The sequence below is a fragment of the Pedobacter frigiditerrae genome, from assembly GCF_032678705.1.
Lineage (GTDB): Bacteria > Bacteroidota > Bacteroidia > Sphingobacteriales > Sphingobacteriaceae > Pedobacter > Pedobacter frigiditerrae_A.
This window is the reverse complement of record NZ_JAVTSS010000002.1, coordinates 1,957,268-2,187,953: the sequence shown is the minus strand read 5'-3', so window position 1 is coordinate 2,187,953 and position 230,686 is coordinate 1,957,268. Positions and strand designations below refer to the sequence as shown.

General features: G+C 34.6%; 209 protein-coding genes and 6 tRNA genes (2 of these 215 cut by a window edge). 88 read left to right on the top strand and 127 right to left on the bottom strand.

What is annotated here, in order from left to right; all coding sequences use genetic code 11:
* Positions 1 to 185: the beginning of a DEAD/DEAH box helicase gene (locus R2Q59_RS20400; RefSeq protein WP_316787267.1), read on the bottom strand. The gene continues 1,123 nt to the left of window position 1, outside the view; 185 of the gene's 1,308 nt are visible here — the first part of the coding sequence; the start codon lies at positions 183 to 185; its stop codon lies off the left edge, out of view.
* A 268-nt stretch (positions 186 to 453) separates the two neighbouring features.
* On the opposite strand from R2Q59_RS20400, the gene R2Q59_RS20395 reads away from it, so the two are divergent.
* The gene (locus tag R2Q59_RS20395; protein WP_316772454.1) at positions 454 to 927 is read left to right on the top strand and encodes a ribonuclease H-like YkuK family protein; all 474 of its coding nucleotides are present in this window, start codon (positions 454 to 456) and stop codon (positions 925 to 927) included.
* 85 nt (positions 928 to 1,012) lie between these two features.
* Here the strand turns inward: R2Q59_RS20395 and R2Q59_RS20390 are convergent, their stop codons facing one another.
* The 3 genes from R2Q59_RS20390 to R2Q59_RS20380 all read right to left on the bottom strand — a co-directional run bounded on the left by R2Q59_RS20390 (position 1,013) and on the right by R2Q59_RS20380 (position 4,158).
* Positions 1,013 to 1,600 carry a DUF4468 domain-containing protein gene (locus tag R2Q59_RS20390; protein WP_316787265.1) on the bottom strand — a complete coding sequence of 196 codons (588 nt, stop codon included), beginning with the start codon at positions 1,598 to 1,600 and terminating at the stop codon, positions 1,013 to 1,015.
* Positions 1,601 to 1,664: 64 nt separating this feature from the next.
* Positions 1,665 to 2,699 carry a porin gene (locus tag R2Q59_RS20385; protein WP_316772451.1) on the bottom strand — a complete coding sequence of 345 codons (1,035 nt, stop codon included), beginning with the start codon at positions 2,697 to 2,699 and terminating at the stop codon, positions 1,665 to 1,667.
* 91 nt (positions 2,700 to 2,790) lie between these two features.
* Positions 2,791 to 4,158 carry an ammonium transporter gene (locus R2Q59_RS20380; RefSeq protein WP_316772448.1) on the bottom strand — a complete coding sequence of 456 codons (1,368 nt, stop codon included), beginning with the start codon at positions 4,156 to 4,158 and terminating at the stop codon, positions 2,791 to 2,793.
* A 313-nt stretch (positions 4,159 to 4,471) separates the two neighbouring features.
* On the opposite strand from R2Q59_RS20380, the gene R2Q59_RS20375 reads away from it, so the two are divergent.
* The gene (locus R2Q59_RS20375) at positions 4,472 to 4,942 is read left to right on the top strand and encodes an SRPBCC family protein (protein WP_316772446.1); all 471 of its coding nucleotides are present in this window, start codon (positions 4,472 to 4,474) and stop codon (positions 4,940 to 4,942) included.
* A 17-nt stretch (positions 4,943 to 4,959) separates the two neighbouring features.
* Here R2Q59_RS20375 and R2Q59_RS20370 read toward each other — a convergent pair whose 3' ends face one another.
* Positions 4,960 to 5,928, bottom strand: coding sequence for a TIGR01212 family radical SAM protein (locus R2Q59_RS20370; RefSeq protein WP_316787263.1), 969 nt, complete (start codon positions 5,926 to 5,928; stop codon positions 4,960 to 4,962).
* Positions 5,929 to 6,458: 530 nt separating this feature from the next.
* On the bottom strand, positions 6,459 to 7,880 hold the full coding sequence (locus R2Q59_RS20365; RefSeq protein WP_316772441.1) for an APC family permease: 1,422 nt from the start codon (positions 7,878 to 7,880) through the stop codon (positions 6,459 to 6,461).
* Between the two features lie 230 nt (positions 7,881 to 8,110).
* Here R2Q59_RS20365 and R2Q59_RS20360 point away from each other — a divergent pair, with 230 nt between their 5' ends.
* The 4 genes from R2Q59_RS20360 to R2Q59_RS20345 all read left to right on the top strand — a co-directional run bounded on the left by R2Q59_RS20360 (position 8,111) and on the right by R2Q59_RS20345 (position 14,073).
* The gene (locus tag R2Q59_RS20360) at positions 8,111 to 10,378 is read left to right on the top strand and encodes a sodium-translocating pyrophosphatase (protein ID WP_316787261.1); all 2,268 of its coding nucleotides are present in this window, start codon (positions 8,111 to 8,113) and stop codon (positions 10,376 to 10,378) included.
* 111 nt (positions 10,379 to 10,489) lie between these two features.
* Entirely contained in the window at positions 10,490 to 11,980 is a 1,491-nt protein-coding gene (locus tag R2Q59_RS20355) for an amino acid permease (RefSeq protein ID WP_316772433.1), read from the top strand.
* A gap of 121 nt (positions 11,981 to 12,101) precedes the next feature.
* Complete coding sequence (locus tag R2Q59_RS20350) at positions 12,102 to 13,421, top strand: porin (protein WP_316787259.1); 1,320 nt, start codon at positions 12,102 to 12,104, stop codon at positions 13,419 to 13,421.
* Positions 13,422 to 13,491: 70 nt separating this feature from the next.
* Positions 13,492 to 14,073 (top strand): MarC family protein, encoded by a 582-nt coding sequence (locus tag R2Q59_RS20345; protein ID WP_410478928.1) that lies wholly within the window; start codon positions 13,492 to 13,494, stop codon positions 14,071 to 14,073.
* Positions 14,074 to 14,197: 124 nt separating this feature from the next.
* Here the strand turns inward: R2Q59_RS20345 and R2Q59_RS20340 are convergent, their stop codons facing one another.
* The 3 genes from R2Q59_RS20340 to guaA are packed head-to-tail and all read right to left on the bottom strand — an operon-like array spanning position 14,198 to position 18,212.
* Complete coding sequence (locus R2Q59_RS20340; RefSeq protein WP_316787257.1) at positions 14,198 to 15,388, bottom strand: RsmB/NOP family class I SAM-dependent RNA methyltransferase; 1,191 nt, start codon at positions 15,386 to 15,388, stop codon at positions 14,198 to 14,200.
* Positions 15,389 to 15,417: 29 nt separating this feature from the next.
* Positions 15,418 to 16,635, bottom strand: a complete 1,218-nt coding sequence (locus R2Q59_RS20335; RefSeq protein WP_316772422.1) for an ABC transporter substrate-binding protein — start codon at positions 16,633 to 16,635, stop codon at positions 15,418 to 15,420.
* A 50-nt stretch (positions 16,636 to 16,685) separates the two neighbouring features.
* Positions 16,686 to 18,212, bottom strand: coding sequence for a glutamine-hydrolyzing GMP synthase (gene guaA / locus R2Q59_RS20330; protein WP_316787255.1), 1,527 nt, complete (start codon positions 18,210 to 18,212; stop codon positions 16,686 to 16,688).
* A gap of 232 nt (positions 18,213 to 18,444) precedes the next feature.
* On the opposite strand from guaA, the gene R2Q59_RS20325 reads away from it, so the two are divergent.
* A complete protein-coding gene (locus tag R2Q59_RS20325; RefSeq protein WP_316787253.1) occupies positions 18,445 to 19,050 on the top strand; it encodes a DUF4468 domain-containing protein in 606 nt (201 codons plus the stop codon).
* 49 nt (positions 19,051 to 19,099) lie between these two features.
* On the opposite strand, the gene R2Q59_RS20320 is transcribed toward R2Q59_RS20325, so the two are convergent.
* The 4 genes from R2Q59_RS20320 to R2Q59_RS20305 form a co-directional block, all read right to left on the bottom strand.
* Positions 19,100 to 19,267 carry a hypothetical protein gene (locus R2Q59_RS20320; RefSeq protein WP_316787251.1) on the bottom strand — a complete coding sequence of 56 codons (168 nt, stop codon included), beginning with the start codon at positions 19,265 to 19,267 and terminating at the stop codon, positions 19,100 to 19,102.
* Between the two features lie 39 nt (positions 19,268 to 19,306).
* Entirely contained in the window at positions 19,307 to 19,768 is a 462-nt protein-coding gene (locus tag R2Q59_RS20315) for a dCMP deaminase family protein (protein ID WP_316787249.1), read from the bottom strand.
* 82 nt (positions 19,769 to 19,850) lie between these two features.
* A complete protein-coding gene (locus R2Q59_RS20310; protein ID WP_316787247.1) occupies positions 19,851 to 21,134 on the bottom strand; it encodes a sugar MFS transporter in 1,284 nt (427 codons plus the stop codon).
* Between the two features lie 141 nt (positions 21,135 to 21,275).
* Entirely contained in the window at positions 21,276 to 22,709 is a 1,434-nt protein-coding gene (locus R2Q59_RS20305) for an MFS transporter (RefSeq protein WP_316787246.1), read from the bottom strand.
* Between the two features lie 208 nt (positions 22,710 to 22,917).
* Between R2Q59_RS20305 and R2Q59_RS20300 the strand changes: the two genes are divergently transcribed.
* The gene (locus tag R2Q59_RS20300) at positions 22,918 to 23,538 is read left to right on the top strand and encodes a LysE family translocator (protein ID WP_316772398.1); all 621 of its coding nucleotides are present in this window, start codon (positions 22,918 to 22,920) and stop codon (positions 23,536 to 23,538) included.
* A 6-nt stretch (positions 23,539 to 23,544) separates the two neighbouring features.
* Here R2Q59_RS20300 and R2Q59_RS20295 read toward each other — a convergent pair whose 3' ends face one another.
* The 15 genes from R2Q59_RS20295 to ubiE form a co-directional block, all read right to left on the bottom strand.
* A complete protein-coding gene (locus R2Q59_RS20295; protein ID WP_316787244.1) occupies positions 23,545 to 24,096 on the bottom strand; it encodes a hypothetical protein in 552 nt (183 codons plus the stop codon).
* Between the two features lie 234 nt (positions 24,097 to 24,330).
* Positions 24,331 to 26,232 carry a class II glutamine amidotransferase gene (locus R2Q59_RS20290; protein WP_316772393.1) on the bottom strand — a complete coding sequence of 634 codons (1,902 nt, stop codon included), beginning with the start codon at positions 26,230 to 26,232 and terminating at the stop codon, positions 24,331 to 24,333.
* Positions 26,233 to 26,345: 113 nt separating this feature from the next.
* Complete coding sequence (murI, locus tag R2Q59_RS20285) at positions 26,346 to 27,170, bottom strand: glutamate racemase (RefSeq protein WP_316787242.1); 825 nt, start codon at positions 27,168 to 27,170, stop codon at positions 26,346 to 26,348.
* Positions 27,171 to 27,232: 62 nt separating this feature from the next.
* Complete coding sequence (locus R2Q59_RS20280; protein ID WP_316772388.1) at positions 27,233 to 27,874, bottom strand: OmpH family outer membrane protein; 642 nt, start codon at positions 27,872 to 27,874, stop codon at positions 27,233 to 27,235.
* 51 nt (positions 27,875 to 27,925) lie between these two features.
* A complete protein-coding gene (locus R2Q59_RS20275) occupies positions 27,926 to 28,456 on the bottom strand; it encodes an OmpH family outer membrane protein (RefSeq protein ID WP_316772386.1) in 531 nt (176 codons plus the stop codon).
* A gap of 38 nt (positions 28,457 to 28,494) precedes the next feature.
* Positions 28,495 to 31,038 (bottom strand): outer membrane protein assembly factor, encoded by a 2,544-nt coding sequence (locus tag R2Q59_RS20270; protein WP_316772383.1) that lies wholly within the window; start codon positions 31,036 to 31,038, stop codon positions 28,495 to 28,497.
* A 63-nt stretch (positions 31,039 to 31,101) separates the two neighbouring features.
* Complete coding sequence (locus tag R2Q59_RS20265; protein WP_316787240.1) at positions 31,102 to 31,842, bottom strand: isoprenyl transferase; 741 nt, start codon at positions 31,840 to 31,842, stop codon at positions 31,102 to 31,104.
* Positions 31,843 to 31,859: 17 nt separating this feature from the next.
* Positions 31,860 to 32,675, bottom strand: a complete 816-nt coding sequence (locus R2Q59_RS20260; protein ID WP_316787238.1) for a DUF6089 family protein — start codon at positions 32,673 to 32,675, stop codon at positions 31,860 to 31,862.
* 1 nt (position 32,676) lies between these two features.
* Positions 32,677 to 33,558, bottom strand: a complete 882-nt coding sequence (locus tag R2Q59_RS20255; protein WP_316772373.1) for an NAD kinase — start codon at positions 33,556 to 33,558, stop codon at positions 32,677 to 32,679.
* Positions 33,559 to 33,565: 7 nt separating this feature from the next.
* Positions 33,566 to 34,228, bottom strand: coding sequence for a CBS domain-containing protein (locus R2Q59_RS20250; protein WP_316787236.1), 663 nt, complete (start codon positions 34,226 to 34,228; stop codon positions 33,566 to 33,568).
* Positions 34,228 to 34,992, bottom strand: coding sequence for an alpha/beta hydrolase (locus R2Q59_RS20245; protein ID WP_316787235.1), 765 nt, complete (start codon positions 34,990 to 34,992; stop codon positions 34,228 to 34,230). Before R2Q59_RS20245 ends, R2Q59_RS20250 begins: the two co-directional genes overlap by 1 nt.
* A gap of 112 nt (positions 34,993 to 35,104) precedes the next feature.
* Positions 35,105 to 35,551 carry a GatB/YqeY domain-containing protein gene (locus R2Q59_RS20240; protein WP_316787234.1) on the bottom strand — a complete coding sequence of 149 codons (447 nt, stop codon included), beginning with the start codon at positions 35,549 to 35,551 and terminating at the stop codon, positions 35,105 to 35,107.
* An 83-nt stretch (positions 35,552 to 35,634) separates the two neighbouring features.
* Positions 35,635 to 36,393 (bottom strand): SDR family NAD(P)-dependent oxidoreductase, encoded by a 759-nt coding sequence (locus R2Q59_RS20235; RefSeq protein ID WP_316787233.1) that lies wholly within the window; start codon positions 36,391 to 36,393, stop codon positions 35,635 to 35,637.
* A gap of 51 nt (positions 36,394 to 36,444) precedes the next feature.
* Complete coding sequence (locus R2Q59_RS20230; protein WP_316772356.1) at positions 36,445 to 37,194, bottom strand: outer membrane beta-barrel protein; 750 nt, start codon at positions 37,192 to 37,194, stop codon at positions 36,445 to 36,447.
* A complete protein-coding gene (gene ubiE, locus R2Q59_RS20225; protein ID WP_316772353.1) occupies positions 37,191 to 37,919 on the bottom strand; it encodes a bifunctional demethylmenaquinone methyltransferase/2-methoxy-6-polyprenyl-1,4-benzoquinol methylase UbiE in 729 nt (242 codons plus the stop codon). Before ubiE ends, R2Q59_RS20230 begins: the two co-directional genes overlap by 4 nt.
* A 115-nt stretch (positions 37,920 to 38,034) precedes the next feature.
* Here ubiE and yihA point away from each other — a divergent pair, with 115 nt between their 5' ends.
* From yihA to R2Q59_RS20175, 10 genes are all read left to right on the top strand, one after another.
* Positions 38,035 to 38,679, top strand: a complete 645-nt coding sequence (gene yihA, locus R2Q59_RS20220; RefSeq protein WP_316772351.1) for a ribosome biogenesis GTP-binding protein YihA/YsxC — start codon at positions 38,035 to 38,037, stop codon at positions 38,677 to 38,679.
* Between the two features lie 111 nt (positions 38,680 to 38,790).
* The gene (locus R2Q59_RS20215; RefSeq protein WP_316787232.1) at positions 38,791 to 39,645 is read left to right on the top strand and encodes a UbiA-like polyprenyltransferase; all 855 of its coding nucleotides are present in this window, start codon (positions 38,791 to 38,793) and stop codon (positions 39,643 to 39,645) included.
* 70 nt (positions 39,646 to 39,715) lie between these two features.
* Positions 39,716 to 41,422 (top strand): M3 family oligoendopeptidase, encoded by a 1,707-nt coding sequence (locus R2Q59_RS20210; protein WP_316787231.1) that lies wholly within the window; start codon positions 39,716 to 39,718, stop codon positions 41,420 to 41,422.
* 640 nt (positions 41,423 to 42,062) lie between these two features.
* Positions 42,063 to 44,012, top strand: a complete 1,950-nt coding sequence (locus R2Q59_RS20205; RefSeq protein ID WP_316787229.1) for an amino acid permease — start codon at positions 42,063 to 42,065, stop codon at positions 44,010 to 44,012.
* Positions 44,013 to 44,080: 68 nt separating this feature from the next.
* Complete coding sequence (locus tag R2Q59_RS20200) at positions 44,081 to 45,055, top strand: hypothetical protein (RefSeq protein ID WP_316787227.1); 975 nt, start codon at positions 44,081 to 44,083, stop codon at positions 45,053 to 45,055.
* Between the two features lie 99 nt (positions 45,056 to 45,154).
* A complete protein-coding gene (locus tag R2Q59_RS20195) occupies positions 45,155 to 46,012 on the top strand; it encodes an alpha/beta hydrolase (protein ID WP_316787225.1) in 858 nt (285 codons plus the stop codon).
* A gap of 160 nt (positions 46,013 to 46,172) precedes the next feature.
* Entirely contained in the window at positions 46,173 to 46,688 is a 516-nt protein-coding gene (locus tag R2Q59_RS20190; RefSeq protein WP_316772329.1) for a transposase, read from the top strand.
* 117 nt (positions 46,689 to 46,805) lie between these two features.
* Entirely contained in the window at positions 46,806 to 47,015 is a 210-nt protein-coding gene (locus R2Q59_RS20185) for a hypothetical protein (RefSeq protein WP_316772326.1), read from the top strand.
* A 379-nt stretch (positions 47,016 to 47,394) separates the two neighbouring features.
* Complete coding sequence (gene arr / locus R2Q59_RS20610; RefSeq protein WP_410478288.1) at positions 47,395 to 47,799, top strand: NAD(+)--rifampin ADP-ribosyltransferase; 405 nt, start codon at positions 47,395 to 47,397, stop codon at positions 47,797 to 47,799.
* A gap of 92 nt (positions 47,800 to 47,891) precedes the next feature.
* Positions 47,892 to 48,938 (top strand): acyltransferase, encoded by a 1,047-nt coding sequence (locus R2Q59_RS20175; protein WP_316787222.1) that lies wholly within the window; start codon positions 47,892 to 47,894, stop codon positions 48,936 to 48,938.
* Positions 48,939 to 49,160: 222 nt separating this feature from the next.
* Here R2Q59_RS20175 and R2Q59_RS20170 read toward each other — a convergent pair whose 3' ends face one another.
* Complete coding sequence (locus R2Q59_RS20170; protein WP_316787220.1) at positions 49,161 to 51,122, bottom strand: KUP/HAK/KT family potassium transporter; 1,962 nt, start codon at positions 51,120 to 51,122, stop codon at positions 49,161 to 49,163.
* Positions 51,123 to 51,312: 190 nt separating this feature from the next.
* On the opposite strand from R2Q59_RS20170, the gene R2Q59_RS20165 reads away from it, so the two are divergent.
* From R2Q59_RS20165 to R2Q59_RS20110, 12 genes are all read left to right on the top strand, one after another.
* Complete coding sequence (locus R2Q59_RS20165; protein WP_316787218.1) at positions 51,313 to 51,831, top strand: T9SS type A sorting domain-containing protein; 519 nt, start codon at positions 51,313 to 51,315, stop codon at positions 51,829 to 51,831.
* A gap of 27 nt (positions 51,832 to 51,858) precedes the next feature.
* Positions 51,859 to 52,470 (top strand): fumarylacetoacetate hydrolase family protein, encoded by a 612-nt coding sequence (locus tag R2Q59_RS20160; protein ID WP_316787216.1) that lies wholly within the window; start codon positions 51,859 to 51,861, stop codon positions 52,468 to 52,470.
* A gap of 5 nt (positions 52,471 to 52,475) precedes the next feature.
* On the top strand, positions 52,476 to 54,218 hold the full coding sequence (locus R2Q59_RS20155; RefSeq protein WP_316787215.1) for a M23 family metallopeptidase: 1,743 nt from the start codon (positions 52,476 to 52,478) through the stop codon (positions 54,216 to 54,218).
* Positions 54,219 to 54,304: 86 nt separating this feature from the next.
* A complete protein-coding gene (gene bcp, locus R2Q59_RS20150; RefSeq protein WP_316772304.1) occupies positions 54,305 to 54,766 on the top strand; it encodes a thioredoxin-dependent thiol peroxidase in 462 nt (153 codons plus the stop codon).
* Between the two features lie 225 nt (positions 54,767 to 54,991).
* Positions 54,992 to 55,837, top strand: coding sequence for a transketolase (locus R2Q59_RS20145; RefSeq protein ID WP_316787213.1), 846 nt, complete (start codon positions 54,992 to 54,994; stop codon positions 55,835 to 55,837).
* Between the two features lie 78 nt (positions 55,838 to 55,915).
* Positions 55,916 to 56,872, top strand: coding sequence for a transketolase family protein (locus tag R2Q59_RS20140; protein WP_316772298.1), 957 nt, complete (start codon positions 55,916 to 55,918; stop codon positions 56,870 to 56,872).
* A 71-nt stretch (positions 56,873 to 56,943) separates the two neighbouring features.
* Positions 56,944 to 57,495 carry an RNA polymerase sigma factor gene (locus R2Q59_RS20135; protein ID WP_316772295.1) on the top strand — a complete coding sequence of 184 codons (552 nt, stop codon included), beginning with the start codon at positions 56,944 to 56,946 and terminating at the stop codon, positions 57,493 to 57,495.
* Between the two features lie 40 nt (positions 57,496 to 57,535).
* The gene (locus R2Q59_RS20130; RefSeq protein ID WP_316787211.1) at positions 57,536 to 58,162 is read left to right on the top strand and encodes a hypothetical protein; all 627 of its coding nucleotides are present in this window, start codon (positions 57,536 to 57,538) and stop codon (positions 58,160 to 58,162) included.
* 114 nt (positions 58,163 to 58,276) lie between these two features.
* Positions 58,277 to 58,735 carry a hypothetical protein gene (locus tag R2Q59_RS20125; RefSeq protein ID WP_316772289.1) on the top strand — a complete coding sequence of 153 codons (459 nt, stop codon included), beginning with the start codon at positions 58,277 to 58,279 and terminating at the stop codon, positions 58,733 to 58,735.
* 113 nt (positions 58,736 to 58,848) lie between these two features.
* A complete protein-coding gene (locus R2Q59_RS20120) occupies positions 58,849 to 60,039 on the top strand; it encodes an aspartate aminotransferase family protein (RefSeq protein ID WP_316787209.1) in 1,191 nt (396 codons plus the stop codon).
* A 59-nt stretch (positions 60,040 to 60,098) separates the two neighbouring features.
* Positions 60,099 to 60,776, top strand: coding sequence for a response regulator transcription factor (locus tag R2Q59_RS20115; protein WP_316772284.1), 678 nt, complete (start codon positions 60,099 to 60,101; stop codon positions 60,774 to 60,776).
* Between the two features lie 76 nt (positions 60,777 to 60,852).
* On the top strand, positions 60,853 to 62,172 hold the full coding sequence (locus R2Q59_RS20110; protein ID WP_316787207.1) for a HAMP domain-containing sensor histidine kinase: 1,320 nt from the start codon (positions 60,853 to 60,855) through the stop codon (positions 62,170 to 62,172).
* Between the two features lie 483 nt (positions 62,173 to 62,655).
* Here R2Q59_RS20110 and R2Q59_RS20105 read toward each other — a convergent pair whose 3' ends face one another.
* Positions 62,656 to 63,576 (bottom strand): DUF58 domain-containing protein, encoded by a 921-nt coding sequence (locus R2Q59_RS20105; RefSeq protein ID WP_316772279.1) that lies wholly within the window; start codon positions 63,574 to 63,576, stop codon positions 62,656 to 62,658.
* Positions 63,577 to 64,015: 439 nt separating this feature from the next.
* Between R2Q59_RS20105 and R2Q59_RS20100 the strand changes: the two genes are divergently transcribed.
* Positions 64,016 to 64,810, top strand: a complete 795-nt coding sequence (locus R2Q59_RS20100; RefSeq protein WP_316787205.1) for a DUF3667 domain-containing protein — start codon at positions 64,016 to 64,018, stop codon at positions 64,808 to 64,810.
* 379 nt (positions 64,811 to 65,189) lie between these two features.
* Here the strand turns inward: R2Q59_RS20100 and R2Q59_RS20095 are convergent, their stop codons facing one another.
* The 3 genes from R2Q59_RS20095 to dnaE form a co-directional block, all read right to left on the bottom strand.
* Positions 65,190 to 66,398, bottom strand: coding sequence for a PQQ-dependent sugar dehydrogenase (locus R2Q59_RS20095; RefSeq protein ID WP_316787203.1), 1,209 nt, complete (start codon positions 66,396 to 66,398; stop codon positions 65,190 to 65,192).
* A 422-nt stretch (positions 66,399 to 66,820) separates the two neighbouring features.
* The gene (gene trxA / locus R2Q59_RS20090) at positions 66,821 to 67,138 is read right to left on the bottom strand and encodes a thioredoxin (protein ID WP_131555611.1); all 318 of its coding nucleotides are present in this window, start codon (positions 67,136 to 67,138) and stop codon (positions 66,821 to 66,823) included.
* A 211-nt stretch (positions 67,139 to 67,349) separates the two neighbouring features.
* On the bottom strand, positions 67,350 to 71,783 hold the full coding sequence (gene dnaE / locus R2Q59_RS20085; protein WP_316787330.1) for a DNA polymerase III subunit alpha: 4,434 nt from the start codon (positions 71,781 to 71,783) through the stop codon (positions 67,350 to 67,352).
* A gap of 342 nt (positions 71,784 to 72,125) precedes the next feature.
* On the opposite strand from dnaE, the gene R2Q59_RS20080 reads away from it, so the two are divergent.
* On the top strand, positions 72,126 to 72,833 hold the full coding sequence (locus R2Q59_RS20080; RefSeq protein WP_316787202.1) for a DUF2071 domain-containing protein: 708 nt from the start codon (positions 72,126 to 72,128) through the stop codon (positions 72,831 to 72,833).
* A 40-nt stretch (positions 72,834 to 72,873) separates the two neighbouring features.
* On the opposite strand, the gene R2Q59_RS20075 is transcribed toward R2Q59_RS20080, so the two are convergent.
* The gene (locus R2Q59_RS20075; protein WP_316772263.1) at positions 72,874 to 73,323 is read right to left on the bottom strand and encodes a lipocalin family protein; all 450 of its coding nucleotides are present in this window, start codon (positions 73,321 to 73,323) and stop codon (positions 72,874 to 72,876) included.
* Between the two features lie 353 nt (positions 73,324 to 73,676).
* Between R2Q59_RS20075 and mdh the strand changes: the two genes are divergently transcribed.
* The 8 genes from mdh to R2Q59_RS20035 all read left to right on the top strand — a co-directional run bounded on the left by mdh (position 73,677) and on the right by R2Q59_RS20035 (position 80,223).
* Complete coding sequence (mdh, locus tag R2Q59_RS20070; protein ID WP_316772261.1) at positions 73,677 to 74,615, top strand: malate dehydrogenase; 939 nt, start codon at positions 73,677 to 73,679, stop codon at positions 74,613 to 74,615.
* Positions 74,616 to 74,709: 94 nt separating this feature from the next.
* Positions 74,710 to 75,132, top strand: coding sequence for an aspartyl protease family protein (locus tag R2Q59_RS20065; protein ID WP_316787201.1), 423 nt, complete (start codon positions 74,710 to 74,712; stop codon positions 75,130 to 75,132).
* A gap of 59 nt (positions 75,133 to 75,191) precedes the next feature.
* Complete coding sequence (locus R2Q59_RS20060) at positions 75,192 to 75,863, top strand: peptidoglycan recognition family protein (protein ID WP_316787199.1); 672 nt, start codon at positions 75,192 to 75,194, stop codon at positions 75,861 to 75,863.
* A 57-nt stretch (positions 75,864 to 75,920) separates the two neighbouring features.
* The gene (locus tag R2Q59_RS20055) at positions 75,921 to 76,457 is read left to right on the top strand and encodes an SRPBCC family protein (protein WP_316787197.1); all 537 of its coding nucleotides are present in this window, start codon (positions 75,921 to 75,923) and stop codon (positions 76,455 to 76,457) included.
* 171 nt (positions 76,458 to 76,628) lie between these two features.
* A complete protein-coding gene (locus R2Q59_RS20050; protein WP_316772250.1) occupies positions 76,629 to 77,306 on the top strand; it encodes a response regulator transcription factor in 678 nt (225 codons plus the stop codon).
* Positions 77,306 to 78,658 (top strand): HAMP domain-containing sensor histidine kinase, encoded by a 1,353-nt coding sequence (locus R2Q59_RS20045; protein WP_316787195.1) that lies wholly within the window; start codon positions 77,306 to 77,308, stop codon positions 78,656 to 78,658. Before R2Q59_RS20050 ends, R2Q59_RS20045 begins: the two co-directional genes overlap by 1 nt.
* A gap of 116 nt (positions 78,659 to 78,774) precedes the next feature.
* Entirely contained in the window at positions 78,775 to 79,272 is a 498-nt protein-coding gene (locus R2Q59_RS20040; protein ID WP_316772244.1) for a hypothetical protein, read from the top strand.
* Between the two features lie 24 nt (positions 79,273 to 79,296).
* Positions 79,297 to 80,223, top strand: coding sequence for a bestrophin family protein (locus R2Q59_RS20035; protein WP_316772241.1), 927 nt, complete (start codon positions 79,297 to 79,299; stop codon positions 80,221 to 80,223).
* A 445-nt stretch (positions 80,224 to 80,668) separates the two neighbouring features.
* On the opposite strand, the gene gyrB is transcribed toward R2Q59_RS20035, so the two are convergent.
* Positions 80,669 to 82,627 (bottom strand): DNA topoisomerase (ATP-hydrolyzing) subunit B, encoded by a 1,959-nt coding sequence (gene gyrB, locus R2Q59_RS20030; protein ID WP_316787193.1) that lies wholly within the window; start codon positions 82,625 to 82,627, stop codon positions 80,669 to 80,671.
* Between the two features lie 167 nt (positions 82,628 to 82,794).
* Here gyrB and R2Q59_RS20025 point away from each other — a divergent pair, with 167 nt between their 5' ends.
* Positions 82,795 to 83,397, top strand: coding sequence for an OmpH family outer membrane protein (locus R2Q59_RS20025; protein ID WP_316772235.1), 603 nt, complete (start codon positions 82,795 to 82,797; stop codon positions 83,395 to 83,397).
* Between the two features lie 175 nt (positions 83,398 to 83,572).
* A complete protein-coding gene (locus R2Q59_RS20020; protein WP_316787192.1) occupies positions 83,573 to 84,298 on the top strand; it encodes an EcsC family protein in 726 nt (241 codons plus the stop codon).
* Positions 84,299 to 84,390: 92 nt separating this feature from the next.
* On the opposite strand, the gene R2Q59_RS20015 is transcribed toward R2Q59_RS20020, so the two are convergent.
* The gene (locus tag R2Q59_RS20015) at positions 84,391 to 84,789 is read right to left on the bottom strand and encodes an RNA-binding S4 domain-containing protein (RefSeq protein WP_316787329.1); all 399 of its coding nucleotides are present in this window, start codon (positions 84,787 to 84,789) and stop codon (positions 84,391 to 84,393) included.
* Between the two features lie 64 nt (positions 84,790 to 84,853).
* On the opposite strand from R2Q59_RS20015, the gene R2Q59_RS20010 reads away from it, so the two are divergent.
* The 7 genes from R2Q59_RS20010 to miaA all read left to right on the top strand — a co-directional run bounded on the left by R2Q59_RS20010 (position 84,854) and on the right by miaA (position 91,418).
* The gene (locus tag R2Q59_RS20010; RefSeq protein ID WP_410478927.1) at positions 84,854 to 85,672 is read left to right on the top strand and encodes a 2,3,4,5-tetrahydropyridine-2,6-dicarboxylate N-succinyltransferase; all 819 of its coding nucleotides are present in this window, start codon (positions 84,854 to 84,856) and stop codon (positions 85,670 to 85,672) included.
* Between the two features lie 87 nt (positions 85,673 to 85,759).
* Entirely contained in the window at positions 85,760 to 86,884 is a 1,125-nt protein-coding gene (locus R2Q59_RS20005; RefSeq protein WP_316787191.1) for a glycosyltransferase family 1 protein, read from the top strand.
* Positions 86,881 to 87,651, top strand: a complete 771-nt coding sequence (locus R2Q59_RS20000) for a DUF5672 family protein (protein ID WP_316787190.1) — start codon at positions 86,881 to 86,883, stop codon at positions 87,649 to 87,651. The genes R2Q59_RS20005 and R2Q59_RS20000 overlap by 4 nt, the downstream gene beginning before the upstream one ends.
* Position 87,652: 1 nt before the next feature.
* Positions 87,653 to 88,216 carry an L-threonylcarbamoyladenylate synthase gene (locus tag R2Q59_RS19995; protein WP_316787188.1) on the top strand — a complete coding sequence of 188 codons (564 nt, stop codon included), beginning with the start codon at positions 87,653 to 87,655 and terminating at the stop codon, positions 88,214 to 88,216.
* Positions 88,217 to 88,306: 90 nt separating this feature from the next.
* The gene (locus tag R2Q59_RS19990) at positions 88,307 to 89,713 is read left to right on the top strand and encodes a CCA tRNA nucleotidyltransferase (protein WP_316787186.1); all 1,407 of its coding nucleotides are present in this window, start codon (positions 88,307 to 88,309) and stop codon (positions 89,711 to 89,713) included.
* 61 nt (positions 89,714 to 89,774) lie between these two features.
* Entirely contained in the window at positions 89,775 to 90,422 is a 648-nt protein-coding gene (locus R2Q59_RS19985) for an IS1096 element passenger TnpR family protein (protein WP_316772214.1), read from the top strand.
* A gap of 24 nt (positions 90,423 to 90,446) precedes the next feature.
* Positions 90,447 to 91,418: a tRNA (adenosine(37)-N6)-dimethylallyltransferase MiaA gene (gene miaA, locus R2Q59_RS19980; RefSeq protein WP_316787326.1), complete on the top strand. Its 972-nt coding sequence runs from the start codon at positions 90,447 to 90,449 to the stop codon at positions 91,416 to 91,418.
* Here miaA and R2Q59_RS19975 read toward each other — a convergent pair.
* The 21 genes from R2Q59_RS19975 to R2Q59_RS19875 all read right to left on the bottom strand — a co-directional run bounded on the left by R2Q59_RS19975 (position 91,415) and on the right by R2Q59_RS19875 (position 112,791).
* Positions 91,415 to 91,729 carry a DUF3467 domain-containing protein gene (locus R2Q59_RS19975; RefSeq protein WP_316772212.1) on the bottom strand — a complete coding sequence of 105 codons (315 nt, stop codon included), beginning with the start codon at positions 91,727 to 91,729 and terminating at the stop codon, positions 91,415 to 91,417. The genes miaA and R2Q59_RS19975 overlap by 4 nt on opposite strands.
* Positions 91,730 to 91,793: 64 nt before the next feature.
* Complete coding sequence (locus R2Q59_RS19970; protein WP_316787185.1) at positions 91,794 to 92,564, bottom strand: hypothetical protein; 771 nt, start codon at positions 92,562 to 92,564, stop codon at positions 91,794 to 91,796.
* 157 nt (positions 92,565 to 92,721) lie between these two features.
* Positions 92,722 to 97,014 carry a DNA-directed RNA polymerase subunit beta' gene (rpoC, locus tag R2Q59_RS19965; protein WP_316772206.1) on the bottom strand — a complete coding sequence of 1,431 codons (4,293 nt, stop codon included), beginning with the start codon at positions 97,012 to 97,014 and terminating at the stop codon, positions 92,722 to 92,724.
* Between the two features lie 86 nt (positions 97,015 to 97,100).
* On the bottom strand, positions 97,101 to 100,907 hold the full coding sequence (rpoB, locus tag R2Q59_RS19960) for a DNA-directed RNA polymerase subunit beta (protein ID WP_131555637.1): 3,807 nt from the start codon (positions 100,905 to 100,907) through the stop codon (positions 97,101 to 97,103).
* 154 nt (positions 100,908 to 101,061) lie between these two features.
* Positions 101,062 to 101,439, bottom strand: a complete 378-nt coding sequence (gene rplL / locus R2Q59_RS19955) for a 50S ribosomal protein L7/L12 (RefSeq protein WP_131555638.1) — start codon at positions 101,437 to 101,439, stop codon at positions 101,062 to 101,064.
* A gap of 64 nt (positions 101,440 to 101,503) precedes the next feature.
* Positions 101,504 to 102,025 carry a 50S ribosomal protein L10 gene (gene rplJ / locus R2Q59_RS19950; protein ID WP_131555639.1) on the bottom strand — a complete coding sequence of 174 codons (522 nt, stop codon included), beginning with the start codon at positions 102,023 to 102,025 and terminating at the stop codon, positions 101,504 to 101,506.
* A gap of 2 nt (positions 102,026 to 102,027) precedes the next feature.
* Entirely contained in the window at positions 102,028 to 102,726 is a 699-nt protein-coding gene (rplA, locus tag R2Q59_RS19945) for a 50S ribosomal protein L1 (RefSeq protein ID WP_055132255.1), read from the bottom strand.
* Between the two features lie 23 nt (positions 102,727 to 102,749).
* Positions 102,750 to 103,193: a 50S ribosomal protein L11 gene (gene rplK, locus R2Q59_RS19940; RefSeq protein WP_090994168.1), complete on the bottom strand. Its 444-nt coding sequence runs from the start codon at positions 103,191 to 103,193 to the stop codon at positions 102,750 to 102,752.
* A gap of 200 nt (positions 103,194 to 103,393) precedes the next feature.
* Positions 103,394 to 103,936 carry a transcription termination/antitermination protein NusG gene (gene nusG, locus R2Q59_RS19935; protein WP_316772193.1) on the bottom strand — a complete coding sequence of 181 codons (543 nt, stop codon included), beginning with the start codon at positions 103,934 to 103,936 and terminating at the stop codon, positions 103,394 to 103,396.
* 9 nt (positions 103,937 to 103,945) lie between these two features.
* On the bottom strand, positions 103,946 to 104,143 hold the full coding sequence (gene secE / locus R2Q59_RS19930) for a preprotein translocase subunit SecE (RefSeq protein WP_131555642.1): 198 nt from the start codon (positions 104,141 to 104,143) through the stop codon (positions 103,946 to 103,948).
* A 99-nt stretch (positions 104,144 to 104,242) separates the two neighbouring features.
* Positions 104,243 to 104,313, bottom strand: a tRNA-Trp gene (locus R2Q59_RS19925).
* Between the two features lie 64 nt (positions 104,314 to 104,377).
* Entirely contained in the window at positions 104,378 to 105,565 is a 1,188-nt protein-coding gene (gene tuf / locus R2Q59_RS19920) for an elongation factor Tu (protein ID WP_316772186.1), read from the bottom strand.
* 128 nt (positions 105,566 to 105,693) lie between these two features.
* A tRNA-Thr gene (locus R2Q59_RS19915) sits at positions 105,694 to 105,765 on the bottom strand.
* An 83-nt stretch (positions 105,766 to 105,848) separates the two neighbouring features.
* Positions 105,849 to 105,921, bottom strand: a tRNA-Gly gene (locus R2Q59_RS19910).
* Positions 105,922 to 106,004: 83 nt separating this feature from the next.
* Positions 106,005 to 106,087 (bottom strand) — tRNA-Tyr (locus tag R2Q59_RS19905).
* Between the two features lie 43 nt (positions 106,088 to 106,130).
* A tRNA-Thr gene (locus R2Q59_RS19900) sits at positions 106,131 to 106,203 on the bottom strand.
* A 239-nt stretch (positions 106,204 to 106,442) separates the two neighbouring features.
* Entirely contained in the window at positions 106,443 to 106,790 is a 348-nt protein-coding gene (hpf, locus tag R2Q59_RS19895) for a ribosome hibernation-promoting factor, HPF/YfiA family (RefSeq protein WP_131555644.1), read from the bottom strand.
* A 13-nt stretch (positions 106,791 to 106,803) separates the two neighbouring features.
* Complete coding sequence (locus tag R2Q59_RS19890; RefSeq protein ID WP_316787184.1) at positions 106,804 to 107,688, bottom strand: tyrosine-type recombinase/integrase; 885 nt, start codon at positions 107,686 to 107,688, stop codon at positions 106,804 to 106,806.
* Between the two features lie 122 nt (positions 107,689 to 107,810).
* On the bottom strand, positions 107,811 to 108,005 hold the full coding sequence (gene rpsU, locus R2Q59_RS19885; protein ID WP_055132547.1) for a 30S ribosomal protein S21: 195 nt from the start codon (positions 108,003 to 108,005) through the stop codon (positions 107,811 to 107,813).
* 195 nt (positions 108,006 to 108,200) lie between these two features.
* Positions 108,201 to 109,652: a RagB/SusD family nutrient uptake outer membrane protein gene (locus tag R2Q59_RS19880; RefSeq protein ID WP_316772176.1), complete on the bottom strand. Its 1,452-nt coding sequence runs from the start codon at positions 109,650 to 109,652 to the stop codon at positions 108,201 to 108,203.
* 10 nt (positions 109,653 to 109,662) lie between these two features.
* The gene (locus tag R2Q59_RS19875; RefSeq protein WP_316772174.1) at positions 109,663 to 112,791 is read right to left on the bottom strand and encodes a TonB-dependent receptor; all 3,129 of its coding nucleotides are present in this window, start codon (positions 112,789 to 112,791) and stop codon (positions 109,663 to 109,665) included.
* Between the two features lie 541 nt (positions 112,792 to 113,332).
* Between R2Q59_RS19875 and R2Q59_RS19870 the strand changes: the two genes are divergently transcribed.
* The 4 genes from R2Q59_RS19870 (at position 113,333) to R2Q59_RS19855 (ending at position 118,629) form a co-directional block, all read left to right on the top strand.
* Positions 113,333 to 114,766, top strand: coding sequence for a C1 family peptidase (locus R2Q59_RS19870; protein WP_316787182.1), 1,434 nt, complete (start codon positions 113,333 to 113,335; stop codon positions 114,764 to 114,766).
* Position 114,767: 1 nt separating this feature from the next.
* Positions 114,768 to 117,041, top strand: coding sequence for a caspase family protein (locus tag R2Q59_RS19865; RefSeq protein WP_316787180.1), 2,274 nt, complete (start codon positions 114,768 to 114,770; stop codon positions 117,039 to 117,041).
* A 78-nt stretch (positions 117,042 to 117,119) separates the two neighbouring features.
* Complete coding sequence (locus R2Q59_RS19860; RefSeq protein WP_316772165.1) at positions 117,120 to 117,827, top strand: lipocalin family protein; 708 nt, start codon at positions 117,120 to 117,122, stop codon at positions 117,825 to 117,827.
* A 34-nt stretch (positions 117,828 to 117,861) separates the two neighbouring features.
* Complete coding sequence (locus R2Q59_RS19855) at positions 117,862 to 118,629, top strand: hypothetical protein (RefSeq protein WP_316787178.1); 768 nt, start codon at positions 117,862 to 117,864, stop codon at positions 118,627 to 118,629.
* 77 nt (positions 118,630 to 118,706) lie between these two features.
* Here R2Q59_RS19855 and R2Q59_RS19850 read toward each other — a convergent pair whose 3' ends face one another.
* Positions 118,707 to 119,615, bottom strand: a complete 909-nt coding sequence (locus R2Q59_RS19850) for a hypothetical protein (RefSeq protein WP_316787176.1) — start codon at positions 119,613 to 119,615, stop codon at positions 118,707 to 118,709.
* 541 nt (positions 119,616 to 120,156) lie between these two features.
* Here R2Q59_RS19850 and R2Q59_RS19845 point away from each other — a divergent pair.
* Positions 120,157 to 120,729, top strand: coding sequence for a dihydrofolate reductase family protein (locus R2Q59_RS19845; RefSeq protein ID WP_316787174.1), 573 nt, complete (start codon positions 120,157 to 120,159; stop codon positions 120,727 to 120,729).
* Between the two features lie 17 nt (positions 120,730 to 120,746).
* Here the strand turns inward: R2Q59_RS19845 and R2Q59_RS19840 are convergent, their stop codons facing one another.
* From R2Q59_RS19840 to R2Q59_RS19830, 3 genes are all read right to left on the bottom strand, one after another.
* Complete coding sequence (locus R2Q59_RS19840) at positions 120,747 to 121,898, bottom strand: acyl-CoA dehydrogenase family protein (protein WP_316787173.1); 1,152 nt, start codon at positions 121,896 to 121,898, stop codon at positions 120,747 to 120,749.
* Between the two features lie 415 nt (positions 121,899 to 122,313).
* Positions 122,314 to 122,841: an adenine phosphoribosyltransferase gene (locus R2Q59_RS19835; protein WP_316787171.1), complete on the bottom strand. Its 528-nt coding sequence runs from the start codon at positions 122,839 to 122,841 to the stop codon at positions 122,314 to 122,316.
* 1 nt (position 122,842) lies between these two features.
* Positions 122,843 to 123,763: a ComEA family DNA-binding protein gene (locus tag R2Q59_RS19830; protein ID WP_316787170.1), complete on the bottom strand. Its 921-nt coding sequence runs from the start codon at positions 123,761 to 123,763 to the stop codon at positions 122,843 to 122,845.
* 61 nt (positions 123,764 to 123,824) lie between these two features.
* On the opposite strand from R2Q59_RS19830, the gene R2Q59_RS19825 reads away from it, so the two are divergent.
* Together R2Q59_RS19825 and R2Q59_RS19820 are read left to right on the top strand one after the other, a co-directional pair.
* Entirely contained in the window at positions 123,825 to 125,576 is a 1,752-nt protein-coding gene (locus R2Q59_RS19825; RefSeq protein ID WP_316787168.1) for a lysophospholipid acyltransferase family protein, read from the top strand.
* A gap of 251 nt (positions 125,577 to 125,827) precedes the next feature.
* Positions 125,828 to 127,036 (top strand): hypothetical protein, encoded by a 1,209-nt coding sequence (locus tag R2Q59_RS19820; RefSeq protein ID WP_316787166.1) that lies wholly within the window; start codon positions 125,828 to 125,830, stop codon positions 127,034 to 127,036.
* Between the two features lie 124 nt (positions 127,037 to 127,160).
* On the opposite strand, the gene R2Q59_RS19815 is transcribed toward R2Q59_RS19820, so the two are convergent.
* From R2Q59_RS19815 to pheT, 8 genes are all read right to left on the bottom strand, one after another.
* Positions 127,161 to 127,493, bottom strand: coding sequence for a hypothetical protein (locus R2Q59_RS19815; RefSeq protein WP_316787164.1), 333 nt, complete (start codon positions 127,491 to 127,493; stop codon positions 127,161 to 127,163).
* Between the two features lie 119 nt (positions 127,494 to 127,612).
* A complete protein-coding gene (locus tag R2Q59_RS19810) occupies positions 127,613 to 129,046 on the bottom strand; it encodes a hypothetical protein (RefSeq protein WP_316787162.1) in 1,434 nt (477 codons plus the stop codon).
* 113 nt (positions 129,047 to 129,159) lie between these two features.
* Positions 129,160 to 131,967 carry a TonB-dependent receptor gene (locus tag R2Q59_RS19805; protein ID WP_316787161.1) on the bottom strand — a complete coding sequence of 936 codons (2,808 nt, stop codon included), beginning with the start codon at positions 131,965 to 131,967 and terminating at the stop codon, positions 129,160 to 129,162.
* A 305-nt stretch (positions 131,968 to 132,272) separates the two neighbouring features.
* Complete coding sequence (locus R2Q59_RS19800; protein ID WP_316787159.1) at positions 132,273 to 132,773, bottom strand: DUF962 domain-containing protein; 501 nt, start codon at positions 132,771 to 132,773, stop codon at positions 132,273 to 132,275.
* Positions 132,774 to 132,975: 202 nt separating this feature from the next.
* Entirely contained in the window at positions 132,976 to 134,547 is a 1,572-nt protein-coding gene (gene rny / locus R2Q59_RS19795; RefSeq protein ID WP_316772127.1) for a ribonuclease Y, read from the bottom strand.
* 192 nt (positions 134,548 to 134,739) lie between these two features.
* Positions 134,740 to 135,030 carry a cell division protein ZapA gene (locus tag R2Q59_RS19790; RefSeq protein ID WP_131555659.1) on the bottom strand — a complete coding sequence of 97 codons (291 nt, stop codon included), beginning with the start codon at positions 135,028 to 135,030 and terminating at the stop codon, positions 134,740 to 134,742.
* Positions 135,031 to 135,061: 31 nt separating this feature from the next.
* The gene (locus R2Q59_RS19785; protein WP_316772120.1) at positions 135,062 to 135,352 is read right to left on the bottom strand and encodes a hypothetical protein; all 291 of its coding nucleotides are present in this window, start codon (positions 135,350 to 135,352) and stop codon (positions 135,062 to 135,064) included.
* Between the two features lie 110 nt (positions 135,353 to 135,462).
* Positions 135,463 to 137,862, bottom strand: a complete 2,400-nt coding sequence (gene pheT / locus R2Q59_RS19780) for a phenylalanine--tRNA ligase subunit beta (protein ID WP_316787157.1) — start codon at positions 137,860 to 137,862, stop codon at positions 135,463 to 135,465.
* 179 nt (positions 137,863 to 138,041) lie between these two features.
* Between pheT and R2Q59_RS19775 the strand changes: the two genes are divergently transcribed.
* On the top strand, positions 138,042 to 138,464 hold the full coding sequence (locus tag R2Q59_RS19775; RefSeq protein WP_316787156.1) for a hypothetical protein: 423 nt from the start codon (positions 138,042 to 138,044) through the stop codon (positions 138,462 to 138,464).
* A 41-nt stretch (positions 138,465 to 138,505) separates the two neighbouring features.
* Here R2Q59_RS19775 and R2Q59_RS19770 read toward each other — a convergent pair whose 3' ends face one another.
* The 4 genes from R2Q59_RS19770 to rpsT form a co-directional block, all read right to left on the bottom strand.
* Entirely contained in the window at positions 138,506 to 138,994 is a 489-nt protein-coding gene (locus R2Q59_RS19770) for a hypothetical protein (RefSeq protein WP_316787155.1), read from the bottom strand.
* Between the two features lie 10 nt (positions 138,995 to 139,004).
* Positions 139,005 to 139,841: an endonuclease/exonuclease/phosphatase family protein gene (locus R2Q59_RS19765; protein ID WP_316787154.1), complete on the bottom strand. Its 837-nt coding sequence runs from the start codon at positions 139,839 to 139,841 to the stop codon at positions 139,005 to 139,007.
* Positions 139,842 to 139,953: 112 nt separating this feature from the next.
* Complete coding sequence (gene radC / locus R2Q59_RS19760) at positions 139,954 to 140,652, bottom strand: RadC family protein (RefSeq protein WP_316787324.1); 699 nt, start codon at positions 140,650 to 140,652, stop codon at positions 139,954 to 139,956.
* 255 nt (positions 140,653 to 140,907) lie between these two features.
* Complete coding sequence (gene rpsT / locus R2Q59_RS19755) at positions 140,908 to 141,162, bottom strand: 30S ribosomal protein S20 (RefSeq protein ID WP_055132277.1); 255 nt, start codon at positions 141,160 to 141,162, stop codon at positions 140,908 to 140,910.
* A 302-nt stretch (positions 141,163 to 141,464) separates the two neighbouring features.
* On the opposite strand from rpsT, the gene purN reads away from it, so the two are divergent.
* The 7 genes from purN to rodA all read left to right on the top strand — a co-directional run bounded on the left by purN (position 141,465) and on the right by rodA (position 149,896).
* A complete protein-coding gene (gene purN / locus R2Q59_RS19750; protein WP_131555668.1) occupies positions 141,465 to 142,043 on the top strand; it encodes a phosphoribosylglycinamide formyltransferase in 579 nt (192 codons plus the stop codon).
* Between the two features lie 154 nt (positions 142,044 to 142,197).
* The gene (gene purH / locus R2Q59_RS19745) at positions 142,198 to 143,724 is read left to right on the top strand and encodes a bifunctional phosphoribosylaminoimidazolecarboxamide formyltransferase/IMP cyclohydrolase (protein WP_316772091.1); all 1,527 of its coding nucleotides are present in this window, start codon (positions 142,198 to 142,200) and stop codon (positions 143,722 to 143,724) included.
* A gap of 499 nt (positions 143,725 to 144,223) precedes the next feature.
* Positions 144,224 to 145,246: a rod shape-determining protein gene (locus tag R2Q59_RS19740; protein ID WP_182923749.1), complete on the top strand. Its 1,023-nt coding sequence runs from the start codon at positions 144,224 to 144,226 to the stop codon at positions 145,244 to 145,246.
* A gap of 80 nt (positions 145,247 to 145,326) precedes the next feature.
* Positions 145,327 to 146,154: a rod shape-determining protein MreC gene (gene mreC, locus R2Q59_RS19735; protein WP_316772087.1), complete on the top strand. Its 828-nt coding sequence runs from the start codon at positions 145,327 to 145,329 to the stop codon at positions 146,152 to 146,154.
* The gene (locus R2Q59_RS19730; RefSeq protein WP_316772084.1) at positions 146,144 to 146,659 is read left to right on the top strand and encodes a rod shape-determining protein MreD; all 516 of its coding nucleotides are present in this window, start codon (positions 146,144 to 146,146) and stop codon (positions 146,657 to 146,659) included. The genes mreC and R2Q59_RS19730 overlap by 11 nt, the downstream gene beginning before the upstream one ends.
* Positions 146,659 to 148,650 (top strand): penicillin-binding protein 2, encoded by a 1,992-nt coding sequence (mrdA, locus tag R2Q59_RS19725; protein ID WP_316787152.1) that lies wholly within the window; start codon positions 146,659 to 146,661, stop codon positions 148,648 to 148,650. Before R2Q59_RS19730 ends, mrdA begins: the two co-directional genes overlap by 1 nt.
* Positions 148,634 to 149,896: a rod shape-determining protein RodA gene (rodA, locus tag R2Q59_RS19720; protein ID WP_316787151.1), complete on the top strand. Its 1,263-nt coding sequence runs from the start codon at positions 148,634 to 148,636 to the stop codon at positions 149,894 to 149,896. Before mrdA ends, rodA begins: the two co-directional genes overlap by 17 nt.
* Before the next feature lie 94 nt (positions 149,897 to 149,990).
* On the opposite strand, the gene R2Q59_RS19715 is transcribed toward rodA, so the two are convergent.
* On the bottom strand, positions 149,991 to 151,025 hold the full coding sequence (locus R2Q59_RS19715) for a hypothetical protein (RefSeq protein ID WP_316787150.1): 1,035 nt from the start codon (positions 151,023 to 151,025) through the stop codon (positions 149,991 to 149,993).
* Between the two features lie 94 nt (positions 151,026 to 151,119).
* On the opposite strand from R2Q59_RS19715, the gene R2Q59_RS19710 reads away from it, so the two are divergent.
* From R2Q59_RS19710 to R2Q59_RS19695, 4 genes are all read left to right on the top strand, one after another.
* Positions 151,120 to 151,695, top strand: a complete 576-nt coding sequence (locus R2Q59_RS19710) for a thymidine kinase (protein WP_316772600.1) — start codon at positions 151,120 to 151,122, stop codon at positions 151,693 to 151,695.
* 50 nt (positions 151,696 to 151,745) lie between these two features.
* Positions 151,746 to 151,943, top strand: a complete 198-nt coding sequence (locus tag R2Q59_RS19705) for a hypothetical protein (protein WP_316787149.1) — start codon at positions 151,746 to 151,748, stop codon at positions 151,941 to 151,943.
* Positions 151,944 to 152,446: 503 nt separating this feature from the next.
* Positions 152,447 to 152,863: a VOC family protein gene (locus tag R2Q59_RS19700; protein WP_316772069.1), complete on the top strand. Its 417-nt coding sequence runs from the start codon at positions 152,447 to 152,449 to the stop codon at positions 152,861 to 152,863.
* A 70-nt stretch (positions 152,864 to 152,933) separates the two neighbouring features.
* A complete protein-coding gene (locus tag R2Q59_RS19695) occupies positions 152,934 to 153,377 on the top strand; it encodes an SRPBCC domain-containing protein (RefSeq protein ID WP_316787147.1) in 444 nt (147 codons plus the stop codon).
* Between the two features lie 105 nt (positions 153,378 to 153,482).
* Here R2Q59_RS19695 and R2Q59_RS19690 read toward each other — a convergent pair whose 3' ends face one another.
* The 8 genes from R2Q59_RS19690 to R2Q59_RS19655 all read right to left on the bottom strand — a co-directional run bounded on the left by R2Q59_RS19690 (position 153,483) and on the right by R2Q59_RS19655 (position 165,484).
* The gene (locus R2Q59_RS19690) at positions 153,483 to 155,123 is read right to left on the bottom strand and encodes a TldD/PmbA family protein (protein ID WP_316787145.1); all 1,641 of its coding nucleotides are present in this window, start codon (positions 155,121 to 155,123) and stop codon (positions 153,483 to 153,485) included.
* Positions 155,124 to 155,236: 113 nt separating this feature from the next.
* A complete protein-coding gene (locus R2Q59_RS19685; protein WP_316787144.1) occupies positions 155,237 to 156,553 on the bottom strand; it encodes a TldD/PmbA family protein in 1,317 nt (438 codons plus the stop codon).
* Positions 156,554 to 156,555: 2 nt separating this feature from the next.
* Entirely contained in the window at positions 156,556 to 158,190 is a 1,635-nt protein-coding gene (locus tag R2Q59_RS19680) for a TldD/PmbA family protein (protein WP_316787142.1), read from the bottom strand.
* Between the two features lie 146 nt (positions 158,191 to 158,336).
* Positions 158,337 to 160,124 (bottom strand): hypothetical protein, encoded by a 1,788-nt coding sequence (locus R2Q59_RS19675; RefSeq protein ID WP_316787140.1) that lies wholly within the window; start codon positions 160,122 to 160,124, stop codon positions 158,337 to 158,339.
* Between the two features lie 2 nt (positions 160,125 to 160,126).
* Positions 160,127 to 162,241, bottom strand: coding sequence for a DUF4175 family protein (locus R2Q59_RS19670; RefSeq protein WP_316787138.1), 2,115 nt, complete (start codon positions 162,239 to 162,241; stop codon positions 160,127 to 160,129).
* Positions 162,228 to 163,598, bottom strand: coding sequence for a BatA domain-containing protein (locus R2Q59_RS19665; RefSeq protein ID WP_316787136.1), 1,371 nt, complete (start codon positions 163,596 to 163,598; stop codon positions 162,228 to 162,230). Before R2Q59_RS19665 ends, R2Q59_RS19670 begins: the two co-directional genes overlap by 14 nt.
* A complete protein-coding gene (locus tag R2Q59_RS19660) occupies positions 163,599 to 164,486 on the bottom strand; it encodes a DUF58 domain-containing protein (RefSeq protein WP_316787134.1) in 888 nt (295 codons plus the stop codon). It lies immediately after the preceding gene.
* On the bottom strand, positions 164,486 to 165,484 hold the full coding sequence (locus tag R2Q59_RS19655) for a MoxR family ATPase (protein ID WP_316787132.1): 999 nt from the start codon (positions 165,482 to 165,484) through the stop codon (positions 164,486 to 164,488). Before R2Q59_RS19655 ends, R2Q59_RS19660 begins: the two co-directional genes overlap by 1 nt.
* 150 nt (positions 165,485 to 165,634) lie before the next feature.
* On the opposite strand from R2Q59_RS19655, the gene R2Q59_RS19650 reads away from it, so the two are divergent.
* The 3 genes from R2Q59_RS19650 to R2Q59_RS19640 all read left to right on the top strand — a co-directional run bounded on the left by R2Q59_RS19650 (position 165,635) and on the right by R2Q59_RS19640 (position 167,590).
* On the top strand, positions 165,635 to 166,267 hold the full coding sequence (locus tag R2Q59_RS19650; protein ID WP_316787130.1) for a DUF4159 domain-containing protein: 633 nt from the start codon (positions 165,635 to 165,637) through the stop codon (positions 166,265 to 166,267).
* A gap of 326 nt (positions 166,268 to 166,593) precedes the next feature.
* A complete protein-coding gene (locus R2Q59_RS19645) occupies positions 166,594 to 166,959 on the top strand; it encodes a hypothetical protein (RefSeq protein WP_316787129.1) in 366 nt (121 codons plus the stop codon).
* Positions 166,960 to 167,059: 100 nt separating this feature from the next.
* Entirely contained in the window at positions 167,060 to 167,590 is a 531-nt protein-coding gene (locus R2Q59_RS19640) for a ferritin (protein ID WP_316787128.1), read from the top strand.
* 417 nt (positions 167,591 to 168,007) lie between these two features.
* On the opposite strand, the gene R2Q59_RS19635 is transcribed toward R2Q59_RS19640, so the two are convergent.
* From R2Q59_RS19635 to R2Q59_RS19625, 3 genes are all read right to left on the bottom strand, one after another.
* Positions 168,008 to 168,385, bottom strand: coding sequence for a hypothetical protein (locus R2Q59_RS19635; RefSeq protein WP_316772029.1), 378 nt, complete (start codon positions 168,383 to 168,385; stop codon positions 168,008 to 168,010).
* Positions 168,386 to 168,659: 274 nt separating this feature from the next.
* Positions 168,660 to 169,280 (bottom strand): hypothetical protein, encoded by a 621-nt coding sequence (locus R2Q59_RS19630; RefSeq protein ID WP_316787127.1) that lies wholly within the window; start codon positions 169,278 to 169,280, stop codon positions 168,660 to 168,662.
* Positions 169,280 to 169,711, bottom strand: coding sequence for a hypothetical protein (locus tag R2Q59_RS19625; protein ID WP_316787125.1), 432 nt, complete (start codon positions 169,709 to 169,711; stop codon positions 169,280 to 169,282). Before R2Q59_RS19625 ends, R2Q59_RS19630 begins: the two co-directional genes overlap by 1 nt.
* 226 nt (positions 169,712 to 169,937) lie before the next feature.
* Between R2Q59_RS19625 and R2Q59_RS19620 the strand changes: the two genes are divergently transcribed.
* From R2Q59_RS19620 to R2Q59_RS19605, 4 genes are all read left to right on the top strand, one after another.
* Positions 169,938 to 173,216, top strand: coding sequence for a caspase family protein (locus R2Q59_RS19620; protein WP_316787123.1), 3,279 nt, complete (start codon positions 169,938 to 169,940; stop codon positions 173,214 to 173,216).
* Positions 173,217 to 173,876: 660 nt separating this feature from the next.
* Positions 173,877 to 175,007, top strand: coding sequence for a site-specific integrase (locus tag R2Q59_RS19615; protein WP_316787121.1), 1,131 nt, complete (start codon positions 173,877 to 173,879; stop codon positions 175,005 to 175,007).
* Positions 175,008 to 175,033: 26 nt separating this feature from the next.
* A complete protein-coding gene (locus tag R2Q59_RS19610) occupies positions 175,034 to 175,195 on the top strand; it encodes a hypothetical protein (protein WP_316787119.1) in 162 nt (53 codons plus the stop codon).
* Positions 175,185 to 175,769, top strand: a complete 585-nt coding sequence (locus tag R2Q59_RS19605; protein ID WP_316787117.1) for a hypothetical protein — start codon at positions 175,185 to 175,187, stop codon at positions 175,767 to 175,769. Before R2Q59_RS19610 ends, R2Q59_RS19605 begins: the two co-directional genes overlap by 11 nt.
* A 203-nt stretch (positions 175,770 to 175,972) precedes the next feature.
* On the opposite strand, the gene R2Q59_RS19600 is transcribed toward R2Q59_RS19605, so the two are convergent.
* The 3 genes from R2Q59_RS19600 to R2Q59_RS19590 all read right to left on the bottom strand — a co-directional run bounded on the left by R2Q59_RS19600 (position 175,973) and on the right by R2Q59_RS19590 (position 177,727).
* Positions 175,973 to 176,626: a hypothetical protein gene (locus tag R2Q59_RS19600; protein ID WP_316787115.1), complete on the bottom strand. Its 654-nt coding sequence runs from the start codon at positions 176,624 to 176,626 to the stop codon at positions 175,973 to 175,975.
* A gap of 61 nt (positions 176,627 to 176,687) precedes the next feature.
* Complete coding sequence (locus R2Q59_RS19595; protein ID WP_316787113.1) at positions 176,688 to 177,092, bottom strand: hypothetical protein; 405 nt, start codon at positions 177,090 to 177,092, stop codon at positions 176,688 to 176,690.
* A gap of 59 nt (positions 177,093 to 177,151) precedes the next feature.
* Positions 177,152 to 177,727, bottom strand: coding sequence for a DUF4760 domain-containing protein (locus tag R2Q59_RS19590; protein ID WP_316787111.1), 576 nt, complete (start codon positions 177,725 to 177,727; stop codon positions 177,152 to 177,154).
* Positions 177,728 to 177,997: 270 nt separating this feature from the next.
* Here R2Q59_RS19590 and R2Q59_RS19585 point away from each other — a divergent pair, with 270 nt between their 5' ends.
* Entirely contained in the window at positions 177,998 to 178,552 is a 555-nt protein-coding gene (locus tag R2Q59_RS19585) for a hypothetical protein (RefSeq protein WP_316787109.1), read from the top strand.
* Between the two features lie 93 nt (positions 178,553 to 178,645).
* Here R2Q59_RS19585 and R2Q59_RS19580 read toward each other — a convergent pair whose 3' ends face one another.
* The 15 genes from R2Q59_RS19580 to R2Q59_RS19510 all read right to left on the bottom strand — a co-directional run bounded on the left by R2Q59_RS19580 (position 178,646) and on the right by R2Q59_RS19510 (position 199,644).
* Positions 178,646 to 179,728 carry a PEGA domain-containing protein gene (locus R2Q59_RS19580; protein WP_316787107.1) on the bottom strand — a complete coding sequence of 361 codons (1,083 nt, stop codon included), beginning with the start codon at positions 179,726 to 179,728 and terminating at the stop codon, positions 178,646 to 178,648.
* Positions 179,729 to 180,143: 415 nt separating this feature from the next.
* Positions 180,144 to 180,599, bottom strand: a complete 456-nt coding sequence (locus tag R2Q59_RS19575; RefSeq protein ID WP_316787105.1) for a JAB domain-containing protein — start codon at positions 180,597 to 180,599, stop codon at positions 180,144 to 180,146.
* Positions 180,600 to 180,797: 198 nt separating this feature from the next.
* Positions 180,798 to 182,297 carry a hypothetical protein gene (locus tag R2Q59_RS19570; RefSeq protein ID WP_316787103.1) on the bottom strand — a complete coding sequence of 500 codons (1,500 nt, stop codon included), beginning with the start codon at positions 182,295 to 182,297 and terminating at the stop codon, positions 180,798 to 180,800.
* A 173-nt stretch (positions 182,298 to 182,470) separates the two neighbouring features.
* Entirely contained in the window at positions 182,471 to 182,830 is a 360-nt protein-coding gene (locus tag R2Q59_RS19565; protein WP_316787101.1) for a hypothetical protein, read from the bottom strand.
* 2 nt (positions 182,831 to 182,832) lie between these two features.
* Positions 182,833 to 183,249 (bottom strand): hypothetical protein, encoded by a 417-nt coding sequence (locus tag R2Q59_RS19560; RefSeq protein WP_316787097.1) that lies wholly within the window; start codon positions 183,247 to 183,249, stop codon positions 182,833 to 182,835.
* Between the two features lie 222 nt (positions 183,250 to 183,471).
* A complete protein-coding gene (locus R2Q59_RS19555) occupies positions 183,472 to 183,705 on the bottom strand; it encodes a hypothetical protein (RefSeq protein ID WP_316787095.1) in 234 nt (77 codons plus the stop codon).
* A 417-nt stretch (positions 183,706 to 184,122) separates the two neighbouring features.
* A complete protein-coding gene (locus R2Q59_RS19550) occupies positions 184,123 to 184,452 on the bottom strand; it encodes a hypothetical protein (RefSeq protein ID WP_316787093.1) in 330 nt (109 codons plus the stop codon).
* A gap of 330 nt (positions 184,453 to 184,782) precedes the next feature.
* The gene (locus R2Q59_RS19545) at positions 184,783 to 185,484 is read right to left on the bottom strand and encodes a hypothetical protein (RefSeq protein ID WP_316787092.1); all 702 of its coding nucleotides are present in this window, start codon (positions 185,482 to 185,484) and stop codon (positions 184,783 to 184,785) included.
* Between the two features lie 210 nt (positions 185,485 to 185,694).
* Complete coding sequence (locus tag R2Q59_RS19540; protein ID WP_316787090.1) at positions 185,695 to 186,618, bottom strand: hypothetical protein; 924 nt, start codon at positions 186,616 to 186,618, stop codon at positions 185,695 to 185,697.
* A 481-nt stretch (positions 186,619 to 187,099) separates the two neighbouring features.
* Positions 187,100 to 191,131: an Eco57I restriction-modification methylase domain-containing protein gene (locus tag R2Q59_RS19535; RefSeq protein ID WP_316787088.1), complete on the bottom strand. Its 4,032-nt coding sequence runs from the start codon at positions 191,129 to 191,131 to the stop codon at positions 187,100 to 187,102.
* Complete coding sequence (locus R2Q59_RS19530; protein WP_316787086.1) at positions 191,128 to 194,523, bottom strand: helicase-related protein; 3,396 nt, start codon at positions 194,521 to 194,523, stop codon at positions 191,128 to 191,130. The genes R2Q59_RS19535 and R2Q59_RS19530 overlap by 4 nt, the downstream gene beginning before the upstream one ends.
* 265 nt (positions 194,524 to 194,788) lie before the next feature.
* The gene (locus R2Q59_RS19525) at positions 194,789 to 195,190 is read right to left on the bottom strand and encodes a hypothetical protein (RefSeq protein ID WP_316787084.1); all 402 of its coding nucleotides are present in this window, start codon (positions 195,188 to 195,190) and stop codon (positions 194,789 to 194,791) included.
* A 525-nt stretch (positions 195,191 to 195,715) separates the two neighbouring features.
* The gene (locus tag R2Q59_RS19520; RefSeq protein ID WP_316787083.1) at positions 195,716 to 196,315 is read right to left on the bottom strand and encodes a hypothetical protein; all 600 of its coding nucleotides are present in this window, start codon (positions 196,313 to 196,315) and stop codon (positions 195,716 to 195,718) included.
* Positions 196,316 to 197,124: 809 nt separating this feature from the next.
* Positions 197,125 to 198,147, bottom strand: a complete 1,023-nt coding sequence (locus R2Q59_RS19515) for an FISUMP domain-containing protein (protein ID WP_316787081.1) — start codon at positions 198,145 to 198,147, stop codon at positions 197,125 to 197,127.
* Between the two features lie 249 nt (positions 198,148 to 198,396).
* The gene (locus tag R2Q59_RS19510) at positions 198,397 to 199,644 is read right to left on the bottom strand and encodes a hypothetical protein (RefSeq protein WP_316787079.1); all 1,248 of its coding nucleotides are present in this window, start codon (positions 199,642 to 199,644) and stop codon (positions 198,397 to 198,399) included.
* Between the two features lie 204 nt (positions 199,645 to 199,848).
* Here R2Q59_RS19510 and R2Q59_RS19505 point away from each other — a divergent pair, with 204 nt between their 5' ends.
* Positions 199,849 to 200,823 carry a hypothetical protein gene (locus R2Q59_RS19505; protein ID WP_316787077.1) on the top strand — a complete coding sequence of 325 codons (975 nt, stop codon included), beginning with the start codon at positions 199,849 to 199,851 and terminating at the stop codon, positions 200,821 to 200,823.
* A gap of 367 nt (positions 200,824 to 201,190) precedes the next feature.
* Here the strand turns inward: R2Q59_RS19505 and R2Q59_RS19500 are convergent, their stop codons facing one another.
* From R2Q59_RS19500 to R2Q59_RS19440, 13 genes are all read right to left on the bottom strand, one after another.
* The gene (locus R2Q59_RS19500) at positions 201,191 to 201,673 is read right to left on the bottom strand and encodes a hypothetical protein (RefSeq protein ID WP_316787075.1); all 483 of its coding nucleotides are present in this window, start codon (positions 201,671 to 201,673) and stop codon (positions 201,191 to 201,193) included.
* A gap of 104 nt (positions 201,674 to 201,777) precedes the next feature.
* Complete coding sequence (locus tag R2Q59_RS19495) at positions 201,778 to 202,440, bottom strand: hypothetical protein (protein WP_316787073.1); 663 nt, start codon at positions 202,438 to 202,440, stop codon at positions 201,778 to 201,780.
* A gap of 113 nt (positions 202,441 to 202,553) precedes the next feature.
* Positions 202,554 to 202,994, bottom strand: a complete 441-nt coding sequence (locus R2Q59_RS19490; RefSeq protein ID WP_316787072.1) for a hypothetical protein — start codon at positions 202,992 to 202,994, stop codon at positions 202,554 to 202,556.
* A 163-nt stretch (positions 202,995 to 203,157) separates the two neighbouring features.
* Positions 203,158 to 203,487, bottom strand: a complete 330-nt coding sequence (locus R2Q59_RS19485; RefSeq protein ID WP_316787070.1) for a hypothetical protein — start codon at positions 203,485 to 203,487, stop codon at positions 203,158 to 203,160.
* Position 203,488: 1 nt separating this feature from the next.
* Positions 203,489 to 203,803: a hypothetical protein gene (locus tag R2Q59_RS19480; RefSeq protein ID WP_316787068.1), complete on the bottom strand. Its 315-nt coding sequence runs from the start codon at positions 203,801 to 203,803 to the stop codon at positions 203,489 to 203,491.
* Between the two features lie 33 nt (positions 203,804 to 203,836).
* Positions 203,837 to 204,214 (bottom strand): hypothetical protein, encoded by a 378-nt coding sequence (locus R2Q59_RS19475; protein ID WP_316787066.1) that lies wholly within the window; start codon positions 204,212 to 204,214, stop codon positions 203,837 to 203,839.
* Between the two features lie 420 nt (positions 204,215 to 204,634).
* The gene (locus R2Q59_RS19470) at positions 204,635 to 204,808 is read right to left on the bottom strand and encodes a hypothetical protein (RefSeq protein WP_316787064.1); all 174 of its coding nucleotides are present in this window, start codon (positions 204,806 to 204,808) and stop codon (positions 204,635 to 204,637) included.
* Between the two features lies 1 nt (position 204,809).
* A complete protein-coding gene (locus tag R2Q59_RS19465) occupies positions 204,810 to 205,310 on the bottom strand; it encodes a hypothetical protein (protein WP_316787062.1) in 501 nt (166 codons plus the stop codon).
* A gap of 486 nt (positions 205,311 to 205,796) precedes the next feature.
* Positions 205,797 to 207,602, bottom strand: coding sequence for a hypothetical protein (locus tag R2Q59_RS19460; RefSeq protein WP_316787060.1), 1,806 nt, complete (start codon positions 207,600 to 207,602; stop codon positions 205,797 to 205,799).
* Positions 207,603 to 207,672: 70 nt separating this feature from the next.
* Positions 207,673 to 208,197: a hypothetical protein gene (locus R2Q59_RS19455; protein WP_316787058.1), complete on the bottom strand. Its 525-nt coding sequence runs from the start codon at positions 208,195 to 208,197 to the stop codon at positions 207,673 to 207,675.
* Position 208,198: 1 nt separating this feature from the next.
* Positions 208,199 to 208,693, bottom strand: a complete 495-nt coding sequence (locus R2Q59_RS19450) for a hypothetical protein (RefSeq protein ID WP_316787056.1) — start codon at positions 208,691 to 208,693, stop codon at positions 208,199 to 208,201.
* A 125-nt stretch (positions 208,694 to 208,818) separates the two neighbouring features.
* On the bottom strand, positions 208,819 to 209,607 hold the full coding sequence (locus tag R2Q59_RS19445) for a hypothetical protein (protein ID WP_316787054.1): 789 nt from the start codon (positions 209,605 to 209,607) through the stop codon (positions 208,819 to 208,821).
* Between the two features lie 396 nt (positions 209,608 to 210,003).
* A tRNA-Phe gene (locus R2Q59_RS19440) sits at positions 210,004 to 210,076 on the bottom strand.
* A 236-nt stretch (positions 210,077 to 210,312) separates the two neighbouring features.
* Between R2Q59_RS19440 and R2Q59_RS19435 the strand changes: the two genes are divergently transcribed.
* Together R2Q59_RS19435 and R2Q59_RS19430 are read left to right on the top strand one after the other, a co-directional pair.
* Complete coding sequence (locus R2Q59_RS19435; protein ID WP_316787052.1) at positions 210,313 to 211,608, top strand: (Fe-S)-binding protein; 1,296 nt, start codon at positions 210,313 to 210,315, stop codon at positions 211,606 to 211,608.
* A gap of 225 nt (positions 211,609 to 211,833) precedes the next feature.
* Positions 211,834 to 212,622 carry a (Fe-S)-binding protein gene (locus tag R2Q59_RS19430; RefSeq protein ID WP_316787050.1) on the top strand — a complete coding sequence of 263 codons (789 nt, stop codon included), beginning with the start codon at positions 211,834 to 211,836 and terminating at the stop codon, positions 212,620 to 212,622.
* A gap of 81 nt (positions 212,623 to 212,703) precedes the next feature.
* Here R2Q59_RS19430 and R2Q59_RS19425 read toward each other — a convergent pair whose 3' ends face one another.
* A complete protein-coding gene (locus R2Q59_RS19425; protein ID WP_316787047.1) occupies positions 212,704 to 213,516 on the bottom strand; it encodes a DUF3050 domain-containing protein in 813 nt (270 codons plus the stop codon).
* Positions 213,517 to 213,868: 352 nt separating this feature from the next.
* Positions 213,869 to 214,351, bottom strand: coding sequence for a hypothetical protein (locus R2Q59_RS19420; RefSeq protein WP_316772009.1), 483 nt, complete (start codon positions 214,349 to 214,351; stop codon positions 213,869 to 213,871).
* A 51-nt stretch (positions 214,352 to 214,402) separates the two neighbouring features.
* Here R2Q59_RS19420 and R2Q59_RS19415 point away from each other — a divergent pair, with 51 nt between their 5' ends.
* Together R2Q59_RS19415 and R2Q59_RS19410 are read left to right on the top strand one after the other, a co-directional pair.
* On the top strand, positions 214,403 to 214,888 hold the full coding sequence (locus R2Q59_RS19415) for an ABC transporter ATPase (protein WP_316787045.1): 486 nt from the start codon (positions 214,403 to 214,405) through the stop codon (positions 214,886 to 214,888).
* A gap of 477 nt (positions 214,889 to 215,365) precedes the next feature.
* A complete protein-coding gene (locus R2Q59_RS19410; RefSeq protein WP_316787043.1) occupies positions 215,366 to 217,795 on the top strand; it encodes an AsmA family protein in 2,430 nt (809 codons plus the stop codon).
* A gap of 134 nt (positions 217,796 to 217,929) precedes the next feature.
* Here the strand turns inward: R2Q59_RS19410 and mtgA are convergent, their stop codons facing one another.
* Positions 217,930 to 218,664 carry a monofunctional biosynthetic peptidoglycan transglycosylase gene (gene mtgA / locus R2Q59_RS19405; RefSeq protein WP_316772000.1) on the bottom strand — a complete coding sequence of 245 codons (735 nt, stop codon included), beginning with the start codon at positions 218,662 to 218,664 and terminating at the stop codon, positions 217,930 to 217,932.
* A gap of 229 nt (positions 218,665 to 218,893) precedes the next feature.
* On the opposite strand from mtgA, the gene R2Q59_RS19400 reads away from it, so the two are divergent.
* The 3 genes from R2Q59_RS19400 (at position 218,894) to R2Q59_RS19390 (ending at position 220,450) form a co-directional block, all read left to right on the top strand.
* Entirely contained in the window at positions 218,894 to 219,172 is a 279-nt protein-coding gene (locus R2Q59_RS19400; protein ID WP_316787041.1) for a hypothetical protein, read from the top strand.
* Positions 219,173 to 219,249: 77 nt separating this feature from the next.
* Positions 219,250 to 220,050, top strand: coding sequence for a DUF1080 domain-containing protein (locus tag R2Q59_RS19395; protein WP_316787040.1), 801 nt, complete (start codon positions 219,250 to 219,252; stop codon positions 220,048 to 220,050).
* Position 220,051: 1 nt separating this feature from the next.
* A complete protein-coding gene (locus R2Q59_RS19390) occupies positions 220,052 to 220,450 on the top strand; it encodes a DUF1801 domain-containing protein (RefSeq protein ID WP_316787037.1) in 399 nt (132 codons plus the stop codon).
* Between the two features lie 171 nt (positions 220,451 to 220,621).
* Here R2Q59_RS19390 and rplI read toward each other — a convergent pair whose 3' ends face one another.
* The 5 genes from rplI to R2Q59_RS19365 form a co-directional block, all read right to left on the bottom strand.
* Entirely contained in the window at positions 220,622 to 221,065 is a 444-nt protein-coding gene (gene rplI, locus R2Q59_RS19385) for a 50S ribosomal protein L9 (protein ID WP_316771990.1), read from the bottom strand.
* A gap of 10 nt (positions 221,066 to 221,075) precedes the next feature.
* On the bottom strand, positions 221,076 to 221,339 hold the full coding sequence (gene rpsR / locus R2Q59_RS19380) for a 30S ribosomal protein S18 (protein ID WP_055132310.1): 264 nt from the start codon (positions 221,337 to 221,339) through the stop codon (positions 221,076 to 221,078).
* Positions 221,339 to 221,701, bottom strand: coding sequence for a 30S ribosomal protein S6 (gene rpsF / locus R2Q59_RS19375; RefSeq protein WP_316787322.1), 363 nt, complete (start codon positions 221,699 to 221,701; stop codon positions 221,339 to 221,341). Before rpsF ends, rpsR begins: the two co-directional genes overlap by 1 nt.
* Positions 221,702 to 221,859: 158 nt before the next feature.
* Entirely contained in the window at positions 221,860 to 222,606 is a 747-nt protein-coding gene (locus R2Q59_RS19370; RefSeq protein ID WP_316787035.1) for a hypothetical protein, read from the bottom strand.
* A 144-nt stretch (positions 222,607 to 222,750) separates the two neighbouring features.
* Positions 222,751 to 223,344: a hypothetical protein gene (locus R2Q59_RS19365; protein ID WP_316771975.1), complete on the bottom strand. Its 594-nt coding sequence runs from the start codon at positions 223,342 to 223,344 to the stop codon at positions 222,751 to 222,753.
* A gap of 172 nt (positions 223,345 to 223,516) precedes the next feature.
* On the opposite strand from R2Q59_RS19365, the gene R2Q59_RS19360 reads away from it, so the two are divergent.
* The 3 genes from R2Q59_RS19360 to R2Q59_RS19350 all read left to right on the top strand — a co-directional run bounded on the left by R2Q59_RS19360 (position 223,517) and on the right by R2Q59_RS19350 (position 227,322).
* Entirely contained in the window at positions 223,517 to 224,389 is an 873-nt protein-coding gene (locus tag R2Q59_RS19360) for an AraC family transcriptional regulator (RefSeq protein WP_316787034.1), read from the top strand.
* Between the two features lie 555 nt (positions 224,390 to 224,944).
* Entirely contained in the window at positions 224,945 to 226,816 is a 1,872-nt protein-coding gene (locus R2Q59_RS19355; RefSeq protein ID WP_316787032.1) for a DNA polymerase III subunit gamma/tau, read from the top strand.
* A 2-nt stretch (positions 226,817 to 226,818) separates the two neighbouring features.
* Positions 226,819 to 227,322, top strand: coding sequence for a hypothetical protein (locus R2Q59_RS19350; RefSeq protein ID WP_316787031.1), 504 nt, complete (start codon positions 226,819 to 226,821; stop codon positions 227,320 to 227,322).
* A 93-nt stretch (positions 227,323 to 227,415) separates the two neighbouring features.
* Here the strand turns inward: R2Q59_RS19350 and R2Q59_RS19345 are convergent, their stop codons facing one another.
* From R2Q59_RS19345 to R2Q59_RS19335, 3 genes are all read right to left on the bottom strand, one after another.
* Complete coding sequence (locus R2Q59_RS19345; RefSeq protein ID WP_316771963.1) at positions 227,416 to 227,931, bottom strand: hypothetical protein; 516 nt, start codon at positions 227,929 to 227,931, stop codon at positions 227,416 to 227,418.
* Positions 227,915 to 228,829, bottom strand: coding sequence for a hypothetical protein (locus R2Q59_RS19340; RefSeq protein WP_316771961.1), 915 nt, complete (start codon positions 228,827 to 228,829; stop codon positions 227,915 to 227,917). The genes R2Q59_RS19345 and R2Q59_RS19340 overlap by 17 nt, the downstream gene beginning before the upstream one ends.
* 81 nt (positions 228,830 to 228,910) lie before the next feature.
* Positions 228,911 to 229,582, bottom strand: a complete 672-nt coding sequence (locus tag R2Q59_RS19335) for a hypothetical protein (RefSeq protein WP_316771958.1) — start codon at positions 229,580 to 229,582, stop codon at positions 228,911 to 228,913.
* Positions 229,583 to 230,371: 789 nt separating this feature from the next.
* On the opposite strand from R2Q59_RS19335, the gene R2Q59_RS19330 reads away from it, so the two are divergent.
* A protein-coding gene (locus tag R2Q59_RS19330) for a hypothetical protein (RefSeq protein ID WP_316771955.1) crosses the window boundary here: on the top strand, positions 230,372 to 230,686 show its start. The gene runs 336 nt beyond the window's last position; 315 of the gene's 651 nt are visible here — the first part of the coding sequence; the start codon lies at positions 230,372 to 230,374; its stop codon lies beyond the right edge, outside the window.

Below are 230,686 nucleotides of genomic sequence, written 5' to 3'. Positions count from 1 at the left end.
TGCACACCCTTACTTTCTTTGTTTAGATTATTTAAAACTGGAAGCAAAAACGCCAATGTTTTACCAGAACCTGTTGGTGCTAAAACCAAAATATCGTTTCCTTTTTTTGTTGCCGAAATCGCTGCCTCTTGCATTTGGTTAAGGGCAGTAATTTTTAGGTTATCGAGTATTGGTTGAAGTATCATTTTGCAAAGGTAATTATATTTTCCAGTTGAGTAAGTTCATTAGCTTCCCGAAGTATCGGGATTTCGTGAGCTCAACATTGGTTCATTTGTAACATAGCCTATTCGCTATTCCATCTTCCGTATTCCATCTTACATCACTTAACCGTATCTTGTTGATAACCAAATAAATGTTGACAAATAAACAATACTAAATTAACCATTATGTAATGCTAACCACTTAATTTTAAGAAACCTGATTACGGGTTGTTAACCTTAACACCAATAACGTATGACCTGGAAGAAATTTAGTGGCGAAGTGATTCACTCGTCAATCTTAGAAGAAGTTGAACAAGCTATTATCCGAGAAACCGAAAATGGTTACAAACTAAAGGTTTGCATTGGCACCGACTCACAAGTTAAGGGAGCCTTAACAGACTTTGCAACTGTAATTGTTTTATTAAGAGAACATCATGGTGGTTTCATGTACATCGCTCAAGACAAAACTGCTCAAAAGATGGGTATTAAAGAGCGGATGTTGGTGGAGGTTCAAAAATCTATCGAAACCGCTTATTCTATTTGCGATTTGTTAGATATTTATGATGTTGATTTAGAAGTTCATGCTGACATCAACACCAATCCGATGTTTAAATCTAACAAAGCGCTAAATGAAGCAATGGGATATATTTTAAGTATGGGTTTTATTTTCAAGGCAAAACCAGAAGCCTTTGCGAGTAGCACTTGTGCGGATAAGATGGTGCATTAACTCCATCTAAATCTTCACCTAAAAGGGAAGACTTTTGTTAGTGGTTCTTGGCTTTGGTCTTTCAGCTTTAGACTCTCGGCTTAAACTACCATTCTTTTTTAACCACAGTTTTTTCTTTGGGAGGAGCAACTATTGGCGCCTTACTAGCCATATATACCTTAAATTTGGCAGCCAATTCTTTTGCGTATTTTGTAGTTTGAACTTGATATTCCTTCCATTGTGTTGCATTTAACTTGCCTGGTTCATTTTCTAACGGAGTACCAACGCTTGTACTAGCCACAAAATTGCCATAACGATCACGCTGATAAGGAATGAAGTTGAAATCTGTTAACCAAAAACGATATTTTCCATCTCTCACTTCGATTTGAAAATCAAATAATACTTCCCCAGAAGGATGAGACATCACCAATAGTGTCTTATTGATTATCATTTTGCCATTAGCAGTAAATGCTGTATCACCTTGTGCAGTTTTATACTTAAGCTCTTTATTTTGCTTTTTCAGGTAATTGATTGCCCTGATTTTAAGAGAGTCTTTTGGAATTTTTGCATCTACTACTTCATAGTAAATAAATTTTCCACGCTCATCAACAGGCAAAACAGGTTCAGCCGGCTTTTGCGCCTTTGCCAAATTGATTAAACTCAATAAAAAGATAAAACTCGATATAAACTTCATAGCATAAATATAAAAAAAACGTCCCGAAAAATTCGGGACGTTTAATAAGATTACGTTGTTATTATTAAAATGCGTAAACCGCAGCCAATGAGAATTGAGTAGCTGATTTTGTAGGCATTAAGTTAGATTTAACAAATCCTTGAGTAAGGTCTTTATCGTTATCAAAACGAACCTCAGGAATGAAGGTTAAACCACCAGCCTTAATATTTCCAGACAAAGTAAATGATGCCACACTTGCATCTGGACCACCAGAAATCCCTTTATAATTGAAATATTCTGCTCTTACGCCTAAAGCAACAGCAGGAGTAAATGCGTATTGAGGATACAAAGCAACACCTGTGTAACCAAATTCATCATCATCAGCACTTAAATCAGCCGCATTTAAGCCTAATTTAAATTTATCAGTAATCTGATAAGAAGTTGTTAAATCAACAATTGTGCTATAGTTTCCGTAAGCATCTAATCCATGTAAACCATTGATATAGGCAGTCCATCCTTTTACTGGAGAAACCATTAATTGACCACCAACGCTAGACACACCACGTGAAGCACTATATTGATTCCACTCATTAAACAAACCAACCATTAAACTTACTTTATCTGAAAAAGCATAAGTTCCTTTAATACCTGCATTTTGGAAAGGACCAGAACCAAATAAGTAAGAAGTAGAATAGTTGAAGTTTCCAACTGGAGAAATTACCTCATATCCAACAAAAGTACCCATGTAACCAGCAGCCATACTGAATTTATCAGAAAAAGCATAGTTAACGTATAAGTTTTGGATATGGAAACTGTTCTCTGTTTCGTCATAAGCTCCAGCAGCATTTGGAATAGATTGAGCCTGACCACGAGGACCAAAAGACAATTCACCTACAAAAGATGCCTTACCAGTAGTTTTCTTAAGGGCTAAATCAATCATACCTAAAGAAACTGAATTTTGCTCGTTAGCGAAATAAGTTTTAATGTTACCTGTTTTACTAAAATCGTATTTATAATAAGTATCTACTGAACCAGAGATTTGTAATGGAGCTGCATCTTGTGCATAAACGGTAGAACCTAGGCCTAAAGCCAACATTGATAGTAGAGATTTTAATTTCATCTTTTTAAAGTTTGAAGCGTTATAAATTAAACTGGTATCTATAAGGGAGTAATTAAAGCTCTAGTCTTAACCGAAAACTAGAGCTTAATTATTATTTATTAGGAACTTCTTGTCCTGCAACAATTAATGTTCCTTGAGAGTATTTTTCGTCATGTTGACTTGCATCTAAACCTTCTTCTTCTTCTTCAGAAGTTACACGAATTGGTTGTACTAGATTAATCAATTTGAAGATGATGAATGATACAACAAAACTGAAGATGATTACAATAACAGCACCTTTTAATTGTGTAAAGAAAAACGTTGGATTGCCATAGAATAAACCGTCAGCACCTGCAGAGTTTACAGTTTTAGTAGCAAACACCCCAGTTAACAACATACCAACTATACCACCCACACCGTGACAAGGGAATACATCTAATGTATCATCTAAACTAGTTTTTTGTTTCCAAGAAACAACAAGGTTAGAGATAACAGCAGCAATTGCACCGATGAATATACTAGAAGGAATACTTACAAAACCTGCACCTGGCGTAATAGCAACTAAACCTACAACCGCACCAATACAAAATCCTAATACAGAAGGTTTTTTTCCTCTAGCCACATCAAAGAACATCCATGATAAACCAGCAGCACCTGCAGCTGTATTTGTAGTAATGAAAGATGAAACGGCTAAACTACCAGCCCCAACTGCAGAACCTGCATTGAAACCGAACCAACCGAACCATAATAAACCTGTACCAATTAATACGTAAGGAATGTTAGCAGGTGGAACTTCTTTATGCTCTAAGTGAGATTTTCTACGTTTTAAAACTAATGCACCAGCTAATGCTGCCATACCAGCAGAAATGTGAACCACTGTACCACCAGCAAAGTCTAAAACACCCATTTTAAACAAGAAACCATCTGGATGCCAAGTCCAGTGTGCCAATGGAGAGTAAACAAGTAATGCGAAAAGAACAATGAATAAAATATATGAAGTAAAGCGAATACGCTCAGCTACCGCACCAACAACCAAACCTGGTGTAATAATGGCAAACATTAATTGGAAAACAGCAAACAATGAAAGCGGAATTGTAGCAGCTAAGCTCCAAGACGGTCCAGAATTTACTCCTTGAAAGAAGAAGAATGTTCTAGGATCACCAATAAAACCACCAATTGAAGTACCAAAAGCAAGGCTGAAACCAACCACAACCCATAGAACTGTAATTACTCCTGCAGCAACCACACTTTTGATCATTGTAGAAAGTACATTTTTACGATGAACCATACCTCCGTAAAAAAATGCTAGCCCTGGAGTCATTAAAAATACAAGAGCTGTAGCTATTAACATGAAAGCAATATCAGCTCCATTGTACTTTCCTTCATCAAAATTTGGAAGTAAAGGAATAAATAATGCGAAGACTGCCACTATCATTAAAATGATAAATGGAGCATACTGTTTAAATAAAATTTTAGCCATAATTTTTAGTGTTTTGCGTTATTATTTTGATTAATTCTCTAAAACTAATAATAAATTTTTAACTATTTACATAAATTGAAGTAAAAAATGCAAAAAACAGTAGAAAAAATAAAAAATAACACCAAATACTTGAAAATTGAATCAAAAATCAATTAAAAACAACAAAACGAAAGCTATTTTTATGAAAAACATTAAATTTTTACAGAAAATTAAAGAAATATTACCAAAATTTACAAAAAATGCAAAAAATCAACTTCATCAACCCTCAAATTACAATTTTCAAAATTTCAGTCCATAAATGTATATTTAGCTAATGAAATCATACCAAATTATATTTAAGCAAAACCTTCCAATTTCACTTTCTGATGCATGGGATTTCTTCTCTTCTCCAGCTAATCTTGCTAAAATCACACCCGATGACATGGAATTTATCGTTACCTCAACAGGTAGCGAAGGCAAAATGTACGCTGGTATGATCATTACCTATAAGGTATCACCCTTATTTGGTGTTAATTTAAACTGGATGACTGAAATAACTCAAGTTCAGCCTGAAGAATACTTTATTGATGAGCAACGCTTCGGACCCTTTAAATTTTGGCATCACCAACATCATTTTAAAACAATTGAAGGCGGTGTAGAAATGACAGATATTTTAACTTATGGATTGCCTTTTGGGTTTTTAGGTGAAATAGCGCACAACGTTATGGTAAAAAATAAAATCAAGGAGATATTTACTTTTAGAGAGAAAAAGGTAAACGAGTTGTTTGGTGTTTATAAGGGATAGTAAAAATTGTTTTATTGCTAGATTGCTGGATTGTTGACCACAGCTTCATACATCGAACCTTGTTGAACGCCTCTTCTCTCTATTTCTTTATCTATATAGGTTTGTATAGCAGATTTGTTCAAACCCCAATTAGGCGCAATTAACAGATCCCAGTCAGAAATACCAAACAAGCGCTGTATCACGATATCTGGTCTCAATAAAGGAATTAATTCACAAAGTAAATCGGTATATTCTTCTAAGGTAAAAAGCTTGAAAGGATTTTTCTTGTATTTAGCTCCCATGATAGAACCTTCCACAATGTGTAAATGATGAAACTTCACGAATTTAATTTGCGGAAAACGATTAATCTCGTGAATATACCCATACATCATTTCTCTAGTTTCCCATGGGAAGCCAAAAATGGTATGCACACATAAGTCTAGTTTAGAGTTTTCTAACAGCTTAACGGCTTCAACAAATTCTCCATGACTACAACCTCTATTAATTTGATTAAGCGTTTCATCATACATAGACTCCATTCCCATCTCTAAATCTACATCAAAACGATCTGTATAGCTTTCTAACAAAGCTACTTTCTCAGCGTCAATGCAATCTGGTCTTGTGCCCACAGAAAAACCAACCACATCTTCAGTATTGATAGATAAGGCTTCATCGTACATCATCTTTAGATAATGTGTTGGCGCATAGGTATTGGTATTTGGCTGAAAATAAACGATGTATTTATCTGCCTTATAAGAAGTTTTGGCTCTTCTCATCCCTTCTTCCAATTGCTCCTTAATGGTTGGCAATTTTCTTGAAGGTTCTGGTGTAAAGGAATCCACATTACAATAGGTACAACCGCCATAGCCTTTGCTACCATCGCGGTTAGGGCAAGTAAAACCTCCATCTACAATTACTTTAAATACACGCTGACCGTTATATTTTTCACGCAAATGAACGCCATAACCCTTATACCCTTTTATACCTAAATCTAATGCAGTTCTCATTGTTTGCAAAGATAAGGATTTTTAGGAGCTTATTTGTCTTGAGTAGGATTTTGAAAATGAGATAATGATTAGTTGTCTTGAATAGGATTTGATGATTGTATGATAAATTCTTGGATTGGAGTTTTAGATAGGTTATTAAAATAATTAGAAAAGCAAATCCACAGCTAATATTAAAGTCAGTCCCGCCATCTGCTCCAATCTTTTTAAACCGAAGAGGGTTTTAAAAAGGATTTTCGCGTCTGTCGGGTTTAGAACACTAACTTTCTTGCACCTATTTGAGTTAGCTAAACCCGAGCGCAGTGAAAATCTTTTTTTGAGCCAAAATAGTCATCCGATGAATATTTGCAATATTAATATATTCATCGGATGACTACCAGTAAATCATAAAAAGATTGTAACGAACCTGCCTGCCGGCAGGCAGGGAGCGGGGCTTTCCAAACCTACAAGCACTGTCATTGCTTTTTTAAAACAAAAAAGGATGACAAGAAACCAATCTTATCATCCTTTATCTTGACAATCCTTAAATCATTCTAATCCTGACCTTCTTTAGGTTTAGTTATATAATATACCGGAATACCAATCAACATGATTAAAACACCCCAACCACAAGTACTGGTTTTAGTAATTAAAAGTCCTATTGAAACCGCAGTTGCTACTATAATATATATAAAAGGTAAAACTGGATAACCAAATGCTTTGTACGGACGTTCGGCATTTGGCATTTTTTTTCTTAAGATAAAGATCCCGTATATAGTTAATATGTAGAATATCAATACAATGATGATTACAAAATCAAGTAGTGCACCGTACTGGCCAGTTAAACATAACAATGAAGCCCAAATACCTTGTGCCCATAATGCCCATTCAGGCACATCGAACTTATTTAAGTTGCTTGCTTTTTTAAAGAATAAACCATCTTTAGACATGGTATAATAAACCCTTGCGCCAGCCATAATTAATCCATTATTACATGCAAAAGTTGATATCATGATCATCACTGCAATGATGATAGTTCCAGTATTACCGAAAATATATTGTGCCGCAGCCACAGCTACCCTATCTGATGGAGCATTTGCAATTTCATTGAGCGGCATAACTGCAACATACATCACGTTAGCTAAAATGTAAATTACACTTACGATTAGTGTACCTAAGAATAAACTTAAACCAACATTACGTTGAGGGTTTTTGATCTCACCTGCTATAAAAGTAACACCGTTCCACGCATCGCTACTAAATAACGAGCCAACCATTGAGGCTACAATACCAGACATTAAAGCCGTACCACCAATAGTTACCCATGAAGAAGTACTTGCATCGAACATTTTAGAATCCCAAGCATTAGTCCAGTTAGCATTCCAAACATCAGCTTTTGCTGCTAACGTTAATCCGAAAATAATTAAGCCGAATAGAGATAGGATTTTAATGATGGTTAAGAATGTTTGGAGCATTTTACTATCCTTAACACCTCTTGTGTTTATATATGTCAATAAAACAATAGTAACAATAGAAACCAACTGCGCTGCATTTAATTGGAAAGAACCCGCCTCATACAAAATGTTTTCATTACTTAATGGCGGATACAAATAGGCAGCAAATTTTGCAAAGGCTACTCCTACTGCAGCAATTGTACCTGTTTGAATTACCGCAAAAAAGCTCCAACCATATAAAAATGCAATTAACTTATTGTAGGCTTCTTTTAAATAAACATACTGGCCACCGGCTTTTGGAAACATGGCACTTAACTCCCCATAACTAACTGCAGCAATCATTGTAATTATAGCTGTAAGCACCCAGATTAGAATTAGCCAACCAGCTGAACCAACTTGCCTGGTTATATCTGCACTTACTATAAATATACCCGACCCTATCATCGAGCCTACAACTAGCATTGTGCCATCAAATAGGCCAAGCTCTCTCTTAAAAGACCCTTCTTCTTTTTGGTTTTCCATGTTTTTAATTTATTTGTTTGGTTTTTTAGCTTTATATTGGACTAAGATATATTAAATTACAGGTAAAAAAAATAGTCGTAAACGTTCTCTTTGCAACATTATTACTTAAAAAGAAAAAATGTTAACAATCAATTTGCTAAAAATTTGGTTATTAGCTAAACACGCTTATTTTTGTTCTCCTTGTATTATTTTCGATTCGCAACTAAACAACCAAAATATAAATTTAAACTATGGATTTTCTACAAAACAATTTAATCTACTCGATTCCTCTACTGGGAATCATCGGCATCCTGGTCATGGCCGTGAAAAGTGCGTGGGTAAACAAACAAGATGCAGGTGATGCAAATATGCAAGAACTTGCTGGCTACATTGCAGATGGTGCAATGGCCTTTTTAAAGGCTGAATGGAAAGTATTGAGCATTTTCGCAGTTTTTACTGCTGCTCTTTTGGCTTACTCAGGTACTGTTACCGAAATTAATGGTGTTCCGATGCATTCAAGCTGGATCATTTCTATCGCTTTTTTAATTGGAGCTTTTTTCTCAGCACTTGCTGGATATATTGGAATGAAAGCAGCAACAAAAGCAAATGTTCGTACAACTCAAGCTGCTAGAACTAGTTTAAAACAAGCGCTTAAAGTAAGTTTTACTGGAGGTACGGTAATGGGCCTAGGCGTTGCAGGTTTAGCTGTTTTAGGATTAGGTGGTTTATTCATCGTTTTTCTTTCTTATTTTGATGTAATTGGTACAGATGGCGTAGTGAGTGTGATAAATATGAAAACTGCAATTGAGGTTCTAACAGGTTTCTCACTTGGAGCAGAATCAATTGCATTATTTGCTCGTGTTGGTGGTGGTATTTACACCAAAGCTGCAGATGTTGGTGCAGATTTAGTAGGTAAGGTTGAAGCAGGGATCCCTGAAGATGATGTGCGCAACCCTGCAACTATTGCGGATAATGTAGGTGATAACGTAGGTGATGTTGCAGGTATGGGCGCCGATTTATTTGGGTCTTATGTAGCAACGATATTAGCTACAATGGTTTTAGGACAAGAAATTACAGTTACTGATAAATTTGGTGGTATGTCCCCTATCCTTTTACCAATGGTAATTTGTGGACTGGGTATTATCTTCTCTATTATTGGAACTTGGTTTGTAACTATTAAAGATGAAAAATCTAATGTTCAAAATGCATTAAATCTAGGTAACTGGTCTTCAATATTAATTACTGCTATTTCTTCATTCTTTATTGTAAAATGGATGCTTCCAGAAACTTTAAACCTTCGTGGTTATGAGTTTTCGAGTATGAATGTATTTTATGCCATAATGGTTGGTTTAGTAGTTGGTACAATCATGAGCATTGTAACTGAGTATTATACCGCTATGGGTAAAGCTCCAGTTAATTCAATTATTCAACAATCTTCTACTGGTCACGCGACTAATATTATTGCAGGTTTATCCGTTGGTATGAAATCTACGGTTATTCCGATTCTAGTTTTAGCTGGCGGAATTATGTCATCTTATTACTTTGCTGGATTATACGGAGTTGCTATCGCTGCAGCTGGAATGATGGCTACTACAGCAATGCAATTGGCAATTGATGCTTTTGGTCCAATTGCAGATAACGCAGGCGGTATTGCAGAGATGAGCCAATTACCTCCTGAAGTTCGTGAACGTACAGATAATTTGGATGCGGTTGGTAATACAACTGCAGCTACAGGAAAAGGATTTGCTATTGCATCTGCAGCATTAACCTCATTGGCATTATTTGCAGCTTTTGTTGGTATTGCAGGTATTTCAGCTATTGACATTTACAAGGCTCCAGTTTTAGCTGGGTTATTTGTTGGCGGGATGATTCCTTTTGTATTTTCTGCACTATGTATTCAAGCGGTAGGTAAAGCAGCAATGGATATGGTACAAGAAGTTCGCCGCCAGTTCCGTGAAATCCCTGGAATCATGGAATATAAAGCAAAACCAGAATACGAAAAATGTGTCGCTATTTCTACAAAAGCTTCTATTCGTGAAATGATGTTACCTGGCGCAATTGCATTGATTACACCAGTTATAGTTGGGTTTGTTTTCGGTCCAGAAGTTTTAGGCGGCTTGTTAGCAGGTGTTACAGTTGCTGGTGTATTGATGGGTATTTTCCAATCAAATGCAGGGGGAGCTTGGGATAATGCTAAAAAGTCATTCGAAAAAGGAGTGGAAATTAATGGCGAAATGTATTATAAAAAATCAGAGCCACACAAAGCTTCTGTAACTGGTGATACTGTTGGTGACCCATTTAAAGATACATCAGGACCTTCAATGAACATATTAATTAAATTAATGTCAATCGTTTCATTGGTTATCGCACCTTATATAGCGATAAGTTCTTCTGAACCTATCCACATCCCTATGTCTCAGGTTGTAAAAGAGGTTAAAATCATAAAAACTGTTGATTCTTTGGGCAATGAAAAGATAGATACGATTAAAAACGATACCGATACAACTATAAATCGTTAGTTAAATCATAAATGTTACTAAATAAGGGGGATTTCGAACAAAAATCCCCTTTATTTTTAAATTAATTTTATTTAGGTTTGGGATTGAATTTAACTAAACAAAAACTAACACATGAGTTTATTTATTAAAAAGCCTATGCACCTGCTACTTGAAGAGGCAGGTGATTCAGGTAAAGGTTTAAAACGGACATTAAGCGCTGGCGCTTTGGTTGCTTTAGGTATTGGAGCTATCATTGGTGCAGGTTTATTTGTACGTACTGCAGCAGCAGCAGCCCAAAATGCTGGTCCATCTGTAACTATTGGTTTTATCATTGCCGCTATCGGTTGTGCTTTAGCTGGTTTATGTTACGCAGAATTATCTTCTTCTATTCCAATTTCTGGCAGTGCATATACTTATACTTATGCTACCATGGGCGAATTGATGGCTTGGGTTATTGGATGGGATTTGGTGTTAGAATATGCTGTAGGTGCAGCAACTGTGGGTATCGCTTGGAGCGAATATTTAAACAAACTCTTAGTCGAAGTATTACATGTATCTCCCATACCTTACGAATGGTGTCACTCGCCTTTCCAAACACATGCAGAAGGTACCGTTAGCGGAATCATAAATCTGCCTGCTTTATTTATCGTTGTGGTATTGAGTTTATTATTAATTAAAGGAACTTCAGAATCTGCATTTGTAAATGGTATCATTGTAATTACTAAAGTTGCAATCGTTGTACTTATCATCATATTAGGATGGGGTTTTATAAATGCACAAAACCACGTTCCATATATTCCTGAACCTACTAAATATATTGACCACGCTGGTGTTAGCCATAGTTATGGGGGTATTATGGGTATTCTCGGGGCCGCCGGAACAGTATTCTTTGCATTTATTGGTTTTGATGCTGTTAGTACGGCTGCTCAAGAAACTAAAAACCCAAAAACCGCTATGCCAATTGGAATTTTAGGTTCACTAGCTGTTTGTACAGTTCTTTATATTTTATTTGCTCACGTTTTAACCGGAATAGCACCAGTAGATTTTTTCAGAGATCCTACTAAAGGTGGAGAAGCTTCTGTAGTTGCAGCGATATTAAATTTTATGCCAGGATATGATTGGTTAGCCAAATTAGTTACCGTAGCCATTTTAGCTGGTTTCTCTTCTGTAATTTTGGTAATGCTTTTAGGTCAAAGTCGGGTGTTTTACTCGATGAGTAAAGATGGTTTATTACCTAAAATGTTCAGCGAATTACACCCTAAATATCAAACACCATACAAAGCGAATTTATTTATCTTAGTTTTAGTTGGTTTATTTGCAGCATTTATACCTGGTGATATTGTTGGCGATATGACTAGTATAGGCACATTATTTGCCTTTATGTTAGTATGTATTGCTGTTATCATTTTAAGAAAAACTGATCCTGATTTACCTCGTCAATTTAAAACGCCTTGGGTGCCAGTTGTACCAATTTTAGGAGTTTTAATATGCGGAGCCATGATATTTGGTTTAGGCTGGACTAACTGGTTAAGGTTATTTGGTTGGTTAGCTTTAGGCTTTATCATTTACTTTGGATACAGCAAAAGAAATTCATACTTAAACAATCCTAATAGACCACGTTAAGATATTTTAAAATTGTAACATAGAAGCCTCTCGAAATTTAATCGAGAGGCTTTTTTGTTTAAAACCCGAACATCCCCACTCTTACTTTACAAATAAAAATTACCTTTGCAAAAAAAACAAAATGAAGATTTTAAAAGGTTATTTACTAATTGCTTCCCTACTTTTAATTAGTAATACTGTAGTTGCACAAAGAAACATTAACGACATACTTGATTCTACAACGGTAAATAACCTTCTAATCATTTCAAAAAAATACGGCTCTGTATCATTTAGTGGATATATGCAACCGCAATTTCAATATGCACAATCTAAAGGAACTGCAGCAGAGTTTCAAGGGGGTAATTTTGGTGATAATGCAGATAATAGGTTCAGGTTAAGACGAGGGAGATTAAGGGCAGATTATAGCTTATTAAATGACGATGGCACACCATCAACCTATTTTGTTTTTCAATTTGACGGAACAGAACAAGGCGTAAATGTGAGGGATTTTTGGGGCAGGTATTATGAACATCATTTCCAATTGTTCTCCTTTACCGCTGGTTTAGCCGGTAGGCCATTTGGCAATGAGCTACAGCTATCATCTTCATCTAGAGAAGCGCCAGAACGTGGCAGAATGTCTCAAACATTGATGAAAACAGAAAGGGATTTAGGTGTCATGATTAGTTTTAATCCTCGTAAAAAAACAGCGAAACTTAAAAATATACAATTTGATTTAGGTATTTATAATGGTCAGGGCTTGTCTGGCCCTCAGGAATTTGATAACAGTAAAGATTTTGTTTTGAGGTTAAGTCATAAAAATTATGCCTTTAAAAAATTGCCTATAAATATATCTGGTGGAGTTAGTGCGCTATTAGGAGGATTAAATCATCAATTACCTGTAAAATACCAAATGCAAAAGCTTAATAATGTTTGGATAATGGCAAAGGACTCATCTGCCACAAACATTAATAAAATTGCTCCTAGAAAATATTATGGAGCAGACATTCAATTTTCAACTAAAAAGAAAAGTTGGAAAACAGAGCTAAGGGCCGAATTCATAAAAGGACTGCAAACAGGAAGCTCTACAAATAGCAGTACACCTACCATTGTTCCAATAGACAAAAACAACATTAAATTACCTTATTATACAAGAAGCTTCAATGGGGCTTATTTAACTTTTGTACAAACTTTAAATAGCACAGATAATCAATTAATACTTAAATATGATTATTATGACCCGAATACAAAAGTGAAAGGAAATGCCATTAACGCTATAAATAAGCTCTCTGCTGCAGATGTTCGTTTTGACACATTTGGCTTTGGACTTCTTCATCATTTTAACCCTCATTTAAAGGCTGTCATTTATTACGACGTCATTAGAAATGAAAAAACTAAGCTGTCAAATTTTGAAAAAGACATAAAAGACAATGTGCTTACTATTAGAACTCAATTCTATTTCTAACGACATATTTAATATTCCCTTAAATTAAGTTCAACTTAATTAATTTAACTTTGTTGCAAATCCTATTACCATGGAACATTTGCAATTTAATTTCAGTGAAATATTATCGACGTCAATGGTTCTTTTTGCCATTATTGATATACTTGGTTCTATTCCCATCATTATTGAACTGAGAAGAAAAGCCGGCCATATACAATCTGAAAAAGCTGCAATTGTAGCAACAGGATTGATGATTATCTTTTTATTTGCAGGAAAAACCTTGCTAAATGTAATAGGAGTTGATGTTTCTTCTTTTGCAATTGCAGGTTCTTTTGTAATTTTTGCCATTGCGATGGAAATGGTTTTAGGCTTAACCATATTTAAACACGATGCAGATAGCTCAGCAGCTACTTCTATTGTTCCATTAGCTTTTCCTTTAATTGCTGGCGCAGGTACAATGACAACATTGCTATCGCTAAAGACAGAATATGCCACCCAAAATATAATTGTGGGCATCATTTTAAATATGCTTTTTGTTTATTTTGTATTAAAGAATACAAATAGGCTGGAGAAATTATTAGGAAAAACAGGCTTAAACATCTTAAGAAAAGCGTTTGGCATCATTCTATTGGCTATTGCAATTAAATTGTTCAGGTCTAATACTGGATTGTAACAAAATTTCGTTAAATTAGTCATATAGACAATTAAACAAGGTATGAACAACTTTGAGCAATTCACGGTTATCATCGGCGCATTAGCCATTCTTTTGGAAGCCATTAGGCATTTGAAAGGAAAAATTAAACATTGGCATCACCACTAGTAGCTTCTTGCTTAATTAACCTGGCTACAAACATACTATCCGCCTTATCATTATATCCCTTTATCAATTCCATCTTATCCAATTTCAAATCGAAATTGTCGGTTAGGTATTTTACAACGTCTTCATTTTCTGCTTTAAAAACAGAACAAGTCATATAAATTAAAGGTTTACCAGTTTTGAGGTATTTAACAACGCTCGCTCCAATTGCCTTTTGAAGCTTTACATAATTCTCAATCTTATATTTTTCGAAGAAATTAAGCATTTCTGGTGTTCTTCCCCAAGTGCCCGCTCCAGAGCAAGGGGCATCTAATAAAACGCCATCAAATTCGTAGTGATGTAATATTTGGTCATTCTTCTGCAGCAGGTCTATCACTTTCAAATGATACTTCTTAATGCCTGCTAACTGAAAACGCTCTTGCAAATTGTTTAAGCTGTTTTCACGCACATCGCTAACCAATAACTCAATATTCGGTTCTAGGCTATGTAATAAGATAGATTTTCCGCCAGATGCGGCACAACAATCCCACCAATAATCATATTTATTTGGTTCGAAGTAAGCACCGGTTTTTTGTGAGGAGAAATCTTGTATTTGATAAAGTCTAGCATCACTAATAACCTGCTCTAATTTTGTGCCATTGGGCAAAGCCAAAGTTGTAGGAGAAACTTCCTTGAACACAATGTTATTAGCTTTTAGCTGATTAATGATAGCCTGAATATGTGTTTCCTTTACACGAATAAATAAATCAGGCTGAATAAAGAATGATTTTAAAAACTCTTCCTTATCTATTCCTGCTGAAAGTTCTGCTTCAAAAGTAAAAACCTCATCTAACTTAAATGATTGATAAACTTTTTTAATTAATTCTATTTTATCATCAAGTGGAAGAGAAATAGATTGCTCTAAATCTGGTAAATAATGAGCAATAACCAAACTTATTGTATCGTGACAAAGAAAATCGGCAACGGCCAATCTTTTTAGTTTATCGATTTTGCTTAATGCTTTTCCTAACCTAAAGTAACTGTAAATGTATCTTGATGCCCATCTCCTATCAGATGAACCCATTTGTTTATTTTGTTTAAAGTAATTAAACAAAAACCGATGAAGCGGTAAAACCCCATCGTAACTATTTAAAACCTGCTCAAAAGCCCTAACCTGATGTTCTACTTTCATATTCCGAATCGCCTAAGCGCTCAACATTATTAGTTAATTACACTTAATGTCAAGTCCTTATACTGCAACAACATTAATTGTTTGTTAAAGTAACCATATTGAGGATTAAAATCAAACTCAAAAGTGTTATGGAGGCCTTTATATTTTTCTTTAGTTAAAAAATCAAGATAGCTTTCGCCATGTTTAGCCAATAATTTTCCAAAATAAAATCCAATATCAAAGCCTTTGAAAGAAAACTCTGAGGGTTCAAAATGATATTTAGCCCTGTATTTTTTAATGAAATTAATAACAGCACTACTTTTATAATCAATTACATAAGACGAACTGATAACAGTTTTTAAATCTTGCAGCTGACCAACTACATAGTTCTGTTTACTCCAGTTCGGGTGTCCAAAAAGATTGATATCATAACCTCCTGTTTTAAGATTTTTAAGCTTGTAAAGTTTATCCATACTTGGTTTTACAAACTCAACATCAGATGAGCAAATAACTATAGCATACTGTTTTCCTTTAATCATTCTGGTTTCGAAGGCATAGGCCGATGTAAATTCCTGAACGGTAAAAGCAGGATGTTTTTGTTTAAAGTAATCTCTTATTGGTGCTGCAAATTGCTCATCTGCAGACTTTTTAGGATTTATCAATACCACAATTGAATTTTCTCTTTTATAATGCCCAGCAATATATTCCGCTATTTTAGCACCATGTAAATTGATATTGTTTACAATTGATATGAGTTTAGGATTATTAAAATCACTAGGTTTGGATGCTGCCAAAGGCGAAACAATAGCCAAATCATTTGCAATAGCATAGCTAGATATGTATTTAACACCTTCAGGAAAAACAGGACCAATAATCAAATTGCTATTTTTTAAAGTCTCTTTCTTAAGCAGGGATGCGATTTGACTATTTTCATCTCTCGAATCAAAAACGTTTAACTTAAAATTCAAACCATTTGCCGCAGCAGAATCTATTCCAAGCATTACACCCTGATAAAAATCTAAGGCCATATCAGATTTTTCTACCTGAGCTTTTGTAGCAGTTTGTAAATTAAGTTCGTTTAATTTAAAAGGAATTATTAAAGAGATATTCGCTTCTGTAAATTTCTTTACAGGTTTATCAACTTTGTTAGCAGGCGGATTAGTAACAACTGGTTTACTTGGCGTAGTTATTACTTTTGGAGAACATCCAAACATAACCAAGCCTAAAAACATTAAAATTCTAAAGCTTGATTTATGTGTGTTACCCATTTGTAAATTTATTATGTACGCCAAACTCTCAACTCCAAACTAAAAACTGTCTATTCCCACTCAATAGTTGCTGGCGGTTTAGAGCTTATGTCATATACAACACGGTTAATTCCTCTAACCTTATTGATAATTTCATTAGAAATCTTAGCCAACACATTGTATGGTAAGTGACACCAGTCAGCAGTCATTCCATCTACAGATTCAACAGCACGTAAGCATATTACATTTTCGTAAGTACGCTCATCGCCCATTACACCTACAGACTGAACTGGTAAAAAGATTGCTCCTGCTTGCCAAACCTTATCATATAACCCAGCTTCTTTCAAATTGTTTATATAAATCGCATCTGCTTCTTGCAAAATGGCAACTTTTTCGGCAGTTACATCGCCTAAAATCCTAATTGCTAAACCTGGACCAGGAAAAGGATGGCGACCTAAGATAAATCCTTCAATTCCTAAACTTTTACCAACTCTTCTTACCTCATCTTTAAATAAAGTATTTAAAGGCTCAACAATCTTCAATTTCATAAAATCTGGCAAACCACCCACATTATGGTGAGATTTAATAGTTGCCGACGGACCTTTAATAGAAACTGATTCAATAATATCAGGATAGATAGTACCTTGCGCTAACCAAACCACATCTTGAACTTCGTGAGCAGCATCATCAAATACTTCAATAAAGACTCTACCTATAGCTTTACGCTTTAATTCTGGGTCTTTAACGCCAGCTAGCTGACTTAAAAACCTATCCTTTGCATCAATGCCTTTAATGTTTAAGCCCATGTGTTTGTATTGCTCTAAAACACTCTCAAACTCATCCTTACGCAATAAACCGTTATCTACAAAAATGCAATGAAGGTTTTTACCAATTGCTTTGTGCAATAAAATAGCCGCAACACTCGAATCAACACCGCCAGATAAGCCTAAAACAACTTTGTCGTTGCCTAATTTTTCTTTTAAATCGGCAACAGTAGTTTCTACAAAAGCATCTGCTGTCCAATCTTGTGAGCAACCACAAATATCAACCAAGAAATTCTCTAATAAGATTTTCCCATCTGTAGTATGAGTAACCTCTGGGTGAAACTGTATAGCATAAGTATTGCTGTCCTTTACTTGATATCCTGCGACTTTTACATCAGCTGTGCTAGCAATAATTTCGAAATTATCTGGTACATGTTTAATTGTATCACCATGACTCATCCAAACTTGCGAATCGATATTAACACCTTTAAACAATTTGTTTCCGTTATTCACGAAACTCAAATTTGCCCTGCCATATTCTCTCGTATTAGATGCTTGAACATCTCCTCCACTGTGTTGCGCAATAAATTGTGCACCATAACAAACAGCCAATAACGGATAAGCTTTAAATAGATTTAAATCTACAAAAGGCGCATCTTCTTGGCGCACAGAATACGGACTACCTGATAAAATAACTCCTTTTACAGTTGAGTCTAATTCGGGAATGTGATTAAATGGGTGGATTTCGCAGTAAACATTAAGTTCGCGAACGCGACGGGCAATAAGCTGTGTAAACTGCGAACCAAAATCGAGAATGATGATTTTTTCTAGCATGCGCAAAGGTAGGTATTTGAAATGAGATGTGAGATATGAGATGTGAGATTTTAGCCCTTATTTTGAAGCGCAATGACAGTTCACAAATATTCGTTAGTCCAGCTTTACGCTTTACTCTCCTGATGAAGAATCGGGACTGGGCTATTCAATTAAAGCCTGAAAATTAATCATAATATGAAATCTTATACTGTTAATCTTATAAAACTTATATTCGTTAAATCTAAAAGTAGTTATGAAATTTCTAATAATATTTTTAATCTTACCAATTTTCTGCTTTTCTCAAGTTGATTCAAATAGTATTTTTCCAATAAAAGATGCTAAAGTTGTTTACGAGAGTATTGTTAATTTATCGGACGTGAACAAAAAAACGATTTATGCAGCATCGAAAAAGTGGGTAGCTGATAGTTTCAAAAGTGGAAAGTCAGTAATTCAAAGTGAGGACGAATCAACAGGTCAAATTATTGGATGGGGTTACGGTGACATCATCCTAGATAATAAAGGATTAATTATACAATCTATTAGACTAAAGTTCAGTGTACAAATAAATTGTAAGGACGACAGATATAGAATACGCTTTTATGACATTTATCATCATACTGAGGCAACTAACTACATTAGTGAGACAAATTTGCCTATTGAATATTATTCTACGATTTTAGAAACAAAAAAATCAAGAGACAAGAAAAGTTCTGAAAGTGACGATGTCTATGGGCGTCCAAGTAGTTTAAGGAAGGCTGAAAAAGCTAAACTTATTCGAACATTAACAAATAAGTATTTTAATGGCTTAAAAGATAACTTCAATATAGCCATTCAAAAATATAAAAACGATGATTTTTAGACTAGATATTCTGGATACGAACATTTGATAAAACTAACTTGATAAGTCGTCATTTACCTAAAAACTCTTCTTCAGAGATTTTAAAATCCTCCTTAAATATAACCTCAATCTTGCCACTGAAAATTCCAAGTTTACGGTTAGCGTTTAGCACTTCTATTTTACTGAAACGATTTCCTTTTAATTTCTTTAATAGTTTCTTTAAATATTTTTTCATCATAACCTGCTTTTAAAAATCTGCGAATCTGCGGCTATCTAATTAAACGACGCTTTCATGCTGCATCACCTTAACCCCGAAACGAACTAAAAAATCTACTCCTTCGTCGCTAGCCAAGCCTTTATAGGCAGCATAAGAATCTTTAAAATAAACCTTCTTAATACCTGATGAGAGGATTAACCTAGCACAGGCAATACAAGGAGAAAGTGTAGTATATAAAGTTGAGCCTTCTATTTTAGAGCCGTTTTTAATGGCATACAAAATGGCATTTTCCTCAGCATGCAATGCCAAAGAACAACTTCCCTTGCTATCTCTTGCGCAACCATTTTCTGGCCATTCTTCATCGCAATTGTGCGTACCTGCCGGTGGACCGTTATAGCCTATAGAGATGATACGGGTATCTTTAGTTAAAACAGCACCAACATGTGCTCGTACACAATGCGAACGAGTAGCTAAATCTGTAGCCAGATTCATAAATATTTCGTTGAAAGCTTGTTTTGCCATTTTGTAGAAATTAAAAAGCGCTCCAATATATTGTAGAGCGCTTTCAAAATTAGTATTTTTTCTTCAAACGGTTAAGCTAATTTTATTTCCCTGAGCCTGCCTTATGCCCTCTAATTGCAAAAAATATAATAAATAGATAAGCGGGTAATAGGGTATATAAAAATGCGTGTTGAAAATCGATATTTAAAGTGTCTTTTAAGAAACCATAAATTGGCAAAACCAAGGCGCCACCGGCAATGCCCATGATCATAATTGCAGAGCCTGTTTTGGTAAATCTCCCCAAACCTTTAATGCCTAATGGGAAAATAGCAGGCCACATCAGCGAGTTCGCTAAACCTAATAATGCTACCGAATAGAAAGATAAATTACCAGTAGAAAAAGAAGAAACGAAAGTTAATGTAACGCCCAAAACAGCACAAATACGTAATGCCATTTGCTGGCTTATAATTTTAGGAATAGCAATAATACCAATAACGTAACCAACAAGCATACATATTAATGTAAACGACGTGGAGAAACGAACAATATCTGGATTGATGTTTAACTCACGTCCGTAGGTTGCAATTCCGTCTCCAGCCATAACTTCTACAGCTACGCAACAGAAAATGGCAAAAGCACCTAAAAACAAATGTGGGTATTGAAATATGCTTGACTTCGCTTTTACTTTACTGGTTTCATCAATTATATCTTCTTCAGCTTCTACTTCTGGGAGATTCACAAACTTAATTAATACAGCAAAGAGTACAAAAACCACTGCTAAAACAATATAAGGTGTATGCACTCGTTGCAATAACTCATCTAAAATTGCATTTTTAGCATTGATATCTGTTGTTGCATTAATCCTTGCCGTAGTTTCTGCCGAGTTCTTTAAAAACAATACACCAAAAATAATCGGAACCAATACCCCTGCTCCTTTATTACACAAACCTGCAATAGAAATTCGTGCTGCAGCGCTATCAATTGGCCCAATAATGCTTAGGTAAGGATTTACTGCAGTTTGCAACAAAGCCATCGCAGAACCTTGGATAAAGATACCTGTTAAGAACAATCCGTAGCTTCTATTATCGGCAGCTGGTATAAATATTAAGGAACCTACACCCAAGATTACCATACCCAGAACTAGTCCGTTTTTAAAACCTATTTTTTGCAAAATCCATGAACTTGGTAAAGCGAGAAAAAAGTAGGCGATATAAGAGGCAAAGGTTACAAAAAACGCTTGTAAATCGGTTTCTAGATTTAAAGCTAGTTTTAAGAAAGGGATTAGTGTACCATTTGCCCAGGTTACGAAGCCGAAGATAAAAAACAAGGCACAGCAAATTACCATAGGCAATAATGCTGTTCTGTTTTGGTTTGGAATAGAAGTCATTGTTTAGTTTAGGTTTAAATTTTATCTAACATAAGAAAAAATAAAAGGCATTTAAAAATTAAAAACTGCGCAAACGTTTGATTAATGGCAAAAAAAAGAGCCCCGATATAAATCGGGGCTCTAAATAAAATATATTTCGGTTTAATGTCCGCCAGCAATTTTCTGGTCGAAATCTATTCCTTGCGCTTTCAATATGCTACTTGCTTTTAAGGCATAAAATGCCATATATGCAAAGCATAAAATACCTATAACATAGCTATATTGAATTCCTATGTATCCTGCCACCAAGCCCTGTAATGGACTTATAACAGCTCCTCCCATAATCATCATGATCAAAAAGCTACTACCCTGACTTGTATTTTTTCCTAATCCACTTACTGCCAAAGTAAATATACAAGGCCATAAAGTACTACAAAATAAACCAACACTTGTAAAGGCATATACACTTACCATTCCTTCAGTAAACATACCTACAAGTAAAGCCAAAATACCTACACCAGAGAAAATAAGTAACATACGAGCGGGGTTACCTTTACTTGCCATATCGGCAATAATTAACACAAGAATGATTACAGCGTAAACATAAAATGGAGCTAAATCATGTTTTGCTATTGCGTTTACCAATAAGAAAACACCAAAAGCCAAATATGGAGCAATAAATCTTAGTACTTTTTGCAAACTAATATTATCAGTAAAGGCTTCCACCGCTCCTGTCCAGCGTCCAATCATCATACTTGCCCAGTATAATGAAATATATGGAGCAATGTCCTTTGTTGAGAAACCTAGATCTTTAATCATATATTCAGGTAGATTACTTGCGGTTGATACCTCAACACCTACATATACAAAGATGGCAATCATTCCCAATACCAATTGAGGGTATGCAAGAGCTGAGCCTTTTTTCCCACCTCCTTTTTCGTCAGCTTCAATTAATGCTGGCTTATCAGGTAGTGATGAGAATTTTAATAATATGGCTACAACTAAAAATGCAGCTCCTAAAATTAGATAAGGGATTTTAACACTTTGTATATCTAGTGTTGTATTGCCACTTGTGGCTGTTCCAAAGATGGCAAAACTCACGATTAGTGGACCTATTGTTGTACCAAAGTTATTGATACCTCCAGCTAAAGTTAATCGTTGTGAACCTGTTTTTATTGGACCCAAAGCAATTGCCAGCGGATTGGCAACCGTTTGTTGTAATGAGAAACCTAACGCTACAATAAATAAACCCGAAAGCATAAGGGTAAATGACCCATTGTTTGCTGCTGGGTAAAATAATAGTGTTCCTAGTGCTGAGATCCCCAAGCCTAAAGCTAAGCTATTCTTATATCCAATTTTATTAATTAAATCGGTTTTCATTAGTGCTGAAATAGCAATTAAAATAAGCGAGCCAACAGTATAGGCGATATAGAAAGCAAAAGATACTAACTGGCTTTCAAATTGAGTAAGTTTAAAGGCTTCCTTGAAAACTGGTATAAGAATATCATTACTTGCGGCTACGAAGCCCCAAAAGAAGAAAACAGTTGCTAAAGGGATGAACTGTGCCCAATTGGTTTTGGCGTTTTGTGAACTCATTTTTTTTAAATTTTGGTTTTTAGTTCGCTAAACATAAATAAAATTTATTGTTTACTAAAGTGTATTTAGTACGCAGATGAATTTTTAATAAACGTCAATATAACGTGTATTGGCAATATTTTGAGCAAAAAATTGCTACAACTATTGCAAAATTGGATAGATTTTAGCTTTAAAAATTGCATATTAGCATAAAATATAGGAGAGGCTAATGTTTGAAGCTATTTTATTGGGTATGGGTGCTGGGCTAATTTCCTCATTCTTAACTGGTCCCGTTTTTTTTGCAATGATTAAGACCAGTATCGAACGTGGATTTAAAGCTGGTTTTTCTTTAGCGATTGGTGTAATTATTAGTGATATTGTTTTAATTGGACTTGTACTTTTTGGAAGTCAGTTTCTAAAATATCAAGATAGCTTTGATAAATATGTAGGTATTATTGGAGGTATATTTTTACTTGCAGTTGGCATCTACTATCTGCTTTCAAAAGTTTCTATCAATTATGATACAGACCCGCTTAGCAAAATAAACAAGCGAGGTTATTTACTAAAGGGTTTTTTGATGTGCATTTTGACGCCATCAACGTTAATGTTTTGGATTATTGTGAGCGGGATTATATCTGTAAAACTAGACAAACTTGACGAGAAGCTATTCTGCTTTTTCATAGCAATGGCAACTCAATTAACTATTGATGGTTTTAAAAGTTATTACTCTAGCAAGCTAAGGCACAGAATCAAGGAGGATACATTAAGTAAGCTTAATAAGGTAGCTGGAGTAATTATTATCCTTTTTGCCAGTTGGTTAATATATAAAACCTATCATCAATATTATTAGACCCGTTTACAATATATTATCAAGGTCATATAAATCTACGTAATCTAAAACCTTACCTCCACTACAGTTTTCCATGTTTTGGAGTCTATAATACTTTCTATCTCCCTTTTTCAAGAATACCTGTTGTCCAGTTTTCTCGCAAGGCACTCCACCGTTATTAATTTTCACAAAGGTTATAATCGTTCCAACAAAAGAAACTTGACTGGCATTTAGCCTTTTGATTTTACCATTAATTTTCAAGAATTCATTACTGCTATTAGTTTGCTCACCGCTGATTGTAAATGAGCCATCACGTTGCTTAACTACTTCTGCCTTGCCTTGATTTTCAAAGCCAATCCATTGTAGTGAAATTGGGACTGTTCTTTTAATGTTAATTTCTACATTGGATACTTTCTTCGCAACATTATCTCGAACTTTATTTAAGGTATCATTGAGCTTGTTTAATTTCGAGTTTAAGCTATCTCCAGTTTTAGCTATTGCATCTTCAACTTTATCTTGTTTGGCATCTGAACAAGCTAGTCCGATGCAAATCATTAATCCTAAAAAAATCTTTTTCATAGTCGCTTCATTTTAATTATAACAAATTGGAGGTTGTAAAGTTTTTTTGAGATTGGCCGATAATAGCAGTACAAGCTTTGAAAAATAAACCTGATTGAAATGAAAAGCCCAGAGCGCAGCGAGGACTTGGAATGGAAAGCAGGGCTGAAAAAACAAAAAGGGTAAAAACTTTCGTTTTCACCCTAATAATTTATCTTTTAGCCCAGCTTGAAGTCCCCTTCAGTGGATTAGGGGTTAATATGCTCTTTGGTTATTTCCTTCTTTCCAGTTCACAAATGCTTTATTTACAACCTTGTTTCCGCCTGGTGTAGGATAGTTTCCAGAGAAATACCAGTCGCCTGTATGGTTAGGACAAGCAATATGCAAGTTATCTAAAGTTTGATAAATTACTTCCACTTCTGCAACAGTTCCTTTTGGTGTAATTATTTCTGCTATCTTATCAGAAATCTCTTGTTGTTTGAAAGGTCTGTATATTTCTTTTACGTAATTAACAATTTGTTCTTTTGGCAACAATAACGAAGCTTTACATTTCTGATAAACATCTTCAATTACGTGCTCCATCCCTCTTTCCTTTAACAATTGGATGGCTGCATCAAAGGCTACAAACTGTCCCATTTTAGACATATCTATACCATAACAATCTGGATAACGGATTTGAGGTGCAGATGAAACTATAATGATTTTTTTAGGGTGTAACCTATCGATGATTTTAATGATACTTTGTTTTAAGGTAGTACCACGAACAATAGAATCATCAACCGCTACCAAAGTATCAGTATGGTTTTTAATAACTCCATAAGTAGTATCATAAACATGGGCTACCATTTCTCCTCTATCCGCATCTTGCGTGATAAATGTACGAAGCTTAACATCTTTGATGGCCAGTTTTTCAACCCTTGGCGTCATCGACAATAATTCGTTCAGTTGCTCGTCGTTTAGTTGTTCCTTGCGATTAAGTAAGGTGTCTTTTTGGACCTCACGAACATGTTCATGCAAACCCTCTACCATTCCATAAAACGAAACTTCTGCAGTATTAGGAATAAATGAGAAAACTGTGTTTTTTAAATCTTTTTTAACTGCTCCTAAAACTTGAGGAATTAGTAAATGACCAAGTTTTTTACGCTCTTTATAAATATCAGCATCGCTACCCCTAGAGAAATAAATACGCTCAAATGAACAAGCTCTCTTTTCTGCTGGTTCACGATACATTTCTTGTGTTACCGTACCATCTTTTTTAACAATTAAAGCGTGTCCTGGCTCAATTTCTTTAACCTGTTTAATCTGTACGTTAAATGCAGTCTGTATAGCTGGTCTTTCAGATGCGGCAACTACAATCTCATCATCTGCATAATAAAAAGCAGGACGGATACCAGACGGGTCACGAAGTACAAATGCATCGCCATTACCAACAATACCAGAAATAGTATAACCACCATCCCAATCTTTCGCAGAGCGACGTAAGATATTAGCAATATTTAATTTTTCAGATATCTTGTGAGTGATATCAACATTACTTAAACCTTCCTTTTTGTACTCATCAAACAACTCTTGATTTTCGTCATCTAAAAAGTGTCCAATTTTTTCTAGAACAGTAACTGTATCTGCTTTTTCCTTTGGATGTTGACCTAGCTCATATAATTGCTCCAATAATTCATCAACATTCGTCATGTTAAAATTACCAGCAATTACCAAATTTCTTGTCATCCAGTTATTTTGACGTAAGAAAGGGTGGCAATTTTCTATGCTATTTTTACCATGTGTACCATAGCGCAAATGCCCTAATAAAACCTCGCCAATGAAACTTACATTTTGCTTCAGAAACTCTGTGTCTTTCATCAACTCAGGCGTTTCGTTTTGTATATCTACAAATTTCCCTTGTACATACCCAAAAATATCTGCAACTGCATTTTGAGCCATTGAACGGTAACGACTAATGTAGCGGCTACCTGGTTTCATGTCTAACTTAATGGTTGCAATACCTGCTCCGTCTTGACCACGATTATGCTGTTTTTCCATCAACAAGTATAATTTGTTGAGGCCATAAAGTGCAGTACCGTATTTTTCTTGGTAAAATGAGAGAGGTTTTAACAGACGGATAAAAGCTATTCCGCACTCGTGTTTGATCTGATCGCTCATGGATTGATGATTGAGCCGCAAATTTACCGCTTTAAAATTTCAAAACCTAACAAGAAATGAATCGTTTTCCCACATTTAAGTAATTTAAATGTTAATTTTCAAAAGCAAAAGAATTAGCTTTTATTCATCTTTTGAGCGGCTATTTTTTCACCAAGAAACATAGATGCACGTTCGTCAAATACCTTGACATCTCCAGATGTGTAAAAAGTTCTTCGTGCATTTTTAGCCAGCTTAGTTTCTAGTTCAGTGTGCCTTTTTAAATAATCCACTAAACTATTTGCCACAATATCACCCTGTGCTACAATTTTAACATTATCGGGTAAGTGTTGCTCAATTTTAGGAACCAATAATGGATAATGTGTACAGGCTAATAAAACACAATCTATTTCATTAGATTTTTGCAACAACTGTTGGATGTATTCATCTACAAAAAAATCGGCACCAGCACTTAAATGTTCCCCATTTTCGATAATGGGTACCCACATTGGGCAAGCTTGCTGATGAACTTTAATTTCTGGAAAAAAATGCTCAATTTCTATAGCATAAGAATTTGAATTTACAGTACCTCTAGTTCCAAGCACTCCAATGTTTTGGGTTGTAGAATAATTTCCAATTACTTCTGCGGTTGGCCTGATTACACCAAGCACTCTATTATTTGGATATTTTATTGGCAAATCGAGCTGCTGAATGCTTCTTAGCGCTTTTGCAGATGCGGTATTGCAAGCTAAAATAATTAATGGGCAACCTTGCGCAAATAACCATTCCACACATTCTAAGGTATATTGATAGACGGTTTCAAAAGAATGGTCGCCATAGGGCGAACGAGCATTGTCTCCTAAATAGATATAATCGTATTGAGGTAGCTTTTCTGCTATTGATTTAAACACAGTTAAGCCACCAAAACCAGAATCAAAAATACCGATAGGAAATTTATTCATAAAAAAAGCGGAATAAGGCATTGAAACCTTATTCCGCTAAGATAATTAAATTTATATTTTAATTAGTTCTTTTTAGCTGGTGTTGTTGCAGGAGCTTTTGTTACTGGAGCAGCAGTTGCAGCAATACCCAATTTAGTTTTAACAGCAGCTGTAATATCTTCACCACCATCAAAATAAACCAAGTTATTAGCACCTTGTCCATTTGCAATATCAAAAACATAAGCTAAGCCTTTTTCTTTAGCCACAGCACTCATTCCGTTAGCCACTTTTGTATTAACTGGGGTAAATAATTCTACTTGTTTAGTTTGAACATCAGTGCTAGCTTTTGTACGAGCATCTTCTACTTTTTTCTGTATAGTTTGTAGTTCTACTCCTGCGTCTTGTAACTCTTTAGATATGATATTTAATTCTTTAAGTGTAGCTTCTTTATTTGCTTCACTCATCTCATTCTGTAGTTTTTGTCCTTTTTGCTCTTTATCTTGAGCAGCTTTAGCTTTTGTTTGATATTCTGCGATCATTTTATCAATCTCTGCTTGCTTACCTTTAGCAAATGTTTGAAGTGCGTTTTGTGCTGTCAACGCTTCTGGGAATGTAGCATAAATTTCTTCAGAATTGATATGACCAAGTTTTTGTTGGGCACTTGCAACGTTTGCAGTAAGCAATAATCCTGCTGCTACAAAAAATACGTTAATTAACTTTCTCATTTTTTTATTTTACTTAATAATTGTTTTTAAATCTATTTTATGTTTTGTTCTCTATTTCACTATTGTACCAGGTTTGTAGCCTAACCTTATAATAACGTCATTACTAATGTCATAATTGCTACTTGCGTAAATCATCATGGTAGTTTCGCTACTTTTATCAAAAACGAAGTCTAAAGTTTTGTTTTTTGCAGTTTCACTAATTACCGTTGCTACCTTTTCTTGTATTGGTTTTAAAAGCTTTGTTCTTGTTTGGAAAAGTTCTCCTTCAGGGCCAAATTTTTGACGTTGCAATTCTTTTGCTTTTTTTTCTTTTTCTATGATATCGTTTTCTCTGCGCTTACGCATATCATCCGTTAATAAAACCTGATCGGCTTGATAAGCCTTGTACATCTTATCAATTTCGTTAAAGCTATCATCAACCTGTTTTTGATACTGTTGAGATAAACCATCTAATTGGTTCAATGCAGATTTGTAATCAGGTAAGTGCTTAAGTATATATTCTGTATCTACGTAAGCAAATCTTTGTGCTGATGCTCCTAATCCAATCAAGAGCAAAAAGCTAGCTAATATATATTTTTTCATAGGTGTGTGTTTTTTCAAATATATAAAAGGTTTTAAACTTAATTAAACCCTCCTAGTTGTTGAGCTATACTAAAGTGAAACTGACCTTTATTCGCATCAGGAATACCAGGTATTTTATCAAATCCGTAACCATAATCAATTCCTAACAATCCAAATATTGGCAAGAATATTTTTGCACCAATACCAACTGAACGTCTAACATTAAACGGATTAAAGTCGCTAAACTTATTCCAAGTGTTACCACCTTCTGCAAAAGCTGTAATAAAAGCCGTTGCTTGCTGAGATGCGATAACAGGATATCTTAATTCCATTACGTATTTATTAAAAATTGGGCTACCTGAACTTTGCGCAATATTTACATTAGCGCCAACTGGTACAACAGAGTTATTTGAATAACCACGCATAGCGATTAGTTCAGATCCTTGTAAGAAATCGAAACCTTGCATACCATCACCACCTAATTTAAAACGCTCAAATGCAGACTGACCAACAGCACTATTGTATTGACCTAAGAAACCAAACTGAGCCTGACCCTTAAACACCAACTTACCTACCACAGTTTCAAAAAACTGCGCCTCAAATTTCCACTTATGGTATTCGGTAAATTTGTAGCGTTCTTTATCTGAAGCTGTCTTGTAATTCACTTTATTTAACAATGAATAAGGAGGCGTAGCTTGGATTGTAAATTTGATATAAGAACCACCAGTTGGGAAAATCTGACTTCCATCTCTAGAATCACGAGCAATTTCTTGAGTTAAGTTTAAGTTATAAGATGTACCGGTACTAAATAAATACCCAGGGTAATTATTTAAGATATACTGATTTAAGTTAACTGAGTGTACTAAAGAGAACCAGTTATCTGGCCATTTTAATTTTCTACCTAAACTAATGGAAACACCATTTAATCGTATTTTCTGGAAAGAAGTTTCACCTTCGGCTAATCCATTAGATTGTAATGAAGTAAATGCACTTAATCCAAAGCTAACTGGCTTTTTACCCCCAAACCAAGGCTCAGAGAATGAGAAACTATAGGATTGGTAATATTTACCATTAGTTTGCCCACGTAAGCTTAATTTTTGTCCGTCTCCTTTTGGAAGTGGCTTATATGCCTCTCCATTAAATATGTTTCTTAAGGAGAAGTTATTGAAAGTTAAGCCCAATGTACCAATTACACGGCCGCCACCAAATCCACCAGAAAGTTCAATTTGATCTGAAGGTTTTTCTTCTACGTGATAAACAATATCTACTGTTCCATCAGCATTTGGCTTAGGAACTGGATTAGTCTTAGATTCATCGAAATTACCTAATGCACCAATTTCGCGAACAGTACGAACTAGTGCTGCTTTAGAAAATTTCTCTCCAGGTTTTGTACGAATCTCTCTTAAAACAACCCTATCATTAGTAATTGTATTTCCTTGAACTGAGATTTTGTTATTCGTGTATTGCGGACCTTCATAGATACGCATTTCTAAATCTACAGTATCTTTATGTATTTTTGTTTGTACAGGATCTATGTTAAAAGTTAAATATCCATCATTTAGGTAAACACTAGAAACATCATCACCATTGGCACTGCCACGTAGTTTTTTCTCTAATTTTTCTTCACTAAATATTTCGCCTTTTTCAATACCAAAAACCTTTTCCAAATATTCTGTTGTATACTTTGCATTACCAATCCAAGTAATGTCCCCAAAATAATATTTAGGACCTTCATAGATATCTAATTTAATACCAACAGACTTGTTATTGTATTTATAGATACTGTCTTTTAAAACAGCTGCATCTCTATAACCTTTCTCTTGCATTTTAGCAATAAGCTTAAGCTTATCTTCTTCGTATTTTTCTTTGTTAAACTTACCACTACCAAATACTTTATAAAAAGCTTGTTGTTTAGTTTTCTTAAGGTACTTTCTTAGCTTGGCAGATTTAAAATCTTTATTACCGATAAATTTCACTTCGTGAACTTTTACACGCTTGCCTTTATCTATTATAACCTGTAAAACCACACTATTTTCTTGATTTGGATCTGGTTTAGATTTAAAATCAATTGTAGTGTAGAAATAACCTTTATCTAATAAGTATTTATTGATAATAGATCTTGTGGTGTTATAAAGGTTATCGTTTATGATGGTTTTTCCGGCTTTGTCAGCTAGTTTCTCACCAATGTCTGTTTTTTGAGATTTGCTGATGCCAATAAATTCAAATGAACTTAAACGTGGACGTTCTACAACTTCAATATCAAAATAAACAGTATCTAAGTTTATTTTAGTAACGAATAATTGCACATCATCAAACAGGCCTTGTGCCCATAAGTTTTTAATGGCATTTGAAGTAGCCTCTCCAGGAAGGACTATTCTTTCTCCTGGAATTAATTTAGATATCTTAATGATAACCTCTTTATCTAGGTATTGGGCACCAGTTAAAGTTGTACCACCAATTACATATTCTTTAGGACTAAAGTAATCTATGTTTAGGCCTTTTACTTTTAAAGTTGGCGTGGCTTGTGCTGGCTGGTTACGGATCTGAGCAATTGCTGGCGAGCCAATCAAAAGCAAAAATATGAGTTGGTATATTCTTTTCATTTACAATCTAAAAAACGTTGCTAAGTTAATTTAAACACATGTTAAAAAGTGTTAAAAGTAAAATTAGTTAAGTTGTTCACTAATTTTTCCGAAGCGACGTTCGCGTTTTTGGTAATCTACAATGGCCTCAAAAAGATCTTCTCTTCTAAAGTCTGGCCATAAAGTTTCAGTGAAATATAATTCGGTATAGGCCATCTGCCAAAGCAAGAAATTACTCACCCTGTGCTCTCCACTGGTGCGTATCATTAACTCAGGATCAGGAATGTTTTTTGTGGTTAGTTGGGCTGCAAAGATTTCTTCGTTAATTTGATCAACAGTAATGTTTTCTTCTTTTACTTGTTGAGCCAATTTTTTTGCTGCTTCTAATATTTCCCATTTAGCACTATAACTTAATGCCAAGGTTAAAGTGCATCTATCATTTTTGCTTGTAACTTTCATTACATTAGCTAAATCATCTATACATTTTTGAGGTAAGGATTTGATATCGCCTATGGCATTTAACCTTACATTATTTTTATTTAAAGTTTCTGCTTGTTCGTTAATGGTAGAAATTAAAAGCTCCATTAGTGCATTTACTTCTTCAATTGGCCTGTTCCAATTTTCAGTAGAAAAAGCATAAACAGTTAAGTATTTAACACCAATGTCTACACAACCTTCAACAATATCTTTTACAGACAATACGCCACTCTCGTGACCAAACATTCTAAATTTACCTTGATTTTTTGCCCAACGTCCATTACCATCCATGATAATAGCAATGTGCTCTGGTAATTTATTAATATCTATTTGTTCTTTAAAACTCATTTGTGTCGTTTGTTGCCCTAAAAAGTAAAACATTTTTGGCTCACAAAGGTATAAGATATACCAATACCTACAAACATGTAATTATCTCTTTTTCTAAAATCTCCTCTTTGTGTTCCTGGATTACCCAAATACACACCTGTTTGCTCTCCAGACCTATCTGACAAAGCCTTACTTATAGATGGATTAGCCGAACTTGTACCTGTCCAAGCATTTACCTTAGGATAAACACTACTTACATCATCAATATAATCTGTTAATGGTGATCGATAACCTATTTGAGAAAAAACAGTCCAATTGTTTTTAAGTTTATATCTTGCTCCTACACCATAAGGAATTGTAATGGTGCAGCTTTTGTACGATTCACTTTGCCCTTCTGTATTATAAAGTCTTAATAGGTATTCTTCATCCTTATATTCTGTTTTCGGTTGAAATATTACAGCGCCAATCCCAGCAAATATATATGGTGTAAATCTTCTTTTTGGTCCGTAAGAATATAAATCGAATAAATTAAAGTCTAACAACAAGCTCAATTCATTTAAAGGAGTATAAAAACTTAGGTTTCTATCTCTAAACTGTGCATTGCTAGAATGTGAATCTGTTGCCTTTACTTTACCATAATTATAATGCAAGCCTAGTCCAAAATGCGGATCAAAGTTTAGCTTGGCAAATGCGCCAGCAGCTATTCCACTAATTTTAACTGGATTATATTGATTTAAATCGCCCAAATATGAAGCCCCACCGGCATTAATTCCAACCTCAACTTGTTGAGCCAAAACAGAATAACCAGAGAAAAAAGAAAAAAGAAATAGGAAGGCAATTTTTATTTTCCCCATCTTAATAATTACGAGTATCTATACCCCAAAGTAATTTATTTCTTAACGTAGTTAAATAACTTTCATTGTTTAAACGAACCAGATTCACATTAAATTTGGCCTTATTAATGGTTATTTTAACAGATCTATCAACAGTTTCTGTTCTCGAGTCGCATGATAGCAAAAATTTAGTACTTCTAGCTTCAATCTCAAAGGTTAACTCTACATTATCAGGAACGATGATTGGCCTCACATTTAAATTATGCGGTGCAATAGGAGTAATTACAAAATTTTGTGCGCTTGGTAAAATAATTGGTCCACCGCAACTTAATGAGTATGCGGTAGAACCCGTAGGTGTTGCAATGATTAATCCATCTGCCCAGTAAGAGTTTACAAACTCTCCATTCATGTAAGCGTGAATAATCATCATCGCGGAGTTATCTCTACGGTGTATGGTGATATCATTCAATGCGAAATTCTCGTCCGTAAATAGATCATTTTGAGATTCGAGATTTAAAATACTTCTTTTATCTAATGAATATTCACCTTTTACCAATGCAGCAATGGCATTTTTAATTTCGTTTTTATTAATACTTGCCAAGAAACCTAAACGCCCAAAATTTATTCCAATAACTGGAATTTGAGAATCTCTAACAAGGGATAAAGTATCTAGCAAAGTTCCATCACCACCTAAACTCAATAGTACTTCTGTTTGATTTAAAAGTTCTTTATGGTTTGAGAATGTAATAATGTTCTCTGGTAAAACAACCTTATTTTTTATAAAATTGTAAAATTTGAGGTAGACTGAAATTTCAGTTTGATGAGCAGCTAAGGCATCAAACACTTCTTGTACAAAAGGTAAAACACTATCGTTAAAATCTCTACCGTAAATTGCTATTCTCATTCAGATGTTATACGTTTAGATAGTTCATGAAAGAGTTAAATCTATCAGTAGAACCATCATCGTTTTGCGTATTGTTAAAAACAGCTTTCACTTCGTAATCATATCTTTCAAAAGAAGCTATAATACCAGACAATTCTGTTTTGTTTATTTTTAAGGTAACTTCTAACCTTGTAGAATCAGGAAATGAGCTCACGTAAGAAGAAAGGATTTGCGCATTATCTGCCTCAACAATTTGGGCCATGTGAGCTAAAGAATTATTTCTATTGCTAATAGACAAAACTACTATCCCACCTGGTTCTTTAACTGCATAAGTATTTGCAGTATATTCTAAAAGATTATTTATTGAAACAACGCCAATGTAGTTTTTATTGGAATCTAAAACAGGAACCAATGACAATTGAAGTTGGTTAAACAACCTTATCACATCATAAATATGCGATTCTTCAAAAACGAAAGGATTAATAATTGATAAAGATAAAGTCCCAATTGGCGTTTCCTGATCACGTACTTCTATCAATTCGTCTTCAGAAACCAAGCCTAAAAACTGACTCTCGTTAACTATAGGTAAATGGTAAAGTTTGAACTCACTCATCCTCTCTAAAGCTTTCTGAACAGTATCAGAAGTTTTTAGTGGTGGGATTATGTTTGATATGAGTTCTGCTGCTATCATTATTTCAATAAAACCCTATTCAAAAACTTATCCAAAAATGCATTAAAAATCTCTGGTCTTTCCATCATTGGCGCATGTCCGCATTCATCAACCCAATTCAATTCAGAATTTGGCAATAATTCATGGAACTCAACCGCTACCTCTGGTGGGGTAATTTTATCTTGTCTGCCCCAAATCAAAGAAACAGGGATCGTAATTCTTGATAATTCCTTTGACATGTTATGGCGAATAGCGGATTTTGCCAAAGCCAATATCCTAATTACCCTAGAGCGGTCGTTTACAGATTTAAAAACCTCATCTACCAACTCTTTTGTTGCAGTGGCTGGATCATAAAACGTAAATTCTACCTTTTCTCTTACATAATCGTAGCTTTCTCTACGCGGAAATGAACCACCAAAAGCATTTTCATATAAACCAGAACTACCTGTTAAAACCAAAGCTTTAACAAATTCTTGGTGTGCTGCGGTAAAAACTAAACCAACGTGACCACCTAAAGAATTACCTATTAATACTACCTGACTTAATTTCTTAAATTTCAAAAAACGGTGTACATATTTAGATAAGCTTTTAACGCCCAAAGTAAGCAAAGGCAAATCATAAATTGGCAAAATAGGGACCAATACACGGTAATTCTCTTTAAAATGATCTAAAGCTGGCTCCCAATTACTCAGTTCGCCCATTAAACCATGAAGTAATACCAGCGTTTCTCCTGTACCTGCCTCTATGTATTTAAACCCCTCTTCTTCAACTACTTCGTATTTCATATATAGTATTGTGCTGTGTGGTATGTGCTACTAAGTTAATAGAGTAAAATTAAATTATGCTAATTAATATGAATATTTTTTAGAAATATCTCAAATACAAGCTACAATTTGGTTATCCCAATTGCGTTTTTACAATTTCTCCGATTAGTTTTCCATCGGCTTTGCCTGCTAATTCTTTATTTGCAAGGCCCATTATTTTACCCATTTCTTTAACTGATGTAGCGCCGGTCTCTGAAATTATTCTTGCAATAACTTTTTCAATATCGGCTCTATCTAATTGTTGAGGCAAAAACTGACTAATCACATCTATTTCTTCTTGCTCTACTGTAAATAAATCTTCACGACCTTGTTCTTTATAAATAGTTGCTGATTCTTTACGTTGTTTAACCAATCTTTGAAGAATCTTGATTTCTCCATCTTCAGTTAATTCTTCAGCGTGTCCCTTTTCGGTTTTCGCCAATAAAAAAGCTGCCTTAATTGCTCTTAAACCTCTCAATTTAGCTTGATCCTTAGCTAACATTGCTTGTTTTATTTCTTGATCTATAGTTGCTGATATCATACCCCTTGATCCCCTAAAGGGGAATTTTTAAGTTAAAATTAATATTTGAAGCTCCTTGTTCCCCCTTTAGGGGTCTAGGGGGCCTAGTCTCTTTTTATTAAATTACCATTTGCTTGTGCTGTTGGCATAATTAGCATGTCATTTATATTTACATGAGCTGGGCGGCTTACCGCATACCAAATTGCATCTGCTATGTCATCAGCAATTAGTGGCTCAAAACCATCATAAACTTTTTTAGCCCTGCCTTCATCACCTTTAAACCGAACGATAGAAAACTCAGTTTCTACTGCACCTGGATGTATACCCGTAACTTTTATCCCGTGAGGCAAAAGATCTATTCGCATTGCTTTATTTAATGCATCAACAGCATGTTTGGTAGCACAGTAGACATTCCCATTGGCGTAAACTTCTTTTCCTGCAATGGAACCAATGTTTATAATGTGACCTTTCTTTTGGGCAACCATCCAATTAGTTACTACTTTAGAAACGTATAATAAACCTTTAATGTTTGTATCAATCATTACATCCCAGTCATCAGTATCCCCTTTATCAATAGGATCTAAACCTCTACTTAAGCCTGCGTTATTAATTAATACATCAACATTTTTCCATACAGCAGGCAAAGTTTCTAAAACATAGTTGATGTTTTCTTTATCTCTAACATCTGCCTGAATTTTCTTTACCTCAATTGCATATTTAGCTGTTAAGTGATGAGCTATTTTCTCCAGAAGGTTTTCTCTCCTTCCCAAAAGGATAAGATGATATCCCTGTTGAGCGAAAATATGTGCGCAAGCTTCGCCAATACCTGAACTTGCACCAGTAATTAATGCGATTTTAGCCATAAGTTTAATTATGATTTGATGAACAAAGGTATAAAAATTTGAACGCTCAGCTTACTCGAAAAATAAACTGAAAGTAAAATGTCTAAGCTTTGCCTTGTCTATGGGATTAGCATAAGGCTGAGGCTCATGCTTTAAAATGTCTTTAAATGAATAAGAAACTTTTACTTCAGGAGACATTTTAAACCATTCGAAATAAATATCAAAGCCTAATCCAGCTTCATAAGAAAGAAAGCTCTTTTTATTTTTTAATAATTTGTCAACTGGCGCTGCACTTTCATCATTAGTTTTTTTACTCGATGCTAAATCGATAGAGTATTTTAAACCTCCCAACATATAGGCCCTAACATTCATCAATCGATCAGATTTTAACTTTAACCCTACTGGGAAGTCTACCATTGTGGCTTGAACTTTCTTTTGCACAATTGGGTTACTTGGATTATATGTTCCGGGTACCACATAAGCATAATCAACCAAACGGTCGTTAAATACCAATGTTGGGGTAAAACGAACATCAACATTTTTATGGATACTAGAGTTAACTACAAATCCAATTCCAAATCCAACAGATGTTGGAGAACTAATAGCACTTAAGGTATCGGTAACATAATCTCCTAAATCTTGGTCGTAATAAGGCTTACGCCAGTTACTGTTTTTAGTGATTTTAAGTTCAGATGAAATGTATTGAAAACTAAAGCCCCAATTAAATCTTTCGCCATCTATACCGCCACCCCAATTTTGAGATTTAGCAATAGAAAAGGAGAATAAGGTAATAATTAGTAAGAGTGTTAGCTTTTTTATCATTTAATACCTGTGTATATCGCACTAATTCCAAACGTTAAAGGTCTGTGTTTGGTATTTTTATAACCCACTTTTTCCATCAATGCAACAAACTCTTCTCCATCTGGAAAAGCAGCCACAGACTCTGGTAAATAAGTATAAGCTCTTTTATCTTTAGAAAATAGTTTACCAAAAAATGGAGTTACATATTTAAAATAGACATGATAACCTTGTTTTACAGGAAAATGCCTTGGCTTAGAGAACTCAAGGATAACAATTTTTCCTTCGGGTTTTAAAACTCGAAGCATATCAGCTAATCCTTTTTCTAGGTTTTCGTAATTCCTCACACCAAAGGCAACAGTTATGGCATCAAAAGTATTATCTTCGAAATGTAGTCCTTCAGAATCGCCTAATTGAACAGAAAATGTATGGCCAAGGTTACGCTCCTTGATTTTCTTTTTAGCCACCTCTAGCATTCCTTCAGAAATATCTACACCAATTACCTTATCAGGATGAAGGATATCTATTGATTCGAAAGCAAAATCTCCAGTTCCCGTTGCTACATCTAAAATAATTCTAGGTTGTATGGCAGATAATTCTCTTATCGCCTTGCGACGCCAAATGATATCGATACCTAAAGATAAAAAGTGATTTAGAAAATCATATGTGCCAGAAATGTTGTTGAACATGGTAGCAACCTGTTCTTTCTTTGTTTCTGTGCCAGCGTAAGGAGTAACTTCTTTATTCATATTGATGGGGTAAAGATACATAATCAATGTAAGATGTGAAATGTAAGACGGAAAATGTGTTTATAATGATTTTACGACAAACTCTCAACTCCAAACTTATTCTTACCTTTGCTGTATGATTATAAAATCTGCCACATTTGTTGTTAGCAACACTAAAGTTTCTGCTTTACCCTTACCAGAATTACCAGAATATGCATTTATTGGTCGTTCTAACGTAGGTAAATCGTCACTTATTAACATGTTGGTAAACGTACAAGGTTTAGCAAAAACATCACAAAGACCAGGGAAAACACAATTGATTAATCACTTTTTAATAAACGAAAAGTGGTACATTGTAGATTTACCTGGATATGGATATGCCAAAGTTTCTAAGAGCAGTAGAGAGAAATGGGAAAAATTCATTAGAAACTATTTGACAAAAAGAGAAAACCTTCAATGTGTTTTTGTATTAATTGATAGCCGTTTAGAACCTCAGAAAATTGATTTAGAGTTTTGTTCTTGGTTAGGCGAATGCCAAATTCCTTTTGCCTTAGTTTATACAAAGGCCGACAAACAATCTGCACCAAAAACAGACCAAAATGTGGCTAAGTTCAATAAAACATTATTAGGTTGGTTTGAAGAAGTACCTCCATTTTTTGTCACTTCTGCAGAGAAAGGCCAAGGAAGAGATAAACTTTTGCAATTTGTGCAAGAAGTAAATGAAGACTTTGTTAAACCAGAAATCGATCCCCAGTTTTATTCAGCTAGCAATACGGAATAATTAGTTTTCAGCTAACAGTTGACAATTTTCAAAAAAACACCTGTTTGCAGTTAACAAAAGAAGTGATTTAACTATGTCTCAAATCTCATATCTCAATACTCACATCTAATAATGAAGAAATATTTTTCACTCGTATTATTTGCGCACTCCATATTTGCTATGCCTTTTGCCTTAATTGGCTTTTTTTTAGGCGTTACCACAACTCCAAACCCATTTAATTGGTATCTATTGGCATTGGTAATTTTATGTATGGTTTTTGCAAGAAATGCCGCGATGGCCTTCAATCGTTATTTAGACCGAAATATCGATGCTAAAAACCCCCGTACCGTAACTCGAGATATCCCAGCAGGAAAAATTTCTGCAACAGAAGCTTTAACCTTTGTAATCATAAACTGTATATTATTTGTAGTGGCTACCGCTTTCATCAATACCCTGTGTTTGTACCTTTCTCCAATTGCTTTGTTTGTAGTTCTTTTTTATAGTTACACCAAACGTTTTACGGCTTTATGCCACTTGGTTTTAGGATTAGGTTTAGCGTTAGCGCCAATAGGAGCATATATTGCGGTAACAGGAGCGTTTAACATTGTCCCTTTATTTTACTCCTTTGCCGTTTTATTTTGGGTAAGTGGTTTCGATATCATTTATGCTTTACAGGATGAAACTTTTGATAGAGCCGAAAAATTACATTCAATCCCTGCAGCTTTGGGCATCAAAAATGCATTACGCTTGTCTGTCGTTTTACATATTTTTTCAGCTTTATGCGTAATTCTACCACTGTTCTTTTCAGAATTTAGTTGGGTTTATTATATCGGAATTGTATTTTTCTGTGCCATGTTAATTTATCAGCATTTGCTAGTAAAACCAACAGATATTAGTAAAGTGGATAGAGCTTTTGCAACAACCAATGGCTATGCATCAGTTATTTTTGCACTTTGCTTTTTAATTGATGCCTACCTTAGAAATTAAATGAATGAATTTTGAATGAGTGAATATCATTCTATAATTCAATCCTTCTCTAATTCAACATTAAAATATTATGATCATAAACAAAAAAATAAGAACTTATATTCCTCAAGATTTAAAAATGGAATGGGAAAACCTATCTCCTATTTTAGAAGAATTATTGAAAAGAGAAATCAACGCTGTTGGAGAATTGGAGCAATGGTTAAAGGATAAAAGTGAGTTAGAAGCAGCTCTAGAAGAAGATTTTGCGTGGAGATACATTAAAATGAGTTGCGATACTGCAAACGAAAGTTTGGTTAAGGATTTTCAATATTTTGCTACGGAGATTGAACCAAAAATTTCGCCTGTGGCTAATGAGCTAAATAAAAAATTAAATGACAGTCCGTTTGTTAACGATTTAGACCACGATAAATATTTTGTTTACCTATGTGCTATTAAAAAATCTTTAGAATTATATCGCGAAGAAAACATTGAGCTATTTACGCAATTACAGGTTGCCCAACAAAAATACCAAAGTGTTACCGGTGCAATGAGCGTAAAAATTAACGAGCAAGAATACACCTTAGAACAAGCCGCCAATTTTTTAAAAGACACAGACCGCAGCGTTAGGCAAAATGCTTGGGAAACCATTCAACAACGCAGATTAGCAGATAAAGATGAGTTAAACATCTTGTTTGATGAATTAATTGCCATGCGACATAAAGTTGCTTTAAACGCAGGTTTTGAGAACTACCGCGATTACATGTTTCAGGCTTTAGGCCGTTTTGATTATGATGTTAAAGATTGTTATGATTTCGCAGTAGCGATAGAAAAAGAAGTTGTTCCTGTTTTAAAAGAACAGGCAGAAAAACGACAAGTCGCTTTAGGCTTAACAGCATTGAGACCTTGGGACATGGAGGTGAGCACAACTGGTAAATCAATGTTAAAGCCATTTCATAACGGACAAGAACTAATTGATAAAAGCATTAGCTGTTTTACAGCGATCAATCCATCTTTAGGTGAGAAACTAAGCATCATGAAGGCTAATGGACTTTTTGATGTGGAAAGTAGGATGGGCAAAGCTCCAGGTGGTTACAATTATCCACTAGCAGAAACTGGTGCCCCTTTTATCTTCATGAACTCGGCCAATTCATTAAGAGATTTAACAACCATGGTACATGAAGGTGGTCATGCGATACATACTTTTCTAACTGCAAATTTAGAGTTAAACGACTTTAAACATTGTCCATCTGAGGTTGCTGAATTAGCCTCAATGAGTATGGAGTTAATCTCAATGGATAATTGGGATGTTTATTTCGACAATGAGGAAGATTTAATTCGTGCCAAAAAAGAGCAATTGGCAGATGTTTTAAAAACCTTGCCTTGGGTTGCAGTAATAGACCAGTTTCAACACTGGATTTATACTAATCCAAACCATAATGCTGCAGATAGGGAAGTTGCATTTAAGCAAATCTATAGTCTTTTCGGGGCAGGCTTTGCAGACTGGACAGATTTTGAGCAACAATTTGGCAACCTATGGCAAAAACAACTACACTTATTTGAAGTTCCTTTTTACTACATCGAATATGCGATTGCACAATTAGGCGCTATTGCTGTTTGGAAAAATTATAAAGAAAATCCAGAAAAAGCTTTAGCGCAATATTTGGATGCCTTAGCATTAGGTTATACCAAACCAATGAATGAGATTTATGAAACCGCAGGAATTAAATTTGATTTCAGCGCAGCTTATGTTAAAGAATTAGCCAATTTTGTTAAGGATGAATTAAATAAATTGGGATAAGACAAGGTTGAGGGAAGGAAGGTAGAAGGTATAAGCTTTCCACTTCAAATAAACATTTCGTTATCTAACAAATAAATTTAGCCGTAGCATTACACTACGGCTTTTTTTGTGGGGTTTTATTTAAGAAGCGCTAATAAATTGGGCAGAATAAGTTCTATTGTAAGAATAATTCAGTGATATCAGTATGAAGAAAAATGAGTGTAAGGATATAACCGTTTATGTTTTTATCATGTAAGTATTTAACCGTTTAACTATCCGCTTTTTGTAAGGGTAATCAAGTATAAGACAGCGCATCTTGCCTTACTTGTTATTGCATCTTCATTCCTGTTTCCTTTCTAGCCAGTCCGCATCTAGTCCGCATCGAGTCCGCGTCTAGTCCGCATTGGACGCGGATTAGTTTTGCATTTGTAGCGGATTTTATAGGGCTATAACTGGGATAAGATACGGCTAAGAGTAAGGCATCATTAGCCCACCCTGCTCATTGCTATGACTTTTAATTGAAATAAGCTTAAATCCCAATAGACGTTGATAATTTTATGTGCGCTATAGCGGTTTTTAATCGATATTTTTTTAAGTTTGGATAAACTAAACAAAGACTGCTCTAATCCTTGAAAAGATAAAAAGCATCACAACCCATTATATGTTCGATAAACTATTTAGAAAGAAATCAATTTCAAAGATTTTAGAAGATGCAGCAAAAGGTTATGGCGACCATGGTGATTCGCTTCATAAAACTTTAGGTGTAAGAGATTTAACGGCATTTGGTATTGCCGCAATTATTGGAGCAGGTATTTTTAGCACGATAGGTAAAGCAAGTGCTGATGGCGGTCCGGCGGTAATTTTCCTTTTCATTTTTACTGCTATCGCCTGTAGTTTTGCTGCTTTTGCTTATGCAGAATTTGCGTCTATGGTGCCCGTTTCTGGAAGTGCGTATACCTATTCTTATGTAGCTTTTGGCGAATTAGTGGCTTGGATTATAGGCTGGTCGTTGATCATGGAATATGGCATTGGAAACATTACTGTAGCTATTTCTTGGTCAGATTACTTTACTGGATTACTGTCCTCCATTCGAATACCGGCATTAGGTATAGATGGCATAAATATCCCAGACTGGGCAACAATGGATTATTTAACCGCTTTTAATGGTCACGCACATGCGGATGCCTTGTTAAATGCAGGAAAAAGCATGGCTAATTTGGATGATGCCACTCGTATTGCTAACAATGCCTGGGTATCTGCACCAACTATAGGTGGTTTTCATTTAGTGGCCGATTTACCTGCATTAGGTATTATCATTTTCATTACTTGGTTAGTTTATCGCGGAATGAAAGAATCTAGAAATGCAAGTAATGCAATGGTAGTGGTTAAGTTGGCGGTTATCTTATTGGTACTTGCAGTTGGTGTTTTCTATGTTGATACTAAAAACTGGAACCCATTTGCACCAAATGGTGTATCGGGAGTTTTAAAAGGAGTTTCTGCTGTTTTCTTTGCCTATATAGGTTTTGATGCCATTTCTACTACTGCAGAAGAGTGTAAAAACCCACAAAGAGATTTACCTAGAGGGATGATGTGGGCAATTATCATTTGTACCATTTTATATGTGGCCATTGCTTTAGTTTTAACAGGAATAGTAAAATCTGATACTTTAGCAGTTGGTGATCCATTGGCATTTGTTTTTGATCAAATTGATTTAAAACTGATGAGTGGTATCATTGCCGTAAGTGCTGTATTTGCAATGGCAAGTGTGTTATTGGTATTTCAAATGGGTCAACCACGTATTTGGATGAGCATGAGCCGTGATGGTTTATTACCTAAGAAGTTCTCTAAAATTCATCCTAAATATAAAACACCTTCATTTGCGACCATCGTAGTTGGTTTTGTAGTGGCGGTTCCTTCTTTATTCATGAACCTAACTATCGTTACCGATTTATGCTCTATAGGAACCTTATTTGCCTTTGTGTTGGTTTGTGCAGGTGTATTGGTTTTACAAAACAGACCAGGCGTACAAAGAGGGAAATTCAAAATTCCTTATGTTAATTCTAAGTTCATTATCCCTCTTGTTTTTATTGCTGTAATTGTAGTTTGTTTTGTGAAATTTAAAACTGAAACAACTGATTTTATTACCAATAAAACAAAGATTATTGAGCCAACAACATTTATTAAATCCCTATCAGACCAAGAAATCGCGACTGTTAAAGGGGAAATAAGTGCGAGCCCAGTTGTTTTACAAGGTAAACAAATTGATGCTGAGGCTTACTTGACAAATCTAACTCCTGCTCAATATGAAGACTTCATGAACAAATCTTCTATTGAAACGGATAAGAAATTTGAAGGTGGCTGGTCGTTATTTAAACACAAAATTCCAATGTGGATTTTCTTGATCATCTGTCTTGTTATTACTTATTACTGTGTAACTAAAAACCTATCCCTTATTCCTGTTTTAGGCTTATTGAGCTGTTTGTACATGATGTGCGAATTAGGTATTTCTAACTGGATTGGTTTTGGAATTTGGTTGGTTATTGGCTTGGTGGTTTATTTCGCTTATGGTTATAAACATAGTAAGTTGGGGAAAGAGATTGCTGAGGGGTAGCACAACCAGTCTATGTTTCACTAAAGAAAAATTAAGAGTCAAATTAATCTGGTTAATATTTAATAGTAATGGATAAAGCAGAAATTGAAGAACATTATCATTCAAAACACAGTTTGTATGCCAGATTAGCAGAAAATTTGAAACAAGCGTTAATTACATTTCTAACTGAACAAAAGATTTCTTACCATACAATATCTTTTCGGATAAAAGAATTTGATTCTTTCTATGAGAAAATTGAAAGGAAAGGATATGAGAATCCTCTTGATCAAATTGAGGATTTTTGTGGTTTAAGAATCGTTTGCTTTTATCCATTAGATTTAGACAGAATTTCAGATATTATAAACGATGAATTTGAAATTTTAGAAGCAATAGATAAATCCTCTGCTCTCGAACCAGATCGTTTTGGTTATCGCTCTAACCACTATATTGTAAAAATTAAAAAAGAATGGTCAAAAGCTCCTAATTATAGAGGGTTGGAAAATTTAAAAACAGAAATTCAAGTAAGAACAATTTTAATGCACTCATGGGCTGATATTGAGCATAAATTGGCTTATAAAAACAAGGAAGATATACCGATAGAATTTCGAAGAAAATTATATCAACTAAGTGCACTTTTAGAGATTGCAGATAGTCAATTCCAAGAATTAAAAAACGAAAAAGAAAATTTCAAACAATCCTTAATAATTAATACTAAAGGTAAAAAATCCTTCGATTTCTCTAAGGATCTTAATCTTGATACCCTTCAGGCTTATCTAGATTTCGTATTTCCAAAACGACCAAAAACAAATCCGTTTAGGCTACTGAAAGAGCTTTTAGAACACAATATTTCGCTTGAAGAACTGGACAATATGAGAATAGCAGTAGAGCCTTTTATATCTGAAGTAGAAAAAGAAATATCATCAACGGGATGGGCTCAAGTAGGAGTTGTTAGAGCTATTTTAGACTTAAAATCAGAAAGTTATTGGAGATGGCGTAGTGAAGCAATAAAAGGTACAGGATGGATAAAAACCATTTCAAAATGGAAAGATATAATACAGAATTAAATTACTATGTCTAAAATGGTTTGAGAGATTGATTCGCCTATCGGTTTGTGTCTCAATGCCCGAAATAAATGACTAGTAAAAGTAAATCAACAATTGAATATGTATACCTTTAGATTGCTTACAATTCTGTTTTTATTTATTGCTTTGCAGGCACGGTCCCAAAATAAGGAACCTTATAAATATCCACCAAGTGAGGTTGTAACGATCAAGTCTAAGGTTTTAAATGAAGATCGCAAGGTTTATATTCATTTTCCCAAAGTAGACTCAGCTGATTTAAACAAGCGATTTCCCGTATTGTATTTAATGGACGCTGACAATCATTTTGAGCTTCTTGCACATTATGTCGATTATCTTAGTCGCCCAGACGTGTTAGCAATGCCGAAGATGATAGTTGTTGGCATCCCAAATACAAATAGAACAAGAGACCTTACCCCAACAAAAAGTATAACCAACTATATGGGAAAACCAGATAGTGGTTCGTATAAATTTAGTGGCGGGAACGAAAATTTTTTAAAGTTCATTGAGACAGAATTAATTCCGATGATTGACAAAAATTACAAAACAGAGCCTTATAAAATTTTGGCTGGACATTCTTTTGGTGGAATTTCAGCTCTCAATTGTATGTTAAACCATCCCGACATGTTTAATGCTTATATTGCAATAAGCCCATCGCTTTGGTGGGACAATGAATATCTTTTAAAATTGACTGATGAAAAACTTAAAAAGGGTTCAGTATTAAACAAAAAGATTTTTTACAGCAGCGGAAATGAAGGTGGAAATAATTCGTTCTTTCATAAAGGTTTATTAAAACTGGACTCTACAATAGCTAATAAGAAACTTAAAGGACTAGATTACATCTATAAACACTACCCGACCGAAACACACATGACAGAACCAATTGTTGCTTATTTCGATGCATTGCGATTTATTTTTAAAGATTGGGGAAAGCAGCGATAAGGGCAAGATTTAGAAAAGGATAAAGTTCGCCTATCGGTCGGTGTCTCACCGACCGAAACCACTCAAAAAATTTCTAATTTTAGAGAAAATAGCTAACTTGTATTGTTGTCCCTACAACTGATTACAAATTATGCATATATTTCATAAACGACAGGGACAAATGGATTTTTATAATTCATATTTTTACACTGATACCATTTGTAATTTTGCTCATCTATTAGCTGATGACAACCTAAAACTAATTGTAATTAGTTCTTTGCAGTTTCTAGTTAAGCAAAAGTTAGTAGAAATTTATGGTTATGTAATTATGCCAAATCATATTCACTTATTATGGAATATGTTAAGTCTTAATGGTAAGGAGAGTCCAGCTGCAAGTTTTACAAAATTCACTGCTCATCAATTTAGAAGATATCTGCTGACCAATAACACTATATTACTAAATGATTATCAATCTGAAAAAATGGATAGAAACTATCAATTCTGGAAACGTGATCCACTTGCAATCTCTATAAGTACCGAAACAATTCTAATTCAGAAATTAGATTATATACATTTGAATCCAACGAAAGAAAAATGGAATTTAGCAAAATATCCCGAAAACTATAGGTGGAGCAGTGCAAAATTTTACTTAACAGGGATTGATGAGTTTTGTATCTTAACCCATTACAAAAACTAGCTTTTCGGTCGGTGAGACACCGACCGATAGGACAAAAATCAGCTGCTCACATCAGTTTGGCAGTTGACCTTTAGAGATGAGAATCCATCACTATGCAGAAAACAGTTATCACAATTTATGATAGAAGAACACAGAATAATACTTGAGAAATTAAAAATCTATTTAGATCAAAACCCTAGCCAGAGATTTGGTCAGGCGATTTTCAATTTAGGAATAAATGAATTTAAGTCAAATGAGGAATACCAACTAAGAGACATTTACAATGACAATGATTCTGATATCATCGAAAGAATTGAAAAAAGACTTGAGTTGTTTAACTCTAAATAAAAAATAAATCAAAACACTAATTACATAAAACAATTAGAAAATGGAATTCTCACCATTCAACAATGTTGTTAAATTATGCCTTCATGGCATGGAAATGGAGCAAAAGTCTAAACAAGAAGAAGCACTTAAACTGTTTCTCCAAGCCTGGGATGAAGCAACAAATGATTTTGAAAAGTTTCTTGCGGCTCATTATGTCGCTAGGTGCCAGAAAGATATTTCCGATAACTTAAAATGGCTTGAAATTGCTTTGCAGTTTGCATTAAAAACAAATGATGACTCCGTTAAAAGTGCATTTCCTTCTCTATATTTTAATATTGCTAAATGTTATGAGAGCTTAGGGGACTTGGATAATGCAAAAAAGAATAATGAATTAGGAAATATGTTTAAAGATAACCCTTCTGACGAAGGACCTTTTTACCATGGTACGAGAGCAGATTTGCAGGTTAATGACTTGCTAACAGCTGGTGGCATTTCCAATTACCAATCTGAAATAAAGATGAACCATATTTATTTTACTGCATTGGTTAATGGAGCAGGACTAGCAGCTGCGTTAGCAAAGGGTGATGAACGTGAACGGGTGTATATCGTTGAACCAACAGGTAGCTTTGAGAACGACCCAAATCTGACAGATAAAAAATTCCCAGGCAATCCAACTCGTTCCTATCGTTCACAAGCTCCATTGAAAGTTATCGGAGAAGTAACAGAATGGTCTAGACAAACACCTGAAGAGATTGAAAAATTTCGTGAAAAATTAGCAAATAATAAGGGGGAAATCATTAATTAGCCTTGCCCCTATCTAAGTAAGTAAGACACCAACTAATAGGACAAAACTATTTTCCTATGTGCCTATGTGGTTAATCCCTACCTTTGCCAAGAATGAGCGATTTTGAACAAAGGGAAGACACTTCTTGGCTAGATAATTTAAGGGTTGTGGCAACCATCAGTGTGATACTTCTTCACGTTGCTGCCCCCTTTCTGTACAAATTTGAGAGAATATCAGGTTTTAATTGGTGGACGGCTAATGTATATGACAGTTTAGTGAGGTTCTGCGTTCCGGTTTTTGTAATGATTACTGGGGCTCTACTTTTACCAAAAGACTATCAACTTGGTGATTATCTAAAAAAACGAGTTACGCGTATTATTTTCCCATATCTATTTTGGATTTCAATCTATTTAATTCACGTTTTAACCACCTTAAAAAACGGGTTTAAACTTCCGTTTTTAGAGATGTTAAATATAGGCTCTACTAAAATTGCTTATAAAACAACTTATCATTTTTGGTATATCTACATGATCATTGGGATATATTTATTCATTCCGATTTTATCGAAATGGGTGAAAAAGGCAACTGAAAAAGAGATTATCTATTTTCTGGCTCTTTGGGTTATCGCTATTATTATTGCCCAACCTCTGTTTTCTAAATACATTCCAGATTTTAACCTAAAATATTTCTCTGGATTTGTAGGTTACGTCGTTTTAGGTTATTATTTATCGATTAGAAACTTTGAAAAGGTAAAGCATATCAGAACCATTTCCTTTCTCATTTTTACAACTGGTATATTACTCACCATTTTCGGAACCTATTTTTTATCAAAGTATAACGGGCGTTTTACTATTGATTTATATACCTACTTTTCTCCAAATGTGGTTATTTCTGCTGTAGGATTATTTTTATTCTTTAAACATTCTTATTTAGTAAATCCACAATTAAAAGCGATTAGAAAATTCATTAACAAACATAGTTTTGGAATTTACTTTGTGCACATTTTGGTGTTATACTATATGAGCAGATTTGGAATGAATGGAGCTGTATTTGGAGTAGTTTTCGGGATTCCACTGACCACGGTGATGTGTTTAAGTATCTCGGGATTGGTTATTTATCTGCTTAAGAAATTGCCATTTGGTGATAAGGTGGCAGGGTAAGCTAATGTTTTACCACATAGACACATAGTTTTAAGAACACCAAAAATTCAAATTATTAGCCACAGTTAGCAGATTAGAATGAGGTTGCTGCTATGATGTAAATCTATCAACAAGTCCAACAAAACAATAGTTCTAAAGCTCCAAGGACTAAAATTATTTAGCCACAGATCGCAGATTTAAATTAAATAATCTGTTAATCTGTGGCTATTATTGATCGACAGACTAAACTGCTAATCTATTTAACTCTATATCATCAGGAGTAACAAAAATCAAAGGAACTTTTTCTACTTCTACGTAACTAGAATCTAATCCAAAACCACTTACTTCAGATAAGCTAAAATGTTTAAGCAAGAAATAATAATCCATGATACTACGTTCATAGAAACTTAAGTTGGTAAATTTAGACAGGTGTTTCTCTAATAAGACAAAACGAAAATCACCAGCAATGTTATGTTTATTTAATGAAGTGTACTGACTCGTAATATCAATTTCACCATTTTTAACCAATTCCTCAACCACTTTACGATAAAGCAAATTAACACGTTGTTCTACCCTAAATCCGAGTTTAAAATCGATACGAATAAGTTTACCAGGGATTAAAAATTCTACTTTATAATCTCTTGTATATGGTTCATCAACAACATCAACGTGTACTAACCAATACACATCAGCTCGCTTCGGCTCTTTCTGGATAATCGAATAAATAATTTTTGATTCTATTTCCGTTTTAAAATTAGCACTTGTTAAATAAACTAGTTGAGAGGAATATTTGGGAACTGAGATATCACTACTTAATTCATTTATAATCTGATAATAATCTTCAATCTCCACATACTTAACAAATCTATTTTTGATTTTTCGAGCTACGTACCAGCTCCACATAATAGAAAACAAAACGGATCCTATTAACACTGTCACCCAGCCACCATGTAAGAATTTAGTTAAATTACTTACTAAAAATGTACCCTCAATAATTATATAGGTAACTAAGAATGCACCAATTATATATTTAGGAAAACGTTTACTACGTAAATAATACGTAACCAAAATGGTTGTCATCAACATTGCTATGGTAATCGAAAGACCATATGCTGCATCCATTTTTTCGGCCTTTTGAAATAGTAAAACTATACCAACACAACCTACCCATAACATCCAATTAATTGCCGGCACATATAATTGTCCTTTCGAAGCAGTAGGATAAACTATTCTGATTTTTGGCCAAAGATTTAAACGAACAGCCTCTGCAATCAATGTAAACGAACCACTAATTAAAGCCTGACTTGCAATTATTGCAGCCATAGTTGCCAAACAAACCATGGCAATTTGATATTGGTCTGGAACAATTTCAAAGAACGGATTCATCTTAGCATTTGGTATGTATGTAGCTCCGTTATGTAAAATCCATACGCCTTGCCCTAGATAATTAAGTATCAGGGTTAGCTTCACAAAAATCCAACTTATGCGTATATTATTTCTTCCACAATGACCAAGATCTGAATAAAGTGCTTCTGCCCCTGTTGTACATAGAAAAACACCACCCAAAATAACAAATGCAAGACTATTTGTACTCAATAGATGTATCGCCCAATAAGGATTGAAGGCCTGTAAAACACTAAAATCCTTAACAACATAAGATATCCCAACAACTCCTAAAACAGCAAACCAAACAAACATAACTGGGCCAAAAAGCCTTCCAACTAGATTTGTCCCAAATTGTTGAATAAGAAATAATATGCTTAAAATTCCAATTACGATTGGAATAATAGGGACGTTATCAAATTTATTGGTTAAACCCTCAATTGCTGAGGTCACTGTAATACTTGGTGTAATGATTCCATCTGCCAATAATGCACAACCTCCAATTGTAGCAGGAATCACTAACCACTTTGCCTTTTTTCTAACTAAAGAAAACAATGAAAAAATACCTCCCTCACCCTTATTATCTGCCCTTAATGTAATTATTACATACTTTATGGTTGTTTGTAAGGTTAAGGTCCAGATGATACAAGATAAAACGCCCAACACAACATCTCTGCTAATGGCTTGTTTACCCCCTAAAATAATAGTAAAAATAGCATTTAGGGTATAGAGTGGTGAGGTACCAATATCTCCAAAAACAATTCCTAAACTAACTAGAACTCCACCTGCGGTAAGCGCATTAACGTTTTTATGATTTGACACTGCTATAAAATTTGGATGCAAAAATAATTAAATTATTAGGAATAAGCTCATTAATATTTTCATCATAATTTATGCGCTGAATACCTTAAATTATAGTCGAAAAAATGGGTGTTAAATATTGTTAAATATTGTTTTCTACAACAAGTTGTTTGATTTGTTTGTTTAATTATTTATATTTTTGCTCGAATAGATGTATAAAAGGTCAAAAATAGCGTTCTCATGGAGCATACTCTGCATAATTTGCATGGTTGCCTTGGTAGGCCCTTCTGTTTTTGCACAAAAAATTGATACTGGAAAAGTAAGTATTAAGCCAAAACCTAAAGTTGTAAGTCGAGTTCCGCAAATAAAGGGAACTATACAGCCCTATAAACCAAACACCACAATGGGCGGTTACAATCCTAGCAGTACCGCTGTATCAGGCACTACAACACTACCAAAAAGCAATAAAATATTAACTGTTTTAAAGGTTTACCCAAATCCAGTAAACGAGCAAATTAATATCAGCTTGCGTTTAGATAGAGAAACTACGCTTTCTGTTAAAATTACAGATTTACTAAGCAATGACGTTGTTGTACTCGCTAATGAAAGAACTCCAGGTGGCGAGCAAACAAAAACTTATACTATTCCAAATAAGTTAAATGCTGGCATTTACTTTCTTAAAATTGTTGCTGGCGGAGAACAAAAGGTTGTGAAAATCTCTGTTCTTTAATTGCCTATTTCTTACTATTTTTGAGTTATGAAGATTATCGCCATTGGCCGCAATTATGCTGCTCACGCCAAAGAATTGAACAATGCTGTTCCAACAAAACCTATCATATTTTTAAAACCTGATACTGCTGTTTTAAAAGACAATAAACCATTTTATATTCCAGATTTCTCTTCAGATATTCATTATGAATTAGAAGTGGTTTTAAAAATCTGTAAGGAAGGCAAACACATTTCAGAAAAATTTGCATCAAATTATTATGATGAAATCGGCTTAGGAATAGATTTTACAGCGAGGGATATTCAAAGCGAGCATAAAGAGAAAGGTTTGCCATGGGAATTGGCAAAGGCTTTTGACAACTCTGCTGCGGTAAGTAATTTCTTACCAAAGGCAGATTATGCTGATATGTACGATATAAAATTCGAACTGCAAATCAATAAAGAAACTCGCCAGAAAGGACATACGGCTAATCTTTTGTTTTCATTTGAGAAGATTATTTCATTCGTTTCTCAATATATTACCTTAAAAAAGGGCGACTTAATTTTTACCGGAACGCCAGAAGGTGTTGGTCAAGTAAAACAAGGCGACCAGTTAGAGTGTTGGTTAATGGATAAACAATTACTCAATTTTAGTATTAAATAATAAGAATGTTTCTACCTACTAAGTCTACCTCACTAAAACTCTCATTTTATATTCTCTTTCTTTTTGTAGCCATCAAGGCTGATGCCCAACAGATTTTCAGCAAAAACAGCTATCCACTTACCGATTTTAGGCAACCTTTAGATATCGTTCCTCCAGCTTTGGCAGGTTCATTTGGCGAATTAAGGTCAAATCACTTTCACTCTGGAGCGGATTTTAGAACAAACCAAAGAACAGGCTATCCTATTTATGCAGTTGCGGATGGTTATATCTCTAGGCTAAGAGTTCAGAATAGCGGATTTGGATTAGCGCTTTATATCAATCACCCAAATGGTTTTACCTCTGTATACGGCCACTTGTCTCGGTTTAGCCCAAAAATTGCGCAACAAGTAAAGACAATTCAGTACAAAAACAAATCGTATGAAACTGATGAATTTCCAAATTCAGATTTAATTCCAGTTAGGAAAGGAGATGTAATTGCTTATTCTGGTAATACAGGTAGCTCAGGCGGACCGCATTTGCATTTTGAATTGCGTGATACCAAAACCGAAGCTACGGTAAATCCTCAGTTATTGGGCATTCAAATCCCTGACAACATCCCTCCTGTTATTTCTTCGATGTATGTTTATCGCCTTAATAGCAAACCTTTTAATGAACTTACACCCAAACAATATTTTCAGGTTGTTGGTGGTGCAGGCAAGTATAATTTAAATAAGGTTACAACCATTAACCTAAGTGGCGAAGTAGGTTTTGGGATTTCTACTACAGACAGACATAGTGGGAATTCGGGTTTAAATGGTGTTTATTCTATCGAATTATTTTTAGATGGCAAGGCGATTTATACTTCTGCCTTAGAGCGCTTTAGTTTTGAGAATAGCAAAGCGATTAATTCACATATCGATTATCCTGCTTTACTTAACCTTAAAAGAAGCATTCAAAAAAGTTTTGTAGACCCAGGAAATCCCTTACAGATTTACAGCAATTTGGTTAATAGCGGAAGAATTACTTTTAACGATGGCAAATTGCATGAAATGAAATACGTCATTACAGATGCAAAAGGCAATAAAAGTACTTTATTATTTAATGTACAGGCAGATTCAAAAGCGATTATCAATACTCCATCGCCAACTGCCGGAACTCTTTATTCTTACGCCAACGTAAATGAATTTAACAATGCGCTTGTTAAAGTAATCTTACCAAAAGGCACATTATACAACGACCTCAACTTTGTTTACAAAACATTACCAAAACCACAGGGAAATGCTTTTTCAGCAATTCATCAAATTCATAATAACTTAACGCCGCTGCATATTGGATTTGAGCTTTGGATAAAAGCTGATAGTACTTTAAGTAAATATCAAAACAAGGCCCTAATCGTTAACACCAATCGAGCATCACAAGGTGGATATTTTGAAAACGGCTATGTAAAAGCCACACCTCGTAACTTTGGTAGTTTTTTCATTGCCATAGATACCATTGCTCCGAATATCATTCCTGTTAACATCGCCAATGGCAAAAATATGGCTGGCTTAACTAAAATGAGTTTTAGAATTAGCGACAACCTATCTGGAATTAAAAGTTTTAATGGCTATATTGACGGCCAATGGGTTTTGATGGAATTTGACACCAAAAGTGCAAGTCTTTGGCATAACTTTGATGAACGAACCGCAACGGGAAAGCACACTTTTGAGTTACTTGTTGTAGATATGAAAGACAATACCAAAAGATACGCGATAGATTTTTATAGATAGTTAAAATAAAAATTGTTGGATTGTTAGATGGCTAGATTGTTAGCAGCATACAAACAACAATAAAACAATTTCACAATTAAAACGATATGAGCACACTTAAACAAGGCGATAAAGCCCCAGTATTTACTTCAAAAGACCAAGATGGAAAAACTGTTTCCTTAAGTCAATATAAAGGTCAAAAAGTAGTATTGTATTTTTACCCGAAGGATGATACACCAGGTTGCACCACCGAAGCTTGTGATTTCCGTGATAACTACCAAGGATTAAAAGCAAAGGGAATTGAAGTTTTAGGTGTAAGTGTAGATGATGAAAAGTCTCACCAAAAATTCATCAATAAGCACAGTTTGCCATTTACTCTTTTGGCAGATACCGATAAAAGCATTGTGGAAGCTTATGGCGTATGGGGAGAGAAAAATATGTATGGTAAAAAATACATGGGAACTAACCGTACTACTTTTATTATAGACGAAGATGGTAATATCGCACACATCATCAGCAAAGTAGATTCAAAAGCACCAACGGCACAAGTGTTAGATTTGCTTAAATAATTGCTGTTTAAGCCCATAGGATAAAAAATATTGCAATTGTTGGAAAATTAAAACAATTATACCTGCAGAAATCAACAACTGTGATATAAAAAAACTAGCAAAGTAGAAATACCTTAAATTTTTATAATTACCTTGCCTTTAATTTAATAACCATACTAAAATGATCAATTCAAGCAAATAATTGCTGCTTGCTTAATCATTACCTTAAAAACAATAAACAAATCAATGAAACATTCAATTAGTGAACTAGAAGATATTGCTTCACAAGTAAGAAGAGACTGTTTAAGAATGGTTCACGCCGTTCAATCTGGACATCCAGGAGCATCTTTAGGTTGTGCAGATTTTTTTACAGCCTTATATTTCGAAGTATTAAACCATAACCCTAAATTTTCTATGGAAGGTGTTGGAGAGGATTTATTCTTTCTTTCAAACGGACACATTTCGCCAGTTTGGTATAGCGTTTTAGCAAGGTCTGGTTATTTTGAAGTGAGTGAATTAGCTACTTTCAGAAAATTAGATTCAAGATTACAAGGTCACCCAACTACACATGAAGGTTTACCTGGTGTTCGTATCGCATCTGGTTCATTAGGTCAAGGTTTATCAGTTGCTATCGGCGCTGCCTTAGCTAAAAAAATTGATGGTGATAAAGGATTAGTTTATGCCTTAATGGGCGATGGTGAGTTACAAGAGGGCCAAAACTGGGAAGCATTAATGTTTGCACCATTTCACAAGGTGGATAATTTAATTGCCAGTGTAGATTACAACGGTCAACAAATTGATGGTCCGACTGAAAAAGTTTTATCATTAGAAAATCTTCAAGCTAAATTTGAAGCTTTCGGTTGGCACGTAATAACTTCTGATGGTAATGATATGGCAGAAATAACCAAAGCATTACATTATGCTAAATCATTAACTGGAAAAGGCAAACCTATTTTAAACTTAATGAGCACACAAATGGGTTACGGCGTTGATTTTATGGTAGGTACGCACAAGTGGCACGGTTCTGCACCAAGTGATGCACAATTAGAATCGGCATTAGGTCAACTTAAAGAAACAGCTGGGGATTATTAATTTACGTATAGCGTAGTGAGATATGCGTAATGAGATTAAATCGCAATACGCAATACGCTTTACTCAATACTATTCAAAATGAAAAAATATACATATACAGAAAAGAAAGATACACGTTCGGGTTTTGGAGCTGGATTACATGAAGCAGGTAAACGTAATGAAAATGTTGTTGCGCTTTGTGCAGATTTAGTTGGCTCTTTAAAAATGGATGCTTTCATAAAAGATTTTCCAGAAAGATTTGTGCAAGTTGGTATTGCAGAAGCTAATATGATGGGTATTGCTGCAGGTTTAACTATCAATGGAAAAATTCCATTTACAGGTACTTTTGCAAACTTTTCTACTGGTCGTGTTTATGACCAAATTCGTCAATCTATTGCTTATTCTGGCAAGAACGTTAAAATATGTGCATCACATGCAGGTTTAACTTTAGGAGAAGATGGTGCAACTCACCAAATTTTAGAAGATATTGGTTTGATGAAGATGTTGCCAGGAATGGTAGTTATCAATCCTTGCGATTATAACCAAACCAAAGCGGCTACTTTAGCTATCATGGAATATGAAGGACCAGTTTATTTACGTTTTGGGCGCCCAGTAATTCCTGTATTTACGGCAGAAGACCAAAAATTTGAGATTGGTAAAGCTTGGATGGTTAACGAAGGAACAGATGTAACCATCATTGCAACAGGCCACATGGTTTGGAGAGCAATTGAAGCTGGCGAAAAATTAGCTGAGCTAGGCATTGATGCAGAAATTATAAATATCCACACCATTAAACCTTTAGATGAAGAAGCTATTCTAAAGTCTGTTAAGAAAACTGGTTGTGTGGTAACATGTGAAGAGCACAACAAGTTTGGCGGACTAGGCGAAAGCGTTGCTCGTTTATTAACAACTGAATATCTTGCACCACAAGAGTTTGTTGCAGTAAATGACAGCTTTGGCGAAAGTGCTACACCAGATCAATTAATGACCAAGTATAAATTGGATCCATCTGATATTGTTGCTGCAGCTCAAAAAGTAATGAAAAGAAAAGTTTAGAAAGTCCGGAAGTTATTAGTCCGAAAGTCGGAAAAGATTACGGAACAAAATAACATTAGAACTCATAAAAAATGAAGCAGGTTGAAGACGCAGAAATATTGCAAAAGTTTGGTGTTCAAAAAACACAGAACGAAGCCTTCAACTTGCTTTTAAATAAATATCAACAAAAAATCTATTGGCATATTCGTCGTTTGGTTATAGACCATGACGATACTGATGATTTAGTCCAAGAAACCTTTGTTAAGGTCTGGAAAAATCTAGCCAATTTCCGTAGTGATTCTCAACTTTATACTTGGATTTACAGAATCGCAACCAATGAATCCATCACCTTCCTGAATAAGAAAAAATTAAAGAACAATATTTCTTTAGATGATGTTAGTGGAGAATTAGCAGAAAGTCTAACCGCTGCATCTTATTTTGATGGCGATAAAATTCAGAAGAAATTACAGGAAGCCATTTTAACCTTGCCAGAAAAACAACGAATTATTTTTAACATGAAATATTTCGATGACATGAAATATGATGAAATTTCTGAGGTTTTGGGCACTACAGTAGGTGCTTTAAAGGCTTCATTTCATATTGCAGTAAAAAAAATTGAAAGTATTTTAATAAATGAAGATTAAGTATTAAACCTTTTACAATAAAAACCATCAATAGTACGTGATGAATATAATGGATGAAAATATGGAATGGGAAAAGGAAGCACCACAATTAGCGAGCTTACCTAGAACAATGCCATATAGTGTGCCGGATAATTATTTTAACAAACTGCAAAGCCGAATTAATCAATCTGTTTTTGTTGATGGCTTAATGCAAAAGGAAAATCAAGGTTTTACTGTTCCTCAAAACTATTTTGAGGATTTAGGCAATCAAATTGAAAGTAGAATTGCCACAGAGGAAATCAAATCTTTGGTTAAAATTGATGGATTTAAAACTCCTGCTAACTATTTTGAAACTTTACAAGCCGATATTTTAAGCAAAACTTCTGCTGTTCCTCAAAAAACTAAGGTTGTACGTTTATGGGGTTCAGACTTTATGAAATATGCCTCAGCTGCTTGTTTATTTATTGTAATTGGTTCTGGGTTATATTTTACTCAACAAAGTAAGGTTACTCAAACTGCTTCATTGGAACTAGCAAAAGAGCAAGTTTTATATGACATTGATGAAAGCACAATTTTAGAACATATAGAGGAAAGCCAAGCGGCTACTACAACTACTGTGTCAGATACAGAAATGGAAAACTATATTTTAGATAATTTCTCTTCAACAGATTTATCTAATAATTTATAAAACAAGCTGTGATAGCTCGAAAATTTTAAAAAACATAATATATAATGATGAAACCATCAAGATTAGAAAATCTAATTCTTGATAGCTTCATCACCATTGAAAAACAATAACATAATGATGAAAAACCTATTTATTGCACTATTGTTCATCGTTTTGCCAGGATTGGCTTTTTCACAAGGACCAAGAATGGATGATGAAAAGTGGGAAGCGAAAAAAGTTGCTTGGTTAACTACAAAGCTAGATTTAACTCCAAATGAAGCTAAAGTGTTTTGGCCAATTTATAACGACTATATCAAAGAGCAATCTACTTTAAGAAAGGAACGTTTTCAGAAAATGATAAGCTTCAGAAAGATTAAAGAGATAGACGACCTTTCTGATACTGAAATACAAGCGTTAATTACCAATGATTTTGATTTTAAGCAAAGAGATTTAAACATCGAGAAAAAATATTACAACAAGTTTAAAACTAGCTTATCTATTAAAATTGTAGGCAAGTTTTACAGAGCTCAAGAAGCATTCAAAAAAGAAATTTTAAATCAATACCGAGGCGGAGGCCCACGAAAAGAAAACTAACTAACAAATAAATAATTAATTTTTTAAGTCCTGTGTGTTAAGTCATACAGGACTTTTTATTTTCACCCTATATTTCTAAAAGGATAAGATTTAAAAATGAGTAATTTTGCCTTATGCAAACACAACGTCAATTATTTCTAAAACATAATGCACAAACATCTCCTACCCCACTTTTGCTTGAATTTGTAAGGGCAAAAGGAATTTATATGTATGATGTGGATGGAAAAAAATACATGGATTTAATTGCTGGCATTGGTGTAAGTAATGTTGGTCACTGTCATCCCACAGTTGTGGAAGCAGTAAAAAAACAGGCAGAAACCTATATGCATTTAATGGTATATGGCGAGTTTGTTCAGAGCCCACAGGTAAATTTTGCGAAAGCAATAGCATCTGTTTTACCCGAAAATTTAGATTGCACTTATTTCGTAAACTCAGGTACCGAAGCTGTTGAAGGCGCCATGAAACTGGCAAAAAGATATACCAACAGAACTGAGTTAATAGCTTGTAAAAACAGTTATCACGGCAGTACACAAGGCTCGTTAAGTTTAATGGGCAACGAAGAATTTAAGCAAGCTTACCGTCCTTTATTACCAGATGTTCAATTTATAGAATTTAATCAATTATCAGATTTAGAGAAGATTACCTCTAAAACCGCAGCTGTTTTTATTGAAACTATACAGGGCGAAGCAGGCATAAGAATTCCAGATCCGGAATATTTAATCGCCCTGCGTAAAAAATGTAATGAAACAGGAACGCTTTTAATATTTGATGAAATACAATGTGGTTTTGGCAGAACTGGGAAAATGTTCGGTTTTGAGCATTTTAATGTAATTCCAGATGTTTTATTACTGGCAAAAGGGATTGGAGGCGGAATGCCAATTGGTGCCTTCATCAGTTCTTCACAAATAATGTCGGTATTTGCAGATAATCCAATACTTGGTCACATTACAACCTTTGGCGGTCACCCTGTAAGCTGTGCAGCAGGCTTGGCCACTTTACAAACCATAGTTAATGAAGATTTAGTAAAGGATGTAGAAGCAAAGGGAGAACTTTTTAAATCGCTATTGAAACACCCAGCAATTAAAGAAGTTCGTGGAAAAGGATTAATGTTGGCAGCAGAATTTGAAAGTTATGACATTCTTAAAAAGATAATAGATGGTTGCATTGAAGATGGAATTATTACAGATTGGTTTTTACATTGCAGTAATTCGATGCGCATCGCTCCTCCTTTAATTATAACCGAAGATGAAATTAGGGCAGCTTGTGATGTTATATTAAAAAATGTAAATTCAGTATGCAGCTAGCCTAATGAACTAGTGAACTATTTATATTGATGAACTAGTGAACCCAATGAACTGACAAAATGAACGTACTAATTGTCGAAGATGAAAAAAGCCTTGCCTTAGAAATGGATGAATTTTTAAGTCGTGAGGGATATATCGTAGAACATGCTTGGAAAAAATCATCAGCCGAGGAAAAGATATTTGTCAACAATTACGATTTCATTCTATTAGATTTAGGTTTGCCAGATGGCGATGGTTTTGAAGTCCTCAAACAATTAAAAAACTTAAAAGACCGGGAAGATGCGGTTATCATTTTAACTGCTAGAAGCGAAGTTGATGATAGAATTAAGGGGTTAGATGGTGGTGCTGATGATTATTTAGCAAAACCATTCTCGCTAAATGAATTACTGGCACGTATGCACGCCATCACCCGTCGCAAGCATAAATTAGAAAAGAATGAGGTTAAAATACACGATTTCACCTTAGACATTCAAAATCGTACTGTATCTTATAACGACGATAGATTGCCTTTAACTAAAAAAGAGTTTGAAATTTTCAACTATTTGGTATTGAACAAAAACAGGGTAGTTTCGAGAATGAGTTTAACAGAACATGTTTGGGGCGATATTTTAGAAGTAAATTCAGACTCTAACTTTGTTGATGTTCACGTAAAAAACCTCCGTAAAAAACTAACTCAATGCAGTAAAACGGATTGGTTTGAAACGGTAAGAAGTATAGGATACCGAATTAACTATTGATGGAAAATGTAAAATGGAAGATGGTAGATGTGATTAAGAATATCTCAATACGCTAATCGCAATACGTAATTCTAAAATGAACCTACAAGCAAAATTTGCGCTCTATAATGCCATTACCAAAATAGCTATCATTTTGGTTTTGGGAACGATTATTTTGCTTTCTCTAGAAACCATTTCCTCTCATCATTTAGATACTCGACTTGCAAAAAAGCGATTAAAGGTAATCGAGAACTTAGATGATAAAGAGATTGACAGTTTGATTAAATCGCGGCAATCATTTACTGACTACAATATTTTAAAAGAGGAGTTTATTGTATTAACAGCTATTCCTAAAGCTGGGAAAATTGACACAACCCTTACGTTCACTTCAGAAACAAGAGAAATTGAGGGCGAAATAGAAATCTATCGAATATTGAACGACCAGTTTGAATTTAACAACAAACGTTATAAACTGGAAATCGGAGAAACAATGACTGCGATGGAATCGATTAAAACAACCATCAGGTTTTATATGCTCATTGTTTTGGTAATTTCTTTATTGATTACTTTAATTACAGATTATGCCTTTACCAATTTCATCCTCCGTCCTTTCTATAAAATCATCGACCAAAAGTTAAATAAAGTAAACAATCCTACATCTTACAATTACCAAAACATCCCAACAAACACTACAGACTTCAAAATTCTAGACAATAGCATTAACTCATTAATGCGAAAAATATCGGATTTGTTCTTGTTGGAAAAACAATTCATCGCCAATGTTTCTCACGAATTATTAACGCCTATTTCCATTTTAAGTGGTCGACTAGAGAATATTTTAACAGCAGACAATCTTCCTATTGAACACGAGAATAAGATTTTTGCATCCCTTAAAACACTTAATCGCTTAAAAGTTATCATTAATAGTTTGCTGTTAATCTCTAAAGTAGAAAATGAGCAATACCTTAAAAAAGATAATGTTTCCATCAAACATCAGTTGGATGAGATTTACGAAGATTTGGAAGATAGAATTTTAGATAAAAAGATTGTTTACCAAAACCGTATCAAGTCCGATTTTATATTTACTGGAAACCAAGCCTTAATCCATACTTTATTAGTTAACATCATTAATAACGCTATCAAATACAATGTTGCAAAGGGTTCAATCACAATTGAAGAAGAGTTGTGCCAATCTGGTTACATCCTAAAAATATGTGATACTGGAATTGGAATGGAGAAAGAAATCGCCACCAATGCCTTTAATCGCTTTGAAAGAGAAAACAATGAGAATGAAGATGGTTTTGGTTTAGGCTTAGCTATTGTGAATAGTATAGCAAAGTTCCATCAATTAAATATTGATATTAAATCTGAAAAGAATAGCGGAACTGTTGTTAGTATTGAGTTTCCAGTAGGTTAAAATGTTTTTTCCGTCACCCTGAATTCATTTCAGGGTCTTTCATACAAGCCAGATGCTGAAATAAACAGCGAAGCTTTCTTGAAGGCAAAAATCAATAAAAGCTCCTGAAAAATTCAGCATGATGCAATTTATTAAACTTCATAAAATCTTCATAATAGAAAGGCATCTTTGAATAACAAAACATCAGAAGCGATTTCCGTTTTGTTATCTACAAAACTCATCAAAATAGTTTTTTAGTTTTCCGGTTACCCTTATCTGAACCCTTATGTATTGCGAAATATATAAGGGTTTTTTTATCGCATTTCGTCATTGCGAGGATCGATTTTTCATCTCCCGAAGCCTGCCTACCGCAGGCAGGCAATCTTCTTGGCTATCTGCCAAGCAACAATTTAACAATCTAGCAATTGAACAATTAGTCCATCTACTACGCTCAAGATGACAAACTATTGAGGCCAAATGAACTAATGAAACCAATGAACTCGATTAGCCCATCTTCTGCCTTTTAATCAAATAAGCTTGCAACACATTATCAAAACCTTCATTAATATCAGCATCTACCATATCAATTTTATACTGAGCGCATTTAAGTGTTAAATTCTGACGATAAGCATTCATTTGCTCCAAGTAAGCATCCTTAACTTTAGAAGTATGTGCTTTTAAAACAGCACCAGTTTCCATGTCTATAAATTCGTAAGGGCGATTGGCGAAATTAAAATCTACCTCTTTGCTTTTGTCTGTCACGTTAAAAATTACAACTTCGTGTTTGTTGAATTTTAAGTGTTGCAGCGAAGAAAACAGGGCTGTTATTTTAGTTTCATCGTGAACAGTTTGCAGCATATCACTAAATACAATAACCAACGAACGTTTATGAATCAGCTCTGCTATTTGATGCAAAGCCAAAGCCAAATTAGTTTGAACATTCATTTTAGGTGACTGCAAAACTTGCTCTAAAGCTGCAAACAAATATTTTTGATGGGTATTAGTAGATTTGGCATGTGTATTCAAGTTCACTTGGTCGGAGAATAAACTCAAGCCAAATGCATCACGTTGTTTTTTGAGCAAGTACATTAAACAAGCTGTACTTTGAACCGCAAAAGTTAACTTGTTGTATTTCTCATCAGGAAAGTACATTGATGATGAAGAATCAATCACAAATTGGCAACGCAAATTGGTTTCTTCTTCATAACGTTTACTGAATAACTTATCTGTTTTGGCAAATAACTTCCAGTCTATATTTTTTACACTATCGCCAGTATTATACAAACGATGCTCGGCAAACTCAACCGAAAACCCGTGAAAAGGGCTTTTATGCAAACCTGTAATAAAACCTTCAACCACTTGTCGGGCTAAAAGCTCTAAGTTGGTATTCAGTTGTAAGTTTTCATATTGATTTGTGTTTGCCATAACGTAAAGCTAATAAATTATTGCGTTTCCTAGATATCGTCATTCTGAATTCATTTCAGCATCTTTAAAGCAGATAAAGTAAATATTTTGAAAAGTAATGCCTATGCTTATCGGCAATTGCAGCCCCGCCAACCACTTCAATCTTTTTTTGTGATTTTACAATAGTCATCCGATGATTATAAACTTGGTGCATATATTCATCGGATGACTAAATTGACTTAAAAAAAGTATTTCCGTTTTTGTCGGGTTTATTTAACAAAGCTGGTGGGTTTTGGGATTGGGAAGTTCCTTACAAGTTTCATCAAGATAATTTTAGTTTATGATCAGGTGTTTTTAGCCATATAAAAATAACCTAAATTTAATTATTTGTAATTTGAATTTTTGCTTTAAAGACTTAAATTGCAGCATTTATACCATCTAAATAAAATATCCCCTCTCTATGGAACACACTTGCCCAAACTGCACCTTTACAATCAATGATAATTTTTGTAGTAACTGCGGACAAAAAAAATTTAAGAGGATTGATAGAAAATATATTATAGACGAAATTCAATACTCTGTTGTACACACCAATAAAGGTTTTTTATACTCAGCAAAAAAAATTCTTAAAAACCCAGGTAAAACTGCCTATGAATTCATTTACGGCAACAGAGTAAACCACTATAAGCCAATTTTACTGGTTTTTTTATTGAGTGGTATTTCTGCCTTTATATCTTTTAAAATTATTGGGCTAGACAACATCATGAGCGAATATTACACAAGTCAGCACATGAATTCTAAATTGATGAACGATATGCAGACTTTTATGCGTAGCTACAACTCTTTCATCATGCTTTTACTGATCCCAATTATATCAATTTTTACTAAGCTGGCATTGAGAAAATGGGGACAAAATTATTATGAGCATATCATCATGAATGCTTATGCCTTATCTTTTTACATTTTCCTCAACATTCTTGTACTGTATCCTATCATGTACTTCTTGAGAACCAATGTGAATGCATTTATGATTTTTACAAGTTTAACTACTTTGGCTTACCCTCCTTTGTATGTATGGTTTTACAAGGGTTTTTACCCCGAAAAACCTCTTAAGACTATTATAGGTAAGGTTTTAATTATTATTGGTTTAATTATATTGGCTTATATAGTATTAATTATAATTGCAATGGTTATTGGCATTGTTGCTGCAATTGTAATGGGGCCAGAGGCTTTAAAATATATTAAACCACAGTAAGTACAGCATTATAGAATTGGTTTTAAGCTTTGACAAAAGCCTATACGGTTTGCTAAAATTTTGTCAAAGCTTTAGTAGACTTATTTTAGTTTCTTACACTGTATTTCGTTCAATAAACCTGATATAAGCGGAAATACTTTTTTGAAGCCAATTTAGTCATCCGATGAATATATAACTGCTGCATATATTCATCGGATGACTATCGCTAAACCCAAAAAAGATTGCAGCGGTTAGCAGGACTATCGAAACCGATTAGCACTGAAACTGCTTTTCAAATAAAAAAATATCGGTTAGTGATTTACCAACCGATATTTTTATTTATTACAGAAAACACCCCGCCTTTCAGGCACCCCTCTAGAAGAGGGGAATTGTGGTAGAATTACTTCTTAGCAATTCTGTATAATTTACCTCCATCAGTTACGGCATACAAAGCACCGTCTTTACCTGTAACTAAATCACGGAAACGTTCGCCTTCATCTGCCAGTAATCTTTCTTCGCCTACTACTTTATTTGCTTTTAAAACCAATCTAATGATATGAGAACCACTTAAAGCGGCAACAAATAAATTGCCTTTCCATTCGCTTAGGTTACCAGTATAAAAAGCAATGCTTCCAGGAGAAATAACAGGATTCCAATAGTAAACTGGCTGCTCGTAACCATCTTTTTGTTGGATGGCATCGCCTATTTTTGCGCCACTATATTCTACGCCATAAGTAATGATTGGCCATCCATAGTTTTTACCTGGTTTAATTAAGTTAATCTCATCTCCACCTTTAGGGCCAAATTCTGCTTCCCATAGTTCGCCTGTTTGAGGGTCAATTGCCAAGCCATCTGGATTGCGATGACCTAAAGAATATATCTCTGGTCTTGCTCCTTCTTTAGTAACAAAAGGACCGCCTGCAACAGCTTTACCATCTGGAGTTAAATGAAGGATTTTACCCAAAGAAGAGTTCAAATACTGTGCATGCACTCTAATTTCTCTATCAGAACGTTCGCCCGTACTTACAAATAGGTTTCCATTTTTGTCAAATACTATCCTCGAACCATATTGCAGTCGGCCAGTATGAGCTGGGGTTGCCCTGTAAATAACTGTTTGATTTTCGATAGCAGTTTCATTAGCTGATAGTTTTCCTTTTGCTATAGCTAGCAATATGCCTTTGCTTTGCGGTTCTGAATATGCCCAATAGACCATCCTGCTTTTTGCAAAATCGGGCGCTAAGGTTACGTCTAATAATCCACCTTGACCTGAGTCATCTACTTTTGGAAGTTCAGTAATGGTTTTAGACAAGCTTCCATTTGCAGCTAAAATAACCATTGTACCTCCTTTTTGAGTGATAAGGAATCGACCATCGGGCATTACTGAAATAGCCCAAGGATTTTCTAATTTCTTATTAATAACAGTTGTAGCATAAGGGGTGGTTGTTTTAATTCCCTTAATCCGAGTTTGACCAGCAAAAGCAGGTTTGTAATCTGCAGTTGGCCTGTTAGTTTCTACAGGATTTTGAGCCGAAACGTTTGTTTCATTTACGCAACTCAACAAAAAACTTGCTGCAAGTAGATTGAATAGTTGAAGATTAAAAGCTTTCATAATTTGGGATAATTTATTTGCTTAAGGTTCGTGGAGACACGAACCTTGGCTTCATTTAGTTTCCTTGGTTTGTGTCTCCACGAACCAATAAATTGATCTGTTTATTAAAAGAACAAAAAAATAAGGACAATAAAAAATCCAAACCTGTAAACTAGATTTGGATAATAAATATGTTACTTTAAACTTCCAAGAAGCGCATTATCACCGTAAAGCGTCATATATGGATAATCTACCTTCTATCGCATTACGATTGCCAGACGCCTGTCCCGATTTTGATTCGGGAAGCTGGCAATGACGCACACATTTGAGTTTTTTCAAATTAATGAAACAAAAAATCCGAACTCAATGATGAATTCGGATTTATATATGATTACCTTATTTTTCAGCAATGAGATTGCTTCGTTCCTCGCAATGACGAAGGTTTATAATTGTTTATCTAACTTACCAGCTAACACTGATTTTGGAACAGCACCAACTTGTTTATCTACAACTTCGCCATTTTTAAAGAACAATAATGCTGGAATATTGCGGATACCAAATTGAGTTGAAATTTGTGGATTGTTGTCAACGTTTACTTTTCCTACTAATGCTTTTCCTTCGTATTCTTTTCCAATCTCATCAACAATAGGACCTACCATGCGACATGGACCACACCATTCTGCCCAAAAATCTACCAATACTGGTTTATCTGATTTTAATACAAGCTCCTCGAAGTTTGCATCTGTTATTTCTAAAGCCATAACTTTTTATTTTAATTTATATACAAATATATTATCAATTGTAATGCCATCAATGGCTTGCTGTCAATTTGACAATTTTACAACTTATTAGTGATTCGTCATATCGACCGCAGCGCAGCGAGGAGATATCTATTCGGCAAAACCTAACGTCAAGTGTCTAACAACAGATTTCTCAATCGCGAAGGGCTCATTTCGAAATGACGGCAATGAACTAATTCAGCTTATAATTCACAACATTCAACTTTGTTAATTGTTCTAAAAATTGATTGTTTGGATTTATTTTTAACGACTTAGAGGGCAGTTCTAGCTTTAAGTTTTGTTCTCTATCATAAACTTCGAAATTAAGCTTACAATTATGTTGTTCGCTATTCTCCTTGTTTTCCTCTAAAAGGATATCAATCTTAGCCATTAGCTCATCATTGATAGCGTCAATTGGTACTTGAATCGTGATACATTTCGTCAGTTTATCTCTTAATTCTGCCAATAAGTCTATCGAAGTAACCTTAAATTCCCAATCTCCTTCTTTCCTGAAACGTTCTCCTACCCTGCCTCTAATCTGCAAGAAATAACCTTCCGTTAAAAACTGCTTAAACTTCAAGAAATCATCCCCAAACAAAGCAATCTCACAACTATCATCGTAATCTTCAAAAACGAAAATCCCGAATGGTTTACCTGTTTTTGTAATTCGTTGAGTAGCCAAAACAACCAATCCGCCAACAACTAAATCCCTATTTTTTAGACTTTCAAATTCTGCTAAAATCTCTTCGTTGGTATCGCCGCTCCTTATCTTATTAACGATAGACAAATGTTTAACCGAATGCTGACAATAGTGATTCAATTCAAAACGATAATCATCTAACGGATGTCCTGATAAGAAAATTCCAATGGCATCTTTTTCGTATTTCAAACGGTCTATCAATCCCCATTCTGGAGACACAGGAAAAGTTGGTTCTAAAATTAAATCTGCTTTTGACCCACCAAATAATGATGATTGCGATGAATTCTGGTTATTCTGAAAATCGTTGGCATATTTAATTAGCTTTTCAATTCCGTTCATTTTATCGTTGGCACCGATGTAAAAATATTGAGCTCTATGAAATCCAAATGCATCAAAAGCACCGCTGTAAACAAAACTCTCGTAAGCCTTTTTATTAACGATACGTGTGTTTGAACGTTTTGCAAATTCGAAAACAGTGGTATATGGACCATTTTCTACTCTTTCTTCAATGATACTTTCTACCGCTTTTTCTCCCACACCTTTTACTGCCGACATACCGAAGCGAACCTCGCCTTTGGCATTTACAGAGAATTTCAAATCAGATTCGTTTACATCCGGACCTAAAACAGTAACACCCATTTGCCTACATTCTTCCATAAAAAAGGCCACTTGCTTAATATCGCTCATGTTATTGGAAAGTACAGCAGCCATATATTCTGCTGGATAATTTGCCTTTAAGTAAGCAGTTTGATAGGCAATCCAAGCGTAACAAGTAGAGTGAGATTTATTGAAAGCATATTCTGCGAAAGCTTCCCAATCTTTCCAAATCTTCTCTAAAACTTGTGCATCATGACCTTTTGCTGCCGCTTGTGAAATAAATTTGGGCTTCATTTTATCCAACACGTCACGTTGTTTTTTACCCATTGCCTTACGCAAAACATCGGCTTCACCTTTAGTAAAATCTGCCAATTTTTGCGACAAAAGCATTACCTGCTCTTGGTAAACTGTAATTCCGTAAGTTTCTTTCAACAGCTCTTCGCAAGCTTCTAAATCGTATTTAATTTCTTCCTCACCGTTTTTACGTTTAACGAAACTTGGGATATAGGCAATCGGCCCTGGACGGTATAAAGCGTTCATCGCAATTAAATCTCCAAAAACAGTTGGTTTTAGCTCCTTCATGTATTTCTGCATACCAGCACTCTCGTACTGGAAAATGCCGACTGTTTCACCACGCTGAAAGAGCTCGTAAGTTTTTACATCGTCTATCGGAAAAGCATCCGGGTCTAGATCGATATCGTGTCTTTTTTTAACGAGTTTAACCGTGTCTTTTATAAGGGTTAAGGTTTTTAACCCCAAGAAGTCCATCTTTAACAAACCAGCGCTTTCTACAACCGAGTTGTCAAATTGGGTAACATATAAATCTGAATCTTTTGCAGTAGCTACTGGAACGAAATTGGTAATGTCATCCGGTGTAATGATAACTCCACAAGCGTGGATACCTGTATTTCTTAATGAACCTTCTAAAATAATAGCCTGCTCAATGGTTTCTGCACTTAAATTTTTGGCTGCCGCCAATGCCTTTAACTCAATTATCTTTTCATATTCATCTGGTCGCAAGGCTGCTTTTAAAGCTTTTTCATCCAAGTTAAATATCTTAGCTAACTTCATGTTAGGAATCAGCTTTGCGATTTTATCTGCTTCAAAAAGTGGTAAATCTAAAACCCTTGCCGTATCACGGATGGATGACTTTGCTGCCATTGTACCATAAGTGATGATTTGCGCCACTTGGCTAGAACCATACTTATCGATTACATATTCCATTACACGACCACGACCTTCATCGTCAAAGTCAATATCAATATCGGGCATGGAAACACGGTCTGGGTTAAGGAAACGCTCAAATAGCAAATCGTATTTTAAAGGGTCTATGTTGGTAATCCACAAACAATAGGCAACTACAGAACCAGCTGCCGAACCACGACCAGGGCCAACGGAAACATCTCGTCTACGAGCTTCGGCAATAAAGTCTTGTACAATTAAGAAATAACCAGGGTAACCAGTTTTCTCAATTGTTGCCAACTCAAAATCTAAACGCTCAATGATAACTTCAGTTAGCTCACCATATCTTTTTTTAGCACCTTCATAAGTAAGGTGTCTTAAAAATTTATTCTCACCTCGTTTTCCGCCATCAGCATTATCTTCTTCAACTAAAAACTCTTCTGGAATACCAAATTTAGGCAAGAGTACTTCACGAGCCAATTCATAAGCCTCTACCTTATCTGCAATTTCTTGGGTGCTTAAAATCGCCTGTGGCACATCGGTAAAGAGCTTTTTCATTTCTTCGGCAGATTTGAAATAATACTCTTGGTTTGGCAAACCATATCGATAACCTCTTCCCCTACCTATAGGAGTAGCTTGTTTCTCCGCATCCTTTACACACAGCAAAATATCATGTGCATTAGCATCTTTTTTATTGATGTAATAAGTATTGTTGGTTGCCACTAATTTAACCTCGTGCTTGTTAGCCATCGCAATTAAATCAGTGTTTACACGGTCTTCATTTTCCTGACCGTGACGCATGATTTCTACATAAAAATCATCGCCAAATTGTTCCTTCCAATAAAGTAAAGCTTCTTCTGCTTGTTTTTCACCTAAGTTTAACAACTTGCTGGCCACCTCTCCGTATAAGTTCCCAGAAAGTACAATGATATCGCTTTTATACTGCTCTATTACTTTTCTATCTATCCTAGGCACATAATAAAAGCCTTTGGTGTAAGCGATAGATGACATTTTTGCCAAATTATGGTAACCAGTTTTATTTTTGGCTAACAATACAACCTGGTAACCATCATCCTTGCGTTTTTTATCTAGGTGGTCATCACAAACGAAAAATTCCACACCAATAATTGGCTTTACCACTTGCATGACAGGCTCTTCGCCTTTTTCTAAAGCTTCAGCATTTTTAGCTTTGGCTTCTTTGTTATGCTTGCTCACATTACTCACAAAGTGGAAGGCGCCCATCATATTTGCGTGGTCGGTAAGTGCTACTGCTGGCATTTTTTGAGCTGCCGCAGCTTTTACCAAATCTGGTACGCTGATGGTAGATTGTAAAACAGAAAATTGGGTATGGTTATGCAAATGCACAAAATTTGCATTCGCTAGTTCTTCTTTATTATCTGCTAATGTTTGTTTAGATATTCCACCAGTTTCTGCACCTTGCGAACGTTTTCTAATCTCATCCGATGCAGCTTTTAGGTTGATGTGCTGTAAACCAATCGAACTGATTGGATTAGCATTAACTTCTTTAAAACGTAAGAAATAATCAGTGTCAACTAATAGCTCCTCTTTCTTGAAAACTTCTTTTTTAATCAACTCTAAAAAGCAACGAGTTGTAGCTTCCACATCGGCAGTTGCGTTGTGCGCTTCAGAAAATGGAACGCCAAAAAGGTATTGATGCAGCTCCGTTAAAGTTGGCAATTTAAAACGACCACCTCTACCACCAGGAATCTTTAATAAGTCGGCTGTAACTTCTGTACAAGTATCTAAAACTGGCATACTTGCCATCGGACTTTCAACGCCTAAACGATGAAACTCACAGCCCATGATGTTCACATCGAAGCCTACATTCTGACCAACAACAAATTTCGATTTACTTAAGGCAATATCAAATTTCTCTAAAACTTCCGCGAGTTCAATTCCTTGCTCTTGCGCTAGTTCTGTAGAAATTCCGTGGATTCGCTCTGCATCATAAGGAATGTTAAAACCTTCTGGCTTAACTAAATAATCTTGATGCTCTACCAAATTACCCATTTCATCATGTAACTGCCAAGCTATTTGAATGCAACGTGGCCAATTATCCGTATCGGTAATGGGCGCATTAAAATTACGTGGCAAACCAGTAGTCTCGGTATCAAAAATCAGGTACATAGTGGGAATTATCGTGGAGTTCAAAAATAGAGTTTTTTGAGGGTGGTTGTGTCAGTAAATTATCAACAATCCAACAAAAAATGGAAGAGGTAAAAGGTAGAAGAGAAGATGTGTGGATAAGGAAAAACATTAGATTGTTAAATTGTTAGATTGCTTAATTGTTGAAGAGTTTGAAAAGCAAATACAGTAGCTTTTAGGAAAGATTAGCCCTGCTTTTTGGTACAAGTCCCGATGAAAAATCGGGAGCTTTCCCCTTCAATCAGGTTTAGAGAAAATAATTTCTGCAACTATTTAGAGTAGCCACCAAATTAAGTCGATATTTGTGTTGAGCAATATCATTTTATGAAAATCCCTACGATACACGGCTTTATTGATAGAAGAATACTAATAAATTATACTGTAGACCCTGATATCATTACAAAGATTATCCCAGCACCTTTTAGGCCAAAAATTTATAAAGGCAAAGCAATTGTGGGTATCTGCCTTATTCGATTAAAAGATATAAAACCCAAAGGATTACCGAATTTCATAGGTGTTTCATCAGAAAATGGCGCACACAGAATTGCGGTTGAGTGGGATGAAGGTGATGAAGTTAAAGAAGGTGTATTTATACCAAGAAGAGATACATCATTAAGGCTTAACAGCGTAATTGGCGGAAAATTTTTTCCTGGTAAACATTACTTAGCGAAATTTAATGTCGTTGAAGAACACAACAATTATCACATCGATTTTATAAGTTCAGACAATACCAAAATCAATATAGATGCTGTGGAAACTAGTCATTTCGATAGCAATTCTATTTTTGAAACATTAGAAAATGTTTCTGACTTTTTTGAAAAAGGTTCTATTGGTTATTCACCCAATGGTAAAAAATTTGATGGCTTAAAGCTAAATGCATACAGCTGGAAAATAAGACCATTAACTGTTAGTAATGTGCAATCTACTTTCTTTGAAAACGAAGATATTTTCCCAAAAGGAGCAGTAAAATTTGACAATGCACTATTAATGACAAAAATTGAACACGAATGGAAAAGTGTAGCGGAGAAATGATTTTGCCTGCCAAACCGAGAACTCCCAACTGTTAACTGAACTAATGTTCTTGACTAACCAAACTCCCCGTATCATAACCAATCTTCCTGCATCTTTCAATAATATCTCTTAAAAGTTCAGGTTCTATTTTTGGTTCACGAGCCATGATAAATAAGTACTTTTCTTCTGGGTGACCAACAACCACATAACTATAATCATCTGCTAATTCTATAACCCAATAACCAATTTTAAAAGGCCATAAAAACTGTGCTTTCATATCGCCATCTGGCTTATGTTCATCGAAGAATAATTTTGAAGTAATTGTTTTTTGTTCTGCTTTACCTTCCTTGTGATAGGTAGTTAAAACATCATAGTGGTCATCATCAACCAACGTATAAGTTTCGGTAGTTTGTTTCCAGTTTTTATCCAATAATGTTGGAATAGAATAAAGAGAATACCATTTGCCAGCGAAAGCTTTATGGTCTATAATATTTACAGGTTGATTTTCCATATTGATGACGATTTATATTTTAACCAATTTAGAGGGAAAAGGTTTTAATGAGTTGTTTTATTAGGCTTAATGAATGGTTTTGTGCACAAGCTTTTGTTTCTAGCCCCGATTGATGTGGAAATACTTTTTTGACGAGCAAAGCGAGTATTACAAAAAAGATTGGAACGAAAGTGGGACTGACAATAATTATTGCATTGCAATTGCGCTTCTAACAAAAAAATGTCTTAATTCACTTTATGTAAATTATTTATCATAAGCTTATTAAATTTCATAAAGCATTTGGGTAAACTAATGCAATTCTATATCTTGGGCATCGAAAAACAGTTTTCAACCAAATTCCAAAATATAACCAAATGAAAATAACGGTAGTAGGTGCAGGAGCCGTAGGAGCAACTTGCGCAGATAACATCGCCAGAAAAGAATTAGCAGAAGAATTAGTATTGCTTGATATTAAAGAAGGTTTTGCCGAAGGTAAAGCGATTGATATGATGCAAACTGCTACGTTGCTAGGTTTCGACACTAAAATCAAAGGAGTTACGAATGACTATAGTCAAACTGCAGGTTCTACCGTAGCGGTAATCACTTCAGGCTTACCTCGTAAACCAGGGATGACTCGTGAAGAGTTAATTGGAATTAATGCTGGAATTGTAAAAGGTGTAGCAGAAAATATCTTAAAATATTCTCCAGATGCAATCATTATCGTGATTAGCAATCCGATGGATACAATGACTTATTTGGCATTGAAATCTTTAGGCTTACCTAAAAACAGAATTATTGGAATGGGCGGAACTTTAGATAGTGCTCGTTTTAAATATTATTTAAGTGTAGCGTTAAACTGTAACTCTAACGACTTACAAGGATTTGTAATTGGCGGTCATGGTGATACTACGATGATTCCTTTAACTCGTTATGCAACTTACCAAAGTTTACCTGTTAGCGAATTATTGGATGAGGCTACTTTAGCAAAAGTTGCTGCAGATACAATGGTTGGCGGTGCTACATTAACTGGCTTATTAGGCACTTCTGCTTGGTATGCGCCAGGTGCTGCAGGTGCTGCTTTAGTTGAAGCAATTGTTCGTGATGAAAAGAAATTATTTACTTGTTGCGTGGCGCTAGAAGGCGAATACGGACAAAGTGATATTTGTTTAGGTGTTCCTGTAATCGTTGGAAAAAACGGTTGGGAAAAAATCATCGACTATAAATTAAACGAAGAAGAACAAGCTTCGTTTAACAAAAGTGCTGATGCAGTGCGCAACATGAATAGCGTTTTGGCAGAAATGAAATTAGTTTAAATCCATAATTTGTCATGCTGAGCCTGCGGAGCATCTCTAAGTTATTTTACTTTTGAGATTCTTCCTTCGTCAGAATGACAATTCTATAAAATAAATGAGGACAATCACTGTTCCCTTAACCTTAATTAATTTACAAGACGACGGTTTCCACCTTTTGGTGGAAATTGTTGTTTTTGGAGAAACCTTGTTCGCTGTATTAGATACTGGCGCATCTCGCTCTGTTTTTGATAAGGGTTTTATGGAGCATCACATCCAAGAACTTTTGGAAAGCCAAGAAACCCAAGCCGCCACAATTTTCAGCACATCAACAACTTTACAGGGTGTAATTCCAAAACTTAAAATAGGTGGATTAATCTTAAAACAATATGATGCCGTAGCATTAGATTTGCAAGGCGTAAGCGATACCTATATACAAATGGGACATCCATCAATTGCAGGAATAATTGGCGGAGATATCTTGATGAAGTTTAATGCTAAAATCGACTACCAGAAAAAACTATTAAGATTGTATAAGTAATTCCTATTGTTAAATTGCACAATTGCTAAATTGTTGAATCGCTAAACATAGCACTCTAAATGACCATCTACAAAAAGTTTCTCTTCCTAATCTTAATTTCCGCTTCGATAAATTCAACTGCACAGCAGATTAAAATTATAGAAAAACCGATCATATTTGATGCAACTCGAACTCAGTTATCTTTAGATTATTTAAAGAGAAGGCACAATTTGGTTCAAAAAACACCAACAATTATACCTTCCATGATTGTTTTGCATTGGACCGCTTCTAAAACGATGATGGGAACTTATAATGCTTTTAACAAATCTATCCTACCAAGTTCACGTAAAGCCATTGCCAACGCAAGTAGCCTAAATGTATCTTCACATTATTTGGTAGATAGAGATGGTTCAATTTATCAGTTATTGCCTGATACAACTTTTGCTCGCCACGTTATTGGCCTAAATTACTGCGCCATTGGAATTGAAAACGTGGGGAGCGATAATTACCCTTTAACAAAAGCTCAGCTTTTTGCTAATGAAAAATTGGTTCGTTATCTAGCTGCTAAGTATAAAATCCAATACTTAATTGGACATTACGAACATACTTTATTTAAAAACACTTCGCTTTGGAGAGAAACCGATCCATATTATCACTCAGGTAAAATAGACCCCGGAAAAACTTTCATGAATAATATTAGGGAAGAGTTACAAGATTTAAATTTAAAAGGCCCTCCATCACGAGTTAAATAATACTTGTATTCTTTATTTGTTTATGATTATCTTTAGTTAAACCAAAACAAATTAATCATGAAATTTTTAAAAGTATTAGGAATTATTATTGTCGTGTTGGCAGTAATTATTTTAGTTGGCGGAATGTTCTTGCCTAAAACCTACACTGTAAGTCGTAGTGCAGTAATAAATGCGCCAGACAGTGTGATTTATAAAAACATTGCGGATTACAATGAATTTTTAAAATGGAATCCCTGGTCTAAAATGGAACCAACCGCCACAACCAAAATTAGTGGTCCAGTTGCGCAACCAGAGCATTTATACGAATGGGAAGGAAAAGAAACTGGGCAAGGTTACATGAAAACCAAAAGTGTTGAACCTTATAAAATGGTTGACATTGAACTGAAATTCATTAAACCTTTTGAGAGTTTAGCAGATACCCGTTTTGATATTGTTCCAGAAGGTACTGGCAATAAAGTTACTTGGACAATGAGCGGAGAAAATAATTTAATGGGTAAATGGATGGGTGTTTTTATGAGTATGGATAAAATGATTGGAAAAGACTTTGAAGATGGCTTAAAATTCTTGAAAGAAAAATCTGAAACAGGAAAATAATTAAGAATTTTAATTAATTCTAGGCCTTGTTAAGAAATTAGCAAGGCTTTTTTATTGACTTTTTGCAATTATTAAAACTAAAATGTCCTATTTGTGTTAAAAAACGATCTATATTTTATGAAATAACGTATATCATTTTAATTTTTACCATTTTTTTGAATATTTGCGACGATGAATTTATTGTTAGTAGAAGATGAACCTAATGTTGTTTCTGTAATTACTCGTGGTTTAACCGAAGAAGGGTTTAATGTGAGTGTTGCTCCAGATGGTTTGATTGGCGAAAAAATGGCAATATCAAATCATTTCGACTTGATTATTTTAGATATCATGCTACCTGGCATTAATGGTTTAGAACTTTGTAAAATCATTAAAAAAGAAAAACCTACTACGCCAATAATTATGCTTACTGCACTAGGCACAACCGAAAACGTGGTTAATGGTTTAGATAATGGTGCTGATGATTACCTCATCAAACCTTTTAAATTCGCTGAGCTTTTTGCCCGTATCAGAATGTTGTTAAGGCGATACAATGGAGCTATCGCTAACGACCAAATCATAAATATTTCAGATCTGCAAATCAACCTATCTGCTAAAACTGTAAAAAGAGCAAATACAGAATTAACATTAACGGCAACAGAGTATAGACTATTAGAATTTATGGCGAAGAATAAATCTAAAATCTTATCTCGTATAGATATTTTAGAAAATGTTTGGGACATAGATTTTAACCTTGGCACTAACGTAGTTGATGTTTATGTAAATTATCTCCGCAAAAAAGTTGACAAAACTGGTTCTCAAAAATTAATTCATACCGCTATTGGGCTTGGTTATGTTCTAAAAGATGCATAATGAGTATTGCTAAGAAAATTACACTGCTTTTTGCTATCCTATCGGCCATAATAATTTCGTTATTAAGTGGCTTTGTTTGGTATTTTTCTAACGAATTTGCTTTCGAAGATTTCTATAAAAGGCTAGAAGCAAGAGTTAACATCACTGCAGAAATTAGACTATCTGAAAATAAAACAAACGATGTTTATGCAAAGGTTCGTAATCAATATTTAGAGCGATTACCAGATGAAAGAGAATTTGTAATAGATAAAACAGATCTTGATAAAAACACCATCGATTCAGATTTGCCCAAAAGCTTTTTTAACACCATTAATTTTGGAAAAGTTGCTAGGCATAGAAAAGAAAACCAGTTTTATGCAGGTAAATCCTTTATCAGCAATAATAAAACTTACATTATTATTGTTTCTGCCAAAGACCCAGTAGGCTTTAGAGAATTAAAAGATTTACAAAAAACCTTAATTGCGGGCTTCTTTTTATCAGTCGCACTCTCATTTATAGTTGGCTGGAAATTTTCTAATTATATGCTTAATCCTTTAAGAAGTATAATTAAAAGCGTTAAAAAAATAAAGGCCGAAAACTTACATTTAAGGTTAGATGTAAAACAGGGAACCGATGAAATGTCTCAACTTGCACAGACATTTAACAACATGTTAAACAGGTTAGAAACTGCTTTCGAAACTCAAAATAATTTTATCAGTAATGCATCACACGAGTTAAGAACACCATTAACCATAATTAGTGGAGAGGTAGAATTGGCAATGAGGACTGAAACCGACATTAAAAAACAACAAAAAGCACTAACTAAAATAAAAGATGAGGCCGAAAGATTAGAGCATATTTTAACCAGTTTACTAGGCTTGGCTCAATCTGGTTTTAATGGAAAAAATCAGCCTTGGGAACAAGTAAGGGTAGATGAATTGATTTGGGAAGTGCAACAAACCGTTAATCAAGTACACCCAGAAAGCAAAATTGAAATAGATTTTAGCCAACTACCCGAAGACGAGAACTTAATTACCCTAAAAGCGAACAAAAACCTGCTTAAACTTGCTTTAACAAACATTGTTAGCAATGCTTGCAAATATTCTAACAACAAAACTGTTTTTATAACGCTCCTCAGTAAACTTAATGTAATATCCATTGCAGTTAAAGACCAAGGCATTGGAATTCCGCAAGGCGATGTACAACACGTTTTCGAACCATTTTATAGAGCATCAAACACCTCAGAATTTAAGGGCTATGGTGTTGGCTTGCCTTTATCTTTAAATATTATCCGTTTGCATAGAGGTAGTATTGGCGTTAGTTCGCAAGAACAAATAGGTACAGAAATTAAAGTTTTGTTGCCGCTTAAGTAGTCTTAGCATTTTTTTAAATTCTAATCTCATTCTAATCTCCTTCTTATTTCGCTATAATATCATAGCCCTAAACTTGTATTAATTATTTAATCAATCATTAAAAAACAAGAAAAGCTATGAAAACTATTTTAATACCAACAGACTTTAATACAGAGAGCGTAAAAATTATTGATGCTTTGGTTTTAACAAACAAACCACAAAACATAGGCATAATTTTCATGCATGCTTTTGGGCTATCAGATTCAATCACAGATATGTTAATGTTAAGTCGCAGAAGCAGGGATTACGAAAACATAAGCAACGACTTTTACACACAGCTAGAGATTTACAGGCAGAAATACCCAAACCACATTAAATTTATTGGCATAGAGTACTTTTATGGGAATACTGTAGCAGCATTTAAAAACTTTATAGATGGTGTTAATGCAGATTTTATCGCCTACCCTAAAGATTACAATTTCGAAAAAATAAACAAATACAGCATCGACGCAAAAACTTTAACCAAACGTTGCGGTTGCGAGGTAGTTGAATTAGACGTAAATGAATTCTCAAAAGAAGAAAAATTATTCGACACCAAGATGCCTCAAGAAAACATCCAAGTTTTAAGTGCTTAATTATAAACCCTTATTCATTTTATCATGCTATTACGAAATAACATTCCCCTCACTTATATTTTTGGAAAAATCAAAAAAGAGCTATTTTTTGTAATTGCTTATTCATTAGGTATTGTAGTTCTTTATGAGAATTTCCATGTAACCCGAATTTCTATTCCACTTGCTGTACCAGCTTTACTTGGTACTGTAATTTCCTTACTATTGGCATTTAGGTCTAACCAAGCTTATGACAGATGGTGGGAAGCCAGAATAATTTGGGGCGCCATTGTTAACGATTCTAGAACAATATCTCGACAAATTTTATCATTTGTAGAAAACCCTTATGATTTAGATGAAGTGGAAAAATTTAAACACCGCTTTATTAAACGACAAATTGCGTGGTGTAACGCCTTAAGTCAATCTTTACGCGGCTTTAGTTCTCATAAAGGTTTAGAACGCTACCTTGATAAAAATGAACTGGCATTTGTTAAAAACCAGCGAAATGTGATGGTAGCTTTATTAGAATTACATGCAATGGACCTTAAAAAAGCTTTAAATGAAGGCTGGATTAATAAATACCAACAAATAGAAATTGACAAAACGATAACTGCGCTTTGTAACCACATGGGTGGGTCTGAACGTATTAAAAACACCATATTCCCAGTTACTTATAGCAAGTATATCAACATGTCTATCCATCTATTTATCGTGTTGTTACCTTTTGGTTTAATTGAATACTTTGGCTACATGGAAGTGCCATTGGTTATCGCACTTGCAGCATTCTTTTTGCTAGTAGAGAAAATGGCTGTTCATTTACAAGACCCTTTTGAAAATAAACCTACAGATACACCTACTACAACCATTTGTAGAAATATAGAAAAAGACTTGTGCCAAATGTTAGATGACAACAAATTATTTGAAGATATGCCACATGTAGAAAAAGCAAGCATTGGGTCTTATTACATACTCTAAATATTAAATAACCAAGTATCTAGCCTCTTTCAACATCATTTTGGAAGGGGCTTTTTTTAGTTCTGTACTTAATATGGATTTGCTACAGTAATAATTTGAAGCGCAAATTCCTCGCTAAAATTAAAGTTAGTCCTGCTTTTCGTTAAATCTTTTTTGAGCTTCGCCATGGCTCAGCTTCACAAAAAAGGATAACACTACAATCAGGGCTGTAAACTAAAGCTTGTGCAAGTAAGACCCCTCATAGCTGCACAACCCTTGCACTATAAACCTGATTGGCGGGGAAAGCTTTTTGTCATCCTGAGCGTAGTCGAAGGACAAAAAGCTTGTACCAAAAAGCAGGACTGGATTTACCGAAGAATTACCACCCTTCATTTTCAAAATTAAAAACCCTCCAAGAATTAACTTGAAGGGTCTATATTTAAGTCCCCTTTAGGGGATTTAGGGTTTAAGCATCAATCTTAGCATATTTCGCGTTACGCTCAATAAACTCTCTACGTGGTGCAACTTCATCGCCCATTAACATAGAGAAAGTATGGTCGCATTCTGCTGCATTTTCTATTGTTGCTTTTAATAAGGTACGTCTAGCTGGATCAAGAGTGGTATCCCACAATTGTTCTGCGTTCATCTCACCCAAACCTTTGTAACGCTGAATGTGAACACTTTCTTCTTTACCAGCACCTTTTAAACGTTGCACCGCAGCATCACGCTGAACATCATTCCAGCAGTATTCAAACTCTTTACCTTTTTTAACTTGGTAAAGTGGTGGCGCAGCAATATAAACATAACCAGCTTCGATTAGCGCTTTCATGTAACGGAAGAAGAATGTTAAAATCAACGTGGTAATGTGCGACCCGTCGATATCAGCATCTGTCATGATTACAATTTTGTGGTAACGAAGTTTAGTGATATTTAAAGCTTTATCATCTTCAGGCGTTCCGATACTTACACCCAAAGCGGTAAACATATTTTTAATCTCGTCGTTTTCGTAGATTTTATGTTCCATTGCTTTTTCCACGTTCAGGATTTTTCCTTTTAATGGTAAAATAGCTTGGAAATTACGATCACGACCTTGTTTAGCAGTTCCACCTGCGGAATCTCCCTCTACAAGATATAATTCACATTTTTCTGGATCACTATCAGAACAATCGGCAAGTTTTCCTGGCAAACCAGAACCGCCCATTACACTTTTACGTTGAACCATTTCACGAGCCTTACGAGCTGCTGCTCTAGCCGTTGCCGCCAAAATAACCTTGTTAACGATCATTCTAGCTTCTTTTGGATATTCTTCTAAGTAAATACCCAAAGCCTCACCTACTGCAATATCTACAGCACCCATTACCTCGCTATTACCTAGTTTAGTTTTGGTCTGACCTTCAAATTGTGGTTCTTGAACTTTTACAGAAACTACTGCCGTTAAGCCTTCTCTAAAATCGTCTCCAGTTATTTCGAATTTAACATTCTTAAGCAAGCCTGATTTCTCAGCATAAGCCTTTAAAGTACGTGTTAAACCACGTCTAAAACCAGCAATGTGTGTTCCACCTTCGTGCGTATTAATGTTGTTTACATAAGAGTGAACATTTTCTGAGTAGCTATCATTGTACTGCATCGCTAACTCTACAGGAATACCATTTTTAATTCCCTCAACATAAATTGGCTCAGGAATTAGCGATGGACGAGTTCCGTCTAAAAACTGAACAAATTCCTTTAATCCACCTTCAGACTTGAACACTTCGGTTAAGAAAGTACCATCAGCCAATGTTTCACGCTCATCAACCAATGTTAGGCTAATACCTTTATTTAGGAATGATAATTCACGTAAACGAGATGCCAATGTATCAAAACGATACTCAGTAGTTTGCGTAAAAATGGTTGCATCTGGACTAAAGGTCACAATTGTACCACGTTTTTCAGTAGTTCCAATTTGCTTAACGTCGTACAAAGGTTTACCAATGTTGTATTCTTGCACCCATATTTCGCCTTCACGATGAACTTCGGCTCTCAAGTGCGTCGATAATGCGTTAACACAACTTACCCCAACACCATGCAAACCACCAGAAACTTTATAGGTGTCTTTATCAAATTTACCACCAGCGTGTAAAACCGTCATTACGATTTCTAGTGCTGATTTATTTTCTTTCTTATTTATTCCGGTTGGAATACCGCGACCATTATCTTCTACCCTAATCGAATTATCTTTAAGAATATTTACATAAATGGTATCTGCGTGACCAGCCAATGCCTCATCTATCGAGTTATCTACAACTTCATAAACTAGGTGGTGCAAACCTTTAATTCCGGTATCACCGATATACATCGAAGGACGCTTACGAACAGCCTCTAAACCTTCTAAAACCTGTATATTATCGGCTCCATAATTTGAGTTTGGATCTTTTTCTTCGCTCATAATTTTATTTAATACATAAAGAATCAAAAATAACCATTTTTTACCACTTAAGGCACATTGTGGATAACTATTTGAGTGTTGAAATCATCTGTTTTTTGATTAAAAAACACCTATTTTTAGGATACTCGGTTTTGATTTTTATATTTGCTAAAATTTAATAAAACATAATGAAGATAACTACATTAAAAGTAAGCAGTTTAGCTACTGCAATAGCAATAGTTTCGGTACTGTCTGCTTGTGGAAATAAGGATGCAAAAACTGATGCAACGGCTGCAAAAACAACTAGCGCAACTGTTGCTGCTGATGAGAAAATCGTTTACGTTAACTCTGACTCATTGTTAACCAAATACGAATATGCTAAAGACATTAAAGCTAAAATGGAAACTAAAGGTAAAGCTGCAGAAGCTGATTTAGCTGCTAAAGGCCAAGCTTTTCAGCGTGAGGTACAAGCATATCAAGCACAAGCTAATACTTTACCAGCCGACCAAAGAGCTGCAACTGAGCAAAGATTACAACGTAAAGACCAAGAGTTAAAAGCTTATCAGCAAAATGCTGGTGCTGCTTTACAAAACGAAAATGCTAAAGAACAAGAAGCACTTTACAACAAAATTGCTGATTACTTAAAAACATATTCAAAATCAAAAGGTTATAAAATGGTGTTAACTTACTCAAAAGGTAATAGTGCTATTTTATTTGCTGATGAAACTTTAGATGTAACTTCTCCAGTACTTGTTGGCTTAAATGAAGCTTATTTAAAAGACAAAAAATAAGTCGCTAGTTAGCTGTAAAAATTGAAAATATTAAATGCCCCGAACAATCGGGGCATTTTTTTTGTCTTTTAAATTAGGGCAGCAAGTAAAAGAGAACCCATCAACTATTTATTTGTAATAATTTTAAAAAATATAGTCTAAAAAATGACGCAATGATTTTGAACAACTTACAATTATGAGCAATTACGAAGAACAAATAAAGCTAGAACTACAATTTTGGGAATTGGAATTGATGAAAAAGCCATCTCTTCTCGGAAATTTAGCCACAAAGGTTCAAACCAAAATCAACAGCTACATCCCAACAAAAGTTCATAAAGCAATTACAGCGGCTATAAAACAAATGGTTAAAGCTGTGTTATTTGGATCTACATACACTACTTCGGCAATGCCGGATAGAGAAATGAGTTTATTATACAGAGAATCTTTGGTTAAATCAAAAATCGACAGCTATAGTAAAACTGGAGCTGCAGAAGGCGGAATAACTGGCGCAGGTGGTTTTTTAATGAGCATGGCCGATTTTCCAATATTAATTGGTATCAAAATAAAAATGCTTTTCGAAATCGCAGCGCTGTATGGCTTTGACGTTAAAGATTATCGCGAAAGATTGTATATTCTTCATATCTTTCAATTGGCCTTTTCTAGCAAAATAGGTACTCAGAATGTTTATAAACAAATGCAGAATTGGGATCAAAAGCTAATTGTATTACCAGAAAGTGCAGATCAATTTGATTGGCAAACTTTTCAACAAGAATATAGAGACTATATAGATTTAGCAAAAATGGCACAGTTACTTCCAATTGTGGGTGCTGCCGTTGGGGCTGTAGCTAATTACCAATTGATACAGAAGCTAGGCAAAACGGCGATGATGGCCTACAGAAAGAGGTTGATAGCTAATGGTTAATTGCCAAGTGAATTATATTACGAACCCAATCAATGGTCTATTGACTATTAACCATCAGCCAAATGAACCAATGAACTAATGACACTAGTAAGCTACCCTTCTTCATACAGCCCACCAATCAAATCGTCAGTTTCTCTTCTATCTTTTTTAGTTGGCCTACCTGTTCCCCTATCTCGTTTTAAACTTGGCGCATGAAACATAGATTTGTAAGCATGGGTTTCTTCCACAGGGGTGATATCTTTATACTTTGTTACTGCTATTTTTGCCTCAACTCTGTTGTATAATAGTTCTACTACCTCTATTACTTTTTTCTCTATTCCCTTAGAAACTTGATACACTTCTCCAACTTTCACAATAGCTGAAGGCTTTAAATTTTGACCATTAAATTTTACCCGACCAGCTTTGCATGCATCAGTCGCCAAACTTCTGGTTTTAAACAATCTTATTGCCCAGAGATATTTATCTATCCTTAATTTCTCTTTTTCAGTCATAAAAATCAAAAATACAACGCTCAATAGATAAAATTGATTTATTTTGTAAAAAATTAAAAAAACAATGATTGGAGAATTAAAAAAATTAGTAGAAGCTGCTTGGGAAGATAGATCTTTATTAACCTACAACAACTATTGCGAGGCAATTGAAGAAGTAATTTTGAGATTAGATAAAGGCGAGTTGCGTGTTGCAGAACCTATTTTAAATTCTTGGGGAATAAACGAATGGATTAAAAAAGCCGTGATTTTATATTTCCCAATCAAAGAAATGAAAGAAATTAAAGTTGGTCCTTTTGTTTACCATGATAAAATGGAATTAAAAACCAACTATAAAGAACAAGGTGTGCGTGTTGTACCTATGGCTAGTGCCCGCTATGGTGCTTTTTTAGCTAAAGGTGTAATCATGATGCCTTCTTATGTTAACATTGGTGCGTATGTAGATGAAGGTACAATGGTTGACACTTGGGCAACTGTAGGATCATGTGCTCAAATTGGAAAACGAGTTCACTTAAGTGGTGGTGTTGGAATTGGTGGCGTTTTAGAACCTGTTCAAGCTGCACCAGTTATTATTGAGGATGACTGTTTCTTAGGTTCTAGAGCAATCGTTGTTGAAGGCGTAAAATTAGAAAAAGAAGTTGTTTTAGGGGCTAATGTTGTATTAACTGCATCCACAAAAATTATTGATGTTACTGGTCCAACTCCTGTTGAATATAAAGGATATGTGCCTGCTCGTTCAGTTGTAATTCCTGGTTCATATACTAAAAAATTCCCTGCTGGCGATTTTCAGGTTCCATGTGCTTTAATCATTGGAAAACGTAAAGAATCTACAGATAAAAAAACTTCTCTAAATGATGCATTGAGAGAAAATAATGTAGCCGTATAAATAGGCTGAAGGCATAAAGGCAGAAGGTGGAGGGTTATGCATCCAATACCTTCTACCTTCCACCTTTCCGCCATTAACCTCATCTTAATGAATATTGGATTCGACGGCAAACGTGCTGCAAATAATTTAACTGGATTAGGCAATTACAGCCGCTCATTGATTGAACATGTAGCAAAGCAGTTTCCAACCAACCAATATTTTATTTATACCCCAAAAGTAAAGGAAAACATTTTAACCCTTCCTTTATTTTCTAAAGCTAATGTCTATCTAAAACAGCCTGATAAAGGTAAATCAAAATTGTTTTGGCGAAGTTCTGGCATCAAAAAACAACTTATAGAGGATAAAATCGATTTATTTCATGGCTTAAGTCACGAAATCCCTATGGGCATACAGCATATTGGAATTAAAAGCATTGTAACGATGCACGACTTAATCTTTCTTCGCAAACCACACTACTATAAACTTATAGATAGACTTATTTACAAGTTTAAAAGCAAATATGCATGTGATAAATCTGATAGAATTATCGCCATCAGCGAAAAAACAAAAGAAGACATAGTTGAACTCTACAATATCAATCCCTCAAAAATCGATGTAATTTATCAAAGCTGTGATGATAGTTTTAAAACGTTATCGAGTACTTTTGAAAAAGAAAAAATAAAGAAAAAATATAAGCTTCCTGATAAATTCATACTGAACGTGGGAACGATTGAAGCTAGAAAAAATCTTTTACTTGTTATCAAAGCATTGCCAAAAATAAATGATGATTTTAAACTAGTTGTTGTCGGCAAAGAAACCACTTATACTGCTTTAGTAAAAAGAGAAATAGAAAATCTAGGCTTACAACACAGGGTGATTTTTCTTAAAAATGTCCCTTTTAATGATCTGCCTTTAATTTATCAGCTTGCTAGTGTTTTTGTTTTACCCTCTTATTATGAAGGTTTTGGTATTCCAATAATTGAAGCTTTGTACAGCAATATTCCGGTGGTTGCAGCAACTGGCTCATGTTTGGAAGAGGCTGGCGGACCGAACAGCATTTATGTTTCTCCAGATAGCGAAATTGATTTGGCGAATGCGATTAACAAAGTTTTAACTGACGAAAAATTACAGGATACGATGAAGCAAAAAGGATATGAATACGTTCAAAAATTCGAAAATGAAATAGTAAACCAACAACTGATGGATTGCTATTTAAAAACAATGAAACAATGAAAAGTTGCGTAATCATTTTTCCTCTTTATCAAAAACCAACAGCTATTGAACTGGCGTTTTTAGAAAATGGTTTACAGCTAACCAAGGGATTTAAGCAAGTTATTGTTGCACCAGAGGGATTAATAGTTGACTCATCTTTTGGTTTATTGGAGCAGTTAGAAGTGAAAAGATTTGCCAAACACTATTTTGAAGGCATAAGTGGTTATAATCAATTGTTGTTATCAAAAGGCTTTTACACTGCCTTCGGTTTATATGATTTCATGTTAATTCATCAGGCTGATGTTTATCTTTTTAAAGATGAGTTACAAGCTTGGTGCGAGAAAGATTACGATTATATTGGTTCTCCTTGGTTTAGACCAGACAAGTTGAACAGAAATGCCCTTTACAATTTAGTTCAAAAAATAAAGCTCTCCTTTAAGGAAAATAAAGTTTACGGCAATAGATACAATAAAGTTGGTAATGGAGGTTTATCGCTTCGTAAAATCAGCTCAGCATTAAAAGTATTAACTATAGTTAATCCATCTTTGTTAAACAAATACATAAAAGCGAAAGGTGATGCATTTAATGAAGATGTTTTCTGGTCCCTGGAAGCTCCACAAATTGTAGAATTTAAAATCCCCCAATGGGAAGAAGGAATGGAATTTGCGGTTGAATTTCATCCGGCAGTTGCCTATAAATATTTAGGAGAAACGTTACCTTTTGGTTGCCACGCTCCATTAAAACATAATCCAGAATTCTGGAAAAAGTTTATTCCAATTATTAAATAGAATGAGACAGGAAATTAACAATGCACTTGAAGTTTTAAAAAATGGCGGTGTAATTCTTTATCCTACGGATACGGTTTGGGGTTTAGGTTGCGATGCTACTAATGAAGAAGCTGTTGCTAAGGTAAATGCTTTAAAGGGTCGCAGCGCTGATAAAAGTTTGATTATCCTTTTAGATAATGAGAACAAGCTACAAAGTTATGTTACGGAAATTCCTGAAGTAGCTTACGAGTTAATTGAATATGCAGAAAACCCAATGACCATTATTTTTTCTGGAGCAAAAAACTTAGCTAAAAATGTAATTAATACAGATGGAACTATAGGCATTCGCATTGTTAAACACGACTTCTGCGAACAATTATTGCAACGTTTTCGCAAACCAATAGTTTCTACTTCTGCTAATATAAGTGGCGAGCCGACACCTAAATTCTTCGATGAAATTAGTGATGAAGTAAAAGAGGCTGTTGATTACATTGTTGATTTAGACCAAGAAAATCGCACTGTAAAAAAACCTTCTACGATTATTAAATTAGGTCCTTCTGGGCAATTTGAGTTTATACGTAAGTAATTTTACTATTTTTGCATTTCTTGTCATTCTGAGCTTGAGAAGAATCTCTTATTGAGATACTTCCTTCGTCAGTATGACAATAACGACATTATGCAACAACACCTAACAAATCCAATATTTAAAGTATTAGCAAACATTGCTGAACAAACCAAAACAGAAGCTTATGTTATTGGTGGTTTTGTACGGGATTTATTTTTAAATCGCCCTTCTAAAGATATTGATGTAGTCATACTAGGTAATGGAATTGATTTTGCAGAAAAGGTTGGTCAGCAATTAAAAACAAAGGTTGCTGTATTTAAAAATTTTGGCACAGCAATGCTGAAGTATAACGATTTAGAAATTGAGTTTGTTGGTGCAAGAAAAGAGTCTTATCGTTCTGATTCTCGAAAACCCATTGTAGAAAACGGCACTTTAGAAGATGACCAATTACGCAGGGATTTTACAATTAACGCTTTAGCTATATCTCTTAACGCTGATAATTACGGAGGTTTAGTTGACCCATTTAACGGATTAGCAGATTTAGAAAACAAGTTTATCCGCACGCCATTAGACCCTGAAATTACTTTTTCTGATGATCCTTTAAGGATGATGCGTGCCATCCGTTTTGCTACACAATTGAATTTTGATATTGATGAGGTTGCTTTACAAGCTATCAAAACACAAAAGGAACGGATTAACATAGTTTCAAAAGAACGAATAACCGATGAGTTAAATAAAATCATCTTAGCTAAAACACCTTCAATTGGTTTTAAACACCTGTTTGATACTGGATTATTACACCTAATTTTCCCTCAAATGGCAAATCTTTATGGTGTTGACATTATTAAAGGGAAAGGACATAAAGACAATTTCTATCATACTTTACAGGTTTTAGATAACATTTGTGAAACCACTGATGACCTTTGGTTACGCTGGGCGGCTATTTTACATGATATCGCCAAGCCAGCTACTAAAAGATTTGAAGAAGGACACGGTTGGACATTTCACGGCCATGAAGACAAAGGTGCTAGAATGGTTCCTCAAATTTTCGCTCAATTGAAATTACCACTGAATGAAAAAATGAAATACGTTCAAAAATTGGTTCAATTACATTTACGTCCAATTGTTTTAGCACAAGAAAAAGTAACAGATTCTGCCGTAAGAAGATTGTTGTTTGAAGCTGGAGAAGAGATTGAAAGTTTAATGTTGTTATGCAATGCGGATGTAACTACAAAAAACGAATACAAAATCAAGAAATATCGCAATAACTTTGAGCTAGTTAAGCAAAAACTGAAAGATGTTGAAGAACGTGACCAATTGCGTAACTGGCAACCGCCAATTTCTGGAAATGATATCATGCAAACCTTTGGTTTAGATGCTGGTAGAGAAGTGGGATTGCTTAAAAATGCAATTAGAGAGGCCATTTTAGAAGGCGAAATAACAAATAGCTACGAAGAGGCGTTTACTTTTATGCTAGAAAAGGCTAAACAATTAGGTTTAAATCAGGTTACAAAATAAGCTTAAGGCTACGATATTATTTTTTATTTCTTAATTTTACAGAAAGATACAGAACACCACAATGGCAATTTATAGATTTAAAATTTCTTTTGAAGATTTTGACGACGTAGTAAGAGAAATCGATATTAAAACTACTCAAACTTTTGAAGATTTACATAGGGCACTCCATCGTTCTACCGGATATAATGCTGATAAATCATCATCATTTTATGTAAGTACGGATAACTGGATTAAGGGTGATGAAATTGCATTGTTACCAAACGAACGCAAAATAAACAATGGCGTTACTTTAATGGAGAAAGCAAAATTGAGCAGCTTTATTGAAGACCCACATCAAAAATTCTATTATATCTACAACTTTGAACGTCCGTTTGATTTTCACGTAGAACTGATTAAAATTATTCTAGAAAACGACCCAAACATCGAATATCCTTTCTTGGTAAAAAGCACAGGAGAGGCACCTAAAATCATTGAGAAAAATGCTGGAGGTTTTGCAGTAAGTGCTGCAGCAGCTTCAACAGATTTCGACTTTTTAAATGAAATGGATTTTGTGCCAGAAGATACTGAAGAATTAGAAGCCATGGGCGGACGAGGGATCATGGCCGAAGAAGTTGATGATACTGAAGAAGAGGAAGAAAAAGATGAGTTTGCGGATGGCGATGATTTTGCCGATGAAGAATACGGAAGCGGCAAAGAAGAAGATTATTAAAAGATGGGGGATGTAAGAGGTAAAATGGAAGATGGAAATACTGAAATTCAACAATCTTACAACCCAAAAGCCCAAAATAAAACACTAATTGTAGTAGTTGGGCCAACAGCTATAGGTAAAACTGCATTAGCTATAAAGTTAGCGCAGTTTTATCAAATTGAGATTATCTCTGCAGATTCGAGGCAATTTTTCAAAGAAATGCATATCGGAACAGCTAAACCTTCAAACGAAGAACTAGCTACAGCACCTCATCATTTTATCAATTCTCATAGCATACAAACACTTTTTAGTACAGGCGATTTTGAATCCCAAGCTTTGCAATTGATGGACGAGTTGTTCAAAAAGCATAAGGTGCTAATCATGGTTGGCGGTTCTGGTTTATACATCGATGCAGTTTGTAAAGGATTGGATGATTTACCAGAAATAGACCTTAGCATCCGTGAAGCATTAAATGAAAAATTAGCTACAGAAGGAATTGAATCCATCAAAAAACAATTGCAGGAATCAGACCCTGAATATTACGAAAAAGTAGACCAATCTAATCCTCAAAGAATGATTAGAGGCTTGGAGGTAGTGCTTTCTACAGGCAAAAAATTAAGCTCTTTTTTAACTGCAAAGAAAAAGCAAAGACCATTTCAAATCATCAAAATTGGATTAAATATGGATCGTGCTTTACTTTATGACCGTATTAATCATCGTGTGGATTTAATGATGGAAGCAGGTTTACTAGAAGAAGCAAAATTACTTCTCCCCCATCGACAATACAATGCATTAAACACTGTTGGCTACTCAGAATTGTTTGATTATTTTGATGACAAAACAGATTTAGCTTCTGCAGTTGCGATGATAAAACAAAACACCCGTCGTTTTGCTAAAAGACAACTCACTTGGTTTAGGCGAGATGAAAATACTGCTTGGTTTGAGCCAAATCAAGTTGAAGATATTATTGAGCACCTTAACGCTCAACTCCAAACTCCAAACGCAAAACTCAACTAGGCTTGAGCAGTTGGCCCACCAAAATTCATCGGAAAACCTGGAGGCTCTTCTTGAGTTTTAATTCTTCCGTTCGCAGCTTCGTATTTCTCTATGTTATCTTGCATGGCATGCAATAATCTTTTGGCGTGTTCTGGTGTTAAAATAATTCTCGATTTAACCTTTGCTTTAGGCACACCAGGCATTACCCTAATAAAATCTAATACAAACTCAGTATTTGAATGTGTAATGATGGCTAAATTAGAAAAAATCCCTTCTGCAATTTCTTCAGATAATTCTATGTTAAGTTGGTTTTCGTTTTGTTGTTCTTCCATAATAACAAAACTAGCAATTAAATAATTAATTGCTAGCCAAGTTTAAAATATCTTAATGCACTAATTATTTATTGTAATAGAATTTTTGCCCTTCGTTACTTCCATCCATTAATTTCATGCTAGTTGCATAACCTGCAGCATTATACTCATAAGTTCTTTTTTGAGAATTATTAGTCGTTCCTGATGTGGTTTGTATTTCAGTCACATTATTTTTAGACTGTGCAACCCCTCCTAATACAAAGGAAACAATTTGACCACCGAGTAAATATGGGCTCAATTTATCATCGTAGCTAACATATTTTGAAGTATAAATTGAAGTAGAAGAGTAGGTTGACTTAGTTTCTGAAAGATTTTCCCCATTCCAAGTATATTCCTGAACAGTACTTCCTGTGGCATAAGTCATAGTTTCTTTGCTTATTTTTCCGTTTGCATTATAATCATATACAATTTCTGTATTGCCAGTTACCGCACCAGATGATGTACTTGCTTGATTATTCTTTATAACCTGACCTGCTGCATTATAAGTTAAAGTGTAAATCGTTTGTCTTCCATTGGGGTTACTTTTAGTTACTTTACTTAGCTTACCATCCGAATTATACTCTGGTGTATATAAATCGTTATTACCTCCCCTTACAGAGGAAACTATTCCTTTGGCATCATAAACTAATTCATAAATTATTACTTCTGCACCTGTTGATGGGTTCCAAGTAGAAACTTTAATTAATTTTGTATCATTAGCATTCGATGGTTCTGAATCACTTTTTTTACAAGATGTTAATCCAGCAGTTGCTGTAAGGATAAATAAGAGCACTAGTTTAGAAAAATAATTTTTCATTGTTTGTGGTTTTGATTTTGTAAATATCAATTCAAAAAATCAGCTTTTATATACCACAAACAGGGCATATTTAAGTAAGGGCTATTGGGTACAAAAAAATCCCTAGCGAATTAACGCTAGGGATTTAATTTACAAACTTTAAAGTTTGTTATGACAATTAAGCTTCTACTTCCTCTTCTTCTTGTTTCGAAGCTAATAATTTATCGTATTCTTCTTGAGAACCAACAATGATACGCTCATATCCACGAACACCAGTACCTGAAGGAATCAAGTGACCAACAATTACGTTTTCTTTTAAGCCTAACATGTTATCACGTTTACCTGCGATAGCTGCCTCATTCAGTACTTTAGTAGTTTCCTGGAATGATGCTGCAGAGATAAATGATTTGGTACCCAATGAAGCTCTAGTAATACCTTGTAAGATTGAACTCGCTGTTGCAGGTTGTGCATCACGAACTTCAATTTGTTTCAAATCTTTACGTTTCAATTGAGAATTTTCATCTCTTAATTTACGTAGAGAAAGAATCTGACCTGGTTTTACTGTTTCTGAGTCACCTGCATCTACAACAACTTTTTTGTCATAAATTTCGTCGTTCTCAACCATAAAGTCCCATCTATCAACAGAATCATTTTCTAAGAAACGAGTATCACCCGGATCTTCGATATGAACTTTCTGCATCATTTGGTGTACAATTACTTCAAAGTGTTTATCGTTAATTTTCACACCTTGTAAACGGTAAACCTCTTGGATACCATTCACTAAGTATTCTTGTACAGCCGCAGGGCCTTTAATAGCTAAAATATCAGCTGGAGAAATTGATCCGTCAGATAATGGCATACCTGCTTTCACAAAGTCGTTATCCTGTACCAAAATGTGTTTAGACAATGGCACTAAATATTTTTTAACTTCTCCGTCTTTAGATTCGATAGTCATCTCACGATTACCACGTTTAACACCACCTAAAGTTACCACACCATCAATCTCAGTTACTACAGCTGGGTTAGATGGATTACGTGCTTCAAACAATTCAGTTACACGTGGTAAACCACCCGTAATATCTCTTGTTTTTCCTGTAGCACGAGGTATCTTAACTAAAATCTGACCAGTTTGAACTGCATCTCCTTCGTCAATAGCAATGTGAGCTCCTACTGGGATGTTGTATCCTCTAATAAGTTCACCTTTTTTATCTACTACTCTGATAGATGGATTTTTAGTTTTATCACGTGTATCGATAATTACTTTCTCACGGTGACCAGTTTGCTCATCTGATTCTTCACGGAAAGTTACACCTTCAACAATCGCATCAAACTCGATTTTACCTGCAAATTCTGAGATAATAACCGCGTTATATGGATCCCATGAACAAATCTTATCGCCTTTAGAGATTTTGTCTCCTTCTTTAACGAATAAGAATGCACCATAAGGAATGTTGTTAGTTACAATTACTTTACCAGTACCTGGCTCAGTAATTTTAAACTCACCTGAACGACCCAATACGATATCAACAACACCATCTTCTGTAGTAGTTGGTACAGTACGTAAGTTTTCAAATTCGATCACACCATCAAATTTAGCATTGATTTGAGATTCTGCAGCAATGTTTGATGCAGTACCACCAACGTGGAATGTACGTAAAGTTAACTGTGTACCCGGCTCACCGATTGACTGTGCAGCAATTACACCGACAGCTTCACCTCTTTGAACACGTTTACCAGAAGCTAAGTTACGACCATAACATAGTGAACAAACACCTCTTTTATTTTCACAAGTTAATACCGAACGAATTTCAATACCTTCTAATGGAGATTCTTCAATAGTTTTTGCAATTTCTTCAGAAATATCTTCGCCTGCAGCAACTAATAATTTACCATCTAATGGATTGAAAACATCATGAAGAGAAATACGACCTAAAATCCTGTCATATAATGGCTCAACAATATCTTCTTGATCTTTTAATGCAGTGGTGTACATACCTCTTAAAGTACCACAATCTACCGCATTTACAATCATATCTTGTGCAACGTCATGTAAACGACGGGTTAAGTAACCAGCATCAGCAGTTTTTAACGCCGTATCCGCCAAACCTTTACGAGCACCGTGAGTAGAGATAAAGTATTCTAATACCGATAATCCTTCTTTAAAGTTAGATAAAATCGGGTTTTCGATAATCTCACCACCTGAACCAGATTTTTGAGGCTTAGCCATCAAACCACGCATACCTGCTAACTGACGAATTTGCTCCTTAGAACCACGGGCTCCAGAATCAAGCATCATGTAAACAGAGTTGAAACCTTGGTTATCGCTAGACAATTGGTTCATTACAAACGTAGTTAAACGGTTGTTGATACGTGTCCAGATATCGATAATTTGGTTGTAACGCTCGTTGTTGGTAATGAAACCCATGTTATAGTTGTTTCTTACCTCTTCAACTTCACCAGCTGCTTGTTCCAACAAAGTATGTTTCTCTACTGGAATGTTAACATCTTGCAAGTTAAACGATAATCCACCTTGGAATGCCATTCTAAATCCAAGTTCTTTGATATCATCAAGGAATCTTGCAGAACGAGCCATACCAGTCATTTTCACTACTTCACCAATAATATCTCTTAAAGATTTTTTAGTTAATAGTTCGTTGATATAACCCACTTCTTCTGGCACCATTTGGTTGAACAATACTCTACCAACAGTAGTTTCAGTTAATTTATTTACAATCGTTCCATCTTCTTGTTTTACGTTAACTTTCACTTTAATGAAAGCGTGTAAATCAATTTTCTTCTCGTTGTAAGCAATAATAACTTCTTCTGGAGAATAGAATGATGAATCTTGTCCTTTAACAACACGACCAGCATCAGTTCTACGGCCTTTAGTAATATAATAAAGACCCAAAACCATATCCTGAGATGGAACCGTAATCGGTGTACCATTTGCAGGGTTTAGAATGTTGTGCGCTGCTAACATTAGAACTTGGGCTTCCAAAATTGCTGCATGACCTAAAGGTAAATGCACCGCCATCTGGTCACCATCAAAATCCGCGTTAAATGCAGTACAAACTAATGGGTGTAATTGAATAGCTTTTCCTTCAATTAAACGTGGTTGGAAAGATTGGATACCTAATCTGTGCAACGTAGGTGCACGGTTAAGTAACACTGGGTGTCCTTTTAATACGTTTTCAAGAATATCCCAAACTAATGGGTCTTTTCTATCTACAATTTTCTTAGCAGATTTAACTGTTTTCACAATTCCACGTTCAATCATCTTGCGAATAATAAACGGTTTGAAAAGCTCAGCAGCCATATCTTTTGGTAAACCACACTCGTGTAGTTTAAGGTTTGGTCCTACAACAATTACCGAACGAGCAGAATAATCCACACGTTTACCTAGTAAGTTCTGACGGAAACGACCTTGTTTACCTTTTAAAATATCAGATAGAGATTTTAATGCTCTGTTACCTTCAGTTTTAACAGCATTTACTTTACGTGAGTTATCGAATAACGAATCTACAGCTTCCTGTAACATACGTTTTTCGTTACGCAAAATAACTTCTGGTGCTTTAATCTCGATCAAACGTTTTAAACGATTGTTACGGATAATTACACGACGATATAAATCGTTCAAATCTGAAGTTGCAAAACGACCACCTTCTAGAGGTACTAAAGGACGTAATTCTGGTGGAATAACAGGAACGATTTTAATGATCATCCACTCTGGGTTATTCTCAATACGAGTTCTAGCACCACGGAAAGCTTCTACAACTTGAAGACGTTTTAACGCTTCATTTTTACGTTGTTGCGAAGTTTCGTTAGCAGCTTGGTGACGTAAATTGTATGATAAGCTATCTAAATCAATACGTTTTAATAAATCTTCTAACGCCTCTGCTCCCATTTTGGCAACAAATTTATTAGGATCTTTATCGTCTAAATATTGATTTTCTTTAGGTAATTTATCTAAGATATCTAAATATTCTTCCTCAGTTAAGAAGTCCATATAGTTGATACCTTGATCTGCCATTAAACCAGCTTGAATTACTACATAACGCTCGTAGTAAATGATCAAATCTAGTCTTTTGGTAGGTAAACCTAAAAGATAACCGATTTTGTTAGGTAAAGAACGGAAATACCAGATATGCGCAACAGGCACCACCAAGTTGATGTGACCCATACGCTCTCTACGTACTTTTTTCTCAGTTACCTCAACACCACAACGGTCACAAACAATACCTTTATAACGGATACGTTTGTATTTACCACAGTGACATTCGTAATCTTTTACCGGACCAAAAATACGCTCGCAAAACAAACCATCACGTTCTGGTTTGTAAGTACGATAATTGATAGTCTCAGGTTTTAACACCTCACCACTTGAACGCTCTAAGATATTCTCAGGCGATGCCAAGCTAATGGTAATCGAGGTGAAATTGCTTTTTAATTTATTATCCTTTTTGTAAGACATACTTCTTTAAGGTTAAAATGTAAGAGGTAAGATGGAAGATGGAAACGACATATTTGCCATTTTCCATCTCACATTTTACATCATTGTTAGTCTAACGTAATATCTAAACCTAAACCGCGTAACTCATGTACCAATACATTAAATGATTCTGGTACACCTGGAGTTGGTAGGTTTTCGCCTTTAACGATGGCTTCGTAAGTTTTGGCTCTTCCAATAACATCATCAGATTTTACTGTTAAGATCTCTTGTAGGATATTAGCTGCACCAAATGCCTCTAATGCCCAAACCTCCATCTCACCAAAACGTTGACCCCCGAACTGAGCTTTACCACCCAATGGTTGTTGTGTAATTAATGAGTATGGTCCGATAGAACGAGCGTGCATCTTATCATCAACCATGTGACCCAGTTTAAGCATATAAATAATACCTACTGTAGTCGGCTGATCAAATTTCTCTCCCGTTAAACCATTGTGTAGGTAAGTTCTACCAGAAGCTGGTACACCTGCCTTAGCAATCCACTCTTCAACCTCATCAGATTTAGCACCATCAAAAATTGGAGTTGCAAATTTAACACCCAATTCTTTACCAGCCCAAGCCAATACAGTTTCGTAGATCTGACCCAAGTTCATACGTGAAGGTACACCCAGTGGGTTCAACACGATATCAACTGGTGTTCCATCTTCTAAGAATGGCATATCTTCATCACGTACAATACGAGCAACAATACCCTTATTACCGTGACGACCAGCCATCTTATCACCTACTTTTAATTTACGTTTTTTAGCTACATAAACTTTCGCCATTTGAACAATTCCTGATGGTAACTCATCACCAACACTAATTGCAAATTTATCGCGTTTGTATGCACCTAATTCTTCGTTTACACGGATACCATAGTTATGTAACAACAACTTGATTTGATCGTTTTTATCATCATCAGTTGTCCATTTGTATGGGTTAATATGAGCGTACTCTAGGTCTGCTAATATTTTCTGAGTAAACTTAGCGCCTTTAGCGATTAACATTTCCTTGTAAACGTTAAATACACCTTGAGATGTTTTACCATTTACAATTTGGAACAATTTATCAACTAATTCGTTTTTAAGGTTCTCTGTAGCTAAATTATATCTCTTATCTAATTTCTCAATAGCTGATTTTTCTTCTGCTTTAGTAGTTTTCTTAGCTCTTGAGAATAACTTAGTATCAATTACCACACCTTTAATTGAAGGTGGAGTTTTCAATGAAGCATCTTTAACATCACCGGCTTTATCACCAAAGATTGCACGAAGTAATTTCTCTTCTGGTGAAGGATCAGACTCACCCTTTGGTGTAATTTTACCAATTAGAATATCGCCTTCTTTTACTTCAGCACCAATGCGGATGATACCGTTTTCATCTAAATCTTTAGTAGCTTCTTCAGAAACGTTAGGAATATCTGGTGTTAATTCCTCTTCTCCACGTTTTGTATCACGTACTTCTAATTCAAACTCTTCAATGTGTAAAGAGGTAAAAATATCATCTCTAACAATACGTTCGTTAATTACAATCGCATCCTCAAAGTTATATCCTTGCCAAGGCATGAAAGCAACTTTTAAGTTTCTTCCTAATGCCAACTCTCCATTTTCAGTTGCATAACCTTCACAAAGTACTTGTCCTTTAACAACTTTCTGACCTTTCTTAACGATAGGTTTTAAGTTGATACAAGTGTTCTGGTTGGTTTTTTTGAACTTGATTAATTTATAAGTTTTGCTATCACCCTCAAACGATACTAAACGATCTCCATCGTTACGTACATATTTAATAGTGATTTCGTTAGCATCAACATATTCTACAACACCATCACCTTCTGCATTGATCAAAGTTCTCGAGTCACGAGCAACGCGACCTTCTAAACCTGTACCAACAATTGGAGCTTCAGGACGTAACAATGGTACAGCCTGACGTTGCATGTTCGATCCCATCAAAGCCCTGTTCGCATCATCATGTTCCAAGAAAGGAATCAATGAAGCAGCGATAGAGGTAATTTGGTTAGGAGCAATATCCATTAAGTCTAATTTCTCAGGCTCAATAATCGGGAAGTCACCTTCGTAACGAGCTTTAACACGAGCAGTTGTAAAGTTTCCTTTTTCATCATACTCAGCATTTGCTTGTGCGATAGTTTTACCATCCTCATCTTCAGCAGAAAGATAGATTACATCTTTATCCATTGCCACAACACCATTCTCAACAATTTTATAAGGAGTTTCGATGAAACCTAAATTGTTAATTTTAGCGTGTACACATAGTGATGAAATCAAACCAATGTTTGGTCCCTCTGGAGTTTCAATGGTACATAAACGACCATAGTGAGTATAGTGAACGTCACGAACCTCGAAACCAGCACGCTCACGTGATAAACCACCTGGGCCTAAAGCTGACAAACGACGTTTGTGCGTAATCTCTGCCAAAGGATTGGTTTGATCCATGAACTGAGATAATTGGTTAGTACCAAAGAATGAGTTAATAACCGACGATAATGTACGGGCATTAATCAAATCTGTTGGTGTAAACACCTCATTATCACGAATGTTCATACGCTCACGGATAGTTCTAGCCATACGAGCTAAACCAACACCGAATTGCGCATATAATTGCTCACCTACTGTACGAACACGACGGTTAGACAAGTGATCAATATCATCCACTTCTTCTTTAGAGTTGATCAATTTGATTAAGTATTTAACAATAGCAATAATATCTGCTTTAGTTAATACTTTCACATGATCAGGAGTATCCATTTTTAACTTACGGTTAATACGGTATCTACCCACATCACCTAAGTCATAACGTTTATCTGAGAAGAATAAACGCTCAATGATACCTCTTGCAGTTTCCTCATCAGGTGGTTCTGCGTTACGCAAAGCACGATAGATGTTTTCAACAGCCTCTTTTTCAGAGTTTGAAGTATCTTTTTGTAAAGTATTGTATATAATGGTATAATCAGCTTGAGATGCACCATCATCTTTAGATAAGATAATAGTTTTAACACCTGCATCGATGATCATATCGATATGGTCGTCTTCAAGAACGGTATCCCTATCTAAGATAACTTCATTACGATCTATAGAAACAACTTCACCTGTATCCTCATCTACAAAATCTTCAGTCCATTTTCTTAAAACTCTTGCAGCCAGTTTACGTCCTGTATACTTCTTTAAGCCTGATTTACTAACTTTTACTTCGTCAGCAAGATCAAACAATTCTAAGATGTCTTTATCAGAATCATAACCGATTGCACGCAATAAGGTGGTTACCGGGAATTTTTTCTTACGGTCGATGTAAGCATACATTACGTTATTAACGTCTGTAGCAAACTCAATCCAAGAACCTTTGAAAGGGATCACACGAGCAGAATATAACTTGGTTCCATTTGTGTGACGGCTTTGGCCGAAGAACACACCTGGAGACCTGTGTAATTGAGAAACGATTACACGTTCTGCACCGTTAATCACAAACGTACCTTTTGGAGTCATGTATGGTATGGTTCCTAAGTATACATCTTGAATGATGGTTTCAAAATCCTCGTGTTCTGCATCGTTACAAGAAAGTTTTAGCTTTGCTTTTAACGGGACACTGTAAGTTAACCCACGATCAATACATTCAGGAATGTCATAACGTGGTGGGTCAATAAAATAATCTAAAAATTCTAAAACGAATATGTTTCTCGAATCAGTGATTGGGAAATTTTCAGCAAATACTTTAAACAAACCTTCTGTGTGACGGTTATCTGAAGTTGTTTCTATCTGAAAAAATTCTCTAAATGATTGCAACTGCACATCCAGAAAATCTGGATAATCTATGATATGCTTACTACGTGCAAAATTTACTCTTTGGTCTACGACTTTACTTGCCAAGGGACTAAATTTAATTTAGTTTAAGAATAAACTATTAGTTTGGTTTGCCTTTAAACAGATCACCAACCAAACAAGATGAAATGTTTATAAACGGGAATAGACTCCGACTTAATAGTCGGAGTCTTATTCTTAAAGGTTCGTTAAAATTAAGTAATTACTTAATCTCAACTACAGCTCCAGCTTCTTCTAATTGTTTTTTCAAAGCTTCTGCTTCGTCTTTAGCAACACCAGTTTTTAATTCTTTTGGTGCACCATCAACTAAATCTTTAGCTTCTTTCAAACCTAAACCAGTTAGGTCTTTTACCAATTTAACAACTGCTAACTTAGCGCCACCAGCTTCTTTCAATATTACATCAAAAGTAGTTTTTTCTTCAACTGCAGCAGCTTCGCCACCAGCAGCAGGACCTGCAACAGCAACTGCCGCAGCAGCTGGTTCGATACCATACTCGTCTTTTAAGATTTGAGCTAATTCGTTAACTTCTTTAACTGTTAAGTTTACCAATTGCTCAGCAAACGCTTTTAAATCTGCCATTTTATTAAGATTTTAAAAATTTACGTAAAAATATTTTTGTTTAATTTCGAACTTCAGGTGTTCGTTAACCTCTTTCTTGTAGTGTTTTAACAATACCTGCAATTTTGTTACCGCCAGATTGCAATGCCGACACAACGTTTTTAGCTGGTGATTGTAATAATCCAATGATTTCACCAATAAGTTCTTCTCTTGATTTAAGACTTACTAATGCATCTAATTGGTTATCACCAACAAATATTGCTGTATCGATATAAGCACCTTTAAGCGCTGGTTTCGTTTCTTTACCTTTTCTTAGAGATTTGATCAGCTTAGCTGGTGCATTTCCTACTTTTGAAAATAATAAAGCCGATTGACCTTTTAATGCTGCGTGTATCTCAGACGAGTCGCCTTCTAATCCATCAATCGCAATTTTGATCAATGTATTTTTTGCAACTTTCATTTCGATACCGCTTTCGAAACATTTGCGACGGATGTTATTTACTTTCTCAACAGATAAGCCTGAGGTATCAGCAATATAAAAATTGCCATACTCTTGCATTTTCTCTTGTAGAGCTAAAACTACTTCTTGTTTTTCTTCTCTGTTCATAATTAGATCCCCGCTACTGATTTAGTTTCGATTGCAATTCCAGGACTCATTGTAGAAGACACGTGAATGCTTTTAAAATAAGTTCCTTTTGCAGCAGAAGGTTTTAATTTAGAAATCGTTTGAAGAACCTCCAACGCGTTTTCATATATTTTCTCTGCTGAGAATGATACTTTTCCTATTGAAGCATGGATGATACCAGTTTTGTCAACTTTAAAATCAATCTTACCGCCTTTTACGTCAGTTACAGCTTTTCCAACTTCGTTGGTTACTGTACCTGATTTTGGGTTTGGCATAAGGTTACGTGGACCTAAAACGCGGCCCAGTTTACCTACTTTTGCCATACAAGCAGGAGTAGTGATAATAATGTCAACATCTGTCCAACCACCTTCAATCTTTGCCACATATTCGTCTAAACCTACGAAATCTGCTCCTGCAGCTTTAGCCTCTTCTTCCTTATCAGGAGTACAAAGTACTAAAACACGTACAGTTTTACCTGTACCATGAGGTAAAGTAGCTATACCACGTACCATTTGATTGGCTTTACGTGGATCTACGCCTAAACTTACATCGATATCAACAGATGCATCAAATTTAGTTGTAGTAATCTCTTTTACCAAAGCAGCCGCATCCTGTAAAGAATACGATTTACCGATTTCTAGTTTAGCGTGTGCCAGTTTTTGATTTTTTGTTAATTTCGCCACTGTTGTAAACTGTTTTTTGTTAATTAATTTGTCCAGGGTGCATCACCACTAACGGTGATTCCCATACTGCGTGCTGTACCTGCTACCATTTTCATAGCAGATTCGATAGTGAATGCATTTAAATCAGTCATCTTATCTTCAGCAATTGACTTAACTTGATCCCAAGTCACCGAACCAACTTTCTTACGGTTGGGCTCAGCAGAACCACTCGTTAATTTAGTAGCATCCAATAATTGGATAGCAACTGGAGGGGTCTTGATGATGAATTCGAAAGACTTGTCCACATATACAGTAATCACAACTGGTAATACTTTACCTGGCTTATCTTGGGTACGAGCATTGAATTGTTTACAAAACTCCATGATATTAACACCTTTAGCACCTAATGCAGGTCCTACTGGTGGTGATGGGTTTGCAGCTCCGCCTTTGATTTGTAATTTAACAAGTGCACCGACTTCTTTTGCCATTTTCTGATTTGTTAATTGTAATACTCAATGTTAAATATTGGAAGCATGTAACATTTTGATCCTTTTAGATATGAGATTTGAGATATGAGAATTGAACAAAAAATGCTCTTTTTACGATATTCCCAACCCAGCATAAACCAAAAGGACTGCAAAGATATGAATAATCTTGCAGTCCTCAAATATATTTTTTAAAATAAATTTTATTCTTTTTCTACTTGCATATAGTTAAGCTCCAGTGGCGTTTTACGACCGAAGATTTTAACCATCACTTTTAGTTTTTTCTTTTCTTCGTTAACTTCTTCGATAACTCCGGTAAATCCATTAAACGGACCATCCATTACTTTAACATTCTCACCTACATAATATGCGATGTTCATTGTTTCAGCTTGTTGGCTCATTTCATCAACCTTACCTAAAATACGGTTAACTTCTGCTTGGCGCATAGGAATTGCATTTCCAGCTTTGTCGCCTAAAAATCCAATAACACTATTCACTCCTTTTATAACGTGTTCTAACTCTCCGTCTAAAACTGCTTCAATTAAAACATAACCTGGATAAAAGTTACGCTCCTTTGCAATTTTCTTTCCCTCTTTCATTTGATAGTATTTCTCCATAGGGATTAATACTTGAGGAACTAGATGAGAAAGACCTAAACGGCTAATTTCAGAATCGATATACTGTTTTACTTTCTTTTCTTTACCACTAACCGCTCTAACTACATACCACTTTAACTGATCGTTCATCTAGTTATCTTATTTAGAAAGTGAATTATAAAAAGTTTCTAATATATAATTAGCTCCTTTATCCATTGCAAACACAACTAATGCAATAATTAATGATGCTACTAAAACCAGTACGGCAGAATTTTGCAAATCTCCCCAAGTAGGCCAAGTTACCTTCTGGGTCATTTCTTCGTATGATTCTTTAATAAATTGAACTACACCAGCCATATTATATAATTTTAAATGATTGAATTTTAAAGGATTAAAGGATTGTATATTTTGGACAAACCCCCATTCTTTCATTTTATTATTCTCTCATTGTTATAGCACGGGAACAAGGATTCGAACCCTGATCAAAGGTTTTGGAGACCTCTATTCTACCATTGAACTATTCCCGTAGACACAATTAGCTAATCAGCGAATTTGCCAATTAGCTAATTGTGATATTTAAAGGTATAACCCTTATTTTAAAATTTCAGTTACCTGACCAGCACCTACTGTTCTACCACCTTCACGGATAGCGAAACGTAGACCTTTTTCCATTGCGATAGGAGAAATCAATTTCACAGAAATTGTAACGTTATCACCTGGCATTACCATTTCAGTTCCTTCAGCTAATGAAATTTCACCAGTTACATCTGTAGTACGGAAATAGAATTGTGGACGGTATTTGTTGAAGAATGGAGTGTGACGACCACCTTCTGCTTTTGATAATACGTAGATCTCAGCTTTAAAATCAGCGTGAGGAGTTACTGAACCTGGTTTACAGATTACCATACCACGTTTGATATCAGTTTTCTCAATACCACGCAATAATAAACCTACGTTATCACCAGCTTCACCATAATCAAGGATCTTACGGAACATCTCAACACCAGTTACTGTAGATTTTAAGTTCTCAGCACCCATACCTAAGATTTCAACTGGATCACCAGAGTTGATTACACCACGCTCAATACGACCAGTTGCTACAGTACCACGACCAGTAATCGAGAATACATCTTCAACAGGCATTAAGAATGGAAGATCTGTCAAACGTGGAGGAATTGGAATGTAGCTATCTACAGCATCCATTAATTCCATGATTTTTGCTACCCATTTAGCATCTCCGTTCAAACCACCAAGAGCTGAACCTTGAATTACAGGAATATCATCACCAGGGAATTCATAGAAAGATAATAATTCACGAACTTCCATCTCTACTAATTCTAGTAATTCTGGATCATCCACCATATCAACTTTGTTCATGAAAACAACTAATGAAGGTACACCTACCTGACGAGCCAATAGAATGTGCTCACGAGTTTGTGGCATTGGACCATCTGTAGCTGCTACCACAATGATAGCACCGTCCATTTGAGCCGCACCAGTAACCATGTTTTTCACGTAATCCGCGTGACCTGGACAGTCAACGTGTGCATAGTGACGGTTAGCTGTTGAATACTCAACGTGAGCCGTGTTAATTGTGATACCTCTTTCTTTTTCCTCTGGAGCAGAGTCAATTGAATCGAATGAACGTGCCTCAGATAAACCTGCATCAGATAACACTTTAGTGATAGCTGCTGTTAAGGTTGTTTTACCGTGGTCAACGTGACCGATAGTGCCGATGTTTAAGTGCGGCTTGCTGCGGTCAAACTTTTCTTTTGCCATTTTTTTATACTTATTAGTAGGTTAACTTTTTATTTATTTATTGTTTTGATACAATTTCAATACAAAAAACCTTGCTCATTCTGCTTTTTCAGCAGATTTAACAAAGTATTTATTCTTTATTCTTTTAGAGCCAACTATGGGAATTGAACCCATGACCTCTTCCTTACCAAGGAAGTGCTCTACCGCTGAGCTAAGTCGGCTTTTTTCAGCTCATTAGTTCACTTGCTCATTAGTTCAAAGTTATAAAGAACCATTGAACCAATTTTACTAATGAACTCCCAAGAGCGGAAGACGAGGTTCGAACTCGCGACCTATAGCTTGGAAGGCTATCGCTCTACCAACTGAGCTACTTCCGCTTTTTGATTTACAATTTTTTGATTTACGATTTACGATTGCAATACAATCTAAAATTTACAATCTCCAATCTAAAATCAGATTGTGGGGGGAGAAGGATTCGAACCTTCGAAATCTTGCGATAACAGAGTTACAGTCTGTCCCATTTGGCCGCTCTGGAATCCCCCCGCTTTTAAATTACGAACTTATTACTAAGCTTATAAAATAAAAGAGCCTCCTATCGGGATCGAACCAATGACCTACTGATTACAAGTCAGTTGCTCTACCAGCTGAGCTAAGGAGGCTTTTATACTTTTTTAATGAGGCGCAAATATATAAAAAATTGTGTTTTTATATAATCGAACTGACATTTTTTTTATTTTTTATCTTTTCACAGAACAACCCATTTCTAATTGAAGCAATGCCCCTTCCGAAATGGAATGCAAATCTACAATAATTAATCTTTGAAAAAAATTTATTTTAAAAAAAATTGACGGAATAGTTTCCGTCAATTCTTATATAAATGAATGTTAAAAATATCTACTTAGTAATCAGATACTTCATCAGCATTTAAAAGCGCTTTATGTTCGCTTAATTTTGCACGAGTTTTATCTTTATGCTTGGTAATTTGCTTTTTTAGTGATTCGATGGCCAAATCTGTAGCCTCTTCGAATGATTTGCATTGCTCTTTAGCGAACAATGTTCCTCCTGGAACCATTAATTTTATTTCTGATATCTTATTTTCTTCGTCTTCTACATTCTCGAGTTTCAAATAAACCTCGCCCCCTATAATTTGGTCAAAGAATAAATCTAACTTATCTACTTTTTTTTGAATGAAATCTAATAATTTCTTGTCCGCATTGAAATGGATCGACTGTACTCTAATTTTCATTTTTCCTCCTTTTTTATGCCTTTGGATGGGCTTGTTTATATATAGTTTTTAAACGTTCTACTGAATTGTGCGTATAAACTTGTGTTGCAGCTAAGCTTGCATGCCCCAACAGCTCTTTAATTGAATTTAGATCCGCACCTCTATTCAATAAACTAGTTGCAAAAGAATGCCTTAAAACATGTGGGCTCTTTTTATCTTGAGTTGATATTAATGTCAAATAACTAGTTACTATCCTGTATATTAATTTGGGATAGCCTGAAGCGCCAGTATTGCTAACGATTAAGGTAGTGTTTTTGTTATCAAATTTTTGCAATGATTTTAATTCAATGTAATTTTTAATTTGAACAATTAGTTCGCTATGCAATGGGATAATGCGCTCCTTGTTTCTCTTACCCAGCACTTTAATCGTTGATTCGTAAAAATTAACATCTGTTTCCTTTAAAAGTAACAATTCTGCTAAACGAACTCCAGTGCCAAAAAGCATTTCTAAAACAATTTTATCTCTTTGGCTAGTGAAACTTTCATCAAACCTATCTAACCCATCTAATAATGAAGCCATTTTAGTTTCTTCAATAAACACAGGTAAGCGTTTTGGAACCTTAGGCGCCTTAATTAAAAGCATTGGATTTTTCTTTAGCGCCTGCTCCCGTAAAAGATATTTGTAGAAACTACGGAGAGAGGATATTTTTCGCCCAATGGCATTTTCAGAAATTTTATCTTCCATTAAAGAAACCATAAAACTTCTTACTTGGGGCGGTTGGGCAGAGATGAGATCAGTTTCAAATTCCTTTTCTAAAAACTGCTCAAATTGCAATAAATCAGTATGATATGACTTTACAGTATGTGGAGAATAACGCTTCTCATGTTGCAAATAGGTTAAAAAACTACTAATAAGCATAGGCCTTATTCGTTATTCAATATTTGTCAATATACAAAAAAATGAATTGCAAAATATTTTTTTCAAAAAAAAAGTCCCGACTAAAACATCGGGACTTTTTTATCTATGTAAACAAGTTAAAACTATAAAGTTCCTTCTTGGTTCATGTTCTGAATGTAAACAGCATGTTTGATTTCTGTACGACGAGCAACAGATTTTTTCTCGTATGCCTGACGACTACGTAGTTCTCTCAATACACCAGTTTTTTCAAACTTTTTCTTGAAACGTTTAAGCGCTTTATCTAATGATTCGCCGTCTTTAATGTTAATAATAATCATAACGTAGAAATACCTCCTCTCGATGTGTTTAATGTTCCCTGTTATTGGGGTTGCAAATGTAGGTAAAATATTGAAAACTAGAAAGGTTTTTATAAAAAATATTGGAAAGCTAACGGTTAAGTATTTTCAGTCTTCTTTTAAGTAAATAAAAATGCCCCGAAAAATTCGAGGCATTCATTAAACACAAAACTAAAATTAGTTATCCGTCATCAATTTATTATATAACAATTCTGTTTGCGAGATAGGAAAAATATATCTTCTATCCGTTGAGGGAACCGAAGACACGGTTCCTTTTGCAGGCAAATCTAAACCTAGTCTCAATAAATCTGGACTTCTTAACCCTTCTCCAAGCAACTCAATATTTCTCTCTTTTAAGAATGCGTCAGCAAGGGATTGAGAAGTCAAGAAATCCGCAGCCGTAAAAGTAGTTGTGGCGTCTGAACGTTGCCTAACTGCATTTAACAGACTAATTGCTCTAGCATCAACTGTGTTTGTGCTTCTGGTAATAGCCTCCCCTAAACTTAACAAAACCTCTGCGTAGCGGATAATTGGCACGTAGTCTATATAAGGAGACGGTGTTGCAAACTTACCCATCAATTTACTAGATACCCCACTTATTGTTGCCGTACCTATTAACGTCCTTCTAGCGTCTGTTGTTTTCCAACCAGCATCGGCAATAATACCAGCATCATTTAATTTAAATTCTCTTACCGAGAAAAAATACGACCCCAATGCATTTTGCCCGCCAACAACATCGGTAGTGGCATTCATTGGTGACGATAAAATTGACTCCGTAGTAGTATAAGGGGTTTTAAATACATTAGCCACATTAGCTTGTAGCGCATTGGCAACACCTGATGTTGCAGTAAACGGTGCAGCAGCACTCACAATTTTATTAGCTTCTGTAATTACATCTGCATAACGCTGCATACTTAAATAAACCCTTGTTTTAAATGCAATTGCAGTATTTCTATGACCACGTATTGTATTATCATACGCTGTAGCATAATTCAATGGCAAAGCTGTTTCAGCCTCACTCAAATCCTTCAAAATTTGAGTATAAACCTCTCCAACAGTACTTCTAGCCAAGTCGTAATTACCAGCAACGGAATTTCCTTTTAATCTTAGTGGAACCCCAGGTTTATTTCCATTACCATCATAATATGGCCTAGCATATAACTGCAATAAGCTATAATAACTAATTGCCCTTACCAATTTCGCTTCTGCAACATAATTGGCTGCCAATGCCGGCCCCACGGTTGCAGCACCACCAGCAGCCATTCCATCTATAAATAAATTACATCTATTAATTACCGAGTAAGCGGCACCCCACAAACCAGTTACCTCTTGGGCATTATTAGAGGTTGTAAAATTCCATACTTGATAAGCCGTTACAGCATTTGTTGTGAGGTTAATATAGTTATCTGCCCTTACCTCATTGTAAACGATGTACCTACCGCCATAAAAATCACTGGCCTTTAACCCTGAGTACATCCCTAGCACCTGGGCTTTTACCCTATCTGGGGTAGTAAAAGAAAATTCAAAGGAAACGGCATTAACCGATTCTGGATTTAATTTCGATTCCTTTCTGCATGATGTAGCAATAACAGCCAACAATGCAAGTGTATATATTATTTTTCTTTTCATGTTAATCATCTTAAAATTTGAAATTTAATCCTGCAGTAAACACTCTTGCACTTGCTACCGAGTTACGCTCAACACCCTGAGAACCATTAGAACCACCATTTGATGAAACTTCAGGATCAGTACCATTGTATTTGGTAAGGATGAGTAAATTTTGTCCGCTCAAAAACACCCTTGCAGAAGCGATCTTCATTTTAGTAAGAAAGCTACCCGGAAGAGTGTAACCTACTGAGATATCTCTCAATTTAACGAAATCTCCTTTATAAACATTGATATCAAGCGGCACTGCCGAACCATTAGACATGTTATCGCCCGCAACAACTCTTGGCACAGCGGTAATTTGTCCAGGTGTAGTCCATCTATTTAATATATCAACAGAGTTATTCCAGAAACGTTGATCCATGATGGATGCCTGTGTTCCATTATAGATGTAGAACCCTGCTTGATAAGTAATAGTTAAACTCAAATCAATGTTTTTATATTTAAAGTTGTTGTTGAAACCACCATAGAATTTAGGCTGAGAGTTACCATACACTTGCTGATCTTGAGAAGTTATACCCGGTGCAATTGTCCCATCTTCATATCTCCAGCGACTTGCCACAGGCGAAGCATGGTCATAAAGCATTTTTCTGCCTGTAGAACCGCTAACAAATATTCTTCTTCCAGTTGCAGGATCTACACCAGCAGTGGTTACCACATAAATCATACCTAATGATGTACCTACTCTAGAGATACTTGCAGTTTCTAAACCTGATGTTGCTGATGTAAACTGCGTAATTGTTGGTGTTAGTGCTTCAATTTCATTCTTGTTATAGGTAAAGTTAAATGATGATGACCAGCTAAAATTCTTAGTGGTAATCGCTTGTGCATTCACAGTAAACTCATAACCTTTATTATACATAGAACCTATGTTAGTTTGTGGAGAATTAGGCAAACCAGCAGATGGAGCTTGAGGAACATTATAAATTAGACCATCGATATCATTTTTATAATAAGCTAACTCGAAGGTAATCCGGTCTTTTAAGATACCCAAATTAACCCCCACATCTAATTTTTTACTGGTTTCCCAACCAATTTCTGAATTACCTGCTTGACTAAAGTTCAAAGTTGGGGTACCCCCGAACAAGCCTGCACTGTAATACGAATTTGGGGCCAAATTGCCTAAACCAGCAAAATTACCAACTTCTCCATAACTACCTCTTAATTTAAAACTGCTGAAAATTTTACCCATTTTGCCGTTTTTCCAAAAATCTTCTTGCGCTAATTCATATCCCAAACCTACACTATAAAATGTACCTGCTTTTTTATCAGGACCAAACGCAGAGTACTCATCTTGACGTAAAGTACCGTTTACTATATATTTCTTTTTATAATCATAGTTTAAACGGCCAAAAAATGAAACTAGATAATTCTCTCCAAAACCTCCTGTATTAGAAAACTGGGTATAACCAGCAGTAAAATCATTAAAAGCTAAATCAGAAAGCCCTGATCTACCAGCACCGAAAGAGGAATTCACAGTAGTTTGCTGCTCTGTACCTAAAAGTAGAGAGAATGTATGCTCATCATTAAATGTCTTATCTGCCTGAGCAGTAGTGGTCCAGACCGAACGTTTATTTTGACTATAACTCATACCCGCAGAGCCCAACGCCGCAAAACCATCGCCATTTATAGGGTTTGCAAAGGTGTCATTGGTAGAGTATAGATAATCTATACCATAAACACTTCTTAAGGTAACCATTGGAATTGGCCTATATTGTACAAATGCATTTGATTGAACCCTATTCAAATAGTTATAAGACCTATCCAAATCTATTTGAACTACAGGATTATAAAAACCTACTTGACTAACTTTATTATTCATTATACCTAGGTTATTTCCACTTAAATTATAACCACCAGTATTTGAGTAAGGCGAAACGTTAGGAGAATTAACTAAGGCCACACGACCAAGACCTGCCGTAGAAAACGCCTGTCCATCTAAAGAACCCGAACTAATCACTGCGAGGTTATCCTCATTAGCATATTGCAACTTAGCGCCTACACTTAATGATTTGCTTATTTTATGATCAATATTAAAAAGCACTCCTAATCTTTTATAATCATTTTTAACAATTATACCTTGTTGATTACTATAGTTAAGTGACATGTAATAGTTTGTAGATTCTGAACCGCCAGATACGCTTAATGAGTTGCTATAAGATACGCCTTGACGATAAGCATAATCATACCAATTTGTATTGATAGGATTCCCATCTGGACCATTTGTTAATGCATAAGCGTTAGTTGCAGCGTTAAAAGTTCCAGCATTTCTCAAACCTTCATTTTTAATATCAGTATATTGATAAGCATCCATCATATCTGGCAGCCTTTGTACTTTTGCTACACCCGTCCAACCATCATAAGTCACTGTTGCTTTCCCAGTTCTTCCTCTTTTGGTTGTAATTACAACTACACCATTAGCGGCTCTACTACCATAAATTGCAGTTGCAGATGCATCTTTTAAGATGTCAATTGTTTCAATATCTTGGGGATTAATACTTGAAAGCGCATTACCCGCAGCGTTACTTCCACTCACATCTCCTGTAAAAGATGCAACACCATCAACAATAACTAACGGATAAGAACTTAATGAGATTGAGTTAGTACCTCGAATACGAAATACGGGAGGATTGTTGAGCACACCATTTGGTATTGTGATTTGAACACCAGCTGCCTTCCCTCCAAGCGCTTGATCAAAACTTTGAACAGGCCTATTTGCAATTTGATTACCTCTAATTGAAACTACAGAACCAACCAAGTCACTTTTCTTAACCGTACCATAGCCAGTTACAACTACATCACTTAATGTACTTGTATCTTCTTCTAATGTTACATTAATTGTGCCTGAGGCAATAGTTAATGTTTTACTTACATAACCTAGGAAACGAAATGCAAGTAAGGTAGTATTATTGGGAACTGTAATGGAATAAACACCATCCTCATTGGTCTGAGTGGCAATTCTAGTTCCCGGAACAGTAACGGAAACTCCCGGAAGGGGAAGCCCTCCTTTTTCTGTAATTTTTCCAGTAATCGTCTTCTGTTGTGCATTTACCGAGGCACTTAGCAAAATTAGAAGGAACAAAACGAGTAGTTTTTCTTTCATACTTTTAGTTTTTAGGGTTAATGATTATTTTATGTGAGAAATTGAATTCTTAATAAAACAACCTAAAACAAGAAATGAATACTTTTTCTCACTACTACATTCGTCAAAAGATTAAATTTGACAAAAAAATGCGACTCACAAGCATAATTTATCATTATGCAAGCAAAAATTGCCGACAAAAAGAAAATAATAGTTTAGTTTTAAGTTTCGATTAGCAAAATAGGAATTATTTTTTTATAATTTCTATGTTTTTATAAAAAATATAGAAATTATAAAATTTTTTATCGCCAAAAATCAACATAAAATGAAAAAATAGAGGATTTTAAAGGTAATAAATCAATAAATGAGATTATAAAAACGTCATTTAGTTTATTTTATCAAATATTTACTTAAATAAAAACAAAAAAGATAGAAATAAAATGATTTTATTGAAGCTTTATCAGCGCATAGATAAGGTTTTTTAAATACCTACCACAGGGTATACATACAAACTGAAGTTTCTAATATTTTTATATAAAATTATCATACTATTCAAAAAACTATGCATTTAAAGAAATTCAACTGTTTTTTAGTATTGTTATCGCTTTGTATAAATACCTTTTCACAAACACCATATGGAAGAGGATTAGATTTAGATGATAATGCATATAAGGCCACGCCAAAAAAAGCAAAACTAACCAGAAACCTAGATATTGTACCGTCAGCAGCATCCATTAAAATGTATGCACCAACACCGGGCCACCAAAGTTATTACGGCACCTGTACAGCCTGGGCATCTGCTTACTGCGGAAAAACAATTGTGGACGCTATTAAACACAACTGGACCGATAAAGCCTACATTACAGACCACGCCTACTCACCCGCTTTTTTATATAGGTTACTAAAACCAGATGATTTAAAATGTGTTGGTGGCTCATCTATATTTATTGCTTTAGAACTGATGAAAAATAAAGGGGTTTTACCTTATAAAAGCTTATCATCGCTCTGTACAGAATCAATTAGCGAGACACAATTGAATATTGCCACAAACTCTAAAATAAAAGATTACCTAAAGATTTTTGAGAATTCAGACCCTGCCAAAATAAAAATACAGGCAGTTAAAAAATCTATCTCAGAAAGAAAGCCGGTTTTAATCGGAATGACTTGCCCACCATCATTTGGCTTAGCGAACAAAAAAGAATTATGGACACCAACAGAATCTCCCAACGGGTCTTTTGGAGCACATGCCATGTGTGTTGTTGGGTATGATGATAGTAAGTTTGGCGGCGCTTTTGAAGTGCAAAATAGCTGGGGAACAATTTGGGGAACAATGGGTTATATTTGGATCAAATACGAGGACTTTGCAAGTTTTACCAATTATGCTTTTGAGTTTATAGATTTACCTGAAACCAAGCCAAATGTTCCTGACTTATCTGGTCAAATCACATTAACATTAGCAAATAATACAGCGATACCAACTAACCTTTTTATGGCTTCAAGAGGTTTAAAGGTTGTTCCTGCCAAAACTACGTCAGGTCCGTTAACCATCTACCAAACTACAAAAGCATATAATTCTGGCACTAGGTTTAGGATTTACATTTCAAATAATCAACCCGCATTTGTATATGCCATTAGCTCTGACCTTACGAATGAAATAACGAAGATATTTCCATATAACGATGGCATTAGTGCTGCGCTTACCGATAGAAAGAACAATGTAGCTATCCCAGACGAAGATCATTTTATAGAATTTGATGAAAGACCAGGTAAAGATTTCCTTTGTGTGCTCTATAGCAAAGAACCTTTAGATATCAATGAAATCATTAAAAGAATAGCATTTGAAAAAGGTTCTTTTAACGAAAAAATATACGCAGTGCTAAAAAATCAAATCGTAGAACCTTCTGACATCACCTTTTTAAAAGATAAGATTGGTTTTAGCGGATTCAGTAAAGGTAAAAGTACTGTGGCATTAATGGTAGAACTTGATCATAACTAAAATGTATAAAGTTTTTAAATATCTATCATTTATAATCGCATTGATATGTTCTACTACTGTAAATGCACAAAACGTTCTATACCAAGCTAATTTCTCAAACGAAAGTAAAAGTAAGGATTGGCCATATTATGATTCTCCAGAAATAAACACAAAGGTTGAAGATGGTAGTTTCAAATTCACTTACAAAAAGTCAGTTGCTCATGCGGCCAAGTTTGTGTCTTATTACCCAAACAAAAACAGTAGTTTTAGTATAGAAACAACTGTAGAACATTTAAAAGGAGTTGATAATTTTGGTTATGGCATTGTGTTTGGAGCGAAAGATGTAAATAATCTATACTTTTTTGGTATTTCTGGAAATGGGAATTTCACACTTTATTCTTTTTCAAATGGGAAGTATACAAATATTCTAAATTGGCAACCCAGCAATTTTATATATAGATCACAAGGCTTTAAGAATAAATTAAAGGTTGAAAAAAGAAGTGATAAAATCTATCTCTTTATCAATAATCAACCAGTAGCTAATTTAGTAGCCCCAATCTTTTTTGGAGATAACTGTGGCATCATGGTTCAAATGAATCAGACTATCGGCTTTAATAGCTTTACGATAACCTCAAATGATTCCAATACCACAGCTTTGACTCCTGCAGACGATAACATTGGCAAAGTTGCCTACAGCACAACCTTTGACCAAGATGACGAAAATGATTGGGTTATTGCGGCAAAGGACTCAGTGAGAATGGCAATGGAGAATAGCCATTTAAAAATATTTAATTCATCTAAAAACATCAACATAAGTACTGTAACCGTTGCTGCAACATGGGTTGATATGAATAGAGACTTTTTATTAGAAACCTCAACCGTTTATTATAGCGGAAAGGGAGAAACTGGATTTGGTGTTGTTTTCGGTTTAGATACCAAACAATCTTACCAGTTTTTCATTGCAAATGCTGGGTACTTCGGCTTTGGGTATTCATCAGCCAATGGGTATAGAGATTTGGTTCCGTGGAAAGAAACAACTGCTGTAAATAAAGGAATCAATTCAAAAAACAAACTGACCATCCTTAGAAAGGAAGGAAAGATTTTATTTTACATTAATGACATATTAGTTTATACCCATGGAGATATAGGATTTTCTGGCTATCAATTTGGTTTAATAGCAGGTGGAAATCAAACTGTCGGTTATGATTATATAACTTTTAAATATTTAGATAATAAAATCTCTGTAAATCCTAACAAACAAATTGCACAGGTTGATAATAAAGTGCCAGAAATAAAAATTTTGTCTCCAGAAGTGACCAGAGGACTGAAAGTAGTTTCTGCAAATGACGGGATCAAAGTTACAGGCATTGCAAACGATGCTTCTCTCATATCTACTGTAACAATAAATGGTATTGCTGCAGTTTTAGGTACCGATGGGACTTTCTCAGCAGATGTACCCCTAAAAACCGGCGACAATTCGCTAACTGTTGTTGCAACAGATGAATTTAGAAACCAAGGCAACTATACATTTTTGGTCGAAAAACCTCAAGTTCCAAAGATTGTAGAAACATCAACTGCTAATGTATTAGGAAAATATTATGCATTAATTATTGGTGTAGAAAATTATGCCGATGATAAAATTGTAGACTTACAATACCCAGTAAGTGATGCAACAAAGCTTGCCAACACCCTTAAAACAGTTTATAATTTCGAGGAACAAAACACTAACCTGCTTAAAAACCCGACAAGGCTACAGGTATTTGCCGCGTTAGAAGATTTAATAACAAAGGTAAAACCGGAGGATAATGTATTGATATTTTATGCAGGTCACGGATTATGGATGGATTCTAGACAAGAAGGATTTTGGTTTCCTTCAGATGCTCAAAATGGTTCTAGACCAACTTACGTTTCTAATGCAGATTTAAAAGAATATATAAGTAGCATAAAATCTAAACACACACTTTTAATTACCGATGCTTGCTTTGCCGGCAGCATATTTAAAACAAGGTCTGTACTTGCCAATGCTCCAAAAGCAATTAGTGTTTTGTACGATTTGCCAAGCCGCAAAGCAATGACCAGTGGGGCCTTAAAAGAAGTGCCTGACAAAAGTATTTTCGTTGAATACCTGCTTAAAAGATTAAATCAAAATACCGAAAAATACTTATCTGCTGAAGATTTATTTTCTAAATTAAAAATAGCAGTAATGAACAATAGCGATACAGATCAGACACCAATGTACGGTGAGATAAAGAGCGCTGGAGATGAGGGTGGTGATTTCATCTTCATAAAAAGATAGTTGCCAAATACCTATTGGTAGGGATTAATAGACAAAATCATTTTGTGAAATTTATAATACATCATTTATTTCAGCATCATGAAAACTAAATTCAGCTTATCTCTAATCGTATTATTGTTTACCTTATTTAGCTGTACTTCGGCCAACAATAATTCAACTAATGAGGAAACCGGCACAACAATAGCATCAACTGGAAAATTATTCTTAAAAACCACAATGTGGAGTTCTGGACTAAGCATTGAATGGATTTACCTTGGTGATGATGGAACTATTATTTTCAATCCAAAATATGGAGTTAATCCAGTAAACATTGCCGCAGAAAGCGCCAACAATGCAAGTGGAAGTGGCACTTATAAAATTGTAGGTAATACTTTTCAAATCAAATGGAAAAACGGCAAATCTGATAGTTGGAGTTTTGAAAAAACAAAAGGCCAGTACAGCGCTATCAATGGCGGTATCGTAACTATCCCTGAGGCTTTACCAGCAAACTACAAATTAAATGGCTCTTATTCTGCAGGTGCGATTACAGCGAATCTTTCTTCTTCCTCTAAATTGAACTTTACGCCAGACGGCAAATTTACTCAAGGAAGTTACGGAGCAGTGAGCACTAATGAAACTGGCGCAAGTTCCTCAAGCAAAAATAGTGGCACCTATACCGTTTCGGGCCATACCTTAAAACTCAAATACAATTCTGGCGAAACTTACGTAGCCGTTGTGGGGATTTATAAAATATCCAATACGCTTACTTATTTCATTATAAACAGCTCGTCTTACAAACAACAATAAGTAATTCACTAAATATTAATCAAACCTAAATGTCATGAAAAAATTAATTATCTCTATGCTCTGCTTAGTTAGCTTAACAACTATGGCATTGCGAGTTAGCGCACAAAATACCGAAAGGGTTCAAGCATCTTATTTGCTTGCATTCGGTCGACTCCCATCAAGTGGAGAATTAACCTATTGGAATGGACAGGGACAAAAATCTGTTCAATGGTTGGTAGATAACCATAAAGGTTATATTAAAAGTAATCAAGGCACAATTGGCAAAGAAATAATTGTTAAAAGCTATGTAGACGCTTTAGGTTATCGCCCATCACAAAGTGAGATTAATTATCATGCTGCCTTCAATCGTACTTATACTGAAATGATGAGTAATCATTTGGTATATGTTAAAGGTGTTCCATCTGAATACGAAAAGGTAATAAAACGTTCTTATCAAACCGTATTTGGAAGACAACCTAATGCAGGTGAGCTTAGCTACTGGAAATCTCAAGGTTTATTTTCCTATATGATATTGGTGAGTTGTCATCAAGATTGGAAAAATAAAAATTCAAGTGGTCAAAGTCAAAAAATGGCTATTGCAACTAATGCTCCTTTCTTGGTAACAGCTACGGTAAGTCAAAGCGTGATGAATGAAACCAAAACTACTTTTGCAGGTCTAGTTTCGCCAGGTGGCGGAAATATGGTAGCAGCTGGAGGGGGTAATATGGTTGCAGCAGGTGGCGGCAACATGGTAGCGGCAGGCGGAGGAAACATGGTTGCAGCAGGCGGTGGCAATATGGTTGCAGCTGGTGGAGGAAACTAATAGTTAAACAACATATATAATCAAAGCCCTAGCTTATTTTTATGCTAGGGCTTTTTATTTATTTTGAAAACAAGAACTTATAAGCTGTTTAAATAGTTGTCTATTGTACTCTGAGTAGCTAATGAAACCGGAACACTTAAGTTCAAATCTGCACTAACGGTAAAGCTTGTGGCTCCGAAGTAAATTTTATCACCCATGTCAACAGAAATGATAATCAGCTTACCTGTCATACCTATTGGCATTGAGTTTAAATAAGATTGATGTTTGTTTACCGCCATTACAAATGGTAAGCCTATTACATTATTAATATTGTCGAAGATTAAATAAGCTCTTTGTTCTTTAATACTTGGAGCAGCACCCGCATAAATTGGACCTGCCGTAATTGTTGTTTTTGGATTTGGGTTACTGTAAAAGTAATCGCAATTAACCCATCCAAAATTTGGCAATGAGAACTGATAATAAGCAGGTGTTGTGAATACCCTTGCTTTTTGATTTAACATCCAAGTACTATCAGAAGCAACTGTTTGTTTAAACTCAAACAAATCCATTGGCGCTGTGCTCAAGGTGGTAGGTACATTAATATTTACAGCTGCAGCCGGATTTAGTTTTAAAAGCTGACCATTTTGAAGTGCTACAATCTGAAATTCACCCCCAGAAACTAAAAGTTGACCATTAGATTCTGTAAATTTTCCAGACAATAAAATATCTCTTTTACTTAATACTTCTTTTAAGCTAAGTTTTATATTTCCACTTACAGGATTTCCACTTGCATCTAAAAATGCATTTGCAGGAAAATCTAGCTTTATTCCTTTTGCTCCTGTAATGCTAAATGCCGTTCCGGCAATTCCATTAAAACTTTGAGTTGGAATTGAAAATTTAGAATTGAACTCTGCTAAACTTAAACCTTGAGATGAATTTGAACTGAAGTCTTTTTTACAAGATGACAAACTAAATATTACTAATGCGATAAAAGTTAAATTTTTCATGATGATTATTTTTTTGATAATGCTTACTCTATTTTGGCTTTTCTGCTTGCGCCTTTCGAGAGTATATCAACCAAAATGAAATTTTGTTACCCTAATTGTTTCACTTTTTATTTGCAACCTTTATTTAGTACCCAAATTGCCTACAGGAGCTATCTTAAAAGACACCTAGACTACATTAAGATCATTATAAATTAACTTCTTCGTCCTTTCTCCCAGATTGGTTCGAGCCTTGTTCGTTAAAACCCCTATTTTAAAGAAGCTGACTAGGAGCATCTTCGAAGGAATCTGCAAGGAGGGGCGGACTTAACGTGCACTTGATGTGGACATAATGTGGACTTGATGTGGACTTGAATTTGGTGAAGTTAAGAGAATTTGAAGCTTTGGGCAAGCTTAAATGAGAGGGCAATATGTTAAATAAAGATAAGAAATTTTGAAGTATGTCTGTATAAATTATCTGCCAATCTTAACTTGTAATAGCTTCATAAAACTTTTAATCAGCTTAAATGTTAACATAAGCCATCATTTAATAAAGAAAATTGACATGAGAAAATTAATTATTCAAGAATGGCTATCCATTGATGGTTATGCTGCTGATGAAAAAGGCTCAACTGATTTTTTTGGTTCGTCTGAAATGAGTGCAGATTCTGATCAAGATATCTTAGAGGGAATGGAAAATATAGATGCCATTTTGTTAGGGGCAAATACCTATAAATTATTTGTCGAGTTTTGGCCAACGGCCGATTCTGACAAGGAAATCATTGCCAATCGCTTAAATGAAACCCAAAAAATCATCTTTTCCAATTCACTGAAAAAAGTAGAATGGGGAAAATGGAATAACGCTAAATTACAGAGAGGAGACGCAGTAGAAGAACTAAAAAAGTTAAAACAACAAAATGGAAAAAACCTTGTTTTATGGGGAAGTCTTTCATTGACAAGATCACTACTAGCAAAAAATCTAATAGATGAAATTCAAATTAGAACTGTACCGATTATTTTAGGTAAAGGATTACGGCTTTTTGGTGAATCGGAGCAGATAAAATTTGAAACCGCAGCAATAAAACAATATGATTCAGGAATTACGCTTGTGGAATATAAATTGAAGCCACAAGCGTAATTTAGAATTAGAAATGATTACTTAAGAATCTCCCTAGCAATTACAATTTTTTGGATTTCTGAAGTTCCCTCCCCAATTGTACATAATTTACTATCGCGATAGAATTTCTCTACTGGAAAATCTTTGGTATAACCATAACCGCCAAATATCTGTACAGCTTCTGTAGCGCATCTCACTGCAACTTCAGATGCATAATATTTTGCCATCGCCGATTCTTTTGTCATGGGTAAATGCCTGTTCTTTAAATCGGCAGCTTGACGAATTAATAGTTCTGCCGCTTCAATTTCTGTAGCCATATCTGCCAATTTGAAACTAATACCTTGGAAACTAGAAATAGGCACTCCAAACTGATGACGTTCTTTTGCATAACCAACCGCAGCGAGATAAGCGCCTTTTGCAATGCCTAAAGATAAAGCTGCAATAGAAATACGACCACCATCTAAAACTTTCATAGCTTGTTTAAAGCCCTCGCCCTCTACACCCAATAAATTTTCTTTGGGCACACGACAGTTATCAAAAATCATCTCTGTGGTTTCTGAAGCACGCATACCTAATTTGTTTTCTTTTTTGCCTGCCGAGAAACCTGGCGTTCCTCGTTCTACAACGATTGCTGAAATACCTTTTGCACTACCTGCTTCTCCAGTGCGAACCATTACTACAGCTACATCTCCAGATTTACCGTGGGTAATCCAGTTTTTAGCACCGTTAATAACATATTCATCGCCTTCTAAAACTGCAGTAGTACGCATACGCAAAGCATCAGAACCTGTGTTTGCTTCGGTTAAGCCCCAAGCACCAATCCATTCTGCAGTTGCCAATTTTGGTAACCACTTCATTTTTTGTTCTTCACTGCCAAAAGCAAGTATGTGTCCGGTACAAAGTGAATTATGAGCCGCTAAAGAAAGGCCAATTGAGCCGCAAACTTTAGAAACTTCTACAATAACATCTACATATTCTTGGTAGCCAAAGCCTGAACCACCATAGATTTCTGGAACTAAAACACCCATCAAACCGAGGTCGCCCAGTTGTTTAAAAATTTCTATTGGAAAGTGTTGTACTTCATCCCATTCCATTACGTTTGGACGGATGTGTTTTTCAGCGAAATCGCTGACCATTTGTTTAATGATTTCTTGATTTTCGGCTAATCTAAAGCTAAAGCCTGTGTTCATACGGTAGGGTTTAAAAAAAGAAAAGTTTAAACACAACACCTTTTCTTGTGTTCGCATTTAAACTTTTCTTAAGATTTATATTTGGTTTAGAACAATGATAAGCAAATAAAATAATACTAGCAAGATATTTTTTATCCTTTAAAAGTAGAATGGTTTGGTATTTGGTTCAATAACCCAATCAACTCCTTATTTTGAAAGAAAACTAGTGCAATTCTTAAAGAAATTTATTTTAAAATATTTTATGCTAGACAGTTATAACGGCAAAAAAACTGAGTTTTATACACTAAGGTAGTTCTATAAACCCGATTGAAGTGTAGCCAATTCTTCCACGCTGAAAGCGAAAATGGAAGAATTGGCGAAACGGAAAGCGGGGCAACAGCACCTATGAAAAACAGACAATCGTTTTCTAAAAAACTTAATAACTTACCAAAGAAAATGTATTTGGACTGAAGAGATTTAATCTATCCTTACCGTTTAAAAAATCTAAGCTGATTAAAAAAGAATACGCAATAACATTTGCTTGCAATTGGCTCACTAGCTTTGAGGCTGCCACAACCGTACCTCCTGTTGCTAACAGATCATCGTGAATTAAAACATTTTGTCCTGTAGTAAAAGCATCTTCGTGAACTTCTAAAGTTGCGCTGCCATATTCTAAATCATAGCTTTGTTGTATGGTTTTATAAGGCAATTTTCCAGCTTTACGAATAGGAACGAAAGGAACATTTAATACCTGTGCCAAGGCTAAACCAAATAAAAAGCCACGACTTTCAATACCCGCAACAACATCTATCTTTACATCTTTTAATTGCTCGGCTAGTGCTTTAGTGATTTCCGCACATAAAGCCGCGTCTTTTAGCACTGGTGTAATGTCTTTAAAAATAATTCCTGGCTTTGGAAAATCGGCAACATCACGTAAAGTTTGTTTAATTCTAGTTTCGAGCATTTTAGAAAGTGAGATAAGGTACTAAGTTTTGAATGATTTGTGGCGTTAAGATAGCTACTTTCTTTAAATCATCAACGCTATTAAATTTTCCGTGTTGTTTTCTATATTGAACTATCGCATTTATCTGTTTATATTTTAGGTAGGGATGATTTTTCAAATCTTCAAATTCAGCTGTATTAATATTGATTTTCTTAATATTAGCAATGTCAATTCTAACTTGGTCTTTAATTTCAGCAAACTTTACACTATCCAATCCGTAAACTTCTAAAAGCTGTTCTTTCTTATAAAAACCACCTAGCTTACTTCTATAGTTCGCTATTCTTCTGGCAAAAGCAGCTCCTACTCCCTTAATTTCATCTAACTGTAAGGTATCTGCCCCATTTATTTCTACAATAACTAATTCCTTTTTAGCGTAAGCAGTTGCTTCTGGATAAGTTTTCTTCTCGAATTTATTTGTGAAACTAGTGTTTTCTATTTCTATATAAGGTAGCAAAGCTTGATATTTCTCTGGAGTAATAGTATACATTTTCTGCAAATCTTCCGGTTTGTAAAACTTGCCACCTTTATTTCTATAATTAACGATTGATTGAGCTTGCTTAGCTGAAAGACCAAGTTTTTGCCATTGGGCAACATCAATTTTATTAGGGTCAAATTTGAAAAGAGTTGCAGGTGTTGCTTCACTATCTTCAATCTGGTTACGAATTTTTGAGTAATAAGAAGGCTCTTGTTGGTTTACTAAGATTAGTTCTTTTAAAGCTATTTCTTCTTCATTTGACACAAATGAAGATTTTACGAAATAAATACTGTAAAAATAGGGCAACACACTTACTAGCAATAAACTAGCCATTAAAGCTAGCAATCCGTTATACTCTCGCTTTGTAAAGCCAAAGTAGTTATTTAACCAAGTTTTAATATTTAGCATAGGTACTCTAAATATAAATCTTATTTTTGATATTGCTTTACAAATTAATACCTCCTTTTAGATGAAGATTATTACTAAACAAGAGTTTGCCAAAGCCACCAAAATAGACAAGTTAGGCGTTCCTGGTCTTGCAGCTTTATTGATGGAAGTAATGAAGTTGAACGACATCAACAAAGTATTTTCTCAGAACGAACATTTTGCCGGATTAGAGTTTGTTGATAAAATATTAGAGACTATTGGCGTATCAATAGATTTTGACGAAGACGATTTAAAAAATATACCCAAAACAGGTGGTTTTATTGCCATTGCCAATCACCCCTATGGTGGCGTAGAAGGTTTGGCCCTAGTTAAGCTTTTATGCACGGTTAGGCCAGAGGCGAAAGTAATGGTTAACTTTATCCTAAAGAAAATACCTAATCTAAGTGAGTTTTTTGTTGCAGTTAATCCTTTTGAAAATGTACAACATTCATCGAGCATTAGTGGCTTAAAAGCTACATTCGATTTACTACAAAGCGGCACCCCTATCGGGATTTTCCCTGCAGGTGAGGTTTCTACCTTCAATTTAGAAACCCAAGAAGTTACAGACAGGCTTTGGCATCCGGTAGTAGGAAAATTGATTTCTCGCTCTAAGGTTCCTGTTGTTCCTATTTATTTTCATGGCAACAATGGGGTTTTATTTAACATCCTGAGCTTTATTCACCCCACATTAAGAACCGCAAAATTACCTTCAGAATTTTTAAATAAACAAGGTTTAAAAATTAAAGTTAGGATTGGAAAACCGATTAAAATTGAAGATATATCTTATAAAAAAGATACCAATAAATTACTTGATTTTTTAAGGGCCAGAACTTATGCATTAGGTACAAGCTTAGAGGAAGAAAAGAAATTATTTAATCCGATTAGTCTTTTTAAAAGAAAGAAAAAACCAGCTGATATAGTTGAAGAAACAGATAGAAACTTAATTGTTAAAGAAGTTGAAAAACTTACAGATTTTAGGGTTTGGGAAGAGAAGAATTACGAAGTTTATATAGTTCCTACGGCAAGTATACCTAACATTTTAAGAGAAATAGGGCGTTTACGTGAAATTACCTTTAGGGAAGTTGGCGAAGGAACAAATAAGAAAATAGATTTAGACAATTACGATATCTATTATAACCATTTATTTATTTGGGATAAGGATTTACAAAATATTGTAGGTGCTTATCGAATTGGAAAAGGTGATGAAATTTTAGATACCATGGGCCGTAGAGGCTTTTACTTATCTGAATTGTTTAAGATTAAAGAACCTTTTTATCCTATATTAAGACAAGGAATTGAATTGGGCCGCTCGTGGATTAGGAAAGAGTACCAATTAAAACCACTACCATTATTTTTACTGTGGAAAGGTATTTTGAAATACCTGATTGATAATCCACAATACCGATATATGTTTGGTCCAGTAAGTATCAGCAATAATTTCTCTAAGCTATCTAAATCTTTAATAGTAGATTATATTATTAAAAACCATTTCGACTATGAGCTGGCATCTTATGTAAAACCAAAGAATAAATTTAAGGCCGACCTTACTGCTATTGATAGGGATTTATTGGTAGAAAGTAGTGATTCATTAAAAGACCTAGACGGTTTGATTGGAGATATTGAAAACTCACACATCAAAATCCCAGTTTTGCTTCGTCAGTATATGAATTTAAATGCCAAAATTATTTGCTTTAACATTGATCCTAAATTTTCTGATTGTTTAGATGGATTTTTAGTGGTTGATGCACATAAGATTCCTGCAGAAATGCTGGAGAAGATTGGGAAGAATTTCTAGTTTATTGGTTCATTGGTTCAAAGTTCATTTGTGAATTTTACTAAAATAACAAAAGCCACGACATCCATCGTGGCTTTTTGTCTTATCAACTAACCTAAACTTAAACGTTAATTATTAACCAAATATTTAACATTGCAAAGGTAATTTTAGCTTGTTAAAATGATGTTAAATATGGATTACTTTAATGAAAAACTTAATATTGCTCTTCTGTTAATTTTATCTATATTTAATGTTAACTAAATATTAATGCCATGAACGCATTATATAAATATTCGATTTTCTTATTGCTAACGGTCATTACATGTGTGTCTTCTAGTACTCAGGCTAAGGCTCAGAATTACGCATTTGATTTTTATGATGGCACCTTTAACTTCTCAGTAGATAAATCTTTATCTGTAATATTTACAGGAGAATTAAATCAATTGGCAGTGCGCAATTTTTACAAGAAACTAGATACAAGCAGTTATAAAGCTTTAATTAGCTCATTATTATCCTATAAGGAAAAACATAAACTAAACGACTGGCTTTATTATCAATTAATAAGAAAAACAGCGCAACAAATTAGCCCCAAAGCCGAAAACTACAATCGTTACACATTGTATAAATGGTTTTTAATGATAAAATCTGGATACGACGCAAAGGTTGCAATTGGCAATAATCAGATTATTTTTTATGTGAGGAATGATGAAGATATCTCTGACATTCCTTTTTTTGTTATTGATGAAAAAAAATATATGTGCTTAAATTATCATGATTATGGTAAACTCTTTAAAGAAGCTAATACTTACATTCCTGTAGTTATTAATATGCCTGAAGCCTTAACGACTTTTAGCTATAAGGTTACGAAAATGCCAGATTTTAAGCCAGAAGACTATACAGAAAAATCTATCGCTTTTAACTACAAGCACAAGGCCTATCACTTTAAAGTAAAGCTAAACACAGAAGTTGACAAAATTTTCGTCAATTATCCTGGTGTCGATTTTGAGAGCTATTTCAACATCCCGTTAAGCCATGAAACTTACCAATCACTCATTCCACTATTAAAAGAAAATGTAAAAAAAATGAATAAGAAAAATGGAGTAGACTATTTAATGAGGTTTACCCGTTATGCTTTTCTATATGAGAATGACGAAGAGAATTTCGGAAAAGAGAAACGTTTATCGCCGGAACAAACTTTATTAACAAAATATAGCGATTGCGATGATAGAGCTGCTTTATTTTTCTATTTAGTAAAGGAAATTTATAATTTACCAATGATTGCGATGCTTTATCCAACCCATATTACCATGGCAGTACAATTTGAAAAGCCTATTGGTGATATTATTGTATACAATGGTAAATCTTATTCGGTGTGTGAGCCAACCCCTCAAAAACAAGATTTAAAAATTGGCGAATTATCTGCCAGTTTAAAAAACAAACCTTTTCAAGTTGTGTATGCTTACTCACCTTCGGTTAAATAACTGAACAAATTAAAATTGACCAATCTTATTGTTATCTCACTTTTTTTATTTTCATAACTTATTGGATGTTAATTTAAAGAAGTCAATAATGGCATTTATCATTATGTGCCGTTACACAAACAACTTAGAACCTTGCTCCAATACCTAGAACCTTATTATCTTTTATAGAGATATAAACAAATATAGGCCCGAGTAAAGCATCTTGCGTAGTGTTAAACATAACTGCAGCTACATCTACCCCATCTCTTGTTTCAAAGGTTATTACTGCATTTTGCAATGGTGTAATTACAGTTGTTTTAGCATTAGCACTTAAATAGTTCCAAGCTATTTCTCTATATCTTGTTTCCTTATCTATAGGCCTATCTTTTTTACAACCAGAAAAAACAAACAAAATTATACTCAATACAATTAACACATCTTTAACTGGAGCAATTATCAGAGCTAAATTCTTTTTCATAAATATATTTATAACCAATACGTAATTCATATAGCTTTCGCTACATTTTAAATTAATATTTCAATAAAAAAACCGTCTCGATTAAAATCGGGACGGTTTCTATAAAAGTATTTTTAAAATTATTTTACAGCACCAGGAGTTGTGTAAGCTAAAGATTGAGGATCAAAACTTGCCCAACCAGACGCCCAGTTGTCAGTTCCAAAAGCACCTTTATAAGCTACACTTGTAAAACCTGAAGTTAATTTAGCATTAGTAAATAAAGCACCACTTGCAGCTGCTGAACCTGCAACAACTGTAAAGTTTGGCGTACCAATCTTGCCACTAACTGCAGTAACTAAATCAGCTGAATATTTATAAGCATCAGTAATTAAAGTTGATGAAGCTAAAGACGGCTCGAAAACATTACTAGCTGTAAGCAATGGGGTAACAACACCTAAAGCTGTAGCGTTTGAAGCTTTGATTTGATTTGATTTACTATTACATCCGTAAATTAAATTATTTGCAATAACCGTTCTTCCAGCAACTAAGTTTGCTTGTGAATTTTCTGTTGCTGGTGAAGCTGGCAATGCATCATCAATAAAGATACCTTCTGTATAATTTGCAAAAACAGAGTTGAAGATACTAATTGCTGAGTTACGACGAACTTGTGCACCATGTTGGAAGTTAGCATTTACTGAACCTTGACCAACTGGACCTAAGATTGTCATGTTAGAGAATACTGCAGAAGTTTGTGGAGTAGCATTTGTACCAGTTGCATTATTGTCAGATTCAAAACCATTTGAACCAGATACATCAGCTGTTACAGATAAACGTTGGGCTAAACCAAATTGAACTTTACCTGAGAAACCATTATCAGTATCAAAATCATCATCCCAGCTATCAATAGCTAATAAGTGAGTACAGTTAACTGCACCACCAAACCATTCGAAAGCATCATCACCAGAACGATAAACCTCAACATAATCAATTGTAGTACCAGAACCTACTGAACCGAAAGTTAAACCATTAATTTCGTTATCAGGGCCTAAAGCAATACCTGCATATTCAATACGCACATATTTCATTACACCTGAATTATCGGCGTTATCAGTACCACCATGTTTTGCTTTTTCAGAAGCATCAGAAATACCTTCAATAGTTACAGATGTACCTAAGTTATTTAGGCCTTTACCTAACAAAATTACACCACCCCAATCACCATGTGAACGAGCTCCAGCTGCAATACTTGAAGTAAATACGATTGGTTTTTCTGCTGTACCAACTGCCATAATTTTAGCACCTCTTGTAATGATCAAAGCACCTTTAGTTCCTTTGTCACCTTTAATGATAGTTCCAGGCTCAATTGTTAATGTTGCATTATTGGTTACAAAAACATTTCCCTTTAGCACATATATTTTACTCGCAGACCACGTCGCACTAGCAGTTAGATCACCTGTCACTTCTACTGTATTTGCATCAACTGGTGGATTGATATCCTCTTCAACTGTGTTCTTAGAGCAGCTTGCGAAGAAAACCCCTACGCCTAGCATTAAAAGTAATAATTGTTTTTTCATTTTCTTTTTTAATTATTTATTTTACAAAAATGGGTTTTAGATATGATTGGCTAGTTAAAAAAACTTTAAGTTATTGTTAACATTCACTCATATATGATGTTAATTATTTAACATTAAAAGGTGTAAGCAAATGCCAATGAGAAGTTACTTCCAGCTTTATAGCTGCTTGCCGTATAATCTCCTTTAGCTACGCTATATTTTTTATCTTGATCGTTATCATAATAGAAAAGGGTACGTTGATTTAAGATATCACCTGCATTAAATTTAACTTCTCCTTTATTTTTAAGCACCTTCATCGCTAACTGCAAATCCACAACATCACGAGGTTGTTCCCAAATACTATGGAAAAGGACACCTCCAGCAACGTATAATTTGCGTCCAACTCTATTATATAATGCATTAAAGCTTAACTTATCATTTAAGAAACTATGCTGTAATCCTCCGTTAATTACGTAAGGAGCCTGCCCCACCATCGGTCTATTTGGTTCCAATAAATTAATCCCAGTATTTCTTGTTTCAATTTTCGATTTAATTATAGAAACGTTGGTATAGAATGTAGTCTTCTTTAAAAAGTCAGTTTGAGCTATAAAATCAAGAGTTTTACGAAATTCGAACTCAATACCATATACATTTACTTTATCTGTATTGATGTAAGTAATCGTTCTTGAACCAGTTCCGTCATTATTAAATGACTCTATTGCATTGTGAAACCTCTTATAAAATGCTGAAACTGATATTACCTGTCCAGCTTGTGGGTAGAATTCAAATCGAATATCACCATTATCAATTTTAGCTTCTTTTAGGTTAGGGTCTCCTTGTTGAAATGCCAATAATTCATAATCATATACAGATGATGAAGCCAACTCCCTAAACTCTGGGCGAGCAAGCGTACGATAGTAAGAAGCTCTTAAATTAACTTTAGGAGTTAAACTATAGGTATAATTTGCAGATGGTAAAATATCTAAATAATTATCATCAACTGATGTAAGCGGGTTTTTAAGTTTTGCATCTAAAGCAACGTTAAATTGTTCAACACGAACACCCCAAACTAATCTTGACTTTTTACCAAATTTGTTATCAAGCATTAAATATCCAGCATTGGTCATTGAGTTTGCAGTGTAACTATCTGCATTCCCAGGAATTTCATCTAATGAATATGATCCATTACTCAAAACATCGGTTCCATACAAAGTACCTATTGAACGTTGTCTTATAGATGCCGCATCTGGAGATGAAGTGTTCAACAACAAACCTAAAAACCTTGCATCAAATGTACGGTCTCGATACAAAGTACTTACCCCAGTTTTAAAGGTAGATATTTGTCCAAACATTTTAACTGGCAAAGTATAGTTAATTGCAGCAGAATAGGCATCTTCATCTAATTTAGAATATAATCTAGTATTCTCTTTACCCAAAGTGGTAACATTCGCATTAAATACATAATTTGGTGTACCAATATCTGATCTATTTCTATAATAAGACACCTTCTTTTGATCAGGTTGATCATTCAATATATTGCTATAACTAACCGACCAGTTGATTTTTCCACTTTTTTCTCCTATTGGATGCGTACCTTCCAAAGTTGATTTTAATAGTGCTTTTTGCATTAAATCAAAGGCGTAAAATTTAACATCTACACCACCACCAACGCCTGAATTTAATCCTGTTCTAGATAGGAAGTTATCATCATAAGTTCTATTATAGATATTTTTGAAAGTTATTTTACTTTTACCATAACTATAAGCAAAATTTGCAATTGCACCAATATTAGTTGAGAACTTATAAACATTATCCTTATAATCCACATCTGCATAATCACGAATAACTTCATTATTAATATTTTGTGCATTACGATAGGTTATGGATAATAGTGCGCCTAATTTGTTTTTACCTTCGTTAAAACTCTTTACATGTCCTAATGTTAAAAGAAGGTTTTGTGTTGGCAATGCTGTATTGGTATATACATTAAAATCTCTTGGCAAACTCTTCATTGCCGCAATACTTTGTGCTTGAGAAAGCTGCTTATTTACAATTCTACTAGTTGATGGAAAATTTGAAGCTAGGCTTTTATCACCATTATCAAAACCAAGGAAATCTGTTGCATTTCTTACGCCACTTTTAAAGTCCTTGAAGGTAGATGCGGTATTGTAACCCTGACCTATACCGAAACTGAAAAAATTATTATCTGGAATATCCTTTGTTATAATTTGGATTGAACCACCTGTAAAATCTGCCGGTAAATCTGGCGTAGCAGTTTTACTAATAATCAAATTGTCTACTAAATTTGAAGGAACAATGTCAAATGAAAAAGCTTTACGGTTAGGCTCTGTACTTGGTAATGCTGCCCCATCTAGAGTTGCATTATTATAACGATCACTCAATCCCCTAATCACGACAAATTTATTGTCTTGAATGGTAGCACCACTTATTCTTTTCAAAACATCTGAAGTATTTCTATCTGGAGATTTTTTAATTTGATCACTAGAAACACCATCAGAGATTACGGCGCTATTTTTTTGTTTTGCATATAGTGAGTTTACAGACTCTTGCTTAAATGAAGCTGTAATAGTAACCTGATTTAAGGTATTAGCTGTAGACTCCTCTAAAACAATATTAAACGAAGTAGTTTCTTTATCTTTTACTTCTACATCTGCAATCTTTTTAGTTACATAGCCTATATAAGATACTTCAATTACATACTTTCCTGTGGCTAAGCCACCTAAAGTGTATTTTCCATCAACATCTGTACCTACTGCTTTAGTTGTACCAGAAATCTTTACAGCAGCTGCTATTAAGGTTTCACCAGTTTTTTTATCAGATACAGTACCAGAAATTTTTCCTGTTTGTGCGAAAACAGTTGCACCAATAACTACAAATAGTAATGTAAGGAATGCTTTTTTAAGAGTTAATTGTGATTTCAATTTGCCTATTTTTTGTTTCAGCAAAACTATTACCACAATGTTAGCTTCGTGTTAGCTACAAATTACCATTCGTTTACCAACATGTTAACTTAATGTTAAATGGCTAATTAATTAATGTGCCAGGGGCGATTTTGTTATTGACAAAGCTTAATGGTCTATTTTGAACGGTTAACAGCAAATTAACTTTAAAATTGTTCTACACTTTGACAAACTTACTGGACGCCTTAAAGTAGTTTGTCAAAGTTTAACACTAAAAACTTGACAAAATAAAGCTACTCGCTTATAATTTTGTCAAAGTATTATAATCAATATTTCAAACCTATTTTTTTGCAAACGAAATGCAATAACCAAATTGGGCCTATCAACAAAAACTTCACATCATCTAAAAAGGATGGTTTCTTACCTTCAATTTTATGGCCGATGAATTGACCAATCCAAGCTAATACGAAAATTACCAGATAAATTAAACAAGCTGTTAAACTTCCTAAACCAAAAGCTAGTTCTATTTTAACGATAATATAACTCATTAAACCAATAATCCATATCATTAAGAAAAACAGCACAGGCGATAGGGTAAAATAATAATACATCGAAAATGCAATTAAAAAAGATGCCCAGTTTAAATAACCATTATACTGACCTAAAAAATCTAAGTGTGGAAATGGAATTTGCCAAACCAAGCCTAACAAGCTAAAAACAATTAGTGGCACACAAATCCAATGAATGGTTTCGTTGGTTTGATTTTGATGACTTTCTGCATATTTATCAAAAAGCACATCTACTGGGCGTTTTTCTGTTTGTTCCATTTGGTTATTAATTAAATCGTCATGCTGAATTTATTTCAGCATCTGTCCTACAGGAAAGACCCTGAAATAAATTCAGGGTGACGGGATGTACTATAAAGATAAAAAAAGCGCCCCGAAAATTCTGGACGCTTTTAAAAATATTTATCTAGTCATCGGATGAATATTAGAATGTTGCCTATATTCATCCGATGACTATTTATGATTACTTAGCAAAAGCCACAGACCTAGTTTCTCTGATTACTGTAACCTTAATTTGACCTGGATAAGTCATTTCAGTTTGAATACGGTTCGAGATATCTGCTGCTAATAATTCTGCTTGTGCATCTGTAATTCTTTCACTTTCAACAATTACACGTAATTCTCTACCAGCTTGTATGGCAAATGTTTTCTCTACACCTGGGTAAGATAAAGCTAGTTCTTCTAACTCTTTTAAACGTTTGATGTAACTTTCTACAACCTCACGTCTTGCACCTGGTCTTGCACCAGAAATAGAGTCACAAGCTTGGATAATTGGAGAAATCATTGAAGTCATTTCTATCTCGTCATGGTGAGCTCCAATTGCATTACAAACTTCAGGGTGTTCCTTATATTTTTCTGCCAATTGCATACCCAAAATAGCGTGAGGTAATTCTGGATTATCATCAGGCACTTTACCTATATCATGTAATAAACCAGCACGTTTTGCCATCTTAGCATTTAAGCCCAACTCTGCTGCCATCGTAGCACAGAAATTAGCTACCTCACGAGAGTGATGTAATAAGTTTTGTCCGTATGATGAACGGTAACGCATACGACCCACCATTCTAATCAATTCTGGGTGCAAGCCGTGGATACCTAAATCGATAACCGTACGTTCGCCAATCTCAACAATCTCGTCTTCAATTTGCTTTTTGGTTTTAGCCACCACTTCTTCAATACGAGCTGGGTGAATACGACCATCAGTTACCAAACGGTGTAAAGCTAAACGAGCAATCTCTCTTCTTACTGGGTCGAAACCAGATAAAATAATTGCTTCTGGTGTATCATCTACAATAATCTCAATTCCTGTTGCTGCTTCTAAAGCACGAATATTTCTACCTTCTCTACCAATTACACGACCTTTAATTTCATCGCTATCAATATGGAAAATAGAAACAGAATTTTCAATTGCAGCTTCTGCAGCCGTACGTTGAATAGTTTGGATAACTACCTTTTTAGCTTCTTTGCTAGCGGTTAATTTAGCTTCATCAACAATGTCTTTAACCTGCATCATGGCTTGAGCACGAGCTTCGGTTTTCATATTTTCAACCAGTTGATTTTTTGCTTCTTCAGCACTTAAACCAGCAATGGTTTCCAATTGTTGAACGTGTTGATTTTTTAAAACATCAACCTCTTCTTGTTTTTTAACGGCAAGCGATGTTTGTTTTTCTAAATTAGATTTAACATTATCCAACTCCTGCTCTTTACGAGACATATTTTCTATTTTAGAATTAAGCGACTGTTCTTTTTGCTTAATGCTATTCTCACGTTGGTTAACTTCGTTATTTCTCGAATTTACTTGTTGCTCATGCTCAGCTTTCATTTGCAAAAACTTTTCTTTTGCCTCAAGCAATCTATCTTTCTTTAAAATTTCAGCATTGCTTTCTGCATCTCTAAGAATCTTTTTCGCTTTATTCTGTGCAGCAATTTCTTGTTGTTTCAATAGGTTGCGCAATAGGTATCTGCCTATCACAATCCCTAGCGCCAAGCTGGCTAGTATTCCTCCAATTATCCCTGATATATCTATGATATCCATTTCTTGTTTTATATAAAAAAACCGTAACTAAATAATTATGTTGCATGCACTTGGTTTATAAATTCTCCAGCAAAGCTGATGATTAAATAAAATCAAGAAATATTGAAACATAAAAATTTAGCCACGGCCAAATTCTTTTAGCTTAAGATGGTTCACAAATGAATAATCACCTATAAACCAATAAAGAACGATTTATTTAGCGAAAAACCCGTTTAATAAACTATCCAATTCTTCGACTTTGTCAGCTACTTCAGTATCTTGGTTTTGCACCTTATGCTCTGTTCTTAAAACAGCAGTTGCATAATGCAACACTGCCATAGAAAGCAAATCCTGTTTATCTCTAACCGCATAATTTTCTTGGTAGTCCTTTATACGCTCATTAATAATTTTAGCTGCTCGTCTCACAATCTCTTCCTCTTCCATGTTCACCTTTAAGGGGTAAATACGGTCAGAAATAGTTATTTTAATCGAGATTTCTCCCATTTTTTAGCTTAGTTTCAATTTTTTATGTCGCCTATTTTTTAAGCAACACTACACACCTATCAATCTCCCGCACAAATTCGTTAATTTTTTGCTTTATATCAAGTGTCTTTTCACTTGTTCCTTCAATACTCTTTGCCAACTTAAGTACCCTTAACTTTTCATCGAGTTCCTTGTTATTAATTTTAGCAGTTTCTAAAGCTGTTCTTGTTTGTTGGTTTTCTAATTTCAACAAGTCATTTTCTTCCTGCAAAGCACTACACAACTCAATTAATCGAGCTGTTTTATGTAATACACTATTTAATTGTTCTGCAACCGAAGACATTTTTAAATTTTAATATTGAATGAAAAAATATTGAATGAGTGAATGGCTTTTCTGAATATCAATCCCAACATTCTATCACTCAATCATTATATCCCACAATCATTCTTTAACTATTTTCTTATTTCTGCTTTCGCACTTTGCGCTAAGTTAGCTATAATCTTTTGCATAATCGCATCGATTTGCTTATCAGTTAAAGTTTGCTCTTCATCCTGTAAGGTAAAATTCAGTGCATAAGATTTTTTACCAGCTGGCAATTTATCACCTTGGTAAACATCAAAAATCTGAACTTCCTTCAATAATTTTTTCTCTGTTTTAAAAGCAATACTTTCTAAATCTCCAAAAGTAACTGCTTCATCAACCAACATGGAAAGGTCTCTTCTTACTGCTGGATATTTTGGCACCTCTTTATTTACAATCTTGTTTTTTCTAACTGCATCTAACAATAAGGCCCAATCAAAATCTGCATAAAATACAGCTGCATCAACACCTGCTTGTTTTCTATCAGCATTGGTTGCCGCCCCAAAAGAAACTAACGTTTTATCTCCTCTAAAATATTTTAAGCCATAGGCGAAGTTTTCATCCTTAATTTCTTCAGACTGAAAATTACTTAAACCTAAACGGCCAATTACAGCATCAACTGCAGCTTTTAAATTATAAAAGGTAGATGGTGTGGTAACATGGTTCCATTGTTCGCTTTGTTTAGCACCACTGATTAAAACTAACAAACGTGGGCGCTCTACATATTGCTCATTAATTAAATGATAGGTTTTACCAAACTCATATAATTTCAAATCAGAGCTCTTACGATTTTGGTTATACGACACACTTTCTAATGCAGGTTGTAATAAACTTTGACGCATTACATTTAAATCCGAACTTAATGGATTTAAAATCTGTACTGCCTCATCAGGATTTTTAGAATATGCTGAACGAGTTAAAGAGTTACACCAAATTTCTAAGAAACCATTTGCAGTTAACATATCTGCAATTAGGTTTTGTACATTCTCTTTATTAGGCTTTGCCGTGAAAGCTAGAGACGCATTAACCTTAGTTGGGATATGAATATTGTTGTAACCGTAAATACGTAAAACCTCTTCCGTTACATCGCATTCTCGAGTTACGTCTACTTTGTAAGCAGGAACTTTTAAACTTAGTCCTTCTGCTGTTTCATTTGCAACCTCAATTCCTAGAGCTAAAATGATAGCTTTAATTTCTGCTGAAGGAATATCCTGACCAATCAGTTTTACAATATTTGCATAACTAACTTCAACATCAAAAGGATTTGATTTCACAGGATAAATATCAGAAATTGAAGAAGAGATTTCGCCACCAGCAACTTCTTGAATTAATAAAGCTGCACGTTTTAAAGCCAACAATGTAATTTCTGGGTCTGTACCACGCTCAAACCTGAATGATGCATCTGTTTTTAAGTTATGTCTTTTAGAAGTTTTACGTACAGAAACTGAATTGAAATAAGCACTCTCTAAAAATATATTGGTCGTTTGTTCGCTAACGCCCGATGTTTTTCCTCCGAAAACACCTGCTATACACATTGGCTCTTCAGCGTTGCAAATCATCAAATCATCTGCAGAAAGTTTACGCTCTACATCATCTAAAGTTACAAATGGAGTTCCTTCTGCAACTTTTTTGACGATTACTTTTTTGCCTTTAATTTTGTCGGCATCAAAAGCATGTAAAGGTTGACCAAGTTCATGCAATACATAATTGGTTACATCTACAATATTATTAATTGGGCGAATGCCAATAACTTTTAATTTATCTTTTAACCAATCTGGTGAGGATTTTACAGTTACACCAGCAATTGTTACACTACTATAACGTGGACAAGCTGCCGTATCCTCAACCTCAACTGCGATGGTTAAATTTTCATTAGCAGTTTTAAAACTAGCAATATCTGGCATTTGATAAGAAGTACGCAAATAAGCTGCTAAATCTCTAGCCACACCTAAGTGTGATGCTGCATCTGCCCTATTTGGTGTTAAGCCTATTTCGAAAACAAAATCGTCTTCCATTTTGAAATAAGATTTTGCAGCAATGCCGATTTCAGTATCTTCTGGCAAAACCATGATACCTGCGTGAGAAGCACCCAAGCCAATTTCATCTTCAGCACAAATCATCCCTTCAGAAACTTCGCCTCTAATTTTAGATTTATTTATTTTAAATGGTTCACCCTCATTAGGAAAAACTGTTGTGCCCACCGTAGCAACAACAACTTTCTGATTTACACCAACATTTGGCGCACCACAAACAATTTGCAACAACTCGCCAGTGCCAACATTTACCTTTGTTACACGTAAGCGGTCTGCATTTGGATGCTGCTCACATTCAACCACGTGGCCAATTACCAGTCCATCTAAGCCACCTACAATAGGCTGTACCTTTTCCAAACTTTCTACCTCTAAACCAATATTGGTTAAGATGAGCGAAATTTCTTGTGGAGTTTTATCAGTTTGTATAAATTGTTTAAGCCAGCTATATGATATTTTCATCTGAGTATTGCGTATATGCGATAGGCGTTTAGCGAGAGCTGAACGCTGTACGCTAAACGCCTATCTAATTTTAGTAAAGTGCAAAGATATTATTTAATGCGGAAAGGTAAAGCCAGAAAGCAAACAAAGTGAGCATTGTTTTGTTTATGATGAGCGATAAGCAACTAAATAGCCCAAAGATGAAAATTCTGAGTTTCATACTCGTCATTTGCTTGTATTTTTCTAATACAAAAGCACAAGAAATAACTTATAAATCTTTGGCAGGAAAATGGGAATATGAAAGTCCTAAAAAGAAAACAAAAGTGCTTTACGAATTTGCTATCGACAAAAGTTTCACATCCACAACAGAACACAAGGAAAAAGAATTAGTGTTAAAAGGCACCTATCAAATCGATAAAATAAATGAAATAGATAGATTAAAGCTTAGCACACTTTCGGCAGAAACTCAAAGCAAAACCATCATCAATAGTTATTTTATCAAATTTTTGAACACCGATAGTTTAAAAGTTCAAATAGTAACCGATAAACAAGAAGTATGGCGTTCCGAAAATCGCAGGAATACGATGATTTTTGTAAGGAAGAAAGAAAAGCCAAAGGAATAAGCTAATTATCGAGTTCAAGTTTCAATAACCTTTTCGATTTATTATTTCATTATAACAATAGGATTTTGGCCTGAATTTCCAGTTTCTATTCTTGATTTAGCTACACCATTAATCCAAATTTGTTGCAATAGTGTATTTGTTTTTCTATCCGCATTAAATTCTCCAACAATCTCATCTTCCGTACCATCTTTGTACCTTATAAATTGAGTGATTTTGTTGCCGATGAAATTTTCAGGACTTATATCAAAGTACATTTGAAACCTACTCTTGCCATTTTCAGTCCTAATTTTAAAATATTTCGCTGCATCTAAGTTTCCTTTATATAGTCGCACTTTTAATCCATTTCTTAAAACATATATATCTACATTTTCTTCCGTAAGCGCTCCTGTAGTATTTAAGTTTAATAAATCTTCACCCTTTGAATTTACAAATGAGAAACTCACATCTGCATTGATAACTACACCTCCAATTGGTTTTTCACAACTAGTAATTATCAAAACAAGCAGTATTATTCCTAATATTTTTTTCATCATTTCTAAGTTAAAATAACAACCTTACAAAAACAGGCAAATGGTCTGAATAATAACGTTGGTCTTTACTATCAGATAAGACAGCAAATTTCTGAACCTTAAAAGCCTTGTTTACAAAAATGTAATCGATTTTATCTTTCAGAGGACTATCCCATTTAAAACTATTAAAAGTTCCTGTTGGGCCATAAGGAGGTTCAACGGTGATTTCTTTAGTATCTATCAAAAAAGATTTGATTGTTGCTATGGCTTCTGTTTCTGGAGTTACATTTAGATCTCCAGTAAAAACAACAGGCAATTTTGGCGCAATTTCTTGAATTTTTTGTTTAATTAACTTTGCCGATTCAATTCTTGCCTGTACGCCCACATGATCGTAGTGCGTGTTAAAAACGATGAACTCTTTTTTATTAGATTTATCGTATAATTTTACCCAAGAGCAAATTCTGTTTAAAGCCGCGTCCCAACCTTTGCTTGGCACATCAGGTGTTAACGATAACCAAAATGTGCCTCCATCCTTTTTTGTAAAACGATTTTTATTAAAATAGATGGCAGAAAATTCGCCTTTGCGTTTACCATCATCTCTACCAACACCAACGACATCAAAATCTGAGTTGGTTAATAAATCGTCGAACTGATCTGGTAGTGCTTCTTGCACACATAAAATATCAGCATCATAAAACTTTACCAATGCTTTAACATTGTCTTTTCTATTTGGCCAGGCATTAATACCATCAGATTTTACATTTAACCTAATGTTATAGGACATGATATTTATTGGTTGATTTTTCTGTGCATTTGTTGCCGTTGATATCGATAAACAAATCAATACAAATAAAATGGTCTTTTTCATAATGGCTAAATTACAAATCAGATGTTAAATAATTGTAAAGAATTAGTTTCGTTGTCACTGAATTGCTTTTCACTTACAGACCTCTCCTATCGTCGAAGTGACGGTAGGTTAGTTACATCAAGCTTTCATCAGCCATGCTTAAATAAGAATGATCGGTAATAATTAAATGATCATAAATTGGAATTTCGAGCAACAAGCCTGCTTGTACCATTTTTTTTGTCAGATTAATATCTGCAGAACTTGCTTTTAAATTACCAGAGGGATGATTATGAGCTAAAACTATATTTGCAGCATTATTTTCTATGGCTACTTTAAAGATAACTTTAGGATCTGCAACTGTACCAGATTGTCCGCCTTTGCTTATTAAATGTTTGCTGGTTACAAAGTTGGCCCTGTTGAGCACCAAAATCCAAAATTCTTCGTGAACTAAATCTGCCAACTCGCTTCTCAAAATTTCGTAGGCATCCTTTGAGGAAGTAATTTTTACGGGACCTTCCTTTTCTGACTCCTTTCTTCTTCTCCCCAATTCTAAAGCTGCTACAATAGAAATTGCCTTGGCTTCTCCTATACCTTTAAATTTAGAAAGGTCTTTAACGCTTAATTTGGCAACTTTTGCTAAATCGTTCTGATAAAAATTAAGAATACGCTTGCTTAAATCAACTGCAGTTTCAGTTCTACTGCCAGATCCGATTAGAATAGCTATTAATTCTGCATCGGTTAATTGCCTTCTACCTTGAAGTAGTAATTTTTCTCTCGGTCTATCAGCTTCTGCCCAAGCTTTGATGCCTAGTTTTTGGTCGTAATTATCCATCCTGTTGTTTTTATCTTTTGTTTGCAATCGGGATGGATTGAATTCTAAATATAGAAATTGTATTTATTAAAACAATTTCAAGAACTATTTTAAATTTAACATATAATCAACACGTTGGCGAGGACGCCAATGTTCGCGATTTGCGATGTTGGCGTCCCCGCCAACAAGAGCTATATCCTCAAACGTAAAAATATAGACGCAAAAAAAACGGTATCGCTAAAAGCAATACCGTTTAAATATCTAGAAAAAAGACGCCTATTTTAAACCGTTAACGAATTTCGTTAATTTTGATTTGTTGTTAGCAGCTTTGTTTTTGTGAATTACGTTTTTCTTAGCTAAACGATCTAACATAGAAATTACTTTAGGTAATAACTCAGCACCAGTTTTTTTATCTTCAGCAGCACGTAATCTTTTGATAAAGGTACGTGTAGTTTTTGCTTGATATCTGTTACGTAGACGTTTTGTAGCGTTTGCTCTAATTCTTTTTAAAGACGATTTATGATTTGCCATTGTTGTTTAGCCTTTTATATCTTCTGTGTTAACTATTTTTCGGACTGCAAATATAGAGTTTATGTTTTTAAAATGCAAAATGCTTTTGAAATATTTTTCAGAAATAATGGTAAAATTGAATTAATTGATGAATTACAGTTAAAAATCGAACAAATAATTGAGCACAAACGTTTATAGAAGGCTCAGATTGATTATACATTTGGCATTTAACAAACTCATCTTTACCTATATAATTTATAAAAAATCAACAAAACACTTTCTTTGAATGGCTAAAATGCTATTTTTGAAAAAAACATAGAATTTTGAAGAAACGTATCGCAATTTTTGCTTCAGGCTCAGGATCCAATGCCCAAAAATTAATGGAGCATTTTAAACGCAATACAGAAGTTGAAATTGCATTGGTTTTAACCAACAATTCTGATGCTTATGTATTACAGCGAGCTGATAGTTTTGAAATCCCTTCTCACATTTTCGATAAACACGAATTTTATAAAACCGATAACATTATCGATTTATTAAAAAACTTGAGCATAGATTTAATTGTACTAGCAGGTTTCATGTGGTTAATTCCTAAAAATTTAATTCACGAATATCCAGGAAGAATCATCAACATACATCCCGCTATATTGCCAAAGTTTGGTGGCAAGGGAATGTATGGCGATTTTGTACATAAAGCGGTAATGGAAGCAGGTGAACCTGAAGGCGGAATAACCATCCACTATGTGAACGAAAACTACGATGAGGGCGAATACATTTACCAAGCTAAATACCGAATAGACAAAGGTGATAATTTAGAAATGGTTAAATTTAAAGGTCAACAGTTAGAGCATTTACACTACCCAAGAGTGGTTGAGAGCATTATAAAGAAGATTAAGAAGTAAAAATAGTCAGAAAAGTCGGAGGTCAGAGAAGTCCGAAAGCCAGACCATTTTCCACCTTACATTTTCCATCTTACATTTATTAAATTTTCTTTAAAAAACCTCCTGCAAAAACCATCTCATTTTCTTACCTTTGCGGCTTAAAATAACAGCCCTAATGAGTCAGTCAGTAAAGATCAAAAACGCTTTAATTTCAGTTTATTATAAAGATGGTTTAGCACCATTGGTACAATATTTAGCCCAGCAAGGCGTAACGCTATATTCTACTGGCGGAACCGAACAATTTATCAAGGATTTAAACCTACCTGTTGTAGCTGTTGAAGATTTAACTGGCTACCCTTCTATTTTAGGTGGTAGAGTAAAAACATTACACCCGAAAGTATTTGGCGGAATTTTAAATCGTAGAAGTTTAGCTGGCGACCAAGAGCAAATTGCTCAATATGAAATCCCTGAAATTGATTTAGTAATTGTTGATCTTTATCCTTTTGAGGAAACAGTAAAAGCTGGTGGAACTGATGTTGAGATCATTGAGAAAATTGACATTGGTGGAATTTCATTAATTCGTGCTGCTGCGAAAAACTTTAATGATGTAGTGATCATTGCATCTAAAGATGACTATGGAACTTTATTAAGTGAACTACAAGCTCAAGAAGGTACTACAACTTTAGCTCAACGTAAATCTTATGCTAAAAAAGCTTTCCATACTTCATCTCATTACGATACAGCTATCTTCAATTACTTTAATACTGAAGAGCCTTTAAACGTTTTCAAACAAAGTGTTAAAGAAGCACAAACTTTACGATATGGAGAAAACCCTCATCAACAAGGAACTTTTTATGGAAACTTGGATGAGATGTTTACCAAGTTAAACGGAAAAGAATTAAGTTATAATAACTTAGTAGATGTTGATGCTGCCGTAAGTTTAATTGATGAGTTTACTGAACCAACTTTCGCTATTCTAAAACATACCAATGCTTGCGGATTAGCATCTAGAGCTACTGTTTTAGAAGCCTGGAAAGACGCCTTAGCTTGCGATCCAGTTTCTGCATTTGGCGGTGTATTAATTACCAACCAAGAAGTTGATTTAGCAACTGCCCAAGAAATTAACAACTTATTTTTTGAAGTTTTAATCGCTCCTTCTTACCAAGCAGAAGCAGTAGAATTATTTAAAGCAAAGAAGAACAGAGTGATATTACAACGTAATGAAGTTGAATTGAGCAAAAAACAATTCAAAACTTTGTTAAACGGTGTAATTGAGCAAGATAAAGATTTAAGCATAGAAGCTGCTGACCAGATGACAACCGTTACTGAAAAAGCACCTAGTGAAGCATCAATTAAAGATTTAATCTTCGCTAATAAAATTGTGAAACACACCAAATCTAATACCATCGTTTTTGTAAAAGACAATGTATTAATTGCAAGTGGTGTTGGCCAAACTTCTAGGGTTGATGCTTTGAAACAAGCAGTGGTAAAAGCAGAAGCATTTGGTTTTAGTTTAAAAGATGCAGTCATGGCATCTGATGCATTTTTCCCTTTCCCTGATTGTGTAGAGTTAGCAGCTGAAGCAGGAATTATTGCAGTATTACAACCAGGTGGTTCAATTAAAGACCAAGATTCTATCAATATGGCTAACGAAAAAGGCATTGCGATGGTAACTACTGGTGTTAGACATTTTAAACACTAAGAGAGTTGGGAAAGTCAGGAAGACCGAAAGTCGGAAAGTTGAATAGCTGAAAGACCAAAGACTAAAGCAAATAGTTTATACAACTTGTGCTCCCTCCCTTTTGGGGAGGGCTGGGGTGGGGCCTTTAAAGCGCTTCGCAATTCCCCTCCTTTGGAGGGGTGCCCAAAGGGCGGGGTGGTTTTTTAGGCGATTTGCAACCTTAAATAGTTGCACAAGCCGCTGTAAAATAAACCCGATTGCAGTGGAAATACTTTTTTGTTTTGCTGGCACTTCGACTCCCGAAGAAGTCGGGACAGGTTCGCTCAGTGTGACAGCACAAAAAAGATTGAAACGAAAAGCGGGGCTGAAAAGACCGATGAAATAGCTTATTGATTTTCAAATAATTTGAATAAAATAAATAAGTTGCCTCACTGATTTTTTTAATTTTTAATATAATAAAAAGACTATTTTTACATTTGATATAGTACACATTAACAAGAATAATAATTACAAAATATAAATGGGTTTATTTAATTGGTTTACACAAGAGGTAGCTATTGATTTAGGTACCGCGAACACCCTCATCATACATAACGATAAAGTAGTAGTTGACGAACCTTCGATAGTTGCTTTTGATAGGCAAACAAACAAAATCATTGCTATTGGCCGTCAGGCGATGCAAATGGAAGGTAAAACACACGATAATATTAGAACAGTTAGACCTTTGAAAGATGGCGTAATTGCAGATTTTAATGCTGCAGAAGCGATGATTAAAGGGATGATTAGAATGCTAAATGGTGGAAAAGGATGGATGTTCCCATCTTTGAGAATGGTTATTTGTATTCCTAGTGGGATTACTGAGGTTGAGAAACGTGCGGTTAGAGATAGTGCTGAAATTGCAGGTGCAAAAGAAGTTTATCTGATTCACGAACCAATGGCTGCTGCTGTAGGTATTGGTATCGATGTGGAAGAACCAATGGGGAATATGATCATTGACATAGGTGGTGGAACTACTGAGATTGCGGTTATCGCTTTATCTGGCATTGTATGCGACCAGTCTATCCGCGTTGCGGGAGATAACTTTGATAGTGATATTGTGAACTATATTCGTAGACAACATAACATCATGATTGGCGACCGTACTGCAGAGAAAATCAAAATCGAAGTTGGTGCTGCCTTACCAGAATTAGCTGATCCACCTGCAGATTTCGCAGTACAAGGAAGAGATTTAATGACTGGTGTGCCAAAACAAATTACCGTTTCATATACTGAGATTGCACACTGTTTAGATAAATCTATTTCGAAAATTGAAGAGGCGATTTTAAAAGCTTTAGAGATTACACCTCCAGAACTTTCTGCTGATATTTATCAAACTGGTATTTACTTAACTGGTGGTGGAGCATTGTTACGTGGTTTAGATAAACGTGTAGCTGCAAAAACTAAGTTACCTGTTCACGTTGCAGAAGATCCACTTCGTGCCGTAGTTCGTGGAACTGGTATCGCTTTAAAAAACATTGGTAGTTTTAAATTCCTTATGCAATAAATTAAGTTAGGAGTTGGGAGTACTGAGTTGGGAGTTTCCCCTCATCACTCCGAACTCCAAGCTCCAAACTCATAACTAGAATGCGTAACCTTTGGATTTTCATAAGCAGATATAACGCATTTTTCTTTTTCATCATTTTCTTTACCATTGGCATTATTTTAACGCTTAAAAATAATGCATATCAGCGTAGTATTACCCTAAATTCTACTAACGAAGTTGTGGGAAGTGCTTACGAGCGTTTAAATGTTTTAAAGAGGTATTTAAACTTGGGGCAAGTTAATGATAGCCTCGCCAACGAAAATGCTAAACTAAAAACTGAACTTTTAGCTTTAAAAGAGGTTGATAGTAGTAAAACTGTTGTAGTTAATGATACAGTAAACAATGTTCAATTTACTTATCAATCTGCCAAAGTAATTAAGAATTCTATTAGTCAGCGTAATAATGTAATCACCATAAACAGAGGGAGCCTTGATGGCATTGAAAAAGATATGGCAGTTATTTCTCCTCAAAAAGGAGTTGTTGGTTTTATTTTAGATGTTTCGCCTCATTTAGCAACCATTAGAAGTTTACTACATACCAATACGCCGATTAGCGTAAGTATTAAGAAGAATAATGCATTAGGCTCGTTAGTTTGGGGAGAAGGGAATTTTGATTATAGAAAAGCCTTTGTAAAGGAAATTCCTAATCATTTTAAAACCAATTTAAAAGATACAGTGATAACCTCGGGTTCGGGCGGTTTCCCAAGAGGAATTGAGGTTGGAACAATAAGTAGGAAACTTGAAAATGGTGACCTTGAAATTAACTTATTTAATGATTTTAGTACTTTGCAGTATGTTTATGTAATTAAGAATAAATTAGCTGCCGAACAAAAAGCTTTAGAAACACCAAAATTGCCTAATGAACAGTAAAACCATTTTCTTAAATATATTTAGGTGGATTGTACTTTTGTTTGTGCAAATCTTTTTATTGCGCAATTTAAGTTTCTATAACCTCTCTACCCCTTTCGTTTACGTTTTATTCATACTTGTCCTTCCTTTTAGGATACCGAACCTATTGTTATTTTTAATAGCCTTTTTTACAGGTTTAACATTGGATGCCTTTTACGACACAATGGGTGTTCACGCTTCTGCTTGTGTTGCACTAGCCTTAGTAAGGATTTTATTTATATCCGTTAGTTTAAACCGCGATGCGATTGATGAACCCGAACCTTCATTAGGCAATATGGGTTTTAAGTGGTTTTCTATCTACGCAGTATTATGTATTTTTGTTCATCACTTAGTTTTATTCTTTTTAGAGGCCTTTAAGCTTTCTGAATTAGCCTATACCCTCGGAAGAAGTTTGTTAAGTGTTGTATTTACCATGTTTACTGTGTTACTTGTTGAAGCTATCTTCCACAATAGAAAATCTACTTAATGGATCAACTGTTTAATAGAAAATATATTATTCAAGGTTTATTCGTTCTCATTGCCCTTATTCTTCTGGGCAAGCTTTTTTATATGCAGGTTGTTAGCGATAGGTATTTTTTAAGTGCCAACAATAATGCGCTTCGAAAAATCTATACCTATCCCGCACGTGGTGTAATTTTAGATAGAAACAATAAAGTTCTAGCCCAAAACCAGCCTACTTATGATTTGTTGGTCACCCCAAATCAAGTAAAACCTTTTGACACACTTTCACTTTGCCGTATTATTGGTATTGACACGATTGAGTTCAGGAAAAAGTTTGATAAGGCTGTTTCACAATCGAGGTTTCAGGAATCTATTCTTCAAAAGCTAATTTCTGTTGAGACTTATGCTGCCCTGCAAGAGAAGATGTTTAACTTCAGAGGGTTCAGCGTAAGAAAAAGAACGATTAGATTTTATCCAGATAGTATTGCCGCACAATTTTTAGGTTACATGAGGGAGGTTACGCCTACTGATCTCGAAAAATACCAAGGCTATTATAAACCTGGTGATTATATTGGAAAAGGTGGTATTGAAAAGAAATACGAAATTGATTTGCGAGGAACAAAAGGTGTTACGCACATGCTTTTTAACTCAAAAAACGTAGCGCAAGGAAGTTACAACAATGGGAAATTGGATTCGGCAGCCATCCCAGGCGAACAATTAGTAACCACAATTGATAGTCGGATACAAAAACTTGGTGAAGAACTTTTAGCGCATAAGGTAGGAAGTATTGTAGCTTTAGAACCAAGCACAGGCGAAGTTTTAGCATTTGTAAGTAGCCCTGGTTATGACCCCAATAAATTAGTAGGTAATAATTTTAGCGCTAACTATAGTGAGATAACGGCAAATCCAAATAGGCCGTTTGTGGTTAGACCCATACAAGGTGGATATAGCCCAGGCTCTGCATTTAAACCTTTAGATGCATTAATAGCTTTAAGTGAAGGCGTTGTAGATCCTAACACAACCTTTAACTGTCCTGGTTATTACGTTGCCGGCAATAGAAGATTTAAGTGTGAGCACGTTGACGGGCCAATTGCATTACGCAAAGGAATTGCCAGATCATGCAATACTTATTTCTATACTATTTTCGCAAAGCTGATGACTAAAAATGGCGGCTCTTATGCTAAACAGCAAAGCACTTACGAAGATTGGCAAAAAAAGGTTAGAAAGTTTGGCATAGGAGATACTTTAGGCATAGACTTTCCAGGTGAAAAAGCATATAAGCTTTTTAGAAAGGCAGATTATGACAAACTACATAAGGGAAGGTATTGGGGTAATACGACCATTATGTCTGTGGCTATTGGTCAGGGAGAGATTAACACTACGCCTTTACAAATGGCAAATATTATGGCAATCATTGCCAACAGAGGCTATTATTTGAAACCACACGTAGTTAAGGTGATTGGAAACGGAAAAGGTATTGACCCAAGATTTAAGGAAAAACATTTTGCAGGTATAGACGCAAGATTTTATGAGCCTGTGATAGATGGTATGCAAGATGCGGTAAATACCCCGATTGGAACAGCCATCGAATCAAGGCTGCCAAACATTATAATGTGTGGTAAAACTGGAACTGTACAAAACAGTAGAGGTAAAAACCACTCTGTATTTATTGGTTTCGCACCTAGAGATAATCCTAAAATTGCCATTGCTGTAATTGTAGAAAATGGTGGCTATGGTGGCGCTTACGCTGCACCGATTGCAAGTTTTATTGCAGAGAAGTACTTGACAGATTCGCTTTCAGGAAGAACGATACACGGAAGCACTATTCAAATGTATAAAGATGCCAACTTGCTCCCTAGTTTTTTATCTAAGCCATTTAGGCCGAAAAGTAAAACCGACAGCTTGCTTAATAAAACTGACAGCCTTAAAAAAGCGTTGCCAGTAAAAAATAAGAATACAAACAATGCATTTAATAAAGTAGCTGATAAACCAAGAAACAATGCAGCCTCAAAGTAATAGATTTTTCTTTAACGTAGATTGGATTACCATATTAATCTATGTGGCCTTGTGTGCTATTGGTTTTTTAAATATCTATTCCGTAAAGTTTAATCCAGATAAGTCTGAAGCTTTTAGTTTTGCAGCCGAATATGGCAAACAGCTTATTTTTATCATCACAGGACTGGTTTTAGGCCTCTCTATTTTATTATTGGATGCTAAGTTCTTCAGCGTCTTTGCCCCAATTATTTATGGTGTAACCGTGCTATTGCTACTTGCTGTTTTGGTTGTGGGAAAAAATGTTGGGGGTAATCAGGCGTGGATCGCTATTGGCTCTTTTCGCTTACAACCGTCAGAATTTGCCAAATTCGGAACAGCACTTTTATTGGCGAGATATATAAGTTCGTTTAACCCAAAGCTTACTACATTAAGACCTGTATTAATTGCCGCAGCCATCATAGGAATACCGATGTGTTTGATCATGCTTCAGCCAGATGCTGGCTCAATGTTGGTTTTCTTGTCGTTCATGTTCCCATTATACAGGGAAGGGTTATCAGGTTACTTGCTGATTATTTTTTGGGGATTAGTTACCCTATTTATCCTTAACCTCTTCTTATCACCGTTTTTATTGATTTCCTCAATTCTGATAATTGGTGCCTTGTTTATTTATAACAACAGAAAAAAGCAACAGCGAATAATTAACATTACCATCATTACAGTTGTAGCCATCGGTTATCTTTTTGTGGCTAAATTTCTGTTCAATAATGTTTTACAAACGCACCAAAGAGCACGGATTGAGTTAATTTTAGGACTTAAGACAGATAATCAAGGTGTTGGTTATAATGTAAGGCAGTCGCAAATTGCAATTGGCGCTGGTCAATTAACAGGACGGGGCTGGAAAGAAGGAACACAAACCAAATTGCGTTATGTACCTGAGCAAAGTACAGATTTTATATTTTCAACCGTAGGCGAAGAATGGGGATTTGTAGGCTGTTTTGTAGTAATTGGACTTTATATATTTATGTTGCTTAGGATATTAAATATTGCTGAGCGACAAAAATCTACGTTTTCAAGAGTATATGGTTATTCCATTGCCTGCATTATTTTCTTCCACGTATTTATTAATATAGGAATGGCCATTGGGTTAATGCCAGTAATCGGTATTCCCTTACCATTTATTAGTTACGGAGGGTCATCACTTTGGAGCTTTACAATTTTGTTGTTTATCTTCTTAAAGCTTGATTCGAATAGGATGGGATTTATTTAAAGCCCCTCCCAACCTCCCCAAAGAGGAGGAGAACATGTTTGATAAACAAGTCGTCTAAAAAAATCTATTTCTTTTTAAAAAGCTGAGCCGAAATTTAATCCTTAAATCTGCTATTTAGTAGTGTGTAAAACTTATCTACAGTAGCTTGTTTTTCTGCCCAGTTATTTTTAACAGCGTAATTCTTCTGGAAAAAGTTATCAGCTGCTTCAAAGTTGGGGAGTTTGTTGGCTAAATCAATTGCTTCTGCATAAGCCAAATTATAACCATTGAATAAGTCTTTGATGTAAAGCAACTTGTCATTTAGATTAATGGCTTGTTTTAAATCTTTAACTACAACATTTGTTGTTGCATTGATATTTTCGCCTCTTGATTTTGCTAATAAGTCGTTTAGTGTCGGCTTGTAAGTCGGATCTTCAACTGGCTCTACTTTGTTAACAACAATATTTTCAATAGGTGCAACTTCCAATTCAAGATCTTCCTTTTCAATTGGGAATTCCTCTTCTTCTATTACTTCTTGTTTAGTAACCAAAAAAGGTTCTGGACCAATTTCATCTTCTTCTTGTTCTACAATATCTGATATCGGTTGTTCTCTTAATTTTCTTTTTTGTTCAATGATTCGCTCTTCTTCTTCGCTCAACGGACGATTAAATAACTCATCAACACTTTTCTCTTCAAATTCGAATTTTTCGTGCTCAGCATGATCATTTAAAATAAATTCGAAAGTAGAGGGTTCATTATCTAGCTTAAAAACTTCATGCTCAATTTCTTCAAAATGAATTAAAGGTTCTTCTTTCTCTAAAACAACTTCTTGCTCCTCTTCTTTTTGATCTGCAAAAGTTATATCCTCAATCATACACTCTTCTTGTGTATCATCATTGGTAAAAGTAACTGTATTTTCAACATCAGGTACTTCTTCATCGGCAGGTGCCAAAACTAGAGGTGGCTGCTGATTGGCATTTATCTTTTTGATGATTTGTACGTGGTCTGCCAAGAAGTTTGCATTAGCATGAAAAAGCTCTAGCTCTAACTCACTGAGTTGTTGCGGGTTTTGAGCTAAGAATTGATATTGCTCATTCAATTCAGTTAATATCAATCCTAATTTCTTAAAAAGATCTGCTTGGTTCATCATAGTAACTTAACGAAAAAATGGGTGATTTATGTTAATAAATGACAATCAAAAGTACTATAAAATTCTTTTATATTTGGCTAAAATACCTTTACAAATGTTATTCAGCGAGCAAAACTTTAGAAGAGGAGAATTTTGTGGAAGCATAGAAGTAATTTGCGGCTCCATGTTCTCTGGTAAAACGGAAGAATTAATTAGAAGATTAAAAAGAGCACAGATTGCAAAGCTGAATGTAGAGATATTTAAACCCAAAACAGATACTAGATACGATGAAACTGCTGTTGTTTCACACGATTTAAACTCTATCCAATCAACACCTGTTGACAGCTCTTCTGCCATTTTATTATTAGGTGCAAATACACAAGTTGTAGGAATTGATGAAGCCCAATTCTTCGATGAAGAACTACCAGACGTTTGTAATAAATTAGCTTTAAAAGGAATAAGGGTAATTATTGCTGGCTTAGATATGGATTTCTTGGGCAAACCATTCGGCCCAATGCCTGCTTTGTTAGCTATAGCAGAACATGTAACTAAGGTAAATGCAGTTTGTATGCAATGTGGAAGCCCTGCTGTTTATTCTTACCGTACGGTTGTAAATGATGCCAAAATCCTTCTAGGCGAAAAAGATAGTTATGAGCCTAGATGTAGGGCTTGTTATAATACGATGGGCTAAAGAAGTCTTGAGTCGGTAGTCAAGAGTCATCAGTCTATTTAACTTTAATTATGAAAATCTTAAACGATAATACGCCTACAAGCGAATTGACCCAAGTTAAAGTTGGTGATTCAATTAGCAATGGCATTGGTACTTTTGGTGAAGTAGAGGATATCAAATTTGAAGATGGTGATGGCTTTTGGGAGTTTACTTTTTCGTTGATTGGTGGCGGATTTATTCAAGTGAGAAAGACAAGGACCACTTGTTGATAGTAGTTTAAAATCAATGATAGTTGCTCTAATCGTACTTATACAATGGACAAATAGTTATAGTATAAACGCAATCCAAGCCAAAACAAAAGACACAAAATAGCTATCAGTAAAAATTCTCTTTTGGTATAACTCTTAATTAATTTTAGAAATAGAAAAAACGCAATAATATTTATCGTAAAGAATATTATATTTAAGATAACCTCGTCTATTGTATGATCACTAGCAGAGCCATAACCTCTTAAAAATGCTGTTAAAAGAAATAATCCCCTTAATATAAAGGTTATCAAAACATAAAAAATTAAACGAAAATAAAATGATTTATCCATACTCTTTATTTTGAAGTATTCTTTATAGATTGATTAAATAATGCCAAATTAAGTCGCACAAGCCAAATTACAACAATTAAATCATCTGTCTCTTTTACCCCTTAATATTGTCGTTTTTACCCCAATAATTAGTTGAAATAATTTCGAACTTAGTATAAACTAAATATAGAAATTATGACAAAAGAGATTTGGGCTAACTTGCCAGTGGCAGATATCAGTAGATCAGTTGAATTCTTCAGCAAGATGGGCTTTAAAAAAAATGAGAGATTTCCATTTTCCGATACCATGGCATCCTTCTTTATTGGCGAGAAAAGCAAATTTGTAATGATGTTATTTAGAAACGACATCATTGAAGGGTTTTGCGGAAACAAGATTTCAGATACCTCAAAAGGAACAGAAGTTTTGTTTTCTATTGATGCCGAAAGCCCAGCAGAAGTTGATGAAATGTTGCAAAAAGCCGAAGATGCAGGCGGTAAAATTTATGCCAAAGGCGGAGAAAAAGATGGCTGGATGTATGGTGGTGGATTCATCGACCTTGATGGACATAGATGGAACCTTTTACATATGGACTTTAGTAAAATGTCTTCTTAAGTTTTGAGTTGGGAGTCACTAGTCAAGAGTCTGTTTAACTAAAATATACTAATTACTAAATATTTATACTATGGAATTTAATATTGAAATCAATGCATCGAGAGAAAAAGTATGGGATGTACTTTTTGGCGAAAAAACCTATCCAATTTGGACCGCAGCTTTTGGCGAAGGTTCGAGAGTAGAAACTGATTGGCAAAAAGGAAGCAAGGCTTTATTTCTTGGTTCTGAAGATAGCGGGATGGTTTCTAGAATTAATGATGCCGTACCCAACGAATATATGTCTATTGAGCATTTAGGAATGATTAAAAATGGCATTGAAGACTTCGACAGTGACGAGGTTAAGCGCTGGGCTGGTGCTAAAGAAAACTATACCCTAACAGATTTAGGAGGAAAAACCAATCTGCATATTTTCATGGAAATGGAAGAATCTGAAGAAAACACGCAAATGATAGAGATGTTTGCTGGTATGTGGCCTAAGGCTTTAGCCAAAGTAAAAGAGTTAGCTGAAGGATAAACAGCAGTTTTTTAAACGGAAATGTCACATTGAGCGTAGTCGAAATGCTTTCTATTAGATTTAGAAAGTAGGCTTCGACTACGCTCAGCCTGACAACATCATTATCTACCCTATCCTACTACCCGTATTAATTACTTTAACGCCATTAAAACGAGTTGTAGCACTGCCGTGAGAAACTGCACTTGCCTGACTAGGTTGTCCTTTGCCATCTGAAAAAGTTCCGCCTAGTCTATAATCGCCTTTGCCACAAACTTTGACACAAGCATTCCAAAATTCTTGTGTATTGGATTGGTAAGAAGCATCCTTAAACATACCTACTATTTTCCCTTCCTTAACTTCGTAAGCTAATTGTGCACTGAATTGGAAATTATATCGCTGTTGATCAATTGAATAAGAATTACGTCCAAACATATAAATTCCCTTTTCTACATCCTTAACCATATCCGCAGCAGTTAATTCTGTGTTACTTGGTGCAAGAGATACATTTGGCATTCTTTGGAATTGAATGCTTTCCCAACTATCTGCGTAACAACAACCTTGTGATGCTGCCAATCCCAATATATGAGCTTGATCACGTATGGTTTGATAGTTAACCAAAATTCCGTTTTTAATGATATCCCATTTGCCACATTTTACACCTTCATCATCATATCCTACTGCCCCTAATGAACCAACTTCCAACTTATCAGCTACTATGTTTACTTGTTCGCTACCAAAGTTGAATTTTTTACTTTCCCATTTGTCTAAAGTTAAAAAACTTGTACCTGCAAAATTCGCTTCATAGCCTAATACTCTATCCAACTCTGTCGGATGACCAACAGATTCATGGATGGTTAAGAAAAGGTGCGAAGGATCTAATATCAAATCGTATTTACCTGCCGGAACTGGCTTTGCTTTTAGTTTTTCGGTTACGTGTACGGTTGCTTCTTTCACATCCTCAAACATATCGTAACGTTTTTTGTACATCGTTACTGGGCCACCTTTTATCTTCTCGCTATCTTTAGGAGTTAAGTATTCAAATCCCATCCCCATTGGTGCACTTAAAGCATTACGGGTTTCAAATTTACCACTCGCAGAGTCAATTTTAGTAACCGTAAAAGTAGGCCATATTCTATGGATATCTTGATCAATATAAGAACCATCTGTTGATGCAAAATATTTCTGCTCATTGATCATAAACAAATTGGAGTTTACATATTTCGCTCCCCCTTTAAGCGCTTCGGCATTTACATTTAGTAATAATTCTACCTTTTGAGGAATAGGAACTTCGAACGAGTTAACTTCAAGTGGTGTTTTCCAACTCACTTCTCCATATCCTTTTTGTGGTGCCAGCTGCACAGGCTCAGTCATTAATTTAGAGTTACCTTTTGCTATGGCAACCGCTAGTTCGGCAGCTTTGGCAATGCTATCATTATCTAAATTATTAGTAGCCGCAAAGCCCCATGACCCGTTAGCTAAAACCCTAACGCCCATACCATACGATTCTCCATTTGCTACGTTTTCTACTCGTGCATCTCTTGTCGCTATAACCTGATTCAAGTATCTCCCAATGCGAACATCGGCATAAGTTGCACCCTTAGACTTGGCAGCATTAAGAGCTACATCAGCCATTTGTTTTTTTAGCTTTACATCTATTGGCGTTAAGGCTTCTTCAACAGAAATTAACCTACCAAAAGTATTTAGGCTAGGCAACATTGCTGCACCTGTGCCTACACCTGTCATGTATAAAAAATCTCTTCTTCTCAATTTCTTGGTTTTATTTGAATAAAGCCACTTGGGCCTATCGAAACTGCATCTAAGTATTTACTCAGTCCTTCGACAGGCTCAGGATGACAAATTTTATAATAATGATCAGCTAATTAAATTGCGTCAGACAATGATGAAAAAGTAAAGTCTTTTATTTTCATTGGAGGAATCATTCCACTACCTGTTCTAACTGGTTTACCTAAAGCCTCTACATTATTTAGCATAATTACCGGACTTTCATTAAACCTAAAGTTTTTAATAGGGAATTTGATTTCGCCGTTTTCAATGTAGAAAGTACCATCACGTGTAAGTCCTGTAAGTAATAATGTTTGTGGGTCTACTGAACGGATATACCAAAAACGAGTAACTAAAATTCCTTTTTCGGTGCTTTTGATTAAGTCCTGCAAAGATTGCGTTCCACCTTCAATTACCATACTTCTTCCAAATGGCACAGGTTCTACACCTTTTTTCTCTGCCCAAAATCTAGAGTAAGCTAAGTTTTTAACTACACCATTTTTAACCCAATCTGTTCTTTTTAATGCTAAACCATCACCATTCCAAGTAGCAGAAGGTAATTCAGGATTCATTGGATCAGAGTAGATATTTACGTTTTCAGAAAACAATTGCTCTCCTAAACGAGTTCCTCCTCCTTTTTTACTCATGAAACTTCTTCCTTCATCAGCGCTGCGGGCATCAAAACCTCTAAACATATTGCTTAAAATATCACTAGCTGCTAATGGTTCTAATATCACTGTATATTTTCCTGGTTCAATGGCTTTTGCACCTGCAGAACCTGTGGCTTTGCTAGCCGCAATCTTGCTTAATGCAAGCACATCCATTTTACTCAAATCGTTGAAATCTTGCTCTACATAGCCAGAACCTGTTCCCTCTTTATTCCTAATGGTAACCGAGAATGAAACATTGGTCGATTTGTTATAAGCAAACAAACCCTTAGAGTTCATTACCGAATTAAAACGAGTAGAATTTTCTAAAAATCCTGCAGCATCTAAATTAGCAGCCTTTGCTACACCTAAACTTTTACCAACCATTTCTGCTCTGGTATCAGGCGTCATGGCAGCTGTATTTTCATTGTATGTTTTCGATTCTTGAAAAGTCTGAGCACCTAACAAAGGCATAAACTCAGGGTTCTCTGGTGCAAGCATTGCTAATTCTTCAGCTCTGCTTATTACTTTTTTAAGCGAAGCATCATCAAATTCGTTAATAGATGCTGATCCAGTTTTTTTACCAAAGGTTGAGTTTACCGATAAACTCATCACGTTTACTTGTCCTGCAGTAGAAACAGCATTACGAGCGTAACGGATATTACCACCGTTAGATCCATTCAAACTCACTTCACATGAATCTGCCTTAGAAAAGCTGAGTACTTTTTTTAATATTGCTTGGGCTTCTTCTTTACTTAATATGGCCATAATTATATTTTTCTAGCTGTATTGATAACATTAACTCCATTAAATCTTGTTGTAGAACTACCGTGAGAAACGGCACTACTTTGTCCAGGTTGTCCTTTACCATCGTTAAATGAACCACCTAAACGATAATCACTTTCATCGCAAATTGCTGAACATGAATTCCAGAACTCTTGAGTATTTGATTGGTAAGCCACATCGTTAAGCATACCTACAATTTTACCTTCCTTGATTTCATAATATAACTGACCGCCAAATTGGAAATTGTAGCGTTGCTGATCTATGGAATAACTTCCATCACCAATAATATAAACGCCTTTTTCTACATTTTTGATCATGTCGTCCACACTTAATTTTGCTTGACCAGATGCTAATGAAACATTTGGCATGCGCTGAAATTGAACATCATTCCACCCTTGTGAATAACAGCAACCCTGCGATTCTGTTAAGCCAATAATATGGGCTTGATCTCTAATGGCTTGGTAGTTAACTAAAACTCCATCTTTAATTAAATTCCACTGTTTGCATTTTACTCCCTCATCATCATAACCTACTGCGCCTAAAGAGCCAACTTGAGTTTTATCTGCAATGATGTTTACTTTATCGCTACCAAATTTGAATTTCTTAGACTGCCATTTATCCAAGGTTAAGAAACTAGTACCTGCATAATTTGCCTCATAACCTAAAACGCGGTCTAACTCAGTCGGGTGACCAACAGATTCGTGAATAGTTAACCACAAATGTGATGGGTCTAAAACTAAATCATATTTACCAGCCTCTACAGATTTTGCAGTAATTTTTTCTTTGGCTACACGAGTGGCTTCTTTCACATCACCCAGTATATCGTACCTACCTTTGTAGCGAGTAATTACACCACTTACTTTATCTTCTGGTCTGGCATTCATGTACTCATAACCCATACCCATTGGCGAACTTAATGCCGACTGAGTTTTGAATTTACCTGATGCCCTATCGATAACCGTTACTCCAAATGTTGGATAAATACGATGAATATCTTGATCTATATATGAGCCATCGGTTGAAGCAAAGTATTTTTGCTCATTCACTGCAAATAGTGCTGCATTTATAAAACTAGCTCCATTCTGGATGGCAATATCATTTACATTTAATAGCAAGTCTACCTTTTCTTTGATGGGAACTTCAAATGAATTGATCTCCAAAGGCGTTTTCCAGCTTACTTCGCCAAAGCCTTTTTGGGGTGCTAATTGAACAGCCTCACCCTGAATTTTAGCATTTGCTTTTGCAACCGCAACAGCTTCTTCAGCAGTTTTAGCAATAGATTCCTTGGTTACTGTATTGGTAGCAGCAAAGCCCCAACATCCGTTAGCAATAACACGAATACCTACACCAAAAGATTCAGTATTGGCTACTCCTTGCACACGTTTGTCTCTAGTAGAAACAAATTGATTTAAATAACGACCAATACGAACATCTGTATAAGTTGCTCCTTTAGCTTTTGCTGCATTTAAAGCAACATCAGCTAGTTCTTTTTTGATTTTTACGTCTATTTTATCGAGGGCTTGTAAAGGGTCGATCGGATTTGCATAGGCCGAGAAATCCGGCAAAAGCAAAGCACTTGCACCTATGCCAGATAAGTAGAGAAAGTCTTTTCTTTTCAAAGCTGTTTAGTTTTAGTTTATCGTAAGTGTTAATGTTTTAATGGTAACAAGAGCTTGCTAAAAGCTCGGTTAGTGGTTCGATAAACAAGGTAGCTATTTTAGCTTAGCAAAACCACTTAGAAGTATAACATTTTAGTTTCAATCGGTTATTTATTAGCCAAAAAACGTTGTTCATACCATAAGAAAGAAATAACCAACATAAAACCTACAAAAAACCACCATTTATTTACCGTTTCCGTAGTTAAATACTCAATTTTACCATCATTCTTCATTTCAGATGCTTGGTTAGCTACGAAATTTGCTGTATGCTGCAGTTTGATGAAGTTTTTCGCATTGTTCCAGTCAGTCTTTTTATAAAAATAGATGTTTTCTGTTTTTTGATTGATAGATAAACGTTGCCATCCATAGTATTTTGGCCAATATAATCCATCCCATTCAGATGGTATTTCCATATTTTGCCTTGGACTTATCTTTACACTGTCTATTGAAATATTGGGAACTTTTCCATCAGCCAAGCTAAGCACTAACCTTGTCTTTTCATCAACCGATGGAAATTGTGGCACTAAGGCGAACGACTGGCTTTCCATTTTCTTTCTTAACGATTTAGCAAAAAGCAAAGACCAAAAGTTACTATAATCAGATTGTTTACCTGCCAATTGCCATTGATAGGTTGACGAAAAAGTAGAGGTTAAAACTTTTCCCATTCCACTTAACCTACTGTTCACTACAATCTTCCCTGTTTCATCGGTAATCAAAGGTTGATTGTTTACACCTGACTTTAAAAACAAAGTCTGTTTAAAAGATAAATCACTAAACTTCAACTGATCAGACGACCTTAAAGACAATGGTTTTTCTATTGCAGAAAGCACTTCATATTGGTTAAAGTTCTGAACGTTAGCTTGAGGTTTTGGATTGGTTACTCGAACAATTAAACCCATTCCATTATCTACGGCATTATAAATTGAAGACCTATCTGTTGTAGGAATTGCAGCAAGTTCATCCTCATCTATAACCACTAAATCCATATTTTTAAGCAAAGCTTGATTAAGCTGATTTACATTCACAGCTTTCATGTTCAAGAAATCTGTGCTGTATTTATTCTTGCTGATCTGGCTTCTTAAAGCAACTGCATATTGATTTTCATACAGCCATTTCTTTAAAAACTTATATTCAAAATCTGGAAAGGATGCTAAAATTAAAACATTAATTGGTTGTTTATTTTCTACTTCAAATGGTACAGGTTCAACTGACAATGTATCTTTTCCTTGCAAGGCAATTAAAGTAAATACTGCTTTACCAATTTGTTTTGGTGTATTTGCTAAAGAAAAATTGAATTCTGCGCTAGGCTTAATGTTTACCGAATCGAGACTTGCACCCATTCCACAAAGTTTTAGCTTAACAGTTTCCTTGCTAGCATTATGATAAACACCTTGAACTTTGAAGTTTTCTGTAGCTTTTAATTTGTTTCGCCAACTGGCGGAAATAATACCAGAAAGCAGATTTGCTGGATGGAAAGAAACTTCTTTATCCTTTAATATTTTAAGCTCATTTGCACTAAGCCCATAACCATAAATGTTTACCTTTTTAACATTTGGATGCTCCTTTAAATAATAAGCTAAATCTGCTATATGATTAATTTTTTGATTTTTTCTAATGGCAAACAGCGTTGAATCTAAATCGTACTTTGTGTCTCTTATACTTGTAATAGTATCTAAAGCGACACCTTCAGTTAGTAGATTTAAAACACCTGCTGCTTCTTGTTTTTTTACTGAATAATTGATCGGAATAATTAATAATGCAAAACAGGCAATCATCAAAACACTAGCTATCCATCTCCAAATCAATCTAGATTTATCGCTCCTTTTGAATTCTTTAAAAATTAAGAAACCCGCCAAGGCTACACAAACAAGAATGATGATATAGTTAAACTCCATTGCTATTTCCCCATCTTTTTAAGGTGATTAAAATAGCTGCGATATAAAATCGCCTCCGGATTAACTTGTTCTGCTTGTGGTTTTGAGCTTTCAATTCCTAATAATTTTTGAATTGCTTTTTGCACTATATCAATATCTCTAATAACCAATTTATTGGCTGTGCTAACTTTTCTCAAGCTTTTTAATGCCGATAAATAGGAAGTCGGCTGATTAGCCGCAGCCAAAATCAATTTTCCTTCTCCATTTCTTAAGAGCTCTCTATCTCCATAATTAAATGCATTGCCTTCTTTTCTACGTTCTAAAATGGCCAGTAATACTTTCAAATCATCTGTCGATTTATCTAATTGCTCGAATGTTGCTTTTTGGATTGGCGTTGTTATTTTGCCCAACTCCCCACTTAAACGTTTTTCTTGTTTTAACTTGGTGGTTTTTATGGTTGTTTTGGCAACATAGGCCCTTGATTTTTGTTGTAAATCTTTCAATAACCGCAATGCTTTATATTCAAATGGTAGTGCTTCTTGAGGTTTATAAGTCCTCAATCTTAACTCAGAACTCCACATTTCGTTTAAAACGGCTTTCAATTGCCTTTTCATTTCAGGTTCAAAAAACGTGGCATCTTCGGCAATGTCATGTTTATGTGCATACTCATCCATTAAAGCTTGCACATCCCCAAATTTCTCTTCAGCAGGTTTACCACCTTCTTCATGATCATGATCACCGCCAATTTCGGTTTCAGATTCTTCTCCTAAAAACTTACCATACCTTAATCGCAATAACTTTTGGTCCATCCCAAGGTTATTGCTTCTGTTTTTAAATTCATCAACAGAGAGTGTTGCCTGTTCCTTTAAAAGTTTTTCTGTATCGATAATAATCTGTCGCTGACTTCTGAAATACTCAGGCACTAAATTAACTCCATTTGTAACTCCAGCCATACTCATCAATTCTGTAGTATCTACAATCGAAACTAAATAAACATCTGAGCGGCTCGATTGTCCGTGATTATCTGTTGCATTGATAAAGAAATACAACTCATCTCCAGGCTTCATTCCAAGTGTTCTTAAATCAAGCAACTTACTTAGGTTTACCTCTTTTTTGTTTTTAAAGGCTTCATTAAAACTTAGTTTCTTTTCTGTAAAGCTCACGCCCTCCCCTTTTCCGCTTGCCATTGTTGCTGAGATATAGGCATCGGCTATGCCATAATCATCATGCAATGAAACTGTTAAATTTACTTTTGGCAGTTGACCTATGTCTATCGTAGTGTGTGGTTTAGGTTGGATAATTTTGATGTTAACTGGCAAATCTGGTATCATTTCAATTTGATATAAGTCAGATTTTTTACCATCAAATTCTATTTGATAAAAGCCAGATTGGACAATCGCTTTACTGTATTTCCAGTTCAGCCCTCCAGCATTAACCATATCTACAATTTCTTTGTCGTTAAATATGATGCGAAGTTTTTTAACTTGGATATTCATTTCGATATTCCAAGATACCTGAGCTCCAGCTTCTGCTTTAATGATAAATTGATGTTGAGACCTTACACTTTTCCCTGTATAATCAGGCGGAGAAATTTGAAGGTTTATATTTTTAATTTCAGCTGGTACATTTTCCTTAACTGCAGGAGGCAAGCTCATTATTAAAGGAGGAGTTGAAAATACAGTAGTTAGCGAATATTTATCAATTGCAAAAACTGTAGCTAACATCACGATTAAAAAACCAAGACTTATCCAAAGCTTTTTGAAAGGCTGTTTTAAGCTATTGGCAATTGGAAGAACCTGAGTTATCTTTTCAACTTGAAACTGTTCTAACAGCGATAGTTCTTCTTGAGGTTTCAAAAACAAAGTTGCGCTTTCTTCTAAATCAGTGAAACGCTCGTTTAAATATTTGGCAACTTCTTCATTTGTAATTTTCCATATAGGCTTGAGGATTAAAAATCCAGCAAAAAACAATAAAAAAGATAGGACAAAAATTATAAGCGGATATATTGAAACGTAATTGGCAATCAACATCGCCAACAAAGCAAAGCCAATACTAAAACAAATGATTTTAATGAGATAAAGTGCAATTAGCTTTACCCTAAAACCCGCTATCCAATTTTTACCTTCAGCTTTTAACATGTTCCGTTTTTTTACTGAATGATAAAATTCTCTCTATAAACAACACTAAAAAGGCTAAAAACCAAAGGATATGATCCAATTCTTGATTTGTGGTTGAAGTTGATAGCGTTGATTTATTAATTTTTGCTTCAATTAACTGTTGTTGATCCATCGCTCTCTGATCTGCAGGATGATGTTCATAACCAAATTCTTCTGTGTTTTGATTATCCAAAACAATAGGAATGATAGCTCTTGTAAATTGTTCATTCCATACTAAATCTCCCCAATTGGGATTAAATCGACTATAAAAATAGAAATGGTTAAGCTCAGCTTCTCTTTTCTTAATTAAAACAGGTACACCAAAACCATCAGTCCAGATTGCGTTTCCTTTCAATTGGTCAAAAGCAATTCGTTGAAATAATTCTATGTTCTGATTCAATTCCTCTCCCAAGTTCAAGCTAGAATTGACTTTTAAAATCTTTCCTTTTTGATAGGTAAATAAACTTACTCCAGCCTTCAATGTTGAATTAAAAGGCTGTTCAGACAACCAAAAAATAACATCTGCGTTTGTTAAGGATGAATTCCAATTTTTTACTTCAATTTTTCTATTCGTAAAATCGCTGATTGCAGCCAAAGCTGCTTTAATGTATTTCGCATCGGTGCCAGTTGGGTCGTAAATTGCCACCTTAACCACTGGCAGATTTTGTGATTGATTAGCTGTATAATTGGTAGCATTTGGCGTAGATTTTCCTTCAAAAGATTTGTCCAAGAATTTAGTCGGCCATACTTTAACTGTATCACTTTGCTTAAATTCCTTCCAAATTAAGTTAAACGAAAGTTTCGGTAAATCGCCATCAAAATTTTTCAGTTGATGATCTGCAAAAAGATAAGCTGAATACCCTGCTGGGATTTGTTTGTTCAATTGCCTAAGTAAGGCGCTATAACTTAAACCATTTGTTTTCGCTGTATTTACCAGACTATCCTTTAAGAAAAACTGATTGAAGCCTAAATTAAAATCACGCAGTTCGAAACCTAAATTTACAAGAGAATCGATTGTTGGTTTATTGGTGTTGTAGACGGTCAAGAAATCATTTCTATCTACTAAAATCCAACCTGAGTTTTTAGTATGGGTAATCGTTTTTTTGAAGAATGGCTGTGCCAATACAAAAGCAAGCAATATCACAATCAAACATCTTAAGATGAATAAAAGCCAATCTGTTATTTTAAGGCTCCTTGAACTTGAGGTTGAGTTTTCGCCTAACAAAGCGATACTTCCAATTTTTAGGGTTTTGCCTTGTTTTACATTCCATAGATGCAGCAATACAGGAATAATTAATCCTGCAAGTACCAATAAACCAATGGGATATAATAAATTCATCTAAATCCTTAGCTTGCTTCTTTGTTTTAAAAAATCTCTCAACGCTTGATCTAAAGGCTCATCAGTAGATACAGTTCTATAGTATATTCTCCTATCCAACATTTTAATTCTCGTCTCTTCAAGGTATATAGCCAACTTTTCCTTGTAATCTTTTCTTGCCTTCGCTTGATCAATCTGTATAATTTTCCCGGTTTCTAAATCCTCAAAAGTGCTATACCCTTTAAAATCCAGTTCAACTTCATTTTTAGCTAACACATGAAAAACTACGATCTCATGCCTAAGTGTATTTAAGGTGTTTAATAGCGTAAAAATCTCATCTTGTTCCTGATAAAGATCTGTTACAAAAACCAATAACTCTCGCTTTTGCGTTCCAGCAAAAATCTCTTTATAATGGATGGGTTTTGTAAATGTACCTGCCGGATTAATCTGCTCTAATTGAAAAAACAACCTAGCCAGATGCTGATAGTCTTGCTTCGCCACCATGGCAAACAATTCGGCATTTTTAAAAATATATAAACCAATGGCATCACCCTGTAAATTGGCTAAATAAGCTAGGCAAGCGGTAAGGTATCGGGCATATTCAATCTTGGTAAAATCTCCATCACTATGGTTCATGGATGCACTAGCATCAACCAAAAACCGAACAGCAATATTTGTTTCCACTTCAGATTCCCTGATGTAATAACGATCTGATCTTGCAAACATCTTCCAGTCGAGTGTTCTCAAATCATCACCAGGCTGATAACTTCTATATTGGCTAAACTCTAACCCTGGCCCTTTGATGGTACTTTTATTAATGCCATTCATGAACCCATCAATTGTCGTTTTTGCCGACAAGTTAAGGTCTTTAATGGCCATTAATATTTTCGGGTCGAGTAGCTTACTCATTAAATATCAGTTTTTGGACGAGCAACAGCTTTTACCAATTCAGCTGTAACCTGATCTGAAGAAACATTTTCAGCCTCTGCTTTAAAGTTCATTAAAACCCTGTGGCGCAAAACTGGAAAGGCCATCGTTTGCAAATCTTCCATAATTACAGCGTATCTGCCATGGAACAGCGCTCTTGCTTTTGCAGTTAAAATCAAGGCTTGTCCGGCTCTTGGTCCAGCTCCCCACCTTACCCATTCTTTTACAAAAGAAACTGTAGTTGTATCTGGTCGCGTTGAACGAATAAATTCGCTTACATAGCTGATCAAATCATCGCTAATGCTTACTTCACGGGTTAAAGACTGTAATTGCTTAATATCTTCTGCGCCAATAATTGGATTAACAACTGCCTTTTTGGAACCTGTTGTACTGCTTAAAATTTGCGCCTCTTCAACAGCTGTTGGATAACCTATTTTAATGTATAACAAGAAACGATCTAATTGAGCTTCTGGTAATGGGTAAGTACCAGCTTGCTCGATAGGGTTTTGGGTTGCCAATATAAAAAAAGGACGGTCTAAGGGATAAGTTTGTCCGCCATAAGTAACTTCAAATTCTTGCATGGCCTCCAAAAGAGCCGACTGTGTTTTAGGTGGCGTTCTGTTCACCTCATCTGCCAATACAATATTTGCAAATAATGGTCCTTTATTGAATTTAAAAAACCGTTTCCCAGTAGCGTGATCTTCTTCTAAAATTTCTGTACCCACAATATCTGTCGGCATTAAATCTGGCGTAAATTGAATTCTCCTGAACGACAAATCTAAGGCCTGAGACAATGTTCTTACCATTAAGGTTTTTGCCAGCCCAGGCACACCTTCCAAAAGACAATGTCCACCAGCCATTAAGGCAATCAACATTTCTTCAATAATTTGATCTTGGCCTACAATTACCTTCTGGATTTCGCCTTTTAGGAGTGATATTTTGCTAATTAAAGCTTTTACATTGCTTTCTGAATTATTCAAAGCTTATATTTTTTGATTAGTAATTGATTTTCACTCAATATAGGGCAAATTGCCTTTATTTTAGACCTGAAAAGCAACAATATCAAAAAATTTACAAGATTTTAAGAGCAAAAATCTGTATTCATAAAAAATGACTGTAAATTTAGAACGATGCAGAGCGCTAAATTCACTTTCGCGAGACTAAAATATAATTCTGGAGATTGGGATACCGATCAACGGATGCCAGCTAACCTTTTAAACTCACTTTTAGAATACACCACTATTCCACTAGATGAGGAAGAAAAGATTGTAGAATTGGGCAGCAATGAATTATTTAAATACCCTTTTTGTTATCTAAGCGGACATAAATTAGTTCAGTTTAGCAAACAAGAAGCTACCAATTTTAAAAACTATGTACATAATGGTGGGTTCGTTTTTGTTGACGATTGCAACCACGATATAGATGGCTTATTTGCCAAATCTTTTGAAGCGCAGATGACCAACATTTTCGGTGCACAAGCCTTAAAGAAAATCCCTAACAACCACGCTATTTATAGTTCATTTTTTAAGTTTGAAAAAGGCCCACCCACCACCTCTTTTGAATTAAATGGTTGGGGAGATGATTTAGTACACGATTATTTAAAAGCCGTAACCATTAACAACAGGATTGGCGTTTTATACAGCAATAAAGATTATGGCTGCGAATGGGATTACGACTTTAAGAATAAACGCTTTTTGGCGGAAGATAATACTAAATTTGGGGTAAATATAATCTTATATGCAATGGGTGTTAATGGGATTTAAATTGCTTAAAACTAATAAAAAGAAGTTTACCATATAAGAAATTGAAGAACATATAAATACTAACCGTCATTTCTGTACGGTTTATATTTACACTTAGTATAGACCCTTAATAGTTTCACAAAACTAAGTTCTATAAATCCGGTTGAGCGAGCACGATCCCGATTTTTCATCGGGAGAAGTAAAGCGGAAAACGGGACTGAAGTTTCAGATGAAATGCTGACTTTGTTTTTCAAACCCATTTTTGGAACTTTTAAAATCATTAATTATTTTATTTGTAATTAGTCTAAATAGTTTGCATCTTTGTTCCCATAAGCGGATTAAAACAAATGCAACAAACGGTTAGCCTACCACAAATTAATTTTACCGAAGTATTTAGCACAAAAAATGGTGCTATTTATCAATCAGACAGCGAGGGCTGTTGGTATATTGATTTTGCGGGGAAATTGGCTCGTTTCGATTATCGTAATCTGTTAAAGCTTAAAAAAGCGGTTTATCAAATCGATATTGAAGATTTATTATTAAACAGTAACAAATCTGCCGACTTAGAAATCATCTTCATTTGTGCTTGCGATCACTGTTATGTTTTATCGTTGCTACAAATCATCAAGCTGAAAGATTTATTGCAAGGTACTTTTGCTATGCTAGAGCTTAACCACATCATTTTCGATCGTTTACATCGCATTATCAGCTAATTAACTAGAATTAGAATAGTTCTATATTGGTAATAAATTCTCTGCTATCAGAACATAGCGCTACTTTTGTTGTTATTAATTTATTAAATAATTATTGGCCATGAAAGATATCATTCGTGTAAAGTGTTTACTATCATTAGATGTAGAAACACTACTTAACCAGCAGATCAAAAAAGAAGCACATTCATCAGCCATTTACCTTTCTATGGCTTCTTGGTGCAATAGAAATGGATATGATTTCTCTGCAGATTATTTCTTTAAGCAGGCAGAAGAGGAAAGACAACACCAGCTTAAGATATATAAATACGTTTTAGACATGGGAGGAACTTCAATTTCTCCAGATATTACCAACATCAAATTAGAATATAATTCATTTAGAGAAGTGTTTGAAGATGCACTAGATCAAGAAATCAGTGTAACGCAATCATTAAAAAACATAGCCGCTCGTTGCCAAAAAGAACAAGATTTTATAACGCTTGAATTCTTAAACTGGTTCTTTAGAGAGCAAAGAGAAGAAGAATACAAAGCTCGTAGAGCACTAGAATTGTTCGAAGTAATTGGCGAAGAAGGTACTGGCAGATGGCAGATCGACAAACATGTTGGTCAGATTGTTTATTCTAGCGAAGCTTAGCCTAAAACAAATATTAGCTTTTAAAAGGTATGCATTTAAACAATGTATACCTTTTTTTGTTAAATTTAATATGAATTGTTTAGGGTTTGGGCGTTTTGACACGCTATCCGCTGTATCCCGATGAAGAATCGGGGATGCCGCTTCTATCGTTAACGCAATTCATCAATCATAATATCATGTCGAAAAAAGACAAAAAGAAAAAAGACAAGGACAAAAAAAAGAAAAAGAAGAAAGAGTGCTGTGAAAAGTATTTGAAGGGGAAAAGGTGTGATAATTGTCCAAATGGTTAGCATTACACTATCGCAAATTACGATTAAAGAATAGCCGCAGATTCTCAGATTTTGTATAGTTATCATCTGTGAATCTGCGGCTAAAATATTACCTATCAGCTGGTTTCTCACCTGCCGAAACCTTAGGTTAATTATTCTTACTTCCCTTTACAATTACCCCTTTAATTGGTCCGACAGGGCTAGAGGCTTTAGCTTTTTGATCATATAATGGATTAACAGCTACATTACCATCACTAGTATATAATGGATTTTGAGTAATCGATGCACCTTGTGCCAATGCTCCTCCTGCGGCGTGTAGGCCTGCATTAACTTTCTCTCCAAAGGTTGCACCCTGAGTTTGTTTAGGAACGGTTACGTTCATAGAAATTCGAGCATTTGAACTTGGAGCAGGCTGACTAATTTTTACATTTTGTTGATTGGTTGTATCTGCAGTTTTAGTAACAGTTTGTGCCGAAGCAATTGAACTTACAAATAACAAGGCTAATATTGATAAATACGTTTTCATGATGTTTTAATTAATGGGTTTAAATTGTTTTATATATTGGTATATCAAAAACCTTGTAATTTTGTTACCCCTTAATTATGTTTTTATGTATTGGCTATTGTCTCAACTGCCGAAATTTATCAGTATAGCATATTTATTAACTATTGAATTTGTTCTGGATTTGCAGCTCTCAATTAATGTAAATTATAGCCACAGATTGGCAGATTATATATATTTAGACCTATATGCAGCATTACGATTGCTCCCGACTTCTTCGGGAAGCTGGCAATGACGCCTAGGTATTTACAAGGTTGTATTCAACTGGATATCCTGCCCTGATTGTATTAACCATAGAACGAGGAGTTAAAACTTTTACTTTTGTAGATAGAGGAATTTGTTTGCCAGATTCATAACCAAACGGCGACCATAAATAAAGCTGCTCATTTGCAACCAAGTAAGCTTGACTGTCTATTTCAATAAATATTCCATCTGGCAAATCTTGTAATATTGCTTCAAATGTTATTTTTTGCCCTTTTTCATTTATTCTTTCCTTTTGCAACACTTCATCTATTTTTCCGATCAAGGTTTTTTGATTAAAACCATATTCAGGATTTCCTTTTAACCAAGCAGCTTTAAAAAGATTGGCAGCTGCTCTCCTACATTCGAAACAAGGCCTATGGCCTGCTGCCATTGCCGTAGCTTCATCTAGAAAGAATAGTTCAGTCCACAAATTAGGGGACATAACTACCCTATGCCTGTCTTTAAACTCCAAAACACAAATGATCCAGGCTTTATGTTTAAATGGTCGCAATATGGTTTTTCCAGTCCCGTGTAATTGCCCACGGTTGCCCAGCCATTTGCCACGAGCTTTGGTTGCAATGATATCACCAAAAGGATTTACGCGATTCTGTAGCATTAAGATGGGTCTGCAGGTTGATTTGAATAGTCCTTGTCTTTACCATTCACTTCATAAAAGAAAATGCTTGCTACAAGAGGAATAATGTAGGCCAACATTATTGGCCAAGTGCTATCTGTAAAATAAACTCCAAAACAGAAAAAGACACTCATACATATAATTGTAGCAATTATAGTTAAGGCTATTTTAAGTTTAAAGTAGCTTGAGATCTTTCTAGAAAGTAAATGAAGGAACAATAATAAAAGTACTAATGCGGGTACAGAAACAAATGCACCAATTACAACAGTAAGCAAGTAAAATAATATGGTGTCACCTAAATTAAAAGGTTTATCAATAGAATTAGTCACGTATAAACTCATAAAGAATAAGAGCGCACCAAATGACGCTGAGGTTAACCAAATATAAACTGGATAAGATATTTTGTATTCCATTGATGATTTATAGAGAATAAACTAAGTTATCAAAAACACTTTATAATCAAGAATTACTTAGGCAAACAAGAGCCACATACAAGCTGTAAAAGGAATATTTGATTTACCAATAAGTAATATTAAATTTATCACTTATCGCTCATCAATGCTGCAAACAACGAGGTTTTTAGTTTCACTTGTGCTATTCTTTAGCTCATTTTATGTCTGTGCGCAAGAAAAGAGGTTAATGCTTCCTATAGGACATGCAGAAACCGTAGTTGGACTAGACCAAAGCCCGAATGGCCTATACCTGCTCTCTTTTGCGGAAGACAACACACTTATGTTATGGGACAAAAACACTGGACAGGCAATCAGAAAGTTACATTTACAAAGCGGAAATATAGCTGCAGCTAAATTTATAGACAATCAGACCTATGGTTTACTATATGACAATGGTTTATTCACCAAGCATAACCTAACCAATGGAAATAAGATTTACGAGTTTCAACATAAAAATATAATCAATGATTTTGTTGTTAACGGGAATGAGCTGATGTTTTTTTACAAAAAAGTCTTCTTGGGCTTGGCGGCACTTATGTCTGGTACAAAGGTTAATGCTAACGAAATTGTTATAGCTAAGGTTGCTGATGGGAAAGTGATAAAAATAATAGAAGGAAGATATTTTATTTTGTTAGACAAGGCAAGCCATCGCTTCATCACTACCAACTTAAAAAATGAAGTAGTCTATTATGATGATAAGACTTTCAATGCTACTAAGAACATAAAAATCAATGCGGAAATAAAAGAGTTAAGGTATTACGGCAATTTTGGAATAGCACAAACAGACGATGCTTTAATTAGTTTCAATGAGAATGGAGCAGTTAAAAATATTTTTAAAAGTCAGTCGGGAACGCCACTTTGCTTTGATGCCGACCCTTTAAAAAACCTTGCTTTTGTTGGTGACATGAAAAAGTTGATCGTTGTTAATTTAGTTGATGGCAGCAAAAAACAATCAATGGAGCTACAAGCTATTATTGAGGCCATACAGTTCCATAGTGTTTCACCCTCGCAAGTCTACCTTTCTCTCGAAAATGGAAAGGTATTATGTACAAATTATGAAAAGCCAGAAGGACTGGTTTTTAAGATGCATGATCCTTTCTCAAGCCCACAGTTCATGAGCAAGGGAAAAGAACTGTTCAGCTTTAATGCTGGAAATAAAATTGTTAACTGGAAACTTAATCCTTTTAGGCCTTATACAGAGTACACGGGCAAAACGGTTGGTGTAACCCACGTTGCTGTAGACACCCTAACTGGAAAAATTGTAAGCAAATCTGGTAGCAATAAAATATGGACTAGGAATGCTATGGATTTTAAAACTATAGCACATTATGAGGGTAAGGGTGTTGTTTTAGATGTTTCTCCCCTTTATCTTGATTCGATCTGCCTTCTTACCTATGCCAACAATAAAACAGTAATCTTTAATTACAAAACCAATAAGGCAATTGATAGTGTTCAAATTGCAATTGACTCTTTACCTACCAACTACACCAATGCTGGTGCAAATAACAATGCCATTCTGTTAAACGATGATATTATTGTACAATGTATTGCCGAAAAAGGAACTGTATTATTTTGGAACAAGGATAAAAAACTCATGTACAATTCTTTTGTACCTGGTGTTACAGCAGTAATTGCCAGTCCAAATGAATCTTACATTTTACTTAAAGGTACCAACGCTTCTCTTTACTCTTTTGAAGACAATGGAGACCTTAAACCAATGTTTGAAGAGCAAATACCTATGCAAAAAGTAGTATTTAGCATTAATGAAAATAAGATTCTATTTACCGAAACCAACCAATATGGCCGAGTAAAGGTATTAGATATCAAAAAACGAAGCATTACTCAAGTTTTGGTTACACCTGCAGATATCTTAGCCTTAAGCCCAGCCAACAAAAAGAACCTAGTAGCTATTGCCACCCTAGACAGCATCAGGATCATTAACCTGAATAGCAATAAAATTGAAAAGCGTTTTGCTAACAAACTGGGCATACCAAATGCAATTTCTTGGAAAAACGACCATATTTTGTCTCTTGCTGGCGACGATGGTAGGATTACCTTTTACGACTTGTCTAAGAACGTTCCTTTATATGCTTACCTCACCTTCAATGATGAAGAACAGTTGGTGCTAACCCCGAATAATTATTATGCCGGCGATAAAAAGAAAACCAGGTTAATCAGTTTTGTTGATGGATTATCTGTAATCCCATTTGAACAATACGACATTAGGTTTAATAGACCAGACCTTGTTTTAAAAACACTAGGTTCTAAAGATACAGCGATGATCAATTCGTACAAACGTGCCTATGAAAAAAGACTAAGGAAATTAAACATAGATACCGCACAATTTAAACTGGGTTTTAATGTACCAAAGGCCGACATTAAGAACAGGAACCAGATTGAGTTCAGTCAGCAAGCAAGCGAATTAAGGTTAAATTTTACGGCTAAAGACGCAACTTATCTTTTAGATCGTTTTAATGTTTGGATTAACGAATGTCCAATTTTTGGGATGAAGGGCGTAAGCCTAAAAGAAAAAAAGACCAAGCAATTAGACACCACAATTGTGATAAATTTAGCAGATGGAGACAATAAGATTGAAATGTCTGTAATTAACAGCAATGGCGCTGAGAGTTACCGATTACCACTCTATGTAAAACACGAGCCCATTAAGGCCAATACGAGTAAGATGCACTTTATTGGCATAGGTATCAACAAATTTGCCGATGCCAATTACAACCTAAACTGGAGTGTAAAAGACATTCGTGATCTCGCCAACAAGTTTAAGGCTAAATATGGAGACGATTGCATTATAGATACCTTGTTTGACGAAAAAGTAACATTATTAAATGTGAAGGCCTTAAAAAATAAACTACTTCAAACCTCTGTAAACGACAAGGTTATTGTAGCCTACTCTGGCCATGGCTTGCTCAGTAAACAATTTGATTATTACCTTTCTACCTATGCCGTTAATTTTGATCGTCCAGAGCAAAATGGACTTCCTTATGAATCGCTAGAAAATTTGCTAGACGGCATTCCTGCCCGTAAAAAGCTCATGCTGATTGATGCCTGCCATAGTGGAGAGGTAGATAAAGATGAGATGCAACACTATGAAGCTGTGGCAAAAAACCTAAAAAATGTGAAAGGTCCAAAAGTAATTAACCTAAAAAAGGGGAAAGTGGGCATGAAGAATAGCTTTGAGCTCATGCAACAATTATTTGTAGATATTAATCGCAGCACAGGTGCCACCGTAATTTCTGCGGCTGCAGGCACACAGTTTGCATTAGAAACAAACGAATTAAAAAATGGAGTGTTTACTTATAGTATTCTCAATTTAATGAATATTAAAACACATACTACAGTAAGTGAACTAAAAAAAGAAGTAAATAAACAAGTTCCACTACTTACACAAGGACTACAAGTACCAACTGCTAGAAGCGAAAATGAAGCAGTCGACTGGGGAGTTTGGTGAAACTTATACTCACTCTTCTTAAACCAACTGCAAATTACAACAGTGGTTAATGGAAAAATTTAAGCATTAACCAAAGATTATGTTGTCATACTATCCAACAGACTATGGCATCTTTTTTTGAACTTTTCCAAATTGACAGAAAGACTGCTACAACACCCAATCAACCTCCCTAGACAACTTATCTTAACTCAAAGCATTGAGATAGTCATCGCAATTAACCTACGGTTAAATTATTATCCAATTTCTGTACTTGCCATCAAGCATTTTCACTTTAGCTTTACAGGGTGATCACAGGGTGATAACAAGGTGCAAACAAGGTCATCACAGGCTCTATTACCTTGTTAACTCCTAATTAAATACGAGTGAGTTTCGTTTAATCAATAATTAAGGATTGGGGAAGAAGTTGTAAAAGGTTCTTGTTTAAGGATTTTCTTGATAGAATTAGCGCTTAATTAGAAATTGAAAGAAAGTTTTAAGGGATTGATGAAAACCATTTAGAATCAAAAAAACCCCAACTTTCGTTGAGGTTTTAAAGTGGTATGGGCCGGGATCGAACCGGCGACACATGGATTTTCAGTAGATTGTACATCAGTGTTTAACAACATTTAAACAACATATTTTACAATTTGATATGATTTGCGCCATATAATGCGCCAGATTATGTTTTCAGAACCAAAGATTGTTCTCACAAATGACTTAAGCCAAAGAGGCTATGTAACCTTCCATTTCAATGGGGTAAGATATCGAGAGTACAATGGTAAGAAGTTCAACCTAGACCTTAACCCAAACCATTTTAAAACCTATAATGATAGGTTAAGGCTTTTTAAAAAATTATCTTTAGAAATTTCTAAGGCACTAGATAAGGGATGGAGCCCTCATAAAAAAGAAGAGAGAGTCGAGGTAAAAACAATCCAAACTATCGATGTTGCTTTGAAATCTATTCTTCAAATTAAACTTAATTCAGATTTAAGTTATGGCTATAAAAACGACCTTAAAAAAATCGTTGAGCAATTTTGTAATTTTCTTCCCAAAACTGAATTGATAAAACCAATTGATAAAATTGACCCTTTATATATTGAAACCTTTTTAAATCAATTTAGCAGTACAGCCACCTATTATATGAATAAAAGACGAGCACTTAATGTGTTCTTTTCTGAATTCAAAAGGACTAAGTTAATAATTGATAATCCTGTTCAAGATTCATTGAAAAAAAAGCCGAAAGCTGTTTTGCATAAAATTTATTCAAAAGACCAGTTAAATGAGGTACTTGGTTATTTAAAAGTTAATTATCCCAACCTACATTTGTGTTGTTTATTAGCTTATGGATGTTTTTTACGACCACATCAAGAAGCCAGATTGATTTGTTATAAGCATATAAACGAAGATTGCACCAAGATTACTCTTTCTGGCAGTGAGAATAAGAGCAAACGAATTAGAGTGGTAAACATTCCACATTATGTGCGTGAAGAATTAATTATAAGATTAAAAGCTAGTCAGAACATTAACCATAATATTTTAAGTAACTCAAAAAATGCATATAATTTAAGTTATCTAAATACTCAATGGTCAAGAGCAAAAAAGAAAATGACAGATTTAGGTATTTTACAAAAGGACCAAACCATTTATTCATTTAGACATACTGCGGCTGTAAATGTTTACAATAAGACAAAAGACCTGCACATCCTACAACAGTTACTACAGCATAGCAATATGATTGTAACGCTAAACTATTTAAGAGGCTTAGGGGAAATCAATGACGAAAGGCTAAAAGAAGTTATGCCTGAATTGTAATAGAAAGATTAACATTATATTTAGAAATGAAAACTGCTCTCACAATCATCGGTGCTATTATTGCCTTAATAATAATATCAGCCATCTATCAACAATTTGTAAATCTATTAGCAGCTATCCCTTGGTGGCTTTGGATTATATTTATTGGAATTGGCATTTGGGTTTATAATTCAAATAATGAAAATTAACGGTTGTCACCCCAACAATGTAAATATTGAATTAGAAACTATTATTTTTAACATTATATCTAAATTAATTTTCGTGATAAAATCTTACGGTACCAAAATTTATAACAAGGCTTTGTTAACAAATAACAATTGGATTCAAGTTAGCGATACTTTGGCCAATAAATATATTTTTAAATCAAATGGAAATTTATTGATTTCAGCTGATGGTGTTGTCGAAAAATCAACGTGGGAACAATTAGATAGCTTAAGCTTAATAATTGAGAATGGTAATGAAAGTAATCTTTACAATATTGAGTATATAGATTCCAATATTTTTATTTTAAAGACTGGGGCAAAAAAACTCAATCTTGTTAATGAAAAACAATTTGAGAAGTTTAACACTCAAAGCAAGATTGAGGATTATTTTGGAAATAGGCAATTGATTAAGGAAAAAAATATCGAATCAAGGATTAACAGAAAACAGGAGATAAATAAAAATTTAGATTTAGCTGGAAATTTTTCCAAAAAACTATTGATTATCATTGGGATAATCTTAGCTATAATGACCTTGGTACTAGTAATAGTTGGGAAATAACAAATCAACTTTTTGCTGCATTAGCATCCTGAAACAATTAAAATTATATCCAGAATTCATTTGATTTCCTTTATTTAAGAGGATTATTTGAGTTTTGGATATGCTCAAATTGAATTCAATTCAAAAAATAACCCTTGTAAAGGTAAAAAGCACTTTTTATATTTTACAAGGGACAATTTCTAAGGCAAATTTAAATAGCTTGCTTATTCATTATTCCAAAAAGCTGTTTCTGCATCATCCCCATATTCTTCACTTAACCACCTATCATAATCTGGAAGGTCTTTAAAATTGTTGTTGTGACTATCATTCCTGTATTCTTCATCGTTATCGTCAAAGACCTTGAAAGACAAACCATCAAAAAAAATTGTTTGCTTAAATTTCCGTTGAAAAGGATATTCAACGATGACTTTGTTTTTTTCTATTTTAATCGATTTAAAATTTACAATTGAATTGCCTCCCTTAATTTCTACTTCGACAATGTCATCTATATTCAAGTATTGAAACGGATGGTTTATTTCACTCTCGATAAACATATCATTATCGTCAATTTCGGAAATTAGGCAAGGAAAGAAACGATTAAAATATTCTCCATCTCCAGTTACTCTTATCCCATTAATCAAAGGAATATTTGTTGAATAGTTTTCATTCCTAGGTTGTCTTATAACCCTTTTAGATATTAAGTCATATAAAACTTCAATATATTTACCTTTGTGCGTAAAGAATGTAAAACCAGTATGTACAACATAATGGCTTTCTTTCTTATTTATTTTGTCACTGTAAATGGAAGCTTGCAATACTTTTATGACATTATTGATGTCTATGTCGAACAACCCCGAAATAACTTCGCTATAGTTCATAAGTTGAAGGTATTAATTTTTAGGTGCCTTATAATGGTTCTTGATATTTAAAAATCAATTATCATTCATAAACTTCCCAGTATAAATCATCAATAAACTTTACAAATTTTTCACTTGTAAAAATTTCACTGTAATCCCCATCTTCATCTCGAATGTAGAAACTACCTTCCTTCTTCAAAACAGCATCGTAACTCATACTAGCTTGATATGGAATATCAAAAAGATATGGTTTACCCTCTTCCTCGCAAATTATGTTAAAGAGTGAATAAAGAAATAGAAGTCTTGATTCACGAAGCAGTTCTTCCAACTCACTAATAGCTTCTCTGTAAAGTTTTGGACTTTTTAATGATTTAATATCAAAATCTTCTTTTAGTAATTTAACATTTTCCGTATAAGGTCTCTCCTCATAATGACTAGATATATCTTTAATTTCTTGTGTAATGTTATCTACTTGTTCTTTTGTCATAACTTTAGGTATAGTTCGTTAATTTAAAATTGGATGGTAAAAGGCTTTTATGTATGAAATTATTTAGAGACTAAAATTCTTGGAAGTTTATTTCGATTGACCAGTTCTTCAAAACAGCACCAAGCGCGAGGGTTAACTTCATTTCTTCTCTTTTGAATATAATTTTCATAGTTAACATATACTTTATTTATCATGTACCTAGATGAGTCAATAATAATTTCCTCGTTATATATACCAAAATTAATGCCTCGTGCTATTCGCTCGAATCTATTTAGATAGTCGTGGATGTCTTGTTTAACTTTCTTATCTTTTGCTATCTCTTTCTCTATAATCTCCAACGGAATAGACACAATGCCTATTTCAGAATATTTTTCAAATATTGTCAATAATCTGTCTCGTATTTCTCCAGAAGTTTTTCTTGAAAGTTCTTCTTCAGTCGCGATTTTTTTATTCCAACTTAACGTATCCTCATGAATGTTTTTACTGATTTTAATCTGTTTACTAGCATATAAAAGAGTAAAAATAACAGCAATAAACCCTAGAACTTGAATTGCTAAACTAATATATTCAAAAATTGACGTTGCTTCTTTTTCTTGTGGAAAATAAACGTTGTGTATTTCTAATAGAAAATTCATTTTAAAAGAACAGGTTTTAAATTCAAAGATTTAATAACTAAAAGTATTTGTTACTAAGATATATATTTCTCCTCATCAATAGATATCCAAAAAACTATTAGATTCCTTTATTTAAGGGAGATATTTATGTTTTGGATATTTTTGATTTTCACTAACGAAGGTCAGCTAGATTCTAACCTAATAATATTCTCAAACTAAATTTATAAAGGGGTATAATGATTGTTGAAACTTTAGAAAGAAGGTCTTATCTTTATCTTTCACTTTTTAGAAATGTCTCTTAATCGCTTTCATCAAAAATGGTATCATCAGTTCATTACTTTTCCCGTAGTTACAGGAATTGTTGTTGCTATTGTCTATGATAGCATTAAAGAAAGACCCTTATTAAGCTCGTTGACTTCAATTTTAATAAGTGTTTGGAAATATATTGTCCTCATTCTTACCTTTAAAGTCTCAGTTTTTTGGATAATAATAACTCTTCTACTGATTTCCTTTGTATTATTCATAATCAACAATACTAAAAAGGTACTTGACCCAAAGTTACAGTATACTACAGATGTTTTGGTAAATTGGAAATGGGAATGGACCTATTCTGGAAAATATATTGATAATCTTACTCCGCTTTGCCCGTCTTGTAACACCATAATGAACTACCACAATGGACAAAGTCAATATGATAAATTTTCAGAATGTCCTCGTTGTAATAAGGTTTACGCCACAAGAGAATCCCAAAGACAACACACAGATATTATCCAATTTGAAGATGACAAAAGGATTCAAATGCTAATTGTCGACAATATTAGAAAAGGAAATTATAAATATTTTTAATTTCTTATAGCTTAAATAACTATAATAGAATGGTAAAATATCCAGAATTCAATCGATTTCCTTTATTTAAGAGGGTTAATTGAATTTTGGATATTACGAATTATTAATCAAATTGAAGCTAACCCTCACTTCATATCTCTTTTTAGAGATTTCATATACATCAATCTCTAGCATCATCTGTAGACCCCCATTCGTACCTGCGACCTCAAAAATGCTATAATAATCACCTTCTTTTTTAACTGCATATTTGGGGTTGGTTTCCCTTGCTATCTTGGCAGCTATCACTCCAACTTCTCTTCTAGCGCTGGCAAAGTCTTCAAAGGTCGAAACGCAATGAGAATAAAAAAAGACTTTTCCTTTTTTGATGGAAACTTGACGTGAACCTTTTGTTAGCTCCTTATTTTTGAGTATAACCTTAGGTTCTATAAAATAAGTGCCATCACCAATATAATAATTGGCTAGCTTTGCTGCTTCTGGACTTTTGGCAAAAAAATCTACCAGGCTTAATCCCCGTGTAAGACCATAATTCCTCATTAACTCATTAAAATAGGCTATGTTATTTTCTTTTTCCCTTATTTCTGCAAATGGGTCTTTAACCGTAAAATCACCGTCCAACATATTAATAAAGGCAGTTGTCGTAGTATTGCCAACGATATTGATAAACTTGCTAATGGTTTTGCCACCAAAAGTGAACTGTATTTCATAATTGCCTTCAGAGATATCATTTACGCTCCACACATCCTTCGTTTTGGCAATGTTCTTTAATCCTTCAACCTTTGGCATAGTAATTTTAATTTCGATAGGTACAGATTGTATGGAAAGTTTTCCAGTGGGTATATTTACTTTAGTTTCACTGGCAGCGGAATTACCCTCTTCGGAAATGGTTACACCATTGCGAGTAAAAGGTTTTACTTTGTAAGAAAATACTTCACCAGCTTTAACCGTGATATTTTCCTCAAAGGAAAGGTAGCCACTTTTTGAAACTTTGATTTTATGTGTTCCTGCAGAAATATTCTGAATAATGTAACCATTTAATTCAGCAGTCGTATTACCCTTAAACTCTCCATTGAGGTAAACCGCAACCCCTGGTTCGCTGGTCACTTGGATATAACTTTTCTGAGCAAATGCGTTATGTGCTCCAACTGCTAGAAGAAAGAATAAGAGAAGGTGTTTCATATTACCTGTAGACTATATCAAAAAAACTATTAGAATTATTTCACTTTTGATGCTAACTCTATGAGCTTTTTAAATTTCATTTTTTAGCTTCAACTTAATTTCTTTTAAAGGAAATTTTATTGTTTTGCTTAAAAATAGTGCTATTAAGTTTTAAATCCTATACCTAAGATTAGGTATTTATGCTCTACTATCATTCGTTATCAACTCATTTCATATTAAATTGAAATCGTGACAATATCTAGAATTCTATCGATTTCGTTTATTTAAGAGGATTTTTTAAATTTCGGATATTCAAGAGGAAAAATTAGCCCTAGTAAAAAATGAGACAAACATTTCCTCTACTTTTAAAAGGGACATCTTCCAAATAATATTTAAAAACAAATAGCCTGGGTGATTAACCCAAGCTATTTTAAATTCACATCATTCCATCATCTCCAAAACTGTAATATCCTTCCTTACTTATAATTAAATGGTCATTAACTTTAATTCCTAGTATTAGCCCACCATCTTTAAGTTGTTGTGTTATTCTTATATCTGCCGAACTAGCTTTTAGATTTCCACTAGGATGGTTATGGCAAAGTATAAGTGAATCTGCATTTGCTTTCAATGCTATTGCAAAGATAATTCTTGGGTCAACTACAGTGCCATTTAGCCCTCCTAAAGAAATATCTACAATCCCTAGCACTCTATTTGCCCTGTTCAACAACATTACTTTAAACTCTTCTAAATAGCTTATTCTTCCCTTGTTCCAATTGTTAAGAAACAATTCATAAGCATCAAAAGACTGTGTTATTTTAGGTCTTTCACTAATCTTGTAATTCTGTTTATAGCTTACTTCAACTTCTGCTACGTGCAATAGATTATTTTCCATAATATTTTAAATTAATTATGGTACAGTAGCAAGCTTTCAACTCAACTAAGTAAAGGAGGAACGGAATAAATAGATTGTGTGTAAAGGCTACTTGAGCGTTTATGCCGTAGTCCTTTAAACGTGTTGAGGAGATAAGATTAAGTTTGTATAATGATTAGTTTACTATATCATCTTAAAATGAACTTTGGCTAAACTTATTTAATATTCTTTAGTCTTACTATCCTGTTTTTCAATAGAAAAAGAGCTTCCGCTTTGCCAGTTTATAAAGATTTTATGATTTTTCATTTTCATTATTTCAGCATAAAGTTTGACATTATAACCATCCTTACGTTCTTTTACAAGGGGTAAAATAAATTCTGTTTTATTTAGGATAAATATTTCTTCAAGAAAGTTTTTAGCCTCATCATAACTTTCTAAATTATAATTAATTGAATATTTTGTTCCATTGAAACTTCTATTCATATAGCTTAAGAATGCTATGAAAAATTCATAAATAGACTTATGTGAAAATTTGTAGTTTCCTGCAGAATTTCGATTTAAAAGTGATTTACTTTTGATTTCAATATCATCCAAATTAATTTGAAATTGATTTGCAATTTTAACTGCATCTTCAAGAGGAATATATAAGCCGTTTTTCTCGTAGTGATTATAGATATAATCAACTATTGAATAGGTAAAATATATCAAATTTTCTTTAAACTCGTATCGCTTAGATAATTCATATTTTTTCGATTCCCTGTCAACCCAAGCATTAATCAAAGTTTCATAAATCTCAAATTTGCTTTGTAATTTATGTCTACTAGTTTCTGTTAAGTCAATAATATAAGAAAGTAGCATCGGTCTAACCATAAGGTCACCCGTGCCATCTATTATCTGCATTGCTGTCTTTTTCTTTTTAAATTCATAGAATTTAAAACAATGGCGTATATATTTTTTAATATCATTATCATCAAATGGAGATATATATAATTTCTTTATATGGTGATAACCATTTCCTTTTGTGTTATACATTTTCACTTTCAACTCGAATGGTTCTTCAGACTCAGAAGAAAAGAAATGAGTTCTACAGGTAATAATAACTGTTTTGAAATCTTTAACAAGGTTGATAATCTCGTCGAACTTGCTCTTAATAGATAAATTATCTGCTGTAGGTATTTCATCAAACCCGTCTAAAAGTAAAATCGTGTTTTCTTTATTTACAATGTCTTTTATTCTTTCCGCAAGAATAGCGTAGTTTTCACCCAGCGGGTATAATTTGATTTGATTTTTTTTTATGAGAAAGTTTAGAAACGATGAATACCTTGAAAACAAATTCAACATAAAAGTTGATTTACCCATTCCAGAATCCGCAAGAATTAAGTAGAATTTTGTTTCATTCTTATTAATATTAAAAACTTTACGCAAGAAAAAGGTAAGCAAATCTTCCTTTGTGCTAAATGCGAAAGAGCTTTTGTAATTTATCTCATTAGCGGGGTCAACATTTTGACATTTTGTTCTTATATAGTTTTTCTTCGAATATTTAATTGTTTGAAGACTATAATAGGGGCTAAGATTTTTTTTCTCATCTGCATCTCTAACCTTTCTATAAAGCCATTGTATTCCCTTATAGAGTGCAATTAAAATTGCGGGTAGTGAAACTGATTTTATTATAAGATTTGACTCATTTAATAGCCAAGAATATGCAGAGAGCCAAGTCATTTTATGTACTTCTGATTATGCAGAATAGGCGAATATAATTAAACCGATTATAATATCCAGAATAATTAAATATCTCTAAATTTAAAGGGAAAGTTTCAATTTTGGATATTTAAAATCAATAAAAAGGTAGCCCTAGTAAAGAAGAAAGGAAATGATACGTTTTTTATAAGCGCTTATTTATAGTCATCAAGAAACATTGCTAATAACAAAGTTAATAGCCCAGCCGCTAATGAAAATACCATATCTTTTCCTAATGATTTTGTTGTTAGAAGCGACAGGTAAATCCCTGATATAACAGGAGCAATAAAATAAACAAGAATTGCATTTATGAAAAAAAGCAAAATCCAGTTATACTCTAGAATAATATACCACGGAATGATTGGTAAAACAAAGCCACATAACAAAGGAATTAACACAAGTGGAGTTGAGATATACATTGGACGGTTTACATCTCTTCTTCCAATTATTATGGAATGGATACCGTATGTATTGATTAATAAAAATAATGAGAGTATGGTAATTAGTTCATTCATTATTAATAACCCACTACATTATTTTGATGTCTTTGAATTATAACTGCCATTTCAGACATCATATTGTCTGCAATCCTTTGTTGTTCAAAAATACTAAGATTTCTTACATCGTGAAAGGTCTTTTCGTGTACTACCTCTTTTTGATAATATTTATACTTCCATATTATCGTAAGGTGTCCAGTACCGTAAGTAAACCTAATAAATTGATTTTTACCTTCCTGGTATAAATTAAAATTTCGTTTATTCACGGTAGTTACTACACCATTACCACCAAATGCGGCAAGATTTAATTGCTCTACAATTATTGCAAACTTTCTATCTAATGCTTGTCCCGTTAAATCATCATTATCTTTATTTACGTCAGAAAAAAAACGAAAGAGAATAAAACCAACGATTGCTATACCAATTGCCCAAAACATATTTTTAAATTAACCTGTTTAAATTATCCTGTCACTATGCGAATATAATCATTGAAATATAATCATTTTATGGGAAACGGTATATCTGATTATTAAAATCAAAAATTCATACTATTTTTTTGTTTAGAAGCGATTTCATCTTGGATTTTAAAAATGATAAGAAATTAGCCCTAGTAAAAAAATAGGTCAGAATATTGACTGTGTTCGTTGAAGTGACGGACTTTAATAACTACTATTAGTTTCTAAATCATCTATCCTATTTTCTAAATCTTCAATTTGATTTAGCAATGCTGAATTGTTGTTATCTAATTGAATAATTTGATTCTCTTGAAAAGAGAGCAGTGATTTCATTTTTCTAATTTCCTTAGTTTGTTTAAAATCAGTTACGGTAAAAAATGCGAAACTGCATATGATTAACAGACCGAAAATTAAAGTGATTTTATCTTTGGCTTTCATTTGAGAGTTATTTGAGGCAATATAATAATTATTAGGAAGACAGCCTTATAAGCAGGGAAGAGAAACTTGAATATGATAAGTAAGAGAATTGAATGGAGCTATCACCTTGCTTAATAGAAAGATAATTAACTGCTATTTAAAAATCGTATAAAATTCAATTAACAGTTAAACCAAAAACTCAATAAATTTTCGTGTAAAATGTTGCTTTTACCTATATAAGGGGCAACTGCCAATATAAGGAAACGAGAATGTTCCCGAGGTAATTTAGAAACAAGCAAAAAGTGCGGAATAGAGCTAGGTTATGTAGCGGAATACTGTATGAAGTTACGGAAAAATCGTGACATTATGGGTTTTGAGACACTCTAAAAGTGTCATTTAATTGTCTTAAATCATTACTTTTTATCCTCAAAGATATTTCTATAACGGAAACTCAACACTACATTTAAAATGCTTTTCCTGTAACTTAAAATCAAAATCTAGATTGAATCTTTCAACTTTATGCTTTTCCATAAAACCCTGTATTTTGGGTAATATGAATGCTAAGAAAGATGAACAATAAGAAATAAAATCTGGCTTAATATGTTTATCGACATAAGTGATTGTTATATCGTCTAAATCGATATGAACTGTTAGTTCTTTCAAACAAATCAACTGAGTACAGCTACCACATTTTCTTAACCACTTGTTACCTCTTATTGTAGCCCATAACATAGTGTTGAATTCGCTTTCTAATCCCCATTGTTTCATAAACAATATTACTAATGGACTTAGCAAAAGTCAATGCTGTGTTTTCAACAATTTAATGTTCTAAAGAGTAATATTCATATCCAAAAATCAATTCAATTTCTTTATTTAACAGGTAAGTATTCAATTCTGGATATTTTGCGAAAACTGCGTTCTTTCTTTTTACTACGGAACTTTATAGTTTTACCCAAAAAAAATAGGTTCACCTCTTGTAACTTGAGCATAAGGCTAAAGGAGAGTGGAGAACAATGCCTTACATACGGGAAATTGCAATCTTGATTGATGTATTGAGATAGGCTAGTTAATACTTTCACTCATAAAAGAGCCCTCAAATTACCGCCCTGACCAACTATCTAGATTATTTACATCACCTTGAAAGTCATCATAATCTCCTAATTGACCATCTGTTATAGCATCAAAGTAATTTCTCTTCCATTCACTATTATCGTTATCTTGTATTCTCATATCAGTGGAGACATCAAAGTTAAATTCTTCAATATCATTTTCTTCTGCACAGAGGTCGTAATTTAAATAATCTTCAACGTATTGTTCCAATGATTCTCCAATTACTCTAAATTTAATTTCATTGGGGTTCTCATTAAGGTCTTCATCAAAGAACATTACAACATGTTTATCTCCATTTATTTCTTGAAGTGCTTGTATAATTTGAAGATTCGAAGGGTAAAACAACTTCTTAAAGTCCTCTATAACATAATAATCAAGTCGAGGTATGTAGTGAGCTGTATTAATTTCAATTGAATAGGATTTTGAAGGGTCTCCAACAGTGCTTAGAGATTGTAAAAGTTTATATAATTGTTCTTCTAAACATTGTGTGCATTGATAAATGTAATTTTGTTTAACGGTTTTATCTAAATTATAGGAATGTAAAGTTATGGCTTCTATAAAAAGTTTCATATGACCATTCAAAATCCTATGGTAACTCTGTTTAACACTTACATGACTAATGCCAGTAAGCAAGCAAAATGCTTCAAATGAAACAATCCTATTTTGCTGCTTATATATTCCAATGTACATTAATTCTGTATAAAGATTAACTGTAAATTAACTATTTTTTTGGGCCTAATTTAAATGTCGTTATAATATCTAATATAGGAATTAATAGCCTAATATGAAAACCGCAAGTGCGAACTGCCTGCGAACTGAGCAAAGGTGCAAAGGCAATATCCAAAAGCTTCATTATTTCCTTAATTTAAGAAGCCAATTCAATTATTAGATATTCAACAGTTACCATGGTAGGTCTTCCTCTTCAACTGTATCAGCTCCTAGGCGAACTTCATTTTTAATAATTCCATTCGCAATAAGCCTTTCTAACATTGAGCTATTTAAACTCCTAAGATAAATGCTGTAAGCAGTCCTTCTTGAAACTTGATTATATGCATTTAGATTTTCAAGAACTAGCCCAAGTGGAATTTGAAAAGTCCCATTTCTTTCTGTATGCCCCCGACATTTAAAGCAAATCCCATCAAGTACATGATTATATTGAGGTATATATCCATGACCACCACACCTCGAGCAAACTAACTCAATCCTCCTAATTACAGTTAACGTCTTTGTCAAGTTTTCAGTCATTAGGGGAATAGTTTGGTTACTATGGACTTTAGTATGACATTCTGAACATAGGGTTTCTAATGCAGAATTATTTATTTCCCAAGGAAATTTATCTTGTATATAATATGTGTGATGAACATGATTTTTTTCATCAATATGTTTACAATTCTTGCATTCAAATCCATCTCGAATAAGAATTTGCATTCTTTTATGTTTCCATTCAAAACAATTCAGTAAGTCACCATAATAGATTCTATTATTGTCCTTTAAAAGTAATAATTGTTTTAAAGAAAGCCTATTATCAAGCTCTTCAATCTTTCGGTTAATCCATCTGGAAACATAATCTAAATTTTCCCGTCCAGGATTGATTTTAGGAACATTTTCAGTTTTAGAAATCCTAGTTTGTTCAGCGCTTGTCAAAATTTCTACATCCTTTTGGTTTCTTAGTCCTTTAAATTTTTTAAAATAGAATGATAGAAAAAACAAAACCAATAAAATGCAAAGTATAAAGTTAATTGTTAGTTCATCTTTTACAATAGCAAGAACGTATAGTATATAAGTGTCATACCTACGTATTTCAAATAAGTTTTGATTAATCATATAGATATTCACAAGAGTGGTAAAATATAATTACTCTAAAGTAAATAAAATTTAAATGCTCTTAAATTTTAACATCACAATAAAGCAAAATTTTTAGTTATCGCTCACTAGCACTGCGAACTAAATCGAGGTGTCAATATAATATCCAAAAATTCGCTGGATTTCTTTATTTAAGAGGAAAGTTTCAAATTAGGATATATAAATAAGAAGTTTGCCCCGCTAAAAAAATGAGAAATTATCTTCGTTGCTTTTAAGAGGGTAATTTTCAATAAGAGTTTAAATAAAATAGCCTGGGCGATTAAACTAGGCTATTTTAAATACTTTGAAAAATATTTTTAAAACTAGGCCTGACTTTTTATCAGTTATGTTCTTTTAACAGTTTTATTTTCTTTTAACATTCGCTTAATTAATCAAACTTTTAATTATATGAAATGGTTCTCCTACTTTTATAATTTATAGTTATTTGCCTTTATAGCTGTTACTAATCAATATCGGGTTCTTCAACTAGAAATACTTCCTCTTCAAACTCATCCAATACAATGTCGTTTTTGGCTGCTATGCCGTAAAGCTTGTTTACCATTTCGTCTATTTCGTCTTCTATTGGGCGGAGTTGGGTGTTCGTTTCTGCACGGTCTATTTCTCCTGCAAAGTATTCTTTCTTAATTGTGATACAATCATCAAACTTTCTATTGAATGCTTTCAATTCTATCTCCGATGGTATTTTGATAGGAAGTTTACGAATGTCATTCATTTGAATAGCAACTGTGTTATTTAGGAATTCTCGAATAATTTTGAAGCCTAAATATGAGTTAATGAATGTAACTAAATATTTATCGCCTAAACCTGATTCATCGTATAGCGACATTGACTTCACATCATTCACAGATTGCCCTTTTAGTCGACATTTTATATATGATGAATTAGGGTTTAGAATATCACTCCAACAAAAGCCATTTCTAAAATAAAACTGCGGATTTCTTACAACGGGCATTCCAACACCACTATGACCTGAATGACTCTTTAGCCAAACTACAACTTCTTCGCTCCAGTCAATTAAATAAGGTGTTTCTGCATACCATCGGTTTCCTTCTCTATCGCCTTTGTCATAAGGCACATAAGTTTTTTTTCCAGTTATTCCTTCGAGTTTTTGTCTCTCCTTTATTGCTGAAACGTCAAAAATCATTAAGTCGGAAATTATGCGATATATAAAGCCCTTTCCAAAAACTCTCAATCCAAATTTTTCTTTGATGCCATCAAACAGCTCCCAAATTTCAATTTCTTTTAAATCGCCTAAAACTTCTTTCACATCATCAATGCTACCACAATCTGAGAGTTGGTCAAATTTTCGTTTGATTTTTGGTTCATCGTGTATAGCTTTCCATAATTTCTGCACTCTTGTTTCTTTACATCTCTCTGCAAATCGAGATGTAGAACGATAGCCAACAAATCTTCCATTGTTACCTGTTGCTAAACCTTGCCCACCATCAGTCAATAAACCAGTTAAAGTAATCGAATTTGGCTTAATTGATTTAACGTGACTTTTAATTGAAGCACGGTTATTTTCAATTTGTCTGGAAGTTTCAATTTTACTCCACCAAGTATCAAAAACAGGTCGGGCAGGTTTTATTATCTTTTCTAAAATTTGGCTGTTGTATTCTGTTGGTGAGAAAATAGCGTAGTTGATTGCTTTTCGATAAGGTTCAAATGAAACTTTAAATTTTAATAAAGTTGAATTATCATCTTTAAACACTGTGTCGCCATCGCAAGTATGAGAATTTTTCCACTTGGGTGTGTCGTGTCCTAATGAACTGAATGTTCTATCTAAAATACGTTCCCAACCTGAAAGATTTTCTTTTGAAGTTCTGACCTGTTTCCATTCTTCTTCTGAAATGTTGAATGATTCTGCATTCGGTTTTCTAATATCTACGTAAACCATCTCTGGTTTGTCAATGGCTCTTTCTTTTTTTACAGTAAAAATTGCGGTGTCTACCAATGCCGCAAATGCTTTGGGAGTATTGATTATTTCCATTACCTGACATTCAGGTAAAACTATCTCTTCTTGAGAAAAAAGCCCATCTCCTGTTTTTGAAATTGTAGGAATTCCTAAAAATTCCATCCTAATATTCTTTTTGGTTTGTAAAGTCAAGAAAGTATCAGAAGTAATATAACTCAACAAGCCACCCGATTTCAGCAATTCAAGACCACGAAACGTAAAGTGATTGTATAGGTCATCGCAATAGCCGTATTCTTCATCCAGCTTCTTGCTTATACCCATACTGCTAATGAGTTTTGTGTTTACATAAGGAGGATTGCCTATAACAATATCAAAGCCGGGGTTTTTACTTTCTTTATTGAAGATGCCAGGGAATACCACTCGCTCAATAAAGTAATCTTTGATGGTGTTTTTAAAAATTGCTAATTCGCCTAATTCTTCAGCGAGTACTTTTTCCTTTTTGCGATGTTTGGCAATCTCTTTATCGGTTGTTCCGTTTGATACCAAATGATTAATACCCGCCCGAACAGAGTTGATTTGTTTGGTTATATTTTCGCTTTGTCTGTCCACCACTTTTTCAAGCAGTTTTACAATTTTATCTTTTATTTCCTCTTTGGTTCCGTGTCGGTCGCTTTTAGCAATGAAATATTGGTTTTCAAGATTCACCAATTCTTTCAATAATTTATCATTGTCAATCTCGTCAATCAGTTCATTTAGATTTTTGTCTTTGTAAAAACGGAACAATGAGTTTTTCTTATAAAACTTAAATTCAAGATTGGGCAACGGTTTCAGGTTGTAATTCTCTTTGCTGAAATCAACCCTTTGTTCCACAATAAGCGAAAGCCAACAACGGAGTTTAGTTATTTCAATGGCATATTCTAGCAAGTCCACACCAAACAAACAACTTCTTAGCAATCCTAATTTTTTCACATAGCGTATTTGTCCATCGGCAAACATTTCAGAAATATGTTCTCTGAATTGCTCGTCTTTCGATTTCATCATTTCTGCTACCCATACTTTTCCTTCGGGGTCAACGGTTGTAAGCACCTGCATCATTTCTTCCAACATTCCCATTGGAAAAGCACCCGAACCACAAGCAGGGTCAAGCACAGTTGTTTCCAACAGTTTATGAATTATGGCTTTGCTGTTTTCGGTTTTTATTTCAGTATCAAGGTGCTTCAATAAAGTGCTTCGGCACATATAAGAAACCACAGGGCGTGGCGTATAAAAAGCACCTGCATTTTTACGAGCTGCTTCTTTCGTGTCATCGCTTTGTTCAGCTAATAAATTTTCAAATATTCTCCCCAACATTTCAGGGTCAACGGCAATTTCTTCTTCAAGCGGTGTGTTTTCTGCAATGGTAAATTTATATCTGGCAAGTATGCTGTTCAGTCCTTTTTCTTTGTCTAAAAACAATAAGTCAGGAACGGCAAAGGCATTATTTACTTTTCCTGATTCGCACCAGTCGTTTGGGTGAATGTCGAATAAACCACCATTGAGGTATGGAGAAAAGAATATAGCTTCTTTGATGGCTTTTTCATCTGCAAAATTTGCAGCATAAACATCAAACACTTTTTTATCACGGTCTTTCTTTTCGCTGTTCAGTGCATTGAAAAACAGATTTTGTAAAATGAATTTATAGTATGCTGTTCCTTTTGACTTAGGTTTTATTAAATTGTTGTCTTCTCCGTTATCAAATTCAGGAAGTAGCAAATCATCTTTTACTACTTTGAGTTCTTTCAAAAACCAAATGAAAATTAATCGGGCAATCAGGCGAACAGTAAAATCTTTATGCTTTTCAGAACCTGCGTTTTGGTCAGGGATTTTGATGTCCTTGACTGCATTGTTGAACCAAGCAATAATGTCTTCGTAAAAATTCTTGTTCAGAACCGAAATAGAAAAAACCGATTGCCAATAATAATATAATTGAGTAAAACTCTTTACAGCTTTGCTTCCTGTGGTTGGAATGACCAATTGTTTTAGAATAGATGAATGTCCTCTATGCGGTTGCTGTGTATCTATGTCTTTAAGCAATGAAACCTTGCCAACTTTTTCTCCTTCACGCCATTCTTGTTTGTATTTAATGCGTTCGCTGTTGGCAAACGAAATTAAGTTACTGTATTTGAAAATGATGGTTACTGGTGTGTAAGGAAAAGTTCTGTTGAAAGCTCTTGTAATTTCTGATAAGTGGCTTCTTGTAATAGGTAAATTGTCTTTTCGTTTATTCAGTGTTACACCAAATATCAATAAGCCATCATAATCGGCTTTAAGTTTTTTTACTTGGGCTAAATTTTTAAATGTTTCAGTTCCTTCAAAAATGCCATCACTCACCATACCCAAAGCATAAACATCAGAAATGAGTTTGTGTGCTTCGTTTGTAGCTTTAAATCTTTGACCTAAAACATCAGCAGGCGAAGCAGGTTCGTCAGCCAAATAATCAACTGGCACTTTCAGTTCTTCAAAAAATGCCTTTAAAGCATTGATGAACGAATCGGTATGAAACTTTATAATTGAATTCATTTGTTGCTTATAATAAACCAAGTGATTAAATCGAAATTGTCTTTATTGAATTTCTGCGAAGCGGAACCTTCGTCTTTTAGTTTTTGAATAGTGGATTTGCTTCCTGATTTTAGTTTGTTCAACATATCAAGAGAAGCTTTTCCCATTTTTTGTTTTACTGTTCCATCTTCCTGAACTTCTTCTTCTGTTGCCTGACTTTTAAGCCAAGTGGATAATGCAGATGATAAATGCTCAATTGATTTCGGTTCTCCTTGGTCAATAGCTTTTGGCACATAGCGGATTTCCTCTTTGTGTTTTGCCAATGCGTCCAACACTTCTTTTTGGTTTAAGAAAACCGATTTTCCCGAATGGTCAATGTAAATGAGTTCGTAACCTTTGTATTCAAAGTTTGTTGAGTTGGTAGGTTTACTCGGATAGCCCAATAATGCAATCATTCCTTCTTGTGGGCAAACTTCTTGTATAGCTTTAAAACCTGTATAAATTCCGTTGGGAAGCGATTTATAAAACTGTTCGTTCTTCTTCAATTCTTCCAACAATTCCTGACGGAAAGTTTCCAAAGAAAAGTCGTCAAAGCCCAATGATTTTTCGGTGTCAATTTCTTCCCAAGAAGATTGCATTTGCTCCAACATTCTTGCTTTTTGTTTCTGTTCCAAATTTTCATCCTCTGCCATTTCTTTGAAAGTGTCGGAGAAATCTAAATGAACTTCAGAACCTGCCAGTTTCATTGCTGCCATTCGCTGTTCAATTCTGCCTTGCAAATTCAAATAAGAATTGATGTTATTGGATGGCCAAAAGTTAATTCCGAATACTTTTTTGTTTGGCGAACCCAAACGGTCAATACGACCCATTCTCTGAATAACGCGAACAGGGTTCCAGTGTATATCGTAATTGATGACCAAATCACAATCCTGCAGGTTTTGTCCTTCACTCAAAGCATCCGTTGCTATAAGAATGTCAACTGGGTTTTGTAGTTTTTCATAAGTCGGTTTGTCGTTTTCCGCAATCCATTGTTGCCACTCATCAAACTGCTTATTTAATGTAAGCTCTTTACTTGAAGGTTTAAAAGCCCATTCTTTTTCACGGAACAATTTGGTGAAAGGTGCAAAGCGTTCCAAAATTGGTTCGTATTTTTTCGTTTCTCCTTCTTCGTTCCATACGGTAGAAGTATCTCCGCTTACGGCAGCCACATTGTCAAAACCTCTTGCGGTTAATTGCTCAAACAAATAAAATGCGGTGTCTTTGTAAACAGTGAAAATTAAGACTTTTGCATTGCCTCCGTTTTCACCTGCTTGTCTTTTCTTTACAATGCGGCTTATAAGCGTTTCAAGTTTATCGTCTTCGCTGCTGTGGTTTCTAGGCTTTTTTATTTCTTTGGCAATCTTGCGTTCAAACTGAATTAAGTTTGATTGGAGCAATTGCAATGCTTCAATATCTGCTTTTAAATCTTTCTTGTAGTTTTCGATATTGCCCGAACGGTCAATATCCATCAATCGGGTTTTACGTTTTTTGCCTAAAGTAAAATCTTCTAGGTGAGCTAAAATATCATCATCATCATCAAATAGAGAAGGTTGGGCTTCATTCCAGCCTGTTTCCTTTTTAGTTTTCTGGTATTGTTTAATTCTATCAAGTGCCTTTTGATGATGAGCCAATATTTTTTCAGTTGTTGACTGAAAGGAACACCAAGATGATTCAAGCCTTTTCACCAACAAGATATACATCATCTTTACCAAAAAATGGTCACGTTGCTTTTCATCGTGTAATATGTCAGCATCCTCAAATTCGTCAATGTAAAATGAAGGTTGATAGCCTGAAAGCATCGGTGGAAAATGGTTGAACAATTCTTCAAAACTCTCGAAGTTTCCAATTTGCTTTGGTGTAACGAAAATATTTTCTGGTTTTGTTTTCTCAGGGAATTCTAATCCGTCCTGATGTCCTTCTATCATTTTGCGAGTTCGGGCAACAGTCAAAGAATCGGTTAGTTTGAAAAAGTTAGGGGGTAATTTTTTAATGAACTCACCAATTTTTGGTTCAGGTTCTTGCGTCCATTCATTGAATGCTTTTTGTGCTGCTCTGAAAGTATAATCAATATTTTTGATGTCCAATGAATCTTCAAATCCTTTTGCATTACCGCCAACTATCAATTTGAATTGATTCCGAATGTCCATCAATGAATTGTTAATTGGTGTTGCTGAAACCATTAACACTTTTACATCTTCGTTTTGTGAAAGTATCTGTTCAACTAAAAATTTATAGCGTTTCGATTTTTCATTTCTAAGGTTGTGGCTTTCGTCAATTACAAACAGTTTAGGTTTTTCACTCAAAAACATTTTGTCTGCTCGGTCGTGGTATTTTTGCATTAGGTCGTCCGTAAGGTCGGTATGGAATCTAAGAAAATATTCAAACTGGTCTTTCTCAAATTTTGAGTTTTGATTCTTCTGGTAAATTCGCCAGTTGTATTGCAATTTCTTTGGACAAATTAAAATCACTTCACGTCCTTGAAGTTGATAGAATTTCATTACAGCTAACGCAGTCCAAGTTTTTCCCAAACCAACAGCATCAGCTAAAATCGCTCCGTTATGTTTTTGAAGCATTTTAATCAAACTCAAAACACCTTTTTGCTGAAACTCATATAAGGCATTGTAAACAGCAGTGTTTTCAAGCCTTCCAATTTGTCGGTTGAATTCGGGATTATCTTTTTCAAGTAGTAATTCATCGCCAAATAGTTCAAACAAAACTTTATAGTAAAGTTGCTTTGGAGAATATTCGGTAAAAATCTTCTTGATTTCGTCAATAAGGTATTGCTTGAAAGGAATTCGATTAACGCCACCGTTGCCATCAACAACAGTTTTATAATCGTGGGCTTGTGGTCTGGACCACAAGCCTTCAAACCATTTTATTAACTCGTTATATTGTGGGTCGGAACCAAAACTTCCAATATTTAATTCAACATTATTTGTTGTTTTTAAACCAACCCCTGCTTCTGTCAGATTTGAACTTCCTGAAATGTAATAGTCTTTCTGTGGGTCTTTGTCGTTATGCTTGTATAAATATGCTTTAGCATGGCAAAAATTTGGCTCAAGCGTCTTTGCAACAACCTTGTCAAGTTTTAAAAATGCTACAGCTTCTTGTGCAACCTTGCTAAGTTTTAATGATGAGTCAATATTGATTTCCTCGTTTAAAAGGTCAAGCGTTCTGTCCTTGTCGAAGTCAAAGTTTACTATGTCACCAAGTATGAATTTATATTCGTCGATTTTGTCTTTCGTAGCCTTTGATAAATAAGCTAATGCACCAACTGTAAAGTACCCAGTAACGATAGATAACTTACCTTTCTGCGTATATTTTGTAATCCACTCGTGAACTTTAATATTTTCATTCTCGTTGTCTAAAATCATGTGTAATTTTATTTATTCTTTCTTTGATAATGTTTGACTTTTATTTACTGTTTAAACAAAGAAATTCTCTTTAGTCCTCAAATACATTTTTATAGCATAAATAAGCCAATGTTATAAATATACAATTCCAACTCAATAAATAATGACATAATAAAATAATGAACATTTAATGTATCCAAAACTTTATATTATTTCTTTAATTAAAAGGTAGGTAAGCTATTTTGGATATTCAACAATATATATCAGTGTTTTATCTGATGTTCTCCTATTTTGTGATAGTTACTTTAAAAACAGAATATTCTCTGTCCGGATGGTAATATACTGCTGCCCCTCTACTAGGATTAATATAAATATGTCCAAGCTTTCTATGACGGGCACTTGGAGGAGATACCCAAGTTTTATCGTCTTTTAATGTCCACCCAAAATCTTGCCATAACATAATATGATAATATCTTGCATCTTCCTGAATTTTGTCATCAGTAAATACGGAGAACATAGAGCCATCAGATAGCTTTCCTTCAAAAAAAACTTGTCCGTTTTGGACAATTCTAGAGGGTGGCAATTCGTATTCCAACCATTTATTAGAATTTATTGTTGTATACGTTGCACAACTTGTAAGACTAATTGTCAAAAAAGCAATCAAAATAAAGCTAAGATATCTTTTCATTCTCAAAACATTTTATGTCTTTTTGGAGGGTTATTATTTCTTTACTAAACTTCTATTTTCTAAAGATAATAGGAAGCATATTAGTTGAAACTTACTACCTTTCATTTTACTAGGGCAACATTATATTAACATCATTGAATACCTCAAGAAGTTTTGGATTTTTCTTGAATATCACTAGAAGTTTAAATCTACTGGTTGACGAAGATTTAATGAGGCTTGAAATATCACCGCTAATAAAAAAATAGATGTTGTCATCGTCGACGACCTTTTGATTACCGAAAACGCCATCAGCAGGTTTCAATTGGTTACTTTGGAATCTAAAATAGCTTCGATTTGTACTGAGAAAAATTAGCATTTTAACATCTTCATTTAAGGCTAATTCTAAAGCTAAATCTCCCAAGCCTAAGCATTGTTCACGTTCTAGAAGCAAAACAGAGTTACTACTACCGCCGTCAAATTTGAAATCAATGCTATCATTTTCCTTTTCAAGAAATATATACCGCCCTAAATACCACCTTGGATTATTTATTCGCATACTAAAGCATAATTTTCATTTATTGAGAGTATATAATATTGCCAATTGACATTGTTGTAGTCAATAAGTTTATTCCAACCAGCGGAATAGGTCTTAGACAACTGAATGCAATTGTTGCTTTGCAGAAAGCTTTGCAATTCAGTTAAATCAGCAATTGAACTTATATTTATTCTATCTCCATTAAACATCTTATAAATCATCCCCTTGGCTGTTTTTGCTTGCCACACAGATGGGTTGTTGGAGATTAGGATGCAATAACTATTAGTAAAACCTAATTCAACTAACTGCTCTCCAAATTTTACATCTTCTATTGTTTTGTATAGTTGGTTTGGGGTCCCAGAATTAGATTTTAACATTTTCAATTCTATTAAGTACTTATCTTCCCCTCTTTGAATATAAATATCCATTTCTTTCTTAATGAGCTTGCTGTTCGGATAAATCCAAGTTGTGGGATATTCAAGTTTAACTGTAAACTCTGGGTGATTTATTCTCAGATATATTGCCAATTCATGCTGTAAACCAGCCTCACTATATAATTCTGTTTGTTTAGCTTCTAGGTTTTTGAAGAAATCAATAATTACCTGTTCCATATTGAGTGTTAATTTGTACGAATTAATTAAGTATAATAAATGTATTTATATTAATCAAGAGAAATCGGAGTTTTTATTCAAATTGTATTTACCAATCTGCTACGCTCACAGCCTGAGAACTGAGCAAAGGTGTTAAATCAATTAATATAACAATATCCAAAAATCAAATCAATTTCTTCATTTAACAGGTAGCTTTTCAATTTTGGATATGATTAAAAAACATCATTCCTTATCTTTTACAAGGGCAATACTATTATATAAGCCCATTACAGGTTATGCTCACCGCCTGCGAACTGAGTAAAGGTGCTAAAGGGGAAATACGAAGTATGACTTTAGCTATGTTTTAACACAAGCAATAGGCGGAATATTTGAACAAATATTATGACGATTGTGAAGCCTGCAGCGATTACGCAGGTGAGCCGAAAAGTGGAAAGCGATTAGATTTATCCAGGATAAAGTGAAGCGAATTTGTGAGCGAATAAAATCCTAGATAAAGATAAAGACAGCTTTCACGAAGCAACCGAAGTTCAATATAAAAACCGTGACAAAAAGAAGTTTTGGCGTGTGTTTTTTGAGAACTGAGCCTTGCGGAGTACCGATTTTCCTATCGAGTAAGCACTGCCTTATCCCAAGAACTACAGACCAAAAAGTGTTCAGCACTTGCTTTATAAATAGCACTGACCCAAATTCACCTTATAAACCAATGACTGGACTTAGCCTTTCCTCGCTTAAGCCACCTCTTTTGAGGAGAGGCTGAGTTTAGGAATGAAATCAATTTACTAGGAACAGTAACAAATCACCCTGCAAACCTAATCCTTTAGGTATCTAACATATCGACCTGCAGACTTATAGAAAGTTGAAACTTCATAATAATGCCCACCACTGTATAAAGTAACGCCATATTGATTTTTATCATTGGCAGATGTGGAACTCCAATAAGAAGCCGCTCCACCAATTCCATTGAAGCAACAATTTCCTGCAGGCAGAGCATTAAAACCATAATCATCCGTTCCATTGTTGTTCGTCCATCCCGTTTTGCTCTTCAACTTACCAGCAGCCGTGCTTAAGTCACCAATAGTACTTCCCAGTTCCACCCAATCGTTTCTCGTAGCAATACGATAACCTTTTGGAGCTAGACCCCTTGTGTCCATAACTGCATATATGTTGTATATCTTTCCAAACTTCTTCCCATTGGCCTTGTCGTAGTTAAGGTAGACATACGCAGGTTTTTGTTCATCAGCAGCCTTTTGCCATTCTACAATGGTTTTAGCTTCAAATATAGGGTCTCCGTTCTGGAAAGTACTTACATCTAAATTCCTATCTGACCAGTTTTGATTACCAATCTTTACTACTTTGATCCCAACGATTTCACTAGAGGCATTATAGATTTCCTTCAATATGCCCGTTCCTGAAGAGTTACAGCTCCAAACAAAATTGGGAGGCGAAATGCCATTACTTCGTTTTAAGCACTCTTTAATTGCAATTGCATCTGCCTCTTCCTTAGTCTTGCCAATTCCCCAACCAAATGCCGTTCCTACGTTGCCGTTAATCGTACGGTATGCAGCACATCCTGTTCCCGAAAAGGTCAGGACTATTGAACAGTTTCCACCCCGTTTGTTGCATTCAGCAATAGCCCTGCTCTCGGCTTCAGCCTTAGTTGATGCATCAGAGGAATACCCATAGTAAAATCCGTTTGAGCGGTCAATGGCTAAAGCGCCGAATTTAGTGCTTACTGTTGATGCCTTAGTTACTGGCTTTTTTACTTGAGCGATGGTGGAGGTGCTTGTCATCATAGACACAATTAAAAGCGAGAGGAGAGCGGTTGTTTTCATATCATATATTCATTTCATCTAATCTACCTGATACCAATGCAAATAACAATACCTAATTTTAGGTATTTAGGTTATGACCTTATAAACTAATGAACAAGAATGGCATCTGAACTCTTAAGCCACCAAAGAGCGGATGCCTTACTTGGGAATGACAATAAAGATTTAGTTACCAATATTTTGCATTGAACAGGGTTTATAAGAATTTCCCGCCATTTTTACCAAGCACCCGATGTTGGGCGTAGTTTTAATTTAAAATTTATTTCCATCAATTGCTTTTGCATATGTCAAGTGCCAATGTCCAGCCTCTGATGTACCACAGCCTGGGTATCCTTCAACCATTCCAAATTTCATTCTTCGACCTGGCACAAAAAAAGAACTAAAATTAAGTGAACAAGAATGGTCCATTTCACTATTTCCGCCCCAATTGTTATTATCTATTGTTACATCCCAGTCTTCTCCATCAATTTTCCTAAAACCTTCATTAAATGATTGAGAACTTTTGACAATGTGGATTTTTAATCGAGTAATATCTTTGTCGACTTCTGTTATAATTCCATATAATATGTCTGGGTTGCCATACATTGAATTATCCTCATCAGCAATAATGTATTCTTTATCAATAAGCATAGTTGAAGTATATTCACATAAGTTTTCGACGTTGTCATTTGGTGGTGGCGGAATTGCACCATTGTAACGTGTTTGATTTGCTTCATTCCAACCTTGTGTAATTGCTTTTATCCTTTCAGATTTTGGCGGATGCGTTGTCGAACCTACGTCATTACCAAGCGTTCGAATAGCATTTGTAGCATCTGAAAGTGTAGCTCCTAATTTATATAAAATGAAGCCAGAATATTTATCTGCTTCTAATTCGTCTTTTGGATTTGAACCTTTATTTGTTATAGTATGTCCTGAAAGATGATGTCCGATTTCGTGTGCCAATATTGACATTGAAGACCAATAGTTACCTGATTTAATATCTGTATATGATAATAGTTTAGGGTCATACAGAATATACCTTTTATTGTCGATGATTGTTGCAACGGCATTGTCAATAGAAGCACTATAAATTTTGAAGTTCGATGCTAAGCCTGAAAATTTCAGAATTGAATTTATTTGACTTAACTCTCTTGGTCTTGGCTCATATAAATCTATTGCGTTTTCGCTTGGCGTGTAATTATACCCACAACCTCCAAAGTTTCCTTTTATGCTTCCATTTTCTGTATTGTTGGGTTCTCTAACCGAAACTTGTGTTTCAGTTGTTTGATTGTCGGTTTGCTTGTTGTTCTTTGAGGTCTTGTCATTATTGTTACAAGATGTCAAAATAACAAATAGTGTTAAGGTTTGTAGTAGTTGTCTTTTCATTTGAAGTTTGTTTGAAAAAATTAAGCCCAACGGTTTGCAAATTTGTGCAGAAATGGCATTACTTGCAGAACCATTGTCGAACAGCACTAAATTAACTAAATAACTGATGAATGAACATAAACCACCGTCAGCCATTTTTGAACAAATTTGCTGTTAGCTGGCGTTACGTTAATATTTTTAAGCATCTATATTTTAAAAATAAATCGTTTTGTGGTTTTTAGAATTCGGTCAATTAATACTATGGTAAAAGTAAGAAAAGCTGTCCATTTTTAATTTATATTTGAAACCGATACTCAAATTGAAAAATCATCAACTGATAAAATAAGAAATTTACATAAGATGAATAAATGGATAAAAAAAGCAATTATAGGTTCTGTAATTATATCTGTAATAATTCCCGCTTTTGGTTATTTTTTTTACATATCTGACAAGAACAATTCTAAACGAGAGCTTCAAGAACTTATAGACAATAGATATTTGGAGGGAAAACAACAAATCGGCGCATACTCTCTTGATTTAGATACTATTAAAGTGGAGAAGGTTGCAGATTTTAATATTGCTGATAAAATTTCTTGGTACGGAGTTAACGATGTGAGCATTTGGAATTCCTTAACTTTTAGTAACAGGGAGAAAATAACTCAAGTAATGGCAGGCGATGAATTTAAATGGTATAATTTTAAGCAAGACGTATTTTCGCCATTTATGATTGTTGTTAAAAAGACTGATAAAGGATATGATATAATAGGAGAATATATCATAGGATTAGGACTTACTTACAACTTCCCTGATAATCTAATCCATAAAACTTCCAGCACAATGGATTTTAGCAAATTATCTGGTGGTGGACCAACTACATTTTATAATTATTCTATAATGCCGTCTTTAGTATATAGCTATGTTAATGATTTAACTAAAAATAAATACCAAGGAATATTGTTTAGAAATGAGATTACTCGAGAACAAAATGGAGTTAAAGAGAATAAAAAACTAACACTTTTGCAAGAGTTGGTTATAAAGTCTGTTGCTCCTGTAGATGAAGGTCTATATTTTCGAGTAAATAATTTTTTTGAGCTTAAGTATAATGATAACTACACCTATATAGGTTCTGGTCCAATTCAAATGGAGACGAGTAGTTATGGAAACACTATGAGCAAGGTCTTTACTAGAACAGTAACTTTACATTATTCAATTGAAGAAAATGAAGGAATATTAAAAAATAAATATGTCAAAATTTTCTCTCCTATTTTTCTCGGCGGGATAATTTTTTATCTATTGGTAATATTTGGACTGTATAAAAAATTTAATAAAAATTAGACTTTTTATTAAATTCAGTCAACATTAAATCGAATATCAGTGGTTTTTGGTCGGACAAAGTCCTAAAAAGCCACAGTTTATGACTTCAATTTTGTGGGGTAGATTTAGTCAAGTAATTAAAAAGTAAGAATATGATAACCGACTACGCCCCAATCATCGTCTTCAAAGGCATTGTAAAATTTATCATTTGTTCGGACTTTAAAAAAGTTAAATTGGGACATCATATGCAGTTTAAAACAAGTCTTAAGGTTTTGTGGCTAAATGAAATTGACGATTTCGAAACACAAAACTATCTACCAGCACTGAATTTCAGACGAAGTACTAAGCTTCATTTTGGCTACTAACCCGCCATATTACCAAACCGACGTCAGCCGTTTGATTTATTTTTAGCAATAAATTTTGTTATTTCATATTGTTCCAATTCTTGCATATTTTTTTGAGAAATATTTATTCCCCATTCTGGTTTACTAGTTTGACCTTCCTTATCGTAATTTTTGTCGCTAAACAGTGCAGTCGGATTTTCCCAAACTTTTGACGGAATAAAATAGACAGAAGGCATTTCGTTATTTTTAAGCAAAACTAAAACTAGATTAAGATTTTCACGTAATCCGCTTTTCCAAGTTTCTTTAGTAATATAAACATAGCCCGTAGTTCTTATGGTTTTCACCTGAACGTCAATATGTTTTTCATTATCCGTTCTGATTATAAAGTCAATTCCCTTGTCATCAACGTCCGTTGTGTAAATATCGAACCCAGCGAATGTCATCCAAATCTTCGCCCAATATTCTCCAATTTTACCTACTTGTAATTTGTTTAAATGTTCAAATGTAAAATCGTCAAATTTTGTCATTATTTTTAATTTATCTTATTTTCTAAATAATTGTTCCAGTCTTGTTGTATTGAAATATAATTTCTGTTTAATTAAGCCATACTATATGTACAGCCATTTTCTTTCTAATTTGCAAAGTCCAAGGCAACCAATGCAGGTTCTTCATCATTTACAACAACCCTTTTCAAGCAATTCCTTAGTCCAACTGCATTATAGTTGATTGTAAGATAGAAACTGAGATAGTCAAAAATGCATTTATGGCTACCAACGTAATAGGATGTTAAAATGTTCACGTGCCTGTTTTCATAGTCTAAATGCAATGGATTGAACACTAATCTTGCATTCAGTCTGTTTATCATTTCTGAAACCTCACTTAGCTTTCTATCTGGAATAATGGTTGTTGAGAGCCTAGATTTAAACTCGATGCACTTGAACTCATATATGCTATCTATGCTAATCAAAAATGTACTTCCATCTTCCAGTTCTAAATTTACTTGAAAGCTGTTCCCATTCCTGTAATAAAGAAAACGATGTTCGTTTAAATACAGTATTAAGGCGTTGTGGCATCTTAATTCAAACTGGTGTTGGGTTTCATCACCATATAAATTGGTCTCTTCAATGGCTACTGGTGGGAGCTGTATTGTTTTTATTACCTCCTTTGTAATGCCATTCTTCTTGCCTAATAGGTAGCTCAGGACAGCTATTGCTATGATTATTATAGGGAGCAAGTATATTATCATAAGGCTAAATTTAATTGAGCCAAACTGTTTGTATGGCTCTTTATTCATTTTATTTGACTAGTTTCTTTGGTATTTCTACAATATTAACACACTTTGTTTTAAAGAATATATAATATAACCAAAATGATTAACATCATAGATATGCTTCAATGCCATAAAATTTAACTTATTCTTTTAGCCCAATTATTTACTTCAATATTTATGCTTCCATCTTTCGAATAGACCTTGACATTTTCATTGTCCCTAATGCCAACATAAATCACATTCTTTTTGAAGTCAACAACGATGATAAAATTTGTTCTGTCACAGAAATGCTGTTTGCATCCCCAAGCTTTGAATATGTTATTTTTCACCTCGATTGGAGTTTCAACAGCCCAAGTTTTCTTCAAGAAGAAGAACCTATCTTTCAATAGGCTCTTTAATCGTTTAGACAATTCTTTATTTTCAAATAAAGTTATTTCAGATGGATATTTTCCATTTGACTTATTGAGGTTATTAATAATATCTTGCTTTTTTGTTGATGCTTTCGCATCTACAGGAATTATAATATAAGTTGATATTAGAAACAATACTGATGGGAGACTTGCAAGCAGAACTTTCATAATAACTATATTTATCTAACTAAATGAGATAGCTAATACTAAAAGTACCACAGATACGATGAGCGATATCGGGTATGATGTTTTATCATAATGTCTCGCATTATAGCAATGCCTAACGAAGCTCAAGGAAAGGACAAAAAGTATAATAAAAACGTATTGCATATTACTTATTGAAAGGTAACATAAAATCAGCTCTTTCCAAGAGTTCAATTCCAGCTCTGTTGAAATAATTTTCATCAATACCTTGGCTTTTTGATGCTCTAAAGTATTCTATGATTTTCTGCATTGCTAGAGTTATTATGACTTTTATATCAGCACTCTTTGTGAATGTAAAACGTAATGAAGGGAAAATAATTCCTCTTTCGCTAAATTCAACTATATAGGTATTGTAATTAGCCTCTATAAATTGCAGGTATAGAATTGGTGTAAATCTTACTTCGTAGGTATTGTAGCCAAATTTATTCTTTGATGTTTTTTTTGATAAATGTATCATATTAAAAATTTAACTTTTTGAATTTGTAACCAGTTCTTATTTGTACCTCCTCAAAAATGGATTGATACTGAAATAAAGCTATGCCAATATAATCCATATGACCTTGCCACATCACTTCAGTATGGGTATATTTATATTTCTCGGTCAAAAGATAAAATTCGACAAACGCATCTTCAAATTTAGTTGCATATAATTCTGTTACTGAGATTATGTTTTTAGTTATGTTGAAAGATTCTAAAAACTTTTGAGCTTGTTGATCCAATATAGCTAGCATTTTATTTAGCTCATTTTGCTTATAATCAACTTCTGTTTGCATTTAATTCAAAATTATTATTTCCAAAAATTTATTTTATTTATTCCAATCTATTTTACCAGCTCTTCTAATGCTGTCATTGTAGCTTTTGCTAGCATCTAGAAACTCGGTTATTCCTAATAAATCAAAATATTGCTTTGTCATTAAAGTTTCTTTTGGATGCATAAAACCATCAGCTTTGGCAACATCTAAAACTATCATAGCAAATTTCATTTTCTGTGTAATGTGCATCAGATTAATTGTATCTATTGCATCTAATAATTTAACTTTCCCTGACGCAATTAACAAGTCATTGTCGACATTAAGAGAGTCTTTAACAACCTCTATTTCATTATCATCTATTTTGCCATCCTGTATTGCTAATACCATAAGCATGCATACCATTGCTTTTTTTTCGATGTAAGTAAATTCCATTTTAGTTTTATTTTTTGATTAGCGATTAATTTTTTTAAAATTAAATATAAGTTATTAATAGTTAAGGGCTTTTACAATTATCTGTAGTCAAACCATAATATTACAATAAGCCGTATTTAAAGTTTAATCTTCGAATTGCAACCCTTTTATTAACAACGAAAGCGTGGAACTGCAACCAATCCGCGCTTGAGGTCCTAGGAGACCAACACAACAGACTGGAACAGCCCACGCTTTCGCGTAGACGTTCACTAATCTGTTCTTGTTGTGTTTAAAATTCCTAGGTTCCAAGCACAAGAACAATAGCTAACGCTAATTTCTTATATGTTTTTAAATCTTTTCTTTCTTATATCATCCTTTTAAGCAAAGATAATAAGAGGTTTGAATAAAGGCGCACTCCCACGCCTTTATTTTTGTTTGCTTCTAGCCTTGATTTTCCATCCAAAAAGCCATTTCTTCATCAATCCTGTCACTATATTTCATTTCGTCAAAGATGCCTTGGATTTTCATCTGTTGTTTTTCAGATGCCTTGTCCAGTAATTCCTGAAGAATTTCTGCAGCTGCGTTTAGAAGTACGGTAGTTTTATGATGTGTCATTTTAAGAAGCTAAGTGCTGTTCTGTGAAGATTGAGACAATATCTGTCTCCCCATCAACAAGCCTTCTGTAAAAGAAGCTATGAATGTCCCTTGGCATAAAGTTTACCCTTAAAGAGTATTCAATGTTTAAGGTTTCATTTTGAGCTTGTGTGATTTGATAGGCTTTTCTTAACAGGAGATTTGTAAGCCCACTTCCAAACTTTTCAATCGCACTTTCATCAATTGAAATGAAGATATACGATTTTCCTTCCTTATTATTAGAGAGCGTGATATTCCAGAAGAAACTAATCCATTCACGAACTAATTGTTGCTGTTTGCTGTCCATACAGTGTTCAACATTTACCCAAGAGCGAAACTTTGCTACTTCAAACTTTCTAAGCAGTAATATTGCTTCCTTTGTAATTTGTGTGTGGGCATTTTCTACCTCTAAGTTGTTCTGCTGAAGTTCAGCATTTATAATAACGAACTTTGTTTTCATTGGTGTACTGGTTTTTGTTTTCATTTTAAAAAAATTATGGGTTAATAATTAGAGATTTACAGGATTTTCCTAAGTGAAGAGGCTGTTTTAAAGATTTTTAGCCACAAAAAAGCCACGATTTTTAGGCGTGGCTGTGTATTTTGTGTTAAAATGGAATTGAGGAAATTGGTTCAAGCTATATCACTATTTATTATAGTTGTTCCTTCCTTTTTATGAGGGTAATCTTCCAAGGGAAAATTTCGATTCAAGGTTCTAGCACTCTCGATTAAAAGTCAGTGGATTTTTTCAATACTGTGTCCCCTCATAAAAGGTAAGAGGAATTTGCTTTTCCATCTTCGAGGGGTGGGGGTCAGTTTCTATAGTCCCGTCGCGTAAAAAATTCACATAATTTTTTGTTGGTAGATTTTTTTTCAAAGCAAGAAGCACCAACATTAAATTGGTGCTTCTTTAAAATATCCAGAAATTGAATATTCTCCTTAAGTAAGGGCATTTTGTACCATTTCTGGATATTTAGATTTTTAATCCTAAGATTTTCCAAGCCTTAATGTTGCCAGTAATGGTTGTTTCCTTTGCATTGTAAAACTTTTTAAAGTCCTGTCCCTTAACTTTTTTTTGGATTTCATATTTTGTGTATATGACTTGCAAGGCAGATTTTGCTTCTTCAATTGTTGGCTTGTCAGTGGTTGTGTATAAAGCTTGTACTTCCGCAATCAAGGCAGGATTCTTGTACTTTAATTTTTCTTGAACCTTCCCACATCTTTTGTTCATTTTTACAATGTCAAACTCAAGGTCTTGCATATCTAGAAAGCCAATTGTATCGAAAATCTTTGCGATTTCAGGAGCCATTTTTCTGACCAATTTATCATCTGGAAAAAGCAGAAAATCTTTATTTTTCAAAGGGAAACAAGCTCTGAATAACATTTTCGCAACAATCTCAATTGCTTCGGGAGAGTTTTTTTCTTTTTCAAGCACTAGGAGTTGTCCATCATTTTCACTGAACCAAAGTTTCTTGGTTGACACATTGAAGCTTCCTGTTTTTTCATATGCCTCAAGCAATTTTTCACTTTCGGTATAATTACTTTTGATTACTTGGTCTAACAGGTAATTATCTACCATATATTTGTTAAGCTTCAATTCATCATCGACAAATGAATTAATTTGCGTTCCCTCTAATGCCTGTTCACCTGTTTTTGCTCCACCTTCCGTAAGCGAGTTTAAGTCTCTCACAACATCTAGCATTAAATAACAATTGTAGCTGTCCTCAATAAATTCAAGTGCAGTCTCTCTTGTCTTCCATTCTAAATTCTCATCAAAATTTGAGATATGTGTTGCACTTGCCACTCCATTTCTGAATCTGCCAATTATCTGTATTGAATCTGTGAAAGGGTCTAACATTGTGAAAGCTTTTCTCAATGTATCCGTTACCATAACAACGTGAGGTTTCTCATCTAGTTTAATATCAACGGCACCAAAATTCCTGCTTGTCAAAAAGTTAAATTTCGCGAAATCTCCAAGCTTGGGCGTCGCATTTTCAAAGTGGTCCTTCTCCAGATTCTTTACACTTTTGTAGGCACAGTAGATTTTGCTATCCTTCTCGATTTTTAATCTTTGAATCAACACGTGGATTAGCTTAGCTGAATTAATGAAGATAAAAAATTGACCATCCTTATTTTCTGAAAATTGTTTTTCCAAAGAAAACAATATGTTGTTGGTCTCGATTAATTCTATGTCCTTTTTGTAATCATAATCTGGCATTACTTCAAGAATCTTGAATTCTTGTTGTTCGAACCTTTCGTCAGACGGCTCAATAGCTGTTGCTGAAATAATTGCCTTCTTTTGAAATTTAAAAAAGTCCTTCATTGGCAGTAAAATGTTGTCCCTATAATCAACATCCTTAATCAACCTGTCACATTCATCAAACAACATAAAGAAGTCTTTATATAGGTTAAAACTTGAATCATAAACTGCCTTTTTTACCTTTTGAAATCCCTCTGGTGTACTAAGAATCTTCTTCGGTGTAATGCTAGAGGCTAGATATTCCTTTATTTTAAGAACTGAAGTGGTTTTATATACCACTAAGATATTCGGATATATCCTATCTCCATTTGCATATGTTGCGTCTCTTTTACCCTCAAGCACTGGAACATTGGGTTCTATTATAATTGAGTTTCTATTATATTTTAAACATTCCCCGTGGGTAGCCCCCAATCCTGGGAGCTTTTTAAATATAATGTAGTTTGTTGGTGTTCCGTTTTTAAATTCTTCTGTGTCAGAAAGGTATTGCCCTTCACTGATATTCATATATTCTCTAGTCATTTTCTTATTGTTAAAATTTGTGTGTTTAGAATGGATAGTGCATTCTTGATTAATTAAAGTTTTTTGTTAGTTAGAAGTCATCGAATTCGTCGAATTTAACTAATCCTATATCTGAGTTAATCAAATTTTTATTGAGTTGATTTAGTAAATCTTCTATGTTTTGCTTTGGAATAAATGTTCCTAATAGCTTTGCACGGTTGAAAGCCAATCCTCGAACAGGTTCGTAAATGATTTCAGATATTAATGCTTCACTTCCTAGAATAGAATCAAAATTTAAGCGCCAATCTTTGCCTTCAAATTGAAGCCTGAATGTTTCTAATTTTAATTCTTGTGAGCCCTTCGAATATTCTTCTTTTTGGGTTGACTTCCATTTTACCTCAGCAATTAAAGTTCTTGTAGTCCAAACCACTCTTTCATAAATGGCAACGAATCTGTAAACTCCTAATCTGTATTGCATTGGAACACCTTCTATATCAGAATATGGAAATTCTAAAGGAATCTTACCAGGCTCCCTGCTTAATCGTGGGGCATGTTTTGGAAATGGTAATTTGATTTTTATTAAATCGTTTTTTTTACTAATATTTAATTCTTCCATCTTAATAATCTCCCATTTCATTGTCGTAATCAAAATCGTGTTGTGCCAGTTCCAACTCTGAAACCTCTGAATCGAGCATATTATCTAGGATAATGGATTTTGGGTTGTCCTGGAGTTGTTTATTTAGCAATTCACAAACTGTTTGTTGTTTTTGCTCAAGAAACCTCCACTTTAGTAGAAATAATTTTACCTGCTGAATATATCTCGCTCCAGAAATAAAAATTTCTTTATTTATTAGAGGTTCGAGCTCTCCGAAAGAAGTCCTCGTATCAATTGTATTTCTAAGAGATTCAACTTGAATAGTGAATGTTAGGTCTTCGGAATAGTTGTCTGAAAGTTTTGGCTTCCATTGAACCTTTGCCATTAAGGCTGGTTTACCTAGGCAGGTATCGTTGTAGAATGAGAGAAATTTGTAAACTCCTTCTCTTGGGCAGAATTCACTTCTACCATTAACTTTGTTGGCTTCATATTGAGCCTTTAAATTATTTATAAGCATTTTAAATACGTAGTTGTTTTGACTACGTACTGCCTAGATCACTATTTATGCCACGTGCCAGAAATCGATGTACTGCAAAAAAGTAAATTTTATAAAAAAAATGCCGTTGGTTTTTACATTAATTGTTAGGATTTGTTTTTAAAAAGTGCGTGAACTAAATCTATGCCATTACGTCTTGTTTTTCTATGTGTCATATGTCCGAGTATAACAAATAGGTCAAAGAAGAACTCTGCCTGTAAACTTGGCAGTCTAGTGTTTGGTTTCCTTGTCAGATGGGTTTGACTTTCTAGATAGATGCGCAGGTATTTGCAAAACTCAAGTAAGTATTCATCAAACATAACGCTTGGCTTTTGCCTCTTTAATTTAGAAGCGTTTTCCAATCTCTCAATTTTCAATGGCACTCCCTTAGCGAAATCTTCGCCGAAAATATCATATCCTATTTTTTCGCCAAAAATACCAATAGGAATATTGTTTTGTTCAACCGCATTATAAATCAACTCTGCCATCCATTTTGAGACAGCATTGTTTCTTATTGTTGCTGTACCAAGTGTACTTTTTATGCTTATTCGAAAATCGTCATTTGGTTTAGATGTTTTAAAAGCCAAGAGAAATGTGGCAACTTCTTTGGATATTTTTTCATCTTCATAATTTTGCTCAATTAGTTCTGAATAGCCTACTAAATGGTCATTAAATTTAAATACTAAATAAAGTAAGTTATCATAATGTTCAGTAAGACTACTTTTCAAGCATAATTTCTTGAACTCATCAGCTATGTACCAATAGTACTCCTTGTTATAATGCTCCGACTCAATTACAATTCCATTTTTATTAAGATGTTCAATTTGTTCTGGTGTATAATTGAAATAGTCTATTAGTTTATTAAAATCTGGAAATATTCTCCTTTCAGCGTCCATTTGTGATAGTTTAAAATTTACCTAATATATTGAACAAATGCATTCCTGCCAATTTATGAGGGGCAGAATTCTACAGCGTATCCAAAAAAAGTATTAATTGTTTAATATAAGGGGTAAGTTTAAGTTTTGGATATTGGGAATTGTTGAGAGAGTTAGTGAAATTCAAGCAATAAGGGTTACATTTCTCTGTCTTTATGAGGGGCAAAACCTATAAAATCTGCGCCATCAGATGCGCCAAAACTTTGATAATCCTATGTAAATTTTGTATCTTTAAGTAAATAAATAGATTTTTAACCAAATGGCAATAATCTATCAGATATTTGAAATATGTGCCTTTAAAGGGTTTTACAACTGATTTAGAATCAAAAAACCCCAGATTGCTCTGAGGTTTTAAAGTGGTATGGGCCGGGATCGAACCGGCGACACATGGATTTTCAGTCCATTGCTCTACCGACTGAGCTACCGTACCTACTTCCCGTTTGGGATTGCAAATGTAGTGTCTTTTTTTGAAAGCTAAAACATTTTTTTACTTTTCTTTTCTTGAAACGCTATTTAAAGCAGAGTTATGCTATAAATCAGCTATTTACAAATTCAAAAAAAATCAATTTTATTCATATCTATTCTAAATTTTAATTTTATGCATGCATAGTAATATATTTTAGCATAAAATCTTTTAACTTAGCTACACCAAGTAGCATACAAAAAATGGTAGCACAAATTATTTTTATCCTTATTACCTTGGCAGGAGTTGGCTTATTTAGCTTTAACGCCCGCAAAGTTATCCGTAATATCAAAATCGGCAGACCAGCAAATCGTAATGATCAGCCTGCAAAAAGGTTCATGACGATGCTAAAGGTTGCTTTCGGGCAGACCAAAATGGCGGTTAGACCAATCCCTTTTTTATTACACTTGGTAGTTTATTTGGGCTTTGTGATCATCAATCTCGAAGTGTTAGAGATTATGATTGATGGTATTTTTGGCACTCACCGAGTTTTTGCTGGTTTAGGTGGTTTTTATGACTTCCTGATTGGCTCATTTGAGTTTTTGGCTTTAGGTGTTTGGCTGGCTTGTGCTATCTTCTTAATCCGCAGAAATGTTTTAAAGTTGAAACGTTTCAGTGGTGTAGAAATGAAATCATGGCCAAAGTCTGATGCGAATTATATCCTAATTACTGAAATTCTATTGATGTCTGCATTTTTATTAATGAATGCATCAGATGCTAAACTACAAGCTTTAAAAGAAGGACATTACATTAGTGCTGGGGCATTTCCTGTAAGTGCTTACTTGCAAGGCCTATTGCCTAGCAGCGCCGCCAGTTTAATCATGACTGAAAGAGTTTGTTGGTGGTTCCACATCATTGGCATATTTGCATTTTTAAATTACCTACCCTACTCTAAACACTTCCATATTTTATTCGCTTTTCCAAACACTTATTTTTCAAATTTGGAGCCAAAGGGCGAATTTACCAATATGGCTAGTGTAACTAATGAAGTAAAGGCAATGCTTGATCCATCGTTTGTCCCTGCAGAAACTGCACCTGGCAAATTTGGCGCTAAAGATGTGAATGATTTAAGCTGGATCAATTTAATGAATGCTTATACTTGCACAGAATGTGGCAGGTGTACCTCGGTTTGTCCAGCTAACATGACAGGTAAACTATTATCGCCACGCAAAATCATGATGGATACCCGCGATCGCTTAGAGGAAGTGGGTAAAAACATAGATAAACACGGAGCCGACCACCAAGATGGAAAATCTTTGTTAGACGATTATATCACTCGTGAAGAAATTTGGGCTTGTACGAGCTGTAATGCTTGCACAGAAGCTTGTCCGATTAACATAGATCCATTGGCTATCATTGTAGATTTAAGAAGATATGCTGTTATGGAAGAATCAGTTGCCCCAGGAAGTATTAACGCCATGCTGGGTAACGTAGAGAACAATGGCGCTCCTTGGAAATATTCTCCTGCAGATAGGTTGAATTGGGCGGAGCAGGGTTAGAAGAGAGTCCGAAAGTTTGGAAGAGTTTAGGGGTTAGAGGTTGAGAGGTTAAAAAAGAGTCCGAAGGCCGGAAGTCAGAAAGACAAGAGAATTTATTAGAGCAAGGATAAAAGAGCAAGGAATAAAGAAGATTCGAAAGACCGAAGAGTTTAGGGGTTAGAAGTTGAGAGTTTAGAAGATAAAATTAATCGCAATACGCTATACGCACGACGCAATACTAAAAATATGGAATTCAAAGTACCAACAATGGCCGAATTAATGGCTATGGGCGAAGAGCCTGAAATATTATTCTGGGTAGGATGTGCTGGAAGTTATGATGAAAGGGCGCAGAAAATCACTCGTGATATTTGCAAGATTCTACATCATGTAGGAATTAAATATGCGGTGTTGGGAACCGAAGAAAGTTGCACTGGGGATCCGGCTAAAAGAGCGGGGAACGAATTTCTATTCCAAATGCAAGCGATGACTAATATTGAAGTCTTAAACGGCTACAACATCAAAAAAATCGTAACTGGTTGCCCACATTGTTTCAATACCATTAAAAATGAATACCCTGGTTTAGGTGGCACTTACGAAGTGATACACCATACACAACTTATCCAAGATTTAATTAATGAAGGCAAGTTAAAAGCCGAAGGTGGCGAGAGCTTTAAAGGCAAAAAAATTACTTTCCATGACCCTTGTTATTTAGGTCGTGGTAATGGTGTTTATGAAGCACCTAGAAAAGCCTTAGAAGTTTTGGATGCTCAATTGGTAGAAATGAAACGCTGCAAAAGCAATGGTCTTTGCTGTGGTGCTGGTGGTGCTCAAATGTTCAAAGAGCCAGAAAAAGGGGCTAAAGACATTAACATCGAAAGAATAGAAGAAGCACTGGAAACCCAACCAGAAGTTATTGCTGCTGGTTGTCCGTTTTGTATGACAATGTTAAGCGATGGGGTTAAATTAAAAGATAAAGACCAAGAAATTAAGGTTTTAGATATCGCGGAGATTACAGCGAGAGCGAATGGGTTGTAAGATTCGTTGTCTGTTTGTCGTCTGGCGTTTGTTGTTTATCAACGACTGACGAACAACGCAAAACGCTCAACGGTTAATAGCCTAAACTTCCGCTAACTTCCTCTCCATAATTCCTTCTAAAACACCATCCCATAAGTTGATGCGTTTTTGAAGAGATTGTAAGGTTGCTTTTTCAGCCTCAAGCCATTTCTGCTCATCATTACCACATAGATTTGCAGTCATTTCAAGGGCTAGGTGACTATGATGATCGCCATCTACTTCAATGTGTCTTTCTAAGTAGTATTTGAATTCTGAAATGCTCTCGGGAAAGTTCTGATGAATATCATTCACTATTGAAATGAACATATTCGGGATAAGGTCTTCCCTACCAAAAGTAAAAACAGCCGATTGAATATGATCCTTATTGCTGTTTATCGTTTCAAAGGTATATTCAACAAACTCTCTTGCTTTAGGTTGAACCGCAGCTACATTAAATGCCAATGATAAATCACCATTTTCTTTCACATGCTCAATAAATACTTCAATTTGTTTTGTATCTGCACCGCATTGTTTCATGGCATTCAAATAAAGTTCGAAGTGACTTTTCCTGACACCATTACTGTCAACATCAGATTCTTCTCCAGCTACAATTTCATTGATAAGGTATCTTGTATCTGCCGACCCTTTTGGAAACCAAGGAATAGAAGTACATGTTAAATTAATTTGCAAAGACTTTAACAACGACATGAAATCCCAAACTGCAAAAACATGGTATTGCATAAAGATTTTAAGATCGTCTATTTCCTTAATTGCTGCATAAACTTTATGGTTTATAATTTCTTCTCTTAAAGGTGCTATTGCTTTTTGAAGTCTTATTAAGTTCTCATTCATATAGGGCGCAAATATACCCTTCATTGCTAATTAAGAGACCAATATTTCGTTGTAGTTTAATTTTTGACTGTGGGAAGACCAAATACGCTAAGTTGGCCCACCCTTCACCTTGCCTCGGCTCTTGACAGCCGAAGGGTCAAGAAACTTTTTCCTTGATGAAAAAGTATCCAAAAAATCAAGGCTGCACCAGCTTTGCTAAAAATTAAAGGTACGTTACCGGAAATAAAAGAACTCGCTTCGCTCTAACAGCTTTTATTTCTTTCGGCACTACCCATTAATTTTCTTTACGCAAATCCGCTGAGGCCTTTGCTGGGCGCATACCCCTCAAGACCTATAATCTAGATGAAAAAATCCAAAACTCTTAAGCGATTAACTCTTACTTATTACTCGCTAACAAACTTTCATTAACTCTTTTAAACCGATCGGCTAATTCATTTAATTCCTGCACGTCGATATTTTTTAGAGGTATAACTACATAAGTTCCCATCGAGTCAATTTCTCCCTTCCTATCATTTCTGGTCTGCACAATTACATCGTCATTTTTAGTGCGCAAGTATAAATCACCTTTGGTTGTTGTACCATAATAATCCATACTTTTAAACCTCGATAAATTAAAGGCAAAATACTCTTCCTTTCCGTTGTTAAAAACCTTACGATAGCGACAAAAACCAGTGTTAGTAACATTAATTTCATAACGTTTAATGTCCTTCATTTGGGCATCATTGTCGTAGTATTTGGTTAAGAAATTTTGTATAAAAAATGTCTGTTCTTCTGGCAAATCAAAGCCAGATAAAACCAAAAAACCAAGGAAAACACTAAAAGAAAACGCAATTTTTAAGCTCAATGTAAACTTTTTCATCAGAGGAAACGTTTTAGTGAAAGTAAATTAAATAAATGATAAATTTGAAATATGATTTTTTCTCCACAATCTAAAGTTTGGATCTACCAAAGTAACCGTCAGTTTACACCAACAGAAGCTGCCGAAATACAGCAAAAACTAGATGCATTTACAGCACAGTGGACCGCTCATGGCCATCAATTAAAAGCCAAGGCAGAAATCCCATATAACTTCTTTATTGTTTTAACGGTAGACCAAGATGCTGCCTCGGCAACAGGCTGTTCTATCGATTCTTCTGTAAGGATAATCAAGGAAATTGAAAACACTTATAACGTAGATTTATTTAACCGTTTTAACATGGCTTATAAAATCAACGATGAAGTGCATGTTGCACCTAAGGAAGATTTCGAGACTTTAATTACAATCAAACAGATTGGTCCGCAAACCATTGTTTTTAACAACCTAGTTCAAACACGAGCCGAATTTGAGGCTAAATGGGAAGTAGCGATAGAAGATAGCTGGCATAAAAACATCTTTGCAGAGCAGTTAAGCGCTTAACCCTAAAGGAGACTTAATACCGGTAAAAGCTTTATAAAAATTTGAAGCGCAATAGCAGAGCTACTATTTGAGTTAGTCCTTCTATCCCGCTTTACTCACTGCGCTCGTGTTCGCTTCTATAAGGGCTATTTAACATGGGCTTGTGCAAGGAAAACCCCTCATAGTAGCACAAGCCTGCGTAAAATAAACCCGATAGTAGTGTAAATCCTTTTGTCCTGATGTATACCGATTTCACATCGGTAGCGTAGTGGAAGGACAAAAGATTGAAACGAATAGCGGGAATTTGCTCATCTATAAACTACCGCCTTCGCTTTTCAAAACCTTATGTAGTTCATCGGTTCATTGGTATCATCAGTTCATTGGTTTTTGCAGTACGCCCTAATGAACAATTGAACTAGTGAACAATTGAACCAATGAACCCTTCAAAAACATTAGAACCATTTTTTTGTTATCTTTAAATAACATCTAAATTCTCTTATGGCTCGCTGGCTCAAAATCTCCCTTAAAGTTCTAGCTTCTCTTTTTGTGCTCATCGTTATCGTGTGGTTGGGAGCAGCCTATTACATCAACCATAACAACAAGGCGATTTTAAACACCATCCTTAGTCAACTTAACGCTAATGTGAATGGCAAAATTGAGGTTGGCGGGATGGAAACAACTATACTTAAAGGATTTCCTGGTGTATCGGTTTCCTTAAAAAAGGTACAACTAAGAGACAGCCTCTGGACACAACACAAACATGATTTGCTAAACGCGGATGATATTGATGTTTCGCTCAATATTTTTTCGCTCATTACAGGCAACATCAAAATCAATAAAATTGGGATCAATAATGCTGGTATTTACATTTACACAGACAGTTCAGGCTATACCAATACGAGTATGTTTAAGCCTAAATCGCCTGGCAAACCTAAGTCTAAGAAAGACCAAACAGCATTCGAAATTAAGCACGTAGACTTTAATAATGTAAAACTAGTAGTTGATAACCAAAAACGCTTTAAGCTGTTTAACTTTCAGATTGAAGAAGTAAATGGGAAAATTGATTACCCAGATTCTGGTTGGAATGGAAAATTAAAGCTTAAAACAATGGTTAACAGTTTTGCATTTAACACCAGAAAGGGAAGTTTTATTAAAGACAAAACCTTACAAGGAACTTTAATTGCTCATTACAATACCGAAAAAAAGATGGTAACCATAGACCCTGAAGAACTTGTTATTGGTGGTGATGAGTTTATCATCGGGGCAAAGATAGATTTGGCAAAAAACGAATCGGCTTTTGCCATAGACATTAGGGCTGATCAAATCTTGTATAAAAACATTGCGTTATTACTTTCTCCAAACATCTCTTCAAAACTGCTAAAATTTGCCATCGACAAGCCAATTGACATCATTGGGCATATTATTGATGATGGCAGCAAAACTGGAAAAGACCCATTAATTGATGTCAGGATGAATGTGAAAGACAACGTTGTCACCATTCCATCAGGACAATTAACTAACTGCAATTTCACTGGTACTTTTACAAATAAAGACACGGTTGGTCATCCGATAGGAGATGAAAACTCTGCCATTAAATTTTACGGGTTAACTGCCGATTATTACAACGCCCCGATAAAAGTTGATACCTTTTTGGTGAGTAATTTGGCCAGACCAATTGCAACAGGCTTCATCACCTCTCAATTTCCTTTAGAAAAACTAAATAGTTCAATTGGCGGGGAGACCTTCAATTTTAAAAATGGCACTGCCGATGTTCGTTTATATTGCAAGGCTGATATAGATAATTTCACTTTTACTAAACCCACCTTAACAGGATTTGTAGACATCAAGAATGCAGACATCACCTACATTCCTCGTAATTTGACCTTGATAAATAGTTCTTTGACCTTAAATTTTAATCAGAAGGATTTAAACATAACTGGAAGTAGGTTTCAGCTTGGAAAAAGTGTGTTAAATATGAATTGTTCAATTCAGAATTTCCTCAATTTCTATTATACTGACCCAGAAAAGATTTTGGTAAAGTTGAACATGAATAGTCCGCAATTGAACTTAGGTGAATTTATGTCGTTTTTAGGGCAAAGGAAAACGGTTAAGCGCAAACCTAGCTCTAAGAATGCTGTCAAGGAAGTATCAGACCAACTGAGTGCTGTTCTGGAAGCAGCTAAGGTTCAAATTCTATTAAATGTAAACAAGGCGATATATAAACGTTTTGTGGCAAATAACTTAAAGGCGGATGTTTCTTTGCTTAATGACGGGATTTACTTCAATAAAATAAATGTGAGTCACGCTGGTGGAAACTTGAACTTAACAGGCAACGTTAAACAGCTTGGCGCTATTAACAAGTTTACCATCAACTCTGTTATCAGCAAAGTAAATGTAAAGGAGTTCTTTTACGCTTTTGATAATTTCGGACAAACATCTATTACCAATCAAAACCTAAAAGGATATTTATCTGCCAAGGTAAATGCTTCTGGTAGTATGACCGATAAAGGCCAAGTAGTTTCGAGGGCTATGTATGGGCAGGTTATTTTTAACCTCAGTAATGCTGCCTTAATGGGATTTGAGCCTTTACAAAAAGTCCAAAAACTAGCTTTTGCCAATAGAGACTTCTCTAACATTACCATTGATAATTTAGATGGCACCTTTACTTTGAATGGAGATAGAGTATTGATTAGTCCGATGCAAGTGAATACAAGTGTTTTAAACTTTAACATGCAAGGTATTTATGGTTTAGGTGCAGGAACTGATATTGCAATGGATATCCCCCTTAGAAATCCTAAAAAAGACGAAGGGATAACTGATAAGGAAGAAAAGAAAATTGCCAGAATGAAGGGCATCGTTTTACATCTAAAAGCAATTGACGATGGTAAGGGTGGAATAAAAGTGAGATGGAATAAGGATCATGATTAGGGATGGAAAATGTGAGATGTAAAATGGAAGATGTGCCTAGCATTTTCCCTCTTACGTTTTCGCTCTTATCATTATTAAGAATGGGAGATGTGTAATGTAAAATGGAAGATGTGCTTTACATTTTACATTTTACATTAAAAATCAAGCGGACCCAATCTCCTCATATTTCTTTTGATTAAATATTGTTTGTGCCTAATATATGCTGTTGGTTTATTTGGAGTCCATCTTCTAGGATTTGGGAAACAAGCTGCCAACAATGATGCTTCATCTTTTGTCATTTTCTCACACGACGAGCCAAAATAAGCTTGACTTGCTGCTTCTGCTCCATAAATGCCATCGCCCATTTCTATAACGTTTAAATAAACTTCTAGAATGCGCTCCTTACTCCAGAGCAACTCAATTAACAAGGTAAAGTAAGCTTCAAAACCTTTTCTTATATACGAACGACCTGGCCATAGAAATACATTTTTGGCAGTTTGTTGTGAAATGGTGCTTCCGCCTATTACCTTTTTCTTTTTCTGGTTTTTCTTTTTCTCATTTGCAGCGTAAGCCTTTTCAATGGCTTTAATATCAAATCCCATGTGTTGCAAAAACAACTGATCTTCTGCAGATACAGCAGCACGTTTCATGTTATCTGAGATGTTTTCAAAATCAACCCATTTGCGGTCGGCCTTTGCTGGTAAGTCTTTTGACGAACGCTCCCAGTTACGTTGCACCATTAAAGGTGTTATCGGTGGATTAATGAAACGATAAGCTAAAACCCAAATTACGCTAAACAGTATAAACCAAAGTATTACTTTGCCTGATACGATTAAAATACGCTTAAATAAAGATGGTTTAGTTGTTGTTTTGCTAGTTCTTTTGGCCATTAGGGCAAAGGTAATAGTTTTTTAGGATATAGATAAACGCTGTATGCGTTGGCTTTTTTAACCACATAGCCACATAGGTTTTATTTTGAGGCCTATCGGTCGTTGTCTCACCGACCGAAACAGAGGTATTAGCTGATAAAGTAACACTAACTTAATTGACCTTTTTATTGTCTCATTTAACCCCTAAAAAATCGCCTTGTGAGTTTTATGTTTGTATAAACATTTTGCAATGCCTTTAAAAACTTGTCCATCTGGTCACCAATTTCATAAATCTAGTGATTGCCCTACTTGTCCTATTTGCGAGAGAGAACGTAGACCCTCATCAGGATTTCTTTCATTAATTTCTGCACCAGCAAGAAGGGCATTAGCAAGTATGAATATATCAACTTTGTTGGAATTGGCTAAGTTTACAGAAAATGAAATTGCAGCATTACACGGAATGGGACCAAACCCAATTGCTAAACTTAAAATTGCTTTAGCAGAAGAAGGTTTAAGTTTCAAAAAATAACCACACAGACACATTAGAATAGTAGAGTCATTTGTTTCAACACATTTTATTTTTAATTTGGACAAAAAATAACCAATATGAAAATCCTGTCTTACTGTTTTGCCCTAATTGCTTTTTTATTTCTTCTATCTGCTAAATCTACAGTAAATGAAAAACCAGAGTGGGTTTCTTTATTTAATGGAAAAGACATTAAAGACTGGAACGTAAAAATCCACCATCACGACTATAATGTGAATTTTGGCAATACATTTAGAGTTGAAGACGGCATAGTTAAAGTAAGGTATGATCAGTATGGTGATTTTAATGACCAATTTGGTCATCTTTATTACAAAACTCCCTTCTCATATTATCATTTAAAATTAGAATATCGTTTTGTGGGCAAGCTGCAAAAAGGCGCTCCAAGTTATACCTTACTCAATAGCGGCGTAATGTTTCATTCACAAGACCCTAAAACAATGCCTAAAGAGCAAGATTGGCCAATTTCTATAGAAATGCAGTTCTTAGCTGGTTTGGGAGATGGCAAGCCTAGACCAACAGGCAATATGTGTTCGCCTGGTACAAACGTAGTGTACAAAGGGAAAATAGCCGCTGATCACTGTATCAATTCTACTTCAAAAACCTATGATGGTGATCAATGGGTAAAAGCAGAACTCATTGTATTAGGAGACTCACTAATTACACACATTATTAATGGAGATACTGTTTTAAAATATTCGAAACCTCAAATTGGTGGTGATGTAGCCAATAGATATGATCCAAAGATTAAAATTGACGGAAAAATGCTTAAAGAAGGTTTTATTGCTTTGCAGAGCGAAGGGCAACCTATTGACTTTAGAAACATAAAAATTAAGGACCTAACTTCGATTAAGAAAAAGTAAAATGGCAAAATCTAAACTATCTGATAGCCAGCAAGTGGATGAATTGATTTCTAAACTAGATGCTGAGCTTAAGACAACTGTTCAGACGATTAGAGAGCTCATCTTAGCTATAGACGAAGAAATTGCGGAACAAGTAAAATGGAATAGTCCGAGTTTTTACTTTACTGGCGAGATGAAACCTTTTGACCCAAAAGAGTATAAAAGAGATATCGTAGTTTGCAATATCCATCGAGGTAAAATCTTATTGGTTTTCCCTACTGGAGCAAAGGTTAAAAGTCTATTGAAAGGAAATGATTATCCCGATGGGAGGAAAATTATTGCCGTTGAAGATTTAACAGCTATCACCATTGAGTTGCAACAGCTGATTAAAGATTGGGTAGCAATGGTGGATAGGGAATAGTTTTGTCATTCTGAGCAAAGCGAAGAATCTAATAATAAGGATTCACTGAGTTAGATCCTTCGTGCCTCAGGATGACAAGTCTTATAAAACAAAAAAACCGCTTCCGAAAATCGGAAGCGGTTTTATATCTAATTATCCTTCGACTACGCTCAGGATGACAATTTAAAAAGATTACTCAGCTACTACTTCGAAAGGAACTTTAACTTTCACTTCTTTGTGTAAGTTTAAGTTAGCCACATATTCGCCAACCATTTTAGGTTCAGTTTCGAAAGTAATACGACGACGATCTACATCAAAACCTTGAGCTTTTAATGCATCAGCAATCATGATAGTGTTTACAGCACCAAAAATCTTACCTGTTTCGCCAGCTTTAGCACCGATACTCAATTTAACATCAGTTAAACGAGTTGCAATACCTTCAGCATCTTTCTTAATTTTATCTTGTTTAAAAGCAGCTTGCTTTAAGTTTTCTGCCAATACTTTTTTAGCAGATGGTGTAGCCAATTGACCAAATCCTTGAGGGATTAAGTAATTACGACCGTAACCTGGTTTTACCGTAACGATATCATCTTTCTCACCTAGTGATTTGATATCTTGCTTTAAAATAATTTCCATTTCTCTGCGCTTATTTTAATTGGTCAGTAACGAAAGGTAACAAACCGATGTGACGTGCACGTTTAACCGCTTGAGCCACTTTACGTTGAAATTTCAATGAAGTACCAGTTAAACGGCGAGGTAAAATTTTACCTTGATCATTGATGAATTTTAACAAGAAGTTTGCGTCTTTGTAATCGATATACTTAATACCATTTTTTCTGAAACGGCAGTATTTTTTTCTGTTATCGTCCACTTTTGGAGCGGTAACATATTGTATTTGATCCTTTGCCATTATGCTCCAGCCTCCTCTTTCTTAGGTTTTTTGTTAAAAGCTCCACTGCGTTTTTTCTCGCTGTAAGCAATCGCATGGCGATCTAATCTTACAGTTAAGAAACGTAAAACACGCTCGTCGCGTTTTAATTCTAACTCTAACTTGTTAATTAATTCCCCTTCAGCTTTGTATTCTGTAAGATGGAAAAATCCGCTTGCTTTTTTTTCAATCGGATACGCTAATTTTCTCAAACCCCAATTATCTTCTGCGATAATTTCGGCTCCGCTATCAGTAATAATGCTTTTGTATTTGGCTAAAGCCTCTTTCGCAACATCATCTGACAACAACGGGGTAAGAACGATAACAGTTTCGTACTGATTCATCATTGTTTTTTAAAGTGATTAATATTTATTTCCGTCGGTTAAAACGGGTTGCAAATGTAGTGAGATTATTCTTTAAATCAAAATGTTAGGCAGAAATTTATGGAAAATGGAAGACGTAATTAATCGGTACCATCTTACATTTAACATCTTACATATTATTAATACTGCTTCACCTTAATCCTATACTTACCTCTAAAGTATTCTTGCATTTTAATAACTTCCTTATTCTTCTCCGTTAACCAAAAAGTAGCGTAACTATCTGCCGTATAGTTAATTTTTAGTAACCAACATTTAACTTTTACTTCGCTATTTAGAGCCAATTCATCTTTACCTACAACTTCATACCTGTGGTAACTTGGTTTTGCCTCATTTGGATCAAAAAAGGAAATATCAAATTTCTGACCCACCCTTTTTATGGGCAATAATGCATACGTCTCTAAATCTTGTTCCCAGCTAATAACTGGTATGGTTAATTCTACCTTACCTTTTTTAACCGCCATGTTATTTTTAATGGTATCTGATGGGATCATAAAACCATCTCGATAGCCGTAGGCAATAACACCTCTGCCTTTATAATTCGCATAATGGTAAATTGGCGCTAATGTTTTAGCATCGCAGATATTAATAATTGTAGCCATTGTGGTATCACCTTTCATCCAATTCCACTTGAACTCGATGGCTTGTTTATTTTGAAAATTTTTAATTGATGTTGTTCGCTGCCAAATGTCGCCTATGGTTCTTTTTGTAAAAAGCGAATCTGTCATGTAAACCAAGTATTCGCTTGTGCCAAGCTTTAAGTTCTGTAGTTGCAACTTGTTGTTTTGCGCATTAACGGTATCTACTTGCGCTTTTACTCCAATAGCTAGCGCAAACAACATAACAGTTATTAGTAAGAATTTTTTCATTGTAAAATAGGTTTAATTTCTATTAAGACTTTTAAACCACACTAATAGTTACAAATACTATCATTCTGAAAGAGACTACGTATTAAAACACAAAAAAAGGGATTGCCTTTAGCAGACAACCCCTTCATATTAATTTTTAGAGTATTAATTCAATTGAATAGTTTTAACAAACTCTTGGTTTTTAGACTTAACAACAAATGTTAATTCTTTTGCATCTGTTTTATCTACGTTAAACTTTTTAGTTAATTTAGTTTTTGCAGCAAAAACTTTAGTATACAATTCCTCATTGTATTCATTTAAGATTTTAACCTCAACCTCACCGCTTGGCGTGTTTTCCATATTAAGAGTAATGGTTTCATTATCTTTAGTTAAAACTGGCTTGAAAAGCTCAATTGTTGCTGGCTCAGAAACTACAGTTTTACCATTCTCGATAATTACTTTGTATTCGATTAACTTAGTTTCGTTCTCTAATTTTACAGTATATTTTCCATCAGGGAATTCTTCCAAATTATAGATTTTAGTAGATGGCTTTGACGCATGTATTTTTTGATCGTATAAAAGCTCATCGTTAGCTCCGTAAATTGTGATGTTAATATCTTGTGCTTCTGATATAAAAAACACTAATGATTTTTCTGTTTTAGCGTTAGCTTTCAATGAGAAATTATCTTCGTCTGCAAACGCAACTGAAGAAGTTAATAATATACCTGCTAACAATCCGATTTTTAAGAAATTTTTCATAATTATATTGTTTTAAAGGGTTATCAATTTTGTGATATACAAATGTACTATCGATTTTTACCCGTTTTTTATGCCATATTCTCTACTATCTATGCAAAATTACCCCATATAATAGTTAGTTTACAATAATTTAACAATAGACCATAAATTTTAAGTTAATTTTGTATGCATTATGAAAAAGATACGTCCGAGTTTCGAAATTGTTGAACCTTCTTTTGGGAGTTCTTTCTCTTACTCTAAATATGTAGAGAATGCCAACAACAAGGCACACCTATGGCATTATCATCCAGAAATCGAGATGGTGTTTGTAAATGGAGGCTCAGGCAAGCGACAAATCGGAAGCCATATTTCTTATTACACCGAAGGTGATTTAATTTTAATAGGTACTAATTTACCACATTGCGGTTTTACGGATGAAACCACTGGCAACAAAAATGAGGTTGTAATACAGATGAAGCCCGATTTTCTGGGTACAGACTTTTTATCACTTAAAGAAACCAAGGGCATCGCCAACTTATTCGAAAAAGCTAAATACGGTATTGCCTTCGGCAAAGACACCATGAAACTCGTTGGACCAACTTTAGAAAAAATGAATAGTTTATGGTCGTTCGAGAAATTACTGGCACTATTAAGTGTTTTACGAGAACTTGAACAGGCTTCAGACTATACCTTGTTAAATGCACAGAATTTCTCGCTAGAAATGCAAGTTCAAGACAATGACAGGATTAATATGGTTTTTAACTATGTTAAGGACCATTTTTTAGAAGAAATTAGTTTAGATGACATTGCAGAAATGGCTAGCATGACAGTTCCTTCTTTTTGCAGGTATTTTAAAAAGATTACCAAAAAGACATTTACAAGGTTTGTGAATGAGTATAGAATTGTTCATGCTTCTAAACTACTGGCAGAAAAACCCATCAGCATAGCTAACATTAGTTACGAAAGTGGTTTTCATAATTTCAGCCATTTTAATAAGTTATTTAAAGAGTTTACTGGCAAAAGTGCTTCGGAATATAGGAAGGAACTGAAATCGATAATAAAGTAGTCCGTTCGTAAAATTAAATGTCACTCTGAGCGTAGTCGAAGAGTTTATTGCGAGTGCTTCGACTACGCTCAGCATGACACACAAACAACTGCAGACTAACTTTATCGCTTGAAAAACAGTGTTAGTTTTACATCGCTTGCCGATAGCTATCGGGATCAGTCCCGCCTTCTGTCGCCTGCCTGCCGCAGGCAGGGGTTTATATAACATAGGCAGTGGTTCTTGGCAAGTGATTTCCCCTCATAGTTTTGCTTGAGCATTTCAGCTTTCCGCACAAGCCTTTCTTAAATAAACCTGATGGTAGTGGAAATACTTTTTTGATGAACTGGCACTTCGACTACGCTCAGTGTGACAGCACAAAAAAGATTGAAACGAACAGCAGGACTACACTAGCCAAAAACCACTGATTTTCATTTTCAAAAAAAACCACAAACTAGTCCTCCAATAAGATTTACAGGGAGCGTATACTCATCGGATGACGACTCTCTCAAAAGGTAACTTTTCAACATTATAACTTTCAACATTTCAACCTCAACAAAAATTCCTATTTTCGTTGCGATGGAAAATTTTATTGTTTCGGCACGTAAATATCGTCCAGCTACGTTTGAAACCGTAGTTGGACAGCAGCATATTACGGGTACTTTACAAAATGCCATTAAAAACAACCAACTGGCTCAGGCATTTTTGTTTTGCGGTCCGCGTGGCGTGGGTAAAACTACTTGTGCTCGTATCCTAGCAAAAACAATTAACTGTACCAATCTTTCTGCAGAAACTGAAGCTTGCGGAACTTGCGAAAGTTGTGTTTCATTTCAAACAGGACATTCATTTAACTTCCACGAATTAGATGCGGCATCAAACAACTCCGTTGATGACATCAGGAGCTTAATTGAGCAAGTTCGAATACCACCACAAGCAGGAAAATACAAAATCTACATCATAGATGAGGTTCACATGCTTTCGGCGAATGCATTTAACGCATTTCTTAAAACATTAGAAGAACCACCTTCTTATGCTATTTTCATATTAGCAACTACTGAGAAACATAAGATTTTGCCAACCATTTTATCTCGTTGTCAGATTTTTGATTTCAATAGAATACAAGTTGAAGACATTGCTGGTCACTTAAATAAAATTGCCGTTCGTGAAAACATTACTGTTGATAACGATGGTTTGCACATCCTTGCGCAAAAAGCAGATGGTGGTTTACGTGATGCGCTTTCAATGTTCGACCAAATTGTAAGTTATACCAATAGAAACATAACTTATAAAGCGGTAATTGATAACCTTAACATTTTAGATTACGATTATTATTTTAAGCTAACTGATTTTTTATGCAATGGCGATGTGAGCCAGACATTACTTTTATTTAATGAGATTTTAAATAATGGTTTTGATGGCAATAACTTCATCAATGGTTTGGCTAGTCACTTTAGAAATTTACTGGTTGCTAAAGATGCACAAACTGTACAATTGTTAGAAGTTAGTGAAACCATTAAGCAAAAATACTTGGCCCAAAGTAAATCTGCAGATTTAGGGTTTATCTTAACTGCTTTGAACTTAGCTAACCAGTGCGATTTAGTTTATAAAAACAGCAAAAATCAACGGTTGCAAGTGGAACTGTCGCTCATCAAAATGTGCCACATTCCTTCGGTAATCCAACTTGCAAACCAACCTACAGCAACTGACTTAGATCAGGATAAAAAAAAAACTTTAATTAAAAGTGTAGAAGCTGAAAGACCAAAGACCAAAGACCAAAGCGAAGAGCAAACAGCAGTCGGAAAGTCTGAAAGTCCGAAAGTTGAAAATGCTAGCGTAGCTGACCTTAAAGACTTTGTAGAAAGAGAAGCACTGCAGGATTTACCTGACCATTTAGATATTCCTTTACCTACAAAAGCACCAGAACCGAATAGGCCGATTACCTTGCCTAAGCAATCTACAGGTTCAATTAAAATACAGCCGTTAAGCACTAATAAGGTTGCTTCTTTAATTCCCTCGCTCACAGATTTAGAGCGTATTGCCACAGGCGATGAAGATAAAGGTCCAAAATACATTTCGAGCAACGAAAAAGAAGCTTTTACTGATGAGCAGTTTTTAGAGCTTTGGAAAGTTTACACTCAAAAAGCAAAGGATGCGGATAAGATTCATTTGTACACCTTAATGAATAACGACCCAATAATTAATGGGACCGAAATTACTGTGTTGGTAGAAAATTTAGCTTTAGAAAGCACCTTGCAGGATGAAAAAGTTGAATTGTTAAATTTTCTTCGCTCTGCGTTAAAGAATTTCGATTTACAAATCGTTTCTAAAAAAGCCGAAAACCTATCTAAAAAAAGAATTTATACCAATAAGGATAAATACGCTTATATGGTAGAAAAAAACCCACAGATAGAAGAAATGCGCAGAAGGTTTAACTTGGATATCAATCCTTAATTATGACTACCGAAAAAAAAGTTTTATTAAGAGATTCATTTTACGCGGCTGTGATTTTCGCTGTAGTGTTTGGAGTGATAGAAACCTATATGGTCAGCATTCCTTTTGCAGCTATTACAGCTCCCATTGGAGGAGTACTTTTCGGGGTGTTTATTTATTTCTTTGCCAGTTCTAAAATCGTAGCCAAGCAAACTAGTATTAACGACAATGGAGAAGAAATTATTCTCTCTGGAAGAGCCAACCATTTTAAAGGAGCAGAGGCAGTTGGTGGAAAATTATATTTGTTTAAAGACAGGTTAGAATTTAAATCGCATAGTTTTAATATTCAAAACCACCAACAACGAATTGATATTACCGACATTACAGCAATCACTTTCTACAGTTCTTTGGGAATTATACCTAACGGATTACAGATAACTACTAAACACGGCCTAGTCGAAAAATTTGTAATTAACAGCAGAAAACGCTGGAAAGAAGAGATCGAACAGTTACAGTTTTTGGCCTAATAGTTAATGGTAATTAATTCCATTAGTAACTTCTTAATGTTTCCCTGTTCTATAGTAACGATTCGATCCCACCACCACGCTCCTTCTTTTCGTTTAGTAACTAATTCTACGATTAAATAAGGTATCAAGCTTAGTTGAAAGTTTAAATCTAGTCTGATCAACTTTAATTTTTCTGTTATAGGTTTGTATAGAGAAATCTATATTTCTATAGGATGGAAAATTTTTAAATAAAAATAATGCTATAGATCTAGATCCAGCCTCCAAATAGAGTGTATCTCTAACCATTTGTTGAATTGAAGAGTTAACTCTAACGGCGTTTATAGGCAGAACTAGTTTATCCAAACCACTGTCTTTTGCAATGATTATATTTCTTGAGGTATTAGCAGGATCTACCAAGCTAATATCACTTTTAATGAATTGGTAATTATTAGACTTACTGGTGAAAAATCCATACTGCCAGTTCAACCTTGTAACTCTAAAAATAAATGACTCTGTAACTGAAAGTGCATAACAGTCAATATTTTTATCAATCCAAACGCTAACTTTCATTACCGATAACAAAACAATTAACAATATTATTCTGAAAGTAATTTTATATGCTTTTATCATTTTCTTTAATTTTAAGATTAGCTAATATTGCTGGGTACCAGCAAACCACGTTTAATACAATAAGCAACAATCCGAAGAACAACAAGTCCATAAAGAGTGCAATAAACAAATGCATTGATATAATTATGATTAATATGTAGAGGCGAGTTTTCTTAAACCATACTAACATGAAATACAATGATTCTATAAACACCACCATAACTCCAAAAAAGATATAGAAAAGGCTATTTTGGTCTTTTGGGAAAAAAGTCGTGGTCATTATGGTTGGGTCATTGCTAAGGAAATAGATAAACCTCCCATTCCACCAGTTTGGCATAAATGCTTTCTCAAATCCAGCCGATATATAAGTTATAATGAGGTATAACTGCAATACCCTTATGCATATTTGCTTAACCTGATTAAGGTTAGGGTAATCATCTTTTTTCATTAACGACAAACTATAACCTGTTGGAAATATAGTTAGGAAAAAAAAGCATACTGATTGATAAATATCTACTCCAAATGCGAAAGAAGACATTACATTGGTAATTAATGTAAATGTGATTAGGCAAATAATAGCTGATAGCCTTGTATAAATCCCTAACAATAAAGCAATAAGCCCCAAAAAATACAGTGTAAGAATTGCAATCATTACATAATTGGGTGGCATGCTTAAAAAATCGGCTATTTTCTGTGGATGGCACTCAAACCAGAGTGCATTTGCATTAGACACCTCCCAATTAACTATACCATTTGGTGCAAAAAAAACATCGTAATCCAAAACCAATGTATACATAGAGATAATTGCAAAAAGAGCCACCAAAATTCTAAAGACTTCTAATTGGTTTGTATTATAGCAATAGGTAATGTTGTAAAAAACATTATCCTTCAAAACACTTTTAATTGTATATGAGTTCATTTTCGGTATTTTTAGGTTCTCTATTGATTTAAATAACATTAATATAGTGTAGAATTACATCTACACTATATTGGTAAATATTTAGTATAATCCTTTTTTAGCAAGGATTGTATTTAATTGGTTAAAACGTTCTTCTCCTAATTTAGACTTAAGCACATCACCACTTTGTTTATAAACCCACCATTTTTCGTAAGCTGCCAAAATTGCATTAGCCGCAAGTCCAGGCATCCCACTAAAACCACCCCTTGATGTAGATTTTAATTGTCCAACTTTATCTGGTGTAACAACTGCAAGTTGTCCCTGCTCACCTAGTACTGCTGTAAAGTTCCTACCTAAAACTTTCTGCAATTGTTGTTGCTCTGCTCTGGTAAATTCTACTGGTTTTTCAACTGCTTTAATATCTAATCCTTTTTTAGTAAGGATTTTATTTAATTGGTTAAAACGCTCTTCTCCCAATTTTGACTTAAGCAAATCGGTACTTTGCTTATAAACCCACCATTTTTCGTAAGCCGCTAAAACTGCATTGGCTGCAAGTCCAGGCATTCCTTTAAAGCTACCTCTTGCTGTAGATGTCAGTTGCCCAACTTTGTCTGGTGTAACAACTGCCAATTGTCCCTGCTTACCTAATACTGCAGTAAAATCTTTACCCAGAATTCTTTGCATTTGTTGTTGCTCCGCTTTAGTAAATTTTACTTGCGAGAATGCAACGGTACTAAAAGCTAATGCGATTAGTAGTAAAATTGATTTTTTCATATTGTTTAGATTTAATTTTTACTCCTACTCTTTTAAGGATTTTCGGAATACTCCTTTATTATTTAAAATATATTAATGAGTTAATCCATCTATAAAGCATCTTTTATTGATTGCCTGATACAAATTTGCAGCGCAATTCATTGGTAATCAACGTGCATAAGACTGTATTTAAATGTTTAAACAGCTATAACTTTTACCGTTGTTTAACCGTTCGCCTGGTATTACGTCGCATCGAAAAACATAGCAATAAGGTATTACAGGATAAAGATTAGGGGCGCACTTCTTCAGTAAAGCGAATCCTCAGTTATTAGGATTTATGAGATGTTAATTTTTCAAGCACTTTTTTGGCTCCTCAGAAACAGAGGATTATGAATAGCTGGAATAACAGCTTTAAAAAGTTACCTGCCTGAAACCAGGACAGGTAACTCTAACTAAAATTTTTTGGGATTAGTTTTGATAGATGTAGGGTGTTTTATAGTTTATGTAATATGGTTTTGCAAAACTCTATTTCCACTCGCACCAAGTTGATAAACTGTTTTATTCTTCGTAAGTTTTTTCTCATCCCTCTATTTATAAGTTGTGACTATCATCTTATACCCTACAAAGGTGCAAGACCTATAGGCGACAATCAAAGGTTATAAAACTGAATTTTGACGCTTAAAAAGCGGTAAATTATACCGTTGTTTAACGGTGATAAAAACGAGTCGATACACCTAGTTTTCTTAACTTATCCTTAGCTATTTTGTATAATTAAAAAGTATATTTATTATATAATTTCAAATTAATCAAATGGAAAAGAAACATTTAACTCTCATTATTGCAGTGCTCCTTATTGCTTTTGGCGTATATGCTTATTACTATCCACCAAAAAAAACAGACACAGCTTCTAATACACCTAGTTCTAAACCAAGCACATTACGGTATAGCTTAATACAAGAAATGACTAATAATTATAGGCAAACGCAGCTCAAAGCCATAGCGAATGATAGAGAAAATGGAGTAGAAAATGATGCAAATTCTATTTTATTTGATATAGACACACTAAAAAAATTCATTAATGATATTGAAAGCAATGTAAAACATAACCAACCAGATGCAAACAAT

Coding starts and splice junctions, on each gene's coding strand:
- mtgA (WP_316772000.1), bottom strand. CDS start 218,664: ATGGCCAAAAGAACTAGCAAAACAACAACTAAACCATCTTTATTTAAG.
- R2Q59_RS19365 (WP_316771975.1), bottom strand. CDS start 223,344: ATGAAAAATTTCTTAAAAATCGGATTGTTAGCAGGTATATTATTAACT.
- R2Q59_RS19425 (WP_316787047.1), bottom strand. CDS start 213,516: ATGAAGGGTATATTTGCGCCCTATATGAATGAGAACTTAATAAGACTT.
- R2Q59_RS20185 (WP_316772326.1), top strand. CDS start 46,806: ATGATAGAAGAACACAGAATAATACTTGAGAAATTAAAAATCTATTTA.
- R2Q59_RS19595 (WP_316787113.1), bottom strand. CDS start 177,092: ATGACAAAAGAACAAGTAGATAACATTACACAAGAAATTAAAGATATA.
- R2Q59_RS19865 (WP_316787180.1), top strand. CDS start 114,768: ATGTATAAAGTTTTTAAATATCTATCATTTATAATCGCATTGATATGT.
- R2Q59_RS20105 (WP_316772279.1), bottom strand. CDS start 63,576: ATGGCAAACACAAATCAATATGAAAACTTACAACTGAATACCAACTTA.
- R2Q59_RS19830 (WP_316787170.1), bottom strand. CDS start 123,763: ATGCTAAATATTAAAACTTGGTTAAATAACTACTTTGGCTTTACAAAG.
- R2Q59_RS19800 (WP_316787159.1), bottom strand. CDS start 132,773: ATGGAACAAACAGAAAAACGCCCAGTAGATGTGCTTTTTGATAAATAT.
- secE (WP_131555642.1), bottom strand. CDS start 104,143: ATGGCTGGTGTAGTTCAATTTATTAAAGAATCATACGAAGAAATGACC.
- R2Q59_RS19850 (WP_316787176.1), bottom strand. CDS start 119,615: ATGAAAAATTTAACTTTTATCGCATTAGTAATATTTAGTTTGTCATCT.
- R2Q59_RS19635 (WP_316772029.1), bottom strand. CDS start 168,385: ATGAAAACGTATTTATCAATATTAGCCTTGTTATTTGTAAGTTCAATT.
- R2Q59_RS20135 (WP_316772295.1), top strand. CDS start 56,944: ATGAAGCAGGTTGAAGACGCAGAAATATTGCAAAAGTTTGGTGTTCAA.
- R2Q59_RS19525 (WP_316787084.1), bottom strand. CDS start 195,190: ATGAAAAGATATCTTAGCTTTATTTTGATTGCTTTTTTGACAATTAGT.
- R2Q59_RS19360 (WP_316787034.1), top strand. CDS start 223,517: ATGAAAAAGATACGTCCGAGTTTCGAAATTGTTGAACCTTCTTTTGGG.
- R2Q59_RS20015 (WP_316787329.1), bottom strand. CDS start 84,789: ATGACTGAAAAAGAGAAATTAAGGATAGATAAATATCTCTGGGCAATA.
- R2Q59_RS19565 (WP_316787101.1), bottom strand. CDS start 182,830: ATGAATGAACTAATTACCATACTCTCATTATTTTTATTAATCAATACA.
- R2Q59_RS20295 (WP_316787244.1), bottom strand. CDS start 24,096: ATGAAAAAGATTTTTTTAGGATTAATGATTTGCATCGGACTAGCTTGT.
- R2Q59_RS20165 (WP_316787218.1), top strand. CDS start 51,313: ATGTATAAAAGGTCAAAAATAGCGTTCTCATGGAGCATACTCTGCATA.
- R2Q59_RS19540 (WP_316787090.1), bottom strand. CDS start 186,618: ATGATTAATCAAAACTTATTTGAAATACGTAGGTATGACACTTATATA.
- R2Q59_RS19430 (WP_316787050.1), top strand. CDS start 211,834: ATGGAATTCAAAGTACCAACAATGGCCGAATTAATGGCTATGGGCGAA.
- R2Q59_RS19560 (WP_316787097.1), bottom strand. CDS start 183,249: ATGTTTTGGGCAATTGGTATAGCAATCGTTGGTTTTATTCTCTTTCGT.
- R2Q59_RS20020 (WP_316787192.1), top strand. CDS start 83,573: ATGAGCAATTACGAAGAACAAATAAAGCTAGAACTACAATTTTGGGAA.
- rplJ (WP_131555639.1), bottom strand. CDS start 102,025: ATGAACAGAGAAGAAAAACAAGAAGTAGTTTTAGCTCTACAAGAGAAA.
- R2Q59_RS20155 (WP_316787215.1), top strand. CDS start 52,476: ATGTTTCTACCTACTAAGTCTACCTCACTAAAACTCTCATTTTATATT.
- R2Q59_RS20200 (WP_316787227.1), top strand. CDS start 44,081: ATGGATAAAGCAGAAATTGAAGAACATTATCATTCAAAACACAGTTTG.
- R2Q59_RS20065 (WP_316787201.1), top strand. CDS start 74,710: ATGAGGACAATCACTGTTCCCTTAACCTTAATTAATTTACAAGACGAC.
- R2Q59_RS20325 (WP_316787253.1), top strand. CDS start 18,445: ATGAAATTTCTAATAATATTTTTAATCTTACCAATTTTCTGCTTTTCT.
- R2Q59_RS20205 (WP_316787229.1), top strand. CDS start 42,063: ATGTTCGATAAACTATTTAGAAAGAAATCAATTTCAAAGATTTTAGAA.
- R2Q59_RS20035 (WP_316772241.1), top strand. CDS start 79,297: ATGCTATTACGAAATAACATTCCCCTCACTTATATTTTTGGAAAAATC.
- R2Q59_RS19770 (WP_316787155.1), bottom strand. CDS start 138,994: ATGAAAAAAATATTAGGAATAATACTGCTTGTTTTGATAATTACTAGT.
- R2Q59_RS20010 (WP_410478927.1), top strand. CDS start 84,854: ATGATTGGAGAATTAAAAAAATTAGTAGAAGCTGCTTGGGAAGATAGA.
- guaA (WP_316787255.1), bottom strand. CDS start 18,212: ATGCTAGAAAAAATCATCATTCTCGATTTTGGTTCGCAGTTTACACAG.
- R2Q59_RS19450 (WP_316787056.1), bottom strand. CDS start 208,693: ATGCTTATAAATAATTTAAAGGCTCAATATGAAGCCAACAAAGTTAAT.
- R2Q59_RS19500 (WP_316787075.1), bottom strand. CDS start 201,673: ATGACAAAATTTGACGATTTTACATTTGAACATTTAAACAAATTACAA.
- R2Q59_RS19355 (WP_316787032.1), top strand. CDS start 224,945: ATGGAAAATTTTATTGTTTCGGCACGTAAATATCGTCCAGCTACGTTT.
- R2Q59_RS19515 (WP_316787081.1), bottom strand. CDS start 198,147: ATGAAAACAACCGCTCTCCTCTCGCTTTTAATTGTGTCTATGATGACA.
- rpsR (WP_055132310.1), bottom strand. CDS start 221,339: ATGGCAAAGGATCAAATACAATATGTTACCGCTCCAAAAGTGGACGAT.
- R2Q59_RS20000 (WP_316787190.1), top strand. CDS start 86,881: ATGAAAAGTTGCGTAATCATTTTTCCTCTTTATCAAAAACCAACAGCT.
- R2Q59_RS20060 (WP_316787199.1), top strand. CDS start 75,192: ATGACCATCTACAAAAAGTTTCTCTTCCTAATCTTAATTTCCGCTTCG.
- R2Q59_RS19640 (WP_316787128.1), top strand. CDS start 167,060: ATGAAAGATATCATTCGTGTAAAGTGTTTACTATCATTAGATGTAGAA.
- R2Q59_RS19470 (WP_316787064.1), bottom strand. CDS start 204,808: ATGACACATCATAAAACTACCGTACTTCTAAACGCAGCTGCAGAAATT.
- hpf (WP_131555644.1), bottom strand. CDS start 106,790: ATGAAAATTAGAGTACAGTCGATCCATTTCAATGCGGACAAGAAATTA.
- mreC (WP_316772087.1), top strand. CDS start 145,327: ATGCGTAACCTTTGGATTTTCATAAGCAGATATAACGCATTTTTCTTT.
- R2Q59_RS19460 (WP_316787060.1), bottom strand. CDS start 207,602: ATGACTAGAGAATATATGAATATCAGTGAAGGGCAATACCTTTCTGAC.
- R2Q59_RS19340 (WP_316771961.1), bottom strand. CDS start 228,829: ATGAACTCATATACAATTAAAAGTGTTTTGAAGGATAATGTTTTTTAC.
- mdh (WP_316772261.1), top strand. CDS start 73,677: ATGAAAATAACGGTAGTAGGTGCAGGAGCCGTAGGAGCAACTTGCGCA.
- R2Q59_RS19835 (WP_316787171.1), bottom strand. CDS start 122,841: ATGCTCGAAACTAGAATTAAACAAACTTTACGTGATGTTGCCGATTTT.
- R2Q59_RS20265 (WP_316787240.1), bottom strand. CDS start 31,842: ATGAGTTTTAAAGAACAAATAGATATTAATAAATTACCAGAGCACATT.
- rny (WP_316772127.1), bottom strand. CDS start 134,547: ATGGATATCATAGATATATCAGGGATAATTGGAGGAATACTAGCCAGC.
- R2Q59_RS20260 (WP_316787238.1), bottom strand. CDS start 32,675: ATGGGGAAAATAAAAATTGCCTTCCTATTTCTTTTTTCTTTTTTCTCT.
- R2Q59_RS19790 (WP_131555659.1), bottom strand. CDS start 135,030: ATGGGAGAAATCTCGATTAAAATAACTATTTCTGACCGTATTTACCCC.
- R2Q59_RS20390 (WP_316787265.1), bottom strand. CDS start 1,600: ATGAAGTTTATATCGAGTTTTATCTTTTTATTGAGTTTAATCAATTTG.
- trxA (WP_131555611.1), bottom strand. CDS start 67,138: ATGGCTTTAGAAATAACAGATGCAAACTTCGAGGAGCTTGTATTAAAA.
- R2Q59_RS20275 (WP_316772386.1), bottom strand. CDS start 28,456: ATGAAAAAATATATATTAGCTAGCTTTTTGCTCTTGATTGGATTAGGA.
- R2Q59_RS20145 (WP_316787213.1), top strand. CDS start 54,992: ATGAAACATTCAATTAGTGAACTAGAAGATATTGCTTCACAAGTAAGA.
- R2Q59_RS19465 (WP_316787062.1), bottom strand. CDS start 205,310: ATGAAAACAAAAACCAGTACACCAATGAAAACAAAGTTCGTTATTATA.
- R2Q59_RS20360 (WP_316787261.1), top strand. CDS start 8,111: ATGGATTTTCTACAAAACAATTTAATCTACTCGATTCCTCTACTGGGA.
- R2Q59_RS19995 (WP_316787188.1), top strand. CDS start 87,653: ATGAGACAGGAAATTAACAATGCACTTGAAGTTTTAAAAAATGGCGGT.
- R2Q59_RS20240 (WP_316787234.1), bottom strand. CDS start 35,551: ATGATATCAGCAACTATAGATCAAGAAATAAAACAAGCAATGTTAGCT.
- R2Q59_RS20245 (WP_316787235.1), bottom strand. CDS start 34,992: ATGAAATACGAAGTAGTTGAAGAAGAGGGGTTTAAATACATAGAGGCA.
- R2Q59_RS19855 (WP_316787178.1), top strand. CDS start 117,862: ATGAAAAAATTAATTATCTCTATGCTCTGCTTAGTTAGCTTAACAACT.
- R2Q59_RS19480 (WP_316787068.1), bottom strand. CDS start 203,803: ATGCAAACAGAAGTTGATTATAAGCAAAATGAGCTAAATAAAATGCTA.
- R2Q59_RS20355 (WP_316772433.1), top strand. CDS start 10,490: ATGAGTTTATTTATTAAAAAGCCTATGCACCTGCTACTTGAAGAGGCA.
- R2Q59_RS19705 (WP_316787149.1), top strand. CDS start 151,746: ATGAAAATCTTAAACGATAATACGCCTACAAGCGAATTGACCCAAGTT.
- R2Q59_RS19575 (WP_316787105.1), bottom strand. CDS start 180,599: ATGGAAAATAATCTATTGCACGTAGCAGAAGTTGAAGTAAGCTATAAA.
- R2Q59_RS19765 (WP_316787154.1), bottom strand. CDS start 139,841: ATGAAAAAGACCATTTTATTTGTATTGATTTGTTTATCGATATCAACG.
- miaA (WP_316787326.1), top strand. CDS start 90,447: ATGGAAGATGGAAATACTGAAATTCAACAATCTTACAACCCAAAAGCC.
- R2Q59_RS19785 (WP_316772120.1), bottom strand. CDS start 135,352: ATGTCTTCGGTTGCAGAACAATTAAATAGTGTATTACATAAAACAGCT.
- R2Q59_RS20100 (WP_316787205.1), top strand. CDS start 64,016: ATGGAACACACTTGCCCAAACTGCACCTTTACAATCAATGATAATTTT.
- R2Q59_RS19485 (WP_316787070.1), bottom strand. CDS start 203,487: ATGATACATTTATCAAAAAAAACATCAAAGAATAAATTTGGCTACAAT.
- R2Q59_RS19815 (WP_316787164.1), bottom strand. CDS start 127,493: ATGAAAAAGAATTTAGCTCTGATAATTGCTCCAGTTAAAGATGTGTTA.
- R2Q59_RS19825 (WP_316787168.1), top strand. CDS start 123,825: ATGAAGATTATTACTAAACAAGAGTTTGCCAAAGCCACCAAAATAGAC.
- R2Q59_RS20080 (WP_316787202.1), top strand. CDS start 72,126: ATGAAAATCCCTACGATACACGGCTTTATTGATAGAAGAATACTAATA.
- R2Q59_RS19475 (WP_316787066.1), bottom strand. CDS start 204,214: ATGGAATTTACTTACATCGAAAAAAAAGCAATGGTATGCATGCTTATG.
- R2Q59_RS20300 (WP_316772398.1), top strand. CDS start 22,918: ATGTTTGAAGCTATTTTATTGGGTATGGGTGCTGGGCTAATTTCCTCA.
- R2Q59_RS19570 (WP_316787103.1), bottom strand. CDS start 182,297: ATGACTTGGCTCTCTGCATATTCTTGGCTATTAAATGAGTCAAATCTT.
- R2Q59_RS20045 (WP_316787195.1), top strand. CDS start 77,306: ATGAGTATTGCTAAGAAAATTACACTGCTTTTTGCTATCCTATCGGCC.
- rpsF (WP_316787322.1), bottom strand. CDS start 221,701: ATGAATCAGTACGAAACTGTTATCGTTCTTACCCCGTTGTTGTCAGAT.
- R2Q59_RS19390 (WP_316787037.1), top strand. CDS start 220,052: ATGGCAAAATCTAAACTATCTGATAGCCAGCAAGTGGATGAATTGATT.
- R2Q59_RS19555 (WP_316787095.1), bottom strand. CDS start 183,705: ATGAAAGCCAAAGATAAAATCACTTTAATTTTCGGTCTGTTAATCATA.
- R2Q59_RS20190 (WP_316772329.1), top strand. CDS start 46,173: ATGGATTTTTATAATTCATATTTTTACACTGATACCATTTGTAATTTT.
- R2Q59_RS19730 (WP_316772084.1), top strand. CDS start 146,144: ATGAACAGTAAAACCATTTTCTTAAATATATTTAGGTGGATTGTACTT.
- mrdA (WP_316787152.1), top strand. CDS start 146,659: ATGGATCAACTGTTTAATAGAAAATATATTATTCAAGGTTTATTCGTT.
- R2Q59_RS20385 (WP_316772451.1), bottom strand. CDS start 2,699: ATGAAATTAAAATCTCTACTATCAATGTTGGCTTTAGGCCTAGGTTCT.
- R2Q59_RS19370 (WP_316787035.1), bottom strand. CDS start 222,606: ATGAAAAAATTCTTACTAATAACTGTTATGTTGTTTGCGCTAGCTATT.
- R2Q59_RS19810 (WP_316787162.1), bottom strand. CDS start 129,046: ATGAAAAAACAATTATTACTTTTAATGCTAGGCGTAGGGGTTTTCTTC.
- R2Q59_RS20315 (WP_316787249.1), bottom strand. CDS start 19,768: ATGGCAAAACAAGCTTTCAACGAAATATTTATGAATCTGGCTACAGAT.
- tuf (WP_316772186.1), bottom strand. CDS start 105,565: ATGGCAAAAGAAAAGTTTGACCGCAGCAAGCCGCACTTAAACATCGGC.
- rpsT (WP_055132277.1), bottom strand. CDS start 141,162: ATGGCAAATCATAAATCGTCTTTAAAAAGAATTAGAGCAAACGCTACA.
- R2Q59_RS19505 (WP_316787077.1), top strand. CDS start 199,849: ATGAATAAATGGATAAAAAAAGCAATTATAGGTTCTGTAATTATATCT.
- R2Q59_RS19990 (WP_316787186.1), top strand. CDS start 88,307: ATGCAACAACACCTAACAAATCCAATATTTAAAGTATTAGCAAACATT.
- R2Q59_RS19550 (WP_316787093.1), bottom strand. CDS start 184,452: ATGAAACAATGGGGATTAGAAAGCGAATTCAACACTATGTTATGGGCT.
- R2Q59_RS20195 (WP_316787225.1), top strand. CDS start 45,155: ATGTATACCTTTAGATTGCTTACAATTCTGTTTTTATTTATTGCTTTG.
- R2Q59_RS20005 (WP_316787191.1), top strand. CDS start 85,760: ATGAATATTGGATTCGACGGCAAACGTGCTGCAAATAATTTAACTGGA.
- rpoC (WP_316772206.1), bottom strand. CDS start 97,014: ATGTCTTACAAAAAGGATAATAAATTAAAAAGCAATTTCACCTCGATT.
- bcp (WP_316772304.1), top strand. CDS start 54,305: ATGAGCACACTTAAACAAGGCGATAAAGCCCCAGTATTTACTTCAAAA.
- yihA (WP_316772351.1), top strand. CDS start 38,035: ATGATTATAAAATCTGCCACATTTGTTGTTAGCAACACTAAAGTTTCT.
- R2Q59_RS19890 (WP_316787184.1), bottom strand. CDS start 107,688: ATGCTTATTAGTAGTTTTTTAACCTATTTGCAACATGAGAAGCGTTAT.
- R2Q59_RS20380 (WP_316772448.1), bottom strand. CDS start 4,158: ATGGCTAAAATTTTATTTAAACAGTATGCTCCATTTATCATTTTAATG.
- rplL (WP_131555638.1), bottom strand. CDS start 101,439: ATGGCAGATTTAAAAGCGTTTGCTGAGCAATTGGTAAACTTAACAGTT.
- R2Q59_RS19590 (WP_316787111.1), bottom strand. CDS start 177,727: ATGAATTTTCTATTAGAAATACACAACGTTTATTTTCCACAAGAAAAA.
- R2Q59_RS19860 (WP_316772165.1), top strand. CDS start 117,120: ATGAAAACTAAATTCAGCTTATCTCTAATCGTATTATTGTTTACCTTA.
- R2Q59_RS19685 (WP_316787144.1), bottom strand. CDS start 156,553: ATGGCCATATTAAGTAAAGAAGAAGCCCAAGCAATATTAAAAAAAGTA.
- R2Q59_RS19400 (WP_316787041.1), top strand. CDS start 218,894: ATGCCTTTAAAAACTTGTCCATCTGGTCACCAATTTCATAAATCTAGT.
- R2Q59_RS19740 (WP_182923749.1), top strand. CDS start 144,224: ATGGGTTTATTTAATTGGTTTACACAAGAGGTAGCTATTGATTTAGGT.
- R2Q59_RS20340 (WP_316787257.1), bottom strand. CDS start 15,388: ATGAAAGTAGAACATCAGGTTAGGGCTTTTGAGCAGGTTTTAAATAGT.
- R2Q59_RS20375 (WP_316772446.1), top strand. CDS start 4,472: ATGAAATCATACCAAATTATATTTAAGCAAAACCTTCCAATTTCACTT.
- ubiE (WP_316772353.1), bottom strand. CDS start 37,919: ATGAATAAAGAAGTTACTCCTTACGCTGGCACAGAAACAAAGAAAGAA.
- R2Q59_RS19615 (WP_316787121.1), top strand. CDS start 173,877: ATGTTTTCAGAACCAAAGATTGTTCTCACAAATGACTTAAGCCAAAGA.
- dnaE (WP_316787330.1), bottom strand. CDS start 71,783: ATGTACCTGATTTTTGATACCGAGACTACTGGTTTGCCACGTAATTTT.
- R2Q59_RS19820 (WP_316787166.1), top strand. CDS start 125,828: ATGAACGCATTATATAAATATTCGATTTTCTTATTGCTAACGGTCATT.
- R2Q59_RS19665 (WP_316787136.1), bottom strand. CDS start 163,598: ATGAATTTATTATATCCCATTGGTTTATTGGTACTTGCAGGATTAATT.
- radC (WP_316787324.1), bottom strand. CDS start 140,652: ATGGATAATTACGACCAAAAACTAGGCATCAAAGCTTGGGCAGAAGCT.
- R2Q59_RS20025 (WP_316772235.1), top strand. CDS start 82,795: ATGAAGATAACTACATTAAAAGTAAGCAGTTTAGCTACTGCAATAGCA.
- R2Q59_RS20110 (WP_316787207.1), top strand. CDS start 60,853: ATGAACCTACAAGCAAAATTTGCGCTCTATAATGCCATTACCAAAATA.
- R2Q59_RS19600 (WP_316787115.1), bottom strand. CDS start 176,626: ATGAACTATAGCGAAGTTATTTCGGGGTTGTTCGACATAGACATCAAT.
- pheT (WP_316787157.1), bottom strand. CDS start 137,862: ATGAAAATATCATATAGCTGGCTTAAACAATTTATACAAACTGATAAA.
- R2Q59_RS19495 (WP_316787073.1), bottom strand. CDS start 202,440: ATGAATAAAGAGCCATACAAACAGTTTGGCTCAATTAAATTTAGCCTT.
- R2Q59_RS19395 (WP_316787040.1), top strand. CDS start 219,250: ATGAAAATCCTGTCTTACTGTTTTGCCCTAATTGCTTTTTTATTTCTT.
- rpsU (WP_055132547.1), bottom strand. CDS start 108,005: ATGATTATTATTAACATTAAAGACGGCGAATCATTAGATAAAGCGCTT.
- R2Q59_RS20395 (WP_316772454.1), top strand. CDS start 454: ATGACCTGGAAGAAATTTAGTGGCGAAGTGATTCACTCGTCAATCTTA.
- R2Q59_RS19530 (WP_316787086.1), bottom strand. CDS start 194,523: ATGATTTTAGACAACGAGAATGAAAATATTAAAGTTCACGAGTGGATT.
- R2Q59_RS19645 (WP_316787129.1), top strand. CDS start 166,594: ATGCAACAAACGGTTAGCCTACCACAAATTAATTTTACCGAAGTATTT.
- R2Q59_RS19335 (WP_316771958.1), bottom strand. CDS start 229,582: ATGAAAAAATCAATTTTACTACTAATCGCATTAGCTTTTAGTACCGTT.
- R2Q59_RS19520 (WP_316787083.1), bottom strand. CDS start 196,315: ATGGAACAGGTAATTATTGATTTCTTCAAAAACCTAGAAGCTAAACAA.
- R2Q59_RS19870 (WP_316787182.1), top strand. CDS start 113,333: ATGCATTTAAAGAAATTCAACTGTTTTTTAGTATTGTTATCGCTTTGT.
- gyrB (WP_316787193.1), bottom strand. CDS start 82,627: ATGAGCGAAGAAAAAGATCCAAACTCAAATTATGGAGCCGATAATATA.
- R2Q59_RS20050 (WP_316772250.1), top strand. CDS start 76,629: ATGAATTTATTGTTAGTAGAAGATGAACCTAATGTTGTTTCTGTAATT.
- R2Q59_RS20345 (WP_410478928.1), top strand. CDS start 13,492: ATGGAACATTTGCAATTTAATTTCAGTGAAATATTATCGACGTCAATG.
- R2Q59_RS19845 (WP_316787174.1), top strand. CDS start 120,157: ATGAGAAAATTAATTATTCAAGAATGGCTATCCATTGATGGTTATGCT.
- R2Q59_RS20160 (WP_316787216.1), top strand. CDS start 51,859: ATGAAGATTATCGCCATTGGCCGCAATTATGCTGCTCACGCCAAAGAA.
- rplI (WP_316771990.1), bottom strand. CDS start 221,065: ATGGAAATTATTTTAAAGCAAGATATCAAATCACTAGGTGAGAAAGAT.
- R2Q59_RS19490 (WP_316787072.1), bottom strand. CDS start 202,994: ATGAAAGTTCTGCTTGCAAGTCTCCCATCAGTATTGTTTCTAATATCA.
- R2Q59_RS19875 (WP_316772174.1), bottom strand. CDS start 112,791: ATGAAAGAAAAACTACTCGTTTTGTTCCTTCTAATTTTGCTAAGTGCC.
- R2Q59_RS19840 (WP_316787173.1), bottom strand. CDS start 121,898: ATGAACACAGGCTTTAGCTTTAGATTAGCCGAAAATCAAGAAATCATT.
- R2Q59_RS20210 (WP_316787231.1), top strand. CDS start 39,716: ATGATCATAAACAAAAAAATAAGAACTTATATTCCTCAAGATTTAAAA.
- R2Q59_RS19625 (WP_316787125.1), bottom strand. CDS start 169,711: ATGGAATACAAAATATCTTATCCAGTTTATATTTGGTTAACCTCAGCG.
- R2Q59_RS19775 (WP_316787156.1), top strand. CDS start 138,042: ATGAAAATTCTGAGTTTCATACTCGTCATTTGCTTGTATTTTTCTAAT.
- R2Q59_RS19660 (WP_316787134.1), bottom strand. CDS start 164,486: ATGAGTAAGCTACTCGACCCGAAAATATTAATGGCCATTAAAGACCTT.
- R2Q59_RS19455 (WP_316787058.1), bottom strand. CDS start 208,197: ATGGAAGAATTAAATATTAGTAAAAAAAACGATTTAATAAAAATCAAA.
- R2Q59_RS19585 (WP_316787109.1), top strand. CDS start 177,998: ATGTCTCTTAATCGCTTTCATCAAAAATGGTATCATCAGTTCATTACT.
- R2Q59_RS19510 (WP_316787079.1), bottom strand. CDS start 199,644: ATGGCTGACGGTGGTTTATGTTCATTCATCAGTTATTTAGTTAATTTA.
- R2Q59_RS19710 (WP_316772600.1), top strand. CDS start 151,120: ATGTTATTCAGCGAGCAAAACTTTAGAAGAGGAGAATTTTGTGGAAGC.
- R2Q59_RS20125 (WP_316772289.1), top strand. CDS start 58,277: ATGATGAAAAACCTATTTATTGCACTATTGTTCATCGTTTTGCCAGGA.
- R2Q59_RS20270 (WP_316772383.1), bottom strand. CDS start 31,038: ATGAAAAGAATATACCAACTCATATTTTTGCTTTTGATTGGCTCGCCA.
- R2Q59_RS20230 (WP_316772356.1), bottom strand. CDS start 37,194: ATGATAAAAAAGCTAACACTCTTACTAATTATTACCTTATTCTCCTTT.
- R2Q59_RS20365 (WP_316772441.1), bottom strand. CDS start 7,880: ATGGAAAACCAAAAAGAAGAAGGGTCTTTTAAGAGAGAGCTTGGCCTA.
- R2Q59_RS19435 (WP_316787052.1), top strand. CDS start 210,313: ATGGTAGCACAAATTATTTTTATCCTTATTACCTTGGCAGGAGTTGGC.
- rplK (WP_090994168.1), bottom strand. CDS start 103,193: ATGGCAAAAGAAGTCGGTGCACTTGTTAAATTACAAATCAAAGGCGGA.
- R2Q59_RS19985 (WP_316772214.1), top strand. CDS start 89,775: ATGGCAATTTATAGATTTAAAATTTCTTTTGAAGATTTTGACGACGTA.
- R2Q59_RS19650 (WP_316787130.1), top strand. CDS start 165,635: ATGCAGAGCGCTAAATTCACTTTCGCGAGACTAAAATATAATTCTGGA.
- murI (WP_316787242.1), bottom strand. CDS start 27,170: ATGAATAAATTTCCTATCGGTATTTTTGATTCTGGTTTTGGTGGCTTA.
- R2Q59_RS20215 (WP_316787232.1), top strand. CDS start 38,791: ATGAAGAAATATTTTTCACTCGTATTATTTGCGCACTCCATATTTGCT.
- R2Q59_RS19605 (WP_316787117.1), top strand. CDS start 175,185: ATGAAAATTAACGGTTGTCACCCCAACAATGTAAATATTGAATTAGAA.
- R2Q59_RS20130 (WP_316787211.1), top strand. CDS start 57,536: ATGAATATAATGGATGAAAATATGGAATGGGAAAAGGAAGCACCACAA.
- R2Q59_RS19545 (WP_316787092.1), bottom strand. CDS start 185,484: ATGTACATTGGAATATATAAGCAGCAAAATAGGATTGTTTCATTTGAA.
- R2Q59_RS20335 (WP_316772422.1), bottom strand. CDS start 16,635: ATGGGTAACACACATAAATCAAGCTTTAGAATTTTAATGTTTTTAGGC.
- R2Q59_RS20115 (WP_316772284.1), top strand. CDS start 60,099: ATGAACGTACTAATTGTCGAAGATGAAAAAAGCCTTGCCTTAGAAATG.
- R2Q59_RS20040 (WP_316772244.1), top strand. CDS start 78,775: ATGAAAACTATTTTAATACCAACAGACTTTAATACAGAGAGCGTAAAA.
- R2Q59_RS19700 (WP_316772069.1), top strand. CDS start 152,447: ATGACAAAAGAGATTTGGGCTAACTTGCCAGTGGCAGATATCAGTAGA.
- nusG (WP_316772193.1), bottom strand. CDS start 103,936: ATGAACGATCAGTTAAAGTGGTATGTAGTTAGAGCGGTTAGTGGTAAA.
- R2Q59_RS19715 (WP_316787150.1), bottom strand. CDS start 151,025: ATGATGAACCAAGCAGATCTTTTTAAGAAATTAGGATTGATATTAACT.
- R2Q59_RS19410 (WP_316787043.1), top strand. CDS start 215,366: ATGGCTCGCTGGCTCAAAATCTCCCTTAAAGTTCTAGCTTCTCTTTTT.
- R2Q59_RS19975 (WP_316772212.1), bottom strand. CDS start 91,729: ATGGAAGAACAACAAAACGAAAACCAACTTAACATAGAATTATCTGAA.
- R2Q59_RS19350 (WP_316787031.1), top strand. CDS start 226,819: ATGACTACCGAAAAAAAAGTTTTATTAAGAGATTCATTTTACGCGGCT.
- R2Q59_RS20305 (WP_316787246.1), bottom strand. CDS start 22,709: ATGAGTTCACAAAACGCCAAAACCAATTGGGCACAGTTCATCCCTTTA.
- R2Q59_RS20320 (WP_316787251.1), bottom strand. CDS start 19,267: ATGATGAAAAAATATTTAAAGAAACTATTAAAGAAATTAAAAGGAAAT.
- R2Q59_RS19675 (WP_316787140.1), bottom strand. CDS start 160,124: ATGGAGTTTAACTATATCATCATTCTTGTTTGTGTAGCCTTGGCGGGT.
- R2Q59_RS20055 (WP_316787197.1), top strand. CDS start 75,921: ATGAAATTTTTAAAAGTATTAGGAATTATTATTGTCGTGTTGGCAGTA.
- R2Q59_RS20175 (WP_316787222.1), top strand. CDS start 47,892: ATGAGCGATTTTGAACAAAGGGAAGACACTTCTTGGCTAGATAATTTA.
- R2Q59_RS19580 (WP_316787107.1), bottom strand. CDS start 179,728: ATGAAACACCTTCTCTTATTCTTTCTTCTAGCAGTTGGAGCACATAAC.
- R2Q59_RS19970 (WP_316787185.1), bottom strand. CDS start 92,564: ATGAAAAATTATTTTTCTAAACTAGTGCTCTTATTTATCCTTACAGCA.
- R2Q59_RS19420 (WP_316772009.1), bottom strand. CDS start 214,351: ATGAAAAAGTTTACATTGAGCTTAAAAATTGCGTTTTCTTTTAGTGTT.
- R2Q59_RS19695 (WP_316787147.1), top strand. CDS start 152,934: ATGGAATTTAATATTGAAATCAATGCATCGAGAGAAAAAGTATGGGAT.
- R2Q59_RS20075 (WP_316772263.1), bottom strand. CDS start 73,323: ATGGAAAATCAACCTGTAAATATTATAGACCATAAAGCTTTCGCTGGC.
- arr (WP_410478288.1), top strand. CDS start 47,395: ATGTTTAAAGATAACCCTTCTGACGAAGGACCTTTTTACCATGGTACG.
- R2Q59_RS20350 (WP_316787259.1), top strand. CDS start 12,102: ATGAAGATTTTAAAAGGTTATTTACTAATTGCTTCCCTACTTTTAATT.
- R2Q59_RS19345 (WP_316771963.1), bottom strand. CDS start 227,931: ATGATAAAAGCATATAAAATTACTTTCAGAATAATATTGTTAATTGTT.
- R2Q59_RS20280 (WP_316772388.1), bottom strand. CDS start 27,874: ATGAGAAAGTTAATTAACGTATTTTTTGTAGCAGCAGGATTATTGCTT.
- R2Q59_RS19630 (WP_316787127.1), bottom strand. CDS start 169,280: ATGCTACAGAATCGCGTAAATCCTTTTGGTGATATCATTGCAACCAAA.
- R2Q59_RS20140 (WP_316772298.1), top strand. CDS start 55,916: ATGAAAAAATATACATATACAGAAAAGAAAGATACACGTTCGGGTTTT.
- purH (WP_316772091.1), top strand. CDS start 142,198: ATGAGTCAGTCAGTAAAGATCAAAAACGCTTTAATTTCAGTTTATTAT.
- R2Q59_RS20290 (WP_316772393.1), bottom strand. CDS start 26,232: ATGAGCGATCAGATCAAACACGAGTGCGGAATAGCTTTTATCCGTCTG.
- R2Q59_RS20255 (WP_316772373.1), bottom strand. CDS start 33,558: ATGAGAATAGCAATTTACGGTAGAGATTTTAACGATAGTGTTTTACCT.
- R2Q59_RS20370 (WP_316787263.1), bottom strand. CDS start 5,928: ATGAGAACTGCATTAGATTTAGGTATAAAAGGGTATAAGGGTTATGGC.
- R2Q59_RS20120 (WP_316787209.1), top strand. CDS start 58,849: ATGCAAACACAACGTCAATTATTTCTAAAACATAATGCACAAACATCT.
- R2Q59_RS20310 (WP_316787247.1), bottom strand. CDS start 21,134: ATGACTTCTATTCCAAACCAAAACAGAACAGCATTATTGCCTATGGTA.
- R2Q59_RS20095 (WP_316787203.1), bottom strand. CDS start 66,398: ATGAAAGCTTTTAATCTTCAACTATTCAATCTACTTGCAGCAAGTTTT.
- R2Q59_RS20235 (WP_316787233.1), bottom strand. CDS start 36,393: ATGGCTAAAATCGCATTAATTACTGGTGCAAGTTCAGGTATTGGCGAA.
- R2Q59_RS20250 (WP_316787236.1), bottom strand. CDS start 34,228: ATGATAGCAGCAGAACTCATATCAAACATAATCCCACCACTAAAAACT.
- R2Q59_RS19445 (WP_316787054.1), bottom strand. CDS start 209,607: ATGGACGCTGAAAGGAGAATATTTCCAGATTTTAATAAACTAATAGAC.
- R2Q59_RS19880 (WP_316772176.1), bottom strand. CDS start 109,652: ATGAAAAGAAAAATAATATATACACTTGCATTGTTGGCTGTTATTGCT.
- R2Q59_RS19415 (WP_316787045.1), top strand. CDS start 214,403: ATGATTTTTTCTCCACAATCTAAAGTTTGGATCTACCAAAGTAACCGT.
- R2Q59_RS19610 (WP_316787119.1), top strand. CDS start 175,034: ATGAAAACTGCTCTCACAATCATCGGTGCTATTATTGCCTTAATAATA.
- R2Q59_RS19535 (WP_316787088.1), bottom strand. CDS start 191,131: ATGAATTCAATTATAAAGTTTCATACCGATTCGTTCATCAATGCTTTA.
- rodA (WP_316787151.1), top strand. CDS start 148,634: ATGCAGCCTCAAAGTAATAGATTTTTCTTTAACGTAGATTGGATTACC.
- R2Q59_RS19670 (WP_316787138.1), bottom strand. CDS start 162,241: ATGTTAAAAGCTGAAGGTAAAAATTGGATAGCGGGTTTTAGGGTAAAG.
- R2Q59_RS19620 (WP_316787123.1), top strand. CDS start 169,938: ATGCTTCCTATAGGACATGCAGAAACCGTAGTTGGACTAGACCAAAGC.